General features: G+C 71.3%; 212 protein-coding genes and 1 pseudogene (2 of these 213 running past the window's edge). 100 read left to right on the top strand and 113 right to left on the bottom strand.

Annotated elements, in window-relative coordinates; translation table 11 throughout:
* The 7 genes from OG490_RS24280 to OG490_RS24250 form a co-directional block, all read right to left on the bottom strand.
* Positions 1 to 567, bottom strand: the 5' portion of a protein-coding gene (locus OG490_RS24280) for an ABC transporter ATP-binding protein (protein ID WP_330298389.1). The gene continues 489 nt to the left of window position 1, outside the view; the window shows 567 of its 1056 coding nt (coding positions 1-567); it begins with the start codon at positions 565 to 567; its stop codon lies beyond the left edge, outside the window.
* A complete protein-coding gene (locus tag OG490_RS24275) occupies positions 560 to 1606 on the bottom strand; it encodes an ABC transporter ATP-binding protein (protein WP_443065973.1) in 1047 nt (348 codons plus the stop codon). The genes OG490_RS24280 and OG490_RS24275 overlap by 8 nt, the downstream gene beginning before the upstream one ends.
* Before the next feature lie 20 nt (positions 1607 to 1626).
* Entirely contained in the window at positions 1627 to 2574 is a 948-nt protein-coding gene (locus OG490_RS24270) for an ABC transporter permease (RefSeq protein WP_330298387.1), read from the bottom strand.
* A complete protein-coding gene (locus OG490_RS24265; RefSeq protein WP_330301045.1) occupies positions 2567 to 3499 on the bottom strand; it encodes an ABC transporter permease in 933 nt (310 codons plus the stop codon). The genes OG490_RS24270 and OG490_RS24265 overlap by 8 nt, the downstream gene beginning before the upstream one ends.
* A gap of 176 nt (positions 3500 to 3675) precedes the next feature.
* Positions 3676 to 5310 carry a peptide ABC transporter substrate-binding protein gene (locus tag OG490_RS24260; RefSeq protein ID WP_330298386.1) on the bottom strand — a complete coding sequence of 545 codons (1635 nt, stop codon included), beginning with the start codon at positions 5308 to 5310 and terminating at the stop codon, positions 3676 to 3678.
* A gap of 442 nt (positions 5311 to 5752) precedes the next feature.
* Entirely contained in the window at positions 5753 to 7657 is a 1905-nt protein-coding gene (gene typA / locus OG490_RS24255; protein WP_330298385.1) for a translational GTPase TypA, read from the bottom strand.
* 318 nt (positions 7658 to 7975) lie between these two features.
* Complete coding sequence (locus OG490_RS24250; RefSeq protein ID WP_330298384.1) at positions 7976 to 10450, bottom strand: ABC transporter family substrate-binding protein; 2475 nt, start codon at positions 10448 to 10450, stop codon at positions 7976 to 7978.
* A 365-nt stretch (positions 10451 to 10815) separates the two neighbouring features.
* On the opposite strand from OG490_RS24250, the gene OG490_RS24245 reads away from it, so the two are divergent.
* The 10 genes from OG490_RS24245 to OG490_RS24200 all read left to right on the top strand — a co-directional run bounded on the left by OG490_RS24245 (position 10816) and on the right by OG490_RS24200 (position 24288).
* Complete coding sequence (locus OG490_RS24245) at positions 10816 to 11055, top strand: hypothetical protein (protein WP_330298383.1); 240 nt, start codon at positions 10816 to 10818, stop codon at positions 11053 to 11055.
* A 107-nt stretch (positions 11056 to 11162) separates the two neighbouring features.
* On the top strand, positions 11163 to 11987 hold the full coding sequence (locus OG490_RS24240; RefSeq protein ID WP_330298382.1) for a hypothetical protein: 825 nt from the start codon (positions 11163 to 11165) through the stop codon (positions 11985 to 11987).
* Between the two features lies 1 nt (position 11988).
* Entirely contained in the window at positions 11989 to 13908 is a 1920-nt protein-coding gene (locus OG490_RS24235; RefSeq protein ID WP_330298381.1) for a fumarate reductase/succinate dehydrogenase flavoprotein subunit, read from the top strand.
* Positions 13905 to 14678, top strand: coding sequence for a succinate dehydrogenase/fumarate reductase iron-sulfur subunit (locus OG490_RS24230; protein ID WP_330298380.1), 774 nt, complete (start codon positions 13905 to 13907; stop codon positions 14676 to 14678). The genes OG490_RS24235 and OG490_RS24230 overlap by 4 nt, the downstream gene beginning before the upstream one ends.
* Before the next feature lie 85 nt (positions 14679 to 14763).
* A complete protein-coding gene (locus OG490_RS24225; RefSeq protein WP_330298379.1) occupies positions 14764 to 18171 on the top strand; it encodes a protein kinase domain-containing protein in 3408 nt (1135 codons plus the stop codon).
* An 86-nt stretch (positions 18172 to 18257) separates the two neighbouring features.
* Positions 18258 to 20393, top strand: coding sequence for a TPM domain-containing protein (locus OG490_RS24220; RefSeq protein ID WP_443065865.1), 2136 nt, complete (start codon positions 18258 to 18260; stop codon positions 20391 to 20393).
* 57 nt (positions 20394 to 20450) lie between these two features.
* A complete protein-coding gene (locus tag OG490_RS24215; RefSeq protein ID WP_330298378.1) occupies positions 20451 to 21179 on the top strand; it encodes a PspA/IM30 family protein in 729 nt (242 codons plus the stop codon).
* Positions 21180 to 21401: 222 nt separating this feature from the next.
* Positions 21402 to 21860 (top strand): hypothetical protein, encoded by a 459-nt coding sequence (locus tag OG490_RS24210; RefSeq protein WP_330298377.1) that lies wholly within the window; start codon positions 21402 to 21404, stop codon positions 21858 to 21860.
* A gap of 8 nt (positions 21861 to 21868) precedes the next feature.
* Complete coding sequence (locus tag OG490_RS24205; RefSeq protein WP_330298376.1) at positions 21869 to 23746, top strand: alpha/beta hydrolase; 1878 nt, start codon at positions 21869 to 21871, stop codon at positions 23744 to 23746.
* A gap of 77 nt (positions 23747 to 23823) precedes the next feature.
* Complete coding sequence (locus OG490_RS24200; RefSeq protein WP_330298375.1) at positions 23824 to 24288, top strand: hypothetical protein; 465 nt, start codon at positions 23824 to 23826, stop codon at positions 24286 to 24288.
* Between the two features lie 51 nt (positions 24289 to 24339).
* Here OG490_RS24200 and OG490_RS24195 read toward each other — a convergent pair whose 3' ends face one another.
* The 7 genes from OG490_RS24195 to OG490_RS24165 form a co-directional block, all read right to left on the bottom strand.
* Entirely contained in the window at positions 24340 to 26901 is a 2562-nt protein-coding gene (locus OG490_RS24195) for a SpoIIE family protein phosphatase (RefSeq protein WP_443065972.1), read from the bottom strand.
* A gap of 224 nt (positions 26902 to 27125) precedes the next feature.
* Positions 27126 to 27554, bottom strand: a complete 429-nt coding sequence (locus OG490_RS24190; protein ID WP_330298374.1) for an ATP-binding protein — start codon at positions 27552 to 27554, stop codon at positions 27126 to 27128.
* Between the two features lie 150 nt (positions 27555 to 27704).
* Entirely contained in the window at positions 27705 to 28121 is a 417-nt protein-coding gene (locus OG490_RS24185; protein ID WP_330298373.1) for a (deoxy)nucleoside triphosphate pyrophosphohydrolase, read from the bottom strand.
* A 41-nt stretch (positions 28122 to 28162) separates the two neighbouring features.
* Positions 28163 to 28366 carry an SPOR domain-containing protein gene (locus OG490_RS24180; RefSeq protein ID WP_330298372.1) on the bottom strand — a complete coding sequence of 68 codons (204 nt, stop codon included), beginning with the start codon at positions 28364 to 28366 and terminating at the stop codon, positions 28163 to 28165.
* A gap of 160 nt (positions 28367 to 28526) precedes the next feature.
* The gene (locus OG490_RS24175) at positions 28527 to 30212 is read right to left on the bottom strand and encodes a purine-cytosine permease family protein (RefSeq protein WP_330298371.1); all 1686 of its coding nucleotides are present in this window, start codon (positions 30210 to 30212) and stop codon (positions 28527 to 28529) included.
* Positions 30213 to 30329: 117 nt separating this feature from the next.
* A complete protein-coding gene (locus tag OG490_RS24170; RefSeq protein ID WP_330298370.1) occupies positions 30330 to 31082 on the bottom strand; it encodes a GntR family transcriptional regulator in 753 nt (250 codons plus the stop codon).
* Between the two features lie 149 nt (positions 31083 to 31231).
* Entirely contained in the window at positions 31232 to 32407 is a 1176-nt protein-coding gene (locus OG490_RS24165; RefSeq protein ID WP_330298369.1) for a DUF4190 domain-containing protein, read from the bottom strand.
* A 206-nt stretch (positions 32408 to 32613) separates the two neighbouring features.
* Between OG490_RS24165 and OG490_RS24160 the strand changes: the two genes are divergently transcribed.
* Both OG490_RS24160 and OG490_RS24155 read left to right on the top strand, forming a co-directional pair.
* The gene (locus tag OG490_RS24160) at positions 32614 to 33729 is read left to right on the top strand and encodes a pyridoxal-phosphate dependent enzyme (RefSeq protein ID WP_330298368.1); all 1116 of its coding nucleotides are present in this window, start codon (positions 32614 to 32616) and stop codon (positions 33727 to 33729) included.
* A 61-nt stretch (positions 33730 to 33790) separates the two neighbouring features.
* Positions 33791 to 34684, top strand: coding sequence for an EamA family transporter (locus OG490_RS24155; RefSeq protein ID WP_330298367.1), 894 nt, complete (start codon positions 33791 to 33793; stop codon positions 34682 to 34684).
* 42 nt (positions 34685 to 34726) lie between these two features.
* Here the strand turns inward: OG490_RS24155 and OG490_RS24150 are convergent, their stop codons facing one another.
* The 4 genes from OG490_RS24150 to OG490_RS24135 form a co-directional block, all read right to left on the bottom strand.
* On the bottom strand, positions 34727 to 35518 hold the full coding sequence (locus OG490_RS24150; RefSeq protein WP_330298366.1) for a trypsin-like serine peptidase: 792 nt from the start codon (positions 35516 to 35518) through the stop codon (positions 34727 to 34729).
* A complete protein-coding gene (locus tag OG490_RS24145) occupies positions 35515 to 36687 on the bottom strand; it encodes an alpha/beta hydrolase (protein ID WP_330298365.1) in 1173 nt (390 codons plus the stop codon). Before OG490_RS24145 ends, OG490_RS24150 begins: the two co-directional genes overlap by 4 nt.
* A 223-nt stretch (positions 36688 to 36910) precedes the next feature.
* Complete coding sequence (locus OG490_RS24140) at positions 36911 to 37972, bottom strand: alpha/beta hydrolase (protein ID WP_443065971.1); 1062 nt, start codon at positions 37970 to 37972, stop codon at positions 36911 to 36913.
* A 322-nt stretch (positions 37973 to 38294) separates the two neighbouring features.
* Complete coding sequence (locus tag OG490_RS24135) at positions 38295 to 38732, bottom strand: MarR family winged helix-turn-helix transcriptional regulator (protein ID WP_330298363.1); 438 nt, start codon at positions 38730 to 38732, stop codon at positions 38295 to 38297.
* A gap of 80 nt (positions 38733 to 38812) precedes the next feature.
* On the opposite strand from OG490_RS24135, the gene OG490_RS24130 reads away from it, so the two are divergent.
* On the top strand, positions 38813 to 39847 hold the full coding sequence (locus tag OG490_RS24130; RefSeq protein ID WP_330298362.1) for an SMP-30/gluconolactonase/LRE family protein: 1035 nt from the start codon (positions 38813 to 38815) through the stop codon (positions 39845 to 39847).
* A gap of 78 nt (positions 39848 to 39925) precedes the next feature.
* On the opposite strand, the gene OG490_RS24125 is transcribed toward OG490_RS24130, so the two are convergent.
* Both OG490_RS24125 and OG490_RS24120 read right to left on the bottom strand, forming a co-directional pair.
* Positions 39926 to 40567, bottom strand: coding sequence for a response regulator transcription factor (locus OG490_RS24125; protein ID WP_330301042.1), 642 nt, complete (start codon positions 40565 to 40567; stop codon positions 39926 to 39928).
* A gap of 26 nt (positions 40568 to 40593) precedes the next feature.
* Positions 40594 to 41883: a sensor histidine kinase gene (locus tag OG490_RS24120; protein ID WP_330298361.1), complete on the bottom strand. Its 1290-nt coding sequence runs from the start codon at positions 41881 to 41883 to the stop codon at positions 40594 to 40596.
* 109 nt (positions 41884 to 41992) lie between these two features.
* On the opposite strand from OG490_RS24120, the gene OG490_RS24115 reads away from it, so the two are divergent.
* On the top strand, positions 41993 to 43855 hold the full coding sequence (locus tag OG490_RS24115) for an FtsX-like permease family protein (RefSeq protein WP_330298360.1): 1863 nt from the start codon (positions 41993 to 41995) through the stop codon (positions 43853 to 43855).
* Between the two features lie 282 nt (positions 43856 to 44137).
* Here the strand turns inward: OG490_RS24115 and OG490_RS24110 are convergent, their stop codons facing one another.
* Positions 44138 to 44392, bottom strand: coding sequence for a Txe/YoeB family addiction module toxin (locus tag OG490_RS24110; RefSeq protein WP_330298359.1), 255 nt, complete (start codon positions 44390 to 44392; stop codon positions 44138 to 44140).
* Entirely contained in the window at positions 44389 to 44670 is a 282-nt protein-coding gene (locus OG490_RS24105) for a type II toxin-antitoxin system Phd/YefM family antitoxin (protein WP_330298358.1), read from the bottom strand. The genes OG490_RS24110 and OG490_RS24105 overlap by 4 nt, the downstream gene beginning before the upstream one ends.
* 243 nt (positions 44671 to 44913) lie before the next feature.
* On the opposite strand from OG490_RS24105, the gene OG490_RS24100 reads away from it, so the two are divergent.
* Both OG490_RS24100 and OG490_RS24095 read left to right on the top strand, forming a co-directional pair.
* Entirely contained in the window at positions 44914 to 45183 is a 270-nt protein-coding gene (locus tag OG490_RS24100; RefSeq protein WP_019434848.1) for a type II toxin-antitoxin system Phd/YefM family antitoxin, read from the top strand.
* Positions 45176 to 45439, top strand: coding sequence for a type II toxin-antitoxin system RelE family toxin (locus OG490_RS24095; RefSeq protein ID WP_330298357.1), 264 nt, complete (start codon positions 45176 to 45178; stop codon positions 45437 to 45439). The genes OG490_RS24100 and OG490_RS24095 overlap by 8 nt, the downstream gene beginning before the upstream one ends.
* A gap of 134 nt (positions 45440 to 45573) precedes the next feature.
* Here OG490_RS24095 and ychF read toward each other — a convergent pair whose 3' ends face one another.
* Positions 45574 to 46662: a redox-regulated ATPase YchF gene (gene ychF, locus OG490_RS24090; protein ID WP_330298356.1), complete on the bottom strand. Its 1089-nt coding sequence runs from the start codon at positions 46660 to 46662 to the stop codon at positions 45574 to 45576.
* A 134-nt stretch (positions 46663 to 46796) separates the two neighbouring features.
* Here ychF and OG490_RS24085 point away from each other — a divergent pair, with 134 nt between their 5' ends.
* Positions 46797 to 47270 carry a DUF6542 domain-containing protein gene (locus OG490_RS24085; RefSeq protein ID WP_443065864.1) on the top strand — a complete coding sequence of 158 codons (474 nt, stop codon included), beginning with the start codon at positions 46797 to 46799 and terminating at the stop codon, positions 47268 to 47270.
* Between the two features lie 6 nt (positions 47271 to 47276).
* Here the strand turns inward: OG490_RS24085 and ppgK are convergent, their stop codons facing one another.
* Positions 47277 to 48026 (bottom strand): polyphosphate--glucose phosphotransferase, encoded by a 750-nt coding sequence (gene ppgK, locus OG490_RS24080; protein ID WP_330298355.1) that lies wholly within the window; start codon positions 48024 to 48026, stop codon positions 47277 to 47279.
* 74 nt (positions 48027 to 48100) lie between these two features.
* The gene (locus OG490_RS24075; RefSeq protein ID WP_330298354.1) at positions 48101 to 49105 is read right to left on the bottom strand and encodes a 4-hydroxy-3-methylbut-2-enyl diphosphate reductase; all 1005 of its coding nucleotides are present in this window, start codon (positions 49103 to 49105) and stop codon (positions 48101 to 48103) included.
* Positions 49106 to 49191: 86 nt separating this feature from the next.
* Between OG490_RS24075 and OG490_RS24070 the strand changes: the two genes are divergently transcribed.
* The 4 genes from OG490_RS24070 (at position 49192) to OG490_RS24055 (ending at position 52966) form a co-directional block, all read left to right on the top strand.
* Positions 49192 to 50628 (top strand): APC family permease, encoded by a 1437-nt coding sequence (locus OG490_RS24070; RefSeq protein WP_330298353.1) that lies wholly within the window; start codon positions 49192 to 49194, stop codon positions 50626 to 50628.
* 9 nt (positions 50629 to 50637) lie between these two features.
* A complete protein-coding gene (gene xseA / locus OG490_RS24065; protein ID WP_330298352.1) occupies positions 50638 to 51879 on the top strand; it encodes an exodeoxyribonuclease VII large subunit in 1242 nt (413 codons plus the stop codon).
* Between the two features lie 71 nt (positions 51880 to 51950).
* Positions 51951 to 52193: an exodeoxyribonuclease VII small subunit gene (locus OG490_RS24060; protein ID WP_330298351.1), complete on the top strand. Its 243-nt coding sequence runs from the start codon at positions 51951 to 51953 to the stop codon at positions 52191 to 52193.
* 182 nt (positions 52194 to 52375) lie between these two features.
* Positions 52376 to 52966, top strand: a complete 591-nt coding sequence (locus OG490_RS24055) for a malonic semialdehyde reductase (protein ID WP_330298350.1) — start codon at positions 52376 to 52378, stop codon at positions 52964 to 52966.
* A 121-nt stretch (positions 52967 to 53087) separates the two neighbouring features.
* Here the strand turns inward: OG490_RS24055 and OG490_RS24050 are convergent, their stop codons facing one another.
* Positions 53088 to 53621 (bottom strand): DUF4245 domain-containing protein, encoded by a 534-nt coding sequence (locus OG490_RS24050; protein ID WP_330301040.1) that lies wholly within the window; start codon positions 53619 to 53621, stop codon positions 53088 to 53090.
* A 211-nt stretch (positions 53622 to 53832) separates the two neighbouring features.
* On the opposite strand from OG490_RS24050, the gene glpX reads away from it, so the two are divergent.
* The gene (gene glpX / locus OG490_RS24045) at positions 53833 to 54864 is read left to right on the top strand and encodes a class II fructose-bisphosphatase (RefSeq protein WP_330298349.1); all 1032 of its coding nucleotides are present in this window, start codon (positions 53833 to 53835) and stop codon (positions 54862 to 54864) included.
* Positions 54865 to 54984: 120 nt separating this feature from the next.
* On the opposite strand, the gene OG490_RS24040 is transcribed toward glpX, so the two are convergent.
* Together OG490_RS24040 and OG490_RS24035 are read right to left on the bottom strand one after the other, a co-directional pair.
* Positions 54985 to 55359, bottom strand: a complete 375-nt coding sequence (locus OG490_RS24040; RefSeq protein ID WP_443065863.1) for a WhiB family transcriptional regulator — start codon at positions 55357 to 55359, stop codon at positions 54985 to 54987.
* 153 nt (positions 55360 to 55512) lie between these two features.
* Complete coding sequence (locus OG490_RS24035; protein ID WP_330298348.1) at positions 55513 to 56208, bottom strand: DUF1707 SHOCT-like domain-containing protein; 696 nt, start codon at positions 56206 to 56208, stop codon at positions 55513 to 55515.
* Between the two features lie 161 nt (positions 56209 to 56369).
* Between OG490_RS24035 and OG490_RS24030 the strand changes: the two genes are divergently transcribed.
* Complete coding sequence (locus OG490_RS24030; protein ID WP_330298347.1) at positions 56370 to 58034, top strand: fumarate hydratase; 1665 nt, start codon at positions 56370 to 56372, stop codon at positions 58032 to 58034.
* Between the two features lie 138 nt (positions 58035 to 58172).
* Positions 58173 to 58778, top strand: a complete 606-nt coding sequence (locus OG490_RS24025) for a hypothetical protein (protein WP_330298346.1) — start codon at positions 58173 to 58175, stop codon at positions 58776 to 58778.
* On the opposite strand, the gene OG490_RS24020 is transcribed toward OG490_RS24025, so the two are convergent.
* Positions 58762 to 59139: a hypothetical protein gene (locus OG490_RS24020; RefSeq protein WP_330298345.1), complete on the bottom strand. Its 378-nt coding sequence runs from the start codon at positions 59137 to 59139 to the stop codon at positions 58762 to 58764. The two genes, OG490_RS24025 and OG490_RS24020, sit on opposite strands and share 17 nt — an antisense overlap.
* A 100-nt stretch (positions 59140 to 59239) precedes the next feature.
* Between OG490_RS24020 and OG490_RS24015 the strand changes: the two genes are divergently transcribed.
* On the top strand, positions 59240 to 60013 hold the full coding sequence (locus OG490_RS24015; RefSeq protein WP_330298344.1) for a glycerophosphodiester phosphodiesterase: 774 nt from the start codon (positions 59240 to 59242) through the stop codon (positions 60011 to 60013).
* Here OG490_RS24015 and OG490_RS24010 read toward each other — a convergent pair.
* A complete protein-coding gene (locus OG490_RS24010) occupies positions 59967 to 61193 on the bottom strand; it encodes an RNA-guided endonuclease InsQ/TnpB family protein (RefSeq protein ID WP_330301038.1) in 1227 nt (408 codons plus the stop codon). The genes OG490_RS24015 and OG490_RS24010 overlap by 47 nt on opposite strands.
* Positions 61194 to 61440: 247 nt before the next feature.
* Positions 61441 to 62970, bottom strand: coding sequence for a ricin-type beta-trefoil lectin domain protein (locus tag OG490_RS24005; protein WP_330298343.1), 1530 nt, complete (start codon positions 62968 to 62970; stop codon positions 61441 to 61443).
* Between the two features lie 107 nt (positions 62971 to 63077).
* Here OG490_RS24005 and OG490_RS24000 point away from each other — a divergent pair, with 107 nt between their 5' ends.
* From OG490_RS24000 to OG490_RS23990, 3 genes are all read left to right on the top strand, one after another.
* Entirely contained in the window at positions 63078 to 64493 is a 1416-nt protein-coding gene (locus OG490_RS24000; protein WP_330298342.1) for a class II fumarate hydratase, read from the top strand.
* A gap of 112 nt (positions 64494 to 64605) precedes the next feature.
* Positions 64606 to 65325 (top strand): cytidylyl-2-hydroxypropylphosphonate hydrolase, encoded by a 720-nt coding sequence (gene fomD, locus OG490_RS23995; RefSeq protein WP_330298341.1) that lies wholly within the window; start codon positions 64606 to 64608, stop codon positions 65323 to 65325.
* A gap of 253 nt (positions 65326 to 65578) precedes the next feature.
* On the top strand, positions 65579 to 67750 hold the full coding sequence (locus OG490_RS23990) for an ATP-binding SpoIIE family protein phosphatase (protein WP_330298340.1): 2172 nt from the start codon (positions 65579 to 65581) through the stop codon (positions 67748 to 67750).
* 94 nt (positions 67751 to 67844) lie between these two features.
* Here the strand turns inward: OG490_RS23990 and OG490_RS23985 are convergent, their stop codons facing one another.
* Complete coding sequence (locus tag OG490_RS23985) at positions 67845 to 70115, bottom strand: transglycosylase domain-containing protein (protein ID WP_330298339.1); 2271 nt, start codon at positions 70113 to 70115, stop codon at positions 67845 to 67847.
* A gap of 244 nt (positions 70116 to 70359) precedes the next feature.
* Here OG490_RS23985 and OG490_RS23980 point away from each other — a divergent pair, with 244 nt between their 5' ends.
* The 5 genes from OG490_RS23980 to OG490_RS23960 all read left to right on the top strand — a co-directional run bounded on the left by OG490_RS23980 (position 70360) and on the right by OG490_RS23960 (position 75281).
* Positions 70360 to 71271 carry an SPFH domain-containing protein gene (locus OG490_RS23980; RefSeq protein ID WP_330298338.1) on the top strand — a complete coding sequence of 304 codons (912 nt, stop codon included), beginning with the start codon at positions 70360 to 70362 and terminating at the stop codon, positions 71269 to 71271.
* Positions 71268 to 71549, top strand: coding sequence for a hypothetical protein (locus OG490_RS23975; protein ID WP_443065862.1), 282 nt, complete (start codon positions 71268 to 71270; stop codon positions 71547 to 71549). Before OG490_RS23980 ends, OG490_RS23975 begins: the two co-directional genes overlap by 4 nt.
* A 155-nt stretch (positions 71550 to 71704) precedes the next feature.
* Positions 71705 to 72238 carry a PadR family transcriptional regulator gene (locus OG490_RS23970; protein WP_330298336.1) on the top strand — a complete coding sequence of 178 codons (534 nt, stop codon included), beginning with the start codon at positions 71705 to 71707 and terminating at the stop codon, positions 72236 to 72238.
* Positions 72235 to 72921 (top strand): ABC transporter ATP-binding protein, encoded by a 687-nt coding sequence (locus tag OG490_RS23965; protein ID WP_330298335.1) that lies wholly within the window; start codon positions 72235 to 72237, stop codon positions 72919 to 72921. Before OG490_RS23970 ends, OG490_RS23965 begins: the two co-directional genes overlap by 4 nt.
* The gene (locus OG490_RS23960) at positions 72918 to 75281 is read left to right on the top strand and encodes an ABC transporter permease (RefSeq protein ID WP_330298334.1); all 2364 of its coding nucleotides are present in this window, start codon (positions 72918 to 72920) and stop codon (positions 75279 to 75281) included. Before OG490_RS23965 ends, OG490_RS23960 begins: the two co-directional genes overlap by 4 nt.
* Positions 75282 to 75338: 57 nt before the next feature.
* Here the strand turns inward: OG490_RS23960 and OG490_RS23955 are convergent, their stop codons facing one another.
* Positions 75339 to 76304, bottom strand: a complete 966-nt coding sequence (locus OG490_RS23955; protein WP_330298333.1) for a hydrogen peroxide-inducible genes activator — start codon at positions 76302 to 76304, stop codon at positions 75339 to 75341.
* A 135-nt stretch (positions 76305 to 76439) separates the two neighbouring features.
* On the opposite strand from OG490_RS23955, the gene OG490_RS23950 reads away from it, so the two are divergent.
* Both OG490_RS23950 and OG490_RS23945 read left to right on the top strand, forming a co-directional pair.
* Positions 76440 to 76994, top strand: coding sequence for a peroxiredoxin (locus OG490_RS23950; RefSeq protein WP_330298332.1), 555 nt, complete (start codon positions 76440 to 76442; stop codon positions 76992 to 76994).
* Positions 76995 to 76997: 3 nt separating this feature from the next.
* Positions 76998 to 77534 (top strand): alkyl hydroperoxide reductase, encoded by a 537-nt coding sequence (locus OG490_RS23945; RefSeq protein WP_330298331.1) that lies wholly within the window; start codon positions 76998 to 77000, stop codon positions 77532 to 77534.
* Between the two features lie 83 nt (positions 77535 to 77617).
* Here the strand turns inward: OG490_RS23945 and OG490_RS23940 are convergent, their stop codons facing one another.
* The 4 genes from OG490_RS23940 to OG490_RS23925 all read right to left on the bottom strand — a co-directional run bounded on the left by OG490_RS23940 (position 77618) and on the right by OG490_RS23925 (position 82786).
* Positions 77618 to 79006 carry an AI-2E family transporter gene (locus OG490_RS23940; protein ID WP_330298330.1) on the bottom strand — a complete coding sequence of 463 codons (1389 nt, stop codon included), beginning with the start codon at positions 79004 to 79006 and terminating at the stop codon, positions 77618 to 77620.
* Between the two features lie 160 nt (positions 79007 to 79166).
* Entirely contained in the window at positions 79167 to 79883 is a 717-nt protein-coding gene (locus tag OG490_RS23935; RefSeq protein ID WP_330301037.1) for a transglycosylase SLT domain-containing protein, read from the bottom strand.
* 395 nt (positions 79884 to 80278) lie between these two features.
* Positions 80279 to 81595, bottom strand: coding sequence for a PhoH family protein (locus OG490_RS23930; RefSeq protein ID WP_330298329.1), 1317 nt, complete (start codon positions 81593 to 81595; stop codon positions 80279 to 80281).
* A 417-nt stretch (positions 81596 to 82012) separates the two neighbouring features.
* The gene (locus OG490_RS23925; RefSeq protein WP_330298328.1) at positions 82013 to 82786 is read right to left on the bottom strand and encodes an isoprenyl transferase; all 774 of its coding nucleotides are present in this window, start codon (positions 82784 to 82786) and stop codon (positions 82013 to 82015) included.
* Between the two features lie 128 nt (positions 82787 to 82914).
* On the opposite strand from OG490_RS23925, the gene mgrA reads away from it, so the two are divergent.
* From mgrA to OG490_RS23905, 4 genes are all read left to right on the top strand, one after another.
* On the top strand, positions 82915 to 83952 hold the full coding sequence (mgrA, locus tag OG490_RS23920; RefSeq protein ID WP_330298327.1) for an L-glyceraldehyde 3-phosphate reductase: 1038 nt from the start codon (positions 82915 to 82917) through the stop codon (positions 83950 to 83952).
* 369 nt (positions 83953 to 84321) lie between these two features.
* Positions 84322 to 84732 carry a DUF192 domain-containing protein gene (locus OG490_RS23915; protein ID WP_330298326.1) on the top strand — a complete coding sequence of 137 codons (411 nt, stop codon included), beginning with the start codon at positions 84322 to 84324 and terminating at the stop codon, positions 84730 to 84732.
* Positions 84733 to 84792: 60 nt separating this feature from the next.
* Positions 84793 to 85410, top strand: coding sequence for an SMI1/KNR4 family protein (locus tag OG490_RS23910; protein WP_330298325.1), 618 nt, complete (start codon positions 84793 to 84795; stop codon positions 85408 to 85410).
* 288 nt (positions 85411 to 85698) lie between these two features.
* A complete protein-coding gene (locus OG490_RS23905; RefSeq protein ID WP_330298324.1) occupies positions 85699 to 86985 on the top strand; it encodes an extracellular solute-binding protein in 1287 nt (428 codons plus the stop codon).
* A 205-nt stretch (positions 86986 to 87190) separates the two neighbouring features.
* Here OG490_RS23905 and OG490_RS23900 read toward each other — a convergent pair whose 3' ends face one another.
* The gene (locus OG490_RS23900; RefSeq protein WP_330298323.1) at positions 87191 to 87826 is read right to left on the bottom strand and encodes a hypothetical protein; all 636 of its coding nucleotides are present in this window, start codon (positions 87824 to 87826) and stop codon (positions 87191 to 87193) included.
* Between the two features lie 174 nt (positions 87827 to 88000).
* Between OG490_RS23900 and OG490_RS23895 the strand changes: the two genes are divergently transcribed.
* Positions 88001 to 89152, top strand: coding sequence for a serine hydrolase domain-containing protein (locus OG490_RS23895; RefSeq protein ID WP_330301036.1), 1152 nt, complete (start codon positions 88001 to 88003; stop codon positions 89150 to 89152).
* A 177-nt stretch (positions 89153 to 89329) separates the two neighbouring features.
* Here OG490_RS23895 and OG490_RS23890 read toward each other — a convergent pair whose 3' ends face one another.
* A complete protein-coding gene (locus OG490_RS23890) occupies positions 89330 to 90157 on the bottom strand; it encodes a polysaccharide deacetylase family protein (protein ID WP_330298322.1) in 828 nt (275 codons plus the stop codon).
* Positions 90158 to 90658: 501 nt separating this feature from the next.
* Positions 90659 to 92245: an MDR family MFS transporter gene (locus tag OG490_RS23885; RefSeq protein ID WP_443065861.1), complete on the bottom strand. Its 1587-nt coding sequence runs from the start codon at positions 92243 to 92245 to the stop codon at positions 90659 to 90661.
* 123 nt (positions 92246 to 92368) lie between these two features.
* Here OG490_RS23885 and OG490_RS23880 point away from each other — a divergent pair, with 123 nt between their 5' ends.
* From OG490_RS23880 to OG490_RS23855, 6 genes are all read left to right on the top strand, one after another.
* The gene (locus OG490_RS23880) at positions 92369 to 92953 is read left to right on the top strand and encodes a TetR/AcrR family transcriptional regulator (protein ID WP_330298321.1); all 585 of its coding nucleotides are present in this window, start codon (positions 92369 to 92371) and stop codon (positions 92951 to 92953) included.
* 144 nt (positions 92954 to 93097) lie between these two features.
* Entirely contained in the window at positions 93098 to 94099 is a 1002-nt protein-coding gene (locus OG490_RS23875; protein WP_330298320.1) for an SGNH/GDSL hydrolase family protein, read from the top strand.
* An 81-nt stretch (positions 94100 to 94180) separates the two neighbouring features.
* Entirely contained in the window at positions 94181 to 94921 is a 741-nt protein-coding gene (locus OG490_RS23870) for an SDR family NAD(P)-dependent oxidoreductase (protein WP_330298319.1), read from the top strand.
* 92 nt (positions 94922 to 95013) lie between these two features.
* Positions 95014 to 95451 carry a hypothetical protein gene (locus OG490_RS23865; protein ID WP_330298318.1) on the top strand — a complete coding sequence of 146 codons (438 nt, stop codon included), beginning with the start codon at positions 95014 to 95016 and terminating at the stop codon, positions 95449 to 95451.
* Positions 95452 to 95461: 10 nt separating this feature from the next.
* Positions 95462 to 97354: an alpha/beta hydrolase gene (locus tag OG490_RS23860; protein ID WP_330301034.1), complete on the top strand. Its 1893-nt coding sequence runs from the start codon at positions 95462 to 95464 to the stop codon at positions 97352 to 97354.
* Between the two features lie 89 nt (positions 97355 to 97443).
* The gene (locus OG490_RS23855; protein ID WP_330298317.1) at positions 97444 to 98265 is read left to right on the top strand and encodes a hypothetical protein; all 822 of its coding nucleotides are present in this window, start codon (positions 97444 to 97446) and stop codon (positions 98263 to 98265) included.
* A 71-nt stretch (positions 98266 to 98336) separates the two neighbouring features.
* Here the strand turns inward: OG490_RS23855 and OG490_RS23850 are convergent, their stop codons facing one another.
* The 3 genes from OG490_RS23850 to OG490_RS23840 all read right to left on the bottom strand — a co-directional run bounded on the left by OG490_RS23850 (position 98337) and on the right by OG490_RS23840 (position 100239).
* A complete protein-coding gene (locus OG490_RS23850; RefSeq protein WP_330298316.1) occupies positions 98337 to 99071 on the bottom strand; it encodes a hypothetical protein in 735 nt (244 codons plus the stop codon).
* A gap of 241 nt (positions 99072 to 99312) precedes the next feature.
* Entirely contained in the window at positions 99313 to 99717 is a 405-nt protein-coding gene (locus OG490_RS23845) for a J-domain-containing protein (protein ID WP_330301033.1), read from the bottom strand.
* A gap of 75 nt (positions 99718 to 99792) precedes the next feature.
* The gene (locus OG490_RS23840) at positions 99793 to 100239 is read right to left on the bottom strand and encodes a nuclear transport factor 2 family protein (RefSeq protein WP_330298315.1); all 447 of its coding nucleotides are present in this window, start codon (positions 100237 to 100239) and stop codon (positions 99793 to 99795) included.
* A gap of 414 nt (positions 100240 to 100653) precedes the next feature.
* Between OG490_RS23840 and OG490_RS23835 the strand changes: the two genes are divergently transcribed.
* Entirely contained in the window at positions 100654 to 102186 is a 1533-nt protein-coding gene (locus tag OG490_RS23835) for an SH3 domain-containing protein (protein WP_330298314.1), read from the top strand.
* Between the two features lie 99 nt (positions 102187 to 102285).
* Here the strand turns inward: OG490_RS23835 and OG490_RS23830 are convergent, their stop codons facing one another.
* The 3 genes from OG490_RS23830 to OG490_RS23820 all read right to left on the bottom strand — a co-directional run bounded on the left by OG490_RS23830 (position 102286) and on the right by OG490_RS23820 (position 103643).
* Positions 102286 to 102570, bottom strand: coding sequence for a hypothetical protein (locus tag OG490_RS23830; RefSeq protein ID WP_330298313.1), 285 nt, complete (start codon positions 102568 to 102570; stop codon positions 102286 to 102288).
* 35 nt (positions 102571 to 102605) lie between these two features.
* Positions 102606 to 102992: a hypothetical protein gene (locus tag OG490_RS23825; RefSeq protein ID WP_330298312.1), complete on the bottom strand. Its 387-nt coding sequence runs from the start codon at positions 102990 to 102992 to the stop codon at positions 102606 to 102608.
* A gap of 132 nt (positions 102993 to 103124) precedes the next feature.
* On the bottom strand, positions 103125 to 103643 hold the full coding sequence (locus OG490_RS23820) for an ATP-binding protein (RefSeq protein ID WP_330298311.1): 519 nt from the start codon (positions 103641 to 103643) through the stop codon (positions 103125 to 103127).
* 226 nt (positions 103644 to 103869) lie between these two features.
* Here OG490_RS23820 and OG490_RS23815 point away from each other — a divergent pair, with 226 nt between their 5' ends.
* From OG490_RS23815 to OG490_RS23800, 4 genes are all read left to right on the top strand, one after another.
* On the top strand, positions 103870 to 104721 hold the full coding sequence (locus tag OG490_RS23815) for a helix-turn-helix domain-containing protein (RefSeq protein WP_330298310.1): 852 nt from the start codon (positions 103870 to 103872) through the stop codon (positions 104719 to 104721).
* Positions 104722 to 104731: 10 nt separating this feature from the next.
* Positions 104732 to 104923 carry a hypothetical protein gene (locus tag OG490_RS23810; RefSeq protein WP_330298309.1) on the top strand — a complete coding sequence of 64 codons (192 nt, stop codon included), beginning with the start codon at positions 104732 to 104734 and terminating at the stop codon, positions 104921 to 104923.
* A gap of 81 nt (positions 104924 to 105004) precedes the next feature.
* Positions 105005 to 107212, top strand: a complete 2208-nt coding sequence (locus OG490_RS23805) for a serine/threonine-protein kinase (RefSeq protein ID WP_330298308.1) — start codon at positions 105005 to 105007, stop codon at positions 107210 to 107212.
* 86 nt (positions 107213 to 107298) lie between these two features.
* Positions 107299 to 107769: a DIP1984 family protein gene (locus tag OG490_RS23800; protein ID WP_330298307.1), complete on the top strand. Its 471-nt coding sequence runs from the start codon at positions 107299 to 107301 to the stop codon at positions 107767 to 107769.
* A gap of 315 nt (positions 107770 to 108084) precedes the next feature.
* Here OG490_RS23800 and OG490_RS23795 read toward each other — a convergent pair whose 3' ends face one another.
* The 14 genes from OG490_RS23795 to OG490_RS23730 form a co-directional block, all read right to left on the bottom strand.
* The gene (locus OG490_RS23795; protein WP_330298306.1) at positions 108085 to 108726 is read right to left on the bottom strand and encodes an OmpA family protein; all 642 of its coding nucleotides are present in this window, start codon (positions 108724 to 108726) and stop codon (positions 108085 to 108087) included.
* Between the two features lie 4 nt (positions 108727 to 108730).
* A complete protein-coding gene (locus tag OG490_RS23790) occupies positions 108731 to 109324 on the bottom strand; it encodes a hypothetical protein (protein ID WP_330298305.1) in 594 nt (197 codons plus the stop codon).
* A 28-nt stretch (positions 109325 to 109352) separates the two neighbouring features.
* Positions 109353 to 109976 (bottom strand): pilus assembly protein TadG-related protein, encoded by a 624-nt coding sequence (locus OG490_RS23785; RefSeq protein ID WP_330298304.1) that lies wholly within the window; start codon positions 109974 to 109976, stop codon positions 109353 to 109355.
* Positions 109976 to 110206, bottom strand: a complete 231-nt coding sequence (locus OG490_RS23780; protein ID WP_330298303.1) for a hypothetical protein — start codon at positions 110204 to 110206, stop codon at positions 109976 to 109978. Before OG490_RS23780 ends, OG490_RS23785 begins: the two co-directional genes overlap by 1 nt.
* Before the next feature lie 128 nt (positions 110207 to 110334).
* Complete coding sequence (locus tag OG490_RS23775; RefSeq protein ID WP_330298302.1) at positions 110335 to 111021, bottom strand: response regulator transcription factor; 687 nt, start codon at positions 111019 to 111021, stop codon at positions 110335 to 110337.
* Positions 111021 to 112217, bottom strand: a complete 1197-nt coding sequence (locus OG490_RS23770; RefSeq protein WP_330298301.1) for a sensor histidine kinase — start codon at positions 112215 to 112217, stop codon at positions 111021 to 111023. Before OG490_RS23770 ends, OG490_RS23775 begins: the two co-directional genes overlap by 1 nt.
* 5 nt (positions 112218 to 112222) lie before the next feature.
* Positions 112223 to 113113: a DUF5936 domain-containing protein gene (locus OG490_RS23765; protein WP_330301032.1), complete on the bottom strand. Its 891-nt coding sequence runs from the start codon at positions 113111 to 113113 to the stop codon at positions 112223 to 112225.
* A gap of 16 nt (positions 113114 to 113129) precedes the next feature.
* A complete protein-coding gene (locus OG490_RS23760) occupies positions 113130 to 114068 on the bottom strand; it encodes a type II secretion system F family protein (RefSeq protein WP_330298300.1) in 939 nt (312 codons plus the stop codon).
* Complete coding sequence (locus OG490_RS23755; RefSeq protein WP_330298299.1) at positions 114065 to 115429, bottom strand: CpaF family protein; 1365 nt, start codon at positions 115427 to 115429, stop codon at positions 114065 to 114067. Before OG490_RS23755 ends, OG490_RS23760 begins: the two co-directional genes overlap by 4 nt.
* Positions 115430 to 115431: 2 nt before the next feature.
* A complete protein-coding gene (locus tag OG490_RS23750; protein ID WP_330298298.1) occupies positions 115432 to 115800 on the bottom strand; it encodes a TadE/TadG family type IV pilus assembly protein in 369 nt (122 codons plus the stop codon).
* The gene (locus OG490_RS23745; RefSeq protein ID WP_330298297.1) at positions 115797 to 116126 is read right to left on the bottom strand and encodes a TadE/TadG family type IV pilus assembly protein; all 330 of its coding nucleotides are present in this window, start codon (positions 116124 to 116126) and stop codon (positions 115797 to 115799) included. Before OG490_RS23745 ends, OG490_RS23750 begins: the two co-directional genes overlap by 4 nt.
* A gap of 60 nt (positions 116127 to 116186) precedes the next feature.
* Positions 116187 to 117503, bottom strand: coding sequence for an AAA family ATPase (locus OG490_RS23740; protein ID WP_330298296.1), 1317 nt, complete (start codon positions 117501 to 117503; stop codon positions 116187 to 116189).
* A 7-nt stretch (positions 117504 to 117510) separates the two neighbouring features.
* Entirely contained in the window at positions 117511 to 118212 is a 702-nt protein-coding gene (gene cpaB / locus OG490_RS23735; RefSeq protein WP_330298295.1) for a Flp pilus assembly protein CpaB, read from the bottom strand.
* A 39-nt stretch (positions 118213 to 118251) separates the two neighbouring features.
* Positions 118252 to 119157: a hypothetical protein gene (locus OG490_RS23730; RefSeq protein WP_330301031.1), complete on the bottom strand. Its 906-nt coding sequence runs from the start codon at positions 119155 to 119157 to the stop codon at positions 118252 to 118254.
* A 343-nt stretch (positions 119158 to 119500) separates the two neighbouring features.
* Here OG490_RS23730 and OG490_RS23725 point away from each other — a divergent pair, with 343 nt between their 5' ends.
* Both OG490_RS23725 and OG490_RS23720 read left to right on the top strand, forming a co-directional pair.
* Positions 119501 to 121204, top strand: coding sequence for a chitinase (locus OG490_RS23725; RefSeq protein ID WP_330298294.1), 1704 nt, complete (start codon positions 119501 to 119503; stop codon positions 121202 to 121204).
* A 150-nt stretch (positions 121205 to 121354) separates the two neighbouring features.
* Positions 121355 to 122692 carry a M14 family metallopeptidase gene (locus tag OG490_RS23720; protein WP_330298293.1) on the top strand — a complete coding sequence of 446 codons (1338 nt, stop codon included), beginning with the start codon at positions 121355 to 121357 and terminating at the stop codon, positions 122690 to 122692.
* A gap of 87 nt (positions 122693 to 122779) precedes the next feature.
* On the opposite strand, the gene OG490_RS23715 is transcribed toward OG490_RS23720, so the two are convergent.
* From OG490_RS23715 to OG490_RS23705, 3 genes are all read right to left on the bottom strand, one after another.
* On the bottom strand, positions 122780 to 124624 hold the full coding sequence (locus OG490_RS23715) for a serine/threonine-protein kinase (RefSeq protein WP_330298292.1): 1845 nt from the start codon (positions 124622 to 124624) through the stop codon (positions 122780 to 122782).
* Between the two features lie 79 nt (positions 124625 to 124703).
* The gene (locus tag OG490_RS23710; RefSeq protein WP_330298291.1) at positions 124704 to 125123 is read right to left on the bottom strand and encodes a RidA family protein; all 420 of its coding nucleotides are present in this window, start codon (positions 125121 to 125123) and stop codon (positions 124704 to 124706) included.
* Positions 125120 to 125884: an IclR family transcriptional regulator gene (locus OG490_RS23705; RefSeq protein ID WP_330298290.1), complete on the bottom strand. Its 765-nt coding sequence runs from the start codon at positions 125882 to 125884 to the stop codon at positions 125120 to 125122. The genes OG490_RS23710 and OG490_RS23705 overlap by 4 nt, the downstream gene beginning before the upstream one ends.
* Positions 125885 to 126004: 120 nt before the next feature.
* On the opposite strand from OG490_RS23705, the gene OG490_RS23700 reads away from it, so the two are divergent.
* The 4 genes from OG490_RS23700 (at position 126005) to OG490_RS23685 (ending at position 130197) form a co-directional block, all read left to right on the top strand.
* The gene (locus OG490_RS23700) at positions 126005 to 127297 is read left to right on the top strand and encodes an amino acid deaminase (protein WP_330298289.1); all 1293 of its coding nucleotides are present in this window, start codon (positions 126005 to 126007) and stop codon (positions 127295 to 127297) included.
* A 3-nt stretch (positions 127298 to 127300) separates the two neighbouring features.
* Positions 127301 to 128881 carry an N-acyl-D-amino-acid deacylase family protein gene (locus tag OG490_RS23695; protein WP_330298288.1) on the top strand — a complete coding sequence of 527 codons (1581 nt, stop codon included), beginning with the start codon at positions 127301 to 127303 and terminating at the stop codon, positions 128879 to 128881.
* 31 nt (positions 128882 to 128912) lie between these two features.
* Positions 128913 to 129923, top strand: a complete 1011-nt coding sequence (locus OG490_RS23690) for a YdcF family protein (RefSeq protein WP_330298287.1) — start codon at positions 128913 to 128915, stop codon at positions 129921 to 129923.
* An 82-nt stretch (positions 129924 to 130005) separates the two neighbouring features.
* Positions 130006 to 130197, top strand: coding sequence for a hypothetical protein (locus tag OG490_RS23685; RefSeq protein ID WP_330298286.1), 192 nt, complete (start codon positions 130006 to 130008; stop codon positions 130195 to 130197).
* Between the two features lie 31 nt (positions 130198 to 130228).
* On the opposite strand, the gene OG490_RS23680 is transcribed toward OG490_RS23685, so the two are convergent.
* Positions 130229 to 130645, bottom strand: coding sequence for a lipocalin/fatty-acid binding family protein (locus tag OG490_RS23680; RefSeq protein WP_330298285.1), 417 nt, complete (start codon positions 130643 to 130645; stop codon positions 130229 to 130231).
* Between the two features lie 188 nt (positions 130646 to 130833).
* Positions 130834 to 131310 (bottom strand): macro domain-containing protein, encoded by a 477-nt coding sequence (locus OG490_RS23675; protein WP_330298284.1) that lies wholly within the window; start codon positions 131308 to 131310, stop codon positions 130834 to 130836.
* A 310-nt stretch (positions 131311 to 131620) separates the two neighbouring features.
* Here OG490_RS23675 and OG490_RS23670 point away from each other — a divergent pair, with 310 nt between their 5' ends.
* The gene (locus OG490_RS23670) at positions 131621 to 132832 is read left to right on the top strand and encodes a PTS transporter subunit EIIC (protein WP_330301030.1); all 1212 of its coding nucleotides are present in this window, start codon (positions 131621 to 131623) and stop codon (positions 132830 to 132832) included.
* A gap of 2 nt (positions 132833 to 132834) precedes the next feature.
* Positions 132835 to 133074 carry a DUF977 family protein gene (locus OG490_RS23665; protein ID WP_330298283.1) on the top strand — a complete coding sequence of 80 codons (240 nt, stop codon included), beginning with the start codon at positions 132835 to 132837 and terminating at the stop codon, positions 133072 to 133074.
* Positions 133075 to 133180: 106 nt separating this feature from the next.
* Here OG490_RS23665 and OG490_RS23660 read toward each other — a convergent pair whose 3' ends face one another.
* Together OG490_RS23660 and OG490_RS23655 are read right to left on the bottom strand one after the other, a co-directional pair.
* A complete protein-coding gene (locus OG490_RS23660; RefSeq protein ID WP_330298282.1) occupies positions 133181 to 133414 on the bottom strand; it encodes a hypothetical protein in 234 nt (77 codons plus the stop codon).
* Positions 133415 to 133544: 130 nt separating this feature from the next.
* Positions 133545 to 133916 (bottom strand): hypothetical protein, encoded by a 372-nt coding sequence (locus OG490_RS23655; protein ID WP_330298281.1) that lies wholly within the window; start codon positions 133914 to 133916, stop codon positions 133545 to 133547.
* A 279-nt stretch (positions 133917 to 134195) separates the two neighbouring features.
* Between OG490_RS23655 and OG490_RS23650 the strand changes: the two genes are divergently transcribed.
* The 3 genes from OG490_RS23650 to OG490_RS23640 all read left to right on the top strand — a co-directional run bounded on the left by OG490_RS23650 (position 134196) and on the right by OG490_RS23640 (position 136573).
* Positions 134196 to 135407 carry a pyridoxal phosphate-dependent aminotransferase gene (locus OG490_RS23650; RefSeq protein WP_330298280.1) on the top strand — a complete coding sequence of 404 codons (1212 nt, stop codon included), beginning with the start codon at positions 134196 to 134198 and terminating at the stop codon, positions 135405 to 135407.
* 101 nt (positions 135408 to 135508) lie between these two features.
* Positions 135509 to 135904 (top strand): SCO4983 family protein, encoded by a 396-nt coding sequence (locus OG490_RS23645; RefSeq protein ID WP_330298279.1) that lies wholly within the window; start codon positions 135509 to 135511, stop codon positions 135902 to 135904.
* A 309-nt stretch (positions 135905 to 136213) separates the two neighbouring features.
* Entirely contained in the window at positions 136214 to 136573 is a 360-nt protein-coding gene (locus OG490_RS23640) for a hypothetical protein (RefSeq protein ID WP_330298278.1), read from the top strand.
* 10 nt (positions 136574 to 136583) lie between these two features.
* On the opposite strand, the gene OG490_RS23635 is transcribed toward OG490_RS23640, so the two are convergent.
* Complete coding sequence (locus OG490_RS23635; RefSeq protein WP_330298277.1) at positions 136584 to 137027, bottom strand: hypothetical protein; 444 nt, start codon at positions 137025 to 137027, stop codon at positions 136584 to 136586.
* A 143-nt stretch (positions 137028 to 137170) separates the two neighbouring features.
* Between OG490_RS23635 and OG490_RS23630 the strand changes: the two genes are divergently transcribed.
* From OG490_RS23630 to OG490_RS23615, 4 genes are read left to right on the top strand one after another with little or no spacing between them, the layout of a single operon-like run.
* A complete protein-coding gene (locus OG490_RS23630) occupies positions 137171 to 138250 on the top strand; it encodes a substrate-binding domain-containing protein (protein ID WP_330298276.1) in 1080 nt (359 codons plus the stop codon).
* 15 nt (positions 138251 to 138265) lie between these two features.
* On the top strand, positions 138266 to 139456 hold the full coding sequence (locus tag OG490_RS23625; RefSeq protein WP_330298275.1) for a toxic anion resistance protein: 1191 nt from the start codon (positions 138266 to 138268) through the stop codon (positions 139454 to 139456).
* Entirely contained in the window at positions 139453 to 141081 is a 1629-nt protein-coding gene (locus OG490_RS23620; RefSeq protein ID WP_330298274.1) for a substrate-binding and vWA domain-containing protein, read from the top strand. The genes OG490_RS23625 and OG490_RS23620 overlap by 4 nt, the downstream gene beginning before the upstream one ends.
* Positions 141068 to 141673, top strand: a complete 606-nt coding sequence (locus tag OG490_RS23615) for a hypothetical protein (RefSeq protein ID WP_330298273.1) — start codon at positions 141068 to 141070, stop codon at positions 141671 to 141673. Before OG490_RS23620 ends, OG490_RS23615 begins: the two co-directional genes overlap by 14 nt.
* 67 nt (positions 141674 to 141740) lie before the next feature.
* Here OG490_RS23615 and OG490_RS23610 read toward each other — a convergent pair whose 3' ends face one another.
* Entirely contained in the window at positions 141741 to 143591 is a 1851-nt protein-coding gene (locus OG490_RS23610) for a phosphoenolpyruvate carboxykinase (GTP) (protein WP_330298272.1), read from the bottom strand.
* 218 nt (positions 143592 to 143809) lie between these two features.
* Here OG490_RS23610 and trhA point away from each other — a divergent pair, with 218 nt between their 5' ends.
* Both trhA and OG490_RS23600 read left to right on the top strand, forming a co-directional pair.
* Positions 143810 to 144499: a PAQR family membrane homeostasis protein TrhA gene (gene trhA, locus OG490_RS23605; RefSeq protein WP_330298271.1), complete on the top strand. Its 690-nt coding sequence runs from the start codon at positions 143810 to 143812 to the stop codon at positions 144497 to 144499.
* An 81-nt stretch (positions 144500 to 144580) separates the two neighbouring features.
* Positions 144581 to 145099: a hypothetical protein gene (locus OG490_RS23600; RefSeq protein WP_330298270.1), complete on the top strand. Its 519-nt coding sequence runs from the start codon at positions 144581 to 144583 to the stop codon at positions 145097 to 145099.
* Here the strand turns inward: OG490_RS23600 and OG490_RS23595 are convergent.
* From OG490_RS23595 to OG490_RS23565, 7 genes are all read right to left on the bottom strand, one after another.
* A complete protein-coding gene (locus OG490_RS23595; protein WP_330298269.1) occupies positions 145087 to 147507 on the bottom strand; it encodes a galactose oxidase-like domain-containing protein in 2421 nt (806 codons plus the stop codon). The two genes, OG490_RS23600 and OG490_RS23595, sit on opposite strands and share 13 nt — an antisense overlap.
* A gap of 8 nt (positions 147508 to 147515) precedes the next feature.
* Positions 147516 to 148646 carry a glycosyltransferase family 2 protein gene (locus OG490_RS23590; protein WP_330301029.1) on the bottom strand — a complete coding sequence of 377 codons (1131 nt, stop codon included), beginning with the start codon at positions 148644 to 148646 and terminating at the stop codon, positions 147516 to 147518.
* A gap of 78 nt (positions 148647 to 148724) precedes the next feature.
* Positions 148725 to 150473 carry an ArnT family glycosyltransferase gene (locus tag OG490_RS23585; RefSeq protein ID WP_443065860.1) on the bottom strand — a complete coding sequence of 583 codons (1749 nt, stop codon included), beginning with the start codon at positions 150471 to 150473 and terminating at the stop codon, positions 148725 to 148727.
* Positions 150470 to 151807: a glycosyltransferase gene (locus OG490_RS23580; RefSeq protein WP_330298268.1), complete on the bottom strand. Its 1338-nt coding sequence runs from the start codon at positions 151805 to 151807 to the stop codon at positions 150470 to 150472. The genes OG490_RS23585 and OG490_RS23580 overlap by 4 nt, the downstream gene beginning before the upstream one ends.
* A gap of 344 nt (positions 151808 to 152151) precedes the next feature.
* Positions 152152 to 154206, bottom strand: a complete 2055-nt coding sequence (locus tag OG490_RS23575) for a thioredoxin domain-containing protein (protein WP_330298267.1) — start codon at positions 154204 to 154206, stop codon at positions 152152 to 152154.
* A 48-nt stretch (positions 154207 to 154254) separates the two neighbouring features.
* Positions 154255 to 155562 carry a recombinase family protein gene (locus OG490_RS23570; protein WP_330298266.1) on the bottom strand — a complete coding sequence of 436 codons (1308 nt, stop codon included), beginning with the start codon at positions 155560 to 155562 and terminating at the stop codon, positions 154255 to 154257.
* Between the two features lie 71 nt (positions 155563 to 155633).
* Positions 155634 to 156386, bottom strand: coding sequence for a DUF4344 domain-containing metallopeptidase (locus OG490_RS23565; protein WP_330298265.1), 753 nt, complete (start codon positions 156384 to 156386; stop codon positions 155634 to 155636).
* A gap of 124 nt (positions 156387 to 156510) precedes the next feature.
* On the opposite strand from OG490_RS23565, the gene OG490_RS23560 reads away from it, so the two are divergent.
* Positions 156511 to 159765: a tetratricopeptide repeat protein gene (locus tag OG490_RS23560; protein WP_330298264.1), complete on the top strand. Its 3255-nt coding sequence runs from the start codon at positions 156511 to 156513 to the stop codon at positions 159763 to 159765.
* 93 nt (positions 159766 to 159858) lie between these two features.
* Here OG490_RS23560 and OG490_RS23555 read toward each other — a convergent pair whose 3' ends face one another.
* Positions 159859 to 160077 (bottom strand): hypothetical protein, encoded by a 219-nt coding sequence (locus OG490_RS23555; protein WP_330298263.1) that lies wholly within the window; start codon positions 160075 to 160077, stop codon positions 159859 to 159861.
* A 2-nt stretch (positions 160078 to 160079) separates the two neighbouring features.
* Positions 160080 to 160961, bottom strand: coding sequence for a mycothiol conjugate amidase Mca (mca, locus tag OG490_RS23550; RefSeq protein WP_330298262.1), 882 nt, complete (start codon positions 160959 to 160961; stop codon positions 160080 to 160082).
* A gap of 123 nt (positions 160962 to 161084) precedes the next feature.
* Between mca and OG490_RS23545 the strand changes: the two genes are divergently transcribed.
* Positions 161085 to 161498, top strand: coding sequence for a DUF4307 domain-containing protein (locus OG490_RS23545; RefSeq protein WP_330298261.1), 414 nt, complete (start codon positions 161085 to 161087; stop codon positions 161496 to 161498).
* A gap of 247 nt (positions 161499 to 161745) precedes the next feature.
* Positions 161746 to 162243, top strand: coding sequence for a transcription elongation factor GreA (gene greA, locus OG490_RS23540; RefSeq protein ID WP_330298260.1), 498 nt, complete (start codon positions 161746 to 161748; stop codon positions 162241 to 162243).
* Positions 162244 to 162324: 81 nt separating this feature from the next.
* On the opposite strand, the gene OG490_RS23535 is transcribed toward greA, so the two are convergent.
* From OG490_RS23535 to ilvA, 3 genes are all read right to left on the bottom strand, one after another.
* Positions 162325 to 163182 (bottom strand): ABC transporter permease, encoded by an 858-nt coding sequence (locus OG490_RS23535; RefSeq protein WP_330298259.1) that lies wholly within the window; start codon positions 163180 to 163182, stop codon positions 162325 to 162327.
* Positions 163179 to 164210: an ATP-binding cassette domain-containing protein gene (locus OG490_RS23530; protein WP_330298258.1), complete on the bottom strand. Its 1032-nt coding sequence runs from the start codon at positions 164208 to 164210 to the stop codon at positions 163179 to 163181. Before OG490_RS23530 ends, OG490_RS23535 begins: the two co-directional genes overlap by 4 nt.
* Before the next feature lie 174 nt (positions 164211 to 164384).
* Positions 164385 to 165617, bottom strand: a complete 1233-nt coding sequence (gene ilvA / locus OG490_RS23525; RefSeq protein WP_330298257.1) for a threonine ammonia-lyase — start codon at positions 165615 to 165617, stop codon at positions 164385 to 164387.
* A gap of 557 nt (positions 165618 to 166174) precedes the next feature.
* Between ilvA and OG490_RS23520 the strand changes: the two genes are divergently transcribed.
* From OG490_RS23520 to OG490_RS23510, 3 genes are read left to right on the top strand one after another with little or no spacing between them, the layout of a single operon-like run.
* Entirely contained in the window at positions 166175 to 166732 is a 558-nt protein-coding gene (locus tag OG490_RS23520) for a MarR family winged helix-turn-helix transcriptional regulator (RefSeq protein WP_330298256.1), read from the top strand.
* A gap of 57 nt (positions 166733 to 166789) precedes the next feature.
* Positions 166790 to 167329, top strand: a complete 540-nt coding sequence (locus OG490_RS23515) for a sigma factor-like helix-turn-helix DNA-binding protein (RefSeq protein ID WP_330298255.1) — start codon at positions 166790 to 166792, stop codon at positions 167327 to 167329.
* On the top strand, positions 167326 to 167577 hold the full coding sequence (locus tag OG490_RS23510; protein ID WP_330298254.1) for a hypothetical protein: 252 nt from the start codon (positions 167326 to 167328) through the stop codon (positions 167575 to 167577). Before OG490_RS23515 ends, OG490_RS23510 begins: the two co-directional genes overlap by 4 nt.
* Positions 167578 to 167719: 142 nt before the next feature.
* Here the strand turns inward: OG490_RS23510 and OG490_RS23505 are convergent, their stop codons facing one another.
* Complete coding sequence (locus OG490_RS23505) at positions 167720 to 168877, bottom strand: cystathionine gamma-synthase (RefSeq protein WP_330298253.1); 1158 nt, start codon at positions 168875 to 168877, stop codon at positions 167720 to 167722.
* Positions 168878 to 168996: 119 nt separating this feature from the next.
* On the opposite strand from OG490_RS23505, the gene OG490_RS23500 reads away from it, so the two are divergent.
* Together OG490_RS23500 and msrA are read left to right on the top strand one after the other, a co-directional pair.
* Complete coding sequence (locus OG490_RS23500) at positions 168997 to 170103, top strand: hypothetical protein (protein WP_330298252.1); 1107 nt, start codon at positions 168997 to 168999, stop codon at positions 170101 to 170103.
* Positions 170104 to 170197: 94 nt separating this feature from the next.
* Positions 170198 to 170863, top strand: a complete 666-nt coding sequence (gene msrA / locus OG490_RS23495; protein ID WP_330298251.1) for a peptide-methionine (S)-S-oxide reductase MsrA — start codon at positions 170198 to 170200, stop codon at positions 170861 to 170863.
* 36 nt (positions 170864 to 170899) lie between these two features.
* Here msrA and OG490_RS23490 read toward each other — a convergent pair whose 3' ends face one another.
* A complete protein-coding gene (locus tag OG490_RS23490) occupies positions 170900 to 173071 on the bottom strand; it encodes a sulfatase-like hydrolase/transferase (protein ID WP_330298250.1) in 2172 nt (723 codons plus the stop codon).
* 149 nt (positions 173072 to 173220) lie between these two features.
* Positions 173221 to 174267 (bottom strand): NAD(P)-dependent alcohol dehydrogenase, encoded by a 1047-nt coding sequence (locus OG490_RS23485; RefSeq protein WP_330298249.1) that lies wholly within the window; start codon positions 174265 to 174267, stop codon positions 173221 to 173223.
* Positions 174268 to 174434: 167 nt separating this feature from the next.
* On the opposite strand from OG490_RS23485, the gene OG490_RS23480 reads away from it, so the two are divergent.
* On the top strand, positions 174435 to 175370 hold the full coding sequence (locus tag OG490_RS23480; RefSeq protein ID WP_330298248.1) for a helix-turn-helix transcriptional regulator: 936 nt from the start codon (positions 174435 to 174437) through the stop codon (positions 175368 to 175370).
* Positions 175371 to 175390: 20 nt separating this feature from the next.
* Here the strand turns inward: OG490_RS23480 and OG490_RS23475 are convergent, their stop codons facing one another.
* From OG490_RS23475 to OG490_RS23465, 3 genes are all read right to left on the bottom strand, one after another.
* Positions 175391 to 176368 (bottom strand): GNAT family N-acetyltransferase, encoded by a 978-nt coding sequence (locus tag OG490_RS23475; protein WP_330298247.1) that lies wholly within the window; start codon positions 176366 to 176368, stop codon positions 175391 to 175393.
* A 161-nt stretch (positions 176369 to 176529) separates the two neighbouring features.
* Positions 176530 to 177801 (bottom strand): L,D-transpeptidase, encoded by a 1272-nt coding sequence (locus OG490_RS23470; RefSeq protein WP_330298246.1) that lies wholly within the window; start codon positions 177799 to 177801, stop codon positions 176530 to 176532.
* A gap of 112 nt (positions 177802 to 177913) precedes the next feature.
* The gene (locus OG490_RS23465; protein WP_330298245.1) at positions 177914 to 178198 is read right to left on the bottom strand and encodes a hypothetical protein; all 285 of its coding nucleotides are present in this window, start codon (positions 178196 to 178198) and stop codon (positions 177914 to 177916) included.
* Positions 178199 to 178406: 208 nt separating this feature from the next.
* Here OG490_RS23465 and OG490_RS23460 point away from each other — a divergent pair, with 208 nt between their 5' ends.
* Both OG490_RS23460 and OG490_RS23455 read left to right on the top strand, forming a co-directional pair.
* The gene (locus tag OG490_RS23460; protein WP_330298244.1) at positions 178407 to 178727 is read left to right on the top strand and encodes a hypothetical protein; all 321 of its coding nucleotides are present in this window, start codon (positions 178407 to 178409) and stop codon (positions 178725 to 178727) included.
* Positions 178728 to 178760: 33 nt separating this feature from the next.
* Positions 178761 to 179162, top strand: coding sequence for a DUF2809 domain-containing protein (locus OG490_RS23455; protein WP_330298243.1), 402 nt, complete (start codon positions 178761 to 178763; stop codon positions 179160 to 179162).
* 104 nt (positions 179163 to 179266) lie between these two features.
* Here the strand turns inward: OG490_RS23455 and hutH are convergent, their stop codons facing one another.
* The 5 genes from hutH to OG490_RS23430 form a co-directional block, all read right to left on the bottom strand.
* Complete coding sequence (hutH, locus tag OG490_RS23450) at positions 179267 to 180808, bottom strand: histidine ammonia-lyase (protein WP_330301027.1); 1542 nt, start codon at positions 180806 to 180808, stop codon at positions 179267 to 179269.
* 157 nt (positions 180809 to 180965) lie between these two features.
* Complete coding sequence (locus OG490_RS23445) at positions 180966 to 182084, bottom strand: GGDEF domain-containing protein (RefSeq protein ID WP_330298242.1); 1119 nt, start codon at positions 182082 to 182084, stop codon at positions 180966 to 180968.
* A 105-nt stretch (positions 182085 to 182189) separates the two neighbouring features.
* The gene (locus OG490_RS23440; protein ID WP_330298241.1) at positions 182190 to 182972 is read right to left on the bottom strand and encodes an enoyl-CoA hydratase/isomerase family protein; all 783 of its coding nucleotides are present in this window, start codon (positions 182970 to 182972) and stop codon (positions 182190 to 182192) included.
* 53 nt (positions 182973 to 183025) lie between these two features.
* Positions 183026 to 184222 (bottom strand): adenylate/guanylate cyclase domain-containing protein, encoded by a 1197-nt coding sequence (locus tag OG490_RS23435; RefSeq protein ID WP_371617579.1) that lies wholly within the window; start codon positions 184220 to 184222, stop codon positions 183026 to 183028.
* Between the two features lie 145 nt (positions 184223 to 184367).
* Positions 184368 to 185225: a biotin--[acetyl-CoA-carboxylase] ligase gene (locus OG490_RS23430; protein WP_330298240.1), complete on the bottom strand. Its 858-nt coding sequence runs from the start codon at positions 185223 to 185225 to the stop codon at positions 184368 to 184370.
* Positions 185226 to 185545: 320 nt separating this feature from the next.
* Here OG490_RS23430 and OG490_RS23425 point away from each other — a divergent pair, with 320 nt between their 5' ends.
* The 4 genes from OG490_RS23425 (at position 185546) to OG490_RS23410 (ending at position 188269) form a co-directional block, all read left to right on the top strand.
* On the top strand, positions 185546 to 187141 hold the full coding sequence (locus OG490_RS23425) for an acyl-CoA carboxylase subunit beta (RefSeq protein ID WP_330298239.1): 1596 nt from the start codon (positions 185546 to 185548) through the stop codon (positions 187139 to 187141).
* A 22-nt stretch (positions 187142 to 187163) separates the two neighbouring features.
* Positions 187164 to 187376 (top strand): acyl-CoA carboxylase epsilon subunit, encoded by a 213-nt coding sequence (locus OG490_RS23420; RefSeq protein WP_330301025.1) that lies wholly within the window; start codon positions 187164 to 187166, stop codon positions 187374 to 187376.
* Positions 187377 to 187465: 89 nt separating this feature from the next.
* Positions 187466 to 187597, top strand: a complete 132-nt coding sequence (gene mmpB / locus OG490_RS23415) for a morphogenic membrane protein MmpB (RefSeq protein ID WP_099889787.1) — start codon at positions 187466 to 187468, stop codon at positions 187595 to 187597.
* A 54-nt stretch (positions 187598 to 187651) separates the two neighbouring features.
* Entirely contained in the window at positions 187652 to 188269 is a 618-nt protein-coding gene (locus OG490_RS23410; protein ID WP_443065859.1) for a Maf family protein, read from the top strand.
* Here the strand turns inward: OG490_RS23410 and OG490_RS23405 are convergent.
* Positions 188250 to 188744, bottom strand: coding sequence for a hypothetical protein (locus tag OG490_RS23405; RefSeq protein WP_330301024.1), 495 nt, complete (start codon positions 188742 to 188744; stop codon positions 188250 to 188252). The genes OG490_RS23410 and OG490_RS23405 overlap by 20 nt on opposite strands.
* A 430-nt stretch (positions 188745 to 189174) precedes the next feature.
* Here OG490_RS23405 and OG490_RS23400 point away from each other — a divergent pair, with 430 nt between their 5' ends.
* Positions 189175 to 190929: an acetyl/propionyl/methylcrotonyl-CoA carboxylase subunit alpha gene (locus OG490_RS23400; RefSeq protein WP_330298237.1), complete on the top strand. Its 1755-nt coding sequence runs from the start codon at positions 189175 to 189177 to the stop codon at positions 190927 to 190929.
* 111 nt (positions 190930 to 191040) lie between these two features.
* On the opposite strand, the gene OG490_RS23395 is transcribed toward OG490_RS23400, so the two are convergent.
* Both OG490_RS23395 and OG490_RS23390 read right to left on the bottom strand, forming a co-directional pair.
* Positions 191041 to 192000, bottom strand: a complete 960-nt coding sequence (locus OG490_RS23395) for a DeoR/GlpR family DNA-binding transcription regulator (protein WP_330298236.1) — start codon at positions 191998 to 192000, stop codon at positions 191041 to 191043.
* A 175-nt stretch (positions 192001 to 192175) separates the two neighbouring features.
* Positions 192176 to 193615, bottom strand: coding sequence for an NAD(P)H-quinone dehydrogenase (locus tag OG490_RS23390; RefSeq protein WP_330298235.1), 1440 nt, complete (start codon positions 193613 to 193615; stop codon positions 192176 to 192178).
* Positions 193616 to 193935: 320 nt separating this feature from the next.
* Between OG490_RS23390 and OG490_RS23385 the strand changes: the two genes are divergently transcribed.
* From OG490_RS23385 to OG490_RS23375, 3 genes are all read left to right on the top strand, one after another.
* A complete protein-coding gene (locus tag OG490_RS23385; RefSeq protein WP_112449900.1) occupies positions 193936 to 194373 on the top strand; it encodes a gamma-glutamylcyclotransferase in 438 nt (145 codons plus the stop codon).
* 166 nt (positions 194374 to 194539) lie between these two features.
* Positions 194540 to 195346, top strand: a complete 807-nt coding sequence (locus OG490_RS23380; RefSeq protein WP_330298234.1) for a purine-nucleoside phosphorylase — start codon at positions 194540 to 194542, stop codon at positions 195344 to 195346.
* A gap of 38 nt (positions 195347 to 195384) precedes the next feature.
* Positions 195385 to 197043, top strand: a complete 1659-nt coding sequence (locus OG490_RS23375; protein ID WP_330301023.1) for a phospho-sugar mutase — start codon at positions 195385 to 195387, stop codon at positions 197041 to 197043.
* Positions 197044 to 197128: 85 nt separating this feature from the next.
* Here the strand turns inward: OG490_RS23375 and OG490_RS23370 are convergent, their stop codons facing one another.
* On the bottom strand, positions 197129 to 197911 hold the full coding sequence (locus OG490_RS23370; RefSeq protein WP_330298233.1) for an SDR family NAD(P)-dependent oxidoreductase: 783 nt from the start codon (positions 197909 to 197911) through the stop codon (positions 197129 to 197131).
* Between the two features lie 123 nt (positions 197912 to 198034).
* On the opposite strand from OG490_RS23370, the gene OG490_RS23365 reads away from it, so the two are divergent.
* Positions 198035 to 198943, top strand: a complete 909-nt coding sequence (locus tag OG490_RS23365; protein ID WP_330298232.1) for a LysR family transcriptional regulator — start codon at positions 198035 to 198037, stop codon at positions 198941 to 198943.
* 31 nt (positions 198944 to 198974) lie between these two features.
* On the opposite strand, the gene OG490_RS23360 is transcribed toward OG490_RS23365, so the two are convergent.
* Genes OG490_RS23360 through afsQ1 form a run of 3 tightly spaced genes read right to left on the bottom strand, consistent with a single transcriptional unit; the run spans position 198975 to position 201836 of the window.
* Positions 198975 to 199670 carry a hypothetical protein gene (locus OG490_RS23360; RefSeq protein ID WP_330298231.1) on the bottom strand — a complete coding sequence of 232 codons (696 nt, stop codon included), beginning with the start codon at positions 199668 to 199670 and terminating at the stop codon, positions 198975 to 198977.
* A 4-nt stretch (positions 199671 to 199674) separates the two neighbouring features.
* Positions 199675 to 201162: a HAMP domain-containing sensor histidine kinase gene (locus OG490_RS23355; protein ID WP_330298230.1), complete on the bottom strand. Its 1488-nt coding sequence runs from the start codon at positions 201160 to 201162 to the stop codon at positions 199675 to 199677.
* Positions 201159 to 201836: a two-component system response regulator AfsQ1 gene (gene afsQ1 / locus OG490_RS23350; RefSeq protein WP_330298229.1), complete on the bottom strand. Its 678-nt coding sequence runs from the start codon at positions 201834 to 201836 to the stop codon at positions 201159 to 201161. The genes OG490_RS23355 and afsQ1 overlap by 4 nt, the downstream gene beginning before the upstream one ends.
* Before the next feature lie 165 nt (positions 201837 to 202001).
* Here afsQ1 and OG490_RS23345 point away from each other — a divergent pair, with 165 nt between their 5' ends.
* Positions 202002 to 202709 (top strand): SigE family RNA polymerase sigma factor, encoded by a 708-nt coding sequence (locus OG490_RS23345; protein ID WP_330298228.1) that lies wholly within the window; start codon positions 202002 to 202004, stop codon positions 202707 to 202709.
* 136 nt (positions 202710 to 202845) lie between these two features.
* Here OG490_RS23345 and OG490_RS23340 read toward each other — a convergent pair whose 3' ends face one another.
* Positions 202846 to 203544, bottom strand: coding sequence for a uridine kinase family protein (locus tag OG490_RS23340; RefSeq protein ID WP_330301022.1), 699 nt, complete (start codon positions 203542 to 203544; stop codon positions 202846 to 202848).
* 65 nt (positions 203545 to 203609) lie between these two features.
* On the opposite strand from OG490_RS23340, the gene OG490_RS23335 reads away from it, so the two are divergent.
* On the top strand, positions 203610 to 203972 hold the full coding sequence (locus tag OG490_RS23335) for a hypothetical protein (RefSeq protein ID WP_330298227.1): 363 nt from the start codon (positions 203610 to 203612) through the stop codon (positions 203970 to 203972).
* Between the two features lie 79 nt (positions 203973 to 204051).
* On the opposite strand, the gene OG490_RS23330 is transcribed toward OG490_RS23335, so the two are convergent.
* From OG490_RS23330 to deoC, 3 genes are read right to left on the bottom strand one after another with little or no spacing between them, the layout of a single operon-like run.
* Entirely contained in the window at positions 204052 to 204951 is a 900-nt protein-coding gene (locus OG490_RS23330) for an aldehyde dehydrogenase family protein (RefSeq protein WP_330298226.1), read from the bottom strand.
* On the bottom strand, positions 204944 to 206380 hold the full coding sequence (locus tag OG490_RS23325) for an aldehyde dehydrogenase family protein (RefSeq protein WP_330298225.1): 1437 nt from the start codon (positions 206378 to 206380) through the stop codon (positions 204944 to 204946). The genes OG490_RS23330 and OG490_RS23325 overlap by 8 nt, the downstream gene beginning before the upstream one ends.
* 5 nt (positions 206381 to 206385) lie before the next feature.
* Positions 206386 to 207348, bottom strand: a complete 963-nt coding sequence (gene deoC / locus OG490_RS23320) for a deoxyribose-phosphate aldolase (protein WP_330301021.1) — start codon at positions 207346 to 207348, stop codon at positions 206386 to 206388.
* A 244-nt stretch (positions 207349 to 207592) separates the two neighbouring features.
* On the opposite strand from deoC, the gene OG490_RS23315 reads away from it, so the two are divergent.
* The 5 genes from OG490_RS23315 (at position 207593) to OG490_RS23295 (ending at position 211262) form a co-directional block, all read left to right on the top strand.
* The gene (locus OG490_RS23315) at positions 207593 to 208882 is read left to right on the top strand and encodes a hypothetical protein (RefSeq protein WP_330298224.1); all 1290 of its coding nucleotides are present in this window, start codon (positions 207593 to 207595) and stop codon (positions 208880 to 208882) included.
* An 89-nt stretch (positions 208883 to 208971) separates the two neighbouring features.
* The gene (locus tag OG490_RS23310) at positions 208972 to 209601 is read left to right on the top strand and encodes a class F sortase (RefSeq protein WP_330298223.1); all 630 of its coding nucleotides are present in this window, start codon (positions 208972 to 208974) and stop codon (positions 209599 to 209601) included.
* Between the two features lie 25 nt (positions 209602 to 209626).
* The gene (locus OG490_RS23305) at positions 209627 to 210277 is read left to right on the top strand and encodes a PH domain-containing protein (protein ID WP_330298222.1); all 651 of its coding nucleotides are present in this window, start codon (positions 209627 to 209629) and stop codon (positions 210275 to 210277) included.
* A gap of 50 nt (positions 210278 to 210327) precedes the next feature.
* Complete coding sequence (locus OG490_RS23300; protein ID WP_330298221.1) at positions 210328 to 210990, top strand: VanZ family protein; 663 nt, start codon at positions 210328 to 210330, stop codon at positions 210988 to 210990.
* 62 nt (positions 210991 to 211052) lie between these two features.
* Positions 211053 to 211262, top strand: a complete 210-nt coding sequence (locus tag OG490_RS23295; protein WP_330298220.1) for a PspC domain-containing protein — start codon at positions 211053 to 211055, stop codon at positions 211260 to 211262.
* An 83-nt stretch (positions 211263 to 211345) separates the two neighbouring features.
* Here the strand turns inward: OG490_RS23295 and OG490_RS23290 are convergent, their stop codons facing one another.
* From OG490_RS23290 to OG490_RS23275, 4 genes and pseudogenes are all read right to left on the bottom strand, one after another.
* A complete protein-coding gene (locus tag OG490_RS23290; protein WP_330298219.1) occupies positions 211346 to 212128 on the bottom strand; it encodes a hypothetical protein in 783 nt (260 codons plus the stop codon).
* 139 nt (positions 212129 to 212267) lie between these two features.
* Entirely contained in the window at positions 212268 to 212528 is a 261-nt protein-coding gene (locus OG490_RS23285; RefSeq protein WP_330298218.1) for a hypothetical protein, read from the bottom strand.
* A gap of 139 nt (positions 212529 to 212667) precedes the next feature.
* Complete coding sequence (locus OG490_RS23280; RefSeq protein ID WP_330298217.1) at positions 212668 to 213816, bottom strand: adenosine deaminase; 1149 nt, start codon at positions 213814 to 213816, stop codon at positions 212668 to 212670.
* A 123-nt stretch (positions 213817 to 213939) separates the two neighbouring features.
* Positions 213940 to 214200: pseudogene (locus OG490_RS23275) on the bottom strand (zinc ribbon domain-containing protein); the annotation flags it as partial.
* Between the two features lie 256 nt (positions 214201 to 214456).
* Here OG490_RS23275 and OG490_RS23270 point away from each other — a divergent pair.
* Positions 214457 to 215176 carry an alpha/beta hydrolase gene (locus OG490_RS23270; RefSeq protein WP_330298216.1) on the top strand — a complete coding sequence of 240 codons (720 nt, stop codon included), beginning with the start codon at positions 214457 to 214459 and terminating at the stop codon, positions 215174 to 215176.
* A 34-nt stretch (positions 215177 to 215210) separates the two neighbouring features.
* Here OG490_RS23270 and OG490_RS23265 read toward each other — a convergent pair whose 3' ends face one another.
* Positions 215211 to 215981 carry an ABC transporter ATP-binding protein gene (locus OG490_RS23265; RefSeq protein WP_330298215.1) on the bottom strand — a complete coding sequence of 257 codons (771 nt, stop codon included), beginning with the start codon at positions 215979 to 215981 and terminating at the stop codon, positions 215211 to 215213.
* Positions 215982 to 216067: 86 nt separating this feature from the next.
* On the bottom strand, positions 216068 to 218566 hold the full coding sequence (locus OG490_RS23260; RefSeq protein WP_330298214.1) for an ABC transporter permease: 2499 nt from the start codon (positions 218564 to 218566) through the stop codon (positions 216068 to 216070).
* A gap of 514 nt (positions 218567 to 219080) precedes the next feature.
* On the opposite strand from OG490_RS23260, the gene OG490_RS23255 reads away from it, so the two are divergent.
* The gene (locus OG490_RS23255; RefSeq protein ID WP_330298213.1) at positions 219081 to 220226 is read left to right on the top strand and encodes a helix-turn-helix transcriptional regulator; all 1146 of its coding nucleotides are present in this window, start codon (positions 219081 to 219083) and stop codon (positions 220224 to 220226) included.
* Here OG490_RS23255 and OG490_RS23250 read toward each other — a convergent pair.
* Positions 220180 to 221136, bottom strand: a complete 957-nt coding sequence (locus OG490_RS23250) for a LysR family transcriptional regulator (RefSeq protein WP_330298212.1) — start codon at positions 221134 to 221136, stop codon at positions 220180 to 220182. The two genes, OG490_RS23255 and OG490_RS23250, sit on opposite strands and share 47 nt — an antisense overlap.
* 99 nt (positions 221137 to 221235) lie before the next feature.
* On the opposite strand from OG490_RS23250, the gene OG490_RS23245 reads away from it, so the two are divergent.
* The 3 genes from OG490_RS23245 to OG490_RS23235 all read left to right on the top strand — a co-directional run bounded on the left by OG490_RS23245 (position 221236) and on the right by OG490_RS23235 (position 224352).
* Positions 221236 to 222573: an MFS transporter gene (locus tag OG490_RS23245; protein WP_330298211.1), complete on the top strand. Its 1338-nt coding sequence runs from the start codon at positions 221236 to 221238 to the stop codon at positions 222571 to 222573.
* 44 nt (positions 222574 to 222617) lie between these two features.
* Entirely contained in the window at positions 222618 to 223238 is a 621-nt protein-coding gene (locus OG490_RS23240) for a DUF402 domain-containing protein (protein ID WP_330298210.1), read from the top strand.
* 97 nt (positions 223239 to 223335) lie between these two features.
* Complete coding sequence (locus tag OG490_RS23235) at positions 223336 to 224352, top strand: sigma-70 family RNA polymerase sigma factor (protein WP_330298209.1); 1017 nt, start codon at positions 223336 to 223338, stop codon at positions 224350 to 224352.
* On the opposite strand, the gene OG490_RS39225 is transcribed toward OG490_RS23235, so the two are convergent.
* From OG490_RS39225 to OG490_RS23225, 3 genes are all read right to left on the bottom strand, one after another.
* Positions 224239 to 224472, bottom strand: coding sequence for a hypothetical protein (locus OG490_RS39225; RefSeq protein WP_443065970.1), 234 nt, complete (start codon positions 224470 to 224472; stop codon positions 224239 to 224241). The two genes, OG490_RS23235 and OG490_RS39225, sit on opposite strands and share 114 nt — an antisense overlap.
* Before the next feature lie 154 nt (positions 224473 to 224626).
* Positions 224627 to 225217 (bottom strand): Uma2 family endonuclease, encoded by a 591-nt coding sequence (locus OG490_RS23230; protein WP_330298208.1) that lies wholly within the window; start codon positions 225215 to 225217, stop codon positions 224627 to 224629.
* Positions 225218 to 225309: 92 nt separating this feature from the next.
* On the bottom strand, positions 225310 to 225428 hold the final stretch of the coding sequence (locus tag OG490_RS23225) for a thymidine phosphorylase (protein ID WP_330298207.1). Its footprint extends 1159 nt past the window's final position; 119 of the gene's 1278 nt are visible here — the last part of the coding sequence; its start codon lies off the right edge, out of view; it ends in the stop codon at positions 225310 to 225312.

The raw sequence follows: 225428 nt of genomic DNA, 5'->3' as shown, positions 1-225428 counted from the left end.
GATGATCTCCGGGTTGAGCGCGAGGCCGCGGGCGATGCCGATGCGCTGGCGCTGACCGCCGGAGAACTGGTGCGGGTACCGGTTGATGTACTCCGGGTTGAGGCCCACGACGTCCAGGAGCTCCTGGACCTTGCGGCGCCGGTCGCCCTTGGGAGCCACCTCGGGGTGGATCTCGTAGGTCTCCCCGATGATGTCGCCGACCGTCATGCGCGGGTTGAGCGAGGTGTACGGGTCCTGGAACACCATCTGGATGTTGCGGCGCACGGCCTTCAGGGCGCGGCCGGACAGCTTGGTGATGTCCTGGCCCTTGTAGAAGACCTCGCCGGCGGTGGCGCGCTCCAGGTTCATCAGGAGCTTGGCGACGGTGGACTTGCCACAGCCGGACTCGCCGACGATGCCGAGGGTCTCGCCCTGGTACAGGTCGAAGGAGATCCCGTCGACCGCGCGGACCGCACCGACCTGCTTCTTGAACAGGATGCCCTGGGTCAGCGGGAAGTGCTTGACCAGGTTGCGGACCTGGAGGATCGGCTCGCCGCGCTCGGGGGCGTTCTTGGTGAGCTCAGCCATGGATCTGCTCCTTCCAGAAGTGGCACGCGCTGTGACGGCCGACCAGTTCGGTGCCGTCCTGCTCGCTGACCGGCTGGAGCATGGGGATCTCCGACCGGCAGATGTCCTGCGCGGCGGTGCAGCGCGGGTTGAACGAGCAGCCGGAGGGCAGGTGCAGCAGGTTCGGCGGCAGGCCCTTGATCGCGAAGAGCTCCTGGCCCTTCTGGTCCAGACGCGGGATCGAGTCGAGCAGACCGCGGGTGTACGGGTGTGCCGGGCGCTTGTAGATCTCGTGGACCGGAGCGGTCTCGACGATCCGGCCGGCGTACATGACCGCGATCTTGTCCGCGACGTCGGCGACGACGCCGAGGTCGTGGGTGATGAGGATCAGGCCCATGTTGAGCTCGCGCTGGAGCTCCGCGAGGAGGTCCATGACCTGGGCCTGGACGGTGACGTCCAGGGCCGTGGTCGGCTCGTCCGCGATGATCAGGTCCGGCTCCAGCGCGATCGCCATGGCGATCATGATGCGCTGGCGCATACCGCCGGAGAAGTGGTGCGGGTAGTCGTCCACACGCTCCTTCGCCGCCGGGATCTTGACCTTGTCCATCAGCTCGATGGCCTTGAGGCGGGCTTCCTTCTTCGACAGGCCCTGGTGGACGCGGAACATCTCGCCCAGCTGGTAGCCGACGGTGAGCACCGGGTTCAGCGAGGACAGCGCGTCCTGGAAGATCATGGCGATCTTCTGGCCGCGCAGCTTGCGCCGCTCCTCGAAGCTCATCTTCAGCATGTCCTGGCCGCGGAAGAGGATCTCGCCCTGCGGGATCTTGCCGGGGGGCATGTCGAGGATGCCCATGATGGCCTGGGCCGTCACGGACTTGCCGGAGCCGGACTCGCCGAGGACGGCGAGGGTCTCGCCGGCGCTCACGCTGTAGTTGACGCCGTTGACTGCCTTGGCCACACCGTCGCGGGTGTGGAACTCGACGTGCAGGTCGCGCACTTCGAGCAGGGGCGTCTGGGTGTCCCCGTCACGCGGGGAGGGAACGCTGGAGGTGTTGTCCATGGTGATCACTTACGCCCTCCTCAGCGCAGCTTCGGGTCGAGGGCGTTGCGTACCGCTTCGCCGAGCATGATGAAGGCGAGGACGGTGATGCTGAGCATGATCGAGGGGTACAGCAGGATGTGCTGGGCCGTTCGGATCTGCGCGGCACCGCCGGAGATGTCCACGCCCCAGGAGATGGTCGGGGACGCGAGGCCCAGTCCCAGGTAGGACAGGGTGGCCTCGGCTCCGATGTAGCCGCCCAGCGCGATGGTCGCGACCACGATGACCGGGGCCATGGCGTTCGGCAGGATGTGCCGGAACAGGATCCGGGTGGTGCCGGCGCCCAGTGCCTTGGCGGCGTGCACGTAGTCGGCCTGCTTCACGGTGATGACCGCGCCGCGCATGACGCGGTTGATCTGCGTCCAGCCGAGGAAGGCCAGGGCGAAGACGACCGTCCACACCGTGCGCTTGGTGAAGGCCTGGAGGACGACCATCGAGCCGAGGAGGAACGGGATGCCGAAGAAGACGTCCGTGATGCGCGACATGATCGCGTCCGTGAGGCCGCCGAAGTAGCCGGCGATCATGCCCGTCAGGCCGCCGACGACGGTGACGATGGCGGTCACGGCGACGGCGACGATGATCGAGGCGCGGGTGCCGTAGACGAGTCGCGCGTAAACGCTGCGGCCCTGGCCGTCCCAGCCCAGCCAGTCGGGCGAACCGACCTTGGACAGCTCCGGCTTGCCGAGGAAGTGGTGGACCAGGTCGCCCTTGGTGGGGTCGACGCTGGTGAACCAGCTCGGGAAGACGGCGATCACGAGGAGGATGAAGATCAGTACCGCGGAGACCACGAAGTAGGGGTTGCGGCGCAGGTCGGCCCACGCGTCGCCCCAGAGGCTGCGCGCCTTCTCGGTCTTCGCCGGCTCCACCGGGGCGCCGGGCGCTCCCGTGGTCTCGGCCTTCACGGTGTCGGTCTGGGTCATGTCAGGCATACCGGATCCTCGGGTCCATGACCGCGTAGAGGAGGTCGACGAGCAGGCTGGCTATGAGGTAGACGACGACCAGGACGGTGACCACACCGACCACGGTCAGACCCTCGCGGCGGATGACCGAGTCGTAGATCAGACCGCCGACACCCTTGACGTTGAACATGCCCTCGGTGACGACGGCGCCGCCCATGAGGGCGCCGATGTCCGTGCCGAGGAAGGTGACGACCGGGATCATCGAGTTGCGCATCAGGTGGACACCGATGACGCGGCGCTTGGGCAGGCCCTTGGCGACGGCGGTGCGCACGTAGTCGGCGCGCAGGTTCTCGGCCATCGAGGTGCGGGTCAGGCGGGCCACGTAGGCGAGCGACAGGGACCCCAGCACGATGGCCGGCGTGAGCAGCTCGCCCCAGGTCTCGTTGATGCTGACGTTGGGCTCGATCCAGCCGAGCTGGAAGGCGAACACCGTCTTGACGATGAAGCCGAGGACGAAGACCGGCATCGAGATGATCAGCAGGGTGAGGATCAGGATGAGGTTGTCCACGAGCTTGCCGGCCTTGAGGCCGGCGACCATCCCGAGCGCGAGGCCCAGGACGATCTCGATGGCGAACGCCAGGAAGGCCAGCCGGATGGTGACCGGGAAGGCGCTACCGATGACATCGGTGATCTCACGTCCGCTTCGGATCTGCTGCCCGAAATCGAAGTGGAACAGGATGCCGGTGATGTAGTTGTAGTACTGCTGCCAAATCGGCAGGTCCAAGCCGTGCGCATGGCGCAGGGCGGCCAGCGTGGCGGGGTCGGTGCCCTTGTCCCCGAAGAGTCCGGCCACGGGGTCGCCGGGCAGGCTGTACACCATCAAAAAGATGAGCAGGGTCGTCCCGAAGAAGACCGGGATCATCTGGAGCAGTCGTCGTGCGACATAGCGCCCCATCATGCCTCCGTAGAAGATGCGGCAGGCGCAGCCGGACGGGCCCTTTCGCCACGCACGCGCGTGACGGGATCGTCACTGCGTCGCGAAAGGGCCCCCCGGGGCGCTGCATATAGGCCCGGATGTGGGCCGGCTCCCCGCCGGCCCACATCCGTCTTAGCTGAATTGCGCGCTAGGACTTACTTCTTGACCTGGACGTCCTCGAGGATCGGGTCGCCGTCCTGGGCGTACTTCACGTCCGAGACCTTCTCCGAGAAGCCCGCGTTGGTCTTGTAGTACCAGAGCGGGATGGACGGCATCAGGTTGACGAGGTCCTTCTCGACGTCCTGGTAGCCCTTCACGGACTCGGCCAGGGAAGGAGCCGAGTCGGCCGCGGCGATCTTGTCGTCCAGGGCCTTGTTGCTGAAGCCACCCTGGTTGCCACCGGCGCCGGTGCGGAACAGGTCGCTGATGAAGTTGGCGTTCACCGGGTAGTCGAGGGTCCAGGCGGACCGGTACAGCGACTTGACCTGCTGGGCCTTGCGGGCCGCGAGGTCGGCCTGGAAGTCCGGCTTGGCGTCACCGGTGCACTTGACGCCCGTGGCCTGGGTGATGCTGTTGCAGACAGCCTCGACCCATTCCTTGTGACCGCCGTCCGAGTTGAACTGGATGGAGATCTCGTTGTTCGGAACGCCACCGCCCTCGGTGATGAGCGCCTTGGCCTTCGCGGGGTCGAACTTGGTGACGTCACCGGCCGCGTTCGGCGTGTAGCCGAGGACGCCCTTGGCGACCCAGCCCGTGGCGGGCTCGCGGGTGCCCTGGAGCACGGTCTTGGTGATGGTGTCGCGGTCGATCGCCATCGACAGGCCCTGGATGACCTTCGGGTCGACCGGCTTCGGGGTCTTCCACTGGTCGGCGTAGAACGCGACCGCGATGGTCTGGATCGCGGACATCGGCGCGTCGACCGCGCGGTCACCGAGGTCGGCGCGGTAGACCGGGAGGTCCTTCGGAGCGATCGAGCGCAGGACGTCGACGTTGCCCGACTTCAGGTCCTCGTAGGCGGTCTCGAGGGAGGAGTAGTTCTTGAGAACCACGCCACCGTTCTTCGCCTTGTTGTCGCCCTTGTAGTCGTCGAAGCGCGTGAGCTCGATCTGCTTCTTGTGCTCCCACGACTTGAACTTGTACGGGCCGTTGCCGACCGGCTTCTCACCGGCGGCCGCGGGGTCCTTGTAGAAGGACTCCGGCAGCGGGGAGAAGACCTCGTAGCCGAGCTTGTACGTGAAGTACGGCACGGCGTTGGCGAGCTCGATGGTGAAGGTGTTGTCGTCGACGACCTTCAGGCCCTCCATGGCGTCGCCGGTGGGCGCGGCACCCTTGGCCTCGGGGTGCACGACCTCGAAGCCCTTGATGTCCGCGAACCAGGACGCGTTGCCCTGCTTGTTGTTGATGTTCGCGGCCCAGTTCCACGCCTTGACGTAGGACTGCGCGGTCACCTTGGTGCCGTCGTGGAAGGTCCAGCCCGGCTTGAGCTTGACGGTCCAGGTCTTGCTGTCCTTGGACTCCACCGACTCGGCGTTGACCATGACGATCTTGCCGTCGGCGTCGTAGTCGACGAGCTGCGAGAACAGGCCCGACATGACGATCGAGCCGTTGGACTCCATCGTGTCGGCCGGCTGGAGAAGCTTCTCCGGCTCGCCGACCTCGACCGAGTAGATGCCGTTCGGGTCGACTTCACCCTTGCCGGCCGCCTTGCCGCCGCCGCCACCGCAAGCGGTCGCAGCCAGGGCAACGACAATCGCGCCCGTTACCCACTTGGCGCTCTTGGCACCGCGCATGGGTTTCCTCCTCATGAGTCCACTGTCTGATGAAAGGGACACGTGTTGCGTTTCGCCGACACCCCTGACGGCGATAAGGAACCAGTGCCCCGAGTGTGCTCGTGAGTCGACGCTCCCCACAGCGTGTGACCCATTGACCCGAGCTCAATGGAGCCATCCTCGGGGACGCCCAGACCGTAAACCACACTTAAGTGGTCTCGTTTTCACAACATCGCACTATGGCCAAAACCCGAAATCCGGACAAACGGATAGGAGACAGACACGTGCGAAACGGACTGTTAGCTCTTCTTCCGGAGTGTCACGGTCGGTATCCGGACACCGGACGGAAACAATCCGCTTGACAAAAGCGAACAGCCCCTCCCTGCACGGAGACCGTGCGGGGAGGGGCTGCTCGAAAAACCGGTGACCGGGCGGACCCAAGTGTGATCTGGGTCCTACTCGATTACTTGCCGGACTTGGCGCGCGAGGCGGAGCGCGAGCGCTCCTTCTGGTCCAGGACGACCTTGCGGATGCGGACGGCCTCCGGGGTCACCTCGACGCACTCGTCGTCGCGGCAGAACTCCAGGGACTGCTCCAGGGAGAGCTTGCGGGGCGGCACCACGTTCTCGGTGTTGTCCGCGGAAGCCGCACGCATGTTGGTGAGCTTCTTCTCCTTGGTGATGTTCACGTCCATGTCGTCGGCGCGCGAGTTCTCGCCGACGATCATGCCCTCGTACACCTCGGTGCCGGGCTCGGTGAACAGGACACCGCGCTCCTGCAGGTTGATCATCGCGAACGGCGTGACCGAACCGGAGCGGTCGGCGACCAGCGAACCGTTGTTGCGGGTCACCAGCTGGCCGAACCACGGCTCGTGGCCCTCGTGGATCGAGTGGGCGATGCCCGTACCGCGGGTGTTCGTCAGGAACTCGGTACGGAAGCCGATGAGGCCGCGCGAGGGGACCACGAACTCCATGCGGACCCAGCCGGAGCCGTGGTTCGACATGTTGTCCATGCGGCCCTTGCGGACGCCCATGAGCTGCGTGACGGCGCCCATGTGCTCCTCGGGGACGTCGACCGTCATGCGCTCGACCGGCTCGTGCACCTTGCCGTCGATGATCTGCGTGACGACCTGCGGCTTGCCGATGGTCAGCTCGAAGCCCTCGCGGCGCATCTGCTCGACCAGGATGGCGAGCGCGAGCTCACCACGGCCCTGGACCTCCCAGGCGTCCGGGCGCTCGGTGTCGAGCACGCGGAGCGAGACGTTACCGATCAGCTCGCGGTCCAGACGGTCCTTGACCTGGCGCGCGGTGACCTTGCGGTCCTTGACCGCGGACTTGGCGTCCGCGCCCTTGCCGCTGCCGCCGCGGCCGACCATCGGGGAGGTGTTCGTACCGATGGTCATGGAGATCGCCGGCTCGTCGACCGAGATCAGCGGGAGCGCGATCGGGTTCTCGGTGTCGGCCAGGGTCTCGCCGATCATGATGTCGGGGAAACCGGCGACCGCACAGATGTCACCCGGGCCCGCCACCTCGGCCGGCTTGCGGGTGAGCGCCTCGGTCATCATCAGCTCGGTGATGCGGACGTTGGAGATGGTGCCGTCACGCTTGATCCACGCGACGGTCTGACCCTTGCGCAGCTCGCCCTGCTCGACGCGCACCAGCGCGATGCGGCCGAGGAAGTTGTCGGCGTCCAGGTTGGTGACGTGGGCCTGGAGGGGGGCCTCCTCGTCGTACACCGGGGCCGGCACGTGGGCCAGGATGGTGGAGAAGAAGGGCTCCAGGCTGTCGCTGTCCGCGGGGACGGTGCCGTCCTCCGGCTTGGTCAGCGAGGCGACGCCGTCACGGCCACAGGCGTAGACGATCGGGAACTCGATCTGCTCCTCGGTGGCGTCCAGGTCCAGGAACAGGTCGTACGTGTCGTTGACGACCTCGTCGATCCGGGAGTCCGGGCGGTCCGTCTTGTTGATGCAGAGGATGACCGGCATGTTCGCCTGCAGGGCCTTGCGCAGGACGAAGCGGGTCTGGGGCAGCGGACCCTCGGAGGCGTCCACCAGCAGAACGACGGCGTCCACCATCGACAGACCGCGCTCGACCTCACCACCGAAGTCGGCGTGGCCGGGGGTGTCGATGATGTTGATCGTGATCGGGGCCGACCCGTCCTTCGGGTGGTACTTCACCGCCGTGTTCTTGGCGAGGATCGTGATGCCCTTCTCACGCTCCAGGTCGTTCGAGTCCATCATGCGGTCGTCGAGGTGCTGGTGGGCGGCGAAGGCACCGGCCTGCTTGAGCATGGCATCGACGATGGTCGTCTTGCCATGGTCGACGTGGGCGACGATGGCGACGTTACGGATGTCGTGGCGCGTGGGCACTTCGGCGCTTCTCCCGGGATCGTGGATGGCGACGCGTACGGTCCGGCACGCGAGCCTCGACCGGGCGGAAAACCTGCCACGGCCTTACCCCATCGTACGTCGCGCAGCGGGAACCGCCTGCCGGGGGGTCTGTCAAGAGGCCGGACGACTGAGGAGGGCCGAGGTTTCGGTGGGGGGTCTCGGCCCTCGGGACTGCCTGAATACACGCGGGTCAACGGGTACGTACGACCTTGCCCGCCGGGTTCCCGGCGGGCAAGGGACTTGAGTCACATCTGAGGTAGAAACCCGGGTCTCAACCTCGGATGCACCGTTTCGTCATCAGTTCTTCTTGTCTTCCTTGGCCTTGTCCTTGGCCGTCGGCTGCTTCTTCCAGCCGATGTCCTGGTAGCGGGGCGCGCCGAGGCCGAAGGCGCCCGCATTGACCAGGTTCGGCTTCGCCGCCACCAGCTCGGGGCGCTGGTAGAGCGGGATGGAACCGGCCGCGGCCCAGATCCGGGCGTCCGCCTTGCGCATCAGCTCGCGGGACTGGTCCTCGTCCAGCGTGCCGGCGGCCTGGTCGAAGAGCTGGTCGATGTGGTCGGTGCCGACCCGGGTGTAGTTCTGTTCGACCACCAGGGAGCCGTCGGCCGCCGGCTCGGGCTTCGCGAAGATCGGCCGGGCGTCGGTGGCGGGGTAGGCGGTCGCGGGCCAGGAGTACAGGGCCAGGTCGTACTGGCCGGAGGCGATGTAGTCCTTGAAGAAGCTCTCGTCGGCCACCTTGGTCAGCTCCGCCTGCACGCCGACCTTGTGGAGCATCTGCGCGATCCGCTCGCCGACCGTGCGCAGGGCCTCCGAGCCGGGGCCCGACGGGAGGACGAAGCGCAGGGTGAGGGGCTTGCCGTCCTTGGCGAGCATGGCGCCCGAGTTGCGTACGGCCTGCTTGGCGGGGGCCGTCGGGGCGCCGCTCGCCTTGGCCGCCGGGTCGGCGGCCTCGGTGTCCAGGGCCGGGCTGCGCTTGCCGTCGTCCACGGCTTCGGTCCGGTCGGCCTGCGCCGCTTGGGCCGCTTGGGCCGCCTGGGCCGCCTGGGCCGCCTGGGTGAGCAGCAGCTGCTCCTGCCGGGCGGCGAAGGGGGCCGGGGCCAGCACCGGGGAGGTCCGGACCCCGGAGGCGAAGGCGTCCGCGTCGACGATCTCACCGTCGAACCCGTACACGCCCTCGGGCAGGGCCATGCCGGCCGGGTTCTCGGGGCCCTCGGGGCGGTGGTCGGGGTGGTCGGCCCGGGGGGCCGTCCGGGCGCCAGCCGCCGGCTTGTCGTCCCCGCGCCGGCCGGGGGCGTCCTGGTCGCCGTTGCGCTCGTCGTCCTGGCCGACGATGTAGAGCCCGTCGTTGCCGGTCCCGGGGCCCGACGGCATCTTCGCGTCGTCGTGCTCCTTCGAGGCTTCCGCGCCGGCCTTGGCCCCGTTCGGCTCGGTGAGCTTGCCGCCCCGGCGCCAGCCCGCGTCCGCGAGCAGGGCCTGCGAGGCCTCGGTGTCCTGGCCGCCGAGGGCGTCGCTGTTGTCGGCGTACGCCTGCTGCCCGGCCAGCGCCAGGTGGCTGCCCACGGGCTTCGCGGGCAGGCCCAGCGGCTTGAGGACGATGTCGGCGAGGGCCTGGCGGTCCAGGGCGCGGGCCACGGCCCGGCGCACGCGCTCGTCGGTGAGCGGGCCGGAGGCCCCGTTCATCGCGAGCTGGGTGTAGGCGGGCTCCAGGGACTTGCGGACGGTGAAGGCGCGCAGGGCGCCCTGTTCCTCGGCGTACCGCTTGACCGCCTCGGCGTGCTTCTGGCGGGTCTCCTGCGCCTCCTTGGCCTTGGCCTCGTCCGCGCCGAAGGCCAGCGCCCACGAGAGGGTGGCCTGCGCGGGCGTCACCGAGGCGGCGGGGCCGTGGGCCCCGTCGGCCTTGGCGGCCTCCCGCTGGGCCAGGGCGATCCGGTCGGCGCCGGTGCGGTCGATCTCGGCCATGTCGAGCTTGCCCGCGGCGAGCGCCGCCGGGCGCTCCGCCCGGGGCACGGCGGTGAGCACGAGGGAGTCGAGCTTGGCGGGGGCGCCCCACCAGCGCGGGTTGCGCGTCAGGGCGGCGGTGCCGGTCTTCTTGTCGATGGCGCCCAGCGAGAAGGGGCCGGCAGTGACCTTGAGGGCGCCGCGGGCGCCCTCGTTGAAGGCTTCCGGGGTGCCGGTGACCTGCTTGGGGTAGAGCGGGGAGAAGAGGGAGCGCCAGTCGGAGTACGGCTTGACGAAGGTGACCTTGACCTCCAGGTCCGTCTTGCCGCGCTCGATCTTCTCGATCCGGTCGTAGCCCGCGTTGCGCGCGGTCCAGTACGCGGAGTCCTTGCCGTTCAGGGCCCGCCACTGGGCGACGAAGTCGGCGGCGCCGATCTCGCGGCCGTCGCTCCACACGGCCTGCTGGTTCAGCTTGTACAGGACGACCTGCTTGGGCTCCCGCTCGACGACCTCGGCCTTCTCCAGGAAGTCGGGATTGGCCACCGGCCGCCCCTTGCCGTCCAGCACGAACAGCTGGGGCAGTACCGCCCCGGCGATCCGGGCGGTGGTGGCGTCCGCGTCGGCCTGGAAGGTGTTGAGGGTGCCGGGCAGGGCGTCCACGGCCCAGCGCAGCACTCCGCCGTCGGCCACCTTGTCGCGGGTCGTGGTCGCGATGTCCTGCCCGGCGGCGACCGGGCCGCCCTCGTCTTCACCCGCGCCGCAGCCCGCGAGCAGCGGCAGTGCAAGAACTCCCGAGGTCAGGAGCGCCAAGGACCTGCGCCTTCTCTGGGACATGGGTGGTACCTCCGGGGCAGGGCGTGGGGGGCTGGTCGTGAAAAGGAGGGGGCCTTGATCACGTTCGGCGGTATATGGAGCTGATCACACTGGGTGCCGAAGCCCACTGAAATCGACACCCCGCCGCACCCACCGCAGCGGACCCTCGCCACGCCGCGAACCCCACCCGTGCGGACCAATCCGGCTTGTGCTCCGGACGGGCGTTCCCCCGTAAGAGGGATGAAAATGGAGTGAGGGAGGGCGCACGGTTCGCGCCTGCGCGCCCGCAATCGCTGCACGTCCCTTCACAAGCGGGGACGGGAGGCGCGACACTCGCAGGCGCACATGGGCGTTGCCACCGCACCACGCGGAAGAAAGGGCAAGTCATGTCCCTGCAAGACGATTTGACCACCGTACGGCGCAATCTGAACGAGCTGGTCCGCTCGGTGGAGCGGCTCGAACAGGACGTCGCGCGGCAGGCTCCGGCCGCCCCCAAGCCTCCGGGCACGGGCGCACCGGGCCGCACGGCCGGCATGGTCGACGTACCGGACACCCCGTACGACAGTTCACTGTGGACGGATTCCGACGACGAGGGTCTCGGCGCCCGCGACCGCCGCGCCCCCTAGACGGCCTCGGACCGCACACCCCCGCACACCCCACCAGACCCGGCCACCCTCAGTGACGGCGGCCGGGTCTCCTGGGCCACCCCTCATCACTCCACCCGGAGTCCCTCTTGGCCACAGGCACCCAACCACCATCCCAGCGGCCCGGCGGCGTCCACGACGCCTCGCGGGCCGCGATCGCAGCCCGGCACCTGCGGACCGACCGGTGGTGGCTCTCGCCCGCCGGCACCGCGGCCGGGCTGCTCGCCTTCATCGTCTACTCCACCTGGCGGGCCTTCGCCAACGCCGACTACTACGCGGCCCCGTACGTCTCTCCCTTCTACTCCCCCTGCCTGGCGGAGAACTGCAAGGAGATGCGCGGCGGCCCGAACCTGGACCTCCTCGGCAGCTGGTGGGGCCTGTCCCCCGCCCTGCTGATCCTGGTCTTCCCGCTCGGCTTCCGGCTGACCTGCTACTACTACCGCAAGGCCTACTACCGGGGCTTCTGGGCCTCGCCGCCGGCCTGCGCCGTCGCCGAGCCGCACGCCTCGTACAGCGGTGAGACCCGCTTCCCGCTGATCTTCCAGAACATGCACCGCTACTTCTTCTACGCGGCGCTGCCGGTGGCCGGGATCCTCACCTACGACACCGTGCTGACCTTCCGCAACGACCGTTACGAGTGGGGCCACATGGGCCTCGGGACGCTGCTGTTCCTCGTCAACATCGGTCTGATCTGGGCCTACACCCTGTCCTGCCACTCCTGCCGGCACATCATGGGCGGCCGCCTCAAGCACTTCTCACAGCATCCGGTGCGCTACCGCCTGTGGGGCTGGATCAGCCGCCTCAACTCCCGTCACATGCAGCTGGCGTGGGCCTCGCTGATCAGCGTGGCCGCCTGCGACTTCTACGTGTACCTGGTGGCCAGCGGCGCCTTCACAGACCCGAGGTTTTTCTGACATGGCTCAAGTCGAACGGCAGCAGTGGGACGTGGTCGTGGTCGGCGCGGGCGGCGCCGGACTGCGGGCCGCGATCGAGGCCCGCGAGCGCGGCGCCCGCACGGCCGTGATCTGCAAGTCCCTGTTCGGCAAGGCCCACACCGTGATGGCGGAGGGCGGGATCGCCGCCTCCATGGGCAACGTCAACGAGGGCGACAACTGGCAGGTGCACTTCCGCGACACCATGCGCGGCGGCAAGTTCCTCAACCAGTGGCGGATGGCGGAACTGCACGCGAAGGAGGCCCCGGACCGGGTCTGGGAGCTGGAGACCTGGGGCGCCCTCTTCGACCGCACCCCCGACGGGAAGATCTCGCAGCGCAACTTCGGCGGGCACGAGTACCCGCGCCTCGCGCACGTCGGCGACCGCACCGGCCTGGAGCTGATCCGCACCCTCCAGCAGAAGATCGTCCAGCTCCAGCAGGAGGACTTCAAGGAGTACGGGGACCACGAGGCCCGGCTCAAGGTCTTCCAGGAGTGCACGGTCACCAGGGTCCTGAAGGACCACACCCTGCAAGGCGGCGACCGGGTCTCGGGCACCTTCTGCTACGAGCGCGAGACCGGCCGCTTCTTCGTCCTGGAGGCTCCGGCGGTCGTGCTGTCCACGGGCGGCATCGGCAAGTCCTTCAAGACCACCTCGAACTCCTGGGAGTACACGGGCGACGGCCACGCGCTGGCCCTGCTCGCCGGGGCGCCCCTGCTGAACATGGAGTTCGTGCAGTTCCACCCGACCGGCATGGTCTGGCCGCCCTCGGTGAAGGGGATCCTCGTCACCGAGTCGGTGCGCGGCGACGGCGGGGTGCTGCGCAACAGCGAGGGCAAGCGGTTCATGTTCGACTACATCCCGGACGTCTTCAAGGAGAAGTACGCGCAGTCCGAGGAGGAGGGCGACCGCTGGTACGAGGACCCGGACCACAACCGGCGCCCGCCCGAGCTGCTCCCCCGCGACGAGGTGGCGCGCGCCATCAACTCCGAGGTCAAGGCGGGTCGCGGCACCCCGCACGGCGGGGTGTTCCTGGACGTGTCCACCCGGATGCCGGCCGAGAAGATCAAGCGGCGGCTCCCGTCGATGTACCACCAGTTCAAGGAGCTGGCGGACGTGGACATCACCGCCGAGCCGATGGAGGTCGGCCCGACCTGCCACTACGTGATGGGCGGCATCGCGGTCGACTCCGACACCGCCGCCACGGTCGGCGTGCCCGGCCTCTTCGCGGCCGGCGAGGTCGCGGGCGGGATGCACGGCTCGAACCGGCTCGGCGGGAACTCCCTCTCCGACCTGCTGGTCTTCGGCCGCCGGGCCGGGCTGCACGCCGCCGAGTACGCGGCCGCGCAGGCGGGCCGGCTCCCGGCCGTGGACCAGGCCATGGTGGACGAGGCCGCCACCGAAGCGCTGGCTCCGTTCCATGCCGCCGAGGGCGCGGAGAACCCGTACAGCCTCCACCAGGAACTCCAGACCACCATGAACGACCTCGTCGGCATCATCCGCCGCGAGGGCGAGATGGCCGAGGCCCTGGAGAAGCTGGCGACCCTGCGGCTACGGGCCTCCCGGGCCGGGGTCGAGGGCCACCGGCAGTTCAACCCGGGCTGGCACCTGGCGCTGGACCTGCGGAACATGCTGCTCGTCAGCGAGTGCGTGGCCCGCGCGGCCCTGGAGCGCACCGAGAGCCGGGGCGGGCACACCCGCGAGGACTGCCCGGCGATGGAACGGGACTGGCGGCCGGTGAACCTGCTCTGCCGGCCGGTGACCCCCACGCCCGAGGATCCGGCAGCCGACCGGATCGAGCTGACCCGGGTGCGCACCGAACCCATCCGACCCGACCTGCTCGCGCTCTTCGAGAAGGAAGAGCTGGTCAAGTACCTCGCCGAAGAGGAGTTCCACGCGTGAGTACCTACGATGCCGCGTTCCGGATCTGGCGGGGTGACGCGGAGGGCGGCGAACTGCGCGACTTCACCGTGGAGGTGCACGACGGGGAGGTGGTGCTGGACATCGTCCACCGGCTCCAGGCCACCCAGGCCTCGGACCTCGCGGTGCGCTGGAACTGCAAGGCGGGCAAGTGCGGTTCGTGCAGCGCCGAGATCAACGGGCGGCCCCGGCTGCTGTGCATGACGCGCATGTCGACCTTCACCAGAGAAGAAACGATCACCGTGACCCCGCTGCGGGCCTTCCCCGTGGTCCGCGACCTGGTGACCGACGTGTCCTTCAACTACCAGAAGGCGCGCGAGATCCCGGCCTTCGTACCCCCGGCCGGGGTCGCACCGGGCGAGTACCGGATGCAGCAGATCGACGTGGAGCGCTCGCAGGAGTTCCGCAAGTGCATCGAGTGCTTCCTGTGCCAGGACACCTGCCACGTGGTGCGTGACCACGAGGAGAACAAGACGGCCTTCGCCGGCCCCCGCTTCCTGATGCGGGTCGCGGAGCTGGACATGCACCCCCTGGACGCGGCGGCCGAAGCGGGCCTGGACCGCAAGCGCACCGCCCAGGAGGAGCACGGGCTCGGCTACTGCAACATCACCAAGTGCTGCACGGAGGTCTGCCCCGAGGGGATCAAGATCACCGACAACGCCCTGATCCCGCTGAAGGAGCGGGCCGTGGACCGCAAGTACGACCCCCTGGTGTGGCTGGGGAACAAGATCGGGCGCCGTTCCGGTCGATAGCAGCCCCCAGCCGTTCACTTCGCAGTACAGAATGCCCCCTGTATCAACGTCGTTGACGTGATGTCAGGGGGCTTTCGCGGTGCGGGTGGGGGATCAGCTGGCGGGGCGGTACCGCCTCGACCAGCGGCTCGGCCAGGGCGGCATGGGCGAGGTGTGGCGGGCGCACGACACGGCGCTCGACCGCGCCGTGGCGGTGAAGGTGCTGCTCGAAGCGGCCACGAACGACGAGGTGGTCGCCCGTTTCCGGCGCGAGGCCACCATCGGGGCGCGGCTCCAGCACCCCGGCATCACCGTCGTGCACGACGTGGGCCAGGAGGAGGGGCGGCTCTTCATCGTCATGGAGCTGCTCCCGGGCGAGGACCTGCGCAGCGCCCTGGCGCGGGAGCCGGGCGGGCTCGCGGTGGAGGTCGCGCTGGAACTGGCCGCGCAGACCGCCGAGGCGCTGGCCGCCGCCCACGAACGCTCCGTCATCCACCGGGACCTGAAGCCCGCCAACCTCTTCCTGCTGCCGGGGGGCCGGCTGAAGATCTGCGACTTCGGCATCGCGCACTCCTCCGACGCCACCGCGGGCTGGACGGTGACCGGCCGGATCTTCGGCAGCCCGCCGTACATGGCCCCCGAACAGTGGCGGGGCGAGCGGGTGGACGCCCGGTGCGATCTGTACGCGCTGGGGTGCGTGCTGTACGCCCTGCTGAGCGGGGAGCCGCCCTTCGGCGAGAGCGCCGACGGGCCCTACGTGCTGATGCGCCGGCACATCGAGGACCCGCCGCTGCCGCTGCGCGAGGCCGGCCGGCCGGTGGCCCCGGAGGTGGACCGGCTGGTGCTGCACCTGCTGGCCAAGGACGCGGCGGACCGGCCGGAGTCGGCGGCGGTCGTGGCGAAGTCGCTGCGCGGGCTGCTGGGCGGGCTGCTGGACGGCTCCGGGGGGCGGGGTCCTGCGGACGGGGACAGGGACGGGGACGGGGACGGGGCCCGGACCGGATTCGGGCGCGACACCCGGGCCCGCGACGGGGCCGGACGCGATCCCCGGACCGGAGCCGGTACCGCCGTCACGGACCGGTCCGGGGCCGGGGCCGGGGCCGGGGCCGGGGCCGCCGGGCAGGCCGGTGCTGAGCGCCGGACCGGCACCGGCCGCGAGCGCACCGGCCTTCCGGGCGGGACCGGAGGCGGAGGCGGAAGCGGAGCCGGGAACGGAAGCGAGGCCACGGGCGGGACCGGAAGCGGGCTCGGGAGCGGGGCCGGGGCCGGGGGTGTCCCCGTCGGCGTACGGGAGTTCGTACGGGAGTTGCTGCTGGAGGCCGAGGACGCGCTGCGCGCGGTGCCGGTCGGCAGCGAGGTGCCGGTGGAGGTGCTGGCCGTCGCCGCCGACGCCGCGGCCCGCTTCGACGCGGGGCTCGCGGGGCGGCTGCTGGCCGAGGCCGAGAGCGCGGCGTGGAGTGGCGGCGGGGGCGACGGGGCCCGGGTGGCCGGGCTGCTGACGGGTCTGGCCAAGGACACCTCCGCGCGGGCCCCGGCGCGGGCGCGGCGGCTGCTGACCGACGCGCAGCAGGCGCTGTTCACGGTGTTCGGCCCGGACCGGGAGGGCCCGCTGCGCGCCGTCGCCTTCGAACTGGCCCGGGTGGCGCCCGAGCAGGCCGCCCGGATCGCCACGGACCACTTCACCGGCGGACCCTCCGAGAAGCGGCTGCGCGCCCACATCGCCACGGCCGTCGCCGCGGCCGATCCCGCCGAGGCCGAGCTGCAGTTGGCCCTGATCCCGGACGCCGGGCTGCGCGGGGCCGCCACCTACGACATGGTGCTGGCCGTCGCCCCGCGCGACCTGCCCGCGGCCCTGCGGCTCAGCGAACGGATCGGCTCCGCCGGGGGCCGGCTGCTGGCGCTGTGCCAGGTGGCGCGCGACCGCGCCGGGGCCAGGGACCAGCCGGGCGCGGCGCAGGTCCTGGAACAGGCCGAGCAGGAGCTGCCCGGGTTCCTGGAGGAGCGTGCGGCCTGGCTGCGCGAGGAGTCGGCGCGCCACGCGGAGCAGGGGCGGCCCGTGGAGGCGGAGCGGCTGCTCGGCCGGGCCGCGGGCCTGCTGCGCGGCCGGACGGAGGCCTCCGACGACGAGAAGACGGGCCACGCCCTGGCTTCGCTGGCCCGGGCGCGGGCCGCCGTCGAGGAGGCGGCGCGGCCGCCGCTGGACCCGGAGGCGGCGCGGGAGCGGGCGGGCCGGGCCCGGAACCTGCCGGACGCGGCGGAGCGGGCCCGCGCGCTGGCCCGTATCGCGCGGGAGTGCGTGGCGACGGGAAGCGCGCCCTGGCTGGCGGAGGCGGCGGCCGACGCGGGGAGTTCGCCGCCGTCCGGGGCCACGGCCCTGGGAGGCCCGGACTCCGGAGCCCCGGCGGCCCGCGGGTCGCGTTCCCTCACGGGCAGCCCCGGACCCCACGCCGCCCCCGGCGCCCTCGCCTGGCAGACGGCCGCCCGGCCGGACGCCGTCCACGCGGCCGGGGCCCATGTGGTGTGGCGGTCGGGGCCCGAGGTGGGCTGCGTACGGGCCGACGTGGGCGCGACCCGTTGGACGGCTCGAGCCGACGAGGGCGTGGGCGCGGCCGCGCCGCCGCTGGTCGGGGCCGGGCTGCTGCGGGTGTCCTGCGCGGCGGACGCGGCCACGGTCTACGTCGAGGTGCGGCGCGAGGGTGCGCCGGGGGTCCGGCTGCTGGCGCGCGAACCGCGGGACGGTCGGGTGCGGTGGTGGCGGGACCTGCCCGGGGAGGGGGCGTTGCGCAGCGCCGGTCCCGTGGTGCTGCACGGGGCCCCGGGGGATCTGACGGCGCTGTCGGCGAAGACGGGCGAAGTCCTGTGGCGGCGCGCGCCGGCGGGCTCCGGCGTGCGGTCCCCCGCCGTGGCGGGCGACTGCCTCGTGCTGCCGGACGACCGGCTGGTCCAGGCGCTGCACCTGCCGACCGGCCGACTGCTGTGGTCCTTCCCCCGGAGCCGCCCCGCGGACCGCACGCTGCACGGGCAGCTGCCGTCCGGCGGTGGCGGTCCGGTCGCCCTCCTCGACGGCGAGGGCCTGCTCGCCCTGGACCGGAACACCGGCCGGGAGCTGTGGAGGTTCGCGCCGGGCGTCCCGGCGGAGCCGCTGCTGAGCGAACGCGGCACGGTGTACGCGGCCGCGTACCGCCCGGATCAGGGCGCGGACCTGGTCTTCGCTCTCGATGCGGAGAGCGGGGCACTGCGCTGGCAGCGGGCACTGACCCGGCGGGAGGGGCCGGGGTGCGCGCTCGAACTGCTGGGCGTGCGGCCGGGCGGCCTGTACGTCAAGGTGCTGGGCGGCGGCCGTCGCGGGCTCCTGAACCGCTCCGCCGGCCCCTTCGTCGCCGTCCTGGATCCGGCGACGGGCAAGCTCCGCCGCCAATGGGACCATCCGGCCCTCGTCGACGCGGCCGCCCTCCTGATCGGCGACCGCCTGGCCCTGTCCCGCCCGGAGCTCGCGGCCTACGCCCTTCCCTGACCGGCCCGTCCAGGGTCCGGAGCCGTGCCCCGTCGGGGGTGCGGCTCCGGGTGCGTCCGGCAGAATCCCCCCATACCCTCCCAAATGTGACTCCGCCGAAGAGACGCACCACCGCCGAGATATCCCTCCGGGCCACCCTCACCCTGGCCGCCGCCCTCCTGGCGGCCGGTGGCTGGGCGACGGCCACCGCGCCCGCCGCCCGCGCCGACGACCCCGTCACCCTGTCGCAGCAGGGGCAGATCACCGACCGGGTGAACGCCCTGGGCGACCGCAAGCCCGCCGTCACCGCCGCGCTGGACAAGCTGTACGCCGACCGGAAGATCCAGCTCTTCGTCACCTACGTACGCGATTTCTCCGGCCGCTCCGCGCAGAGCTGGGCCGACGCCACCGCCCAGAAGAACGGCCTCGGCCAGAACGACGTCCTGCTCGCCATCGGCACCGGCGCCCGGCAGTACGCCTATTCGGCCGACGTGGACTCCGGTTTCACCAAGGAGCAGCTGGCGGCGGTCGCACAGACCGCGATCGAGCCGGCCCTGCGGCAGAACGACTGGGCGGGCGCCGCGATCGGCGCCGCGAACGGATACGACGCGGTCCTGGCGGGCAAGCCCGTACCCGTGCCCGCCATCACCCCCGGCGAGGCGGACCCGGGCGGATCCGCGGCGAGCAGCGAGAACGGCGCCGGGGACTACGTCCTCCCGGTCGTCGCGGTCGGCGCGGCAGGCGCCCTCGGCGCGTACGCGTACACCCGCCGCAAGCGCAAGCGCGCCGGCGGGGGCACCGGCGGCGGGAAGACCGCCGGCTGGGGCACGGGGCCCGGCCAGGAGCCCGCCCCGCTCCCCCTCCCCGAGCTGGACTCCAGGGCCAAGGCCCTGCTGGTGGAGACCGACGACGCGATCCGCACCAGCACCGAGGAACTCGGCTTTGCCACCGCACAGTTCGGAGAGGAGGCGGTCTCGGCCTTCACGGAGGCCGTGGAGTACGGCAAGGGAGAACTGACGGCCGCCTTCCGGCTGCGCCAGCAGCTCGACGACGCCTACCCGGAGGACGACGCCACCCGGCGCCGGATGCTGGACGAGATCGTGGCCCGCTGCACGGAGGCCAACCGGCGCCTGGACGCCCAGTCGGCGGACTTCGACCGGCTGCGGGACCTGGAGAAGAACGCCCCGCAGGCGCTCGCCACGGTCGAGGGCCACTTCCGCGCCCTGACGGGCCGCACCACGACGGCGGAGGCCACCTTGACGGCGCTCGGCCGCCAGTACGCGGACTCGGCGGCCGCGCCCGTGGCCTCCAACCCCGAACAGGCCAAGGACCGGCTGCTGTTCGCGACGACCAGCCTCGGCGAGGCCCGCGCCGCGATCGACTCCGGCGACAACGGCAAGGCCGCGGTGCACGTCCGGGCGGCCGAGGGCGCGGTCGACCAGGCGGCCACCCTGGTCGACGCGGTGGAGCGGCGGGCGCAGGAGCTCGCGGAGGCCGCCGGGAAACTGCCCGGCGCCCTGAACGAGACGGACACGGACCTCGCCGACGCGCGCGGGCTGCTCACCGGCACCACCGAGGGCACCTCCACCGCCGATCTGCGCGGCCGGATCAGCCGCGCGGAGGCCGTACTGGCCGACGTGCGCCAGGAGCAGAGCGGCGGCCGGTACGACCCGATCGACGCCCTGCGCCGCGTGGAGGAGGCCGACGCGGCCCTCGACGAGGCGCTGGCCGGGGCCCGCGAGCGCGAGTCGGGCCGCCAGCGGGCGGCGGCCCTGCTCGACCAGGCCCTGCTCACGGCCCGCAGCGCGATCGGCGCGGCGGCCGACTACATCACCACCAGCCGTGGCGCGGTCGGCAGCCAGGCCCGGACCCGGCTGGCGGAGGCCCAGCGCCACCTGGAGCGCTCCACCTCCCTGGCCCCGACGGATCCGCCGGGTGCGCTGGCGGAGGCGCAGCAGGCGGACTCGCTGGCGCGCCAGGCGCAGCAGCTGGCCGAGCAGGACGTGGGCGCGTACCAGAACCCGTACGGCGGCGCGGGCGGCCGGCGGCAGGGCAGCGGCATGAGCGGCGCGGTGCTCGGCGGGATCATCCTCGGCGAAATCCTGAACGGCGGCCGCGGCGGGGGCGGCGGCTTCGGCGGAGGCGGGGGTGGCGGCGGCTTCGGCGGTGGCGGCGGGCGCGGCCCCGGCTCCTTCGGCGGCGGCGGAACCCGTGGCCGCATGGGCGGCGGCGGCCGCTTCTGACCTTCCCCTCTTCTCCCCTTCCACTTCCCCTCCCGTCCCTCCCCAAGGAGAAGCACCATGAGCAAGCAGAGCATCCTCGGCCGGGTCACCCAGCTCGCCAAGGCCAACATCAACGCGCTGCTGGACCAGGCCGAGGACCCGCAGAAGATGCTGGACCAGCTGATCCGCGACTACACGAACAACATCTCGGAGGCGGAGCAGGCCGTCGCCACCACCATCGGCAACCTGCGGATGCTGGAGGCGGACCACAAGGAGGACGTGGACGCGGCCGCCGAGTGGGGTTCCAAGGCGCTCGCGGCGAGCAAGAAGGCCGACGAACTGCGGACGGACGGCACCCCGGGCACGGCGGCGGACGCGGACAAGTTCGACAACCTCGCCAAGGTGGCCCTCGGCCGGCAGATGCAGTCGGAGAAGGAGGCGCGGACGGCCGAGCCGACGATCGCCGCGCAGACCGAGGTGGTCGACAAACTCAAGTCCGGTCTGGACTCGATGAAGAACAAGCTGACGGAACTGACGGCCAAGCGCGACGAACTGGTCTCGCGCGCCAAGACCGCGCAGGCGCAGAACACGATGATGGACGCCGTCAAGAACATCGACGTCATGGACCCGACGAGCGACCTCAACCGCTTCGAGGAGAAGGTCCGCCGCGAGGAAGCCATGGCGCTGGGCAAGCAGGAACTGGCCGCGTCCTCCCTGGACGCCCAGTTCGAGTCCTTGGACGACCTCGGCAAGACCGCCGAGATCGAGGCCAGGCTCACTGCCCTCAAGCAAGGCCGGGCCGCCTAGGCCGTCTCTTTCGGATCTTGCCGGGCCCGCGCCGCCCGGCGCCGCACGTCGCCGCACTGCCGGGGCACCCGAGTACTGGACGTACTCGGGTGCCCCGGCAGTGCGGCGACGTGCGGCCGGGTTCGGACCGGCACCACGGGGCAACACGCCCCGGGACAGGAACCGTTGTTGGGGCATTAGGATCACCCGATCATTGCATAAGTAATTATTACGGGGGCTCGAGTGAGCATGACCTCCTTCGACGCGGAGTGGGCGGGGCTCAAACAAGGAACGCCGACCGGAGCGCAGATGCGGCTGGCGAGTGCCGCGCCGGACGGCGGTGGCGGTGGCGGGTCCGGTGGTGAGGACCTCAAGTCCGTCATGACGGTCTGGAAGAAGGGCAGCGAGGACGTCGGGCTGCTGGTGACGGGCATCAGGAAGGCCCTCACCGACTTCGAGGCCGGCCAGAAGGGCGCGGCCGTCACAGGCGTGGAGAGCGCGACGGCGCAGACGGAGCTGTACCAATCGTGGAAGACGTACCTCGACGGCCTGGTCGGCAAGTGCACCTCACTGCAGGGGCCGATGGTGTCGGCGGGCAAGGGCCAGGTGTCCAACGACGAGGCGTTGCGCGGTGACTTCGCCCGCATGAACGAGACGTACAAGGACACTCCCGCCACCGGCGGCAACCACGGGGGCCGGTGAGCACGCGCATGGACTATGCAACGTTGAAGGCGCTCAAGCCGTGGGAGTTCGCGGAGGCGGCCGACGGATACCAGTCGGTCAGCGCCATGGCCGACCACGCCTACGGCAGCGCCGAAGGACAGATCACCACGCGGCTGCGGGCCGGACTCAGCGGGGTCGCCGTGGACGCCGCACTGGAGCAGCTACGGGGGCTGGCGAAGAACTTCCACTACACGCAGGTCGAGTGCGGTCTCGCCGCGACCTCCCTCAACGCGCTCGCCGCCTCCTTCACCGAGGCGAAACGGAAGCTGGATGCGGCCGTCGGCGACGCCGAGGCCCAGAAGTTCTCCGTCGGAGCCGACGGCTCGGTCAGTTTCCCGCCCGGCGGGACGGAGAAGGACGGCAAGCTCCCCGAGGGCGGCACGGTCTCCGGTAGCGCCAAGGGCAAACCGTCCGGGAACGTCATCGACCCCACCAAGGACGCCAACGACCTGTCCGCCGCCCTGGAGCGGCAAGCGGCGAACATCCACCCCAACCCGAACTTCGGCAAGGCCGTGGAGATAGCCAACCGGATCGCCCAGGCCGTCGCCGAGGCCACCGAGGCCGACACCCAGTGGGCCCCGGGCCTGCGCAAGCTCAAGGCGGACGACGACCTCGTCGTCTCCGACTCCGACTGGGCCGACGTCCAGGGCGACACCGCCGATGTCAGCAGCGGCGCGAAGGACTACCTCAGCCACATCAAGCCCCCGCCGCCGAAGGGCAGCGACCCCCGGTTGAACGCCGAATGGTGGAAGGGCCTGTCGGAGGAGGAGAGGGAGGCCTACATCACCCTCCAACCGGCGAGCATCGGAGCACTGGACGGGCTCCCGGCGGACGTCCGCGACAGTGCCAACCGTACAGTCCTCGCGGAGACGCACGGCGCCTACCAGACGGAGCTGAACGGGATCCCCAAGGAACCTCAGCCCAAGTACCACTACGTCCAGCACGGGCGCGCATGGATGCGCGAAGAGACCGACGAGTGGAGCGCCTGGAGCGACAAGTACGCGGACAGGAAGGCCCATCTGAAGGACCGCCTGCAGGGCATGGACGTCATTCAGAAGCGCTTCGACGAAACCGGCAACCGCGGACTGCCCGACGCATACCTGCTCGGATTCGACGCCGAGGCGAACCACGACGGACGCGTGATCCTGGCCAACGGGAATCCGGACACCGCGGACCACACGGCCATTTTCGTGCCGGGCACGAAGACGACCCTCGGGAGCATCGAGGACGAGGCGGCGAAGAGCGATGCCCTGTGGCGCGAGACCTCACTGCGGACGCCCGGACAGTCGGTGTCGACCATCACCTGGTTCGACTACGACGCCCCGGACACCATCCCCCAGGCCACCCACGACCAGTACGCCGAGAAGGGGGCGCCGACCCTGCGGCGGTTCCTCGACGGCACCGAGGCGGCCCATCAGTCGGCCGGCGGCGACGGCCACACGACGCTCATCGGCCACAGCTACGGAACCACGCTGATCGGCGACACGGCGAAGTACCGCAGCCCCTACGCCGACACCTGGTGGTCTGATCCCCTGCCGGTCGACGATGTGATCGCGATCGGCAGCCCCGGAATGCAGGCGGACCATGCGGCGGACCTCGGCTTCAAGCCGAAGCACACGTGGGCCATGGAAGGCGGGGGCGACGACAACTTCGTCACGGGCGGCGGTCGACTCATGGGGCTCGGTGACAACGGGATCATTCCCACCGACGAGACCTTCGGCGCCAACAAGATGAAGAGCGATTCCCCGGGCCACGGGAACTTCTGGGACGAGGAGAACGGCGAGCCGTCTCAGAGCCTGCTGAACCAGGCACTCGTTATAGCCGGGCAGTACGAGGATGTCGACCTGGAGAGGAAGGCCGGCTAGTGGATCGAAGGAACAGGCGTAACGTCATCGCACTGGCGCTCTTGGGCGCCCTGACCCTCACCGCAGGATGCTCTTTCATGGACGACGAAACCTCCACCAAGCGCGAGTACGACCCCCAGCAGCGCAGCCACCAGGAAGTGGAGAGGGAGGTCGGCGACCTGTCGAGCAGAGCCCTCGACCTGACCCAGGTCAAGGGCAAGGTGACGGACGTGGGACCGGTGACCTATCCCTGCGGCACGAGCGACGAGAAGAAGAAGGGTCTCCGCTATGTCCGGCACGTCTGGTCCGTTTACGGCGTGGACAACGACAACCTCGACAAGGGCATGAAGAACCTGGGCGCCCAGCTGCCGGAGAACGGCTGGAAGGTCGTGAAGAACGGCCCGAACACCAATACCGAGAGCAAGCGGATCGAGGTCTTCGCCGTCCACGAGACGACGCACACCCAGCTCGAGGCCACCTGGCTCAAAGGCTCTAACGGAAGCGAGCCGCTGATCACCTTCGCCGTGTACTCCCGGTGCTTCCGCGACACCGACCCGAAGTGACCGCCTGCCCCCGGACCCGGCGGGTCCGGGGGCAAGGCCCCGCAGCCCCGCTCAGCCGTACATGCCCAGCAGCTGCTCCGCCGAGAGTTCGGCCACCGACTCGGCCACCGCGCCCGGGAGCGGGAGTTCGAACCAGACCGTCTTGCCCCGGTGCGTGCGCCGGGTGCCCCAGCCGGCCGACAGCAGGCCGACGAGCTGGAGGCCGCGGCCGCCCTCGTCCGTATCGCGCGCCCGACGCCGCCTGGGCTGAGCCAGGTTGGCGTCCCAGACCTCGCACACCAGGGTCCGGTCCAGCAGCAGCCGCAGCCGGATCTCGCCCTCGCCGTAGCGCAGGGCGTTGGTGACCAGCTCGCTCACCAGCAGCTCCGTGGTGTCGAGCAGCCCCTCCAGGCCCCACGCCGGCAGCTTCGCCCGCGCCAGTTCCCGCGCCCGGCCCACCGAGCGGGCCTCGCGCGGCAGCTGCCAGTCGCCGACGGCGTCCACCGGGAGGCCCTGGACCCGGGCCATCAGCAGCGCGATGTCGTCCTCCCCGTGCCGGGTGTCGAGGGTGTTCAGGACGTGGTCGCAGACCTCCTCCAGGGGCCGCGCGGGGTCCGCCAGCGCCGACCGCAGGCCGCGTAGGCCCTCTTCCAGGGGGTGGTCCCGCGATTCGACCAGGCCGTCCGTGTACAGCGCGAGCATCGCGCCCTCCGGGAGTTCGACCTCGACCTCCTCGAAGGGCTCCCCGCCCACGCCCAGCGGCAGTCCGGTCGGGATCTCCAGGAGCAGCCCGGGCCGCGGCTCGGCGCCCTCCTCGGCCGGTTCCACCAGGACGGGCGGCATGTGGCCCGCGTTCGCTATCGTGCAGCGCCGCGTCACCGGGTCGTACACCGCGTAGACGCACGTCGCGAGGTACACCTCCGAGCGGTCCGCGTCCCGTGAGTGCAGGGCGGCCCGCGAGGCCTGCTGGGAGCCGCCGGGGGCGCCGAGCCCCCGGGCGATCTCGTCCAGCGCGGTGAGCACCTCGGCCGGTTCCAGGTCGAGCAGCGCCAGGGTCCGTACCGCGGTGCGCAGTTCGCCCATGGCCACGGCGGCCCGCAGTCCCCGGCCCATGACGTCGCCGACGACCAGCGCCGTGCGGTGGCCCGGCAGCTCGATGACGTCGAACCAGTCGCCGCCGACCTCGGTGGCCGCGTTGCCCGGCAGGTAGCGGCAGGCGATGTCGAGCCCGGCCGCCTCCGGGTCGCCGGGGGGCAGCAGGCTGCGTTGCAGTATCAGGGCGCGCTCGTGTTCGCGCCGGTAGAGCCGTGCGTTGTCGATGCAGACGGCGGCGCGTGCGGCGAGTTCCACGGCGACCGCCCGGTCCCGTTCCCCGAAGGGTTCGCTGCCCTTGGTGCGGGAGAACTGCGCGAGTCCGACCACCGTGTCGTGCGCGACGAGCGGGACGACGAGCGTGGACTGGACGAGGTCCCCCGATTCCGGGCCGCCCCCTTCCACCAGCCGCGGCCGCGCCGTCCGCAGCGCGAACGCCCCCGGCGACCCGGCCGGATACCGGTGGACCTCTCCTACGGAGACCAGCGCGCCCGGACCCGACAGCGGCGCGTCCGACACCGCGGAGGCGAAGGCCACCCGCCGCAGCGGCGGCGAGGGCGCCCGGCCGGGGCCCTGGCCGGGCAGGCTGGGCACGCCCGGGCCCTGGGGCCGGGCGGGACGGTCGTCGTCGCCGAGGAGCAGCCCCTGGTAGAGGTCGACGGCGGCCAGGTCGCAGAAGCCGGGGACGGTGACGTCGAGGAGTTCGCGGGCGGTGGTCTCCAGGTCGAGGGAGTTGCCGATGCGGTGTCCGGCCTCGTTGAGCAGGGCCAGGTTGCGGCGGACCCCGGCGGCCTCGCGGGCGGCGAGGTGGCGGCGGGTGACGTCGATGCCGATGCCGGCGACCCCGATGGGGCGGCCGGTACCGCCGTGGACCCGGTAGAGGTTGATGGACCAGTGCCGGTTGTCCCGGCTGCCGGGGGCGGATCCGGCGATCTGGAGATCGGTGACCGAGTCGCCGGTCTCCAGACACCTTCGAAGTGCGTCGGCCATCCGGTCGGCCTCGTGCGCGGGCAGGTAGTCGTGGACGGTGCGGCCGCGGTGTTCCTCGGCGTTGCCGCCGAACACGGTGGCGAAACGGCGGTTGGCGCGCTGCACCGTGAGGTCCGTACCAAAGAGCAGGAAGCCGAAAGGAGATTGACCGAATATCGCCTGGGAGGCCGCCAGATCGGATTCGATCCGCCGCAGCGCGCGTACGTCGACCACGACGCAGAGCGCGGCCCGCTCCGAGGATTCGGTGTGGGTGGGCATCACATAGATCTCGGCGACCCCGTGCGCCCCGTCCCCGCCCGGGATCCGGAAGGGGACCAGGCCGGTCCATTCCTTGCCGTCGAGGATCTCGGCCACCCGGCGGTGGCCGCCGGCGCGCAGCTCCGGAGGCATGAAGGCGTCAACCGGGTCGCGACCCACGGCTTGTGCCGGGGTCAGCCCGAAGAGTTCTTCGGCGCGCAGACTCCACTGGTCGATGAGGCCGTCCGGCCCGATCGAGAAAGAAGCGACCTTTATGTAGTCATATATCGAGCCAGGCGGGCTGCTGTGCCACAAGGAGTCGTGCCAGGTCTCCCTGGGCACCTCCTCGGGCACACGGGCCTGATGTGCCTGTACAGGTATCTCGCTCACGCGACCGTCCCCTCCAGCTCACCGCAACCGGACCGGCCATGACCGAAGTATTCAGCACCACGGCCCCCTACGGCACGGCCTTCGCGATCACAAAAGGATCCCGTTGTTTTCCAGCCATGCCGTGTGATCGTCGGCTGCCCTTCACCTTGTTACTCACCAGGAAGAGCCAACTCGAACCACACGGTCTTGCCCGACTTCCCGTGCCGGGTCCCCCAGCGCTGTGCCGAGACGGCCACCAGGTGGAGTCCGCGCCCTCCCTCGTCGTCGGGTCGGGCGACGCGCTCGCGGGGCGGATCCGGAAGCGGATCGGAAACCTCCACGAGAAGTGCCGGACCCGCGACCACGTCGGCGACGGCCGGATTGCGCCGTACCAGCCGGACCCCGATGGGGCCCGAGGCGTAGCGCAGCGAGTTGGTGACCAGCTCGCTGACCAGCAGTACGGTGACGTCGCCCATGGACTCCAGGCCCCAGTCGCGGAGGGTGCCGCGCACCGCGTGGCGGGCGGTGCGGACGGCGCCGGGTTCCGCCGGGAAGGCCCACTCGGCGCATTCACCGTCTGTGTCGATCACGCCGATCACTTCCCGGGCCGGCTGGCGACCCCAGTCCGTTCGACAGGGACAGAACCACGGGGGACAAGTACAAGATAGGGATTAATACCGACATACCCGATATTCGGGGCGTCGTACCACTCGGTCCCCCACGGACCGGCGCACTGTGGCGCAGACGGCCTAGAGCGTGCGCGTCACGCGCCCCTGTGCGCGGAGCCTGCGCCCAGCCTCGGCGACCGCGGGCCGGTCCTGGTCGAGCCAGTCCACCGAGTCGAGCTCCTCGGGGCCGAGCCAGCGCAGCTCGTCGTGGTCCTCCAGCGCGACCGGCTCACCGGAGAGCAGTCGGGCCGTCCACACGTGCAGGACGAGTCCGGGCCGCAGCGGCCACTCCCCCGGGATCCGCTCCAGCGCCTCGGTCTCCACGCCGAGCTCCTCGCGCAGCTCCCGCACGAGCGCCTCGGGTACGGATTCGCCCGGCTCGGTCTTGCCGCCCGGCAGCTCCCAGCGTCCGGCGAGCTCCGGCGGCGCACTGCGCCGGGCCGCCAGCAGCCGCCCGTCATGACAAAGGGCTCCGCCCACGACCACTCGTACAGTCATGGGCGGAGCCTATGGCAGCGGCCTCGCGGCCGCCTCATTGCTCAGTTCATCGTGGCGGTCTGGCTGGTGGTGGTGCCCTGGACGAGGCGCTCGATCCAGTAGAGCTGCTTGTGCCCTCTGCCTTCGAGGCTGTCGGCGACCTTCTGGGCTTCGGCACGGGTCGCGTACCGGCCCACCCGGTAGCGGTTGCCGTTGTCGTCCTCACGTATGACCAGCCACGGGAGCAGGGCACCGCTGTCGTTCATTGCGTTTCACCCTCCGCCGACGTACCTGCCCGGGAAACCGCATTGCGCATATGCCCGAGCTTACGCCCGACCCTTACGCAGCGGATACGGTTTTTCACGAAGAGGTACCTCCCAGGCGTACGCATCCGGCCATGCGTACGACTGTGCCGTGCGCGCCGGTTCAGACCCGGCGCACGGTCGGCATCGGAAGGATCACCGCCCCGCCCCGGGGCTGCTTGCGGCAGACGTCCCCGCAGGTGGCGTCGAGGGAACAGCAGAGCGAGCAGATCGGGCCCGACTGGACCGGGCAGTCGGCAACGTCCGGCAGTTCGTACGCCGTCTCGCAGACCGAGCAGAGGTGCGTGGCGGTGACGTCCTCGACCACCACGTCCGGGCCGTTGACGGTGTTCGGCCTGGCCAGGTAGTACTTCCCCTTCGTCGCCCACGCGATCAACGGGCAGAGGGCGAGCGCGAGTCCGGCCGCGATGAAGGTGGAGAAGGCCTCGGCGTATGTCCCGAAAAGGCCGAAGAAGGCGAGGATCGAGACGGTGGAGGCGATCACCATCGCGCCGAAGCCGGCCGGATTGACCGCGTACAGGTACGCCCGCTTGAACTCGATGTACGGCGGGCTGAGCCCGAGCCGCTTGTTGATCACGAGGTCGGCGGCCACGGCGGCGATCCAGGCGATGCCCACGTTGGAGTAGAAGCCCAGCAGCTTGCCGAGCATCGCGAACATGTTCATCTCCATCAGCGTCAGCGCGATGGCGAGGTTGAGGAAGATGTACCAGACCCGGCCCGGGTGGCGGTGGGTGATCCGGGAGAAGAAGTTCGACCAGGACAGCGAGCCGCTGTACGCGTTCGTCACGTTGATCTTGATCTGCGAGACCACGACGAAGAGCGCCGCGACGGGCAGCGCGAAACTGCCGAGCCAGGGGCGCAGCGCCTCCAGCTGCGGGGCGATCGGCTCCAGGGCGTGCGTCTTGCCCACCGCCTCCAGGGCGACGAAGGCGAGGAAGGCGCCGCCGAGCTGCTTGGCCGCGCCGATGATCACCCAGCCGGGTCCGGCGGCGAGCACGGCGAGGTTCCAGCGGCGGCTGTTGGCCGGGGTCTTGGCGGGCATGAACCGCAGGTAGTCGGCCTGTTCCCCGATCTGGGCGATCAGCGAGAGCGCGATACCGGTGCCGAAGCCGAAGCCGATCCACGAGAAGCCGGAGCCGGCCCCCTCCGTCCCGCCGAAGTGTGTGAACGCACCCCATGCGTCGGGGGCTTCGAAGGCGAGCACGAGGAAGGGCAGGACCAGTCCGATCAGCCAGACGGGCTGGGTCCAGGCCTGCACCTTGGCGAGGGCACCCATGCCCTTGAAGACGATCGGGATGACCACGAGCGTGGTGAGCAGGTAGCCGATCTGGACGGGCAGGCCCAGGGCCTGGTGCATGGCCTGGGCCATGATCGAGCCTTCGAGGGCGAAGAAGATGAAGGTGAAGGAGGCGTAGATGAGGGAGGTGAGGGTGGAGCCGAAGTACCCGAAGCCCGCGCCCCGGGTCACCAGGTCCATGTCCAGGCCGTACGTGGCACACGCGCGGGCGATGGGGATGCCGGTCAGGAAGATGACGGCGGCGGCCGCCAGGATCGCGGCGGCCCCGCTGGTGAAGCCGTAGGCGAAGACGATGGAGGCGCCGATGGCGAAGTCGGCGAGGTAGGCGATGCCGCCGAGGGCCGTGCCGGCGACGGTGGCGGGTCCCCAGCGGCGGAAGGAATGGGGCGCGTAGCGCAGCGAGTAGTCCTCGCGGCTCTCGTCGGCGGCGAGTTTGGCGTAGCTCCTACGGGGTGGTGCGGGGGCCGGAGCGGGGGTGACGGTATCGGTCATACCGCCGGACCGTAGGACCCCGCTGTGACGGGCCGTCACCCTCCGGCATTGCCCTGGGGTTACACCGGCCCGCCCCGCGTCACTCCCGCGTTAACAGCCCCGCGTCCGACTGTCCGCTCAGCGGACCGGCAGGTGGTAGGAGAGCCGGTACCGGTCGGCCGGGACGACCACGTCGGCGGTTTCGACGGCCCGGCCGGAGGCGAAGTACGTGCGCCCGATCACCAGCACCACATGGCCCGGTACCCCGCCGAGCAGCAGGTTCTCCTCCGCCAGCCCGGGTCGTGCGCCGACCTCCTCCACCACGTTGTCCACGACCACGTCGATGGCGGCCATCCGGTCGACGACTCCGGCGCCCCCGAGCGGCCCTTCCTCCGGCAGCATCACGGGTGAGCGGCCCGTCACGGTCAGCGGCTCCCAGGAGGTCGACAGCATCATCGTCTCCCCCGCGTCGCGGAAGACGTACCGCGTGCGCATCACCCGCTCGCCCGGTTCGATGCCGAGCCGCTTGGCGATGTCCGCCGATGCCTCGACCTGCTCGCTGTTCGATTCCCAGGTGCCGCGTGCGCCCGCCTCCGCCTGCTCCTGCCGGAACGGGGTCGAGGCTCCGCCCGCGCGGTAGCCGGAGCGGGCCACCCGGCGGGGGACGGGCTGCTCGCGCACGTACGTACCGGACCCGGACCTGCCTTCGACCAGGCCTTCCGCCATGAGGACCTTGCGCGCCTCCAGGGCCACGGTGTCGGAGACCCCGTACTCCTCGCGGATCCGGGCCTGTGAAGGGAGCCGGGCGTGCGGAGGCAGGGACCCATCGACGATCTTCCGTCGCAGATCCCCGGCGACGCGCAGATAGGCCGGCTGCTCGCCGAATGTCACTGGCCACTCCCATCAGGTTGACAGACAGCTACACCCTGGCAACCGACGGTTGTACACCGCAAGCAAGGGCCAGAGTTTCACCCGAAGTGATGAAGCCAGGTCACTCAAACCCCTTACCGCGCGTTACCCCTCAATACCCCGCAATACGATCATGCGGCTTCCACGGCCGGCCCCGCGCTCGGCCCGCCCGATCCGTCGGATCCGTCGGATCCGTCGGATCCGTCGGATCCGTCGCTCCCGGAGTCGTCCAGCCACTCCGGGACCGTCGTCGACAGCCCGTACGCCCCCCGCAGCACCTTCTCCGGACCGAAGGGCATCTCGGCGACCGCCCGGTCCCACGCGGAGTCGAACTCCTGCGCGTCCTTCGCGGCGGCCGCCCTCAGCCACTGCTTGCGCGCCGCCTCGACCCGCTCCTTCTGCACCGCGGCCGGCCCGGCCGTCTGCGGCCGCCCCTTCGCCTCGTCCAGCACCCGCGACTCCCCGGCCAGGGCCTGCTCCACGTCCCGCGCCCACGACCGGTACTGCCCGAGCGCGTCGCCCACGTCCGCCCCGGGCGTGCGGCCCAGCACCTGGTCCACCTCGTTCGCCGCGTGCAGGAAGGCCACCTGCTCGGGGTTCAGCATCCCGGCGTCCTTGCGCAGGCTGCCCTTGTGCTCCTGCTCGGACGTGCCGATCACGCAGACCACCCGCCGGTCGCCGTCCGCCCAGCTGTCGCGCGAGGGGGCGAAGTAGTACATCCCGGCGTACGGGGGCAGCGCCCACGTGTCCATCGCGTACGAGTCCTGGGCGCGCCAGCACTCCTCCGTGGCCGACTGCTTCAGCTGCTCCACGCCCGGGAAGCGCTGCTCGCTCATCGGGGTCGCGGAGGTGACCTCCGCGTCGTGGACCTCCGTGCAGGCGATCCGGTACGCGAAATGGGCCTCGTCCAGCAGGTCCCCGCCGGGCGTGTTGAAGCAGTCCCCGGTGCGCAGCTCCGACATGTCGACCAGCTCGCCCTCGACGTCCTCGTAGGGCTCCAGCACGTCCGATGCCCGGACCCGGTCGAAGAGGGGGCTCACGACCCGTTCCGCGACGAGGACCATGATCAGGGTCATCGCCACCGATGCGGCCAGACCGCAGACGGCGAGCGCCTTGCCGCGCTCGCCCTTCTTCGCGATCTGCACGAGGGCCACGATCCCGAAGACGATGCCCAGCGGCGGGAAGCAGAGCAGCCCGACGAGCAGCGAGGCGAGCGCGAAGCCGTTGAGCGCGGGCGGACCGTACCCGTAGGGCGGCGGGGGCGGCGGCGCGGCGGGCCAGTGGTGGGGCGGCGGCGGGGTGCTCACGGGGTGCGGGGCTCCATCAGGCATGGCGGTGACGGCGACGGAAGTGTTCGCTTCGGCGTACGCGCGAACGAATGCGCGAATAGTAAGCGGAGGGCGTTCCTGCGGAAAGGCCGACCCCTCGTCAGATCCCCGGACGCGTAACATCCGTAGCCCGGCGCCGCATCCGTCTCCCGGGGCGGCCGCGATCGAGCAAGGGAACTCCTCCCATGACGCACGGCCTGCCCGGCTACCTCTGCCCCGAAGACGGCACGCGCTCGGACGCGCGCACCGCGCCCTGGTGCTGCCCGGTGTGCGACGGCCCGTGGGACCTGGACTTCACCCCCGATCCGGCCGCCCCCCTGGAACCGGCGGCCGGCCCCAATTCGCTCTGGCGCTACGGCTCCGCGCTGCCCCTGACCGGGGCGTTCGGCGTGACGCTGGCCGAAGGGAACACCCCACTGGTACCGCTGGCGGAGCGGGTGCACGCCAAGCTCGACTTCCTGATGCCGACGCTGTCCTTCAAGGACCGGGGCGCGGTGATGCTCGCGGAGCTCGCGCGGCGGCTGGGGCCGGAGCGGGTGGTCGCGGACAGCAGCGGGAACGCGGGGACCGCCTTCGCGGCGTACTGCGCGCGGGCCGGCCTGCGCTGCGAGGTCTTCGTGCCGGAGGGCACCTCGCAGAAGAAGACGGAGCAGATGCGCGCGCACGGCGCGGCGGTACGGGTGGTCCCGGGCGGGCGCGAGGCCGCGGCGGTGGCGGCCCGCGCCGAGGCCGACCTCCCCGGGGTCTTCTACGCCAGCCACGTCTTCAACCCGTACTTCCTGCACGGCACGAAGACCTACGTGTACGAGGTGTGGGAGGCGCTCGGCGGGCACCTCCCCGAGGTGCTCGTGGTCCCCGTCGGCAACGGCACCCTGCTGCTCGGGGCCGCGCTGGCGGTGGAGGAGCTGGCCCGCCGCGGGGTGCGCCCGCCGGTCCTGATCGCCGTCCAGTCCGAAGCGGTGGCCCCGCTGGCCGCGGCCTTCCACGCGGGCGCCGAGGACGCGGAGCCCGTGGCCCAGCTGCCCACCCTGGCCGAGGGCATCGCCATCCCCGCGCCGCCGCGGGCCCGGCAGATCCTGGCGGCCGTCCGCAAGTCCGGCGGGACCTTCCTGACCGTCCCGGACGAGCGGATCCGCGCGGCCCGGCTCGACCTGGCCCGCCGCGGGCTCTTCGTGGAACCCACGGCCGCGGCCTGCTGGGCCGCGGTGGGCCCGACCGCCCCCGACCACCCCCTCCAGGACCGCACCGCGGTGCTCCCGCTGTGCGGCGCGGGAGCCAAGTCGGGGCCGGCGGCGGGCTGACCGGCCGTCCATTCCCCGGAATGCCCGATGGCTGCATCGTCCACCCACATAGGCTCCGATCATGCCCACCTCAACGGCCCGCGTCTGGATCGCCCTCGGCCTCGTCTACGTGGTCTGGGGCTCGACCTACCTCGGCATCCGGGTCGTCGTCGAGACCATGCCGCCCTTCCTCTCCGCCGGCGCCCGCTTCATCGCCGCGGGTGCCCTCCTCGCCGCCCTCGTCGCCTGGCGCCACGGCCCCGCCGCCCTCAAGGTCAGCCGCGCCCAGCTCGGCTCGGCCGTCCTGGTCGGACTGCTCCTGGTCCTCGGCGGCAACGGCCTCGTGGTCCTCGCGGAGACCTCGGTGCCCTCCGGCCTGGCCGCCCTGCTGGTGGCCGCCGTCCCGATGTGGCTGGTCCTGCTGCGCGCCGGTTCCGGCGACCGCCCCTCGCCCCGCACGGTGGCCGGGGTGCTGCTGGGCCTCGTCGGCCTCGCCGTCCTGACCAGCCCGGGGATCGGCGGCGAGATCGGGATCGGCGGGGTGCTCCTGGTGCTCGGGGGCTCGGTCCTGTGGTCGCTGGGCTCGTTCTCGTCCGCGAAGCTGCCGCTGCCCGCCGATCCCTTCACCGGCAGCGCCTACCAGATGCTCGCGGGCGGGGCCGGCCAGATCCTCGTCGGGCTGCTGCGCGGCGAGCAGCACGGCCTGGACCCCGGCTCGTACTCCACAGCCTCGTGGCTGGCGCTGGCCTACCTCGTCCTGATCGGCTCGCTCGTCGGGTTCACCGCGTACGTCTGGCTCCTGCGGGCGGCTCCGCTCTCGCTCGTGGCCACGTACGCCTACGTGAATCCGGTGGTCGCCGTCGCGCTGGGCTGGCTCATCCTCGACGAGGCCCTGACCTGGCCGATCCTGCTCGGCGGCGCGGTCGTGGTGGCCGCGGTGTGCGTGATCGTCAGCACGGAGCGGCGCAGCGGCTGACCGGCCGGTCCTCCGCGGGCGGCACAGGAGCCTGTCGGGCCCTCAGCCCTTGGCCGCCCGCTCGTACAGCGCCTTGGCGCGGCCGTCGAACAGGGCCGCCGTCGAGTCCACGTCCGTGTCCCCGCCGCTCAGCACCCCGATCAGCTCCCCCGGCCGCCCCGCGCCGACCCGGTCGGCGATCCAGGGGCTGCCGCTGGTCCCGGTCCAGAACCCGGAGCAGTTGATGTAGAGCATCGCCGGGTCGTCCTCGTCGTGGCGGCTCTGCGTCGTACAGGCGACGGGCTTGTTCTGCGGGTTGTGCGTGGCCTCGGGGTAGCCGACCACCGTCACCTCCCGGTCGTAGCCGGAGGTCCAGGCGGGCTTCGCGGCCTCGTCGCGCCCGACGACGTCCTGGACGCTGCGCCCGTCCGCGTCGGGTTCCACCGTGAGGAAGGCGAAGTCGGCGGTGTCGTCGCCCCACTTCGTCCAGCGGTCGTCCACGTGGACGGAGCGCACCTTCCACACCCCCAGGGGCTGCTTCCCGGCGCCCTCCCCGGTGAACGCGGGGGCGAAGGCCAGCTCGCCGATGGCCAGCCCGTCGTGCGCGACCTCGCCCGGCTGCCCGTCCTCGCCGGCGGGGGCCACGCAGTGCGCGGCGGTGGCGACGACGTTGCCCTGCGGGCTGTCGACGACGCTGGCCGTGCACCAGTGCTCACCGTTGGCCATGAGCACCCCGACGGTGGGGAACGGGAGCACGTGCCGGTCCTCGTAGCCTCCGGAGGTCTTCACGAACACCACCGCGAGCACCGCGCTGATCCCCGCGACGGCAGCGATCCCCTTGACCCCGGGGCTCATCGCCCGGAGGCGTCGTTCACGCGGGCGCCCCGGGCCTGCTCCGGGCTCGCCCCCGCCGTGGGCTTCGTCGCGGGCTGCTTCGCGGGCGTGGGCGCCGACATCACCTTGCTGATCCACTCCAGGGAGCCCTCCCTCATGCCTTGCACGTACGTCTTTCCGTTGTGCTCACCATCCTGGATCACCTGGAGCCGGGTGTGCACAGGGCCCTTGCCGTACTCGCGCATGAACTTCTCGGCCTTCTCGCGGCCGGTCTCCTTGGTGCCGATCTGGAAGCTGATGTAGACGTCCGGACCGCCCGCCGCGATCAGCTTCGCGGCCAGCTTCTCGGGGTTGTTCTCGTCCATGGCCTGCGTGTTCCCCTTCCACAGCGGGGAGTCGGGGACGATGTCCACTCCGCTCGCGATGACCGCCTTGAAGCGGTCGGGGTACTTCAGGACGTGCTTGAGGGCTCCGAAACCGCCCGAGGAGGAGCCCATGAAGGCCCAGCCGTCGCGGGAGGTGAAGGTGCGGAAATTGGCCTTCGTGAAATCCGGGATGTCCTCGGCCATCCAGGTGCCCATCTTGGGCTGGCCCGGGATGTCGGAGCCGTCGTAGTGGTGCTTGGTGTCGGCGTTGATCACCGGCATGACGAGGATGAAGGGCAGGCTCGTACCGGCCTTCACCCCGTCGCTCACCACCTGCTGGAGGCCGAGCCCGGGGCCGGTGCCCCAGTAGTTCTTGGGGTAGCCGCGGCCCCCGGGCAGCGAGACCAGCACCGGGAAGGCGCTGTCCGCGTACGCCGGGTCGTCGTACTCCTTCGGCACCCACACCCACACGTCGCCCGTGAACCCGGACTTCTTGCCGGTCACGGTCGTCTGGGCGATCCGGGTGCCGTCCGGGAGCCGCGAGGTGAGGACGAAGTCGGCCTTCGGCCCGGTCGGCATGGACACGCCGGGCCTTACGTCGGCGGTGGAGGAGGCGGCCGTCTGGGACTTCCCGAAGGAGGTGGGACCGCCTATGTCCGAGAAGAGCCCGTATTTGTACGCTGCCGCCCCGCCGCCGGCGGCGAGGGTCAGCCCCAGCCCGCCGCTGATCAGGATCAGCCGCAAGCGGCGCCCCTGGCGACGGCCCCCGCCCGTGGTGGCCGCCTCGGTCGTGGCGCCGCTGTCACCCTGCTGGTCTTGGTGCACGGATTGCTTCCGTTCCTGCTCCGGCGCCCCCCGAGGAGCGCGGGTCGGACCGATTGGTCCCCCTTACATCCATAACAGAGGTATTAACGACCGGATGGGTTGCCTGGGACCGGTGGACGTGGGGAGGGCCACGTCCACCGGAGGCACCGCGCGCCGTCCCCGCCGTCTCCGGGGCGCGCCGCCGCTCCCCCGCGCGGGTGCGTCCGATCGCGGGGGCCGGGGGTCAGCCGGCCTCGGGCTTGGGGCCCTTCAGTACCTTGCTGACCCACTCCAGCGAGCCTTCCTTCATGCCGCGCACGTAGTGCCAGCCGTTGTGCTCGCCATTCTGGATGTCGCGGATGGTCGTCTTGACCGGGCCCTTGCCGTACGTCTGCTGGAACTTCAGCATCGAGGGCTTGCCGGACTCCTTGGTGCCGACCTGGAAGTTGATGTAGACGTCCGGGCCGTTGCTGTCGATCAGCTTCTGCGCAAGCTTCTCGGGGTTGTTCTCGTCCATCTCCGCCTGGTGGCCCTTCCAGAGCGGGGAGTCGGGAACGAGCTCGCCGCCACTGGCGATCACGGCCTTGAACTTGTCCGGGTGCTGGAGGAGCTGCTTCATGCCGACGAAGGCGCCGGAGGAGGAGCCCATGAAGGCCCAGCCGTCGCGGGACTTGTACGTACGGAAGTTGGCGCGGGTGAAGTCCGGGATGTCCTCGGAGATCCAGGTGCCCATCTTGGGCTGGCCGGGGATGTCGGAGCCGTCGTAGTAGTACTTCGCGTCCGGGTTGAGCACCGGCATGATCACGATGAACGGCAGGCTCGTACCGGCCTGGACGCCTTCGCTGATGGCCTTCTGGAGGCCGAGGCTGCGGTCGGACCAGTAGTTGGCCGGGTAGCCGTTGCCGCCGGGGAGGGCGATGAGGACCGGGAAGCCGCTCTTGGCGTACTTCGGGTCGTCGTACTCCTTGGGCGTCCACACCCAGACATCGCCCTCGAAGCCGGACTTGGCGCCCGCGAGGCGGGTCTTGGCAATGATCGTGCCGTCGTCGAGCTTGGTGGTCTGCTTGAAGGTGGCCGCCGGGCCCGTCGCGAGCTGTACGTCGGGGTCGCCGCTCGGCGTGGGCGAACTCTTCGGGGACTCGCCCGGGGTCCTCTGCCCGCCCTCCCCGCCCTGAGTGCCCGCGGCGGGCGGGGGCTTGCCGAAGCTCACCGTGGAGCCGTTGCCGGAGAACCAGTCCAGCTTCCAGGCGGCGAACCCGCCGCCGCCGAGGAGGACCGCGAGGGCCGTGGCCCCGCCGATCCACATCGCGCGGCGGGAGCGCTTGCGGCCCGGCTCCCGCGGAGGTTCGTACGACTCGGGGGGCACGGGAGGTCCGGGAGGAACCGGAGGCCCGGGATGCCCGGATATGTACCCACCCGGCGGGTAGGACGGGTACGGCTGTTCATCGGTCCGCGGGCGCTGCGGGTCCTGGTGCACGAACTTGGCTCCGAACGGTCATGACTGCCCCCCAGTGGGACAGAACGGACTGGGATCCCCTTAGTCCTGATGTGTGTATCCCCGGGGAAGTTCCAAAACAGCGTAAAAACATCACCGGAACGCAGGTCCTACGGAACCTGAACACTCCCGACTACCTCAGGGCGTCGAGCGCCTGCGCGCACCGCCCCAGCAGCTGGATCAGCAACTCCCGTTCCTCCCCGGTGAACTCGGCGGCGAGCCGGCGCTCCACCGCCACCGCCCCCGCGTCGGCGACCTCCATCACGGAGCGCCCCTCCTCGGTGAGCCGGGTCTCCAGGACGTTGCGGTGCAGTTCGTGCGGGGTCCGCTCGATGAGCCCGCGCTCCAGGAGGTTCTTCAGCACGGTGTTCATGGTCGGCGGAGTCACCCCGCACAGGCGCGCGAGCGTGGCGGCGGAGATTCCGGGCTTCTCGGAGAGCCAGAGCAGCGCGGCGTACTGCGGAACCGTTACTGCGGCCGGCTTCACCGCCGCGTTCTTGGCCCCGAGGAGCGCCTGCTCGGCGCGCTTGATGTGGGAGCCGATGCGCTCCTCGGCGGGCATGGAAGTCATTCCCCGATACTAAAGCCCTTGCATGCGTTAGAGCTCTAACATACCTTCGTGTTCACACAGACAGAAGAGGACGTAGTGCGATGACGAAGAAGCTCCTGCCCGCATCCCTGCTGACCGTGGCGATCGCCCTCACCCTCGGCGCGGCCCCGGCCGCCCAGGCCACGCAGGCCACGCAGGCCACGCAGGCCACGCAGGCCACGCAGGCCACTGCCCATGCCGACGGCCGGATCTCCACGGCATTCACCCTCCCCGGCGCGAAGGTCTTCCCCGAGGGCATAGCCGCCGACCCCCGTACCGGCACGGTCTACGTGGGCTCGTACACCGACGGCACCATCTACCGGGCCCGCTCCGGCGGGCGCACCGCCGAGGTCTTCCTGCCCTCCGGCACCGACGGCCGCCACACCGCGAACGGACTGCGCGTCGACGGGCACGGCCGCCTCTGGGTGACCGACTCCACCTCGGGCGTCTCGGTCTACGACACCCGCACGGGGGCCCGGCTGGCCCACTTCGAGATACCCGGAAGCGACCCGCGCTTCCTCAACGACCTGGCCGTCACCCCGGACGGCACCGCGTACCTGACCGACAGCGTCCGCGCGGTGGTCTACCGGGTCACCCCGGACCAGCTCGCCGCGGGCTCCGGCCCACTGCTGCCCGCGTACGACCTGAGCGGGCTGCTCAGCCCCTCCCCGGCGGGCAGCTTCAACCTCAACGGCATCACCGCCGACCCGGCCGGCCGCTACCTGCTCACCGTGGACATGACCGCGGGCGAGCTGTACCGCATCGACCCGCGTACGGGCGCCATCTCCCGCGTCGCCCTGACCGGCGGCGACCTGAAGACCGCCGACGGCCTCGACCTCGCCCCCGGCGGCGTCCTGCGCGCAGCCCAGAACATGAAGAACACCCTGAGCCGCTGGCAGCTCTCGGCGGACGGCACCCGGGCCCGCCTGGTCCGCACGATCACGGACCCGTCGCTGCAGATCCCGACCACGCTGGCCCAGCTCCCCGGCCGCACCCTGGTGGTCCGCTCCCAGTTCGACAAGGACGGCGGTCCGCTGCCCGCCCCCGGCGCCGGCGCCCCGACCACCTTCACGGTCGCCTCGGTCCGCGGGCTCTGAGGGGCCGGGGGCTGCGGGCTCTGAGGGGCCGGGGGCTGCGGGCTCTGAGGGGCCGCGCCCGTCAGCCCCGTAGGCCCGTCAGCCCCGTAGATAGGCCAGGACCGCGAGGACCCGGCGGTGGGACTCCTGCGCCGGGGGCAGGTCCAGCTTCATCAGGATGTTCCCGATGTGCTTGCCGACCGCCGCCTCGGAGACGGTGAGCCGCCGGGACACTTCGGAGTTCGAGTGCCCCTCGGCGATCAGGGCGAGGACCTCGCGCTCGCGGGCCGTCAGGCGCTCCAGCGGATCGCGGCGGCGGCGGATCAGCTGCCGGACGACCTCGGGGTCGACCACCGTCCCGCCGGCCGCCACCCGCGCGACCGCGTCGGCGAACTCCTCGACCTGCCCCACCCGGTCCTTGAGCAGGTACCCGACGCCCGTCCCGTCCCCGGAGTCGAGCAGTTCGGCGGCGTACGAGCGCTGTACGTACTGGGAGAGGACCAGGACGGGCAGGTCCGCCCGGATCCCGCGCAGCCGTACGGCGGCACGCAGCCCCTCGTCGGTGTGGTCCGGGGGCATCCGCACGTCGGTGACGACGATGTCCGGCCGGTGCTCGGCCACGGCCGCTTCGAGCTCCTCGGCATCGCCGACGGCGGCCACCGTCTCGTGGCCGAAGCGGGCGAGCAGGCCGACGAGGCCCTCGCGGAGCAGGACGGAGTCCTCGGCGAGGACGATGCGCAGCGGCCCGCGCCCGCCGGGGGCGGCGGTTACGGGGCCTTCGGTTCCAGCGGGGTGCAAGGGATCTCCACGCGCAGCAGGGTCGGGCCTCCGGGAGGACTGGTCAGGGTCAGTCTGCCGTCCACGACCGACACCCGGTCGGCCAGTCCGGTCAGCCCGCTGCCGCGCGCCGCGTCCGCGCCGCCGCGGCCGTCGTCCGCGACCTCCACGATCAGGCGTGCGCCGTCGTGCCGGCCGGTGACGGTGATCCGGTCGGCGCCGCTGTGCCTGGCCGCGTTGGCGAGGGCCTCGGTGACGAAGAAGTACCCGGCGGACTCGGCCTGTTCGGGCAGCCGGCCGGGAAGGTCGAAGCCCGTGTCGACGGGGATCGGCGAGCGGTCGGCGACATCGGCGACGGCGTCGGGCAGTCCCCGGTCGGTGAGGACCTGCGGGTGGATGCCGTGGATGAGTTCGCGCAGCGAGGTCAGCGCCTGGCCCGCCTCGGTGTGCGCGAGGGCGAGTTGCGCCGCGAGCGGGCTGCCGGGCGGGGCGTCGAGCCGGGCCAGGCCGAGGCTCATGGAGAGCGCGACGAGCCGCTGCTGGGCTCCGTCGTGCAGGTCCCGTTCGATGCGCCGGCGCTCGGCGTCGAAGGCGGCCGCCAGCCGGGCCCGGGAACTGGTCAGTTCGGTGACCTTGACGGCCAGGTCGTCCCGGCCGGGGGCCAGCATCAGCCGGGCCAGGGCCGCGCGGGCCGCCGCCAGCACGCCGATCCCGTAGAGGAAGACGGGGAGCAGCAGGAGTCCGGCGGCGGCGCACAGCAGGGCCGTCGGGTAGCCGGTGATCCCGTGGATCTTGAGGGGGTTGACCTGTTCGCCGTCGAGGGCGAGCAGGACGGGGGTGGCGAGGAGGTCGGCGGGGACGAGGAGCGCGCCGCCGAGGGCGAGGAGCTCCAGCGGCCACAGCACCGTGGCGGCGAGGACCGCGTAGCCCAGCTCCCGCCAGGTGGCCCGCTCGCGGAAGCGGGTTCCGGCCCAGGCCGTGGGCCCCGTACGGTCCGGTTCGCGGTGCGGGTCGGGCAGGGGCTCGGCGGCGGGGTCGAGGATCCGCAGCCGGCGGCGTTCGAGGGCCGCGTAGGGCACTCCGGTCAGTGCGAGCGCGGCCAGCAGCGGCAGGCCTACGAGGACGACGGCGAGCGCGGTCCCGGCGACGGCGAGCAGCAGCAGGGCGGCGCAGGCGGCGGCTCCGGTGACGGCGCCGGTGAGCAGGTAGCCGACGGCCCGCCACGGCCGGGCGGAACGGAGGTACCTGGCCGGGTCGGGGCCGAAGGGGGAGAGCGCCATGCGGCCACCGTAGGCGGCGGCACGGCGCGGCGCGGTAGTGCTGGCCCTACCTTCGCAACTCGCCCCTGCCCCGCTGACCGGGCGGGCCCGCGACGGTTGGCTGGGACGCATGCTGAAGATCGCGTCGAGGTCGCTGCGGCGGCGCTGGATGACACAGGTGGGGACGTTCGTCGCGGTGGCCCTCGGGGTCGCGCTGATGACGGTCATGGGGCTGGGGCTGGCGGCTGCGGCGGCGCTGCCGCCGGGGGCGGACGTGGTGGGCCTCGTCTCGCTGCTGGGCACGGCCGGCGGGGTGAGTTCGTTCGTCTCGGTGTTCGTGGTCGCCTCGACCTTCTCGTACGCCGTGGCGCAGCGGCGCCGGGAGCTGGGGCTGCTGCGGCTGGCGGGGTCGACGCCGGGGCAGCTGCGGCGGCTGGTGATGGTGGAGGCGGCGGCCGTGGGGCTGGCCGGGGCCGCGGCCGGCTGCGTACTGGGCACGGCGGGTGCGCCGCTGATGGCGCGCTGGACCGTAGGGCAGGGGCTGGCGCCCGCCTCGTACGTGATCGGGGATCAGAGCTGGCCGCTGCACACGGCGTTCTGGACGGGACTGCTGGTCGCGCTCTCGGGGGCCTGTGCCGCCTCCCGGCGGGCCGGCCGGGTCGGTCCGCTGGAGGCGCTGCGCGAGGCCGCCACGGACGAGCGGCCCATGACACCGGGCCGGTGGGCGGCCGGGGGCGGCCTGCTCCTGTGCGCGCTGGCCTTCGTCGGCTGGCGGCTGGGCTCCGATCCGGGCGACCTCCTCAAGCGCAAGACGTACACCTGGCAGCCGATGCTGCTGATCTCGGCCTGCGGCCTGCTGGCCCCCGTCCTCGTACGCCCCGTCGTCCGGCTGCTGATGTGGCTCCCGGCCCGGCTGACCTCCTACGCGGGCCGGCTGGTGCGGGCCAACGCCTCGGCCGGGATCCGCCGGACGGCGGCGGTGGCGGCGCCTGTCCTGGTGATGGTCGCGCTGACCGGCTCGCTGCTGGGCGCGACCGCCACGCTCACGGGGGCGAAGACGGTGGAGGCCCGCACCCGCACCTCGGCGGACTACGTGCTGACGGGCGGCAGCCTGCCCTCCTCGCTGCCTCTCCCGGGCGCGACGTCCCTGGCGGTGGCCGACACCAGCCTGACGGTCCTGGAGGAAGGCTTCGTGAAGGTCAGGTCGCAGGCCTCGGCGGTGGACCCGGCGGCGCTGGCGGCGGTCTCCACGCTGCCAGTGGTGGCCGGTTCGGTCGCGGACCTGGACGACGGGGGCATCATCGTCACCGAGGAGTGGTGGCAGCACCGGATCGGGGACCGGGTCCCCCTGTGGCTGGCGGACGGCACCCGCACCGACCTGCGCGTCGTGGCCGTCATGAAGACGGGCACGGGCGACAACGGCGCCTACGTCACCCCGCGCAACGCCCCCGGCGCGAAGGTCTCCCGCATCGAGGTCAAGTCCTCGCCGACGGCCTCGCCGACGACCTCCGCCTCGCTCCGTGAGGCGGCATCACGGCACGGAGCGACGTTGCGCACCACGTCCGACTGGATCGCGGACACCCACCCCCGCACGAACCGCTTCACCGTCCTCGGCTTCGTCCTGGTCCTCGGCATCGCCCTGCTCTACACGGCGATCGCCCTGGCCAACACCCTGCTGATGGCCACCTCGGACCGGTCCGACGAGCTGCGCCTGCTCCGCCTGGCCGGAGCCACCCGCACCCAGGTCCTCGCGGTGACCACCGCCGAGTCCCTCCTGGCGGCCGCGGTCGGCGCCCTCCTGGGCACGGCCGTCACCGCGCTCAACCTCACCGCGATGGGCGCGGCCCTGACGGCCCTGGGCGTGGACGCCCCGATCGCGGTCCCCTGGCTCCCGATGACCGCGGTCACCACCGCCTGCGCCCTCCTGGCAGCCCTCTCCACCCTCCTCCCGGCGACCCACGCCCTCCGCCGGGGCCCGGCGGTGGAGCGGTAGGCCCCGGCCCGGACCTCGTCCGGCCCGCTGCCACGTTCCGCTCATGACGAGAGGACGTAGTCCTCCCGACAGGGATGCCACCGCGGCCGATAGCCGGCTGCGGCAAGGCCAAGGGCCCACCTCCGAGGAGGCGGGCCCTTCTGACCTGCGTGTTCGCCAGGTCGGCGATGTGTTCTTGCTTCACCCGCTCAGACGTTGCAGCGGAACGTCGAGTACAGAGCTGCGACCTGCGGAAACGTCGTTCCGGAGGAACGTCTCCCAGCACCACCCCAGCACGGGCGGTCAGTAGTGGTACCGAGCCGCGAGAATGACGATCTCCTTGTCCGTCACCAGGTAGACGAGGCGGTGCTCGTCGTCGATGCGCCTCGACCACGTCCCGGGCAGGTGGTACTTCAAAGGTTCGGGCTTGCCGATCCCTGAGAACGGGTCACGCCTGACGTCCTCGATGAGCTTGTTGATCCGGGCGAGCATCTTGCGGTCGTTCTTGAGCCAGGACGTGTAGTCCTCCCAGCCCTGATCCTCGAAGACAAGCCTCACGCGGCACCCGTACCAGCGTCCGCCGACTCCGGATCGATCAGCTCGCGCTCCGACACGTTGATGTGGGCCAGGGCGTTCTCGTAGGCCTTCAGCAGCCGACGAGCGTTCGCCGGGGATCGCAGCAGGTACGAGCCCTCGCGCAGCGAGGCGTAGTCCTCGGCCGAGACAAGCACGGCATTGCCGTGCTTGGAGACGATCTCGATGGCCTCGTGGTTCTCGTTCACCTTCTTGATCAGCGGAAAGAGCTCTTTGCGGGCTTCGCTCGCGGTTATGGACATGTCCCGACCTCTTCCATCAAGTGGTACCTAATAACGTACCACTCTCGGCGTCTTTCAGGAGGGGGAGCGACTGATGGGCGGTCAGCCGTCCCGACACCGTCCCGGCACGGGGAAAAGCGACACGGTTCCGAAAGTGGCTATTCAGCACCGATCCAGCACGGTGCGGGTTCATCCAGCACATCCAGCACATCCAGCACCACGGGAGAGTGGTGTACACATGGCACACTCGGTACGCTTGAGCGCATGACGCAGCCGCTGCCCATAGAGTCCATCCGCGACGTGCGCGCCCACCTGGCGGAAGTCGTGGAGCGTGCGGACCGCGACGACGTACCCACGGTCATCACGCGTCGGGGCAAGGAAGTCGCCGCCGTCGTCTCCATCGAGGTGCTGCGCAAGTACCAGGAATGGGAAGAGCGCGAGATCAACCGGATCATCGACGAGCGCATGGCCAACCCGGCACCCGGCATCCCGATCGAGGACATCATGAGGGAGACGCTGGCGCGCGGTGAGTGAGTACCGGACCGTCTTCCGACCGGAGGCGCAGGCCGAGCTTCGGAAGATCCCTCGCGACATGGCGCTGCGCATCCTGGCCAAGCTGACCGAGCTGGAGAGCGATCCCCTCGGGTTCAACACCACCGCGCTCGTGTCGCAGCCGGAACGCCGCCGGCTGCGAGTCGGCGACTACCGGGTCGCCTACACGATCGACAACGGAGAGCTCGTGGTGTGGGTCGTCCATGTGGGACACAGGTCTACCGTTCACGAGATCTGATTACCGCTGACCCCGCGTCAGAATATCCAGCACCCATCCGGCACGGTGACGACGAAGGGGTCGGACTCGACAGAGTCCGACCCCTTCTGACCTGCATGTTTGCCACGTCAGCAACGTGGTGTTATTTCATCCGCTCAGACGTTGAAGCGGAACTCCACCACGTCGCCGTCCTGCATGACGTAGTCCTTGCCTTCCATGCGGGCCTTGCCCTTGGCGCGGGCTTCGGTGACCGAGCCGCATTCGACCAGGTCCGCGAAGGAGATGACCTCGGCCTTGATGAAGCCGCGCTGGAAGTCGGTGTGGATGACGCCGGCGGCCTCGGGGGCGGTGGCGCCCTTCCTGATGGTCCAGGCGCGGGTTTCCTTCGGGCCTGCCGTCAAGTAGGTCTGCAGACCCAGGGTGGCGAAGCCGACGCGGCCGAGGGTGGCCATGCCGGGCTCTTCCTGGCCGACCGACTGGAGGAGTTCGAGGGCCTCGTCGTCCTCGAGCTCGATGAGCTCCGCCTCCAGCTTGGCGTTGAGGAAGATCGCCTCGGCCGGGGCGACGAGCGCGCTCTGCTCGGCCTTGAAGGCGTCGTCGGTCAGCTCGTCCTCGTCCACGTTGAAGACGTAGAGGAAGGGCTTGACCGTGAGGAGGTGGAGCTCGTGGAGGAGGTCGCCCTGCTCCGTGCCCTTGGTGATGCCGACGGAGAAGAGCGTCGTGCCCTCTTCCAGGATCTTCTGGGCCTTCTCGACGGCCGCGAGGACCGCGACCTTCTCCTTCTGGAGGCGGGCTTCCTTCGTCAGGCGCGGGACGGCCTTCTCGATGGACTGGAGGTCCGCGAGGATGAGCTCGGTGTTGATGGTCTCGATGTCGTCCTTCGGCGAGACCTTGCCGTCGACGTGGACGACGTTCTCGTCGGCGAAGGCGCGGATGACCTGGCAGATCGCGTCCGACTCGCGGATGTTCGCGAGGAACTTGTTGCCGAGGCCCTCGCCCTCCGACGCACCGCGCACGATGCCCGCGATGTCGACGAAGTCGACCGTCGCCGGGAGGATCTTCTGCGAACCGAAGATGCCGGCCAGGACCTGGAGGCGCGCGTCCGGGACGCCTACGACGCCGACGTTCGGCTCGATGGTGGCGAACGGGTAGTTGGCCGCCAGCACGTCGTTCTTGGTCAGGGCGTTGAAAAGGGTCGACTTGCCGACATTCGGCAGGCCGACGATTCCGATCGTGAGCGACACGTTGGCGACTTCCCGTAGCTGGAGGGGGCGGCGGCCCGGTAGTGGGCCATGGATCAGTTTACTTTCCGATGAGGGGGCACGGATGTACGCGTGTCCGGGCACGCGATCGGCGGCCCCCCGCCTAGTTTTGGGGGGTGGAGCGATACAAGGCGCGTACGGTACGTCACCCAGCGGAGCGGCCCCCCGCGGCCCCTGGCCGGGAGGCGCTACGACGCCTGCCGCGCCCGCGGCTGACCGGGCTCGGCGGCGGGCTGTTCGCGTGCGCCGCGATGTTCGTCGTCGGCGGCATCGACTGGCTGCTGTTCGACGCCTCGCTCTTCGCCTACGGACTGCTCTTCCTGCCCGTGGCGGCCGCCACCGCCCTGTGGGTGCGCCCCGCCGACCTGATCACCGCCCCGATCACCGCCCCGATCGCCTTCGCCCTCGGGGTGTGGCCCGTCTCCGGCGGCTCCGGTGGCTTCGCCGGGGAGATCATGGGGCTGGTGTCCGCGCTGTCCCTGCACGCCGGCTGGCTGTACGCCGGGACGCTCATCGCCGCCCTGATCGTGGTGGTGCGCAAGGCCGTGCTGATCGGGCGGCGGCGGAGCGTGCCCCGCCGCGTCGCCTGATCCCTCCTAGGGGGTGGCCGCCGAGTGCGCCGCCATCGCCGCGCCCACGATGCCCGCGTTGTTCTGCAGTTCCGCCGGGACGATCGGCGCGCGGACGCCCTCGATCAGCGGCAGGAACTTCTCCGGCTTGCGGCTCACTCCCCCGCCGATGATGAACAGGTCCGGGGAGAACAGCATCTCCACGTGGGCCAGGTACTTCCCCACCCGGCGCGCCCAGCGCTCCCAGGTGAGGTCCCCGTCCTCCTTCGCCTTCACCGACGCCCGCGTCTCCGCGTCGTGGCCCTTCAGCTCCAGGTGCCCGAGCTCCGTGTTGGCCACCAGCCGCCCGTCCGTGAACAGCGCGCTGCCGATCCCGGTGCCCAGCGTGAGCAGGATGACGGTGCCGCCGACCCCGCGCCCCGCCCCGTAGGCCATCTCCGCGATCCCCGCCGCGTCCGCGTCGTTCAGGACGGTGACCGGGCGGCCGTCCAGGCGGCCGGACAGCAGGGCCGCCGTGTCCGTGCCGATCCAGGCCTTGTCCATGTTGGCCGCCGAACGGGTGACTCCGCCCGTGACGACCCCGGGGAACGTGACCCCGACCGGGCCGTCCCAGTCGAAGTGGCGCACCACCTCGACGACGCAGCCGGCCACCTCTTCGGGGGTGGCCGGCTGCGGTGTCAGTACCTTGTGGCGCTCCTGCGCCAGATCGCCGCGGTCCAGGTCCACGGGAGCGCCCTTGATCCCGGAGCCGCCGATGTCCACACCGAAAATCTGCATGGACACACCGTACGAAATGACCCGCCGAAGCGCTCCGCCCCGGACCGAACCGGACCGAAGAGGAGGAGACCCGCCTACTTCTCGGAGACCAGCTCCGCCGCCTCGGCGCGCAGGTCCCGGCGCAGCTCCTTGGGCAGCGAGAAGACGATCGACTCCTCGGCCGTCTTGACGATCTCCACGTCCGCGTACCCGCGCGCGGCGAGCCACTCCAGCACCTCTTCGACCAGCACCTCCGGCACCGAGGCGCCCGAGGTCAGGCCGACCGTGGTGACGCCTTCCAGCCAGGCCTCGTCGATCTCGCTCGCGAAGTCCACGAGGTACGAGGCCTTCGCGCCGGCGTCGAGGGCGACCTCGACCAGCCGGATCGAGTTCGAGGAGTTCTTGGAGCCGACGACGATGACCAGGTCGCAGTCCTTGCCCATCACCTTGACCGCCTCCTGGCGGTTCGAGGTGGCGTAGCAGATGTCGTCGCTGGGCGGCGAGACGAGCAGCGGGAACCTGGTCTTCAGCGCGTCGACCGTCTCCATCGTCTCGTCGACCGACAGGGTGGTCTGCGACAGCCAGACGACCTTCGACTCGTCGCGGACGGTGACCTTCTCCACGTCGTGCGGGCCGTCCACGATGGTGATGTGGTCCGGGGCCTCGCCGGAGGTGCCGATGACCTCCTCGTGGCCCTCGTGGCCGATGAGGAGGATGTCGAAGTCCTCGTTCGCGTACCGGATCGCTTCCTTGTGCACCTTGGTGACCAGCGGGCAGGTCGCGTCGATCGTCGCGAGCTTGCCGCGCGCCGCCTCCTCGTGCACCACGGGGGCCACCCCGTGCGCCGAGAACATCACGATGGAGCCCTCCGGCACCTCCTCCGTCCGCTCGACGAAGATGGCGCCCTTCCTCTCCAGGGTCTGGACCACGTACTTGTTGTGCACGATCTCGTGGCGTACGTAGACCGGCGCACCGTACTGCTCGAGGGCTTTCTCGACGGCGATCACGGCTCGGTCCACGCCCGCGCAGTAGCCGCGGGGGGCGGCGAGCAGGACGCGGCGGGATGCGGGAGCAGGGGCGGGAGCAGTCATACGCTCCATCGTACGGGGGTCTCCAGGAGGCCGGACGTCCCCCGTTCGACACAGACTGGGTCGAACGTCCGTACCGACTGTCCCCCGGAGGAACGATGGCGTCCGCGACGGATTCCAGCACGACGCCCGACGCCCCCGGACCGTCCGGAGGCGGTGCGCCCGGGCCCGCTGCCGCGCTGACGCGGAGCCTGGGCTTCCGCGACCTGGTCGTCTACGGACTGCTCTTCATCGCCCCCATGGCCCCGGTCGGCGTCTTCGGGACCCTCGACGCCAAATCGCACGGCGCCGTCGCCCTCGTCTACCTCGCCGCGACGGTCGCGATGGCCTTCACCGCCTTCTCGTACGCCCAGATGGTGCGGGTGGCCCCGCAGGCCGGCTCCGTCTTCACGTACGCCCGCAAGGGCCTCGGCGAGGGCCCCGGCCTGATCGCCGGCTGGATGGCGATGCTCGACTACCTGCTGATCCCGGCGGTCGCGTACCTCTTCTCCGGGATCGCCATGCACGCCCTGGTCCCGGAGGTCTCCCGGTGGGTGTGGACGGCGCTGGCGGTGGCCGTGACCACTCTGCTCAACCTGTGGGGCGTACGGGCGGCAGCGCGCGTGGGCTTCGCCGTGCTGGCCATGGAGATCCTGGTCCTGCTGGTGTTCCTGGTCTCGGCGGCGTGCGTGCTGGTCCGGGACGGGGCGCAGCGCGGCTGGCTCTCCCCGCTCACCGGCGACGGCTCGCTGGGCTTCTCGACGGCGGCGGTGCTCGGCGCGGTCTCCGTGGCGGTCCTGTCGTACCTGGGCTTCGACGCCATCGCCTCCTTCGCCGAGGAGGTGACGGGGGGCAGCGCCAAGGTGGCGCGGGCGGTGCTGTTCTGCCTGGCGCTGACGGGGGTGCTGTTCATCGCCCAGACCTATCTGGCGGCCCTGCTGACGCCGGTCTCCTCGGCGGAGCTGGCGGCCGACCCGGCGTTGCAGGGACCGGCCTTCTACACCACGGTCGAGGCTTCGGTGGGGGGCTGGCTGCACGACCTGGTCGCCGTCAGCAAGGCGATCGGGGCGGCCTTCGCGGCGCTGGCCGGGCAGGCGGCGGCCGGCCGGCTGCTCTTCGCGATGGCCCGCGAGCGGCGGCTGCCGCGCCTCCTCGCCCGTACCTCGCACGGCACTCCGCGTACGGCCCTGCTGGTCGCGGCCACGGTGACGCTGATCGCGGCGGTGTGGGCGGCCCGGCGCGACGACGGCCTGGACCACCTGGTCTCGGTGGTCGACGTGGGCGCGCTGGTGGCGTTCACGCTGCTGCACGCCTCGGTGGTCGGCTGGTTCGTCGTCAAGCGGCGCGAGGGCGCCCCGAACTGGTTCAAGCACCTGGTGATGCCGGTGCTCGGCGCCGCCGTGACCGTCGCGGTGATCGTCGAGGCCTCGTGGACGGCGCAGGTGGTGGGGGCCGTGTGGCTGTTGGTGGGCCTGGGGGTACTGGTGGCCCAGCGCGGGCGACGCGCGGGCTCCGAGGGGCCCGGGCCCGACACCGGTGTCGGTGAGACCGCCTAACCTGCGTGCATGGGTCTGAATACGTCGGCTGACGCGCCGCTGCCGGTCGGTCAGGTGTCCCGGCTCATCGGGGGCTGGATCGACAAGCTCGGCCAGGTGTGGGTGGAAGGGCAGATCACGCAGCTCTCGCGGAGACCGGGAGCGGGGGTGGTCTTCCTGACGCTGCGCGATCCCTCGCACGACATCTCCCTCAGCGTGACCTGCTTCCGCCAGGTCTTCGACGAGGTCGCGGACTCCGTGACGGAGGGCGCGCGCGTCGTCGTACTCGCCAAGCCCGAGTGGTACGCCCCGCGCGGGCAGCTGTCCCTGCGGGCCACGGAGATACGGCCCGTCGGGATCGGCGAGCTGCTCGCCCGGCTGGAGCGGCTCAAGCGCTCGCTGGCCTCGGAGGGGCTCTTCGCGCTGGACCGCAAGAAGCCGCTGCCGTTCCTGCCCCAGCTGATCGGGCTGGTGGTGGGGCGGGCCTCGGCGGCCGAGCGCGACGTCCTGGAGAACGCGCGGCGCAGGTGGCCGGCGGTCCGCTTCGAGGTCCGCAACGTGGCCGTCCAGGGGGTGCACGCGGTACCCCAGGTGATCGAGGCGGTCAGGGAACTGGACGCCATGCCCGAGGTGGACGTGATCATCGTGGCGCGCGGCGGCGGCAGCGTGGAGGACCTGCTGCCCTTCTCCGACGAGGAGGTCGTACGGACCGTCGCGGCGGCCCGTACGCCGGTGGTCTCGGCGATCGGGCACGAGCCGGACTCCCCGCTGCTGGACCTGGTCGCGGACCTGCGGGCGTCCACGCCCACGGACGCGGCGAAGAAGGTGGTCCCCGACGTCGGCGAGGAGCTGGAGCGGGTGCGCCAGCTCCAGGGCCGGGGGCTGCGCGCCGTGCGCGGGCTGCTCGACCGGGAGGAGCGGGGGCTCGCGCACGCGCTGGCCCGGCCGGTCTTCGTCCACCCGCAGCGGATGGTGGAGACCCGGGAGGCCGAGCTGGACGCGCTGCTGGCGCGTGCGAGGCGGACCCTGGGCCACTTGCTGGACCGGGCGGATTCGGAGCTGGCGCACACGCTGGCCCGGGTGGTGGCGCTGTCTCCGGCGGCCACGCTGGAGCGCGGGTACGCGGTGCTCCAGCGGGCGGACGGGCACGTGGTGCGCTCGCCCGAGGACGTGGCGGCGGGCGACGTGCTGCGGGCGCGGGTGGCGGAGGGGGAGTTCGCGGTGCGGGTCTCCGAGGACGCGCAGGCGGGTGGCGCTGAGGGCGGCGCCTAGGACGACGCCCGGGGCGGCACACGCCTCAACCACAAAGTCGTTGCATTACACACATTGAACTGGGAGCGGGAATGGCCGGAACCGAAACGGCGCTGGGATACGAGCAGGCCCGGGACGAACTCATCGAGGTCGTCCGCAAGCTGGAGGCCGGCGGGACCTCCCTGGAGGACTCGCTCGCGCTCTGGGAGCGCGGCGAGGAGCTCGCGAAGGTGTGCCGCCACTGGCTGGAGGGCGCCCGGGCCCGGCTGGACTCGGCGCTGGCGGCACGGGATGCGGCGGGGCCCGACGGGGACGGCGGGGACGGCGGGGAGTGACCTGGGGGTAACCCGGGCAACCCGGGGGCGACCTCGGGGCGACCCGGGCACGCGGGGGATTACCGGGCGGTGACCCGGGAGTGACCTCGCTCACCTCCACCCCGGTTTAGTTGAATTTTCATCTATCTCCGTCGTAGAGTCGGGACATCGCTTCGCATTTCCGTACAGAAGAAGGCTTTCCGATGTCTCTCGTTCTCGACGCCGCCGCTCAGGACCTCCTCTTCCGTGAGGCGCGCACCGCCAACACGTTCTCCGACGAGCCGGTGACCGACGAGCAGATCCAGGCCATCTACGACCTGGTGAAGTTCGGCCCGACCGCCTTCAACCAGACCCCGCTGCGCATCACCCTGGTCCGCTCCCCCGAGGCCCGCGAGCGCCTGGTGAAGCACCTGGCCGAGGGCAACCAGGCCAAGACCCTGGCCGCCCCGCTGGTGGCGATCCTGTCCGCGGACAACGAGTTCCACGAGGAGCTCCCGCAGCTGCTCCCGCACTTCCCGCAGGCCAAGGACATGTTCTTCTCCCAGCGTCCGGTCCGCGAGCAGTCCGCGCTGGTCAACGCCTCGCTGCAGGCCGCCTACTTCATCCTGGGCATCCGCGCCGCCGGCCTGGCCGCCGGCCCGATGACCGGCCTGGACTTCGCCGGCGTCGAGAAGGAGTTCCTGGACGGCGACCACACCCCGCTGATGGTCATCAACATCGGCAAGCCGGGCGAGGACGCCTGGTTCCCCCGCTCCCCCCGCCTGGACTTCGACCAGGTCATCACGACCGTCTGACCCCGAGCAACCGTCCGAGCCGGCCCGACCCCCCGGGCCCGAGCCGCCGACGACAAAGGCCGCGTACCCCGGAAATCTCCGGAGCACGCGGCCTTTCGCGTACCTGCGCCGCGCCCTGCCGCTACTGCTGCGGCTGTTCGGGGCCCTGCTTGAATTCCAGGGCTGCGGCCATCACTCCGAGGTCCTCGAAGGAGGCCGTGCCCGTCACCACGGTGACGTAGCCCTGTTCGCGGCGTACGAGGGCGTCGTACTTCTCGCCGTCCCAGCGCTCCCAGGTCCGGTCGCCGACCTGCTGCGTCTGCCCGGTGGCCGCCGCCTTGCGCGTCACCTTGCCGATGTAGCCCGCCGTGGTGTCCGTCGACTGCTCGATCGCCACGTACTGCTTCTGCGGATCCAGGAAGCCCAGGTGCCAGGAGCTGGCTTCCTTCCCGTCGTACGTCACCGAGGTCGCCCGCCACTCCTGCGGCAGCCCGACGGGGGCCGCCACCGGGTACGGGGCCGCACGCCGGGCCGTGAGCTTCTCGACGCGGTAGTCGATCACCCGCGTCGGATCGGCTTTCTCGTCATGTGGGATGAAGATGTAGATCCCGCCCACGACGAGACCGATCACCACCAACGAGAGGACCATGTCCCGAATCGTCTGCTTGCCTTTCATACCTGCCACCGGACCATGGTCCCGCATCGCCCGCGGCGATCACCGCCGGGGTCCGTGTCGCGTCCCGCAGGGGGCGCAAGATGTCCGCTCAGGACAAACGGCTGACCGATATACCGCTCATACGTGACCCGGTCTGCTCAATATGTCGACGTACCGATAGAGTCCAGGGACCCTCACTCCCGGCCGTCGCCGTACAGAAAGGTGCGCTCCGATGACCGAGCACAACCTGCCGCCTCAGCTCGAAGTCTCTCCGGAGGCACCCGACCGCAACCTCGCACTGGAGCTCGTCCGGGTCACCGAGGCCGCCGCCATGGCCGCGGGCCGCTGGGTCGGGCGCGGCGACAAGCTCGGCGCCGACGGCGCCGCGGTCAACGCCATGCGCACCCTGATCTCCACCGTTTCGATGAACGGCGTCGTCGTCATCGGCGAGGGCGAGAAGGACGAAGCCCCGATGCTCTTCAACGGCGAGCGGGTCGGTGACGGCACCGGTGCCGAGGTCGACATCGCCGTGGACCCGATCGACGGCACCACCCTGAACGCCAAGGGCATGCCGAACGCCATCGCCGTCCTGGCCGCCGCCGACCGCGGCACCATGTTCGACCCGTCCGCGGTGTTCTACATGGAGAAGCTGGTCACCGGTCCCGAGGCCGCCGACTTCGTCGACATCAACGCCCCGGCGTCCGTCAACATCCGCCGCGTCGCCAAGGCCAAGAACATGGCCGTGGAAGACGTCACCGTGGTCATCCTCGACCGCCCCCGTCACGAGGGCATCGTCAAGGAGATCCGCGAGACCGGCGCGCGCATCAAGTTCATCTCCGACGGCGATGTCGCCGGCTCGGTCATGGCGGTCCGCGAGGGCACCGGCGTCGACCTGCTCCTGGGCATCGGCGGCACCCCCGAGGGCATCATCTCGGCCTGCGCCATCAAGTGCCTGGGCGGCACCATCCAGGGCAAGCTGTGGCCCAAGGACGAGGACGAGCGCCAGAAGGCCATCGCCGCGGGCCACGACCTGGACCGCGTCCTGCACACCAACGACCTGGTCTCCGGCGAGAACGTCTTCTTCGTCGCGACCGGCATCACGGACGGCGAGCTGCTGCGCGGCGTCCACTACCGCTCCGAGACCGCCACGACCTCCTCGCTGGTCATGCGCTCGAAGTCGGGCACGATCCGCCAGATCGACTCCACCCACCGGCTCTCGAAGCTCCGCGCGTACAGCGCGATCGACTTCGACCGCGCCCAGTAGGACCGGGGCCGCAAACGGCGCTGCGCCCCGGGGCAGGGCGCGGCACGGCACGGCAGGAAGGGGCGCTCCCGCGTGCGGCGGGAGCGCCCCTTGTCGTGTGTCCTCAGCCCGCCCGTCCGCCTACGAGGCTTCGCGCAGCTCCCCCGCCCGGCGGCGGCGCCGCGCCAGCACCACCCGGCGCTCGGCGGCGGTGAGCCCGCCCCAGACCCCGTAGGGCTCGGGCTGGAGCAGTGCGTGCTCCCGGCAGGCGACCATCACGGGGCAGCGGGCACAGACCCGCTTGGCGGCGTCCTCGCGGGACAGCCGGGCCGCGGTCGGCTCCTTGGAGGGGGCGAAGAACAGCCCGGCCTCGTCGCGCCGGCACACCGCGTCCGCGTGCCATGGCCCGTCCTCTTCCCTGGCCGGCACCCGCGGCTTCGGTACGGCCGCCGTCGGCCGCCCCCGAAGAGTCTGGACGGCGGCTACCTGCAGGGACTGGCGCGGCGGATGCGGCACGGTCTACTCCTGACGACGTATACGCGAGCGAGAGACGATGCACCTGTCCCTACCCGCTGTGCGCGCCCCTATGCACCCAGTGCCGCCGATCCGGACGGTTCGACCGAAACCCGACGGCGCCCACGGGCTCCCGGGAGCCCCTACGGCGACGGCCTAGGTCGTCTCTCCCTCGTCCCCGGCCCGCTTGCCGAGCCCCCGCGCCAGGTCCACCAGGCGGGCGCCCCGCTTGTGCCGCGCCTCGATGTTGCCCAGCAGGGCGAAGCCGCGGACGATCACGACGGGGGCCTGCGGGTCGGCTTCGCCGCCCCGGCCCTCGCCGTGCACCTCGAGGTTGCCGAGGACCCCGCTGCCGTAGCCGCGCAGCGTGACGTTCTCCGGGACCAGGATCTCGACGTTGCCGAGGACGCAGGTCACGTTGATCTCGGTGACCTGCTGCTGGAAGACGGCCTCGGTGAGGTCGATGGTGATGTCGCCGAGGACGGAGACGGCGCGGGTGTTCGCGCCCGGCCGCCAGCGGCCCTTGCGGGAGGAGCTGCTGAACACCGCGACGAGGGTCTCGGCGGGGAGTTCCGTCAGCTGCTGCGGCCCCGCGTACCCCGCGGCGGCGTACGGGGGCTGCTGCCCGGCGGCGGCGCCGGGCGCGGGCAGGTCCCGTACGAGTACGTCCAGCTCGCCGACCGTCTTCAGCTCGTACAGCGAGTCCAGGCGGTCGGAGTGCTCTTCGGAGGTCAGCCGGCCCTCGGCGAGGGCGTCGGCGAGGATCTGCGCGATCCGGTCCCGGTCGGCGTCGGAGGCGCGCAGTCCGGCAGGGGCGGGCGCGGGGGCGGAGGGGTGCTTTTCCAGGTCCACACCACCCAGCATAGCGAGACACGATAGATCGCGATACTCCTCGGCCGGTGCCCAGTGAGCCTTACCTCACAGACAAACGTCCCGGCGGAGGTCCTACGCTGGATACCGCGCTGCCAATTGGTCGCCAGCGCCGTCTGCCGAGTGAGGGAATGACTGCCGTCATGCCAGAGTTTGCGTACACCGACCTGCTGCCCCTGGGCGAGGACAACACCCCCTACCGGCTGGTGACCGCGGAGGGCGTCTCGACCTTCGAGGCCGACGGCCGTACGTTCCTCAAGGTCGAGCCGGAGGCGCTGCGCAAGCTCGCCGAAGAGGCGATCCACGACATCCAGCACTTCCTGCGCCCCGCGCACCTCGCGCAGCTGCGCCGCATCATCGACGACCCCGAGGCCAGCGCGAACGACAAGTTCGTGGCGCTGGACCTGCTCAAGAACGCGAACATCGCGGCGGCCGGCGTCCTGCCGATGTGCCAGGACACGGGCACGGCGATCGTGATGGGCAAGCGCGGCCAGAACGTCCTCACCGAGGGCGGTGACGAGGCGGCGCTCTCGCGCGGCATCTACGACGCGTACACCCGCCTGAACCTGCGCTACTCGCAGATGGCCCCGATCACCATGTGGGAGGAGAAGAACACCGGCTCGAACCTGCCCGCGCAGATCGAGCTGTACGCCACCGACGGCGGCGCGTACAAGTTCCTCTTCATGGCCAAGGGCGGCGGCTCCGCCAACAAGTCCTTCCTCTACCAGGAGACCAAGGCGGTCCTCAACGAGGCCTCCATGATGAAGTTCCTGGAGGAGAAGATCCGTTCGCTGGGCACCGCGGCCTGCCCGCCGTACCACCTGGCGATCGTGGTCGGCGGCACCTCGGCCGAGCACGCACTCAAGACCGCGAAGTACGCCTCCGCCCACTACCTGGACGAGCTGCCCACCGAGGGCTCCGCGCTGGGCCACGGCTTCCGCGACGAGGCCCTGGAGCAGCAGGTCTTCGAGCTGACCCAGCGGATCGGCATCGGCGCGCAGTTCGGCGGCAAGTACTTCTGCCACGACGTCCGCGTGGTCCGCCTCCCCCGCCACGGCGCCTCCCTCCCGGTCGCCATCGCGGTCTCCTGCTCGGCGGACCGCCAGGCCACCGCGAAGATCACCGCCGAGGGCGTCTTCCTGGAGCAGCTGGAGCGCGACCCGGCCCGCTTCCTCCCGGAGACCACCGACGAGCACCTGAACGACTCCGCGGACGTCGTCTCCATCGACCTGAACCAGCCGATGGACGAGATCCTCGCGACCCTGACCAAGCACCCGGTCAAGACCCGCCTGTCCCTGACCGGCCCGCTGGTCGTGGCCCGCGACATCGCGCACGCCAAGATCAAGGAACTCCTCGACTCGGGCGCCGAGATGCCGCAGTACCTCAAGGACCACCCGGTCTACTACGCGGGCCCCGCGAAGACCCCCGAGGGCTACGCCTCCGGCTCCTTCGGCCCGACCACGGCCGGCCGCATGGACTCCTACGTGGAGCAGTTCCAGGCGGCGGGCGGCTCCAAGGTCATGCTGGCCAAGGGCAACCGTTCCCAGCAGGTGACGGACGCGTGCGCCGCGCACGGCGGCTTCTACCTCGGCTCCATCGGCGGCCCGGCCGCCCGTCTGGCCCAGGACTGCATCAAGAAGGTCGAGGTCCTGGAGTACGAGGAGCTCGGCATGGAGGCGGTCTGGAAGATCGAGGTCGAGGACTTCCCGGCCTTCATCGTGGTCGACGACAAGGGCAACGACTTCTTCCAGAACCCTGCCCCGGAGCCGACGTTCACCCACATCCCGGTCCGCGGCCCGGGTCTGTAACAGACTGGCCCGAGGGCCCCTCCGCCGATCGGCGGAGGGGCCCTCTCGCATGTCCGCCGATCGGCAGATGGATCACGGGCGGGCTCCCGGCGAGGCTGTTCCCACACCCGAACAGCCGATGCCCAAGGGGAGTTCACCATGAATAACCGCACCCGCACCCTCGCCCTCGCCCTCGCCGGATCCGCCGCGCTCCTCGCCACCCTGATCGGGGCGGCCCCCGCCCCGGCGGCGCCGTCGGCCCCGAAGCCCGCCTCCGTGCACGGCGCGGGCAAGGTGTTCTACCCCTTCTCCCCCAAGGACGACATCCGCTTCACGGTCGACGCCGACGGGGACCCCTGGAGCCAACCCCTCAAGCTCGAGAACGCCGAGAAGGGCCTGCCGACGGACGCCAGCGGCTGGGTGACCGTCCACCACGGCGTCCACGGGTCGGACTTCGCCGCCGTCTCCCGCGCGAAGGTGGACTGCCTGGTCACCGGTGGGGGGACGGCCACGCTGACCGCGGTGGTCGAGACCTCGAACGTCGGCTGGGAGGGCATGCGGATCGGCATCAGCGTCCAGGACGGCCGCCACGGCGAGCCCGACCGCGTGGGCTTCTCCTGGGGCGTGGCCAACCTCGACGTACACCCCGACCTCACGGCCACCCAGGCCACGGTCGGCACCTGCATGGCCCCGGCCCCCTTCACCGAGGTCGTCCAGGGCGGCTTCAAGGTCACCTCGGCCCCCTTGACTACCCAGCCCCGCTGAGCAGCCCCGTCAGGAACCGGGCCTCCACGGGGGTGGCGTCGTAGCCGTCGCGGACGGCTGTGAGGAGCTCTTGCATCGTCAGCCCGAGGGCATCGCGAAGGAGTCTCAGGCCCGCACCGCCCGCACCGCCCACACGGAGCAGGACCGTGCCCTCGGCCACCACCAGAGCCGCGCGGACCTCCTCGGGAGGCCGGCCCTGCCCTTCGCTGCGGTTCCACGGCTCGGGGGCGCCAAAGCCGCAGGTGTCACATCTCCACTCGGACGTCCACAGCAGTCGGCCCCGCTCGATCCGCTGCCAGGCGTGCAGGGCGCAGCGCGGGCAGGGCTCGCAGTACAGGGTCAACGTCGTCGGATCCGGCATGGCGCCACCCTGCCCTGCCCCGGAGGGGGACCGCATCCAGTTAACGTCGGGGACACGACCCCGCGCCTGCGCGTTCACCCCGGTTTGCAAGGATTTCCGTATGGCTGTGACGACCTCCTCCCTCACCACGGCCCGCGGCACGCGGGTCATCGCTCATCGCGGGGCCTCCCACGAGCACCCCGAGCACACCCTGGCCGCCTATCGGCAGGCCATCGCCGACGGGGCCGACGCGCTCGAGTGCGACGTGCGGCTGACCGCCGACCAGCGGCTGGTGTGCGTGCACGACCGGCGGATCGAGCGGACCTCCGACGGGCGCGGGGTCGTCTCCGAGATGACCTACGAGGAGCTGCGCGGCCTCGACTTCGGCGCCTGGAAGGGGGCCGCGCACGCCGGGGCCCCGGTGCTGCTCTTCGAGGACCTGCTCCGTGAGGCGCTGGCCGCGCCGTACCCCGTCGGGCTCGCCGTCGAGACGAAGCATCCGACCCGGGCGGGCGGCCGGCTGGAGGCCGAGCTCGTACGGGTGCTGCGCGAGCACGGCCTCGCCGACGGCTCCGCCGGCCGCGTCGAGGTGATGAGCTTCTCGCGGGCCGCGCTGACCCGGATGCACCGCCTCGCCCCGGGCCTGCCGGCCGTGTACCTGATGGAGCGCAGGCTCCGCCCGGTGAGGCCCCCGTACGCCACCCACGCGGGTCCGGGCATCGACCTCGTCCGCCGGGACCCGGGACTGGTGGGCCGGCTGAAGGCCAAGGGGCTGTCGGTGCGGGTGTGGACGGTGGACGAGCCGGCGGACGTGGAACTGTGCCTGGACCTGGGCGTGGACACGATCATCACCAACCGGCCCCGGGCGGTACGGAAGCAGCTCGAATCCCGGTAACTCCTCCTGCCCCGACCCCAGGTCTTACAAGATCAGCACCAGCCGGGTTGAGACCAGCCCGGACCAGCATGACGTGTGCGGAGTTCTTGTCCCGTGGGGACACGGCTCCGCACGCGGTGCAGGTGTAGGTACGTGTCGAGAGTGGTAGTGCGTGCTTGGTTCTCGCTCCGCATTGTGCGCAGTCCATGGTGGTGTGCGCGGGGTGGACAAGGTGGAGTTCGCGGCCGTGTTTGCGGGCCATGTGGATCAGTGCCCGTTTGGTGGCGCCGATCGCCGCGTCGGCTGCCTTCTTCGCCATGGTGGACTTGGCGAGGAACTTCGGCCGGAAGTCCTCGACGGCGAGCCGGTCGTGATCCCGGACCACCGACTTGGCCCATTTGCGACCCGTGTCCTCACGCTGGCGTGCAATCTTCTGGTGGAGTTTCGCTGTCTGCCGCTTCGCCTGCCGGTAGCCCCTAGATCCGGCCTTGCCCTTCGGGGGCCTGCGCCGGGCCATCATCCGCTGGTAGCGGGCAAGCCCGGCGGCAGCCTTCTTCCCGTGCTGCGCGTGGGGAAGGTCGTGGGCGTCGCTGGTCGTGGTCGCTGTCTCCTTCACACCCCAGTCGATCCCGATCACCGCACCCGTCTCCAGGAGCGGCCGCACTTCGGCGGGGACGACGAAGGACGCGTACCAGTGGCCGAGACTGTCGCGGTGGATCCGCACCGAGGACGGGTCCGCCGGGAGATCGCGCGACCACACCACCGTTACGGCGATGCCGCCCGCCAGTCGCAGGCGGCCGCCCTTGATCCGGAAGCCGCGCTGCGTGTAGTTGAGGCTTAGGTCGGCCTGGTGCTTCTTCTTGTACTTCGGCATCCCGGCCCGCTGCCGCATCGGCAGCCGGGCCTTGATGTCCTTGAGCGCCTTGGCGCGGGACTTGCCGAAGTCCCGGATGAGCTGCTGCTGCGGAACGCTGCTGCCCTCACGCAGCCACCCGTTCACGCTGCGGGCCCCGGTCAGCATCTTGTCCAGCCGGGCCGGACCGCACTTCTCCTCCTCGGCATGCGCCTTCTTGGACCGGGCGCAGCACTCGTTCCAGACCCACCGGCACCGCGCCCACTCCGCTTCCAGAGCGGCACGAGCGGTGGACGACACGCGAAGCCGGTAGGTGTACCGGGCATGCCCGGCATCCTCGGCGGCCATCTGCGCTGTCGTCACTCGATCAACCTAAACGGGACCACTGACAATCCAGGAAAGCGCAGCTCGCAGTGGATGTGCAGCGCGCTCCGCCGCTACGCGGCCCAAATCAAGGACCCATTCCTCCCTGGGCTGGAGCCCTGTGCGTCCCAGGAGAAATCAGGTGAACATCCGGCCGGGGTGCGCCGGCCGGATGCGGGGGGCTGATCTGACGGGGTTACAGGTCTGACGAGGTGCAGGCCGGACAGGGGTCCTACACGAAGCGCTGGTTCGCCGAGCCGTTGCAGGTCTGCAGGCGCAGCGGCTCGTGGGCGGCGGCCACCGTCAGGCACATGCCCGGGGCGGCGGAGGGCCGGATGGTGGCTCCGTCACGGACGAACTGCTGGTTGGGGCCGCCGTGGCAGTTCCAGATGATCAGCGCGGTCCCGTTGCCGTAGTTGCCGGCGGGGGCGTCGAGGCAGCGGTCCTGGGTCAGCTGGATGTGGATCGACTTCTGCGCGGAGTCGTACCACCAGCCCTGGTTCCTGCCGCCGTGGCAGTCCCAGGCGATGATCTTGGTGTTGTTGGCGCTGGAGCCGCCGTTGGCGTCGAGGCAGTTGCCGGTCGCCTCGTTCTTGAGCGGCTTGTACAGGTCGTCCCAGGCCCCGGCCTGCAGGACGGGGGTGCCGGTGCTGGCCGGGTCGGCGCAGGAGGCCTCGCGCAGGCCGGAGGTGTAGAGCTGGGTCAGGCAGGACGCGAAGGCGCCGTGGCCGCGGTAGTTCGGGTGGAAGGACTGGCGGGCGGTGTTCTCGTCCCACGGGAAGTGGTCCCCGAGGTCCAGGTAGAGGCCGCGGGCCCAGGTGTCCTCCATGCAGACCTCGTGGCCGTTGAAGAGCCTCGAGTTGTCGAGGTAGGTCGCGCCCGCGGCGAGGGCGGCCGCGCGCATGCCCTTCTCGAAGGTGGGCACGGCGTAGTTGCGGCCCCAGGCGGCGTCGGAGTCGTAGCCTGCGCAGCCTCCGGGGAGCTTGCCCGGGAAGTCGGGGTTGTCGTTGAAGTCGGGGCCGATCGGGCTGGGGTAGCCCATCACGACCAGCTTGTAGTCGGAGTCCGCGTAGCCGGCGTCGCGCATGACCGTCTTGAGGTCCGCGATCGTCGACTCCACCTTGGGCTTGAGGCCGTCGACGCGCGCCTGCCAGCCCGGACCGTACTTGGGCTCGCAGGTGCCCTGGCTGAGCACCCAGCGTGTGACACAGTCGGTCATGACCGGGCCGAACTGCAGGTCGTCGTTGGCCCCGGCGACCAGCAGCACCATTTTGATCTTGGTGTTGCGGGCCTTGATGGCGAGGTTGTCGCTCTGGACCAGCTCGTCGGGGTACTGCTTGCTCCCGCCGATCCTGATGTTGCCGGTGTACCCGCCGGAGCAGGCCACGTTGAAGGTGAAGTCGGCCGGGATGCCGGTGCGGTGGATCGCCGAGTCGGGCGAGCGGTGGCACTGGTTGGCCGAGGTGTTGGTGGCGGGGTCGTAGTTGCCGACGCCCTCGCCCGAGATCTCGCTGTCGCCGAGCGAGATCAGGCCGGTCTTGCGGTCCGCGAGCGGGCGGATCGCGGAGTCTCCGTAGATGCTCGTCGCCTCGGCCGCCCGGATGGCCTCCAGTTCGGGCGAGAGGGGGGTCGCCGAGGACCCGGCGGCGGTCGCCGCGTGGGCCATGGGGGTGATGGCGGTGACTCCGCCGAGGACGGCCGCGACCGCCGCGCCGGCGGCGAAGGTAGATCTGAGCCTGGATTGTGTACGGGCACGTGCCATGAACGCCTCCCGGATATCAGTGTTACCCCCGGTATTTACTGGCCGGTAAGCGAGTTGGGAACAGTCCGAACAAGACAATTGCTCAACTTTTTGAGGAGGCACCACACATGACCCAGAATCAGCAGTCCCAGCAGCCCCCCGCCGGGTTCCGGATCGAGCACGACTCGATGGGCGAGGTACTCGTCCCGGCGGACGCCAAATGGCGAGCTCAGACCCAGCGCGCGGTGGAGAACTTCCCCATCTCGGGACAGCGCCTGGAGCGCGCCCACATCGAGGCGCTGGCCCGGATCAAGGCCGCGGCGGCCGCCGTCAACGCCCGGCTCGGCGTGGTCGACGAGGACATCGCCTCCGCGATCGCCTCGGCGGCCGCCGAGGTCGCCGAGGGACGCTGGGACGAGCACTTCCCCGTCGACGTGTTTCAGACGGGTTCCGGGACCTCGTCCAACATGAACGCCAACGAGGTGATCGCCACCCTGGCCACCGAGCGGCTCGGCCGCCCCGTCCACCCCAACGACCACGTCAACGCCTCGCAGAGCTCCAACGACGTCTTCCCGTCCTCCATCCACATCGCCGCCACCGCCGCCGTCACCCGCGAGCTGATCCCCGCCCTGGAGCACCTGGCCGAGGCGATGGAGCGCAAGGCCGCCGAGTTCTTCGCGGTGGTCAAGGCCGGGCGGACGCACCTGATGGACGCCACCCCGGTCACCCTGGGCCAGGAGTTCGGCGGGTACGCGGTCCAGCTCCGCTACGGCGTCGAACGGCTGCGGGCGGCGCTGCCCCGGCTGGCCGAACTCCCGCTGGGCGGCACGGCGGTGGGCACCGGGATCAACACCCCGCCCGGCTTCTCCGCCGCCGTCATCGCCGAGGTGGCCGCGGCGACCGGACTGCCACTGACCGAGGCCCGCAACCACTTCGAGGCCCAGGGCGCGCGGGACGCGCTGGTGGAAACCTCCGGGATGCTCCGTACGGTCGCCGTCTCGCTCACCAAGATCTGCAACGACCTGCGCTGGATGGCTTCCGGACCGCGCACCGGTTTGGCCGAAATCAATCTGCCGGATCTTCAACCCGGGTCCTCGATCATGCCCGGGAAGGTCAATCCGGTGGTCCCGGAGGCCGCCCTGATGGTCGCCGCCCAGGTGATGGGCAACGACACCGCCGTGGCGGTCGCGGGCGCCGCGGGCAACTTCGAGCTCAACGTGATGCTCCCCGTGATGGCCCGCAACATCCTCGAATCGATCCGCCTGCTCGGCAGCGTCAGCCGCCTGCTGGCCGACCGCACCGTCGACGGAATCACCGCCAACACGGCACGGGCCAGGGAATACGCCGAATCCTCGCCCTCCGTGGTGACCCCGCTCAACCGCTGGATCGGCTACGAGGAGGCCGCCAAGGTCGCCAAGAAGTCCGTGGCGGAGCGCAAGACGATCCGCGAGGTCGTCCTGGAATCCGGCTACGTGGAACGCGGCGACCTCACCCTCGAACAGCTCGACGAGGCCCTGGACGTCCTGCGGATGACCCACCCCTGAACCAGCCGGTCCGGATCCGCACAGGGGTCCGGATCCGGTCGTTTCCCGTCCCCGGACACCTCGGCGACCTGCCCGGCGGCCAGGTTCCGGGCCCCAGCCCTAAGATCTCCGCATGACAGGTCACGGAGGCCGCGGGGGCGGCAGAGCGCGGGGCCCGGAACGGGACTCCGCGCCGGGCGGGCACTGGCTGCCCGGTGAGCAGATCCTGTGGCGCTACCGCGACCACGCGCCCGGGCTCGAGGGCGGGGTCCACATCTGCCGGCCCGTGACCGTGGTGCGCGACACCGACGAGCTCCTCGCCGTGTGGATGGCCCCGGGCACCGAATGCGTCAAGCCGGTGCTCGCCGACGGGACCCCCGTCCACGAGGAGCCGCTCGCCACCCGGTACACCGCGCCGCGCACCACCGTGCGCTCGCGCTGGTTCGGGGCGGGCGTCCTCAAGCTGGCGCGCCCCGGGGAACCGTGGTCGGTGTGGCTGTTCTGGGAACACGGCTGGCGTTTCAAGAGCTGGTACGTGAATCTTGAGGAGCCCCGCTCCCGCTGGTCCGGCGGGGTCGACTCCGAGGACCACTTCCTCGACATCTCCGTATATCCGGACCGCACGTGGAAATGGCGGGACGAGGACGAGTTCGCGCAGGCCCAGCGGTCGGGTCTGATGGACGGCGAGCAGGCCCGGCGGGTCCAGGACGCGGGGCGGGCCGCGGTGGAGCTGATCAAGGCCTGGGGGCCGCCGTTCTGCGACGGCTGGCAGGATTGGCGGCCGGACCCCGCCTGGGGAGTGCCGGCACTGCCCGAGGACTGGGACCGCACTCCGGCGCATATGACCTCATGAGACCCTTGATGCGCCCCCGGGGGACAATCGTAGGATCGTCCTCCGCCAGATCGTCGGCAGGGGTGCCGTACGGTCTTTCTCCGGCAAATGACGCCAGGTGAGCGTGGATTGACCGGAGGCCGACGCACGACGAGAGGTAACGAGCGGGACCCGGAACCACGGGCTGATGGTGTCCCCGCCGCTGAGCGGGTATACCGCGACTGACCGAGTTGAGTGCAGCGCACATCGAGCGCAAACGGACGGAATGCCACGCGTGACGGAGTACCCCACCTCTCAGGAGGGCTCGCAGCCGGTTGCCTCCGGCGGTCGGACCGACGAGCCGAGTGCCTCCGGCGGTCCTACGGAGGAGCAGGGCCACGGCAAAGCCCAGGTCCCGGCGGCCGAGGCCGTACGCACGCATGCCCAGATCCAGGCCTCCGACTTCCCCCACCCCCGCGATGCGGCGCGCCCGCGCGACGGGGCCGCCACCCCCGGTGAGCCCGGAGCCGCCCCCGGGGCGGGCCCCGACGGTGACGCCGCACGCGGCATCGCGACGGCGGGCAGCTCCGCCGCGAGCGCCGGCCGAGCCGGTTCCGCGCCCGGCCAGGGCAGTGGCGGGTCCGGTTCCGCGCCCGTCCAGGGCAACGGCCCCGAGGCCATCGCGCGCCGCGAAGGGGACCGGCTGCGCTTCGTCGGGGCCGCCACCCGGCGGATCGCGCGCGGCATCGACCTCGACGAGATCGTGCTCGGGCTGTGCCGGGCCACCGTGCCCACCTTCTCCGACGCCATCCTCGTCTACCTGCGCGACCCCCTCCCCGTGGGCGACGAACGCCCCGTCGGCCCGGTCGTTTTAAGGCTCCGTCGCACCGACCGGCTCCGGCCGATCGACGAGTTCACCGGAACCGGCACCAGCGCCGCCGGCTCCGGAACGGGCGGCGGCACCTTCGGCGCCACCCCGGACGGCGAGCTCGACTTCAGCCAGCTCGCCCTGGTCGGCCCGCAGGGTGACCTGCCCGCCGCCGAGCTCTGCGAGATCCGCCCCGGCGGGGCGCTGGCCGAGGTGCTGCGCGGCGTCCGCCCCGTCTTCGGATCCTCCGCCGCCGCCCGCGCCGCGCTGCCGGAGCTGCTGGGCGCGGACCACCCCGTACCGCGCGGCCAGCGGGCCATCCTCGCGCCGCTGCGGGGCCGCCGCCGCGTGATCGGCGCGGCGGTGTTCCTGCGCACCCCCGAGCGGCCGGCCTTCGAGACGAACGACCTGCTGGTCGCCGCGCAGCTGGCCACCCACACCGCGCTCGGCATCGACAAGGCCGTGCTCTACGGGCGCGAGGCGTACATCGCCGACGAGCTCCAGCGCACGATGCTGCCCGACAGCCTCCCCCAGCCCACCGGGGTCCGGCTCGCCAGCCGCTACCTGCCCGCCGCCGAGACCGCCCGGGTCGGCGGGGACTGGTACGACGCCATACCCCTGCCCGGCAGCCGGGTCGCACTCGTCGTCGGCGACGTCATGGGCCACTCCATGACCTCCGCCGCGATCATGGGACAGCTCCGTACGACGGCCCAGACGCTGGCGCAGCTCGACCTGCCGCCCGCCGAGGTCCTGCACCACCTGGACGAGCAGGCGCAGCGCCTGGGCTCCGACCGGATGGCCACCTGCCTCTACGCCGTCTACGACCCCGTCTCGCACCGGATCACCATCGCCAACGCCGGCCACCCGCCGCCGGTCCTCCTGCACCTGGGCGGCCGCGCCGAGGTGCTGCGCGTACCCCCCGGCGCCCCCATCGGCGTCGGCGGCGTGGACTTCGAGGCCGTGGAGCTCGACGCCCCGGCCGGGGCCACCCTCGTGCTGTACACCGACGGGCTGGTCGAGTCCCGGCTGCGCGACGTGTGGACCGGCATCGAGCAGCTGCGCGAGCGCCTGGCGACCACCGCGCAGCTGACGGGCCTGGACCACCCGCCGCCGCTGGAGGCCCTGTGCGACGACATCCTGGACATGCTGGGCCCCGGGGACCGGGACGACGACATCGCGCTGCTCGCGGCCCGGTTCGACGGGATCGCGCCCAGTGACGTCGCCTACTGGTTCCTGGACCCGGAGGAGACCGCTCCGGGCCGGGCCCGCCGGTTCGCCCGCCGCGCGCTGAGCCGCTGGGGGCTGGAGGAGCTCCAGGACTCGCTGGAGCTGCTGGTGAGCGAGGTGGTGACCAATGCCGTGCGGTACGCCGAGCGGCCCGTCACGCTGCGCCTGCTGAAGACGGACGTGCTGCGCTGCGAGGTCGGCGACGATTCCCCGCAGCTGCCGCGCCAGCGCCGGGCGCGGGACGACGACGAGGGCGGCCGCGGCCTGTTCCTGGTCAACCGGATGGCCCGCCGCTGGGGTGCCACCCGGCTCAGCAGCGGCAAGGTGGTCTGGTTCGAGCTCCAGCTGCCGGGGACGCCCGAGCACCACTGACCGGGAGCCGCCACGGCACACACCACCGCCCCGCGGCTCGCTGCCTGCGGGGCGGTGGTGTTTCCGGGTCCTGCGGTCCTACGCTGCTGCGCGCCTACGGGACGTCCACCGGCGGGGCCGGCGGCGTCGGGGTCGGCTTCGGCGGGGTGGGCGTCGGCTTCGGCGGCGTGGGGGTGGGCGTCGGCTTCGACGGCGTCGGGGTGGGCGTCGGCGGCGTCGGAGTCGGTGTGGGCGTCGGGGTCGGCGGCGTGTTGCCGGCCGGCGGCGGGGTGCTTGTGGTCTGGCTCGGCGTGGTCGACGCGGAGCCGCTGCCGGTCGGCGTCTGGGCCTTGCCCATGTCCGCGTCGTCCAGGGAGAAGGAGTCGGTGTCCACGCCCTTGAGGGCGGCGAGCGTGTACTGCTTCCAGATCGCCGCCGGGAAGCTGGAGCCGCCCGCGCGGCCGCCGCCGGCGGTGCCGGTCAGCGAGGTCTGGGTGTGGGTGCCGGGCTCGTCACCGAACATCGCGACGACGGTGACCAGTTCCGGGGTGTACCCGGTGAACCAGGCGGCCACGTTCTTCTCGGTGGTGCCGGTCTTGCCGGCGGCCTCGTAGGCCGAGCTCTTCACGGCCCGGCCGGAGCCGTCCTCGACCACGCCGGTGAGCACCTTGGTGACGGTGTCGGCGGTCTTGCGGCTGATGGCCTGGCCGCCGACGCCCTGGACCGGCTTGTACTCGCGGTCCTTGTGCACGGCGGACTTGATGATGGTCGGCGTGACCTTCTTGCCGTGGTTGTCGAGGGTGGCGTAGACCCCGGCCATCTCCGCGGTGTCGGCGCTCATGGTGCCGAGCGACATGGCCGGCCGGTCCTCGGGCCAGCCGTCGCGGTCGTGCATGCCGAGGGCGAGCGCGGTGGTCTTCGCGTTCTTCGGTCCGACGTCCACGATCATCTGGGCGTACACGGAGTTCACCGAGGAGTTGGTGGCGTCCTGCACCGTCATCATCGGGGTGCCGAAGTCGTGGTCGTCCTGGTTCTGCGGGTTGAACGGGGTGTCGCTGCCGACCACGGGGCGCTTGCTGGTGCCGTCGTAGAGGGTGTTGGGGTTGATCGGCTTGCCGTCCTGCGTGGTCGCCTTGTTCTCCAGGGCGGAGGCGAGCACGACGGGCTTGAAGGTCGATCCGGGCTGGAAGTCCTTGCGCAGGGCGTTGCTGGCCCACTGCTCGCTCTGCCCCGTGCCGCCGTACATCGCGAGGATCGCGCCGGTCTTGGGGTCCACGGAGGTGGCGCCCGCCTGGACGGCGGCGTCGACCGGGCGGCCCTTGCGGTCGAGCTTGGATTCCAGCTCGTCCTGGACGGCGGACTCCAGGGCGGCCTGCTTCTTCGGGTCGATGGAGAGGGTGATCTCCCAGCCGCCGGCCTTGAGCTGGGCGTCGGTCATGCCGGTCTGCTTCTTGAGCTCCTCGTCCGCGGCCTGGACCAGGTAGCCCTTCTGGCCCTCCATGCCGGGGGCGGGCTTGGGCTTGATCGGCTCCTGGAACTTCATGTCCTTGCGCTTGGCCGGGTCCAGCTTGCCCATCTCGACCATGTTGTCGAGGACGCCGTTGAAGCGGACCATGACGAGGCGCTTGCCGTTCGGGCCGGCCGTCGCCCAGTCGTACTGGCTGGGGGCCTGGAGGACCGCTGCGAGGTACGCGCCCTGTTCCAGGGTCAGCTTGTCGGCGTCCACGCCGTAGTAGGCCTGGGCCGCGGCCTGGATGCCGTAGGCGCCCCGCCCGTAGAAGTTGGTGTTCAGATAGCCCGCGAGGATCTCGGGCTTCTCCATCTTCCGGTCGACCTTGAGGGAGATGACCATCTCCTTCAGCTTGCGGGTCGCCGTCTGGTCCTGGGTCAGGTAGAAGTTCTTGACGTACTGCTGGGTGATGGTCGAGCCGCCGGCCTTGCCCTTGCCGGTGACCGTGTTGAACAGGCCTCGGGCGATGCCCTTGAAGTCGATGCCGCGGTCCTCGTAGAAGGACTTGTTCTCGATCGCGATGAAGGCCGTCTGCACGTCCGCGGGGATCTTGTCGATCGGCACGATCTGGCGGTTGAGCATGCCGTCGCTGGTGTCGCGGGTCATGACCGAACCGTCGGCGTACTTGTAGATGTTCGTCTCTTTGAGCGCGTTGGCGTTGGGGTTCGGCGCGTCCACGTAGAAGTAGAGGCCGACCAGGGCCGCCATGCCGAGCAGGATCGCTCCGAAGAAGGTTCCGAGGATCTTCTTCCAGGTGAAGAACCGGCGTATGCCGGTCCGTTTGCCCGGCTTCCCGCCCTTGCCCTTGGCGCGCCCGCGCGGCGCTCGTCGCGCACCGCGCTGCTGCTGCGACTTTCGCGCTTCTGCTCGGCCCATCGCTCCCGCTCCGCTCGATTACCCCCCGACGTCAGCTCAGAAAGCTAACACCGCAGGTTGTGACAAAGGATGGCCAACCAACACCAATACCGGTCAATTCGGACGTGAGAATCAGCACCCACTCATACGGAACCGACGCACGGAAAGGCCGCGAGGTTGCCGGGAGCTGTCACTGGGCGCCGAAAAGTGATATCACTTTGATAGGGCGCCCGACCGGCGGCCACCGAAGGAAACGGGGCAGACCATGACAGAGAACAAGGGCGTCGCCGAAGCGGGCGTACGGGAGTTCCCCGCGCGGAGCGTCGGCGGCGGGCTCGCACTGCTGCTCGGACTGGCGGGAGTGCTGGCCGGAGTGGGCCTGGTCTTCACCGGCGCGACGGCCTCCACCGACGGCGCCAAGGCCGGCCTGATCGCCTGCGGCGTCCTCCTGACCATCGCCGCCGTCGTCGCCATGAGCGGGCTGAACACCGTCGCCCCGGGCGAGGCCCGCGTGGTCCAGCTCTTCGGCCGCTACCGCGGCACGGTCCGCACCGACGGACTGCGCTGGGTCAACCCGCTGACCTCCCGCCGCCCCCTGTCCACCCGGGTGCGCAACCACGAGACGCCCGTCATGAAGGTCAACGACGCCTACGGCAACCCGATCGAGCTGGCGGCCGTCGTGGTGTGGCGGGTCGAGGACACGGCGCGCGCCGTCTTCGAGGTCGACGACTTCACGGAGTTCGTCGAGACCCAGACCGAGACGGCCGTCCGCCACATCGCGATCGAGTACCCCTACGACGCCCACGAGGACGGCGGCCTGTCGCTGCGCGGCAACGCCGAGGAGATCACCGAGAAGCTGACCGCCGAACTGGCCGCCCGGGTCGAGGCGGCCGGCGTCCAGATCATCGAGTCCCGCTTCACGCACCTCGCGTACGCCCCGGAGATCGCCTCCGCGATGCTCCAGCGCCAGCAGGCGGGCGCCATCGTCGCGGCCCGCAAGCAGATCGTCGAGGGCGCGGTCGGTATGGTCGAGCTCGCCCTGACCCGCCTCGCGGAGCAGGAGATCGTGGACCTCGACCCGGAACGGAAGGCGGCGATGGTGTCCAACCTGATGGTGGTCCTGTGCGGGGACCGCGCGGCCCAGCCCGTCCTCAACACGGGCACCCTCTACCAGTGAGCCCCGACGGCGGCGGCAGCGGCACGGAGGCCGGGGAGGGCGCGGAGCCCGAACCCGAGGCCGGGCCGAAGCGGGCCCGCCAGGCCCGCAAGCAGGTGCTGCTGCGGCTCGATCCCCAGGTGCACGACGCGCTCGCGCGGTGGGCGGGCGAGGAGCTGCGCAGCGCCAACGCGCAGATCGAGTTCCTGCTCCGCCGCGCCCTGTCCGAGGCCGGCCGGCTGCCCGGCACGGCGGCTCCCATCCGGCCCCGCGGCCGCCCGCCGAAGCCTTCCGACTGACCGCCGCACACCCCGCGGACCCCTGAGGCATCTCGCCTCAGGGGTCTTTTTCAATCCGCGAAAACCCCCTCCGACCTGCGGAAACATCATCCACCCCGCCAGCTATACACCGCGCGTATACAGCGAGGGTATACACCGCATGTACAGTCGAAGCCATGTCCATCGGTCCCATCGGTCACACGCTGCTCGGTCTCCTCGAGGCCGGCCCCCGCCACGGTTACGACCTCAAGCGCGCCTTCGACGAGAGATTCGGGCACGACCGCCCGCTCGCCTACGGGCAGGTCTACTCGACCATGTCCCGACTCCTGAAGAACGGCCTCGTCGAGGTCGACGGACTGGAGAGCGGCGGCGGCCCCGAACGCAAGCGGTACGCCATCACCGACGCCGGGATCACCGACGTCGAGGCCTGGCTCGCCCAGCCCGAGAAGCCCGAGCCGTACCTCCAGACCACGCTCTACACCAAGGTCGTGCTCGCCCTCCTGACCGGCCGCAGCGCCCAGGAGCTGCTGGACAGCCAGCGCTCCGAGCACCTGCGCCTGATGCGCATCCTCACCCAGCGCAAGCGCAAGGGGGACCTCGCGGACCAGCTGGTCTGCGACCACGCCCTGTTCCACCTCGAAGCCGACCTGCGGTGGCTCGAACTCACCGCGGCCCGCCTCGACCAGCTCGCCCAGGAGATACGACGATGACCCCGGCCGGCACTCTGCTCAGCGCCACGCAGCTCCGTAAGGCCTACGGCCCCACCAACGCCCTGGACGGAGCCGACTTCTCCATCCACGCCGGCGAGGTGGTCGCCGTCATGGGGCCCTCCGGCTCCGGCAAGTCCACCCTGCTGCACTGCCTCGCGGGCATCGTCACCCCCGACTCCGGCACCATCACCTACGCCGGCCGCGAGCTCTCCGCCATGAACGACACCGAGCGCAGCGCCCTGCGCCGCGGCGAGTTCGGCTTCGTCTTCCAGTTCGGCCAGCTCGTCCCCGAGTTGACCTGCGTCGAGAACGTCGCCCTGCCGCTGCGCCTCGCCGGAGTCAAGCGCAAGGAGGCCGAACGCACCGCCCTGGACTGGATGGAGCGGCTCCAGGTCGAGGACCTCGACCGCAAGCGCCCCGGCGAGGTGTCCGGCGGCCAGGGCCAGCGCGTGGCCGTCGCCCGGTCCCTCGTCACCAGCCCCCGGCTGATCTTCGCCGACGAGCCCACCGGGGCCCTGGACTCCCTCAACGGCGAGCTGGTGATGCAACTGCTCACCGAGGCCGCCCGGTCCACGAACGCCGCCGTCGTCCTCGTCACGCACGAGACCCGCGTGGCCGCGTACTCCGACCGCGAGATCGTCGTCCGCGACGGCAAGTCCCGCGACATGGAGCGCGCCGTATGAGCCGCGGCGGACAGAGCGCGCTCCAGGTCTGGGCCCGCGACCTGCGCCTCGGCACCCGCTTCGCCTTCGGCGGCGGCCGCGAGGGCTGGACCCGCACCCTCCTGACCGGCGTGGGCGTCGGCCTCGGCGTGGCCCTGCTGCTCATCACCAGCGCGATCCCCGGCGCCATGGCCGCCCGCGACGCCCGCGCCGACGGACGCCAGACGTTCACCTCGCCCACCGCCGTACAGGCCGGCCCCGACACCCTGCTGATCGCCTCCGTCGACCAGTCGTACCGCTCCTACGGGGTCGACGGACGGCTCGTGCAGCCCGAGGGATCCCGGGCCCCGCTGCCGCCCGGCCTCAAGGAGTTCCCCGGGCCCGGCGAACTCGCCGTCTCCCCCGCCCTCGACAGGCTGATGAAGACCGACGAGGGCAAGCTGCTGCGCGACCGCCTCGACGGGAAGATCGTCTCGACCATCGGGGACGCGGGCCTGGTCGGCCCCGGAGACCTCTACTTCTACGCGGGCAGCGACCGGCTCGCCGAACTCCAGAAGACCTCGCCCCAGTACGTCAAGCGGGTCACCGCCTTCGAGAACAGCCTCGAGAAGCCGGCCCTGGACCCCGTCCTGACGCTCCTCGTGGTGCTGACCTTCGTCGCCCTGCTGATGCCGGTCGCCGTCTTCATCGGCGCCGCCGTCCGCTTCGGCGGAGACCGCCGCGACCGCCGGCTCGCCGCCCTGCGCCTGGTCGGCGCCGACGGCCGGATGGTCCGCCGGATCGCCGCGGGCGAAGCCCTCGCCGGATCGCTGATCGGCCTGGTCCTGGGCACCGGCTTCTTCCTGGCCGCCCGGCAGCTCGCCCCGGCCATGAACCTCTACCAGCGCAGCGTCTTCCCCTCCGACCTCAACCCGACGCCCTGGCTCGCCGCGCTCATCGCGCTCGCCGTGCCCGCCGCGGCGGTGGCCGTGACCCTGTTCGCCCTGCGCGGCGTGGTCATCGAACCGCTGGGCGTGGTCCGTACGACGACCCCGCGCAGGCGCCGGATCTGGTGGCGGCTGCTGCTCCCGCTGGCCGGACTCGGCCTGCTGGCCCCGATGATGGGCCGCGGCAACGACAGCGGGCAGTTCAACCAGTGGCAGGTCTCCGGCGGCGTGGTCCTGCTCCTCGTCGGCATCACCGTCCTGCTCCCCTGGGTACTGGAACGGGTCGTCGGCCGCATCGGCGGCGCGGGCCCGGTCTCCTGGCAGCTCGCCGCCCGCCGGCTCCAGCTCACCAGCGGCAGCGCCGCCCGGCTGGTCAACGGCATCGCCGTGGCGGTCGCCGGAGCCATCGCCCTGCAGATGCTCTTCGCCGGCACCCAGGGCTCGTACACCCGCGACACCGGACACGACCCCGCCCTGGCATCGATCTCCGTCATCATGCGCTCCCCCGACCGGGGCGAGCCCCTCAGCCGGACCCTGAGCGCGACCGAGGGGGTCACCCAGGCCGTCGCGCTGGGCTCCACCAGCGCCGCGCGCACCGCCAACAGGTCGTACGAGGAAACGGGGATCCAGCTCACGATCGGGACCTGCGCCGCCCTCCAGGTGGTCGCGGACCTGCCCTCCTGCAAGGACGGCGACGCCTTCGTCCTCACCGGCGGCGGCGGGGCCCGAGGCATGACCGGCGACACCGCCCAGCCGGGCGAGAAGCTCTTCGCCGGAAACATCTACGAGGGCGAGGAGGCGACGGCGCCGGTCGCCTGGACCGTGCCCGCCGACGCCCGGACGGCGGCGGCCCGCAAGGGCCCGCTGGGCAATCTGGAGACCGGGCTGCTCGTCACCCCGGCCGCCGCCCCGAAGGGCCTGGGCGGATTCCAGTCCTCCCAGGTCTACGTGAAGCTGGACCCCGCGGTGCCCGACGCGATCGAGCTGGCCCGGACCGCGGCCTTCAAGGCCGACCCGCTGTCCGTCCCGATGACCATCCAGGCCACCGAGGTCAACGACCGCTACGCCTCCATCCGGACCGGCCTGCTGGTCGGATCCACCCTCGTGCTGATGCTGATCGGAGCGAGCCTGCTGGTCTCCCAGCTGGAGCAGCTGCGCGAGCGCAAGAAGCTGCTGTCGGCGCTGGTCGCCTTCGGTACCAAGCGCTCCACGCTCAGCCTGTCCGTGCTGTGGCAGACCGCCCTCCCGATCGGCCTGGGCCTGGCCCTGGCCACGGTGGTCGGCCTCGCGCTCGGCATCGTCCTGATGCAGATGGCGGGGGTCTCCATCCGGATCGCCTGGACCCCGGTCCTGTCGATGATCGGCATCGGCGGCGGCGTGGCCGTCCTGGTCACCCTGCTCAGCCTGCCGGCGCTGATGCGCCTGATGCGCCCGGACGGGCTGCGCACGGAATAACTCCCCCGCGCGCGCAGTCCCGTACGCCCTTGTGCCCCTGCGCCCTTGTGCCCGCTCTCAGTCCGTCAGCCAGACGGGGAGCGGGCGCACGGCTTCGCGCAGCGCGTCGGCGACGGCACGGAACTCCGCCTCGCGGGCGGTTCCCGTCCGCATCGCCAGCGCGATGCGCCGCGAGGGCGCGGGCTCGGCGAAGTATCCGGTGGCCAGATGCTCGTTGCGGGCGGTCTCCAGGCGCAGTGCGGTGCGCGGCAACAGCGTGACGCCGAGCCCCCCGGCGACCAGTTGTACGAGGGTGGACAGCCCGGCGGCGGTGGTGGTGACGTCCGCCCCGGTGGTGCGTCCGGCGTCGTGGCAGATGTCGAGGGCCTGGTCGCGCAGGCAGTGGCCCTCGTCGAGGAGCAGCAGCTGCAGTCCGCGCAGTTCCTCGTGCGGGATGTCGCGGCGGTCGGCGAGCGGGTGCTCGCGCGGCGTGAGCAGGACGAAGTCCTCGTCGAAGAGCGGCAGTTCGGTGACTCCGGGGACCGCGAGCGGCACGGCGAGGAGCAGCAGGTCGAGCCGGCCGCCGGCCAGTCCCTCCAGCAGCGAGGCCGTCTGCTCCTCGTGCACCTGGAGGTCGAGGCGCGGGTAGCGCCGCCGGAAGAGCCCGAGGACGGTCGGCAGCAGGTACGGGGCCACGGTGGGGATCACCCCGAGCCTCAGCACCCCGGTGAAGGGCGCCCGTACGGCCTCGGCCTCCTCCAGCAGCCCGCCCATGGCGTCGAGCACGGCCCGGGCCCGGACCGCGATCCGCTCCCCGGCGGGCGAGAGCAGCACCTTGCGCGTGGTGCGTTCCAGCAGCTGCACGCCGAGGGCCTCCTCCAGCGCGGAGACGGCTCCCGAGAGCGCGGGCTGGCTCATCCCGATGGCGGCGGCCGCGTCCCGGAAGTGCAGGTGTTCGGCCACGGCGGCGAAGGCCCGCAACTGCGCGAGCGTCGCCTGCCGCGCCTGCTTCACCGATCCCGCTCCCCTGTTACCCACAGCCACTGATAGGCACCTCCGATCACTGGTCTCTAGACTAGCTATTTCCGCAATCAATGCAGCTGTGTCAGCATGTGAGATACGTCCAACCCCGCCGGAAAGCCCCCAAAAGGGTTACTTTCCCGTTCGCAAGGAGAGCGCGTGCTCACTGTCGGTGACAAGTTCCCCACCTACGATCTGACCGCCTGCGTGTCGCTGGAGGCCGGAGCCGAGTTCGCGCAGATCGACCACAAGTCCTACGAGGGCAAGTGGCGCGTGGTGTTCTTCTGGCCGGCCGACTTCACCTTCGTCTGCCCGACCGAGATCGCCGCCTTCGGCAAGCTGAACGAGGAGTTCGCGGACCGCGACGCGCAGATCCTCGGCGTCTCCGGCGACTCCGAGTACGTCCACCACGCCTGGCGCAAGGACCACGCCGACCTGCGTGACCTGCCCTTCCCGATGCTGGCCGACTCCAAGCACGAGCTCATGAAGGACTGCGGCATCCAGGGCGAGGACGGCTTCGCCAAGCGCGCGGTCTTCATCGTGGACCCGAACAACGAGATCCAGTTCTCCATGGTGACCGCCGGTTCCGTCGGCCGGAACCCCAAGGAGGTCCTGCGGGTCCTCGACGCCCTGCAGACCGACGAGCTGTGCCCCTGCAACTGGAACAAGGGCGAGAGCACCCTGGACGCCGGCGCGCTGCTGGCCGGTGAGTGAGCGATGTCCCTCGACTCCCTCAAGTCCGCCATACCGGACTTCGCCAAGGACCTGAAGCTCAACCTGGGTTCGGTCATCGGCAACAGCGACCTCCCGCAGCAGCAGCTGTGGGGGACGGTGCTCGCCTGCGCGATCGCCGCCCGCTCCCCGCGCGTCCTGCGTGAGCTGGAGCCGGACGCGAAGGCGGCCCTGTCGCCGGAGGCGTACACCGCCGCCAAGTCCGCCGCCGCGATCATGGCGATGAACAACACCTTCTACCGCACCCGCCACCTGCTCTCCGACCCGGAGTACGGGAACCTGCGCGCCGGCCTGCGGATGAACGTCATCGGCAACCCGGGCGTGGAGAAGATCGACTTCGAGCTGTGGTCGCTCGCCGTCTCCGCGATCAACGGCTGCGGCCAGTGCCTGGACTCGCACGAGCAGGTCCTGCGCAAGGCGGGCGTCGACCGCGAGACGGTCCAGGAGGCCTTCAAGATCGCCTCGGTGATCCAGGCCGTCGCCGTCACCCTCGACGCCGAGGCCGCCCTCACGGGCGAGTGACACCGCGCACGCACGCCCCGTAACGCACAGCAGGGCCCCCGCAGCCGTTCCCGGCCGCGGGGGCCCTGTCGTACGTTGCGGGCTCAGCCCCGCTTGTCGCCCTTGCGGGGTTCCGCCGACTCGATGACCGCCACCCCCAGGGCCGTGGCCCCGTGCGGGGCGGGGCCGACCGGGGAGAGGCCGTGGTGGAGCTGGTCTCGGGAGTAGGCCCGCAGGTAGACGACCACCGTATTGGTGACGGCGACCAGCGGGACGGCGACGACCGCTCCGCCGATGCCCGCGATCATGCCGCCGGCCGCCACCGACAGGACCACCGCCAGCGGGTGCACCCGTACCGCCCGGCCCAGGATGAAGGGCTGCAGTACGTGGCCCTCGATCTGCTGCACGGCCAGGACCACCAGGAGCACCATCAGCCCGGTGAACGGCCCCTGGGTCACCAGGGCCACGACCACCGCGAGGGCTCCGGAGACCACGGCGCCGACGAGCGGGATGAAGGCGAACAGGAAGATGAAGACGGCGAGCGGGACGGCCATCGTCACGTCGAGGAAGTACAGCCCGAGGCCGATGAAGATGGCGTCGATGAGCGCGACGAGGACGGTGCCGCGCACGTACGCGGTCAGGGTCCGCCAGGCGCGCGGTCCGGCGCCGGCCACGCCGGGGCGGGCGCTCGACGGGAGCAGGCCCAGCGTCCAGTTCCAGATGCGCTTGCCGTCGTAGAGCAGGAAGAGCGTGGAGAACATCGCGAGCAGCATGCCCGTCAGCACCTCGACGAGGACCGTCACGCCCTGCAGTCCGGCGGAGGTGATCTGCTCGGTGTTGGTGCCGATGGTCTCGCTGAGGTTCTTCGCGATGTCGTTGATCTGCTTCTCGGTCACGTGGAACGGACTGTCCAGTGCCCAGAGTTTGAGCTCGTTGATGCCGTCGCGGACGCGGTCGGAGAGCTGGTCGAGGTTGTCCATGACCTGCCAGACCACGAACCAGCCGACCAGCCCGATGACCACGAAGCCCAGGATCGCGGTGACGGCGGTGGCCAGGCCCCGCGGCATGCCGAGGCGGCGCAGCCGCACGACGAAGGGCTGGAGCAGGGCGGTGACGAGGAGGGCGGCGGCGAAGGCGAGGACGACCAGGCGGACTTCGCTGATCACCTTCATCAGGACCCACAGCATCCCGGCCAGGAGCAGCAGCCGCCAGCTCGCCTCGGCGGCCACGCGCATGCCCCACGGGATGACGGTCACCGGGTCGGGGCGCACGGGGGCGGCGGGGGCCGCGGACACGACCGGGGCCGGAGGGGCCACGGGGGGCGGCGGGTACGCGGGGGCCGGGGGGTGCGGGGGACGCGCGGGACGTTCGGGGTGCACCGGCAGGTCGCCGGAGGTCTCGGCTTCGACTTCGGCACGCCGCTCGTCGAGCCTCGCCTCCATCCGGCTCAGCTTGTTCCCGAGCCGGCCGAGCCAGCCTGCCGTCTTCGCCATGTCGTTCCCTTCCCCCCGCCCCGACCCGATTCTGCCCGGACACACCTCGCAAGACCGTACACGCGAGGAGCCCCGCACCGTAGGACGGTGCGGGGCTCCTCGGGGTTGAGGCGCGCGGGCGATCTCTTGTGCCGGCGGCCGACCGGTGGCTGTCCGGTGGCTAGTACCAGCCGTTGGCCTGGTGGAAGCTCCAGGCTCCGCAGGCGCTGCCGTAGCGCACGTTCATGTAGTTCAGACCCCACTTGATCTGGGTGGCGGGGTTGGTGCGCCAGTCGGCGCCGGCCGAGGCCATCTTCGAGCCGGGGAGCGCCTGGACGAGACCGTAGGCACCCGAAGACGAGTTCACGGCCTTGTAGTTCCAGGTCGATTCCTCGTTGATGATGTTGGAGAAGCACTGGAACTGCCCCGCCGGAACCATCTGCTGGGCGATGGCCTTGACCTCGGCGACCGTGTACGAGCTCTGGGCCGCGAAGTCGGAGGCGTCGCGGGCGGCGGACCGGCTGGCGACCTGCTCCTTCTCCTCGCGCTCCTTCTTCGCCTTGTCGTCGGCGGCCTTCTGCGCGTCGGCCTTCTTGGACTTGGCGTCCTGGGCGGCCTGGACGCGGGCTGCTTCCTCCGCCGAGCGCTTGGCGTCGGAGTCGGCGGCGTGGGCGATGGCGTCGGCCTGCTGCGTCAGGGACGCGTTCTGGACCTGGGCCTGGTCGCCGACCGGGATGTCAGTGAGGAGAGTCGTCCCCGACGCGGTCGTCTCAAGGTTGTTCGAGGCGGGGTCGCCAGTGGCAACGCCCACGACTGCGCCGACGGTGGTGACCGCCGTGGCCGAAGCCACAGCGAATCCCCGAACCGAGATCCGGCTCACACGGTGTCCTTCCAGCAGCGTCCGCAGTGACCGAGCGGGCGCAATAGTGCCCTCGACTCTGGCCTCCGTGGTGGTGCGGTCACTGGAGACGCGGGCCCGTGGGCAACTCCCTTGCGGGAGTGCCGCGTGTTGCTCCGGGCGGCATACGGCGAACGGCTGTGGAGTTAGTAGTACTGCGTGTACCTCACGGGAGATACAGGTGTGCCGTATGCGGGGCCTGACGGAAAACAGACTCTGCCGGACCTCGACGCCGCAGGGCAATTCTCCGTTGCGTGGGAAAGGTCACACCTGGCATGTCGCCGTTGTTTTCGCCAAAGCCCTGTGCACGAAGGCGCCGCCCGGCTAGGCTCCTGGGCCTTTGCCGGGCGGCGCCAACTCGCCTTCCCGCTATGGGGTTTTTACCCCTTTTCCGGTTACAGGGTCTCCAGCATCTCGGTGACCAGCGCGGCGATCGGGGAGCGCTCGGAACGCGTCAGCGTGATGTGCGCGAAGAGCGGATGACCCTTCAGTTTCTCGACCACGGCGACGACTCCGTCGTACCGGCCGACCCGCAGGTTGTCCCGCTGGGCCACGTCGTGGGTGAGAACCACCCGCGAATTGGCCCCGATTCGGGACAGAACGGTCAGCAGGACATTGCGCTCCAGCGACTGGGCCTCGTCCACGATCACGAAGGCGTCGTGCAGCGAACGGCCCCGGATGTGCGTCAGCGGCAGGACTTCGAGCATCCCGCGGCCCAGCACCTCCTCGATGACCTCGCGCCCGGCGACCGCCGAGAGGGTGTCGAAGACCGCCTGCGCCCAGGGGCTCATCTTCTCGGAGGCGTCCCCGGGCAGGTAGCCGAGGTCCTGGCCGCCCACCGCGTACAACGGCCGGAAGACCATCACCTTCTGGTGCTGCCTGCGCTCCAGGACGGCCTCCAGGCCCGCGCACAGCGCCAGCGCCGACTTCCCGGTACCGGCCCGGCCGCCCATCGAGATGATCCCGATCTCGGGATCGAGGAGGAGGTCGAGCGCGATGCGCTGCTCGGCGCTGCGGCCGTGCAGCCCGAAGGCCTCGCGGTCGCCCCGTACGAGCTTCACGTTGCCGTCGGCCGTGACCCGGCCGAGCGCCTTGCCGCGCTCGGACTGGATGACCAGTCCGGTGTGCACGGGCAGTTCCGCGGCCTCCGGTACGTAGAGCCGCTCCTCGCTGTAGAGGAGGTCCACCTGTTCACCGGAGAGGGCGAGCTCGCTCATGCCGGTCCAGCCGGCGTCCGTGATCGCGAGCTCGGCGCGGTACTCCTCCGCCATCAGCCCCACGGAGGAGGCCTTGATGCGCAGGGGGAGATCCTTCGAGACGACCGTGACGTCGTATCCCTCGGCCTGGAGATTGCGGGCGACCGCGAGGATGCGCGAGTCGTTGTCCCCCAATCGGAAGCCGGCGGGCAGGACGCTCTGGTCTGAGTGGTTGAGCTCGACACGCAGGGTGCCGCCCAGATCGCCCAGCGGGATGGGTGCGTCGAGGCGACCGTGGAGAACCCGGAACTCGTCGAGCAGGCGCAGGGCCTGACGGGCGAAGTAGCCGAGTTCGGGATGGTGCCTCTTTGCCTCCAGCTCGGTGATCACCACGATCGGGAGCACTACCTCGTGCTCTTCGAACCGCGTGATCGCGTTGGGGTCTGCCAGCAGAACGCTGGTGTCGAGGACGTAGGTCCGCCTGTCGGGCAGGCGGCTCTTAGTGCTGGTCACCACGGAAGGACGTACCCCCTCGGAAGAGGTCGGGCCATGAAGACCGGACCGGTCATCGGCACCCATGCGCGGGCCGACTTCCGGCCCTCCACTCCGTCCGTGCGAACCGCACGTGCGTCCTGGTGCAAAGGGCCTCCCGGGCGGACGACCCCATGCCGTCCGCTGAGACTCGACACCCGTGGATCGGGCGTCGACCTGCAAGGGGTATTCCCCGATTGGGTCCAGCCATGCCATGGCATATGACGGACGCTCGGTGAATCCCTGGTGAAGGCCCTGCGCGGAGGGTTCCCGGGGACACGAGGGGGCGCGCGGGGGTACGGGGACGGCGCGCCGCGGAAGGGTCCGGGCGCGCCGTGAGGTGCCGAGGGGGTCTCAGATATCCACAGGTCAGGGGCCTTACGGGACCACCTGCCGGGTGGTTCAGCTGCCGTAGCGCCGGTGGCGGGCGGCGTAGTCGCGCAGCGCGCGCAGGAAGTCGACCTTGCGGAAGGCCGGCCAGAAGACCTCGCAGAAGTAGTACTCGGAGTGCGCGCTCTGCCACAGCATGAATCCGGACAGCCGCTGTTCACCGCTGGTTCGGATCACGAGGTCCGGGTCGGGCTGGCCGCGCGTGTAGAGGTGCTCCGCGATGTGGTCGATGTCGAGGATCTCGGCGAGCTCCTCGAAGGAGGTGCCCTTCGACGCGTGCTCCAGCAGGAGGGAGCGGACGGCGTCGGCGATCTCCTGGCGGCCGCCGTAGCCGACGGCGACGTTGACCAGTATCCCGTCGACTCCGTGGGTGGCCTCTTCGGCTTCCTTCAGGACGTTCTGCGTCCCGGCGGGGAGGATGTCGAGGTTGCCCACGTGGTGGACGCGCCAGCGGCCGTCGGCGGCGAGGCCCCGTACGGTGTTCTCGATGATGTTGAGCAGCGGGCGGAGTTCGACCTCGGGCCGGTCCAGGTTGTCCGTGGAGAGCATCCACAGGGTGACGACCTCGACGTCCGTCTCGGTGCACCAGCCCAGCATCTCGGAAATCTTGTCGGCACCGGCCTGGTGGCCCTGTTCCGTGGTGCCTCCGGACGCCTTCGCCCAGCGGCGGTTCCCGTCCAGGATCACGCCGATGTGCTTGGGCGTCTCGTCATGGTCGATGCGGCCTTCCACCCGGCGTGCGTAGAGCCTGTACACAGGACGGCGTACCAGGTCGCGCAGCTTCAAGATCTTCCAGCCCCTCCGAGCGATTCCCCCGATGCGGAATGCGGTCCCCCCAGGTCCGCCACATTACTGCGCGGCGGGATCCGGTACCCAACTCGGTCCTGTCACAAGTCCGTGATAGGGAGGACAACGTGACTGAAAACAATCCCTATCGGGCAGAGCCCGCGCGCTACGACTCCATGGAGTACCGGCGCACCGGCCGCAGCGGCCTCAAGCTCCCCGCGATCTCGCTGGGCCTGTGGCACAACTTCGGCGACGACAAGTCCCTGGAGTCCCAGCGGGCGATCCTGCGCCGGGCCTTCGACCTCGGCGTCACCCACTTCGACCTGGCGAACAACTACGGTCCGCCCCCCGGTTCGGCCGAGCTCAACTTCGGCAAGATCTTCGCGCAGGACTTCGCGTCCCACCGCGAGGAGCTGGTGCTCTCCACCAAGGCCGGCTACCTGATGCACGAGGGCCCGTACGGGGAGTGGGGCAGCCGCAAGTACCTGCTCGGCTCGCTGGACGCCTCGCTGAAGCGGATGGGCGTCGACTACGTCGACATCTTCTACTCCCACCGCTTCGACCCCGAGACCCCGCTCGAGGAGACCATGGGCGCCCTCGCGTCCGCGGTCCAGCAGGGCAAGGCGCTGTACGTGGGCGTGTCCTCGTACACGGCGGAGCAGACGGCCGAGGCCGCGCGGATCCTGCGCGAGATGGGCATCCGCCCGCTCATCCACCAGCCCTCCTACTCCATGATCAACCGCTGGACGGAGGAGGACGGCCTGCTCGACACCCTGGAGGAGGCCGGCATGGGCTGCATCTCCTTCGTGCCGCTCGCGCAGGGGCTGCTGACCGGCAAGTACCTCAAGGGCATCCCGGAGGGCTCGCGTGCCACCCAGGGCAAGTCCCTCAACCCGGACCTGCTGTCCGACGAGGTCGTGCGCCGGCTGAACGGGCTGAACGACATCGCGCAGCGGCGCGGGCAGTCGCTGGCCCAGCTGGCCCTGAACTGGGTGCTGCGGGACGAGCGGATGACGTCGGCCCTGATCGGCGCGTCGAGCGTGAAGCAGCTGGAGGAAAATGTGGCCGCTCTGTCCGGAGCGGCGCTCACGGAGCAGGAGTTGAAGGAGATCGACTCCTTCGCGGTCTCCACCCCCGGCGCCAACATCTGGGCCCAGCGGGGCTGACCTGCACCTTTGCCCCAGGCCTCCTGGGGACAAAAAACGGGCCGGTCCGTGGGGGGGATACGGACCGGCCCGAGGGGGGGGTTCCACCATAACCCTTCGTAAAGCCTGCTGCGTGCATTGCCGCGAGATGATTACGCTCCGGAGCCGCCCGGCCGCGCTCCGGTGAGCCGCAAACACCCCCGGGAGGCCTGTGCGGCCTGGTCCGGGGCCCTACGGAACCTCGTGGCGGGCCCCGGGCGAGTCGTCGGCGGCCTTAGCCCCCAAGGGGGACCCGCCCCGGTGCACCGCCTTGACGCCCGCCCCGCCCGCTCCGCTCCCCCGGCCACAGGACTGGTGCCCCGGTCCGGTCGCGGCACTAGCCTGACCGCCATGGGGATCAGGGGACAGTGGCGGGACGGTGGGGGCACGCTGGTCGTCGAGTCGGCGACGGATGGGCGGGCGGTGGAGGGCCGGGCCGGGGCGGACGGGGCGGAAGTGCCCCTGGAGGTCGCGGCCTCGTACGCGGCCCGGACCCGCGGGCTGCTCGGGCGGGACGGGATCGACGGGGCCATGCTGCTCACCCCGGCCGCGAGCGTCCACACCTTCCGGATGCGCTTCGCCATCGACGTGGCCCACCTGGACCGCGACCTGAAGGTCATCGCGCTCACCACGATGCCCCCCGGCAGGCTCGGCCTGCCGCGGCTGCGCTCCCGGCACGTCCTGGAGGCCGAGGCGGGGGCCATGGCCGGCTGGGGGCTGCGCGTGGGGTCCCGGCTGCGGCTCCGTCTCACCTCGCGCTAGGCGCCATCCACCACCGGCGGTAGGTTGGGGCGGTTGAGCTGGGGTGGCATGGGGAGCGGCATGACCGAGAACGCGCACATCAAGGCGCTGGAGCAGATCATGCCGGCGACGCACGGAGCCGACGAGGACATCGACTGGCAGGCGGCCGAGGCCGTCTGGGGCAGCCGCTTCCCCGCCGATTTCGTCGCTTTCATGGGCCGCTTCGGCGCGGGCTCGATCAACGGCGAGGCGAGCGTCCTGCTGCCGCTGCCCAAGCCCGGGCTCCAGTGGGACCCGGCGCAGATGGCCGAGGAGACCGCCAACGCCCGCCAGGTCTGGGAGGCGGAGGGCGGCCGGGCCGCCTTCGACGTGGACCCCGAGTCGATCCTCGCCTGGGGCGTCACGGGCGGCTCCGACATCCTGTGCTGGCTCACGACCGATCCGGACCCGGACCAGTGGCCCGTTCTGGTCGTCGGCCGGCACACCGCCGACTCCTTCGCGGTGTACCCGTACGGCATGGGCGAGTTCCTGTACCGGCTGTGCTCCGACGAGTTCGACGTGAGCCCGGTCAGCATCACCTTCTGGGACAGCGGCCACCTCAGCTTCGTGCACTGGCAGAAGGCCCAGCGCCGCTGGCAGGAGGGGCGCAACCCCGAAACGGGCGAGCCCGACCCGTACGCGGGCGACTTCACCGACTGACGCGCCCGAAACCGACCCCCCGACCCGTTCCGTAGCCCGTTCCACGCCCGCCATGGCCGGAAACGGGCTTTTCGGCATGTCTACGCGCGTCCGAATTGTTGATCACATATCGGAAAACACCATTCGGAAATGCCGCACTTGGAGCATTGACCACAAGTGCCGACCCAATGGAACCAACCGCCCTTCCTCAGGAGAGAATTCCGGCCAACGGGCCACTGAGGGACACCACAGCCCGGAGCAACTCATAAGTAATAACGGGACTCAAAAGAAAATCAGGGGAATACACCCGTGCGACGAAGAATCTTCGGCACGTCCGCCACCGCCGTCGTCCTAGGCCTGCTGATACCGCTGGCCGGATGTGGCAGCTCCGGCGGCAGCGGCGCAGATGACAGCGGTACCCTCCGCCTCGTCGCCGCCGAATACGGCGACAACTCCGGCAACAGTTCCAAGGCGTTCTGGGACAAGGTGACGACCGAGTTCACCGCCGCCAACCCGGGCATCAAGGTGCACGTGGAGCTGCTCCCGTGGACCGACATCGACCGCGAGGTCTCCCGTATGGTCAAGGCCGGCAAGGCGCCGGACATGGCCCTCATGGGCGGTTACTCGGACTTCGCGGCACAGGACAAGCTCTATTCCGCGGACGAGCTCCTCTCGGTCACCGCGGAGGCGAATTTCCTCGGCCCGCTCGCCGACGCCGGCTCCGTCCACAACACCCTCTACGGCCTGCCCTTCGTGGCGAGCAGCCGCCTCCTCTTCTACAACGAGGGCCTCTTCAAGCAGGCGGGCGTCAGCGCCCCCAAGACCTGGACGGACCTCAAGGCCGCCGCCGTCGCGCTCAAGGCCAAGGGCGTGAAGACCCCGTACGCCATGCCCCTGGGCCCGGAGGAGGCGCACGCCGAGGCGCTGATCTGGGAGCTCAGCAACGGCGGCGGGTACGCCGACAACAGCGGCAACTACAGCCTGGCCTCCGACCAGAACATCCTGACCTTCAAGTGGATCAAGGAAAACCTGGTCACCCCCGGCCTGCTCGGCCCCGTCCCGCCGTCCCAGCTCAACCGGGCCGACGCCTTCGCCGCCTTCAGCCGCGGCGAGGTCGGCATGCTCAACGGCTACCCCTCGCTCGCCCACGAGGCGCGCGCCAAGGGCATCCAGGTCGGCACCGTCGCGATGCCCATCTCGAACAACCTGAGCCCCGGTGAGGCCCCGCCGACCGTGGGCGTGGCCGACTGGATGATGGCCTTCAAGCAGAACGGGCACCGCACCGAGATCGGCAAGTTCCTGGACTTCGTCTACCAGGACAAGAACCTCTCGGACTTCGCCGGCCGCTACCACCTGCTGCCGTCCACCGTCACCGCCTCCCGCACCCTGGCCGGCGGCGGCATGGACAACAACGACCAGCAGTTCCTGTCCGCCCTGCGCGTGGCCCAGCTCTACCCGGTCAACGACCCGTCCTGGGTGACCATCAGCGACACCATCAAGCGCAACATCGGACGCGCCGTGGACCCGGGCGGCGACCCGAAGGCCGTCCTGGAGGAGATCGCCGCGACGGCGACCGAGGAGACCAAGAAGCACTGACCCGGCCGTACCCCGAACGTCCTCACGGACAAAGGACTTTCGCCCCCTGCCGCAGCCCACCCCGCGCGGCATCATGGCTGCACGGCCCTTGATCCGAGGCCGCGGCCACGTCGCCCGCCGAGCGCCCACAAGGTGCCGGGGCGGCCGGCCGATCTCCTCCGGGGACCCGGTGCGCCCAGTGAGTGCGCCCGGTGCGGTGAACGCGCTAGCTGGCGCCCTGGTTCTGCGGGCTGAAGGCCGTGCGGTACTGCTCGCAGCTGGAATCCCAGGCCAGGGAGCCCTTGAGGGTGCCGTAGCCGGTGCGGGTCAGCGACCACTCCACCGTGTACTTGCCGGTGTCGCAGGCGATGCGCTTGCCGCCGGGAACCTTCGTACGGCCCGTGGCGGGCCGGTCCGTGAGCTCCTGGTCCATCTCCGCGGCCTTGGCGCGCTTCGCGTCGCGCAGCACCGCGTGCAGCACGATCGATTGCTTGCCGTCCTTCGTCGTCAGCACCTTCTTCACGCCCTGCGAATCCGATACCGACCACGCGAACTCGTACCCCGGCTCCCAGCGGAGGGTCTTCGGGTCCGGGACCTTGCGCGGGTAGTCCTCGGCGCCCTTGGGGCCGCGGCGGGTGACGGTCTCGTACTGGATGCCGGGCCGGAAGCGGAACTGCGCTTCCACCTTGTGCATGTCGTCCTTGGTCCACATCGACTTCATCGCCTTCTCCCCTCCGCTCGGGTCCTGGAGGTACGTCTCCGTGCCTCCGGCGGCGGCGGTGGCGGCGCCCTGGCCGAGGACCGGGGCGAGGGCCGCCGCGACGGTGGCGAGGGCCAGAGCGGCGGTGCGGGTGCGCTTCATGCCCGGACCAACGGGGCCCCGCGGCGGGCCGGAACGAGGCCGGGCGCGCTTTCACCCGTACGGGATCCGGAATATCACCTGATCAACCGCGCGTTGGCGAGTCCGAAGAAGACGTACGTGCAGAAGGCGTACGCGGGCGGACACGCGCGCACGGCGCGGATCAGGGGGAAGACGATGGCTGTGAAGGTGAACCTCGACGTGAACGGAACGGTGGCGGCCGGCTGGGAGCCGGTGCGCGAGGAGTTCGAGAGCTTCGTGGCGGCCGAGCTGATCTCGCCCGAGGCCCAACTGGCCGTCCACCACCGGGGGCGGCGCGTGGTCGACCTGTGGGCGGGCGAGGACACCGGCGCGGACACCCTGAGCGGGATCTTCTCGGTCACCAAGGGCGCGGCCCACCTGGTGGTGGCGCTGCTCGCGCAGGACGGCGCCCTGGACCTGGACCGGCCGGTACGGGCGTACTGGCCGGAGTTCACCGGCGGCGGCAAGGAGCGGCTGACGGTGCGGCAGCTGGTCGCGCACCAGGCCGGGCTGATCAATGTCGACGAGGGCCTCGACTACGAGGAGATGGCCGACGACGCGCTGATCGCGGCGCGGCTGGCCGGGCAGCGGCCGTACTGGGAGCCGGGGACGGCATACGGCTACCACGCCTCCGTGATCGGCGCGCTGACCGGCGAGGTGGTGCGCCGGGCGACGGGGCGCCGGCTGCAGGAGGTGTACGAGGAGCGGATCCGCGCGCCGTTCGGGCTGGACCTGTACATGGGGCTGCCCGAGGCGCTCGGGGAGCGCTGGCGGCCGGTCCTGGAGATGGCCCCGACGCCCGAGCAGTTGGCCGCGAGCGCTGCGGCACCGGCCCCGCCGGAGCTGCTGCCGGTGGCGTTCAACCTCCACCGCGATCCGCCGATGGACCTGGTCGCCTTCGCCAACCACCCCCGCGTACGGGCCCTCGGCCCGGCCTCGGGCGGCGGGATCGGCTCCGCCCGGGGCGTCGCTGGGATGTACGCGGCGGCGATCTCCGGGCTGGCGGGCCGGCCCGCGCTGCTGAGCCCCGAGACGGCCGCCGAGGTGGCCCGGCCGCACGGGGCGGAGCTGGGCCCGGACCGGGTGACGGCGGACGCCGACCACTTCGCGCTGGGCTTCGAACGCCAGCCGGCGGTCGGCCCGGCCGCCTTCGGCCACCAGGGCGCATCGGGCGGCCTGGGCTTCGCCGACCCGGAGACGGGTGTGGCGTACGGCTACACCCGTCGCCGTTTCGCCCACCCGGGCGGGATGGCCGCGGAGAACGGCCCCCTGACGGCGGCGGTCCTGAAGGCGGCACGGGAGAGCTAGTGCCGCGTCAGGCAGCGTTTGCCCGTAAAGGAGCGGCGTCCGGTGCGTGCTCTCGGCGTGCCGGCCGGAAGGGCTCGTACTGGACGTACTTGGCCTTTCGGCCGGTGCGGTGAGAGTGCGTGCCGGGCGTCGCAACGGGGCGAACGTTGCCTGACGCGGCACTGAACCGCCCCCCTCTCAGGCGCTGGGGCCGGTGACCACCGGGAAACCGGTGGGCCGGCCCTGGTCCTTCAGCCAGGCCAGGACCTGGTCGAGGGCTTCGACGGTCTGCGCGCGGTTGCCGCCGCCGTCGTGGAAGAGGACCGTCGGGCCGTTGCCCAGCTCGGACTTGACCGTGTTGACGATGGCTGCGGCGCCCGGCTTGCTGAAGTCCTTGCTGTCGATGTTCCAGCCGAGCGGCCGCATGCCGTTGGCGGCGGCCAGGGCCCGGCTCTCGGGGGTGAACGCGCCGCCGGGGGCCCGGTAGTACTCCACCTTGGCCCCGCCGCCCGCGGCCTCCTCGATCATCTTCTTCGCGTCGAGGATCTGCTGCTGCTGGTAGGTGAAGGGCTTGTGGTCCATCGCCGTGTTGTGGTCCAGGGTGTGGTCGCAGAGCCGGTGGCCGTCGGCGACCACCTTCTTGACCAGGTCCGGGTGGTCCTTGGCCTGCGGGCCGATCATGCAGAAGACCGCCTTCGCGTCGTACTTCTTCAGTACGGCGAGCACCTTCGGGGTCCACGTGGGGTCGGGGCCGTCGTCGATGGTGATGTTGACCGCGTCGCCGCCGCTCTCCGACGCGTGGGCTATCCCGTCGGGGACCTTCCCGACCGGGTTCCCGGGCGCCGCGGGGTCGGCGGCGTCTGCGCCCTTCCCAGGATCGTCCGACTGCCGGGAGACGTTCTGGTGGCGGGTGTCGTGGCCCCGGTCGACGACCGTCGTGACTCCCCAGATCGTGGCGGCCACCGCCGCGGCGGCCGCGCCGACGGCGACCCGGGCCCGTACGTCCTTCATGTGTGTGCGCGCCATGAACCCCATGAGCTGTCTCAACTCCCCATCCGACATCAGACGTCCGCGGCACGGAGGCACTCCCGGACACAGCCGGGAATACCTCCGTGCACTGGTCAGGACGTCGGTGGGCGAGGCGGGGTTCCAGCCGAATGGCCCATAAATTCCACGTTGTAGGACTTTGGTCCTTGATCGTCCCGATTTCCGTCCCGGCCGACTCTCCCTCCTCGCACTGTCGGTGACGGCATGTGCGGGCGGCGGAGGCGCCACGGAGGGCGGCCCACGCCCGGCGTTTGAGGCGCGGGGCGCGGGGGCGGAGCCCCCGAACGGGTCCGGGGCGGAGCCCCGCCACGCGGCGGAGCCGCACCAACTAGCGCAGCGGGAAGGGGCGGGGTGGGGGAAGGCCCCGCGCAGCGGCCGCATACGGCATACGACACGGGCCCGGCCCGGCGGGAAATCCCACCGGGCCGGGCCCGTCGTTCACGTGCAGGCTGCGGGCTGCAACAGCCACCCCGCCAGGGATCAGTGGGCGAGCGAAGCCGCCTGCGCAGCAGGGGCATCCTTCTCCGCGCCACCGCCGGAGGCACCCGCAGGACCCGCGCCCCGCAGCGGCACCTCCTTGACGAACCAGGCGGCCACGAAGCCCAGTACGGCGATCCCCGCACCAAGCAGGAACGCGGAGTGCGTCCCGGCAGCCACCGCATGCTGATACGCGTCCCGGACGACCTCCGGCAGCTTCGCCAGGCTCGCCGCGTCCAGCTGGGCCGAGCCGGCCTTGGTGGCGGCGGCGGGGCCGAGCCGGTCGGTCATGGTGCTGGTGACCTGGCTGGTGAAGAGGGAGCCCATCAGCGCGACGCCGAAGGAGCCGCCGAGGGTACGGAACAGGGTCGCCGAGGAGGACGCGACGCCCATGTCCTTCATGTCGACGCTGTTCTGCGCGACCAGCATCGTGATCTGCATCAGGAAGCCGAGACCGGCGCCGAGGACCGCCATGTACACACCGGACATCAGGCGGCTCGTCCCGGTGTCCATGGTGGCGAGCAGGAAGAGCCCGACGACCATGAGCGCGCCGCCGATGATCGGGAAGATCTTGTACTTGCCGCTGCTGGTGGTGATCCGGCCCGCGACGAGCGAGACGACCATCATCGAGAGCAGCATCGGCAGGAGCAGCAGGCCGGAGTTGGTGGCCGAGGCGCCCTGGACCGACTGCTGGAAGAGCGGCAGGTAGAGCACGCCGCCGAACATCGCGAAGCCGACGAGGAAGCCGATCACCGACATGAGGGCGAAGTTGCGGCTGCGGAAGATGTGCAGCGGCATGACCGGCTCGGCGGCCTTGGTCTCGACGTAGAGGAAGGCGGCGATGGAGACGATGCCGGTGACGATCAGGCCGATGATCTCGGCGGAGCCCCAGGCGTACTCGGTGCCGCCCCAGGTGGTGACGAGGACGGTGGAGGTGATCGCGATGGTCAGCAGCGCCGCGCCGAGGTAGTCGATCTTCCCCTGCGTCTTCTTCTTGGGAAGGTGCAGCACCGCGGTCACCATGGCGAGGGCCACGATGCCGAGCGGCAGGTTGATGTAGAAGGACCAGCGCCAGCCCATGTGGTCGGTGATGGTGCCGCCGACCAGCGGTCCGCCGATCATGGCGAGGGCCATCACGCCGGCCATCATGCCCTGGTACTTGCCGCGCTCGCGGGGCGGGATCAGGTCGCCGATGATCGCCATGACGCCGACCATCAGACCGCCGGCGCCGAGGCCCTGGATCGCGCGGAAGCCGATGAGCTGGCCCATGTCCTGGGCCATGCCGCTGAGCGCCGAGCCGATCAGGAAGATGACGATCGAGGTGAGGAAGGAGCCCTTCCGCCCGTACATGTCGCCGATCTTGCCCCAGATGGGGGTGGAGGCCGCGGTGGCCAGCGTGTACGCGGTGACCACCCAGGAGAGGTGTTCCAGGCCGCCGAGCTCGCCGACGATCGTGGGCATGGCGGTGCCGATGATCATGTTGTCGAGCATGGCCAGCAGCATCGCGATCATGAGGGCCATCAGGACGACCCGTACGCTGCGCGGCTTCACCTCCTCCGAGGTTTCCGCCGTCTTCGTCATTTCCACCATGTTCCACTCCCCTGGCGCACCCGCACCGGCCCTGGCACTTACTTGCCGCCCGGCTAGTTCACTACACTGGGGAAGGTAGACCCGTAACTAGCCGGGCGTCAAGTAAGTAGTTTGGGGAGAGCCATGTCCAGCAGCAGTCCGCAGCAGCGTCGCGGCAACACGCGGCAGCGCATCCAGGACGTCGCGCTGGAGCTCTTCGCCGAGCAGGGGTACGAGAAGACTTCGCTGCGCGAGATCGCGGAGCGGCTCGAGGTCACGAAGGCGGCGCTGTACTACCACTTCAAGACCAAGGAAGACATCATCATCAGCCTGTTCGAGGACCTGACCAGGCCCATCGACGAGCTGATCCAGTGGGCCGAGGAGCAGCCGCGCACGCTGGAGATGAAGCGCGAGGTGCTGCGCCGCTACAGCGAGGCGATGGCCGGCGGCGCCTCGCTGTACCGCTTCATGCAGGAGAACCAGGCCTCGCTGCGGGAGCTGAGCATCGGCGAGACGGTGAAGAAGCGGCTCTTCGCCCTGGTGGAGCTGTTGCGCACGGGCCAGGAGGACGCTCCCCTGACCGACCAGGTCCGGTGCGTGAGCGCCCTGTTCACCCTGCACGCCGGAATGATGTTCCTCCAGCACGTCGAGGGCGACCCGGAGGAGACCCGCCAGGCCGCCCTGGAGGTCGCCACGGACCTGATCACCCAGGCCCACCAGCACCTGTAGGCAAGGCCCCGGCAAGGCTCGCTTCCCTCCATTCACTCGATGGAGGGAACCGAACCCTGGATCGTCACTCTCCGTAGTCAAGTCGGCTACTTTTGGTGATGTGCGCTGCGGGCAGGTCGCGGCGCCCGAGCCGAAGGCACCGTCATGACACGTCTCGCCCTGACCCTCGCCACCGCCGCCGCGGCGGCCCTCTTCGCCACCGCCCTCGCACCGCGGGCACCGGCCCCGGCGGCCTCCCTCTCCTACGTGGCCCTCGGGGACTCCTACAGCGCCGCCTCCTGGGTACGCCCGTGGAACACCGACGGCTGCGGCCGCTCCGATCAGGACTATCCGCACCAGGCCGCGCGGCGGCTGAAGTTGAAGCTCACCGATGTCACCTGCTCGGCCGCGGAGGTCCGGGCCGGGCTGCTGGGGCCACAGTCCGAGCTCAAGGGGCCGCCGTCCGTGGCCCCTCCGGGAGGCTGGACCGCCAAGCCGGCCCAGATCAGAGCCGTTTCCGCGGGCACCGATCTCGTCACGGTCGGCGCCGGCGGCAATTCCGTGGGGTTCGCGGAGATCGTCGAGACCTGCGTGAAGCAGGGGTTGGCCTCCTTCGGGACGGGCACCCCGTGCACCGACCACTACACGCGGGGCGAGGCCGCCTCCAGGCTCGATTCCCGGTTCGCCGCACTGGACGCCGACTTCGCGGTCCTGCTGAAGGAGATCCGCACGCGCGCCCCGCGCGCCGGGGTCGCGGTCGTCGGATACCCGGCCGTCGTGGACCAGGCCGCGGGCTGCGGCTGGGGCTCCTGGCACCAGCTCGGCACGGTAGCCAAGGGGGACATGCCCTGGCTCGACACCCTGGAGCGCCGGGTCAACACCCTCCTGCGGGAGCAGGCCCGGCGGAGCGGCGCGGCGTACGTGGACACGTACTCCTCCAGCACCGGCCACGGGGTGTGCGCGACGGGTGAGCAGCGCTGGATGTACGGGATCAAGGACAGCCTGACCGGGCCGGGCGACCAGAGCGACCCGCCCTCCGAGCTCTGCCGGTCCATCCCGGCCCGGGGAGAGGCCTGCACGGTCCTGCACCCCAACCTCCGCGGCGCCACCCACCAGGCGGACCGCGTCACCGAGGCGCTGGCCGGGCTGGGGGCGAGGAGGGGCTGATCGGGGGGGGTGGCGGGGGCGGGGCACGGCGAGGAATCAGAATCGGAATCGGAAACACGGAGAAGGCTGAGGCTGAACGACATGCTGCTCGCCGGAAAGACCGCCATCGTCACCGGAGCCAAGCGCGGGCTCGGGCTCGCCATCGCGGAGCGGTTCGCCAAGGAGGGGGCGACCGTCGTGATGTCGGACGTCCTGGACGCGACGGCCGAGGCCGCGGAGGCCGGCGCGTTCTACGTCCGCGCGGACGTCAGCGACGAGGCCGAGGTCCGGGCGCTGATCGCCCACACCGTCGCGGAACACGGCGGGGTGGACATCCTGGTCAACAACGCCGGGATCGAATTCGCGAAGACCATCCTCGACACGACCGTCGAGGAGTGGGACCGGCTGATGTCGGTGAACATGCGCGGGGTGTTCCTCTGCTCCAAGCACGCCGTGCCGGTCATGGCCGCCCGGGGCGGCGGGGTCATCGTCAACCTGGCCTCCGAGCTCGGCGTGGTCGGTGACGCGGGCGTGGCGGCGTACTGCGCCTCCAAGGGCGGGGTGATCCAGCTGACGAAGGCCACCGCCATCGACCACGCGAGGGCAGGCATCCGGATCAACGCGCTGTGCCCGGGGCCGATTTCCACCGAACTGTTGGAGGACGTCTTCCGCTCCAGCCCGGATCCGGAGGCCATGCGCCGGGACTTCGAGAACCGCACCCTCCTCGGGCGACTCGGTCGACCGGACGAGGTCGCTTCGGCGGCGCTGTTCCTGGCCTCGGACATGTCCTCGAACATGACCGGCGCCAACCTGATCCTCGACGGCGGCTGGACCACCCGATGACGGGGCTCGAAATGCTCGACACCCCCTTGTTCGGTCTTCGCAAGCGCATACGATGGCGTGCTTGATCGGCTATAGGGGCGGGGGACGTGTACATGGGGCTCAGCCCTGAGTGGGAGAAGCTGTTCGGGCCCGTGCCCGGTTCGGGGCCGGCATCGGATTCCGGCGCGCAGATGACGCTGGCATCGGCCGCCACGCCGGGCGGAGGCGGTGGTGGTGGCGATGGGCTCGATGTGCAGCACGGGCCCTGGACCACCGCGGCCGGGGTGTCGGGGGAGCTGACCGGTGCCACCAACGCGGCCGTGACCCGGCTGGAGACCTCGCACGAGGGCGTCGTGGCCACGCTCGAGGGCTTCATGCTCCCGGCGATCCTCGGCGAGGTCCGCACCTCCTGGAAGGAGCGGCTGGAGGACGTCCGCGCCGAGTGCACCCGCATGGAGGCCTCCTTGAGGACCGCGGGCAAGGAGTTCGGCGAGGTCGACCACCGGGTCAAGGGCGGATTCGACGGCGTGCACCCCGGCAAGGAGCAGTGACGGCCCCGTGATGACCTGGCAGCACCTCAAGGACCTCAAGCTCATAGAGTTCGAGCAGGCCGCCGACGGCTGGGGCGATGTCGGCAGCCGCGCCTACGCGGCCAAGGAGCGCGTCGAGAACGAGATGCTCGGCAAGCTCCGCAACAGCCAGCAGGGCGCGACGGCCGACGCCGCCCTGGGCGACCTGGCCCGGCTGTCCCGCAACTACCAGTACATACACGCCGAGTGCGGGCTCATCCGTACCGCCCTGAACGGGTTCGCCAGCGACGTGGCCGAGCCGCGCAGCCGCCTGAACTCCGCCCTCCATGACGCCGACGCCCTCGGCTTCACCGTGCACCAGGACGGCTCGGTGTCCTACCCGCCGATCGCCGGACCCCCGACCAGCCCGTCCGCGAAGCTTCCCGAGGGGGGCACGGCGGCCGCCCCGAAGGGCCCCACGCTGTTCCCCGGGCCGACCGGCGGACCGCTGCTGCCGAGCCAGAACAGCCCGCTGTTCCCCGGCGGCAACCACGGGTCGTTCCTGGAGACCAACCCGAACAAGGCCAAGGCCGAGGCCATCGCGGACCACATCGCCTCCGCCGTCCGCGCGGCGGCGGAGATAGACACCCGCTACCGCACGGTCCTCTCCGAGCTCAAGGCCGAACGCGGCCTGAAGGTCGACGACGCCGTCTGGGCCGACGCGGCCAAGGACCTCCAGCACACCCGCGACGCGGCCGGTTCGTACCTCAAGGACTCGGACATCCCGCACGGCAAGTCCCCCGCCGAGAACACCGCCTGGTGGAACGGCCTCGACCAGGAGCGGCGCGACGAGTACGTCTCGCTCTACCCGGCGAGCGTCGGCGCCCTGGACGGCATCCCTTCGGAGATCCGCGACACGGCCAACCGCGTCGTCCTCGCCGAGACCCACGGCACGGTCCAGACGGACCTGAACGCGCTGCGCGCGAAGGAACCGCCCCGCTACGAGCCCTACATCAGCCCGATCACCGGCCGCGAGGTCAAGGGCGCGCAGATCGAGTCCAAGGCCTGGAAGGACTGGAACGGCAAGCAGAAGGAACTGCAAGGCCGCCTGAACGGCATGGACCAGATCCAGCAGCGCCTGACTTCCCCCAAGCCCGGCCGTCCCGAGGGTTACCTGTTGGGCTTCGACAACAGCAAGCTCGGCAAGGCCATCGTCTCCATCGGCAACCCGGACACCGCCGACAACGTGGTGACGTACGTACCGGGCACGGGGGCGAAGCTTTCGAACATCGGCGGGGACCTCGAGCGGGCCGAGGACCTTCAGAGGGCAGCGACACGCTCGGACGCCGGTCACCAGACCGCTTCCCTGCTCTGGCTCGGTTACGACGCCCCCCAGAACGTCCTCACGGACGCCACGAGCGACAGCTACGCCAACGACGCGAAGGATCCACTCGGCCGGTTCCTCACCGGAATCGACACCGCGCACACCGGCGGACCGGTGAACTCCACCGTCCTGGGCCACAGCTACGGCACGCTCGTCGCCGGCCAGGCGTTGGCAGCCCATCCCGACATCCCCGTGGACAACGTCATCTTCGTGGGCAGTCCGGGCGTCGGCGTGGACCACGCCAAGGACCTGGGCATCCCTCCGGACCACGTGTGGGCGGCGACCGCCGAAAACGACCCCATCAACCTGGCGCCCTCCACGAGCGAGGTCGTCGGCGCGCTACTTCCGGCCATGAACCCGGGGGGCTTCCTCGACCTCATAGACGACCACACCATCCTCTACGGGACCGACCCCACCACGGATGATTTCGGCGGGCGGACGTTCGACGTTCCGCCGGGCAAGGAGATCGGGTTGAAGGACGGCGCCCCGGCGCATTCCCAGTACTGGGACCCCGAGCCCCTCGGGCAGCTGGCCGGCATCGTGACTGGGAAGAAGAAATGACCGTACGTAAAGCACTGTCCGTCGTGGCGCTGGGTCTCGTCCTCGTTTTGGCGGGATGCACAGGAGCAGGGAAGCAGGAGAGGTTCTCGATGGACGATCAGCAGGCAGTCGCACGCGCGGAAGAGCTGGTCCAGCAGGCCCTGGCCGTCATGTCACCGAAGCCCACGCCGAAGCAGGACGGTCGCTACGGCGCCGGCACCTGCCTCGCCGACTCGGGTTCCACTGACCGCCACCAGGTGCACATCAGCTACGACTTCAAAGAGGTCCCGGGCTCCGCGGGGCGGCAGCTCGTCCGGCAGGTCCGTGACGCGTGGGTCGCCTTGGGCTACAAGTTCCAGGACGGCACTTCCGACGGCGACTGGTCGGACCCGGGCGCCACTGTCCACATGCGCACCGCGTCGGACGACTACTGGATGACGATGGGCAACAGCGTCACGAACGAGACGACGGGCGAGGGAGTCGCCTACATCATCGTCACCTCCCCCTGCTACGTCCCGAAGACCGCGGACGGCAGCCCCTCCCCCTCCGCGCAGGGCCTGTCCTCGGTCACGGCGGACGAGGCTTCCGAGCAGCGGGTCCTGGCGCACTCCAGCCGGATCTACGACGCCCTGCGCGTCCCGCACTCCGCGACGGCCGGCGCGCAGCTGCGTACGGTCGAGGACGGCGGTGCCACCTACGTCCACCACGCCTGGGCCACCGAGCCGCTGGCAGCCGACCGGGCGGCGCGGGCCTTCGAGCGGACCCGGGAGTACCTCACGGGGGCCGACTGGCGCGTACGCACCGCCCCCGGACGGCTGGTCGCGCTCCACCCGGCGGACGAGGTGACGGCCCAACTGGTCTCCGCACCGGACGGCGCCCTCCAGATCGGCGTCACCGGCCCGGCGGTTCCGGTGCTCCGGACCGAGGCCTGAGCGCCGGAACGGCCGGGGGGTGAGGCGCTCGCGGATGCGGGCGCCTCACCCCCTTCGGGACCGGGCTGGTGTCAGGCCTTGCCCTTGAGGGCGGTCACCAGCTGGTTCGTCAGCTTGGTCGCGCCCGCCGCGCCCTTGTCGGTGCCGCTGCTGACGAGCACGGTCACCACCGAGGTGCCGACCCGCGAGGCCACCAGCGTGGTGCCGCCCTTCCAGCCGGGGCTGGTCAGGGTGATGGCGAAGGCGCCGTCGCCCACGCCCTCCAGGGGCTTCTCGGTGACCGTCACCTTGCTGTGGGTGTCGGCGTCGGTGTAGCTCGGGCAGGCCTTGGAGATCATGCCGAGCGCGGCGAGGACGGTCTCGGAGGTCTTGTCGCGGTAGACGTCGATCTCCTGGGCCTGCTCGGAGGAGGAGTCCTTGTTCACGTAGGAGTCCTGCGCGAAGGAGACTCCGGAGATCCCGGTGATCTCGATCCACGAAGTCCCGCCGAGCTTGGTGCAGTCGGGGGTGGGGACGGAGGCGGTCTCGGGCAGCTGGTAGGTGTCGCCGGTGTCGCGCGCGGTGGCCGGGTCGGCGGCGTAGCCCTCGGCGAAGAACGTGGCGGGCGCGAGCGCCGCCTTGAGCTGCGTACCCGTCAGCAGGCCCTTGTTGGGGCCGTCGTCGGCGGCCGCGGCGGAGGGCTTCGCGGCGGCCGGCGAGCTCGCGGCCGGCGCGGCGGCCTTCGAGCCGTCGGGGGAACACGCGACCAGCGCGAGCGGGAGCGCCGCGACGGCGAGCAGCTTGGCGGTGGGGGATATCAGACGCACGGTGTGGTTCGACCTCTGTGTTCGCAGGCACGGCGCGCCGAATCGCCCCGGGCGCCGCGAGTTGGCTGGTCCCGGACGGGCCCCGGCCCTCGGACCGGTCCGGATCAGCTGGGGGACCCGCGCATCACATCGGGTAACCGGGGGTGGGACAAGGGGCCGGCACATGTCTTTACCTGCGGTTATGAAAGATTTTCCCAAACCGGACCGACTTCGTCCGGTTAGTGCCGGGCCCCCGACCGGCCTAGCGGTCTTCCCGCTCCTCGCGCCATTCCGTCAGCACGGCTTCGACGTCGAACTCCGTCAGGTTCAACGGCGGTCCGGGCGGCGGCCTGCGCAGGGCCGCCCGGATCTTGTCGTTGACCTCCGCCAGGATCTCGCGGACGCGGCGCTCGGTGCGGGCCGCCCGGACCGCTTCCCGCGCGTCCTCGGCCTCCTTGCGGAGCGCGAGCGCCGGCGGGAGGACCGCGAAGCCCTCGCCGTGGAGCTTTCCCTTGATCCACCACAGTTCGTCGTACGGGGCGTCGAGCGAGGCCAGCGGCTTGCCGAAGCCGGGCAGCTCCTCGAACTCACCGCGCTCGGCGGCCTGCCTGATCTGCCGGTCCACGAAGGACTCGAAGCTGACGCCGGGCGGTTTGCGGTCGGTCACCATGCCTCCTCGGGGGCATCGGGAGTCCCTGCCAGCATATCGCCGTCGCCCAGCAGGGCAGTTGCCGCCGAGTCGTCACCCCTTGATCCGGCGCTCCGCCTCCTCGATCGGGACGTCGTTGATGCTGGCCTCCCGGCGGCGCATCAGGCCGGCGGCGTCGAACTCCCACTGCTCGTTGCCGTGGCTGCGCCACCACTGGCCGGCCGCGTCGTGCCACTCGTACTCGAAGCGCACGGAGATGCGGTTGCCGGTGTACGCCCACAGCTCCTTGCGCAGCCGGTACTCCAGCTCGCGCTCCCACTTGTCGGCGAGGAAGGCGCGGATCTCGGCGCGGCCGGTGAGGAAGCGGTCGCGATTGCGCCAGGCGGAGTCCTCGGTGTAGGCGAGGGCGACGCGTTCGGGGTCGCGGCTGTTCCAGGCGTCCTCGGCGGCCTGCACCTTGGCGCGTGCGGACTCCTCGGTGAAGGGCGGCAGCGGCGGTCGTACGGAACCAGTGGAACCAGCGGAATCGACGGCAGTCACGACGGGACACCTCTCGGCCGGAGCAGGAGGCGAGAACGATCGTTCTCGCTCCCTCCGAACCCTAAGCAATCCCCGGTCGCCACCTCCCTCGAGCGCCGCGACCGCCGCTGGACGGCGGGCCTGCGCGGCGCGGTCGCGGGGAGCGCCGACCCGGTCGGGGCCCTCTTCGACCGCCTTGGATCCGGGTCCGGGTGCGGCGCTGCGGGCGCGCGAGGCGACGTACGCACTGGTCCGAGAGGCGCACACCACGGCCGGGCAGGTGAATCACGCGGCTGCCGGGTGACCAGGGCCGCGTCGCGCACTACCGGGTTGCATGATCAGCTTTTAACTGGTGTCGGGCCTTTTGTCCACCGGTAGACCGCATTCGGCGGTTACATGCCGGTTCCGTCGCCTTTCCTCGCGGAGGAAACACCCTTGTCTGCTTCCCGCTGCACGTCGGCCGCCCTGGTAGTCGCGGCCGTCACCGCGTCCTGCCTGCTGCCGGTCGCGCCGGCCTTCGCCGCCGGCTCGCCGCACATCCGGTTCTCCCAGCCGTACGTCCCCTCGATCGCCGCGGGCAAGACCGGCCGCGTGGTGATCGTGGCGGAGACCGATGGCGATCGGGCGCTCAGCAGCAGCTTCCGTATCACCGCGCCGGAGCGGACGACCTTCCCCGAGGCCCGCTTCTACTGGAACGGCGACCGCGCCGGAGCCCCCTGCACGCGCTCCGGCGACGCCCGCCAGCTGACCTGCGACGCCGGGACCCGCGCGGGCTTCGCCTTCCCGGCGGACAGCGACACCCGGCTGGGCGTACTCGTACGGGTGGACGCGGACGCACCCGAGGGCACGACCCTCGACGGCGGCGAGTGGGCGGCCGGGAGCGACTCCTCGCCGGGCCTGTACGCGGTGTCCACCCCGGTGACGGGCCCCAAGGGCGACGACGGGCACGACGGGCACGACGGGCACGACGGGAAGCCGGGCCACGAGGGCCACGAGGGCAAGCCCGGCCACCACGGCAAGCCGGGACCCAAGGGCGACAAGGGCGACCAAGGCGACAAGGGAGACAAGGGAGACCGGGGCGAGCGCGGCGAGAAGGGCGAGCGCGGCGACCGGGGGGACCGCGGCGAGAAGGGCGAACGCGGGGAGAAGGGCGACCACGGGCCGAAGGGTCCCCAGGGCCACAAGGGCCCGAAGGGCGACAAGGGTGACACCGGGCCCACCGGCCCCAAGGGCGACCAGGGTCCCAGCGGCGGCCCCCAGGGTCCGAAGGGCGACACCGGTCCGGCCGGCCCGAAGGGCGACCAGGGTCCGGCGGGCGGCCCGAAGGGCGACAAGGGAGACAAGGGCGACCGCGGCGACACGGGCAACACCGGCCCGGCGGGACCGACGGGATCGCGCGGTCCGGGCGGACCCCAGGGCCCGAAGGGCGACACCGGCCCGGCCGGAGGCCCGAAGGGCGACAAGGGCGACCGCGGCGACACGGGCCCGGCCGGACCTACGGGAACTCGCGGTCCGGGCGGACCGAAGGGCGACCAGGGTCCCAAGGGTGACCAGGGCCCGAAGGGCGACCGCGGACCCGGCGGACCGAAGGGCGACCAGGGGCCCAAGGGCCCGAAGGGCGACCAGGGCAAGCCCGGCAAGTGCAAGTGCGGCAAGGACCACGGCGGTAAGGACCACGGCGGCAAGGACCACGGTGGCAAGGACCATGGCGGCAAGGACCACGGCGGCGGCAACACGCACGGCAAGCCGACCGCCCGCATCGTCGGCGACAAGCTGCACATCCGCTCCGGCCCCGGCACGAACTACGGCAAGACCGGCGTGATCAAGCACGGCACCGAGGTCCAGGTGATGTGCAAGACCAACGGCACCGAGGTCGCGGGCAACTCCCTCTGGTACAAGCTCGCCGACGGCCGCGGCTGGATCGCCGCCCGCTACGCCGAGAACCTGAACCGCATCCCCACCTGCTGACCTGACCAGGCCTACCAGGCCTGACCAGGCCTGATTCCCCCTTCGGTGCGCACCGGGCTCCAAGCCCCGGTGCGCACCGAAGTCGTTTCCTGGCGGGGGTCAGCCGCCCCGCTTGGACCCCCGCCCAAACTCGCGGGCGATCTCCTCGCTCATCCCCCGCTGGATCAGCTTCTGGACGAACGCCTCCCGCTCCGCCACCGCGTTGGTCCCGTCGAGCTGTCCCGCGAAGGCGCGGTAGGCCGCGGCCACGAGTTCGTCCGGGGGCTCGGGGCGGGCGCGTGCGATGGCCCACAGCGCGTTCTCGGTGGTCATGTCCAGTTCCGTGTGGGTACGCACCCCCCGCCCCTCCATGCATGCGGCCAGCGCCGACGCGAAGTTGCGCATCAACTGCTCCCTGCTGATACGTCCTCTGCGCATGACTACAGCCCGCCGGTGTTCAGCAGCCGGTTCGGGGTGAACGTGTTCGTGTTGCCCGCGTCCTCGAGCGGGTTGTCGGTGACCGCGCCGACGGTGGTGTCGTCGGGCATCGTGCCCATCACCACGAGGGCCTGACTGGCGTTGGCGGGCGGGTTCTCGACCGCGTACCGCTGGTTGGCGGCCGGGAAGAGCCAGTCGGCGTCCATCGGATTGCCTTCCGAGACGGCCACGAAGGCCCCGGACTGGGCGAGGTTGTTGATGGCCGCCGAGACCTCGTTCATGAGGCCGTAGTAGCCGAAGCCGTTCCAGTTGTGCGCGAAGACGGCCACCGCGGGGCTCTTGTGGTGGGCGGCGAACGCCGCCAGGGCCGGAACTAACGCTTTCTTCACGTGGGTCTCCGGATGTCCGGGTCACGCTGCGCGTGACCGAAAGGGTCGGCCAAGCTGTCAAGATCGCAGCCAACAGTCAAAGGCGCCGGGATATGACGTGGCACACAGGCCCAACGCCCCCGTTCGCGGCCCTCAGGAGGCGAGGTACCCGGCGGCCCCCGCCACCGGCAGACTCGCCCAGGTCCGCGTCCCGCCACCCGGCTCGCGCGATTCCCCGAAGCCCCACGACCCGCCGCAGTCCTTGACCACCGCCGACATCACCCGCAGCGCACCCCGGCGGCGTGCCTCGCAGTGGGCGGCGAGGCGGGGGTGGGTGTGGGGGACGTGGCCGTCGTAGGCGGTGAGCCGGAGGAAGCCGTCGCGGTGGCGCACGGACAGGTACAGGCTCCGCCCCGGGTCCAAGTACCAAGCGGCAGCGACAAGTTCCCCGGCGACCTGCACGGCGGCGGGCGCGAGCGGATCGAGCCGGTGGGCGTGCAGGGCGGACCGTACGGTGCTGCGCGCGATCTGCGAGCTGCACGGCTCCCCCGGCAGGGTCAGGCTGCACGCCAGCCCGTCAGGGGAGGGCGGTTCGCCATCAGCGGCCGGAGCCGGGGCCGTCGGGCAGACGGCGAAGTGGGTGGCGGGCAGCGGCGTGAAGGGGCTGGGCATGACGGACTCCCTACGTCGTGACGTGGATGACGGTCGTTGCTCCCGCGGCGGGGGTAGTGGCCTGCCGCCGGGGCATGCGGGATCGCATGGCGGGGCGGTGCACTTCAACTCCCTTGCGTGAGCGGCGCATTACTGAATGTAGCGGAGCCGGGGCGCAATTGCGCCCCTGACTAGAAAAATTACCCCGCCGTCGTCAATGGCCATCGCGAACCGGCAGACTGCACACATGACAGCCAGGACCTCCCCAACGGAGCGCCAGCGACGTGTGGGCGCGGAGCTGCGCAGGATGCGCGTCGCGGCAGATGTCTCCGCCGAGTCGGCAGCCGCCGTACTGAACGTCAGCCGCTCCCAACTGTCGTCCATCGAACAGGGACTTCGGGCGGTCAGCGAGGACCGCCTGCGCACCCTGGCCGCGCACTGCGGCGTGGGCGACAAGGCTTACGTCGACAAACTGGGAACGCTGACACAGCCTCGGGAGCGCGGCTGGTGGGAGGCGTACCGCAGCACGATCCCGCCCGGCCTCCTCGACATTTCCGAGCTGGAGTGGCACGCGACCCGCCTCTTCTCGGTGCAGACCGTCCACCTCCCGGGGCTGCTCCACCAGAGCGCCTACGCCCGCGCCGTATTCGGCTCCGTACTCCCCGCGCTCCCGACGCACGAAGTCGAACTGCGCGTGGCGCACCGCCTGCAGCGACAGCAGGTGCTCGAGGGCGACGACGCCCGGCCCTACGACGCCTACGTGCACGAAGCCGCGTTGCGCATGCAGTTCGGCGGCCGCCGGGCCACACGGGAACAGCTGGAGCACCTGTGCGAGGTCTCGGAGCGGGACAACCTCACGCTCCGCGTCCTGACCGTTGAAACGGGCGCGTTCCCGGGCGCCGGGCACGCGATGCTCTACGCCGAGGGCGTCGTGAGTCAGCTCGACACCGTGCAGCTCGACTCCGCGCACGGACCGGAGTTCACACACACCGAGGCGCAGCTCGCCAAGTACCGGTCCCACATCGACTGGATGGACAAGCACGCACTGTCCCCCGACGCGTCCCGCGATTTCATCCACGCGGTCGCCAGCCAACTCTGAGGAGCCACCGATGGCCGACATCAGCTGGGAAGAAGCCTTCTGCGGCGAGGGAAACAACTGCTACCGGATCGGGGTGGACGGGGACGGCAACAGCTACATCGCCCTCTCCGGCCAGGAGGACACGTACCTCACCGACAGCCGCGAGGCCCTGCAACAGCTGATCCGGGACATCAAGGCCGGCAAGGCCGATCACCTGCTGTAGGTGCCGGGCGCCCGTCGGGGTTCAATGGGGCACGTTCGCCAGGTGGGGCGGAGTGTCCTGGGGGGACGGGAGAGAGTGGCTGTGCGCGTTCTTGCGGGCCGGTACGAACTGGCGGCATTCGTGGGCCGGGGCGGCATGGGGGAGGTCTGGGCGGGCCGGGACCGGGTGATCGGCCGCCACGTCGCGGTCAAACTACTGCCCCACAACCAAGGCGACCCCAGCGGCGCCGAGTTGTTCTTCCGCGAGGCGCGCACCGCGGGCGGCCTCAACCACCGCGGCGTCGTCACCGTCCACGACATGGGCCAGGACCCGGCCGACGGGACGCTGTTCCTGGTCATGGAGTACATCGAGGGCCGGGACCTGGCGGCGGTACTGCGCCAGGACGGCCCTCCCCCGGTCGCGGACGCGGTCGGGTGGGCCGCCCAGGGCGCGGCCGCGCTGGCCGCCGCGCACGCGGCCGGCATCGTGCACCGCGACCTCAAACCCGCCAACCTGATGCTCACCACGGGCGGCGAGATCAAGATCCTGGACTTCGGGATCGCCCGCTACATGGCGGCCAGCGACAAGTCCAGCAAGGTCATGGGCACGCTCGCCTACATGGCGCCCGAACGCTTCGACGAGCAGAGCGGTGACGCCCGCTCGGACCTGTACGCGTTCGGCTGCGTCCTGCACGAACTCCTCACCGGCAGCACGCCGTTCGAGGCCACTGGGCCGGTGGCGATGATGACCGCCCACCTCAACAAGGCCCCCGCCGCACCCGGCACGCTCCGCCCGGACGTCCCGCCCGCACTCGACGCCCTGGTCCTGAGCCTCCTGGCGAAGTCCCCCCGGGACCGCCCGGCCTCCGCGTCCGAGGTCCACGACGCCCTGCGCGCCCTGGCCGCCGTCCCGGCCGCGGAGCCCGTAGCCCCCGCATCCCCTCCCCCGGCCGCCCTCGGCGCACCCGACGACCTGCCCGCGGAGCCCCCGCCGGGCTTCGGCCCCTCACCCGACCCCCTCCACAGCCTGCCCACCGAGACGGCTGCGGCGCCCCCGCCCGGGCCCCCGCGTCCCATCGCCACGGCGATGGCCGCAGACCCCGTAGCGACGGCCGAAGAGGGCCAGGAGCCCCGACACCCCTCCCGTAGACGGGCGTTGTGGCTCGGCCTGGGCGCGGCCGCGCTGGCGGCGACCGGCACCACGGCCGCGCTGCTCTCCCGGGACGGCAACCACGGCACGCCCTCCGCCGGACCGGGCAGCAACACCGGGGCTCCCTCGGGCGGGAAGCCGAGTCCCGGACCGCGCGGCTGGCGCTTCGAAGCGAAGACCGTCCTGCCGACGCCCCCGGTCCTGTCGGCCGGCACCCTCCGCTTCACCGACGGCCACACGATCTACGGTCTGGACGCACTCACCGGAGCGGAACAGGCGCAGGTCGCCGTAACGAAGGAGGTGGGCGAACTCACGGCGGCCGAAGGCATGCTGTTCTTCGCCGACTCCGACGGGAAGGTCCACGGGCGCAGCGGCAGCGAGAGGTGGGTGTTCGCCGCCGGGGACTTCATCCCCGGCAGGCTCGCCGTGAGCAAGGGAAGGGTCTTCTTCGGCAGCAAGGACGGAAAGATCTACGCCGTCGACGCCAACGCCGGCATGGAGTTCTGGAACTTCCCCACGGGAGACAAGGTCTTCTGCGCTCCGACCGTGGCCGAGGAAACGGTCTACATCGGCGTCGCAGGCACGGAACCGGGCCTGTACGCCCTGTCCACGGTGGACGGCCGCAAGAAGTGGGCGTTCCGCGAGGGGGGCCTGTACTTCAAGACCCCCGCGGTGGCCGACGGCCTCGTCTTCGCCACCGCCAATGACGACACCCTCTACGCCGTGGACACCGCGACGGGCGCCAAAAGATGGTCCGTGCCCCTCAAGCGCGAGGCGGGCGCCGACCCCTGGTTCCGGCCGTCACCCCCGGTCGTCGCCGGGGACACCGTCTACGTCGGCGGCGGCGACAAGGCCCTCCACGCGCTGGACGCGAAGACCGGCGCCAAGAAATGGACCTACGACATCAACGGCCCCTTCATCCCCTCGACACCGACCGTGGTGGACGGAAGGGTCTACGTGGCCGACCTGGAGGACATGTACGGAACCGTCTACGCCCTCGACGCGACCGACGGCTTCCAGAAATGGACCGCCCGAACCGGCGCCCGGATCCACGCCCAAAACATGTGGAACGCCCCGCTCATCGCCAACGGCCTGGTCTACGTCACCAACGAAAACGGCCTACTGGCCATCAACGCCACCACCGGAGACCTCCCCGCCTGACCCCGAAAAAGGGACGGGCCCGCACGCGTTCACATCCGTACACTGCTGCGAGACGTACGACGGACGAGGAACAGGAGGTGGTACCGGTGAAGCTTGCCGAGGCACTTGCGGAACGCAAGGACACGACGCGGCGCGTGGAACAACTGCGGGCGCGCGTAGTCAGCAACGCGCGGTACCAGGAGGGCGAACCGCCCGCCGAGGACGCCGCACAGCTGCTGGCCGACGCCGGCGAGGCGATGGACACCCTGGAGTCCCTGATCCGGCGGATCAACCGCACCAACGCCACCATCGACATGGGCCAGGACGGCACCCTCACCGACGCACTCGCACGCAGGGACGTACTCCGCCTCCGCCACTCGGTGATCACCGCAGCAGCGGACGCGGCGGCGGGTACGGGCGAACGGGGCTACGGGCGCCAGCTGCGCTCGGAACTGGTGACCCTCGCAGCCCTACCGGTCGCGGAACTGCGCAGCCGGGCGGACGTCCTCGCACGAGAGATCCGCGAACTCGACGTGCGCATCCAGCGCACGAACTGGGAAGCCGACCTGCTGGACTGAACGGTCCGGCAGGCCGGGGCCATGGCCATGTGGAGCAGGTAGTCGCTTCGGAGGCGAGCACAACCCGAGGGCCGGCGGTTTTTCCGACCCACCTCTTGGTGTGTGAAGAGCAACGCAGGGGTTCGATTCCCCACTCACAGTGCAGCTCAGCACGGCACACAAGTAACAGTGCACAACACACGGCACATCACCACGTGCAGATCCGAAGCGGTGAGGGCGGGTTCGGGGCTCTCCACACGGCCTCTACCGGCGGTCGCAGTCGACATCACATCCGTCGACGGCGACCGCCGGTTTTGCTCTGCAGGCCGAGTCCGCCTACTGGCCGTCGGAGCCGCGCGGGAAGGTGATCTCGACCCGGCGGTTCTTCTTGCGGCCTTCCTCGGTGCCGTTGTCAGCGATCGGGTAGTCCTCGCTGTAGCCGCGCACGTCGAAGACGACACTGGGGTTCGTCACGGTCTTCGCCAGCTCTGCTTGTACGGCGTCGGCGCGCTTCTTCGAAAGCTCCTTGCCGTGCTCGTAGCTGCCCTGGTCGTCCGTGAAACCGAAGACGCGGACACGGGTGGCCTTCTGCGTGTTGATCTCCTGCGCGATGGCCTGTATCCGCGCGGCCGCCTGGGCGTTGAAGATCGCACTGTCCTCCGGGAACATCACCTCGGACTGCAGCGCCATCATGACGGTCTGATTCGTCTCCTGCCGCCGCTGCTCCCCTCCGAGATCCTCGACCACCTCGGCGATGTCCAGGATCTTGGCGGGGGCGAGAGTGCCGCCTTGTGGCATCTTGAGGCCTGGGGCGTTGGGGTCGATGGACACAGGGGCAGCGGCGGACGGTTCCGTTCCGGGGGGTACGGAGGGTGCGGGGTTGTCTGCATAGGCGCTCGTCGCACCGATGAGGTGGGCGCCTGCGATGACGAGCCCGGCGACTGCCGTGGCGGCGGTAATGCGGTGTCGGTTTGTCATGGGGTCACCCGGAGAGTTTGACGGTGGCCGTGGCGAAGGTGGGGAGCGTGAAATCGACCTCAGTGGTGGATGCCGGCGGAGCAGGGAACTGCGCGAAGAACGGCACCGATTGCCCAGCGTCGATCATGGTCAGACCCGTCGTGCACAGACACCTGCCCTCTGTGTCGCGCAGTACGTAGTACCTCTTCTTGGCTCCCTTGTCGACAAGCGTGACGCCCGCAACCGACGCTCCACTGTTGTTGTTCAGCTCGTTGCCACGCCAAGCTGCAACACTCGTGAAGGGCTGAGCGGATGTGTTCTTGAGCTGGCCGCTGACGGTGAGGAACCCGCCAGCATCGCGGACTGCGGAATTGACGGTCAAAACCACGCCGCCCTCACCGTTCACCGTCCCGAGAATCTCGGTCGGCGCAGGCTTGGGGCTGTTACTGGTGGTGGGCGCCGCAGTTCCATCGCCCTGAGGCGTCGACGCTTTCGGGCTCTCTTTAGCCTTGGGCTTGTCGTCACTACCAGTGCTACATCCGGCCACCGTGAGCGCCAAGGCCGCCAGAACCGCGACAGCCGCTCCCCCGCGGATCTTCACCGTGCGCCGAGTGTTCATCTATACCGCTTCCTTCTCTCGCTCATTTTCATGTGACCAGCCGCACGCTGAAGAGACGCCTCGCCAGCTTGGACAACTGCCCCGGATTCTGGGGGTCTAGCTTGAATGGTGATTCACCGGAGCACTTGATGCTGATCGACTCGGGCTCCTCCACACTGCCATCGGTGGGAGCAGGGGATGGAGCCGTCACGGGAGCTGACTCCAGGGAGCAGAGCGGCTTGATCACTGCCGTCGCCCTGGCTTTGCCGTGGACTGCATCGGTTCCAGGGATCACGGACTTTCCGACCGTTCCGTCGGTCGTCACGGAAACGCTGACCTTCGGAAGGGAGGCAACGCAATTGGCTGTTGCGTCGTTCATCTCGGCAAATCTCTCGGCCTCCGCGCAGGCATCCCTCGCATCGAAGGCCTGCCCGTTGAGGATCTTCTCCCAATCCGCCGGCTTGAGATCCGGCAGCTTGAGATCTCCGAAGACCCCGTCCCTCGCTTCACGGGCCGCCGCGAGGGCCGACGCGTCAGCGGCCTTCTGGGCATCGCTGCGCGTAGCGCCGGCCATGCCGACGACGAAGAAGGCCAGCGCCGCAAAGAGCAGGCCCGCCACCGCCACGATATAGACGGGGAAGGCCTGCCCGCGATCGCTCGGCCTTGCTTCCATCAGTGTCCGGCAGTGACAGCGGCGACAGCTGCAGCGATCCGGTTGGTGATGAGCTGCCCGATACCCGTACCGATGATCGCGCCGATGATCACCACGACCACCAGGATGATGCCCAGGTATTCGAACGCGGTCTGACCCCGATCGACGTTCGCGTAGCGCTTGCGGATCCGTGTCACCGTCGTGTCCGTCCATCCGCTGAGCCGGATCTTGGCCTCGACGGACGCTTTCATCAGCGAGTTGTGTGACATGAGGGTTCCCTCCCGGGCCGGTGCCGCTAGTGGCTTGCGGACGGTACGCCGAGTTACCTCTCGTTACCAAGGGTCCCGGGGCCCAATTACGGACCCACTGCGCACTCCGTCTACCCATGGCCACTCACCCCTGGACGGGCCGTTCCCAGCCAGCGCGCTATCGCCTCGCTGCGGGTCGTGCTCTGGAGCTTGGCGAAGATGCGGTTGATGTGGTTCTTGACCGTCTTCTCGCTGATGAAGCACGTGGCGGCGATCTGCTGGTTGTTCATCCCCGACGCGATGAGCTCCATGACCTCCACCTCCCGCGAACTGAGCCCGAAGACAACCGAGTTGTGCAGACGCTCAGAAGACTGTGCCACAGTTCGTTGCGGTTGCGAAGAGGTTCGGAGTTCCGCGAGCAACGTACTCGCCGCCGATGGCGTGAAATGGGGGCGGCCTTCGCGGACGTCCCGGACGGCTCGGATGAGGTCATCGGGGGTGAACTCCCCGTGGACCAGGTAGCCGCCCGCGCCCAGGAGCAGCGCCTCGCGGACGATTTCCGACTCCCGGCTGTAGGTGAGCATCAGGACCGGGGCCAGCCGAACGAGATGGGGCAGGGCCGAGATGCCGTCGACCCCCGGCATCCGGACGTCCAGCAGGACGACCTCCGGGGCGTGCAGTCGGGTCAGGCGCAGGGCCTCGCGGCCGTCCGTGGCCTCGGCCACCACCTCGATGCCCTCCGTCGCAGCGAGGAGGGCGGTCAGGCCGGCTCGGACCACCGGGTTGTCGTCCGCGATGAGGACGCGCAGCACGGGCATCACGCACCGCCGTCCAGTGCTGCCAGGGGCAACTCCACCCGGACCCGGCAGCCCACGCCGCCCGGGCCGGGTCCGACGTGCAGGCGGGCGCCGATCGCGGCCGCGCGTTCCGTCATGCCGAGCAGCCCGAAGTGGCCGTCGCGGGCGAGTGAGGGGAGGTCCGCAGCGGCCCCGCAACCGAGGCCTCGGCCGTCGTCCTCGACGGTGAGGGTGAGGTGGGTGGGGTCGGCGGCCAGGGAGACCGAGACACGCGCGGGTCCCGCGTGGCGGCGGGTGTTCTCCAGGGCCTCCGAAGCCACCCCCAGCAGATGTCGGGCCACCGCGGCCGGGACCACCGGGAGGACTCCCGTCGTGCGGAGTTCCGCGCCGTCCGTCAGGCGGCGGAGTTCCGGGAGCAGTGACACCCCGGGGGTGTCCAGGTCGCGCCGGAGGTCCGTCAGCAGGGCTCGTGACTCCGCGGCGGCGGTACGGGCGGCCGCCGACAGGGCTTCCGCCTGGCGGCGGAGCGTCGCCGGGTCGGTGGTGCGGGCCAGGGCGTCCGCCGTCAGGGCCAGGCCGTGCAGGGTCTTCGACACCGAGTCGTGCATCTCCCGGGCCAGGTGGTCGCGCTCCGCGCGGATGGCTTCGGTGACGGCCAGGCGGGCCCGGGTCTCGGTCAGGGCCTGGCTGGCGGTGCCGAAGCGGAAGAGGAGGTCGCGCAGGCAGGATCCCGCGGCTCCGGCCAGGAGGCAGAGCGCGGGCAGGACCAGCGTGTGCGCCAGTGCAGCCACCGCGACCGCCTGGACGGCCGCGTAGACCGCCGAGCCGCGCCACCCGTAGACCAGTCCGGCCAGGAGAGGGGTGCACAGGGAGACGAAGCCGAGGGGGGATTCGGGGGTGGCTGTGATGAGGAGGAGGGCGCTGAGGGCCATGTCCGCCGCCAGGAGCCAGCGGTGCCGGAGGAGGAGGGGGCCGAAGCGTTCCCAGTCGCGGAAGAGGGCGTAGGACAGCATGAAGGTGAGGACGATCGAGCCGGCGACCAGGTAGGTCGGGGCTCCGGGTGCTGTCCGGGCCAGGGCCAGTGGTGCGCCCAGGGCGATCATCGCCAAGCGGAACGCGAAGACCTGGCGGCACAGCGCTCGGAGCGCGTTCACCTGGAGGGTCGGGGAGGGAGGCCGGGCCGTGGGCGTGGGCAGCGCGTAGTCCAGTACCGCCATCGTGGTCACCCGCCCCCGAACAGTGCGCCGAAGTCGACGTTCGCGCCGTAGACGAACCCGCACACCAGCAGGATCAGCGTGCCCGGCAGCATGAACGTCGTGACGGCGAACGTGGCCTTCGGGACCGCCCGGGCCGCCCGCCGGCGGGCGTTCTGCGCATCCGTGCGCCGCATGTCCTCGGCGATCGCGATCAGGGTCTCCACGATCGGGGAGCCCAGTTCCTCGCCCTGCTGGAGGGCGGTGACGAACTGTGCCACCTGCTCGGAGTCGTTGCGGCGGCGCAGCTCGTCGAAGGCCTGGCGGCGGCTGACTCCCATGTCCATCTGCTGGAGGGTGATGCGGATTTCATCGGCCCACGGGCCCTCGTACTTGTCGGCCACGCGGGCCAGGGCCTGGCGGAAGCCGAGGCCCGCGCTGACGACGACCGCGAGGACGTCCAGGAAGTCCGGGAGCGTCCGCTCGATGTGGTCGCGGCGAACGCGGACGGCCGACCACAGGCCGGCCTCGATCCAGAACAGCCCGAAGGCCACCATGAGGAGGGCCGGGACCAGTTGGCCGTTGAGCAGCATCGCGAAGGCGCCGAGGGCGCCCAGGAACCCGTACACGGCGCGGCGGGCCGCGTAGCGGTCGATCGTGAGGCCCGCCGGGTTGCCCGCCGAGTCGATCTGGCGGCGTTTGCGCGCCACCCGGGCGGGGCCCATCAGGCGCAGGACCAGGGGCGCGTAGCGGATGCCCATCCGGTCGACGGCCGAGCCGACGGCCGTCGTACGGGTGGCGCCGACCTCCAGGGCCAGGGCGAGGTCGGTGGGGAGTTTGGCATCGGCGCGGTAGAGGCGGACGCCGTGGAAGATCCCGAAGACGGAGATGCCCACGACGACGGCCAGGAGCAGTGCGATCACGGTTTCAGGCTCCTCACACGTCGATCTTCGACATACGGCGGATGAGGACGAAGCCCAGGGTGAAGAGGCCGATCGACACCAGGACCGCCGTCTGACCGATGAAGGCGCCCGTCATGCGGTCCAGGGCGCCCGGCATCATCGCGTTCACCAGGAGGAGCGAGCCGAGCCCGATCGCCGGGACCAGGTACGCCGTCGCCGTCACCTGGGAGAGCTGGGTGCGGACCTCGCGCCGGGTCTCCTTGCGCTGTTCCAGGGTGACGGTGAGGTTGCGCAGGCTGCCCACGATCGCGCCGCCCGCCCGCGCCGACAGGACCAGGGTGGAGACCAGGACGACCAGTTCGCGGGAGGGAAGGCGTTCGGTGAGCTCGCTCAGCGACTCCTCGATGGAGTGGCCGATGGCGAGGCGGTCGGCGACGCGGGTCAACTCCTCGCCTGCCGGGGCCTCCAGCTCCTCCGCCGCGATGCCGATGGCCGTGCGCAGGGCCAGGCCGGCCTGGGTGGCGTTGGCCAGGATGCGGGCCAGTTCGGGGAGTTGGCTGATGAAGCGTTCGGTGCGGCGGGTGCGCTGCCAGGTGAGGAAGGCGTTGGCCGACCAGAGGCCGATGGCGCCCGCGACCGGGCCGAAGAAGGGGGCCAGGAGGGAGGCGGCCAGGAGCCAGACGGCCGCGATGGAGGCGAGCATGTAGGCGAAGAACTCCCCCGGGGTCACGTCCAGTCCGGTGGTCGCCAGCTTGATCTCGATGCGCTTGCCGAGCCGCGTGCGCCGCAGCCTGCGGTCCAGGGAGCGGAAGCGGCGTACGCGGCCGAGCGGCTCGGGGGCTCCGCTCGCCGAGAGCCGGTCGATGAGGGCGGCGCGCTGGGCGCGGCCCTTGGAGTAGGCGTGGACACCCCAGATCACGAACAGGCAGGAGAGCAGGGTGGCGCCGAGGGTGAGGGAGACGTACGGGTTCACAGGGCGGGCCCGCCGATCCTGCGCGACAGGGTGATGTCGGACGTGAGTGGGTCTTCGGGCAGGGCCACGCCGAAGGCCTGCGGGATCGGCTGGCTGTTCATGTAGAGGCGGTCCGCGATGCGGCGCGGCAGGGGGTAGTAGGCGAAGTAGCCCTGGACGCGGGTGTCCGCGCCCATCGGCTGGGGGACGAAGCGGCAGACCGGGATGATCCGGAACGGTTCGCGGCCGTGCGAGTCGAGGATGGAGATCTCGGTGATGCGGCGCGTGCCGTCGCCGAAGCGGGTCAGCTGGACGACGACGTTGACGGCGCTGTTGATCTGGTCCTGGAGCGCCTCGAAGGGGATCTCCACCTCCGACATGGAGGCGAGGGTCTGGAGGCGCATCAGGGCGTCCTCCGAGCTGTTGGCGTGGACGGTGGCCAGGGAGCCGTCGTGGCCCGTGGACATCGCCTGGAGCATGTCGAGGGTCTCGCCGCCGCGGACCTCGCCGACGATGATGCGGTCGGGGCGCATGCGCAGGGAGTTGCGGACGAGGTCGCGGATGGTGATCCGGCCCTTGCCCTCCACGTTCGCCGGGCGGGATTCGAGGCGGATCACGTGCGCCTGCTGGAGCTGGAGTTCGGCGGAGTCCTCGATGGTGATGATCCGCTCGCCCTCCGGAATCAGGCCGGAGAGGGCGTTGAGGAGGGTGGTCTTGCCGGTACCGGTGGCGCCGGAGACGATCACGTTCATCTTGGCCGCCACCAGCCCCGACAGCAGCAGGAGCATGTGCTCGTCCAGGGAGCCCAGGCCGACCATCTCGTGCAGGGTGAAGGCCCGGGGGAAGCGGCGGATCGTGAGCGTGGCGCCGGTCAGGGACAGCGGCGGGATGATGACGTTGACGCGCTCGCCGCTGGGCAGGCGGGCGTCGACCATCGGATTTGCCTCGTCCACACGGCGGTTGACGGTGGAGACGATGCGCTCGATGGTCTGCATCAGCTGGTCGTGCGAGGCGAAGCGCAGCGGGAGCTGCTCCACGCGGCCGGAGCGCTCCACGAAGATCTGGTCGGGCCCGTTGACCATGATCTCGGAGATGGTCGGGTCTTCGAGGAGCGGTTCGAGCACGCCGAGGCCCAGCGCCTCGTCGACGACCCGGCGGATCAGCTGGGCGCGCTCGGCGGTGGACAGGACCGGGCCCTCGCGGCTGATGATGTGGCCCAGTACGCGCTCCAGGCGCGCCCGGCGCTCCGCGGGCGCGAGCGCGGACATCTCCGCGAGGTCGATCTCCTCCAGCAGCTTGGCGCGGTACGAGGAGACCAGCCGGCCGTCCTCGCGGGGGCTGTGGCGGTCGTCGGGCGTGTTGACCCGGGAACGCAGGCTCATGGTCAGGGTCCCTTCGGGTCGTCGTTGGGCATGACGGCGGTGGCCGTCGCCGGGTCGGGGTTGAGCCCGGGGATGATCGAGTTGATCTTGATGGTCACCCGTGCGGTGACGGTGTCGGCGTTCTTGGTCACGCTGATGTCGGCACCCAGCCCCTCCCGGACGGCCGCCTGACCGGCGGCCGCTCCGCCCGAGCCCGTGTGGGCCTCGACGCGGGCCGCCGTCCGCGCGGCCGTCTCGGCCTGCTGGTGGACGTACGCGACCCAGCCCAGCTGGATGGCGCACAGCGCGACGAAGAGCAGGATGGGGACGAAGCCGATGTACTCGATGGCCACTTGGCCCCGGTCGGAGCGCTCCCGACTTCTGCGGTTCATGGTGACTCCCTCTCCATCGCCGCGCCGGCCGTGCCGTCGATCGAGCCGAAGCCGAGTCCGGGGTACAGCACGGGGATGTTGAGCGTGACGGTGGCCTTGTAGAGGTCCCCCGACGCACCGCAGTCCACGGACATGTTCCAGGCTCCGCCGATGTACTTGCCCGCCGCGGTCCTGCACTCCGCCGCCCCCTTCACCGCCCCGGCCCGCGCCGCCTCGTCCGCCGCGTTCCCGGCCAGCGAGAAGGCGTAGCCGATCAGCACGCACTCCCACACCGCCGCGACGAGCAGCAGGATCAGCGGCACGGTACCGACGAACTCGACGGCCACCTGGCCCCGGTCACCCCAACCCTGGCGACCCCGTCTCCGCGGCAGCGGCCCCCGCACCGCTCAGCCCTCCCGGCCGCGCCGCAGCCACGGCCCGAGCGCGCCGCGGTCGCCGCCGCGCAGCCTCGCCACCGGCCCGGAGGCCCGTACGGCCACGGCCGCGCCGGGCTCGGCGGGCGCGGCGGCCCCTGGCGCACCCGGAGCGTCGGGCGCCGTCAGCAGGCCCAGTTCCCCGGCCACCGCCCACAGCGCCTGCTTCACCGTCGAGCGGTTGTCCAGGTCCTGGACCCGGCCCGCGTCCACGACCGCCTGGAGTTCCTTGAAGGCGGCCGGCACCGGCGTGCGTACGGCCCGGGTCTTGGTGATCTTCTCGATCAGGGAGGGCTGGATCTCGGTGTTCTTGCTCCAGCGGTTGACGACCATCGCCGTGTCCTCCGCCTTGCGGACCTGGAGCCGCTCCCACATCCGGACCATCCGCTTGGCCGCCCGGACCGCGACCACGTCCGGGGTGGTGACCAGCACCGCCACGTCCGCCGTCTCCACCGCCGCCGCGTTGGCTCCGGTGACCTGGGTTCCGCAGTCGATGACGACGACCTCGTAGCGGGCGCGCAAGGCGGCGATCACGTGCCGGGCGGCCCGGTCGTCGACCTCCTCGCCCCGTTCGCCGTCCGCCGGGGCGAGGAGCAGCGCGAGCCCGGTGCGGTCGTCGTAGACGGCGTCCTGCAGCACGCGCGGGGAGATGTCCTGGATGCCGGCGAGGTCGGCGATGGAGCGCCGGAACTGCACGTCGAGGTACGAGCCGACGTCGCCCGCCTGGAGGTCCATGTCGACCAGGGCGGTACGCCGCCCCGCGGCGGCCGCGGCCAGCGCGAACTGCACGGCCGCGAAGGTGGCGCCGACTCCGCCCTTGGCCCCGGTGACCGTGACGACCTTGCCCCCGGGGCCGGTGGGCAGCTCCGGGCCCCGGCCCAGGTGGCGGCGTACCCCCACGGACCACTGGGCGGCGGCCTGGACGCGGGCCGCGAGTTCCTCGTAGGCCAGCGGCAGGCCGACCAGGCCGCGCGCGCCCGAGTCCATGGCGGCGGAGAACAGCGCGGGGCTCGCGTCCGAGGTGACCAGGACGACGCCGACCGCCGGGAAGCGCAGGGCGACCTCGCGGATGAGCTCCAGGGCCGGGAGCGGACCGATCCGCTCGTGCACGAGGACCACCTCGGGCAGTTCCTCGATCGACTCGGTGGCAAGCCGGCCCAGCATCTCGAGGAGGAAGGTGGAATCGGCGACGGGCGCGGCGGGCTCGGCGCCCGGGAGCTGGCTGAGGAGGGTGGCGATGACGCGGGCGGCTTCGGGATCGCCGACCGCGGGCAGGATCCGGGTGGTCATCCGCACCTCACCTGTCCCCTTCGAGGGTGTAGAAGTGGTCGCTCGGGCTGGGCGTCGAGTCGGTGCCGGGGGCCACCAGGGCCAGGCGCACGTGCTCCGCGAAGGACTCGGCGTACGCGACGCGCTCGGTGTCCTTGGTGGACAGGGCGAAGGTGATCGGGACGGCCTCGGCCGGGCCCTTCTTGTCGCTGTCCTTGTCCAGGGGCGTGAGCCGGCCGACGTTGATGACGCGGGCGTTGGCCACCATGACCACGGCCACGTCGGGGTCGGTCGGCTTCTTGCCCTTGAAGGTGCCCAGGATGTTGACCTTGGCGCCGGGGGTGATCTTGCCCGCCACGCCGGTGGACGCGTCGATCATGATGGCGATCTCCTGTTCGCCGGCCTGGAGCTTGGGCCGGTCGACGAACATGTCGCTCTGGAGCAGCGAGCCCTGTTTCAGGGCGGTGAGCGCCATCTTGTCCTTGAGCTGGCCGAGGTCGGTGACGGCGGTGTCCGACAGCCACCGCTTGGGAACCGAGACCTGCTCGAACTGGCCTGCCGCCAGCGGGGTGTACGGGGCGATGTCGCCCTTGACCCGGTACGCGACGACCTCGGCCCCCACCTTGGAGTTGACGTCGCCGATCAGCACCAGGACCCCACCGAAGGCGGCGAGGGCGCACAGGACCGACAGGATCAGCAGGATGACGCCGCGGCGCTGGCGTGAGTTCATGGCGGACTTACCTCGCCGTTCTTCAATCGTTCGGGCCGGTCAGAGTCTGGATCTGGATCTGGGGCGGAGCTGCGCGGCGGGAGCCGTCGGCGGGGGCGGCGCGGTGAGCGGCGCTGCGCAGAAGCCGCAGCGGTCGCCGATGAGTTCGAGGCCGCACCAGCGGCATTCGTCGCGGCGGACCGAGGCGACGAGCTGGTAGAGGACCGCGGGGTCCGGGATGGCGGCGGCGAACTCGACCAGTTTGGGCGTGGCCCACCAGGCGGCCGAGTCGGCCGGCAGCGGGTTCTCCATGACCCCCTGGACCTTCCAGGCGGGGGCCAGTTCGGAGACCACCCAGTCGGAGGCGAGCTGGCCGCGGGCGAAGGTGAGGTGGGTGGCGAAGTCCGGGCCCGAGGGCAGGGCTCCGCCGCCGTGCGCGCCGCCCGATCCCGAGCCCAGTTTGACGAGGTACGGGGCCGGGTTCGCCAGGACGGCGAACTGGGCGTTCGGCGCCCAGGACTTGGCGTGCGCCTTGAGTCCGACCGGGACCCGGTCCAGCTTGGCGACCGTGCCGAGCAGCGCGCCTGCGTAGATGTAGTGGGCGAGCAGCCGGGCGGCGGAGGCGAGGACTCCGGGGCTGAAGTCGCAGACGCTGAGCTGGCGCAGCTGGCGTACCAGCAGGGCGGTCGCCAGCGGCGGGAGATCGATGTCGACCAGCGCGATCCGGTCGGTTTCCAGGATGGCCCGAACGGTGTGCAGGCGCCGGGCCTCGGAGGCGGGCAGCCAGGTGGGTACGAGGACCACGAGATGGCCGTGGCGTTCCAGCAGGGCGGCCGTCTGCGCGAGTGCGCCCTCCAGGTCGAGCTCGTGCGGCGGCGCCAGCACGGCGGCCGCCGGAGTGTGCCGGTCCGGGGCCGGCAGCATCAGATCGGCGCTGGTGACAGCAATGGCGGTCGGCACGCGCATCCCCCCGTTCACCCGGTACTCCACGGGTGTTCCCCTGACCGCGGTGCGTGCGCGCATGCTGCGCGACCGCAAACGATCAACACCCTTCCCCCTTGCCCCAGCACCATATCCGCGTCCTTCCTGACAGGGCAGGGCCTTGCGAATTCCCGTGCCTCCGGCACGTGTCACAGGTGGCGGGAAAACCGGACAACCGGGAGCGGAAGGGGCCGGGCCGTCCGATCGGTTCAAGCCATATTGCAAACGCCCTTGACAGGAGCATTGGACTAGACCAACTTGGCGGCGGGGCACCCCACATGCCCTCTGACGCGCACCTCACATCCCCAACTCCCCCCACGGAGCACACGTGAACCGCATACGCTCCCTCGCCCTCCTGGGCGCGGCCACCCTGACCGCCGGCGGCCTCACCGCGCTCGCCGCCGGCACCGCGCAGGCCGCCGACGTGAACGTCGTCCGCAACGGAGGCTTCGAGTCCGGCCTCTCCAACTGGACCTGTACCTCCGGCAGCGGCGCCGTCGTCTCCTCCCCCGTCTTCGCGGGGTCCGCCGCCCTCAAGGCCACCCCGGCGGGCCAGGACAACGCGCAGTGCAGCCAGACCGTCACGGTCAAGCCGAATTCGACGTACACGCTGAGCGAGCAGGTCAACGGCTCGTACGTGTACCTCGGCGCGACCGGGACCGGCACCCAGGACGTCTCCACCTGGACCCCCGGCACCGGCGGCGGCTTCCAGAAGCTGTCCACCACCTTCACCACCGGCGCGAGCACCACGCAGGTCACCGTCTGGACGCACGGCTGGTACGGCCAGCCGGGCTATGTGGTCGACGAGTTCAGCGTCTTCGGCCCCGACGGCGGCGGTGGCACGGATCCCGCCCCGACCGTTCCCGGCGCCCCGGCCGGCACCGCCGTTTCCGGCCAGAGCTCCAGCGGGCTCACCCTTTCGTGGAACGCCGTCACCGGCGCCACCGGCTATTACGTGTATCAGGACGGCGTCCGCGTCCAGACCGTGACCTCGGGCACCTCCGCCCAGATCACCGGGCTCGCCGCGTCGACCTCGTACTCCTTCCAGGTGAGCGCGTACAACGCGGCCGGCGAGGGCACGAAGGCGGCGGCCGTCACCGGCACCACCACGAGCGGCGGGGGCGGCAACCCGAACCCGAACCCGGCGGTTCCCAAGCACGCACTGACGGGCTACTGGCAGAACTTCAACAACGGCGCGACCGTCCAGAAGATCTCCGACGTGTCCTCCCAGTACGACATCATCGCCGTCTCCTTCGCCGACGCCACGAGCACGCCGGGCTCCATCGCCTTCAACCTCGACTCGGCCGGCCTCGGCGGTTACACCGTCGCCCAGTTCAAGGCCGACATCGCCGCGAAGAAGACGGCCGGCAAGTCCGTCGTCCTCTCCATCGGCGGCGAGAAGGGCACCATCACGGTCAACGACACGGCGTCCGCGAACAACCTCGCGAACTCCGCGTACGCGCTGATGCAGGAGTACGGCTTCTCCGGCATCGACATCGACCTGGAGAACGGCCTCAACCCCACCTACATGACCCAGGCGCTGCACTCGCTCGCCTCGAAGGCCGGCTCCTCCTTCGTCCTGACCATGGCCCCGCAGACCATCGACATGCAGTCGACCCAGGGCGGCTACTTCAAGACGGCGCTGGCGGTGAAGGACATCCTGACCGTCGTCAACATGCAGTACTACAACAGTGGCTCGATGAACGGCTGCGACGGCAACGTCTACTCCCAGGGCACGGTGGACTTCCTCACCGCGCTGGCCTGCATCCAGCTCGAGGGCGGGCTCGACCCCTCGCAGGTGGGCATCGGTGTCCCGGCCTCCCCGAGCGGCGCGGGCAGCGGCTACGTCTCCCCGACCATCGTGAACAACGCGCTGGACTGCCTGACCAAGGGCACGAGCTGCGGGAACTTCAAGCCGTCCAAGACGTACCCCGCACTGCGCGGGGCGATGACCTGGTCGACCAACTGGGACGCCAAGGCGGGCAGCGCTTGGTCCAACGCGGTGGGCCCGAAGGTCCACGGCCTGCCGTAGGGGCACGCGGCCTGCCGTAGGCGGTAGGTGTGTGGGGATGAGCGGACACCGGGATTTTTGGCTGGTTTGCAATTCTTGACCCGGACATGCCATGAGAGCACGCTGTGCGCGTCCGCACGGCTACCCCCACACTCCCACCCAGGAGAACGCATGCGGCTCCACCACCGCCGAAGGGCCGCCGTCACGGCGGCCCTTCTCGCACTCGCGCTCGGCGCACCCGCCTACGGCATGAGCGCGACGGCAGCCCCACCGCCCAGCCCGTCCACCGCCACCCAGGACGAGTCGATCGTCCAGTACGAGATCCAGGGCCCGGCCACCGCGGCCGAACGCACCGCCCTGCTCCGCACCGGCGCCTCGATCGACGAGGTGGACGCCCGCTCGGTCGTCGTCAGCGCCGACACCGCGCAGGCCAGAAGCCTGCGCGCGCTCGGCTACAAGCTGACCGCCCTGCCCGGACCCCCGGACCGCTCGGAGGGGCGCGGCGTCGCCACCGGCGCCGCCGACTTCCCTTCGGCGGACTCGAATTACCACAACTACGCCGAGGCGAACGCGGAGATCGACCAGCGCGTCGCCCAGTACCCCTCGATCATGAGCAAGCAGGTCATCGGGAAGTCCTACCAGGGCCGGGACATCGTCGCCATCAAGATCAGCGACAACGTCGGCACCGACGAGAACGAGCCCGAAGTCCTCTTCACCCACCACCAGCACGCGCGCGAGCACCTGACGGTGGAGATGGCCCTGTACCTGCTCAAGGAGTGGGGCTCCAAGTACGGCACCGACGCCCGCATCACCAACATGGTCAACAGCCGCGAACTGTGGATCATCCCGGACCTCAACCCGGACGGCGGCGAATACGACATCGCCAGCGGCTCGTACCGCTCCTGGCGCAAGAACCGCCAGCCGAACACGGGCTCCTCGGCCGTCGGCACCGACCTGAACCGCAACTGGGACTACAAGTGGGGCTGCTGCGGCGGCTCCAGCTCCAGCAAGAGCTCCGAGACCTACCGGGGTCCGGCCGCCGCGTCGGCGCCCGAGGTCAAGGTCGTCTCGGACTTCGTACGCAGCCGCGTGGTCGGCGGCAAGCAGCAGATCAAGGCCGCCATCGACTTCCACACGTACAGCGAGCTCGTGCTGTGGCCCTTCGGGTGGACGTACAACGACACGGCGCCCGGAATGACCGCGGACGACCTGGCCGTGTACAAGAAGATCGGCACCAGCATGGCGGCCAGCAACGGCTACACGCCGGAGCAGTCGAGCGACCTGTACATCACGGACGGGACGATCGACGACTGGCTGTGGGGCAACCAGAAGATCTTCGCCTACACCTTCGAGATGTACCCGACGGACTCCGGGAGCAGCGGCTTCTACCCGCCGGACGAGGTCATCGACCGCGAGACCTCGCGGAACAAGGACGCGGTGCTCCAGCTACTGGAGAACGCGGACTGCATGTACCGCTCGATCGGCAAGGCCGCGCAGTACTGCTCGTAGTGGCCGGGCTGCTTTAGCGGCCGGATCCGCATGAGCCGGGGCGCCCCACCGCCAGGGGGGCGCCCCTTTCGCCGTCCGGCCCCGGGTCTAGTCCTTCTTCGCTTCCCCGGCGTTCCGCCAGATGGTGAGGTCGAGGGTGATGTAGCGGGTCTCCTCCTTGCCGCCCTTGCGGCCGTGGAAGGTCGCCACCGCGATGTGTCCGGCCTTGCTCAGCACGCAGACCTGCGAACCGTCCGTGAGCTCGTCGAGCCCGAGCTTCTCGGTGAAGCGGGTCACGGTGCGGCAGGTTTCCAGGGAGCCCTTCTCGGAGTTGTTCAGCAGGACCAGCTTGCCGTTGTCGCTGCCGAACTTCTCGTCTCCGAAGAGGGTGTCCCGGAAGTAGTAGAGGTCGCCGTGTCCGTAGAGGATGCCCGCGCCGCTCTGGTCCTCGGCCGGGCGCGGCGGGTTGTCCGCGAGCATCACCTGGTAGTTCTGGGGCACTTCGATGCCCTGGTACGAGACGGGCTGCGGGTCGACCGGCTTCTTCGCTCCGCCCGCCGAGGCGCTCCCGCTCGACCCGCTGCCGGGCTTCCCGGACGCACTGCCCTTGTCGGAGTCCGGCAGCAGGGAGCCGAGGACCGCGAGCCCGATGACCGCCGCCACGACTGCCCCGGCGACGATCAGCCCGGTCCGCTTGGGGCGGGGCTGCGGGGGCATCCCGGGCGCGAACCCCTGGGTGTGGAAGGGCGGTGGCGTGCTCTGGCCCGTCGGGTACGTGGGCTGCGCGTAGTGGGGCTGCGGGGGCTGGGGCTGCGGGTACGAGGGCTGCGCGGGCTGCTGCGGGTACGCGGGCTGCGCGTACGGGGCCTGCGGCCGGTACCCCGGCGGCACCGAACCCGGCGCGGGCTGCGCCGGAGCGGCCTGCGTGGGCGCGGCGTGCGGCGGCGCGTCGGACAGGGAGGTCGGGGTGTACGCGGCCCCCGGCGGCGGGGTCGGTGCCGGACCCGCCGTGGGCTGCTGCGGCGGCGGGGTCGGCGCCGGTGCGGGCAGCTGCTGCTGCCGCTCGGTCAGGGACCCGGCGACGGCGCGCGGCAGCCAGTCCTCACCCTGGCGCAGCGGGGCCTCGGAGGCCGCGTTGCACAGCTCGATGATCTCGCTCAGGGTCGGGCGGTCGGCCGGGTCGCGGCTGAGGCACCGGGTCACCACGGGCCGCAGCTCCTCGGGCAGGGCGCTGAGGTCCGGCTCCTCGTGCACGATCCGGTAGAGCACCGCGTGCGAGGGCCCGTCGCCGTAGACGGACGAACCGGTCGCCGCGTAGGCCGCGATCTGGCCGAGGGCGAAGATGTCGGTGGCCGCGGTGACGGTACCCGCGGAGGCCTGTTCGGGTGCCATGAACGCCGGGGTGCCGATGGAGACGCCGGTGCTGGTCAGGGCGGTGCTGTCGGCCGCACGGGCGATGCCGAAGTCGATGACGCGCGGCCCGTCGGAGGCCAGCAGGACGTTGGCGGGCTTCAGGTCGCGGTGGACGATGCCCGCGCCGTGGATGACGGTCAGAGCCTCGGCGACCCCGACGGTCAGGAGCAGCACGCTGCGCGGCGGCAGCGCGCCGTGCTGGGCCACGGCGTGCGCGAGCGAGGGCCCGGGCACGTACGCCGTGGCCAGCCAGGGCTGCGCGCCCTCGGTGTCCGAGTCGATGACGGGAGCCGTGTAGAGGCCCTGGACCCGCTCGGCGGCCCGCACTTCCTGCTGGAACCGGCGCCGGAACTCGGGGTCCTCGCCGAACTCGGACCGGATCACCTTGATCGCGATGGGCCGGCCGCCGGGCGTGTACGAGAGGTACACCTTGCCCATGCCGCCCGCGCCGAGCACCGCCGCCAGGCGGTAGCCGCCCACCACGGCCGGATCGTCCGCCTTGAGTGGTTGGAAGAAGCCGGCCGTTGGTGCTGTGCCCATCAGGAACCATCCCAGTATCAGCGGCGATTCAGCCCTTGCCGACGCCCCAAGTCAACGGAGAGGGTACCCACCCTCGGGCTCAGGCGGCGGAATCGAGGACCGCGAGGGCGTCGATCTCGATCAGCAGTCCGGCGGGCAGGCCCACGTACACGGTGGTGCGGGCCGCCGGGGCCTCCTTGAGTCCCTGCTCGTCGAAGTAGGTGTTGTAGATGCCGTTCATCTCGCCGAAGTGGCCGGTGTCCGTCAGGTACACGCGGATCATCATCACGTCGTCCCAGCTCGCACCGCCCGCCTCCAGGACGGAGCGGACGTTCTCCAGCGTCTGGAGGGTCTGCTCGCGCAGGGTGGGACCGGCGGGGGTGGGCGGCTGACCGTCCACGTGCGGGAGGAAGCCGACCTGGCCGGCGACCTGGAGGATGTTGCCCTTGCGCACCCCGTGCGAGAACTTCGCGGGGGGCGTGGTGTGGGTGCCGGGGGTGATGGCGGTCTTCTCGGTCATGACGGGTCTTCCTGTGCGGGGCCCGAGCCTGAGTACTCGCGGCCGATGGTGTCGGCGGTCTGCCGGACGAGCGGGAGCAGTTCGAGCAGCCCCTCGGCGGAGACGACCACGCCGGGGGCGGAGACGGACATCGCGGCGACCACGCGTCCGCCGGGGCCGCGGATGGGGGCGGCCAGGCAGTTCAGGGCCTCTTCGTGGCCCCCCAGATCGGTGGCCCAGCCCTGCGCCCGTACGAGGTCCAGCTCGCGCAGGTACGCGGCGGCGTCCGGGGTCGAGCGCGGGGTGTAGGCCGGGTACTCGATCCGGTGCGCGAGGGCGGTCCGCTCGGCTTCGGGGAGGTCGGCGACCAGCAGCTTCGCCACCGCCGCGACGGTCAGCGGCACGGGCCGGCCGATGCGCGAGTACATCCGGACCGGATAGCGGCTGTCGACCTTGTCGATGTAGACGACCTCGTCGTCCTGGTGGAGGGCCAGGTGCACGGTGTGGCCGGTGGTGCGGTTGAGTTCGACCAGGTGCGGGTGCGCGATGTCGCGCACGTCGAGGTTCTCGATGGACTCGGCGGCCAGCGCGAAGAGGGAGGCCCCGAGCCGGTAGCGGCCGTCGGTCTGCTTGTACACGAAGCCGTGCTCGTGCAGGGTGCGCAGCAGCCGCAGGGCGGTGCTCTTGTGCACGCCGAGCACCTCGGCGACCTCGCCGAGCCCGGCGGGGCCCTTGGCCAGGGCGGGCAGGATCCGCAGCGCCCGTTCCACGGACTGACTCAACTCCGCGCCCTCCGTTCCGCCGGGGCCCGTTGACCCGCCGTCATCCGGGATGTTAGACAGCATGCAGCGGCACACGCAACGACCGTTGCGCCATGCACAACGCCCGGGAGGCACGTACCCATGCCCAGCGACCCCGTCCAGGCCCTCGCCCAGGAACCGGTCGACCACCGGTTCAAGGGCCTCCCCCCGGACGCCGAGCGCGCGGGCCTCACCGTCGGGCAGCTCGCCGCCCAGCGGCGGGACCTCTTCTCCGGAGGGTTCACCACCCCCGTCCTGACCTTGGACGCCGACGCGCTGAGCCACAACCTCGCCGCCCTCAAGGCGTACACCGAGCGCCACGGCCTGGCCTTCGCGCCGCACGGCAAGACCTGCATGGCCCCCCAGCTGTTCCACCGTCAGCTCGAGCAGGGCGCATGGGGCATCACCGCCGCCGTGCCCCACCAGGCCCGCGTCTACCGCGCCTTCGGCATCCAGCGGATCTTCCTCGCCAACGAGCTCGTCGACGCCGCCGCCCTGCGCTGGGTCGCCGCCGAGCTCGCCGCCGACCCCGGTTTCCGGTTCGTCTGCTACGTGGACTCCGTGCGCGGGGTCGAGCTCATGGATCAGGCCCTCCAGGGGCAGCCCGCCATCGCCGTCGTCGACGTGGTCGTCGAGCTCGGCGCGGGCGAAGGCGCCCGTACGGGGGCCCGTACCGACGAGGACTGCCGGACCGTCGCCGACGCCGTGGACCGGGCGCCCACCCTGCGCCTGGTCGGCATCGCCGGGTACGAGGCCGAAGTCCCCGGCGCCGAACCGGAGTCCGTGCACGCGTACCTGCGCCGCCTGACCGCGCTCGCCGTCGAGTTCGACAAGGCCGGGCGGTTCCCCGCCGACCTCGACGAGATCGTGGTCAGCGCCGGCGGCTCCGCCTGGTTCGACGCCGTCGCCGACGTGTTCGCCGAGATCCCGGAGCTGTCCCGGCCGGTGCTCAAGCTGCTGCGCTCCGGCGCGTACGTCTCGCACGACCACGGCTGGTACACCCGCCTGACCCCCTTCAACCGGATCCCGGAGGAGGGCGCGCTGCGCCCCGCGTTCCGGCTCTGGGCGCAGGTCGTCTCCCGGCCCTCCCCCACCCAGGCGTTCGTCAACGCCGGCAAGCGCGACATCGCCTACGACCTGGGTCTGCCCGAGGTGGAGCTGCTCCGCGATCCGGTGACCGGCATCGAGCGGACCCCGGCCGCCGGCTCGGTCCGCGTCACCAAGCTCTCCGACCAGCACGCCTGGGTGGAGACCGACTCCGCCGACGACCTCCAGGTCGGCGACTGGGTGGCGCTGGGCATGTCCCACCCGTGCACGATCTTCGAGAAGTGGCCGCTGATCCCGGTGGTGGAGAGCGACGGCACCGTGGCCGAGTACGTCCGGACCTTCTTCTAGGCCGTGGACCTGGTCATCCGCGGGGCCCGCGTCGTCGACGGCACGGGCGGGCCCTCCTGCACCGCCGATGTCGGCGTCCACGCGGGCCGCATCGCCGAGGTGGGCAGGATCCGGGGCGGCGGGCGGGAGACCCTCGACGCCCACGGGCTGGTCCTGGCCCCCGGCTTCGTCGACATGCACGCCCACAGCGACCTGGCGCTGCTCCGCGATCCGGACCACAGCGCGAAGGCCGCCCAGGGCGTGACCCTCGAAGTCCTGGGGCAGGACGGCCTGTCGTACGCCCCCGTGGACGACCGGACCCTGACCGGGGTGCGGGCCGCCATCGCCGGCTGGAACGGCGCCGCGCCCGGCAGCACGGACATCGACTTCGACTGGCGGGACGTGGGCGGCTACCTCGACCGCCTCGACGCGCAGGGCATCGCCGTCAACGCCGCCTACCTCGTCCCCCAGGGCACCGTCCGCGCCCTCGTCGTGGGCTGGGGCGACCGGCCCGCGACCCCCGCCGAGCTCGACCGGATGCGCGCGCTCGTCGCCGAGGGCCTCGCGCAGGGCGCGGTGGGGATGTCCTCCGGGCTCACCTACACCCCCGGCATGTACGCGTCCGGCGCCGAGCTGACGGAGCTGTGCCGGGTGGTGGCCTCGTACGGGGGCTACTACTGCCCGCACCACCGCTCCTACGGGCGCGGGGCGCTCGCCGCCTACGCCGAGATGGTCGAGCTGACCCGCGAGGCCGGCTGCGCGCTGCACCTCGCGCACGCCACGATGAACTTCGGCGAGAACCAGGGCCGCGCCGGGGAGCTCCTGGGCCTCCTCGACCGCGCGCTGGCCGCCGGCGCCGACATCACCCTCGACAGCTACCCGTACACCCCGGGCTGCACCACCCTCGTCGCGCTGCTGCCCAGCTGGGCGAACGAGGGCGGTCCGGAGGCGGTCCTGGCCCGGCTGCGCGACGACGGCGAGGCCGAGCGGATCCGGTACGCGCTGGAGGTGGAGGGCGCCGACGGCTGCCACGGGGTGCCCGTGGACTGGTCGACGATCGAGATCGCCGGAACCACGGATCCGGCGAACGGGGCCCTGGTCGGCACCCGTCTGCCCGACTGGGAGACCGCCCGGCGGCTGCTGCTGGACGACCGGCTGGGGCCCAGCATCCTGCAGCACGTGGGGCACGAGGAGAACGTACGGGCGATCATGCGCCACCCGGTCCACACGGGCGGCTCGGACGGCATCCTCCAGGGCGCGAAGCCGCATCCCCGGGCGTACGGCACCTTCCCGCACTACCTCGGGCACTACGTGCGCGAGCTGGGCGTTCTCTCCCTGGAGGAGTGCGTCGCGCACCTGTCGGGACGCCCGGCGGCCCGGCTGCGGCTGCCCGACCGGGGGACCGTGCGGGTGGGCCACCGCGCGGACCTCGTCCTGTTCGATCCGCTGACGGTCGCGGCCGGGTCGACGTACGAGCGGCCGCGCGCGCTGCCGACCGGGATTCCGCACGTCCTGATCGACGGCCGTTTCGTGATGCGGGACGGGCTCAGGACAGACGTCCTGGCGGGGCGCGCGATCCGCCGGACGCCGCATGGTGGCCGCTAGATCTTCATACTTTCCACCTACGATGAGCGGCATGTACGCCTTTGTCCCTGCCGCGCTCTTCCTCGCCCTCTTCGGCCTGAGCGTCCGGGCCGACCGCCGGCGCTTTCGCAACGCGGTCTATCTGGGCCTCACCTTCATATTCGCGTCGATCGGGCTGCTGACCCTGGTGCCCGATCTGCCCCACGGCCTCGGCGGGATCATCGTCGCGCTGGTCTTCCTGGTCCCCGCCCTCGGTACGGTCGCACTCGGCGTCTTCCTGATCGGCAACGGCCTGACCATGGTCCGCAAGGAGGGCCGCCGCCCGGCCAACCTGCTCTCCTTCGTGGCGGGTGTGGGGATCTTCGCCCTGATCTCGTTCGTCCTGACCCTGGGCAACCAGGGCTCCCAGAGGTGGGACGCGGTGGTGGGGGGCGTGGTCTTCCTCGCCGGATACGTCTCCTTCCTCTTCCTCTGCTTCCTCGCCTACGCCTACCTCTACGGCCGGATCAAGGTGCGCGGGGACGTGGACTACGTGGTGATGCTGGGCTCCGGCCTGATCGGCGGCGACCGGGTCCCGCCGCTGCTGGCCTCCCGGCTGCGCAAGGGCATGGAGATCCACGACGCCCAGATCGCGCGGGGCGGCCGCGTACCGCTCCTGCTGACCTCGGGCGGCAAGGGGGCCGACGAGAAGGTCGCCGAGGCGCGGGCGATGGCCGACTGGCTGATCGCACAGGGCGTGCCGGACGACCACGTACGGCTGGAGGACCGCTCCCGCACGACGCAGGAGAACCTCGGGCTCAGCCGCGAGATCATGCTCGCCGGCGATCCCGGCTACCGCTGCGTGGTGGTCACCAACAACTTCCACGCCTTCCGCGCCGCGATGACCGCCCGCAAGGCCGGGGTGAACGGGCAGGTCCTGGGCTCGCCGACGGCGAAGTACTTCTGGCCGAGCGCGACGATCCGCGAGTTCGTCGCGGTGTTCTGGGAGCACAAGATCGCAAACCTCGGCATCTGCGGCGCGATCATCGCCCTGACGGCGACGCTGGCGGTCAACGCCGGGTGACGTCGGCGCCCGGGCCCGAGGTGCGTTCATGGCGTCACGGTCGGAGGATGGGGCCAGGGGGCGGCACCAGGAGGAGGCAGCCATGGACAGTGAAGCGGACCAGCAGCCCAAGACCAAGGGCCCGGCCAAGCTCTACTCGGGCGGGGAGCGCCCGTACGACCCCGAGGACCTCGTCATGGCGAGCGGCCGGGACGTGACTCCGGAGCGGGTCAAGAAGGCCCGCGAAATGATGGAGAAGGAAGGCCCGGCAGCGATCGAGCGCTACCTCCCGTAGGTACGTGCATACGGACGTATCCGAGGCGGGGTCAGCCGATGCGCTTGTAGGCGCAGGTGAAGGTGGCCCCGCCGAAGGAGAAGACCTTCGTCATGCCCTGGGGCGCGGGGGTCCACAGGACAGTGATCGCCCCTCCCCCTTCGAGCAGGTCCACCTCCACCAGCCCCTGGTCCCCGGACCCGGTGAAGGTGGTCTTCGCGTCGAGCTCGGCCTCGTTCTTCCAGCCGAACCCCACCCCGAGCTCGAACTCCTGGATGATGGTCCGCAGAGCGGTCCGCACTCTCAGCCGATAGCCCGTCGCGGTCGCGGTGAACTCGTCCACCGGCGCGGCACTCACCGCCAGGGCCCGCTGGGCCGGGCCCATGCCGACCGCGCCGAGGTAGGCGTCGTAGTGCTCCGGCGAGGTCAGCTCGAACTTGCCGATGAGATGGGGAATGTCCTCTGCCATAGGTCCCACTCCTACCGAAACCGCAGGTCAGACGGCAAATGGCAGCGGTCTGGGTGGCCGGAAACCGAATGGCGACACGCAGGCATATGAGATGACCTGTACTGCCGGATTGGCTTCATCGCCACCGATTCGTCCGGAACGGAAAAGGCCGGATTTCCCGTCACCCGTTGGGGTGGACACGCCACGGCTCAGCCGAAGTCGTACACCGTGACGGGTATGTCCTTCGCGCACAGGCGGGCGCTGATCAGTGGCTCGACGCGGGACCACTTTCCGCCCGCCAGGCCGCAGCCGATGCGGGGCATGTGGACCGAGGCGTCCAGCTCGGCGGCGCGGGTGGCCAGGGTGGCCAGGCAGCGGTCGATCGCCTCGTAGCGGACGGGCGGGCCCGCACTGCCGGTGCGGATGCCCCGTTGGCCGATCATGTTCGCGACCCAGAGGTCCGGGAGGACCTGGACGAGCTGGACCGCGCCCAGCGCGAAGTCGTTCCCGCTGCGTCCCCGGTGCCAGGCCCGGAACTCGGCTTCCGGCCCGCTCCAGCGCTTCGAGAGCGCGAGGACGAAGCCCTTCCCCCAGCCCCCGAGGTCGTTGCACACGTGCGCGACGATCTTCGGCCCCTTGGCCTGCGGGCTGGTCGCGTCCCCCCGGACGATCTTCAGCTGCGACATCGGCCTCACCCCTTCCCCCTCTTGCGGAAGGTACCCGGACCCGCTGACAACGCCGGAAGGCACCTGTCCCGCAAGGCTTGCGACCCCACCCTGCGGGCCTTAGGTCCACAGTCCGCGCAGCAGCAGGTTTATGCGGTTTTAACCGTGTTACAACTGGACTACCGCGCCGCAAATAGCGCATTTCCCCCCGCTGTTGCCCAGCCCACACAAGCGCTGCCCTTCCTTGGCAACACACCTGGTTTCCTCTGGAGGAAGCACCGTGAGTACAGCCGAGCAGACGGCCCCGTCTGCCAAGAAGAACTCCGCCGTCATGGCGGTCATGCAGCGCCTCGGCCGCAGCCTCATGCTGCCGATCGCCGTGCTGCCGGCCGCCGCGCTGCTGATGCGCTTCGGCAACGCCGACATGCTCGGCAGCGAGTCCCTGCCGGGCTGGGTGAACGAGATAGCCAAGTACATGGCGGCCGGCGGCAACGCCGTCTTCGGCAACCTGGCCCTGCTGTTCGCCGTCGGCATCGCGGTCGGCTTCGCCAAGAAGTCCGACGGCTCCACCGGCCTCGCGGCCGTCGCCGGCTACGTGGTCTTCTCCAACGTGCTGGGCACCTTCACCGACGGCAACGTCCCGCAGGTCGAGAAGGTCGTCGACCACCAAGTCGCCCTGGTCAACGCCCCGGTCAACGCCGGTGTCCTCGGCGGCGTCGTGATGGGCATCATCACCGCCCTGCTCTACCAGAAGTTCTACCGGACCAAGCTGCCCGACTGGGCGGGCTTCTTCGGCGGCCGCCGCCTCGTCCCGATCCTGTCCTCCTTCGCGGGCCTGGTCACCGGCATCGTCTTCGGTCTCATCTGGCCGGTGCTCGGCAAGGGCATCCACGGCCTCGGCGAGTGGCTGGTCAACTCCGGCTCCGTCGGCGCGGGCATCTTCGGTGTCGTCAACCGCTCGCTGATCCCGGTCGGCATGCACCACCTGATCAACTCCTTCCCGTGGTACCAGGCCGGCGAGTACAACGGCGCCCACGGCGACATCAACCGCTTCCTCGCCGGTGACCCCACGGCCGGACAGTTCATGACCGGCTTCTTCCCGATCATGATGTTCGCCCTCCCGGCGGCCTGCCTCGCGATCGTCCACTGCGCCCGCCCCGAGCGCCGCAAGGTCGTCGGCGGCATGATGTTCTCCCTCGCGCTCACCGCCTTCGTCACGGGCATCACGGAGCCCATCGAGTTCACCTTCATGTTCATCGCCCCGGTCCTCTACGCGATCCACGCGGTCCTGACCGGCGTCTCGATGGCGCTCACCTGGTCCCTCGGGATGAAGGACGGCTTCGGCTTCTCGGCCGGCGCCATCGACTTCGTCCTCAACCTCGGCATCGCGTCCAACCCGTGGGGCCTGGCCGGCATCGGCCTCTGCTTCGCGGCGGTGTACTACTTCGTCTTCCGCTTCGCCATCACCAAGTGGAACCTCCCCACCCCGGGCCGCGAGTCCGACGAGGAGCTCGCCGAGATCCTGAAGGCCGAGGCGAAGTAACCGTGTCCGAGCCGCGCACTCCCGGTCAGGGGATGCCCTGCGGGGAACGGCGGGAACTGATCGCCGGCGTGGCGCGGGAACAGGGTCGCGTCTGGGTCGCGGACCTCGTACGGGACCTCGGCGTCAGCCGGATGACGATCCACCGCGACCTCAAGCAGCTGGCGGCCGAGGGCCGCGTGGTGCGGGTCCGGTCCGGGGCAACCTCCCGGACCGGACCGGGCGGCCGGAACTGGTCGGCCTGACGGCCCGCTCCCCCGCCATTGAAGAGCCCCGCGGCGGGCGCACCACCCACGAGGTGGCAGCGCCCGCCGCGGGGCTCTTAGCCGTCCGGGGCCAAGCCGCCTGCGGCTAGAGGTACTCGCGGGCGAACTCCACCGCCCATTCGACCGCCGCCACCGGGACGCTGCCCGAGGAGGGGTCGACGGTGAGGCAGGCGGACTCCCAGTCCTTGTCGTGCTCGCGGTGGATGGCGAAGACGGCCGGGGCCTCGGCCCCGTGCACCGTGGCCCAGAACTCGATCGCCCGGTCGTCCCCGTACGAACCCAGCGCCTCGATCACCATGTCCCCGATCGTGAACTCCACTGCCCCACCCCTCAAACGATCTCGGACGGCAAGCCTCCACCGGGGCCGACCGGGCCGCATGAGTGCGCGTACTCATGCCACGTACCTAGATGGGCAGGCCTCAGGCGGCCGGACCGCGGACCGGCAGGGCTCAGCCCGCCGCCAGCAGGCGGCGCCAGCGGGGCCGCTCCGTCACCAGGCAGGCCGCCGCGAGCACGGTCACCGCGGCCGCCGCCCAGAGCGGCCAGGCGGCCCAGGACGCGGCCACCGCGGCGGCCAGCTGCAGCAGGACCAGGGCGATCGTCACCGCACCCGGGACCGGGACCATCACCTGCGCCTTGTCCCCCGGGGTGGCGAAGACGGTCGGGAGGCCGATCAGCAGCACCACACCGGCCACCGCCGCCGCCACCGACCAGCCGGCCAGCGCCCAGGGGGTGGCCACCCAGGCGCACAACTCCGTCGCGAACCGCAATACCGAGGCCAGGTCCGCCTTCGGCCCGCCCGCTCTCCCCTTGCCGCTCATCTCCCGCGCCCCCCGCTCTCCTTGATCACCGACGTGCGCCGTCGCGCGCCGCGCACACCCTAGGAGCAGACAGGGTGACGAGCGCAACACCGGTCCGGTGCCCACTCCCGCCCCCACTCATTCCGCAGGCCGGAGCGCGGGGCCGGCCCCGGTTTCCAAGGGTGCGTGCCGCTCACACCCGGCCTTCGCGCGAAAGGGGACATATCGGTCCACCGTCCGCCCCTCCACTTCGGAGCGAATACCGGAGCGCACCCGCACGCGGACCCGTAAGCTCCCGTCATGCAGGTGATCCAGTCAACGAAACTCGCCAATGTCTGCTACGAGATCCGCGGCCCCGTGCTCGAAGAGGCGATGCGGCTCGAAGCAGCAGGTCATCGCATCCTCAAGCTCAACACCGGCAACCCCGCGGCCTTCGGCTTCGAGTGCCCGCCGGAGATCCTTGAGGACATCCTCCGCAACCTGGGCAACGCCCACGGGTACGGGGACGCGAAGGGCCTGCTCTCGGCGCGCCGCGCGGTGATGCAGCACTACCAGACCAAGGGCATCGAGCTCGACGTCGAAGACGTCTACATCGGCAACGGCGTCTCCGAGCTGATCCAGATGTCGATGCAGGCGCTGCTCGACGACGGCGACGAGGTGCTCGTCCCGGCGCCGGACTATCCGCTGTGGACCGCTTCCGTCAGCCTGGCCGGCGGCACCGCCGTGCACTACCGGTGCGACGAGCAGTCCGACTGGATGCCGGACCTCGCCGACATCGAGCGCAAGGTCACCGACCGCACCCGCGCCATCGTGATCATCAACCCGAACAACCCGACCGGCGCCGTCTACGACGACGAGATGCTGCGCGGGCTGACGGACATCGCCCGCCGCCACAACCTGATCGTGTGCTCGGACGAGATCTACGACCGGATCCTCTACGACGGCGCCACCCACACGAACACCGCCGCGATCGCCCCGGACCTGCTGACGCTCACCTTCAACGGGCTCTCCAAGAACTACCGCGTCGCCGGCTACCGGTCCGGCTGGATGGCCGTGTGCGGGCCCAAGAAGCACGCCTCGTCCTACATCGAGGGTCTGACGATCCTGGCGAACATGCGCCTGTGCGCGAACATGCCCTCCCAGCACGCCATCGCCACCGCGCTCGGCGGACGCCAGTCGATCAACGACCTGGTCCTGCCCGGCGGACGGATCCTGGAGCAGCGCGACACGGCGTACGACCTGCTGACGCAGATCCCCGGCATCACCTGCGTGAAGCCCAAGGGCGCGCTGTACCTCTTCCCGAAGCTCGACCCCTCGGTCTACAAGATCAAGGACGACCGGCAGATGGTCCTCGACCTGCTGCGCGAGGAAAAGATCATGGTCGTGCACGGTACGGGCTTCAACTGGCCCGAGCCCGACCACTTCCGCATCGTGACCCTGCCCAACGCGAAGGATCTGGCCGACGCGGTGACCCGGATCGGGAACTTCCTGGAGGGCTACAGCCAGCCGTAGGGCGCGACGCGCGGCCCGACACGCCGCGCGTCCAAGATTCAACTCAACTTTAGACCGAATCCAATGTAGGATGGTCTCCTGACCACGCAGGAGGCCACCTCATGTACGAGCCGATCCGGACCAAGCCGGTCGATCCCCGCATGGGCGGCCGCCCCACCACCGAGTACCCGCGCAGCAGCCGCGCCGAAGCGCTGGACATCCAGCTCGGCGGCCACCTCGCCGCGCTGCTCGCCGTCACCGACGAGCTGGGGCTCGACGAGGCGGCCGTGGAGATCGCCCTCCAGGTGACCCGGCTGCGCGGTGCGCAGCCCACCCGCGCACCCCACCACCCCGGCCAGGCCCCCGAGAACGCCGCCCCGCTGCACCAGCGGGCCCACGACCTCGCCGCCCGCGCCCTGCTCGTCGCCGCGTCCCGCGCCGACACCACCGTCGCGATCCTCGCCGCCGAGCGCATGGACGCACACACCGCCGCGCTCGACCTCGTCGGCGCCCACTGACGGCCCCGGTCCGGGGCCGCGGAGGCTCCGGACCGGGCGCCATTGCCCTGCGGGGCTGGACCTGTAACCCGTTTCTGGTGCGGCTCGGAGCCCGGAAAGACCTGGGGCTCCGCCCCGGACCCCGCGCCTCAAACGCCGGCGGGGCTGGATCGTAAGCGTCGGCGGGGCTGAGATTGCCCGGCGGGGGTGTGATTGCCCGCCGAGGCCGGGATTGCCCGGCGAAGCCGGGATTTCCCGCCGGGGGTAGCGGGCTTTCCCCGCAGCCGGTACAACATGTCTGACAACTGCCTTGCCGGGGGGAACCAGACGATGCACCAGCCGAACGTCATGCGCCGCGCCGGGGTCGTCCTGGCCCTGCTGCTCGGGACCGCGCTCTTCGCGGGGCCGGTGGCCGCCGAGGCCGCTCCTCGGGCCCAACAGGCCTCGTACGCACAGCAGTTGCCGCAGCAGCGCTCCGCGTCGGTCGGCAGCGGGACCTGGCTCGTCCAGGGGCACCCGGCCAAGGCTCCCGAGTCGACGACCGGGAAGCCGAAGAAGTCCAAGAAGTCCAAGAAGAAGGGCTTCAAGGCGTTCGGGATCGTCCTCCTCGTCATCGCCATCGTCTTCATCGTGCTCGTGGGCCTGCTCATCTGGTACTTCGTGCAGCGGCGCAACCGCCGGGGTCACTGAACCTCCGCAGTCACGGCGCCGGCGCAGCCGCGGTGAACTCGGCTGCCGTGAACTCCGCCGCCGCGACCCCGCACCACGGGACCGTGTCCGGGGGCCAGACCGGCCCCAGGGAGGTTCCGTGTTCCGTCGCCCCCGGGGCCACGCCCGGGATCTTCACCAGGGCCTGGGCCCAGCGGTCGCCCGGAGCCCGGGTCTCCTTCTCGCGGAACTCCACGGTGACCACGTAGGCCCCCGCGCCCGGGAAGCGGTTCACCGCCTCCACCGAGGCCACGACACGGCGGCTCGCCGGATCGATACGGCAGTCGGTGATCCGTACGTCCTCCCGCGCCGCCGAGCCGGGCCGCGGCGCCGGCGCGCCCCCGGCCCACACGTACAGCCCCAGCGGGGCGAAGACCATCATTCCCGCCACACACACCAGGGCGACCAGCCAGCCCTGCCACTTCAACGCGCTCACGGCCATGGCACGATCCTCCCGGCCGCCCGCCCCGGTCACCAGCACCCACGGAGTCACACAGCATTTCGAAGTGGGACCGCCTGGCCACCCCCCGTTCATTCAACTCAGCGCGGAATGTGGGTTTCCGCGAGCACTCTGCACCCGTGAGACGCATCCTAGGAATCGCCCTGGCGGTCCTCCTGATCGGCGGCGTGATAGCCGCCATCGCTCTCGGGGGCAAGAAGCCGGAGGGCACGGCAACGAAGACCGTGCATGGCGTCATCGGTTCGGAGAAGTCCGAGTTCTTCCGCGACCCCGACGTCGTCAAGGCCCTGAAGGACAAGGGCTACACCGTGAAGACGGAGACCTCGGGCTCCTGGGCGATGGACCAACTCGCCCTCAAGGAGTTCGACTTCGCCTTCCCCAGCAGCAATGAGCCGGCCGCCGAGATCGAGGCCGCGGCCGGGGTGAAGGGCGCCCAGACCACCAAGCCCTTCTTCTCCCCGCTCGTGGTCATCGCCCGCGCCAACGCCGCCAAGGTCCTCACCGACCACGGCCTCGCGAAGATGACGGGCAAGAACACCGGCACGCTCCTCCTCGGCCCCTACCTGAAGGCCGCGGTCGGGCAGAAGAGCTGGCAGGAACTCCAGGGAGGCACCAGCGCCTTCCCCGAGCTGAACGGCACGGTGTTCATCCGGACCACCGATCCGGCCACCTCCAACTCGGGCGCGCTCTTCCTCGCCACGACCTCCAACGTCGCCAACAACTCCACCGTCGTCTCCGACGACGCCGGAATCGAGCGCACCGCACCCCTGATGCGCAAGATGATCTCCGTCCAGGGCGCCCAGCCGCAGTCCACCGACGACCCCTTCCGGGCCTTCCTCAGCGGCAGCGGCGAACCGCTCATCCTCGCCTACGAGTCCCAGGTGGCCAGCCTGCTCCTCCAGAAGCAGGATCCGGGCGACATGGTGGTCCTCTACCCGGACACCACCGTCAACTCCCCGCACACCTACGTGCCGATCAGCGAGAACGCCAAGGACCTCGGCGCCCTCCTGGTCTCCGACCCGGCCCTGCGCGCGCTGGAGATCCGCCACGGGTTCCGGCCGCAGGAGGGGCTGGCGGAGTTCACCGCCGCGACCACGCCGTACACCGCGTACCTCAACCCGGGGCTGACCGGCATCCGCCAGGTCGGCGCCCCGACCGTCAAGATCCTGATGGCGCTGGCCGCGCGCGCCAAGGGATAGGGGGGACACCACACGATGACACTGACACACCCCGACGAGGGCGCAGACAGCCCGCTCGTCCTCACCCCTCCCGAGCCCGTCGCCCCCGTCAAGCGGGAGCAGGCCTCCAGCCTCGTACCGCTCCAGGACGGGGTGCGCGACGAGATGGCCCGCCGGGCCGGGGAGTACGTCGGCTCGCTGGCCGGCATCGACAGCCGCTCCCCCGAGTTCGCCACCCGCATCGGGGAGATCACGGGCCTGGGCTCCGCCGACATCCGCAGCGCCGCCCAGCAGTCCAACCGGATGCTGGACCGCGCCGTACGCTCCCTGGGCGCGGACGGCGGCGGCGACGCCCAGGGCCGCGTGGCGAACTCCCTGGTCGAACTGCGGCGCACCGTCGTGGACCTGGATCCGAGCGACTCCCCGGCCAAGGGGTTCGGCAAGCTCCTCTCGAAGCTCCCCGGCGGGAACAGGTTCCGCGACCACGTGGCCAAGTACGCCTCCTCCCAGGCGACCCTCAACCGGATCGTCGGCTCCCTGCGCGGCGGCCAGGACGAGCTGCGCCGCGACAACGCGGCCCTGCACACCGAGCGGGCCCGGCTGTGGGAGACCATGGGCAAGCTCCAGGAGTACGCGGTGCTCACCGAGGCCCTGGACGCGGCCGTCGAGCAGCGGATCTCCGGCGAGGGCGACCCCGGGCAGGCCGACGCGCTCCGCGTCGACGTGCTCTTCCCCGTCCGGCAGAAGCACCAGGACCTGCTGACCCAACTGGCCGTCTGCGCCCAGGGATACCTGGCGATGGACGTGGTTCGGCGCAACAACGACGAGCTGATCAAGGGCGTCGAGCGGGCCGCGACCACCACGGTGTCCGCGCTGCGGATCGCCGTGATGCTGGCCTCGGCGCTCGAGAACCAGAAGCTGGTGATCAAGCAGATCGACACCCTGCGCGACACCACCGAAGACCTCATCCGGGGCAACGCGGAGATGCTGTCCACGCAGAGCGGGGAGATCCAGCGGATCGCCGCCGACCCGGCGGTCGGGGCCGAGACCCTGCGGACGGCCTTCGCGCAGATCTACAAGACCCTCGACGCCATCGACACCTTCAAGGTGCAGGCGACGGAGAACATGGCGGCCACCGTGGAGTCCCTGACCGGCGAGCTCCAGTCCGCCTCGGCGTACCTGGCGCGCACCCGCACCGCGAGCGCCCTCGAAGGGGGCGGGCGATGAGCATCCGCGGCGCCGTGGTGCGCAGACGGCTCGCCACCGCGGTGGCACTGGCCGCCACCCTGCTCGGGGCGGGCGCCTGCACCTCCGAGAGCGGCTCCGGCGGCTCCGGCGGGCCGAAGCAGTCGGTGTACCAGGAGGGCAAGCTGCGGGTCCTGGCCTCCAGCGAACTCTCCGACATGGACGAGGTGTTGAAGGAGGCCAAGAAGGCCACCGGGGTGAGCGTCGAGCTGACCATGTCGGGCACCCTGGACGCGGTCGAGCAGATCGCCACGGGCAAGGCGGACGGGAAGTACGACGCCGTCTGGCTCTCCTCCAACGACTACCTGCGGCTGCGGCCGGAGGCGGCCGGCAAGCTGTCGAGCGAGACCCCGGTGATGTCCTCGCCGGTCGCCATCGGTGTGAAGCCGCAGGCGCTGGCCCGGCTCGGGTGGAAGCCCGAGGAGGTCACCTGGTCGGCGGTCCACGAGGCCGTGGCCGCCGGGAAGCTGACGTACGGGATGACCGATCCGGTGCGCTCCAACTCCGGTTTCTCCGCGCTGATCTCGGTCGCCTCGGGGCTGTCGGGCGCGCAGGCGGCGCTGACCGACGCGGACGTGGCGAAGGCGCAGCCGAAGCTGAAGGAGTTCTTCACCGGGCAGAAGCTGACCTCCGGCTCCTCGGGCTGGCTGGCGACGGCGTACGAGAAGCGCGGGGACGTGGACGCGCTGGTGAACTACGAGTCGGTGCTGCTGTCCATGAACCGGGACGCGAAGACGGACCTGACGGTGATCCGGCCGCTCGACGGGGTGGTCACCGCCCACTACCCGCTGACCCTGCTGACCTCGGCCCCGGCCGGGGCCCGCGAGTCGGGCCGGGCGCTGACCGAGTACCTGAGCGGGGCCGCGGCCCAGAAGTCGATCACCGAGAAGACCTTCCGCCGTCCGGTGGCGGCCGGAGTGGCCCCGGCGGCCGGGCTGAACGCGGACAAGCGGCGCGAGCTCCCCTTCCCGGGCACCCGCTCGGTGGCGGACGGGCTGCTGGCCTCCTACGAGAACGAGCTGCGCCGGCCCTCGCGCACGGTGTACGTGCTGGACACCTCGGGCTCGATGGGCGACGACAACCGCATCGGGCGGCTGAAGGACGCGCTCACCGACCTGACGGGTACGGGGACTTCGGGGACCGGGCAGCGGTTCCGGGACCGCGAGGAGGTGACGCTCCTGCCGTTCGGCGACAAGGTGAAGAAGGTACTGACGCATGTGGTGGAACCGGGCAATCCGGGACCGGCCCTGGACGCGATCCGGGGGGACGTGAAGGCGCTCGAGCCGGACGGGGGCACCGCGATCTACGGCAGCCTGGAAGCGGCGTACCAGCAGCTGGGGCAGGGCAACGCGGAGGCCTTCACCTCGATCGTGCTGATGACGGACGGCGAGAACACCGAGGGCGTCGGGGCCAAGCACTTCGACACCTTCTACGCCGGGCTGCCGGAGGCGCAGAAGCACACGCCGGTCTTCGCGGTGCTCTTCGGGGACTCGGACCGCAAGGAGCTCGGCCACATCACCGAACTGACCGGCGGACGGCTCTTCGACGCCACCGGCGGCAACGGTTCACTGAACGGAGCCTTCGAGGAGATCCGTGGCTACCAATAGGCTCCTCGGATACCTGGAATCTAAGAAGAACCTGGCCGGCAGCGCCTGCGGACTCCTCGGCCTGGGCCTGACCCTCACCGGGGTCGCCGGCACCTACTGGCCCGCGGTGGTCGCCGGGCTGTACGCGGCGGGCGCGCTCATCGCCCCGCCGGACCTGCCCGAGCCCCCCAGGCCCCCGGAGCCCGCCGAGGAACTGGGCTTCGTACGGGAGGACTTCGCGCGGCTGCGGGAGTACGTGGCCGAGGTGGACCTGCCGGCGGAGCCGGCCGGGGTGCTGGCCGGGCTGCTGGAGCTCTACGCGGCGATGCTGGAGCCGGGCTGGGTGGCCGGCGTACTGGCCACCGATCCGGAGGCGGTGCACGCGCTGACGCGGGCGATCCGCACGGACGTGCCCGAGTGCGTGGACACCTACAACCGGACCCGCTGGTGGACCCGGCTCACGCCGGGCGGCGAATCACCGGAGCGCCACCTGGAGCGGCAGCTGTCGCTGCTGCGCGAGGAGGCGGAACGCCAGACGGCGGACCTCCGTGAAACGGAGGCCCGCCGTCAGCAGACGCACACGACCTATTTGGAAGGTCGCAGGGAATCCTAGGTCGGGGAATCCCGCGTCAGCCCGCGGCCGGGGACAGCCGGCTGCGGGAGTTCATTGGTGCCGGGGCTCAGCCCAGACGCTCGACGAGCGCCTCGTACTGGTCCCACAGTTCCTTGGGCGTGTGGTCGCCGTAGGTGTTCAGGTGCGCCGGGACCAGGGAGGCCTCGTCGCGCCAGACCTCCTTGTCGACCGTGAGCAGGAACTCCAGGTCGGAGGCGGGCAGGTCCAGGCCGTCGGTGTCCAGGGAGGCGACGGTCGGCAGGATGCCGATCGGGGTCTCGACGCCCTCGGCGGTGCCTTCGAGGCGCCCGACGATCCACTTCAGGACGCGGCTGTTCTCGCCGAAGCCCGGCCACACGAACTTGCCCGCGTCGTTCTTGCGGAACCAGTTCACGTAGTAGATCTTCGGGAGCTTGGACTGGTCCTTGTCCTTGGCGACGTCGACCCAGTGGCCCATGTAGTCGCCCATGTTGTAGCCGCAGAAGGGCAGCATGGCGAAGGGGTCGCGGCGCAGCTCGCCGACCTTGCCCTCGGCGGCGGCGGTCTTCTCGGAGGCGATGTTCGAACCGATGAAGACGCCGTGGTTCCAGTCGAAGGACTCGGTGACCAGCGGCACGGCGGAGGCGCGGCGGCCGCCGAAGAGGATCGCGGAGATCGGGACGCCCTTGGGGTCCTCCCACTCGGGGGCGATCGTCGGGCACTGCGAGGCCGGGACGGCGAAGCGGGCGTTGGGGTGGGCCGCCGGGGTCTCGGACTCCGGGGTCCAGGCGTTGCCCTTCCAGTCGATCAGGTGGGCGGGCGCCTCTTCGGTCATGCCCTCCCACCAGACGTCGGAGCCGTCGGGGGTGAGCGCGACGTTGGTGAAGACGGTGTTGGCGTACATCGTCTTCATGGCGTTGGCGTTGGTGTGTGCGCCGGTGCCGGGGGCGACGCCGAAGAAGCCGGCCTCGGGGTTGATCGCGTAGAGGCGGCCGTCCTCGCCGAAGCGCATCCAGGCGATGTCGTCGCCGACGGTCTCGACGGTCCAGCCGGGGACGGTCGGCTCCAGCATGGCCAGGTTGGTCTTGCCGCAGGCGGACGGGAAGGCTGCGGCGATGTACTTGGCCTCGCCCTCGCCGGCCGGCGGGGTGAGCTTGAGGATCAGCATGTGCTCGGCGAGCCAGCCCTCGTCGCGGGCCATGACGGACGCGATGCGCAGGGCGTAGCACTTCTTGCCGAGGAGGGCGTTGCCGCCGTAGCCCGATCCGTAGGACCAGATCTCGCGGGTCTCCGGGAAGTGCGAGATGTACTTGGTGGTGTTGCAGGGCCACGGCACGTCGGCCTGGCCTTCGGCGAGCGGGGCGCCGAGGGTGTGGACGGCCTTGACGAAGAACCCGTCGGTGCCGAGCTCGTCGAGGACGGCCTGGCCCATGCGGGTCATGGTGCGCATGGCGACGGCGACGTAGGCGGAGTCGGTGATCTCGACGCCGATGGCGGAGAGTTCCGAGCCCAGGGGGCCCATGCAGAAGGGCACGACGTACATCGTGCGGCCCTTCATGGAGCCGCGGAAGATGCCGCCCTCTTCGCCCTTGCCGGCGAAGAGCTCCTTCATCTCGGCGGGGGCCTTCCAGTGGTTGGTCGGGCCCGCGTCCTCCTCCTTCTCGGAGCAGATGAAGGTCCGGTCCTCGACGCGCGCGACGTCGGAGGGGTCGGAGGCGGCGTAGTACGAGTTCGGGCGCTTGGCCGGGTCCAGCTTCTTGAAGGTGCCCTGGGAGACGAGCTCGTCGCACAGAGCCTCGTACTCGGCCTCGGACCCGTCACACCAGACGATGCGGTCCGGCTGGGTGAGGGCTGCGATGTCGCCGACCCAGGAGACGAGCTCCTGGTGCTTGGTCGGGACGTCGGAAGTAGTGGTGGGAGCCGCGATGTCGCGCGCCACGATCGCTCCTTGTTGAGGGGTTGTTTGGTGTTGCCCCGTGGGGGCTGCGACCCGGACGCTTCGCGCATCGCTCATCCGGTGCCGACCGCACTCATCTGATCATCCGGTGGATGTGCGCATATGTCCAGGGGGCCTCTCACGTGAGCATTGCCACTCCGGTCAATCTTCCGTAAAGCGCACTAACGGAAACCTACGCAAGCGTAGGTAGCATGGTCGGCATGACTTCTGATGCCGCCGCCGTGGCCGAATCGGCAGCCGGGCCCGGGACCGAACCTGAGGCCAAGCCGCTGATGCGCGGCTGGCTGCACACCGGAATGTTCCCCGCCGTGGTGATCGCCGGCCTCGTCCTGATGGCCTTCACCGACTCGACCCGGGCCCGGGTGGCGTGCGGGGTGTACATCCTCACCGCGTGCCTGCTCTTCGGAGTCAGCGCCGTGTACCACCGCGGTACGTGGGGTCCGCGCGGCGAAGCCATCCTGCGGCGGCTCGACCACGCCAACATCTTCCTGATCATCGCGGGCACCTACACCCCGCTGACCGTGCTGCTCCTGCCGGACTCCTCCGGGCGGACCCTGCTCTGGGCCGTCTGGATCGCGGCCGCGGCCGGCATCGCCTTCCGCGTCTTCTGGGTCGGCGCCCCGCGCTGGCTGTACACGCCCTGCTACATCGCCATGGGCTGGGCGGCGGTCTTCTTCCTCCCCGAGTTCATGCGCACCGGCGGCATCGCCGTCCTGGTCCTGGTGATCGTCGGCGGCCTCCTCTACAGCGTCGGCGGAGTCATCTACGGCATGAAGCGCCCGGACCCCTCCCCGCGCTTCTTCGGCTTCCACGAGGTCTTCCACTCCCTGACCCTGGCCGCCTTCGTCGCGCACTACGTCGGCATCTCGATCGCCGCGTACCAGCACTGAGTGACGGCGGCAGCGAAGGGCTCCGCGGAGTGCCGGGACACGGCAGTGCGACGGGCCGGGTCCAGCTGCCAAGGTGGCCGCATGGGGTGGAGTTTCAAGCTGCACGGCGCACTGGCGGGCTCGCTGAGCGCGATCGCGGTCCTCTTGGGGGCGCTCACGTTCCTGCCCGGCCGGCCGGTCGCGCCGGGCTGGTGGCGACTGGCCGTCGTGGCCGCGATCCCGCTCCTCGCCGCCGCCCTCGTGCGGATCATGCTGACCCGGACGGACCGCGGCACGCGCTGGCTCGCCTTCCGGTGCCTGCCGGGCACCGTGCAGATGGGACTCGCCGCGCTGCTCCTCGGGGGCGCCGTGCTGGTCGGCCTGGGCTCCAGCAACCCGCTCCAGGATCCGCGCATCGTGGACAGCCGCTACTACGCCTGGGAATCCCACTCACGCATCACGCGCGAGGTCTCCCGCAGCACTTACGAGGCCGTCGCCGCCGACCAGACGCGCCTCTTCTCCCTCGGCATGCCCGCGGTCATGCTGGCCGCCGCGGCGGGCCTCGTCCTCGTCGCAGGGGAGCTGCGGCGGGACGAGGCCCTCACCCGTCAGCAGGCGTAACCGTCGCCGTCCGGGTCGAGGCGGAGCGGGTCGCTGCCGTTGACCTTCAGGCGGGGCGGGAAGGCGTGGGCGGCCAGCCAGTCGCAGCGGGCCTTGGTGGTCTCCTTCACCTCCGCCGGGAAACGGGTCGGCACGCAGACGTTGACCGTGCCGTAGTGCCGGTCGCAGCCGGCCACGGCCGGGGCCACCGGGACGGAGTCCCGCCGGGCCGGGTTGGATTTCGGGGCCGCCTGCGGGGCGTCCGCGAAATCGTGCACGTGCGCCGTGGGGGCCACCGCCGCCGCCGCGACCGAAGGCGCGCCGCCGAGGTGGACCCAGGTGGCGACCGACGGGATGCCGTTGGCGTCGACTCCGAAGAGCATGTACCAGCCGGGCGGCGCCAGGTTGGGGTTGGTGGTGACGTTCAGGTCGATGGTCGTGCCGTTGACCACCGACATCGGCAGGTCCACGAACCGCTGGTTGGGGTCCGAGGAGTGGGTGACCGCGGCCGGACGGATCAGCTCCGCCTTGGCGATCGGCCGGTCGACGGTGATCCGCTGCGTGTCCCCGTACACCCAGTCCGTGTCGATGACCGAGGTGAGCTGGGGGCGGGCGCCCTTGAAGAGGTACGGGGGCGTGTAGATCGACACGTTGTTGTTGTAGGTGCCGTTGCCCGGGTTGTCGCCGACCGTCATGACCCGCCCGTCGGGCAGCAGGAACCCGCCGGAGTGGTAGGTGCGCGGGATCGGGTCGGCGGGCAGCCCGGCCTGGTAGGTGTTGGTCACCGGGTCGAAGAACGAGGCCTCGTAGACCGGGTCGGCGCGGTCGTGCAGGGCGCCGCCGGTCTCCAGCACCTTGCCGTCCGGCAGCAGCACGGCCGACGGGTACATCTTCCCCTCGGCCCCGGTCTGCGGCCGCTTGCCCGCGCCCACGTCGACCAGGCCCTGGGGGATGTCCGGGCCCGCCGTGTACACCGGGTTCGCCGCCTTGAGGTCGATCAGGTCGGTGAGCCGGTTCGCCGCCGGGTTGGTCTCGTTGTTGCCGCCGCCGATGGTCAGGACCCGCTGGTCCTGGGCCGGGGGCAGCAGCACGCTCGCCGATTCGTCGCGCTGGTCCTTGTTGCGGAGGCCGGGCACGTCCGTGACGGTGTTCGCGTTGTAGTCGTAGATCGAGGAGCCGCTGCCCTGGGTCCCGTTGCCGAAGGTGTGGCTGCCTGTGTAGAAGAGCCTGCCGTCCTGCATGAGGACCATGGAGGGGTAGAGGCCCCAGTAGGACCAGGTCTGGTTGACCTCGTTCATCGGCAGCCACTTGTTCTGCGCCGCCGAGAACTTCTCCGCGGTCACGTTGCCCGTGGAGTCCTCCTTCAGACCGCCGAAGGTGATCACGTCGCCGTTGCCGAGGATGGTCGCGGACGGGTACCAGTGCCCGCCGTTCAGGTCGTTGGTCTTCGTGTACTTCTCGGTCGCCGGGTCGAAGACGTAGGAGTCCTTGAGGCCCTGGTAGCCGATCTTGCCGTCGGCGGACGGATAGCCCTTGTTGCCGCTCATCACCAGCACCCGGCCGTCGGACAGCTGCACGTGGCCCGAGCAGAACATGTCCACGGGCGTCGGGATCGTCTTGAACGAGCCGTTCGCCGGATCGTAGACGGCGGAGGTGAAGGTGCCCGCGTTGAACTGGGCGATGTCGTTGCCCGAACCGGCGATCAGCAGCACCTTGCCGTTCTTGAGCACCACCGCGTGCATCGAGCGCACCGGGTTCTTCGCGGGGATCACCTCCCACGAGCCCTTCGCGCACTGCTCCGCCGTCCCCGTGCAGCCGGCCTGCGGCGGGGTGGCGCCGACCTCCTCCACCGCGTAGTCGTCGCTGGTCAGCGCGCCGACCCCGTAGACGGACAGCCCCCAGGTGATCTTGTCGGTGCCGGGCGGAACGGCGGGCGTACGGACCTGCGTGCGCGCCCAGGCGGCGCTGACCGGCGGGTTGGCCAGGTCGGTCCAGTACTGCCAGCCCGCCGTGGCGTCGTGCCGGAACACCGTCACCGACACGTCCGGGGTGTCGGACTTGTACCAGGCCGACAGGTCGTACTGCTTGCCCGGTGTGACGGTGGGCGCGCAGGCCGCGTTCTCGGTGACCATCGCCTTGCGGTCACCACTGACCCGGCGGGCCAGGGCCACCTTCATCGCCTTGGTGCCGGAGTGCGCGTCGGCGACCGTGGCGAAGCTGAAGTCGTTGTCGCCCCAGCCGGACTTCTCCCAGCAGGACGGCATGTCGGCGCCGGGCACGCCGGCGGTCTCGAAACCGGGGTTGGTGAGCAGGTTGGGCGGTCCGGCCGAGGCCTGCTGCGGTGCGGTCAGCAGCAGGCCCGCGGTCATGGCCCCTACGGCCAGCAGGGCGGCCCGCCGCCCTGCCCGGCGCCGGATCTTCCATCGCATGAGCAAGATCAACTCCTCGACGTACGGCCTGACTTGCGCGGGAGGTAGACCAGTGCCTCCGTCGCCGCGAACCTCAGGACGAAGGTGGTGACCAGCGCGAGCGCCGTCGCGGTCAGCACGCCGAAGTCCAGCTTTGCGACGAACAGGGCGATCAGCGGGATCCGCAGCAGCAGATCGGCGTTGGCCAGCAGGGTGAACCGGCCGGCCCGGTCCGCCCAGTGGCGGTGGCGGCGGCGGTCGCGGAACAGCAGGGTCTCGATGAGGAGGAAGTTCCACATCACCCCGGCCTGGTTGGCCGCCACCTCGGCGAGCAGGTAGTTCATCCCCGTGTGCGTGAGCAGCCACAGCGCGGCCAGGTTCGGGACGAAGCCGGAGAGCCCGATGAGACCGAAGCCGATCATGCGGGCGAGCGGGGTCGCGGAGCGCAGCGCCGCCAGGTGGGTCAGGAAGCGCAGGCCCTCGCGGGCGGTGGACTTGGACTCCCCGGAGTAGCGGTCCTGGAAGACGAAGGGGACTTCGGCCACGCGCTCGGGTCGGCAGCGCACGGCCAGCTCCAGCAGGATCTTGTAGCCCAGCGGCTTCAGCGCCCCGCTCTCCCCGCTGATGGCGGTCCGGCGCATCGCGAAGAATCCGCTCATCGGGTCGCTGATCCCGCGCAGGGCGCGCGGGAAGAGCCCCTTGGTCAGCCAGGTCGCGCCGCGCGAGACGGCGATCCGGTAGTTCCCGGCGAGCCCGGCCCGGCTGCCGCCCGCGATGTAGCGGGAGGCGACGACCAGGTCGGCGCCGGTGCGCGTGCCTTCGCCGACGAGTTCGGGGACCAGGTGGGGCGGGTGCTGGAGGTCCGCGTCCATGACGACGATCCAGTCGGTGTCGGCCCGCTTGATCCCCTCCACGACGGCTCCGCCGAGTCCGCCCTCGGGGCGCTCCCGGTGCAGGACCGACACCGGGAAGGCGTGCTCCAGGGCGGCCCTCTCCACCACGGCGGGCGTGTCGTCGGTGGAGTCGTCCACGAACAGCACCGCACAGGGCAGGTGGGCGGGGAGCGCGGCGGCCAGCCGGCTCAGCAACTCGGCCACGTTCCCGGCCTCGTTGAAGGTCGGGATGATGAGGGTGACGCTGCCCTGGGCGGGCAGCTCCATGGGCTCCGCCGCGGCCGGGGCGTCGAGCTCCGGACCGGCCGGGGCGTGCGGGGTCCACAGGTCTTCGGTCATACCGGGTCAGCTCCCGTTGACGGCGCGGTCGGTGGCACCGGCGCCTGCGGCGGCCCGGTCGGTGCGGCGGATCTCGATGCGGTCCTCGCCCTCGCCGAAGACGGCGACCGGCGTCGAATGCTCCAGCGCGGCCTTCACGTTGGGCAGCGTCGCCGCGTCCCGGCGGACGGTGGGCGAGGAGACCACGTAGTCGATGTCCTGCCAGCCGTGCGGCAGGGTCTTGGTGACGGCGGGGTCGAGGTCGGCCTTGTAGAACCAGATCGCGCCGAGCCCCGGCGCGTAGCCGTGGTGCACCGCGTCCAGCCACAGCGCGTCGTCGACCAGCACCCTGGTCCGTGCGGGGTCGGGCACCTCGCGCCCGAGCCAGGCCGCGGCCTGCCGGTACGGGGCGTTCGCGTCGACGGTGAGCGCCGTGCGGTTGCCGTCGTACCAGCGCGGCAGGACGTAGGCGGCGGCGCAGGCGGCGAGGATCCCGACCAGCGCCCAGCGCCCGTAGGTGAGCGCGCGCCGCTCCCCCGCCGCGCGGCGGCGGCGCAGCACGGCGTGCGTGATGCTGGCCGCGCCCCCGGCGAGGACCAGCGCCAGGAAGGGCAGCGCCTGGATCACGTACATCGCCGGAAGGTAGCCGGAGGGCCGCATCGCGACGAGGCCGAGGATGACGGCGGCCAGGGCCGGGCCGGCGAGCGCCCGGGCGGTGACGGACCAGCGGACGGTGGCCAGCAGCAGGACCGCGCCGGCCAGTCCGCCGAGCGGCAGGACGGTGTCGTAGTACAGCCAGGACCGGAAGACCCCGTGCGAGCCGGAACCGGGGTCGAGGATGAAGCCGGAGCCGGGCCGGCCCATCTGGTAGGTGATGCCGTCGAGGAGGGAGACGTGCCCGGAGCCGGGCAGCAGCTCCCCGTTGAGGAGTGCGAAGAGCGGGTACGTCACGCCGATGAGCACGCAGGCGGTGACGGCCCCGGTGACGGCGAACTTGCGGGTGTCGCGGTGGCTGTGGCGCCACATCGTCACCAGCAGCGCCGGGAGCACCACCAGCATCGTCTCCTTGGTCAGGACGGCGGTGGCGGCCGCCAGCCCGGACCCGAAGTGGTGCCACAGGTGGCGGCTGGGGGACGCGGCGAGGCAGAAGGCCAGCAGCATCCACATGACGGCGATGTTGTCGAGGAAGATCTCCCGCTGGAGCACGACCGAGAGCGGGGAGAGCCCGAAGAGCCCCATGGCCAGGCCGGCCGCCCAGCGCGGCAGCCAGAGCCGGCGCGCGAGCACGTACATCAGGACGGAGCTGGCGGCGGACACGGCGAGCATCGAGAACCGCATGGGCGCCACGGTCATCGTGTCGGGCACGAAGAGGGACGGCAGGTAGGTCAGGCCCGCGATCTGGATCCAGCCGAGCGGCGGATGGTCGTACCAGTAGGTGTAGTGGGCCAGTCCGTGGCCCTGCTGGACGGCCCACGCCTGGGCGAGGTAGGTGCCCTCGTCGTCGCTGAGCGTCGGGAAGTTGGTGATGTTCCAGCCCTGTACGAGGACGATCGCGAGCAGCAGCGTCCCGCAGAGGACCAGGTCGGGCCGGGAGGAGCGGAAGCGGATCAGCGGTCCGCTGCGCTCGGCCCGGACGGTGGACACTGTGTCGGCGGCGCCGCGGCGCTGGGCGGGGATCCGGGCCGGGGCCGGGGGTGCGGTCGCGGTCGCTGCGGTCGGGTCGGTGGCGGCCGGCTGGGGCTCCGGATCGGTGGCCGTGGGCACGGTGGTGGTCACTGGTGAATGTCCTCTCGGCTCGCGGCGGACGCGGAAACGGACGCGGAAACGGACGCCCGGGCGGAGCCGACGGCGACGGCGGCCGAGGCGGGCGCCCCGGCGAGGTGGGCCCCCGTGTGGCTGGTCAGCTCCCACTCGTTGCGGCCGCGCTGCTCGCGCCAGACCGCGCGGATCGCGGCGCCGGCCAGCATCACCTGGTAGAACGGGCCGCCGATCACCAGCTTGAGGTAGTGCACGAAGCGCACCCGCAGCCCGTACTGGCGGCCGAAGTCGTGGAGGCCGACGATCTCGAAGACGAAGGTGACCATCGCGGTGATCATCGGCAGGAAGGTGACGATCGCGATGCCCACCGGCACGTCGAGGAAGAGGGCGATCGCGAAGTTCAGCGGGATGACGACCCCGGAGGTGGCCTGCAGGAAGGGCGTCATCAGGGTGTAGCGGGCCAGCCAGCGCTGGCCGCGGCCGGGCAGCTGCTGCCAGTCCTTCTTCCGGTAGACCTGGAGGAAGCCCTGGTTCCAGCGGGTGCGCTGCTTGAGCAGGCTCATCAGTGAGCCCGGGGTCTCCTCGCGGGTGACCATGTCGCTGTCGTAGGCGACGACCACCTTCTTGCCGACCGAGGAGAGCCGTACGCCCAGGTCGCAGTCCTCGGCCAGGCAGTTCGGGTCCCAGCCGCCGGCCTCGCGCAGCACCTCGGTGCGCACGAAGACGGTGTTGCCGCCGAGCGGGATGAACCCCTTCTCGGCGTGCAGGTGCAGCCGGGAGCGGAACCAGAAGAAGTACTCCAGGCAGTTGCGCAGGCTGTACCAGCTGGAGTGGAAGTTGATGAGCTGCACTCCGCCCTGGACCACGTCGGCCCCGGTGGAGCGGAAGGCGTGGTCCACGTGGGAGAGCAGCTCGGGGTGGACCTGGTCCTCGGCGTCGAAGACCCCGACGATGTCGCCGCGGCAGTGCGGGAGCGCGGTGTTGAGCGCCTTGGGCTTGTTCTTGACCTCGTGGTGGTCGGTGATGACCCGTACGAGGCCGGGTGCGCGGGCCGCGGCCCGTTCGGCGACGGCGGCGGTCTCGGGGTCGTCGTGGCCGACGATCACGATGATCTCGTAGTCGCGGTGGCTCGATTCGAGGAGCCGGTCGATGGTGTGCTCCAGGACCGCCTGCTCGTGGCGGGCGGGCAGGAGCAGCGAGAAGGCCAGCCGGCCGCCGCCGTCCGGGCGGTCGAAGCGGGTCGAGGCGAGCGTCTCCGGCGTGCGCCACGCGTGCATCTGCCACCAGAGCGTGAAGGCGGCCATCCAGAAGAGCGCCAGCGAAACGGCAGATATGAACACGGATGTGAACAAACTGTCCCCCACAGACATGCCGCAACCCCAAGCGGCGATCATCGAACCCCCCGGGGGCGGTGCCGTGCGGCCGGCTCCCCGGCCCACCGCACGCTCCTCCCCCGCTTCCCCCCTGCTCCCCCGCATCCCCCTGCGCGCACCCCCCGGTGCGCGCCGTCGGTGCCGACCGCGTCAACGGCGTCGGCAGCGCCGGCAGGGTTGCCGGCGCTGCCGAGAGTGACTGATCGGTGACTCCCGAAGCCACGAGACTAGGCACGAAAAATGACATCGGGGCGCCGCTCGGATAAAAACCACGTTTCCGAACCGGCCCTCAAACAAGCGGAATTGACGCTACTCCGGCTGTTTCAGGGATGAACCGCCCCCAACTGCTCCGCCAGCTCGACCGGATCTGTCGTAGGCCGCGCGCAGACGAAATGTCGACACACGTACGCCGTGGGAAGGTCGTGCACCAGCGTGCGCTCGGCCAGCAGGGGGAACTCACCACCGCTCCCGTCCGCCGCGCGCACCGGACCGGTCGCCACCACGGCCCCGGGAGCCGTCCCCAGCAACGCGATCCGGTGCAGTTCCGCCCGCGCCGGATCCTCCGGGTGACCGACGACCGCCACCTCGCGCGGACCGTCGACGAGCGCTTCGGCGACCGCCAGGCCGTGCCCGATGAACCGCGGGGCCCGCGGCCCGAGCGCGTGCACCACAGCCAGCGCCCGCTCGGCCGCCGTGCGGTGGGGCTCCGAGCCCGTGTGCGCGGCGTACGAGAGCAGCGCGCCCGCGGCAGCCGTCCAGCCGGAGGGAGTCGCCGTGTCGGTCGGGTCCTGCGGCCTGCGGATGAGCTGCTCCGCGTCGTGCGCGGTGTCGTACAGCGACCCGTCCTCGGCGGTGAAGCGGGCCAGGACCAGGTCCACGAGGAACCCGGCGAACTCCAGCCAGACCCCTTCCCCGGTGACGGACGCCAGGGCGAGGAACCCCTCCGCGACGTCCCCGTAGTCCTCCAGCACCCCGGCGTTGGGGCCCACCTTCCCGTCCCGGCTGGTCCGCGCGAGCCGGGCCCGCCCGTCCATGTGCACCCGTACGAGGAGGTCCGCGGCCTCGGTGGCCCGCTCGATCAGGTCGGGCCGGCCGAAGAAGGCCCCGCACTCGGCGAGGGCGGCGATGGCCAGCCCGTTCCAGGCGGCGACGATCTTGTCGTCCCGGCCGGGCGCGGGACGCCCGGCGCGGGCGGCCAGCAACCGCTCCTTGATCCCGGCGAGCCGCTCCGCCTCGATGTCCGGCCCCTGCGCGGGCAGTTGAAGTACGGAGGCCCCGTGCTCGAAGGTCCCCTCCTCGGTCACCCCGAAGCAGGCCGCGGCCAGATCCCCGTCCTCCTCCCCGAGCACCTCCCGCAACTGGGCGGGAGTCCACGCGTAGTAGGCCCCCTCGACGTGCTTCCCGGTGACCGGGTCCTCGCTGTCGGCGTCGAGCGCGGAGGCGAAACCGCCCTCGTGGGTGCGGAGTTCACGGACCATGAAGTCCGCGGTCTCCAACGCGACCCGGCGCGCGAGCTCGTCCCCGGTCGACCGCCACAGGTGGGCATACACCCGGCAGAGCAGCGCATTGTCGTAGAGCATCTTCTCGAAGTGGGGCACGACCCACTCCCGGTCCACGGAGTACCGCGCGAACCCGCCCCCGAGCTGGTCGTAGATCCCGCCCCGGGCCATCGCCTCACACGTATCGGCGGCCATCTGCAGCGCCCCCTCGGACCCGGTCCGGGCATGGAGGCGCAGCAGGAACTCCAGCACCATGGACGGCGGGAACTTCGGCGCCCCGCCGAATCCGCCACGCGCGGCGTCGTACTCCCGCGTCAGCCCGAGCAGCGCCTGCCCGAGCTCCTCGGGGCCGGGGGTGCCGGCCTTCCCGTAGTCCAGCTGCCGCCCCGCGAGGTCCCGCACGATCCGCTGCGCCACCTCGGCCACCTCCTCGGGCCGCCCGACCCAGGCGGTGCGCACGCCTTCGAGCACCTGCATGAAGGAGGGCGACCCGTGCCTGGGCTCGGGCGGGAAGTAGGTGCCGAAGTAGAAGGGCTCGGCGTCGGGGGTCAGGAACACGGTCATGGGCCAGCCGCCCTGCCCGGTGGCGGCCTGCACGGCCTCCATGTAGACGGCGTCGATGTCGGGACGCTCTTCGCGGTCCACCTTGACGTTGACGAAGTGCTCGTTCATGTAGGCGGCCGTTAGTTCATCTTCGAAGCTTTCGGAACTGAAAACATGGCACCAATGGCACGAAGAATAGCCAACACTGAGCAATACGGGCAGACCACGTTCACGCGCCTCCGCGAAGGCCTCCGGAGACCAGGGCCACCAGTCGACGGGGTTGTCGGCGTGCTGGAGCAGGTACGGGGAGGTCTCATTCGCAAGGCGATTCGGCATGCTCCCCATCCTGCCGCACCGCCTGGCGTACCCCTCATAACGGGGCCATCAGGCCGCCGGGTCGGCGCCTCCGATGCGATCAGCCCACTTCCATACCGGCACCACGCGGGAATGGTCCCAGGCCCCGCAGCCTTTCCTTCCCGATGCGATCACGAGGTGGGTGAAGACCGAGGCAATCACCTTCCGCTTCTCCTCGAACCCCATCTCGCCCGACTGCCACCGCAGCCGCATCGGCTCCGGCAGCCGGACCCGGCCCTGCCCGTCGACAGGAGAGAGCAGCCTCTCAACGGCTTCTTCCACGAGGGGGCCGCTGATGGCACATCGCCCGCAGCCTCGGCCCGCGGCACAGACGTAGTTGTAGGGGCTCTTACGGCTACGGGAGCTCTTGCTGCCGCCCATGGGCTGATCGCACACACCGCAGCGCAGGAACCCGGTGAGGAGATACTTCGGACTGGACTTACGGTCGGTCAATCGCGGGCTGAGGGGCCCCCGATGCATGTACAGGCTTCCTGCCGAGAACGTCGAGCAGAGCTCCGCCCACCGCTCAGGCGTGACTATGGCCTCCCATGCCCCGACCAACGGCTTCTCCGTAGCCGGGTCGATCAGCAACTCACCCCGGTTGGCACGGAAGCCGCAAACCCTCGGAGCCGTGATGATCTGCGTAACCGTCTGCGGGTTGGGACGGCCCCCACGCGTTCCCGTGACGCCCGACGCATTCCACTCTCGCGCCACGCGGCCCATGGAGCCACCGCCGATGCGGTCTTCGATCGCCTTGCGGACAAGCTCCGATTCCACCGGGTGCAGGGTCCGTCGGTCCTCCTGCCACCCGAAAGGCCGCGGCCCGCTGTGCGGCAGGCCGTCCATGGCCCGTGACCAGTGCCAGTCCTGGACGCGGCGGCTGCGCGTCTCTCCTTCGGCGACGGCCCCCTGGAGCGAGTCGGCCCCCTGCAGGAGACCGGCCTTGCTGTACGGATTCCGCAGGCCGTCCCTGTCGACGTACACCCTCCCCGGCGCCGAGGTAAGGGCTGCCGTGAAACGGATGAAGTCCTCCGGCCTGCGGTAGAGACGGTCGTCCGCGACGGCGACGACACCGTGCAGCGGACCGGCCGCGAAGGCGTGGCCACGGTGCAGGTCGGCAAGCAGGTGGTCGAACCCCGGGCGTTCCCGGTCGTCCTTGGTCGCGTTGCGCGCGTTGTCCGTGTAGGTGGCTACGACGACGCAGCCGTGCTCGCGGGCGGTGCGTTCGTTGATGCGGTGCTGGTGGCGTACGCCGCGCGCGTCGCGCTGTGGCGCGTCCTGCGAGGTGCGTGCGTACGAGGCGACGGGGATGAGCCCGCCCTCAGCGGTGTTCGCCATTCTGCCCATAACCCGTTCCCTTTTCGAGAGTTCGTCCGATGTTCCGCATAACGGACGAACCGAGGATCGGGTTACGTGTGCCGCAGGAGCGGGGCCAGGTCGTGGGTCCAGGTGTCGCGGGTGTGGGTCCAGGTGGTGGCGCAGTCGGCTCGGGACGGGGTTGCCAGGTCCTGGTGGCGGGCGGGGAACGCGCCGTAGACCGCGCAGCGGTGGGACTCCGCGCGGGTGGCGTCCGGGGCGTGTTCGTCCGTGGGGTCGGGGGTGGGGTCGGCGGCGGCCGCCCGGTCGTAGATCCGGGCCGATGTCAGGAGGGTCCGGTCGCCCTCGGGGTCGCGGACCAGCAGCGCCACCTGGGCGAAGCGGTCGGCGGCGTCCTCCTCGGCGCGGTCCCCGTTGTCCGGGAGGTCCAGCGCGTCGATCAGGGCGTGGCCCGCCTCGTGGTAGATCGTCTCGCGGACGGACTCGGCGAGGTCCTCGTCGCGGCCGGTCAGTTCGCGCTCCTCGGTCACGTCGTCGTAGCAGAGCTCGATGCGGTGGGTGTCCGGGTCGTAGCCGGTGCCCTCGCCCCGGCAGGACTTGGCGACGACGGTGACCGGGTGGGGGAGGTCTACGTAGTCGTTGAGGTCGGCGAGGGTGGCCTCGGTGAGCTGCCAGTTGTGCAGGAAGCGGGCGCTGTCCTCGTCGGCCGCCACGGGCTTCTCGTAGCGGAGCCGGAACCCGCTTTCGGGTACGGGTTCCTGCGGCAGGAGCTTGCATCCGGTAGCCGTCAGAAGCAGGGACGCCGTCGCCGCGCACAGGCCCGCAGTCCGCCAGTTTCTGCTCACCGAGCCACCCTATGCGACCAATTGCACGCCAACTCCCTCTGAACTAGCTCAGATTCCCTCGCGCTCGCGCCCGTCCCGGCGGACACTTGGCGCACGTTGCCGGAGCTCTCTGAGGGGGATGCCGATGCGGGACAGCCATCGCGTTGAGGCCGAGCGGCTGCTGGGGCGGGCCGTGGACGACGAGGCCCGGCGGGGGGCCGCCGGGGCGGCCGGGACCCCCGAGGCCCGGGCGGCGCTGCTCGCACGCGGCCGGGAGGCACTGGACTCGCTCGCCGCGAGCGCGGCCCCCGAGTACGAGGCGTACGTGCGCGCCCTGGACGAGGCGGCGGCCGGAGAGGAGTCGCTCGGCGAGGCCTTCCGGCGGGCGAACCTCTCGACGGCCCTGCTGGTGACGGCCGTTGCCGCCGCCTCGGCCATCGGAGCCGACCTGGCCTTCGGGGTGGCCGCGGGCACCGCGCTGACCGCCGGTGCCGTCGTGGGCGTGGCCGGGGCGACGGCCACCGTGGCCAAGGTGACCGCCCTGCACCTGCCCGCCGCGAACCGGCGCGCCGGGGAGCTGGGGCGGCCCGGCGGGGCGGAGCAGCTGAAGCTCCAGTGGCTGTCGGCGTTGGAGGTGCGCGGGATACGCCCCTTCGTGGAGCAGCAGCGCAAGGTGGCGAAGAACGCCGCCCAGCCCATCACCCCCCTCCCCAAGGTGAACGGCACGGGCAACGGCATCCCGCTGCGCGGGGCCAACCGCAGCGCCGAGGCGCGGCGGCGGGCGGTGCTGGAGCAGTCCTTCGGGCAACTCCCGGAGGTGGAGGGCCTGTTCACGGGCCGTCGGGCGGAGTTGGGCCGGATCGCCCAGTGGGTGCAGACGGCCCGCGCCAGCACCGAGACCCGGCCGGTGGTCGTGGTGCTGCACGGCGAGCCCGGGGTGGGCCGCACCACGCTGGCGCTGCACGCGGCGCACGCGCTGCGGGACCAGTTCAAGGGCGCCTGCGTGGTGGACCTGCGCGGCGGCGGGGCCGCCGAGACCCCGCTGCCCACCCGCGAGGCGCTGCTGCACCTGATGAACCGGCTGGGCGCCCCCCGTGAGCAGCTGCTCTTCCGCGAGGGCTCCTCGGCGGAGCAACAGGTGCGCAGGCTGGGTGAGTTGTACCACCAGCACTTGCAGGGCACCCCGGTGACGGTGGTCCTGGACGATGCCGTAGACGCCGCGCAGGTACGGATGCTCGTGCCCGAACGTTCCGAGAGCCTGGTCCTGGTCACGGCGCGGGAGCCGCTGGAGCTCCCGGCGGACCTGGCGGCCTGGGTGCACCAGGTGCCGGTGACCCGGCTCGCGGAGGAGGCCGGGGCCGAGCTGGTCCGGGCGGGCGCGCACGAAGCCCCGTACGGGGAGGAGACCGTACGGGAGCTGCTCGCGCTCGGCGCCGGACTGCCGCTCGCGCTGCGCGTCCTGGCCCCTCTCGGGGCCGCCCGCAGCGAGAGCGAGGGGGCCGCGGACAGCGCCCCGGACGCGCGGGCGGCCGACGGCACCCTGGACTCCGCGCTCGACCTGGCCTACGCCGCCCTGCCCGAGGAAGGGCGGCGCCTGCTGCGCCGCCTCACCCTGGCGGGCCGGGCCTCGCTCGGGGCGGCGGCCGCGGCGGCTCTGATCGACGCGGAACAGGTGGAGGCCGGGCGGCTGCTGCGCGAGCTGGCGCAGGCGGGTCTGCTGGACCACGTGCGCGGGGACCGGTTCCGGATGCACGACGCGGTGCGCGCCCACGCGGCGGCGCGGCTGGCGGCCGACGAGGACCGGGCCGGGGCCGCGGCGGCCCACGAGCGGCTGATCCGTACGTACGCGCAGCTCGCCGACTCGGTGATCCGGATGGTCGACGGAAAGATGTCCACGCGCGCCAACGCCCTGTCGAAGTCGAGCACGGTCGGTGGCCACGGCTTCGCCTCCCTGGACGCGGCGCTGCGCTGGCTGGACGACGAGTCCAGCTTCATCACGGCGGCCCTGCGCCACTCCGAGGGCGTGGACCAGCAGGCGGTGCTGGACCTGCTGGGCGCGCTCTGCGACTTCTGCCTGCTGCGCGGGGACCTGTACCGGCTGGGCGAGATCAACGAGCTGACCCAGGCCGTCGACCAGGGGCTGCTGGTCCGCTCGGTGCAGTGGCGCACCGGTATCGCGGCGCGCCAGCTCGGCGAGCTCGACAAGTCGCGCACCACCCTGACCTCGCTGGTCGACCAGTACATGGAGGCCCACCAGGAGGCCGGCGCGGGCATGGCGCTGGTCTCGCTCGGCATCACCCTGCACCATCAGGGCAATCTCCCGGAGGCCTCGGCGCGCATCCGCGAGGCCCTGGTCCTCCAGGCCTCCGACGAGCTCGCGGGCGACCGCGCGTGGGGGCTGCACGCGCTCGGCGCCGTCGAACGCGACCGCGCGCACCTCGTGGAGGCCCTGCGGCTGCTGCGCGAGTCCCTGGTGCTGCACCGGGAGAGCGGGAGCGTGCACGGCGAGGCCTGGGCGCACTTCCAGCTCGGCCAGGTCCACCTGCGCCTGGGACAGGTGGAGCGCGCGGAGGCGGAGCTGCGCCTGGCGCTGGAGCTGTACGGGCGCACCCGCGACGACCGCGGCCAGGCCTGGGCGCTGACCCAGCTGGGGCGGGCCCGGGTGGTCGACGGGGATCCGGGGCCGGCCCTGGAGCGGCTGCGCGACGCGCTGGCCCGCCACCGGGAGGCGGAGGACGCGCGAGGCGAGGCGTGGACCCTGTACTACCTGGGGCAGGCGCTGGAGGAGGCCGGGGAGCGGGACCGGGCGGTACGGGAGCTGGAGCGGGCCCGCACGATGTTCTCCCGGATGCGCGACGTGTACGGGCTGGCGCACGCCCGCCACCACTCGGGCCGGGTGACGCGCGACCAGCGGGCGGCGCAGACGGGCAACCTGCGCAACTCCGGCTTCGCCCGCCAGCTGCTGGTGGACGCGCGGGCGGACTTCCGGCGGATCGGGCTGGCGCACGGGGAGGCGTGGACCTGCCTGGAGCTGGCGGTCGTGGACGCGGGCAACGGGCGGACCGCGCAGGCGCTCGACCTGTGCGAGGAGGCCGTCCGGCTGTTCATCTCCTACGGGGACCGGCGCGGGGAGGACTGGGCGCGCTTCCTGCGCTGCACGCTCCTGCCGTACGCGGTCCCCGGCGCCCCCGACGAGGCGCGCACGGAGCTGGCCCGCCTCTCGGCGGCCCCGCACCCGATGCGGGACGGGCGGCTGGAGGACTGCCTGGAGACCTACGCGGTGATCCTGGCGCGCGGCGTCGACCCGGCGGAGGGCTGGCAGGCGTGGCGGCTGTCGCTGGTGCCGAACCTGCACTCGCGGGAGATCATGGGGATCCCGGTGCCGCCGGCCGCGGAGTAGGGCGCGCCGGGGACGCGCGCGAAGGTCCGCCGTCCCACCGGTCTACGGGTGGGACGGCGGTCGCGCGAAGGACCGTACGTGCGGGGCGGGCCCCTACGGGGCGCGCGTGCCGTCCGCCGGGGTGGGCTCCGGGGCTTCCTTGAAGTCGACCCGGCCCATGTGCCGGCTCATCGACTTCATCAGGCCCCACACCCCGAGGGCGAGGGCCGCGAACACGATGAAGCCCAGGATTCCGGGGGTCACCTTGTTCTTGTCGAAGGTGTCTCCGGCCAGCGGAAGGAGCTGGACGATTGCTGCCTGCGTAGCGCTCATAGCTACGCATTCTCCCGGATGCCCGCGAAGAGGTCGGACTCGGGGAGGGAAGTGTCCACGAGCGACTTCGCCAGCTCGTACTCCTCGGTCGGCCAGACCTCCTTCTGGATCTCCATCGGGACGCGGAACCAGCCGCCGTCCGGGTCGATCTGCGTGGCGTGCGCGATGAGGGCCTTGTCGCGGATCTCGAAGAACTCGGCGCAGGGGATGTGGGTGGTCAGGGTCCGCTCCTTGCGCTCGAACTCCTTCCACCGCTCCAGCCACTCCGCGTAGGGGGACTCCATGCCGCGGGAGAGCAGCGCCTCGTGCAGGGCGACGGTGCGCGGCTTGTTGAAGCCCTGGTTGTAGTAGAGCTTCTGCGGCTGGTAGGCCGGGCCGAACTCGGCCTCCGGGTACTTCTCGGTGTCGGAGGCGTGCTCGAAGGCCACCATGGAGATCTGGTGGGTCATGATGTGGTCGGGGTGCGGGTAGCCGCCGTTCTCGTCGTACGTGGTGACGACCTGCGGCCGGAAGGCGCGGATCTTCTTCACCAGCTCGCCGGCGGCCTCGTCCACGTCGGCCAGCGCGAAGCAGCCCTCGGGGAGCGGAGGCAGCGGGTCGCCCTCGGGAAGCCCGGAGTCGACGTACCCCAGCCACTCCTGGTCGACGCCGAGGATCTCGCGGGCCTCGTCCATCTCCTTGGCGCGGACCTCGTGGATGTTCTCCTCGATGTACTTGTCGCCCTGGAGCTTGGGATTGAGGACGGAGCCGCGCTCGCCGCCGGTGCAGGTGACCACCAGGACGGACACCTCCTCGGACACGTACTTGGCCATGGTGGCCGCCCCCTTGCTCGACTCGTCGTCGGGGTGGGCATGGACGGCCATCAATCGAAGCTGCTCGGTCAAGACAGGATCCTCTTTGAGTCGTCAGGGCTGGCGCCTTCTATAGTGACCGAACCGGGGGGTCGAAAAATTCCGGGGGGTGGCCCCGGATTTCCGGTGTTCACCCCGTCTCGAAGGGAACGATCGATGAGCGCGGTGCGCGAGGGACTGCCCGAGGGCCGTTACGGCCGGTCGGCGGACGAGCGTGCCGATCGGAAGCTCAAGATCGTGGGGTCCGTCCTGGGGATCGGACTGCTGGGCGTGGTCGGCTGGATCGGCTGGGACTACGTCGCCGGTCAGAGCGTCAGCGCCGAGGTCATCAAGTACAAGGTGGTCTCGGACAACGCGGTCGAGGTGCACCTGGAGGTGCGCAAGAACGCCTCGGTCACCGGGGTGTGCACGCTCAGCTCGCAGGACGTGAACCACGGCGAGGTGGGCCGGGCAGACTTCACGTTCGCACAGAAGGACAAGCGCGTGGACGAGATGGTGACGCTGAAGACCACCAGCCGCGCCACGATGATCGACCTGATCGGCTGCCGGCCCGAGGGCACCGCGAACTGATCTCGAGCCGACCGCGAGCCGACCTCGAACCGGCCCGGGCGCACGGCAACACGCCGGGTGGTGGAGTCGTTCCTTCCGGTTATCTCCGGCCCGGTACGGCCCCGTCCGGCCCCGTCCCCGCTCGACCCGGGACCCCTGACGCACTTCACACGCTTGGTGTCCTCCCCCTTTTCTTCCCGAATTGTTAGGCTCGTGGTTTCGTCCGCCGCTGGCGGCTTTGTAGTCCCTGTACCGACGAGGAGCACCCGTGACCCAGACGAGCGAGAGCGTCACCTGGCTGACCCAGGCGGCGTACGACCAGCTGACAGCAGAGCTGGAGTACCTCTCTGGTCCCGCCCGCACGGAGATCACGATCAAGATCGCCGCGGCCCGCGAGGAGGGCGACCTCCGCGAGAACGGCGGTTACCACGCGGCCAAGGAGGAGCAGGGCAAGCAGGAGCTCCGCATCCGCCAGCTCACGCAGCTCCTGGAGAAGGCCAAGGTCGGCACGGCCCCCGCTTCGGAGGGAGTGGTGGCCCCCGGCACGCTCGTCAAGATCGCTTTCGACGGCGACGAGGACGACACCATGGAGTTCCTGCTGGCCTCGCGCGAGTACGCGTCCTCGGACTTCGAGACCTACTCCCCGCAGTCCCCGCTGGGCACCGGCGTGATGGGCAAGAAGATCGGCGAGGACGCCCAGTACGAGCTGCCCAACGGCAAGCAGGCCTCGGTCAAGATCCTCGACGTCAAGCCCTTCACGGGCTGATCACCCCCCTTTGTGAAATTCGCCCCGCCGAGCAACTGCTCGGCGGGGCGAAGTGCTTTCGGCGAAAGCCTTCCCCGGTGCTCAGGCCGTCGCCGAGCGGTACTTGCGCACCGCCAGGGTCCGGAAGACCACGATGATCAGGACCGACCAGAGGACGGACGCGACGACCGGGTGCTGCATCGGCCAGGCGTCGGGGACCGGATAGCCCTCGGGCAGGTTGCCGAAGAGCTGGCGCGAGGCCTGGACGGTGGCGCTGAAGGGGTTCCACTCCGCGATGTGCCGCAGGAAGCCCGGCATGTTCTGGGAGGGGACGAAGGCGTTCGAGATGAACGTCAGCGGGAAGAGCCAGATCAGCCCGCCCGAGGTGGCCGCCTCCGGGGTGCGCACCGACAGGCCGATCAGGGCGCCGATCCAGGAGAACGCGTACCCGAGCAGGAGCAGCAGGGCGAAGCCGGCCAGGACCTCGCCGATGTTGGTGTGGGTGCGCCAGCCGACGATCAGCGCCACGATCGCCAGGACGACGAGCGTGAGGGTGGTCTGGACGAGGTCGGCGAGGGTGCGGCCGGTCAGGACCGCGCCCCGGGCCATGGGCAGGGAGCGGAAGCGGTCGATGAGGCCCTTGTGCATGTCGTCCGCGATGCCCGCGCCCGCGCCGGCCGTGGCGAAGGTGACCGTCTGGGCGAAGATGCCCGCCATCAGGAACTCGCGGTAGGCGGCGGGCGAGGTGTTGCCGCCGACGGCTATGGAGCCACCGAAGACGTAGCTGAACAGGACGACGAACATCACCGGCTGGATCACGCCGAAGATGATCATCTCGGGGATGCGGGACATCCGGATCAGGTTCCGCTTGGCCATGACCAGGGAGTCCTTGACCCCCTGGACGATGCCGCCGCGCGGGCGGGGCGCCATCAGCTCCGGGGTCGTGGAGGTGAGGGTCATTTCACCGCCTCCTTGCTCGCCTTACGGGCCTTGCGGCCGCCCTTGGCTTCGGCTGATGGATCGGAGTCCTCCGCGTCGGCGTCCGCGAGCTCCGCGGCGTGGCCGGTCAGGGAGATGAAAACGTCGTCCAGGGTGGGACGGCGCAGGCCGATGTCGTCGATCTCGATGCCGCGCCCGTCGAGCTCGCGGATGACCTCGGCGAGCAGCTTGGCGCCGCCGGAGACCGGCACGGTCAGCTTGCGGGTGTGTTCCTCGACGGTGGTCTCGCCCTTGCCGAAACCGGCGAGGACCTCGCGGGCCTGCGCGATGTGCTCGCGCTCATGCACGACCACCTCGACGCGCTCGCCGCCCGTCCGGGCCTTGAGCTGGTCGGAGGTGCCGCGCGCGATGACCTTTCCGTGGTCGACCACGCAGATGTCGTGCGCGAGGTGGTCGGCCTCCTCCAGGTACTGCGTGGTGAGCAGCAGGGTGGTGCCGCCCGCGACGAGCTCCTGGATGATCGCCCACAGCGCCTGCCGGTTGCGCGGGTCGAGGCCGGTGGTGGGCTCGTCCATGAACATCACGGGCGGGCTCACGACGAGGGCCGCCGCGAGGTCGAGGCGCCGGCGCATGCCGCCGGAGTAGGTCTTGGCCGTGCGGTCGGCGGCGTCGCCGAGGTTGAACCGCTCCAGCAGTTCGGCGGCCCGGGCCTTCGCCGCCTTGGCACTCATCTGGTAGAGCTGGCCGACCATTTGGAGGTTCTCGCGGCCGGTCAGGTACTCGTCGACTGCGGCGAACTGGCCCGACAGGCCTATCGCGCGCCGCACTTCGTTGGGGTGCTTGAGCACGTCGATGCCCGCGACGACCGCTCTGCCGCTGTCGGGCTGGAGGAGGGTGGTCAGGACGCGCACGGTCGTGGTCTTGCCCGCTCCGTTCGGGCCGAGCAGACCGAGGACGGTGCCTTCGGGGACGTCCAGGTCCACGCCGTCCAGAGCCCGTACGTCGCCGAAGGTCTTGACCAGACCTTCGGCGTAGATAGCGCCTGGCATATGAATGCTCCCAGTGCGGATGGGGCCAGCAGAATCGTTACATTCCTACGCAAATCCTAGGGGCGGTGAGCGTCCCTCGCCCGGCCGCCGCCGATCGGGCGAACGCTATCGCGTCATATCGCGTTTCCGCTACGGGTGGTGCGGGGGGTGGTGGGGGTGGGACGGTGCCCCCGGCTAGCTCATGACCTTGTACCCCGCGCTGTGCAGCGAACGGGCGACCTCCGCGCAGTGCTTCGGCCCCTTCGTCTCCAGGTGCAGCTCCACCTCCACCTCCGTCAGCCCCAGCCGCGGGTCGGTCCGTACGTGGCTCACGTCCAACACGTTCGCATCCACCACTGACAACACCCCCAGCAGACCGGCCAGCGCCCCCGGGCGGTCGGTCACGCGCAGCCGCAGCGACAGGTAGCGGCCGGCCGCGGCCATGCCGTGGCGCAGGATCCGCTGCAGGAGCAGCGGGTCGATGTTGCCGCCCGACAGGACGGCGACGACCGGGCCGTCCCCGTACAGTTCGGGCTCGCTCAGCAGCGCGGCCACCGGGCTGCACCCGGCCGGCTCGACCACCATCTTCGCCCGCTCCAGGCAGAGCAGCAGGGCGCTGGAGAGCGCGTCCTCCGACACCGTACGCACGTCGTCGAGGAGTTCGCCGATGATTTTGAAGGGGACGTCGCCGGGCCGCCCCACCTTGATGCCGTCCGCCATCGTGTTCGGGTTCTCGATCGACACCGGATGCCCGACCTTCAGCGAGGGCGGGTACGCGGCCGCGCCGGCCGCCTGGACCCCGACCACCCGGACGTCCGGCCGCAGCGCCTTGACCGCCACCGCCACACCGGCCGCGAGCCCGCCGCCGCCGATGCCGACCAGGATGGTGCGCACCTCGGGGCACTGCTCCAGGATCTCCAGGCCGACCGTGCCCTGCCCGGCGATGATGTCGTGGTGGTCGAAGGGGTGGATGAACACCGCCCCCGTACGGTCCGCGTACTCCTGGGCGGCCGCGAGGGTCTCGTCCACCACCTGCCCGTGCAGGCGCACCTCCGCGCCGTATTCCTGGGTGGCCGCCACCTTCGGCAGCGGCGCCCCGACCGGCATGAAGACCGTCGAGCGGACCCCGAGCAGGGAGGAGGCCAGTGCCACGCCCTGCGCGTGGTTCCCGGCGCTGGCGGCGACCACCCCGGCGGCGCGCTGCTCGGGGCGCAGGCCTGCGATGCGGACGTAGGCGCCGCGCAGCTTGAAGGAGCCGGTGCGCTGGAGGTTCTCGCACTTGAGGTGGACCGGGGATCCGGTGAGGGAGGAGAGGTACCGGCTGCCCTCCATCGCGGTCACCCGGGAGACGCCCGAGAGCATCTTCTGGGCCCCCCGGACGTCGTCGAGGATGACCTGCGGGACGGGCTGCGGCACGCGGTAGTTCATGCGGCCAGTCTCGCAGCCCGCGCGGATCACGGCACGGGCCCGGTGCCCCGGCGGGCGCCGGGCCGGGAGACCGGCGAGCGCGGAGCCGGGCGGGTGCGCAGCACCGGCGCACGGCGGGTGCCGGGGCAGGCGCCGGGCCGAGGGTGGGGCGGTCGCCCGCGCAAGCGACGGCGGGTGCCGGGGCAGGCCACGGATGCGTGGCGGGACCGGGGCCGAGCGTGCGCCGGGCGGGTGCGCGGACCGGTGCCGGGCAGGTCGCCCGACGGGCGTCGGCCGGGCGTCGGCCGGGTGCCCGCGGAGGGCCGCTGCCGGGTACTGGACGGGGCCCCGAAGTGGCATCCCGACAGGTCCGTCCGCCGCTGCGGACGTGTCCGCCGAAGGGGGCGGACGGGGCCGTCGGCAGGTGCCCGGACGGGCGAAATCAGGCCATCCTGGACGGCCCGCACCCGGGTCCGCGCAGCGGCCGTATCAGTTCTTGTACGCGGAGTACGAGCCGCCGCACGTCCGCGTACTCTGTCCCCCATCCTTGTCGGCCCCAGCGAAGAGAGCCCACGGCCATGCCCTCCACCTCGGCCAGTTCCGACCTGCCCGCGCCGGCCGGCGCGCCCGCCGAAGCCGGTCTCCTCGACGCGCTCCAGCACCAGGTGGCGGTCTTCGCCCGGCGCGCCGAGCAGACCCGCCTGGGCGGGGTCGGCCAGGCCCGCAACTCCATGGACCGGGCCGCGTACCTGCTGCTGAACCGGCTCGACCTGGAAGGCCCGATGGGCGTCAAGGCGCTCGCCGGCGGCATGGGCATCGACTCCTCCACCGTCACCCGCCAGGTCGCGCCCCTCGTCGACAGCGGCCTGGTGAAGCGGGCCTCGCACCCCGAGGACGGGCGGGCCGTGGTGCTCGCGCTGTCCCCGCGCGGGCTGGCGCGGCTGGAGGAGGTCCGCTCCTCGCGGCGCGAGCTGATGGCCCGGGTGACGGACGGCTGGGACGAGGCGGAGCGCGAGTCGTTCACCGCTCTGCTGACCCGCTTCAACGTCTCGCTGTCCGAGCTGATGTCGGCCGCCTCCGAGACGGGCCCCGACGCGGGCGCCGACCCGGCTTCCGCGGCCGGACCCGCCTCCTGATCCAAGTGCTCCCGACCCCTTGACCGGGGTGGTCCCGCTGGCCGCACTATGTGGATTGTGGACCACGGGCCGGGCCCCTACGCCGAATTCGAAGCCTTCGTCGCCGGTGCGGCGGGGCGGCTCCTGCGCGTCGCGATCCTGCTCACGGCGGAGCCCGACCCCGGCCCGTCCGGAGCGGCCGACGCCCCCGCCGCGCGCGGACTCCTCGGGGGCGCGCTGGCCCGTACGTACGCGAACTGGCGCAGGCTGCGCGGGGACGACCCGTACGACTGCACCCGCCAGGAGCTGTGCGCCGCCTTCGCCCGCACCGGCCGCCGCCACCACGGCGGCTCCGGGGTGCTCGGCCGCCTGAGCCCGCTCGAGCGGCTCGTGCTGGTCCTGCGGCTCTACGAGGGGCTCGCGGAGGAGGTCACGGCAGCGCAGCTGGGGCTGCCGCCCGAGCGGGTACGGGCGCTCTGCGCGCGGGCCGTGGCCGAGCTGCGCAAGGCCCCGGGCGCGGCGCCGGGCTCCGGACCCGGCTCCGCGACGGGCTCCGGACCCTCCGCCGGACCTTCCGCCGGATCCTCCGCCGGGTCGGCCACGGCAGGTGCTGCGTGAGCAGCCGCCCGGATCCCAAGGAAGCCCAGGTCAGGCGGCTGCTGGAGGGCCCGTACCCGACGGTGCCGACCGATCTGGCGGCGGGAGCCGCCGCGCGCGGGGACCGGCTGCTGCGGCGGCGCCTGGTCCGGCGCCGGATCGCCTGGACCCTGCTGTTCGCGGTGGTGGCGGCCTTCGTGGTCTGGGCTTCGCTGACGCACGCCTGGACCTGGACGGCTCCCTCGAGCGAGGTCTCGCCGCCCTGGTGACTCCGTGGACGACTCCGCCCCCGGTGCCGGGCGGCAACGGGGGCGGGGGACGCGATCAGCGGGCGATCAGCGGGCGATCAGCGGGCGATCAGCGGGTTGTCATATCACGGTCATCGGACGGTCATCGGACGGTCGGTGCCGGTCAGCCCAGCGCCTGGGTCAGGTCCGCCACCAGGTCGTCCGCGTTCTCGATGCCGACCGACAGGCGGATCAGGTCCGCCGGGACCTCCAGGGCCGAGCCGGCCACCGAGGCGTGGGTCATGCGGCCCGGGTGCTCGATGAGGGATTCGACGCCGCCGAGGGACTCGGCCAGGGTGAAGATCTTGGTGCGGGCGCAGAGGTCGACCGCCTCCTGCTCGCCGCCGACGACCTGGAAGGAGATCATGCCGCCGAAGTTGCGCATCTGCTTGGCGGCGACCTCGTGGCCCGGGTGCTCGGGCAGGCCCGGGTAGAGGACCTTGTGGACCTTGGGGTGGCGGGTCAGCATCTCGACGACCTTGCCCGCGTTCTCCGCGTGCCGGTCCATGCGCACGGCCAGCGTCTTGATGCCGCGCAGCACGATCCACGAGTCGAAGGGGCCGGCCACGGCGCCCATCGCGTTCTGGTGGTAGGCCAGTTCCTCGCCCAGCGCCTCGTCGGCGGCGACGAGCGCGCCGCCCACGACGTCGGAGTGGCCGCCCATGTACTTGGTCAGCGAGTGCACGACCACGTCCGCGCCGAGCGCGAGCGGCTGCTGGAGGTAGGGGGACGCGAAGGTGTTGTCCACGACCAGCTTGGCGCCGGCCGTCCGCGCGATGTCGGCGACCAGGGCGATGTCGGTGATGCCCAGGAGCGGGTTGGAGGGGGTCTCGACCCAAATGACCTTGGTCTTCGGGGTGATGGCGGCGCGTACGGACGCCGGGTCGGAGGTGTCCGCCACCGACCATTCGATGCCCCAGCGGGAGACGACCTTGGCGAAGAGCCGGAAGGTGCCGCCGTAGGCGTCGTTCGGAATGACCACGTGGTCGCCCGGGGAAAGCAGCGTGCGCAGCAGGCAGTCCTCGGCGGCGAGCCCGGACGCGAAGGCGAGGCCGCGACGGCCGCCTTCCAGCGCCGCGAGGTTCTCCTCCAGTGCGGTACGGGTCGGGTTGCCGCTGCGGCTGTACTCGTAGCCGCCGCGCAGTCCGCCCACGCCGTCCTGCTTGTACGTGGACACCTGGTAGATCGGCGGTACTACCGCACCGGTCTGCGGGTCCGCCGCATTGCCCGCGTGGATCGCACGGGTCTCGAAGCTCTGGTGCTCGTGGCTGTCATCGCTCATGGCCCGATGCTAATGCCCGCCCGCCCCCGTCGCGGTTCGCTTGAACACCGGACCCGGCCCTCCCGGGCTCCTCCCCTCCCTATTCGCGTTCGCGCGGGTGGGTCTGGTTCGCTGGGGGCATGGAGATTTTGTGGTTCCTGATCGCGATGTGCATGGTTCTGGCCGTCGTCGGACCGTACGTTCGGCGCAGGCGGGGCGGTCTGCGCCAGGTCGCGCCCGGCAGCCCCGACGCAGCCGACCCCGCGGCCTACGGTTTCGCCCTCCAGGAGGAACTCGACGTCCGGATCCCCGGCCCGGACCAGGACCTGATGGACGCCCTCTCCAACGTCCGGCGCACCGGGCAGTGGCAGGCCGCCTCGCAGCTGCTGGCCGGCACCCCGAAGGAGGGCGAGGTGCGCTGGCAGCGCGTCCAGGCCTTCGCCGGTTCGGCCGCGCTGGAGCTCTCGCAGGAGCCCGGGCTCGGCGCGCAGTGGCTCAAGGCGTGGCGGCTGGAGGCCCCGAAGGACGCGGGCGGCGCGCAGGTGCACGCGGAGCTGCTGGCGCAGCAGCTGTTCCGGCGCCCGGAGGGCATGAGCGAGTCCGACGTCCGGATCATCGCGGAGGAGGCCCGGGATTCCTGCCACAAGGCCGCGCTGCTGGCCCCGGGCGACCCGGTCCCGTACATCATCGAGCTGGCGGTCGCCCGGGTACTGCACTACTCGGAGCCCGAGTACGACGCCCTGTGGGCGAAGATCATCGACCGGGCGCCGCAGCACATGGGCGCCCATCTGGCCGCGCTGAACTACTGGTGCGAGAAGTGGCACGGCTCCCGCGAGAAGGCCGACGCCTTCACCCACTACGCGGCCGCCCGCGCCCCGCAGGGCTCGCTGCTCGCGGCGCTCCCCCTCTTCGCCCTGTACGAGCACGTCCCCGACGTCGTCCTGATCCGCAGCTTCCACCAGAGCGCGGCCGTGACCCGCGCGGTGGAGGGCGCCCTGTACGCGGTCCACAGCGCGCGCCCCGACGACCCGATGCTGGCGCACGTACGCCACCTGCTCCTCCTCTTCCTGGTCGGCGGCGAACGCTGGGCGGAGGCGATGGAACAGGTCCGCCACGTGGACGGCTGGGTCGGCGCCCTCCCCTGGTCCGCCGACCCCGACCCGGCGGCCTCCTACGCGGTCTACCGCGCCCTGGCGGTGGCCGGCTACGAAGCCAACGGCGGCTCCCCGGCTACCCTCCCGCACTGATCCCGGCCGCACGGCACACGACGACGGCGAACGGCGGTCCGGGGAATCCCGGCCCGCCGTTCGCCGTTACCGGTAGACCACAAGGAGGGAATCCATGTTCTCGTACCGTCGCACGCCCGAGCTCCCCACCCGCGAGGAAGCGATCTCCGGTCGCGCCGAGCCGCTCTTCGGGCTGCCCGCCGTCCACACGGTGCTCGGCAACCCCCTCGCGGGCCCCTATCCCGCCCACCTCCAGGTCGCCGACTTCGGTCTCGGCTGTTTCTGGGGGGCCGAGCGGAAGTTCTGGCAGACCCCGGGGGTGTGGACCACCCTGGCCGGTTACCAGGGCGGCTTCACCGAGAACCCGACCTACGAGGAGGTCTGCTCCGGCGGCACCGGGCACACCGAGGTCGTGCGGGTCGTCTTCGATCCGTCGCTCGTCTCGTACGAGGCGCTGCTGAAGCTGTTCTGGGAGTCCCACGACCCCACCCAGGGCTTCCGTCAGGGCAACGACGTCGGCACCCAGTACCGCTCGGCGGTCTACACCCACTCCCCCGCCGACCAGGCCACCGCCGAAGCCTCCCGCGATGCCTACCAGCGGGTCCTGACCTCCTCCGGCTACGGCCAGATCACCACGGCCGTCCTCCCGGCATCGGAGCGCCCCTTCTGGCCTGCCGAGGCTCATCACCAGCAGTACCTGGACAAGAACCCCGGCGGCTACTGCGGCATCGGCGGAACGGGCGTCTCCTGCCCGATCGGTGTGGCCCGCGCCGACGGCTGAGCTGAGCCGAAGTCCGCGCCCCGGGGGCGGGGTCCCTCAGACCACCGTCACCCGGGCCTGCGCCCATGAGGTGTGGTCGAAGGCGGAGTTGGCGTTCGCGTCCTCGACCACCAGGTGGAGGAGGCGGATGCCGCGTACGTCGATGTCGATCGGGACCGGACCCGTGGCTCCCTTCAACGTGGGTGACGTGAACAGCGTGCGGCCGTCGCCGCGGACGATCGCGCGGGTGGCGCCGGCCGAGGACTGCTTCGTCGAGAAGTCGTCGATGCCGACGAGCGCGGTGAAGCGGTCCGCGCGGCCTCCCAGGTGGTAGACGATCTCCGACGGGGCGTGCACGCCGAGGCCCTTCGCGTAGGTCACGCCGCCGAAGGCGATCGGGGTGCCGTCGCCCGCCGCCTTCTTGCCGTTGGAGCTGTCGAGCTCGACCGGGCCCCAGCCGTTGGTGGCCGAGACCCACGGGAGGTCGCTCAGGTAGCTGTCCTCGGTGGGCGGCGCCGGCAGCGGGACGAACCGCGTGGCCGCCGTGAAGCGGAAGTCGGAGGTGGTCGAGTCCGCCGTGAACAGGGTCTCGGCGGCGGACGGCGGGGCCGTGAGGTTCCAGGTGGTGGCCAGCTCGGCGCCCGGGGCCAGGGAGTCCGTGGCCGCCGGGCCCGCCGGGGTGGCCGTCCAGCCCGCCGGGACGCGCAGGGCGACGCGGGCGTCCGGCCACGGGCGGCTCGTGCCGTTCGACAGCCGCGTCGTGACGGTCAGGGCCGTCGCGTCCGTCACCGCCGTCAGGCCCCAGGCGCGACGCGGGTACGTGTCCGACCACGACGCCCGGAGCAGGGCCGTCAGGGACGCGACCACCGACGGGTTCTTCGCCGCCACGTCCTGCTGTTCCCCGAGGTCGGTCGTCAGGTTGTAGAGCTCGAAGGCCCACTGGGAGTCGGCCGCCGTGCGGTCCCGCGCCGGGGCGAACCGTACGGCCTTCCACTGGTCCTTGCGGATCGCCTCGGCGATCCGTGTCGCCCTGCCGCCGTCCTGCGTGTTGGCCCGGCTGGTGACTCCCTGCTCGTCCCGGTACCAGTACAGGTGGCCGTGGAGGGGTGCGAGGGCGGCCGCGCCGTTCAGGACCGGGGCGGCGGACAGGCCGTCGATGTCCGAGGGGGCGGGGGCTCCCGCCAGTTCGGCGAGGGTGGGCAGGACGTCGTAGAGCGGGGTGGGGCGGGAGCTGGTGGTGCCCGCGGCGATCCGGCCCGGGGCCCAGGCGATCAGGGGGATGCGCACGCCGCCCTCGTACAGGTTGCGCTTGTAGCCGCGCAGCGGGCCGTTGGAGTCGAAGAGGTCGGGGTTCACCCCGCCCTCCTCGTGCGGGCCGTTGTCCGAGGCGATCAGGACGACGGTGCGGTCCGCGATCCCCCGCGCCCGCAGCCGGTCCACCACCGCGCCGACCTGCTGGTCGACGAGGCTCACCTGCGCCGCGTGCGCCTTGTTCGCCTGCGTCCACGACTGCGAGGCGTACGGGCCGACGTCGGGGATGTCGCTGGGCGCGTGCGGCAGGTTCGGGGCCAGGAAGAGCAGGAAGGGGTCCGGGCCGGCCGCGTGGGTGTCGATGAAGTCGAGGGCGCGGTCGGCGATCACGGCAGGGGCGAAGGTGCCCGTCGGGACGGTTTCCTTGGCGCCGTTGTGCCACAGGTAGGCCGGGTAGTACTCGTGGGCGTGGGTGTGGTCGATGTAGCCGTAGAACTCCTCGAAGCCGCGCGCGCCCGGGTGGCTGGGCTGGTCCCCGAGTTCGGGGCCGAAGCCCCACTTGCCGAACAGGCCCGTACGGTAGCCCCGCGCCCGCAGCACCTCCGCGAAGGTGGTGTCGCCGGCGCCGAGGCTGCCCTGGCCACCGCTGGAGGGGTTGGCACGGACGGCGGCGTGGCCGGTGTGCAGGCCGGTCAGCAGCGCGGCGCGCGAGGGTGCGCAGACGGCGGCCGCGGCGTAGGCATCGGTGAACCGGAGGCCCTCGGCGGCGAGTCGGTCGATGCGCGGGGTGCTGATCAGCTTCTGGCCGTACGCGCCGAGCTCGCCGTAGCCCAGGTCGTCGGCCAGGATCACCACGAGGTGGGGCAGCGCTCCGGTCCCGTCGGCGGACGCCGCTGCGGGCGAGGCCAGTTGGGGGAGGGCCGCGAGGCCGACGGCGGCCGCCGCCGATCCGGCGAGGAAATGGCGGCGGCTGGGCATGGCGAACTCCTGGACTGGTGCGGGTGGTTGACCGGTGCGGTGCGTAGATCATCCCCAACCGCGCGCGGCCGGGGCCATGCACGCGGCATGAAGAACATGTGACACCGACTACCGGATCCGCCCGCCCCGCCCGTCCTGCCCGCGTGAGGTCAGATCGTCGAGGTGTCGATCACGAAGCGGTAGCGGACGTCGCCCGCCTGCACCCGCTCGTAGGCCTCGTTGACCTCCTCCGCCCGGATCACCTCGATGTCCGAGCCCAGGCCGTGCTCCGCGCAGAAGTCGAGCATCTCCTGGGTCTCGGCGATCCCGCCGATCATCGAGCCGGCCAGGGTCTTGCGGCCGCCGATGACGGAGAACAGGTTCAGCGAGACCGGCTCCTCCGGGGCGCCGACGTTCACCAGGGCGCCGTCCACCTTCAGCAGGCCCAGGTAGGAGTCGAGGGCGATCGGCGCCGAGACCGTGGACACGATCAGGTCGAAGCGGCCGGCCAGCTCCTCGAAGGTGGCCTCGTCGTTCGTGGCGTGGAAGTGGTCGGCGCCCAGCTTGAGGCCGTCCTCCTTCTTGCGCAGGGTTTGCGAGAGGACGGTGACCTCGGCGCCGAGCGCGTGGGCGATCTTGACGCCCATGTGGCCGAGGCCGCCGAGGCCGACGATCGCGACCTTCTTGCCGGGGCCGGCCTTCCAGTGCTTGAGCGGGGAGTAGAGGGTGATGCCTGCGCACAGCAGCGGGGCGGCGACGTCGAGGGGGAGGCCCTCGGGGATGCGGACGGTGTAGTTCTCGTCCACGACCACGTGGGTGGAGTAACCGCCGTACGTGGGCTCGCCGTTCTTGTCGAGGGCGTTGTACGTGCCGGTCATGCCCTTGGCGCAGAACTGCTCCTGGCCGGCGAGGCACTGCTCGCACTCGCGGCAGGAGTCCACGAAGCAGCCGACGCCCACCCGGTCGCCGACCGCGAACTTGGTGACGTCCGGGCCGACTTCGGCGACCACACCGGCGATCTCGTGGCCCGGGACCATGGGGTAGATGCCCTCGCCCCAGCCGTCGGTGACCTGGTGGATGTCGGAGTGGCAGATCCCGGCGAACTTGATGTCGATGAGTACGTCGTGCGCGCCGACCGGGCGGCGCGGGACGGTGGTGCGCTCCAGCGGGGCCTTGGGCGCGGGGGCGGCGTAGGCGGCGACCTGGGTGACGGACACGGTGGGGCTCCTCGTAAAGCGGTGCTGCTGTTCTTTCGGTGGCACCAGCCTGCCCGGCCGCTGTGCGCCTGCCCATCCCCCTGTCCTGCCTAGGACTGGCGAACCTAGTACTGGCGGGGTCAGGCACAGCCCCCCGGCCCGCACCCGCGCGCGGTAATACTGGGGTAATGGACCAGCTTGACCAACGTGCCGAACTCGGTGAATTCCTGCGCTCCCGTCGTGCCCGGCTCCGCCCCGAGGACGTGGGCCTGCCCGACTACGGGCGCCACCGCCGGGTCCCCGGGCTGCGCCGCGAGGAGCTGGCGCAGCTGGCGGGGGTCTCGGTGGCGTACTACACGCGGATGGAGCAGGGCCACGGGCAGAACGTGTCCGCGGAGGTCCTCGACGCCATCGCGCGGGCGCTGCGCCTGGACGGCACGGAGCGCGAGCACCTGAGCCACCTGGCCGGCCCGCAGCCCCGCAAGCGCCGCCAGGCCCAGCGCGCGCAGCAGGTGCGGCCGGAGCTGCGGACGCTGCTGGACGCCATGGACGGGGTGCCCGCGTACCTGGTCGGGCGGCGGCAGGACGTGATCGGCTGGAACCGGCTGGCGGCGGCGGTCTTCGGCGACTTCGGCGCGCTGCCGGCGCAGGAGCGCAACCTCGTACGGCTGGTGTTCCTGGACCCGGCGACGGCCGATCTGTACGCGGACTGGGAGTGCCGGGCCTGCGAGGTGGTGAGCAACCTGCGCGTGTACGCGGGCCAGTTCCCCGACGACGAACGGCTGACGGCGCTCGTGGGCGAGCTGTCGGTGAAGAACGAGGAGTTCCGGCGGCTGTGGGCGGCCCACACGGTGGCGGACAACAAGATCCACGGTGTGAAGCGGCTGCGGCACCCGCTGGTGGGGGCGCTCAGCCTCTCCTTCGAGACCCTGGCCCTGCCGGGCGACCCGGCGATGTTCCTGGTCACCTACCACGCACCCCCCGGCTCCCCGTCGGCCGACGCCCTGCGTCTGCTGTCGTCCTGGTCGGCCTCCCCGGCCACTCAGGCCTCCCCGGCCCCGGCCGCCGCGCCCTCCCCCATCGCTCCCGGGGACGGCCGGAGCGCGAGCCAGAACATGAGCTAGAACGCGAGCCGGACCGCGAGCTAGAGCGTCAGCTGGAAGTAGCCCAGCCCGCGCTCGCGCCGGTAGCCGAGGGCGGTGTTGACGCCGAGCATCGGGGCGTTGTCGTCCGCCACCGAGGTGGCGATGTGGCGCAGGGCCGGGTGGTGGTCGGCCGTCTGCGCGAGCATGCGGAGCTTGACCGCGCGGCCCAGACCGTGGCCGCGGTGGGCGGGAACGACCGCCGTGTCGTACTGGAGGGCGCGCGGGCCGGCCGGGTCCGGCAGGGCCAGCTCCGTGTACGCCGCCACCTCGCCCTGCGGGGTGACCGCGGCGACCGTGGTCAGCGCGCCGCCCCGGGCCAGGATCAGCCGCTGGGACGCGTGCAGGCGCTCCGCCGTCCAGGTCGGGGTCCGCTGGTCGAGGTCCCCGCTCGGGGCGTCCTCCATGGCTCCGTGGGCCACGGCCGACGCCTCGGCCCAGGCGTCGGGGACCAGGCCGGGCCAGCACAGCAGCTCGTAGCCGGGCGGGGTGGGCGTCGAAGCCGGGGTCTCGGCCCCGAAGCGGGCGCGCGCCTCCTGTACGTCCTGGACGTACCAGGCCATCGGCAGCACGTTCTCGAAGCCCAGCGACCGCGCGAACGCCTCGCCCGGACCGTCCAGGTCCACTTCCGCCGACACCGAGGTCCGGCCCTGTGCGAGCAGCTCCGCCCGGATCCGCTGCCACAGGGCCGCGCCCGCGCCCCGCCGGCGCGCGTCCGGCCGTACCGTCAGCAGGTCCAGGTGCGCGGTGTGCTCGTTGCTCCCGTCCGTGAACAGGAGCAGGGAGGCGATCGCCTCCTCCGAGGCCCAGTGCACGGCCCGCCCGCGCGCCGGCAGTACCCGCAGCCGGCCGGCCACCTCCCCGCGGGACGGCGCCGGCAGCTGCGGCAGGTCGGCCGTCCGGGCGGCGGTCAGGACCGCCCACCAGTGGTCCACCTCGAGGTCGGTCGGGGGTGCGGAGAGCTCGGTGATCGTCGTCATCTTCGGACCCTAGACCGGCCGCCACCGCCCCGCACCGCCCATTTCCGCGGAGCCGGGAGACGAGCCGGGGGACGAGTCGGGCCGGGGGAACGCGAACGGCGGGGAGCCCCCTGGTCGGGGCTCCCCGCCGTTCGTCGCGGGGCAGTGTTCCTATCGGCGCGTCAGACGGCCGAGCCGGCCTTCCAGTCCGCCCAGCTCATGTTCCAGCCGTTGAGGCCGTTGTCCGGCTTGATCGTCTTGTCCGGGGAGTTGACGACCGTGACGACGTCTCCGATGAGGGAGTTGTCGAAGAACCAGGCCGCGGGCTGGTCCGGGTCGTTCGCGCCCTTGGCGTCGTTCAGGCCGACACAGCCGTGGCTGGTGTTGACGCTGCCGAAGATCGAGTCCGAGCCCCAGTAGTTGCCGTGCACGAAGGTGCCGGAGTTCGACAGGCGCATCGCGTGCGGCACGTCCTTGATGTCGTACTCGCCCTTGCCGTCGTCGTCCGTGAAGCCGACGGTGGCGCCGTTCATCCGGGTCTCCTTGAACTTCTCGGAGATCACCATCTGGCCGTTGTACGTCGGGTTCGCCGGGGAGCCCGCCGAGATCGGGATGGTCTTGAGGACCTCGCCGTCCCGTACGACCGTCATCTTCTTCGTCTTCGCGTCGACCGTGGAGACCTGGCTCCGGCCGATCTTGAAGTTGACGGTCTTGTTCTGCACGCCCTGGACGCCGGGGGCGCCCTGGACGCCCTCGAGCGCCAGCTTCAGCGTGACGGTGGAGTTCGCCGTCCAGTACTTGTCCGGGCGGAAGTCCAGCCGCTGCGTGCTGAACCAGTGGCCCACGACCTCCTGGCCGCTGCTGGAGGTGACCGTGATGCCCGCCTGGACGGCCTTCTTGTCCTTGATGGGCTTGTTGAAGGTGATCGAGACCGGCATGCCCACGCCGACGGTCTGGCCCTCGTCCGGGATGAACGAGCCGACGAAGCTGTTCTCCGGGGAAACGGTCGTGAAGGAGGCGTTCTCGTGCGCCTCGCGGCCCGCCTCGTCCTTCGCGGCGGCCGACAGCGCGTACTTGGTCGATTTCTTCAGCGCGCCGTCCGGCTTCCAGCTCTTGCCGTCGGCGGCTATCTTGCCCGCCACCACCGTGCCCTCGGAGCTCTTCAGCTCGACGGTGGTGAGCGTGCCGTCGACCACGGCGACGTTGGCCGCGTCGTTCAGGCCGACGTTGGTGGCGCCGTCCTTGGGAGTGATGGTTATTCGGGCCTTGGAGGTGTCCTTGGCCGCCGCGGCGTCGACGTCGGCCTTGGCCGATGCCTCGCCGTTCGCCTTCGGCGCGTCCCCGCCCCCCGCGTCATTGCATCCCGCGAGCACCAGTACGCCACCGAGTACGGCGGATACGGCCACCAGGGACCTTCTCCGACGCTTGCTGTCCGTCCTCACACGCCACTCCATCGTTGCAGGAACTCCCCGGACAGGGGGGAGTGACCCCCCTGCCTCCTTCCTGACAACGCGCGAACACCCTGGATCGGATCCACATTCCGTTCGAATGTGGTCAACCCCACCGTCAGGCGTTGTCAGCCTCTTCGTCGAGACCTCCATCTTCCTCGTCGATGTCCCACTCCATGGACTCGGGGTCGTATTCGACGGGCTCGCTGCTCCAGGAGGCCTGCGCCAGCTCGATTCCGGGGATGTCCGCGACCAGGTCGGTCGGGTCCACCAGGTAGGCCAGAGCCTCCGATTCGTCCTCCCGGACCGCCGCCTCCGCGTGGCCGCGCTCCTCGTCCGGCATGAACTCGTCGGCCTTGATGTGCGCGAGGGCGGCCCCGGTCAACGCCTCGACGTCCGGCACCTCTAGTACCAAATCAACTCGAAGTCGTACGAATCGTGATGTCTCAGAAGAGTTCATACGACGGAGAGTAATCCCGGCGCAGCCCCGGGTTTCCCCCGACCCGCCCGGACCCCACGGGGCCTTCTCCGCCGGACGGAACTCCGGTGGAGGACGGATGTAGCATCAGTCCACACGGCCAATTCGCTGCTGCCACAAGGGGGATCGCACCGTGTCCGCACGACGATCGACGCTCACCGCCCTCGGGGCGACCACCCTCCTCGCCGCCCTCTGGTTCGTCCCCTCGGCCAATGCCACCGCACCGGGACACGCGGGCAACGCCGGTACGCGTGCCGCGGCCGGTGCGCAGGCCCAGACCGGGTCCGTCTCCACGATTTCGACGGTCTCGACGCTCTCGGCCGAGGAGGCCTCCCTCGCGCTCGCCGACACGGGCAGCGTCGACACCACCCCGTACCTGCTGGCCGGCACGCTCTGCCTGGGCCTCGGGGCCGGCTTCGTGACCTTCTCGGTGCGCCGCTCGCGCACGGCCTAGGCCATCCCCTCCTCCTCCGGACGCACGGCCGCCATGCGGGCACGTACCCGCACGGCGGCGGTGGCGGCCGCCGGGCTGACCATCGGCGCGGGACTGGGACTCAGGGCCGTGGCGGCCGGGGACGTGGCGAAGTACGGCGGCGACGCGCTGTACACCGTCCTGCTGCTCACCCTCGTCGTCGCGGCCGCCCCGCGGGTGTCGCCCACCAGGGCCGCCGCGATCGCGCTGGCCGCCAGCTGGGCGGTCGAATTCCTCCAGCTCGGCCCGGTGCTGGCGGAGCTCTCCCGGCGCAGCACGCTCGCCCGTCTCGTGCTCGGTTCCACCTTCAACGCGCCCGACCTGTTCTGGTACGCGGCCGGCGCGGCGGCGGGCTGGCTCGTCCACACGGCGCTGCGGCGTTCGGCACGGCGCCGTTTCGGCGACGGGGCGGCCTGAGCCCGCGCGCAGGTGTGCGTACGCACCCGCCCGCGTACGGGAACGGGCCGCGCCGGGGGTCCTCACCCCGGGCGCGGCCCGTTTCCTCACTCATTCCGCGTGGATCAGGCCAGCGGGCCCGTCACGGACTCCACGGCGTCCACCAGGCCGCCCGAACGGACGAACGCGTCCGAGGCCGCCAGGTCGGGGGCGAGGAAGCGGTCCGGTCCGGGACCCTCCACGCCCGCCGCGCGCGCCGCCGCGATGGCGGCCCGGCTGGCCGGCGCCGGGGTGAGCCCGTGGCGCAGCTCGATGGCGCGGGTGGCCGCGTACATCTCGATCGCGATGATCCGGGTGAGGTTGTCGACGGCGGTACGGAGCTTGCGCGCGGCCGACCACCCCATGGAGACGTGGTCCTCCTGCATGGCGGAGGAGGGGATCGAGTCGGCGGAGGCCGGGACGGCGAGCCGCTTCATCTCGCTGACCAGGGCGGCCTGCGTGTACTGGGCGATCATGAGCCCGGAGTCCACGCCGGCGTCGTCCGCGAGGAAGGGCGGCAGGCCGTGGCTGCGGTTCTTGTCGAGGAGGCGGTCGGTGCGGCGCTCGGCGATGGAGCCGAGGTCGGCGGCGGCGATGGCCAGGAAGTCCAGGACGTACGCGACCGGGGCGCCGTGGAAGTTGCCGTTCGACTCCACGCGGCCGTCGGGCAGGACCACCGGGTTGTCCACGGCGGCGGCCAGCTCGCGGGAGGCGACCAGGGCGGCGTGCGCCATGGTGTCGCGGCCCGCGCCGGCCACCTGCGGGGCGCAGCGCACGGAGTAGGCGTCCTGGACGCGCGGGGCGGACTCCTCCTGGAAGTGCCCGATGAGCCCGGAGCCCTTGAGGACGGCGGCCATGTTGGCGGCGGATGCGCCCTGGCCGGGGTGCGGGCGGATGGCGTGCAGCTCGGGCTGGAGCACCTTGTCCGTGCCGAGCAGCGCCTCCATGGTCAGCGCGGCGGTGATGTCGGCGGAGGTGTACAGCTTGCCGAGGTCGGCGAGGGCCATGACCAGCATGCCGAGCATGCCGTCGGTGCCGTTGAGGAGGGCGAGGCCCTCCTTCTCGCGGAGCTCCACGGGGGCGATCCCGGCTTCGGCGAGCAGCTCGCCGGCGGGCCGGACGGTCCCGTCGGGGCCTTCGGCGTCGCCCTCGCCCATCAGGGCCAGCGCGCAGTGCGAGAGCGGGGCGAGGTCGCCGGAGCAGCCCAGGGACCCGTACTCGTGGACGACCGGGGTGATCCCGGCGTTCAGGACGTCGGCCATGGTCTGGGCGACGGACGGCCGGACGCCGGTGTGTCCGGAGGCGACGGTCTTGAGCCGCAGGAACATCAGCGCGCGCACGACCTCCCGCTCGACGCGCGGGCCCATGCCGGCGGCGTGCGAGCGGACGATGTTGCGCTGGAGCTGCGCGCGCAGTTCGGGGCTGATGTGCCGGGAGGCGAGCGCCCCGAATCCGGTGGACACCCCGTAGACGGGTTCGGGCTTGGCGGCGAGGGCGTCCACGATCCCGCGGGCGTGGCCGAGGGCTTCCACGGCTTCGGCGGAAAGCTCGACGCGGGCGTTGCCCCGGGCGACGGCGATGACGTCCTCGGCGGTGGTCCCGGACGTTCCCACTACGACGGTGTGCATATCCATATTCAGCACCCTACGGACTGAATCCCTTCATGTCACCCCTCTCCTTTCGACGCGGCGCTCGCACCGCTGCGCGGGCTTCGCACCGCTGCGCCGGACTCCGTCCGGCGGGGGCCCGGCGGCGGCTCCGGGGGCCCGGCAGGGCTGGAATCGCCTACGCCCGCCCCCGGAACCGGCGGCGTTCGGCAGGGTCCTGCGGGGCCGCGTCGGCCAGTCGGACGACGGCCGTGTCCCGGCCCGCCACCACCGGCTTCGGCGAGCGCGCCGCCTTGGCCTTGTACTGGGCCGCGTCGGCCAGCCGGAAGAGCCGCCGCGAGGACTTGACGGGGCCGATCGGGTCACCGGTGGAGGCGACCCCGCAGGCGACTCCCTCGCCCAGCTCCAGCTCGGCGGCGCGCAGGCACACCTCCTCGGTGACCCGCACCACCTCGTCCGCCGAGGGGCCCACGCTGACCAGGCAGAACTCGTCTCCGCCCAACCGGGCGACCAGCGCGCCCGGGAGCATCGCCCCGCACCGGCTGAGGACGGAGCCGAATCGTTCCAGCAGCCGGTCGCCCATGGCGTGACCGAGGGTGTCGTTGACCTTCTTGAGGCCGTTCAGGTCACAGACGACCAGGCTGACCACGGTCCGCCCGCCGCTGCGGCGGTGCTCCTCCAGCGCCTCGTCGAGCCGCATGTCCACGGCCCGCCGGTTGGCCAGCCCGGTCAGCGGATCGGTGAAGGCGAGCCGCCGGGCCTCCTCCAGCCGGTCGTTCTGCGCGAGCCCGGCCGCGACCACGGCCGCGAGGACGGTCGCGAACTCGGCGTCCTCCTCGTCGAAGTCGGGCAGCCCCTCGTCCCGTGCGACGTACAGCTCTCCCCAGGCGCGTCCGCTCAGCACGATGGGCGCGACCACGCAGGTCCCGCGGCCGCGCCGGCGCAGCGCCCGGCCGCGACTCCCGGGCCGGTCGCCGACGGCGCTCTCCACCCAGGCGTGGGGACCGCCGCCGCCGGCCCAGCGTTCGTGCAGGAACTCGGTGATCTCGGGGAAGTCGTGGACGGGGTACGACTCGTCCTCGGGGAACTCCTCCTCCCCCGCCCGGCGTTCACCCTCGTTCACGAGGACGCGCAGGCGCCCCCGTTCGCGCTCCCACGCCGAGATCGCGGCGAACGAGCCGTCCATCGCCAGCCTCGCCCCCCGCGCCGCGGCCCGCACACTGTCCCGCGGCGCGCACGCGGCCGCCATGGCCTGCGCGAGGCCCACGACGGCTCGCAGCCGTCCATCAACACCCATCACCCCAGGTTAGGGGGTTTGTCCGATTTAGTGACAATTGGCACGACATTCGGTGCCGACAAGATCACGCGCGGTGATGGGGGAACGGGCACCGCCGAAGCGGGATCACACCCCCGGCCAGGCCGGCTTCCGCTTCTCGTTGAACGCCGCCACGCCTTCCGCCCGGTCCCCGGAGAAGGCCACCGCGCGCCACGCCGCGTCCTCGATCTCCAGCCCGGCCGTCAGGTCCATCCCGTGCCCCAGCCGCAGCGCCCGCTTGGCGGCCCGCAGCCCGACCGGGGAGTTCGCCGCCATCCGCCCGGCCAGCTCCAGCGCCGCCTCGCGCACCGAGCCCGCCGCGACCACCTGGTCCACCAGCCCCAGGGCGAGCGCCTCCGCGGCCTCCACCCGGCGGGCCGTGAAGATCAGTTCCGCGGCCCTCGCCGCGCCCACCCGCCGCGGCAGCAGCTGCGTACCGCCGCCGCCCGGGATCACGCCGACCGACACCTCGGGCAGGCCCACCACGGCCGTCTCGTCGGCCACGATGACATCGCAGGCCAGCGCCAGCTCGAAGCCGCCGCCCAGGGCGAACCCGTGGACCGCCGCGATCGTCGGCATCGGCAGCTCCAGCACGCCCCCGTACGCGCCCCGCGTGGTGGGCCGCTGGCGCACCAGATCGGCGTCCGACAGGGAGTTGCGCTCCTTGAGGTCCGCACCCACGCAGAAGGCCCGCTCGGCCGCCGAGGAGAGCACGACCACCCGTACCGACGCGTCCGCCGCGAGCGCGGCGCACGCGGCGCCGATGGCCCGCGCCATGTCCGTGGACACCGCGTTCATCGCCTTCGGCCGGTCCAGGACCAGCTCGGCGACCCCGTCCGCGTGCCGGCGCACCTCCACGAACTCGGACACAGCGGATACAGACGCAGACTCGGACACAGGGCGGCCCTCCCGGTTAACGAACGTTACGCCGGGATCTTAGGCTTCCTTCGGGTCAGCGACCAGGGCTCCACGACGCCCAGCCCGCGCACCGGGCGCTGCCACATCGGCTGGAGCGCGAAGCGGTACGAGCCGCCGCCCTCCTCGGCTTCGGCCTCCTTCTCCGAGACCGGCGCCGCGCCCGTGCGGCCGAGTTCCTCGGCCATCGCCCCGTCCACCAGGACCGCGTCCTTGGGGGCTATGGAGGTCAGCCGCGAGGCCAAGTTCACCGTGGTCCCGAAGACGTCGCCCATCCGGGTCGTCACGGTCCCGAACGCGATGCCCACGCGCAGCTCCGGCATCTGCGGGTCGGCTTCCATCGTCTCGATCAGCCGCAGCGCGATCTCCGCCGCCGTCGCCGCGTCGTCGGCGCAGTACAGCACCTCGTCGCCCAGGGTCTTGATCAGCCGGCCGCCGTGCGCGGCCACCAGGTCCGCCGAGGTGGTCTCGAAGGACTCGACCAGCTCGCCGAGCTCCTCCTCCTCCAGGCGGCGCGTGAGGCGCGTGAAGCCCACCAGGTCCGCGAAGCCCACCGCGAGCCGCCGGTCGACCATCTCCTCGTCGTCGGCCACCTGGACGACCCGCCCGGTCGCGGCCGCCAGCTGGCGCCGCCACACGTAGACGAGGAACTCCTCCAGCTCCGGCAGCAACAGCTCGACCAGCGGGTACGTGACCTCCGTGCGGGTCATCCCCGGTTCCGGGGGCTCGGTCAGCCCCTCCAGGAAGGAGTCGATCTGCCATTCCGCGAGCCGTGCCGTGGTCTGCCCGGTGGACCGGGCCACCTGCACCGCCATCGGCTCGGACAGCAGCCCCGCCTCGACCAGACCGGCCAGGCGCCGCAGCGCCAGTACGTCCGCCTCCGTCAGGGCCTTGGCCTGGCCGATGTCCGCGAAGCCCATGGCCCGCCAGAAGCGGGACGCGAGCTCCATCGAGACCCCGGCGCTGCGGGCCGCCTGGAAGGGGGTGTACCGGCGCTCGGCGCCCAGGATCAGCTGCTCCAGGCGGATGGCGAGCGGGTCGGCCGTCGGCTGCGCCGTGTGGTCGACCTCGTGGTGGGGAGTGTGCTGGTCCCGTCCGATCGGGGTGGAGGGGCTGCCCTGGCCGGGCGCACCGCCGGCCGCCGCTCCGGGTGCGGTCGCGGAGGCGGGGGCGGGCGCGCTGGAGTGCGGGTCGTCGACGGTCAAGGGCCGCCTCCTGTCCATTCCGTGCGCACTGCCGAACCGGTTGATCACCGCGAGGACCGGGATCGCCTAAACCATACGGCAGGTGTGCCGTAGCTCACTCCCCTACTCCGTTACTCCGCCGACCAGCGGGGACCCCCCGGCCCGGCTATCGGACCGACCGCAGGTGGACGACGTCCCCGGCCCCCACGGCCTCGTGCTGTCCCTCGGCCGTCCGCACGACGAGCCTGCCGTCCGCGTCCACCGCTTCGGCCGTCCCGGTGAGGGTGCGCCCGCCGGGCAGCTCGGCACGCACGTGCTTGCCGAGGGTGGCGCAGCCCGCCGCGTAGGTCTCCTGCAGCCCGCTGGCCGCCGGATCCCCGCCGGCCGCGCGCCAGCGCTCGTACCACTGCTCCAGCGAGCGCAGTACGGCCTTGAGCAGCGGGTCCCGGTCGGTGACGGAGGCCTTGGCGAGCAGCAGCGACCCGGCGGTGTCCACGGGCAGCTCGTCGTCGGTCAGCGTCACGTTGAGCCCGATCCCGACGACGACCCCGTCACCGACCCGCTCGGCGAGGATCCCGCCGGTCTTGCGCTCCTCGCCGTCCACGGTGACCAGTAGGTCGTTGGGCCACTTGAGGCCGGTGTCCACCCCGGCGGCCTGCGAGAGCCCGGTCGCGGTGGCCACCCCGGCCAGCAGCGTCAGCCACCCCCACCGCTCCTGCGGCACCTGGGGCCCCGGCTTGAGCAGTACGGAGAAGAACAGCCCCGAGCGCGCGGGCGCCACCCAGCTCCGGTCGAGCCGGCCCCGGCCGGCGGTCTGCTCCTCGGCGACGAGCACGGCCCCCTCGGGGAGCTTGCCGGCCTGCGCGGCGAGGTCGCTGTTGGTGGAACCGGTGGCGGGCACCACCTCCAGCGAGGTCCACAGCCCTCCGTCGGTCACGAGGCTGCGCCGCAGCACGGCGGCGTTCAGCGGCGGCCGGTCAAGGCTCGACCAGCGGCCCGCGGAGGCAGAAGCGTCTGATGGCATCAGGATTCCCCGTCGTATGGCAGCCCCGGCCTGCTGACCGGTGAAGCGGTCATTCACGTTCCGTGATCACCCTACCGACGCACGGGCCGCGGAGCCGTCACGACCGTTCCGGTACGTGCACCCGCGCGGGTGAGCGCGTGCTCCCGGGTCCGCTCCAAGGCCGCTCCCCTAAGGGGGGCGGCGAGACCAGGCAACCCAGATCAGGTGTGTCAAACGCCGCACTGCCGAGCGCCATGCCCGCCGATACGCTACGCACCAGTAGCCAGTAGTAGTCAGTGAATTGCCAGGCAGTTGACACCACGCAGGGAGCCGCGACCCCGATGTCACAACCGTCAGAGCCGATCGACATGCACACCACCGCGGGGAAGATCGCGGATCTGCAGCGCCGCATCGAGGAAGCCACCCACGCCGGGTCCAGCCGGGCGGTGGAAAAGCAGCACGCCAAGGGGAAGCTGACGGCGCGTGAGCGGGTGGCCCTGCTGCTGGACGAGGGGTCCTTCGTCGAGCTCGACGAGTTCGCCCGGCACCGTTCGACGAACTTCGGTCTGGAGAAGACCCGGCCCTACGGGGACGGGGTCGTCACCGGCTACGGCACCGTCGACGGGCGGCCCGTCGCCGTGTTCTCCCAGGACTTCACCGTCTTCGGCGGGGCCCTCGGCGAGGTCTACGGCCAGAAGATCATGAAGGTCATGGACTTCGCCCTGAAGACCGGCTGCCCGCTGGTCGGGATCAACGACTCCGGCGGCGCCCGCATCCAGGAGGGTGTCAGCGCGCTGGGCATGTACGGGGAGATCTTCCGCCGCAACGTGCACGCCTCCGGCGTGATCCCGCAGATCAGCCTGGTCGTCGGGCCCTGCGCCGGCGGAGCCGTGTACTCCCCCGCCATCACCGACTTCACGGTGATGGTCGACCAGACCTCGCACATGTTCATCACCGGCCCGGACGTCATCAAGACGGTCACCGGCGAGGACGTCGGCTTCGAGGAGCTGGGCGGGGCGCGCACGCACAACAGCACGTCAGGCGTCGCGCACCACATGGCGGGTGACGAGAAGGACGCCATCGAGTACGTGAAGTCGCTCCTCTCCTACCTGCCCTCGAACAACCTCTCCGAGCCCCCCGCGTTCCCGGAGGAGGCCGACACCGAGGTCACCGACTCCGACCGCGAGCTCGACGTACTGATCCCGGACAGCGCCAACCAGCCGTACGACATGCACACCGTGATCGAGCACGTGCTCGACGACGCGGAGTTCCTGGAGACGCAGTCGCTGTTCGCGCCGAACATCCTCACCGGCTTCGGCCGCGTCGAGGGCCACCCGGTCGGCGTGGTCGCCAACCAGCCGATGCAGTTCGCCGGCTGCCTGGACATCGACGCCTCCGAAAAGGCCGCACGCTTCGTGCGGACCTGCGACGCCTTCAACATCCCGGTGCTGACGTTCGTCGACGTCCCGGGCTTCCTGCCGGGCACCGACCAGGAGTACAACGGAATCATCCGGCGCGGCGCCAAGCTGATCTACGCGTACGCCGAGGCCACCGTCCCCCTCATCACCGTCATCACCCGCAAGGCCTTCGGCGGCGCCTACGACGTGATGGGCTCCAAGCACCTGGGCGCCGACCTGAACCTCGCCTGGCCGACCGCGCAGATCGCCGTCATGGGCGCGCAGGGCGCGGTCAACATCCTGCACCGCCGGGCGATCGCCGAAGCGGAGGAGGCGGGCAACGCCGAGGAGACCCGGGCGCGGCTCATCGCCGAGTACGAGGACGCGCTGCTGAACCCGTACACGGCCGCCGAGCGCGGTTACATCGACGCGGTGACCATGCCGTCCGAGACCCGGGCGCACGTGGTGAAGGGACTGCGGCAGCTGCGCACCAAGCGGGAGTCCCTGCCCCCGAAGAAGCACGGCAACATCCCCCTCTAGGCCCTAGGAGGGCAGTCCTGTGGTGATCAAGGTCGTCAAGGGGAACCCGACCCCCGAGGAGCTGGCCGCCGCACTGGCGGTGGTCCAAGCGCGCGCGGCGGTACTGGCGTCGGTGCCGTCGGGCGCGCGCAGGCCGGCCGACGCGTGGTCGGCCCCGGGCCGGGTGGCGCGGCGGACGCTGCCGCAGCCGGGGCCCGGCGCGTGGGGCCGTACGTACTGGCCCGGACAAGGCTGAGTCCGGGCGTGAAGATGACGTGAACGGACGGTGGCGCCTGAGTACCCGTACTCAGGCGCCACTGCCGTTCCCCGGGCCAGGATCGGAACATGCTCTGGTCAGACCCGAAGAACGAGCCGCCCAAGGACATGCGCGACGCGCAGGCGATGGTCCGGCGGATGACCGTGGTCGTCGTCCTCGCGATGCTCGTGGTGGTGTACGTACTGGGCGTGGGCTTCTAGGCCGTCCCTTTCGGACCCGGGCGCGGGCTTACGGGCGTGCGGGCCCGCCCTACGATGACGGGCATGACTGCCGAAACCCGCCACGCCCTCGTCCTCGCCTCCGCCTCGCCCGCCCGGCTGAACCTGCTGCGCCAGGCCGGGCTCGCCCCGCACGTGATCGTCAGCGGGTTCGACGAGGACACGCTGAACCACGACGACCCGAGCGCTCTGGCCCTCGCACTGGCCGAGGCCAAGGCGGCCGTCGTGGCGGGCCTGGACGAGGCAGCGGGCGCCCTGGTGATCGGCTGCGACTCGGTGCTGGAGCTCGACGGCGAGGCGCTGGGCAAGCCCGCGGACGCCGAGGAGGCCACGGCGCGCTGGAAGTCGATGCGCGGGCGCGCCGGGGTGCTGCGCACCGGGCACTGCGTGATCGACACCGCGACCGGGCGTCAGGTTTCGGCCACGGCGTCCACGACGGTGCGCTTCGGCGAGCCGACGGACGCGGAGGTGGCGGCGTACGTGGCGAGCGGGGAACCGCTGCACGTGGCCGGGGCGTTCACCCTGGACGGGCTGTCGGCGCCGTTCATCGAGGGCATCGACGGGGATCACGGCAATGTGATCGGGATCTCCATGCCGCTGCTGCGCTCGCTGCTGGCCGAACTGGGCGTGTCGATCACGGACTTGTGGGCTTGAAGTCCCCGAAGTCCCCGAGCAGCGGCGGACCCGGCGGCGTGTCCTGCACGTCGTCGGCCGCACGGTCCGCTCCGCCGGGCCCGCCGGCCGGGCCCGCGCCGGCCGCGCCCTTGGCCCCGTAGAGGGTCATGCTCAGTACGAGCAGGCACAGGATCAGCATCATCACCGCGAAGGCGCCCCAGCCGACCAGGCCGACGACGAGGGCGCCGAGCACGCCGTGGGTGACGGCGGCGCTCACGAGGACCACGCGGGCGAAGGCGCCGGGGGCCCGGTCGCGGATCGCTGCGACGGCGAGCAGGACGGCGCAGAGCAGCAGGAAGCCGCCCATGCAGGCGCCCAGTGCATACGTTGCCTTGGACATGACATCCGGATTCATGCCCGCTATGGACATCGACTGGTTCTCGGTGGTCCGTCCCAGGACGATGTGGACGAAAACGAGCACCGCCGCTTCCACGACGAGGACGACCGCGGTCATTCCGGCCACGGATCTCCGCAGCACCACCCCACCCGCACCAGCCACGACGCCCCCATCCCCCACGACCACAAGCCCGTTCGACGCCCTGGAGGCTACTAACGGGTAAACCTTGGGACAAGGGGCCGCGTCACCTTCGTTACCGCGGGAGGGCCGGGCGGTGCCCGCGCGGCCCTCGGCAGGTAATTGCCAGGTCATTCGTAGGGACCCGACAAAGATTCACCCGGGCCCGCTAACCTGCCGGACAGAGACCCGGGACACGCGTCGGGGTTACTGTGCAGTCGGGGATCCCCCTGACGTGGGGCGTCACAAGGGTTTTCGACTCGAAGTCGACTCAAATCACACTCTGTGTGGGCAAGGTCACCATCGGGGAAGGGTCGAAAGGCCGTGTGGGCTGTCCCTAAACTCAGCTTGTTTCAAGGAGGGAGCCATCGTGCGCAAGGTGCTCATCGCCAACCGTGGCGAAATCGCAGTCCGTGTTGCTCGGGCCTGCCGGGATGCCGGGATCGGGAGCGTAGCCGTCTACGCCGATCCGGACCGGGACGCTCTGCACGTCCGAGCGGCCGACGAAGCTTTCGCGTTGGGCGGTGACACCCCGGCCGCCAGCTACCTGGACATCGCCAAGATCCTGCAGGCCGCAGCCGATTCCGGTGCGGACGCCATCCACCCCGGATACGGCTTCCTCTCCGAGAACGCCGACTTCGCGCAGGCCGTCCTCGACGCGGGCCTGATCTGGATCGGCCCGCCCCCGCAGGCCATCCGCGACCTCGGCGACAAGGTCGCCGCCCGCCACATCGCGCTGCGCGCCGGTGCGCCGCTCGTGGCCGGCACCCCCGACCCGGTCTCCGGTTCGGACGAGGTCCTGGCCTTCGCCCAGGAGCACGGCCTGCCCATCGCGATCAAGGCCGCCTTCGGTGGCGGTGGACGCGGACTCAAGGTCGCCCGGAACCTCGAAGAGATCCCCGAGCTCTACGACTCCGCCGTGCGCGAGGCCGTCGCCGCCTTCGGCCGCGGCGAGTGCTTCGTCGAGCAGTACCTCGACAAGCCCCGCCACGTCGAGACCCAGTGCCTGGCCGACAGCCACGGCAACGTGGTCGTCGTCTCCACCCGCGACTGCTCCCTCCAGCGCCGCCACCAGAAGCTGGTCGAGGAGGCGCCCGCGCCGTTCCTGACCGAGGCGCAGAACGCCGAGCTGTACGCCGCCTCCAAGGCGATCCTGAAGGAAGCCGGCTACGTCGGCGCGGGCACCGTCGAGTTCCTCGTCTCCGCCGACGGCCTGATCTCCTTCCTCGAGGTCAACACCCGCCTCCAGGTGGAGCACCCGGTCACCGAAGAGGTCACCGGCATCGACCTGGTCCGCGAGATGTTCCGCATCGCGGACGGCGAAGAGCTCGGCTACGGGGACCCGGTCCTGCGCGGCCACTCCTTCGAGTTCCGCATCAACGGCGAGGACCCGGGCCGCGGCTTCCTGCCGGCCCCCGGCACCGTCACCAAGTTCGCCCCGCCGACCGGTCCGGGCGTCCGCCTGGACGCGGGCGTCGAGAGCGGCTCGGTCATCGGCCCCGCCTGGGACTCGCTCCTCGCCAAGCTCATCGTCACCGGCGCCACCCGCGAGCAGGCGCTGCAGCGCGCGGCCCGCGCGCTGGCCGAGTTCGACGTGGAGGGCATGGCCACCGCCATCCCCTTCCACCGCGCGGTCGTCGCCGACCCGGCCTTCACCTCGGACCCGTTCACGATCCACACCCGCTGGATCGAGACCGAGTTCGTCAACACGATCCCCGCGTTCGTGGTCCCGGCCGTCGAGGACACCGAGGACGAGCCCGGCCGCGAGACCGTGGTCGTCGAGGTCGGCGGCAAGCGCCTCGAGGTGTCCCTGCCGTCCTCGCTCGGCATGACCCTGGCCCGCACCGCCGCGGCCGGCGGGGCCAAGCCCAAGCGCCGCGCCGCCAAGAAGAGCGGCCCGGCCGCCTCCGGCGACACCCTGGCCTCCCCCATGCAGGGAACCATCGTCAAGGTGGCCGTCGAAGAGGGCCAGCAGGTCAACGAGGGCGACCTCGTCGTCGTCCTCGAGGCCATGAAGATGGAGCAGCCCCTCAACGCGCACCGCTCCGGCACCATCGTGGGCCTCAACGCCGAGGTCGGCGCCTCGCTCACCTCGGGCGCCACGATCTGCGAGATCAAGGACTGACCTGACTGACCGCCGTTACCGCGTGCGGCGCCGATACGACAGCGGCCCCTGGGACCCGAAAGGATCCCAGGGGCCGCTTCTCGTCTGCGGGGCCCGGCTGCCGCCCGTCCCTCACCGCCGCCGCATGTCCGCCACCCTCGCGCGTTCGCGCTCGCCCGGCTGGGGGTCCGGGATCATGCCCGCGCTGCGGAGCTGGGCCGTGGGGCCGCCCCGACGTTGGACGGGGAGGGGGGACTCGCGGCGGGGGCGGCGGCCTGCCATGCCTTCGCCGGGCGCGCCGGGGGACGCGGCGGCGCCGGCCACCGTGATCTGGACCCCCTGGTCCGCCAGCGCCTGGAGCTCCGTGCCCGCGCGGTCGTCGTGCGGTGGAGGCTCGTCCGTGACCAGGCGGGTCATCACGTCGGTCGGCACCGTCTGGAACATGGTGTCCGTGCCGAGCTTCGTGTGGTCGGCCAGGACCACCACCTCCGCCGCCGCCTGGACCAGGGCACGGTCCACGCTCGCCGAGAGCATGTTGGACGTGGACAGGCCGCGCTCCGCCGTCAGGCCGCTCCCGGAGAGGAAGGCGCGGGAGACGCGCAGGCCCTGGAGGGACTGTTCGGCACCGCTGCCGACGAGGGCGTAGTTGGACCCGCGCAGGGTTCCGCCGGTCATCACCACCTCCACCCGGTTGGCATGGGCCAGCGCCTGGGCGACCAGGAGGGAGTTGGTCACGACGGTCAGACCGGGCACCCGGGCGAGCCGGCGGGCCAGCTCCTGGGTCGTGGTGCCCGCGCCGACGACGATGGCCTCGCCCTCTTCGACGAGGGAGGCCGCGACATCGGCGATGGCGGTCTTCTCCGCCGTCGCGAGATGGGACTTTTGCGGAAAGCCGGATTCGCGGGTGAAACCGCCCGGCAGCACCGCACCGCCGTGCCGGCGGTCGAGGAGTCCTTCTGCCTCCAGTGCCCGCACGTCCCGCCGTACGGTCACTTCGGAGGTCTGGACGACGCGGGCGAGCTCCCGGAGCGATACCGCTCCGTTGGCCCGCACCATTTCGAGGATCAATTGGCGACGTTCTGCAGCGAACACGAAACTGACAGTAACCCCAACGACCGTCTGCTTTCAGCTCTTTGCGCCGGAATTCCGAAGTTGTCCATACGGTGGGGCAACTAGTGGTATACGCGGTCGGCCCGCCGCGCACCTGCTCCGCGACGGGCCGCCAGTCCACACCAAAACCCTTGCACACAAGGGGCGTTACCGGGATCTATGCCTCGCCGGCGGCCTTCCGGGTGTGCAGCTGGCGCGCCACTTCCGCGATCGACCCGGACAGCGAGGGGTACACGGTGAACGCGTTTGCGATCTGCTCGACCGTCAGGTTGTTGTCGACGGCGATCGAAATCGGGTGGATCAGCTCGCTCGCACGCGGCGAGACGACCACGCCGCCGACCACGATGCCGGTACCCGGGCGGCAGAACATCTTCACGAAGCCGTCGCGGATGCCCTGCATCTTGGCGCGCGGGTTGCGCAGCAGCGGGAGCTTCACGACCCGGGCGTCGATCTTGCCGGAGTCCACGTCGGCCTGCGTGTAGCCGACGGTGGCGATCTCGGGGTCGGTGAAGACGTTCGAGGAGACCGTCTTGAGGTTCAGCGGGGCCACCGCGTCGCCGAGGAAGTGGTACATCGCGATGCGGCCCTGCATGGCGGCCACGGAGGCCAGCGCGAAGATGCCGGTCACGTCGCCGGCCGCGTACACGCCGGGCGAGGAGGTGCGCGAGACCTTGTCGGTCCAGATGTGCCCGGACTCCTTGAGCTTGACCCCGGACTCCTCCAGGTTCATGTTGCTCGTGTTCGGGATCGCGCCGACCGCCATCAGGCAGTGCGTGCCGGTGATGACCCGGCCGTCGGAGAGGGTGACCTCCACGCGGTCGCCGACCCGCTTGGCGGACTCGGCGCGGGAGCGGCCGATGACGTTCATGCCGCGGCGGCGGAAGACGTCCTCCAGGACGGCGGCGGCGTCCGGGTCCTCGCCGGGCAGCACGCGGTCGCGGGAGGACACCAGGGTCACCCGGGAGCCGAGGGCCTGGTAGGCGCCGGCGAACTCGGCGCCGGTCACACCGGAGCCGACCACGATGAGCTCTTCCGGGAGCTCGTCGAGGTCGTAGACCTGGGTCCAGTTCAGGATCCGCTCGCCGTCGGGCATCGCGTCCGGGATCTCGCGGGGGTGGCCGCCGGTCGCGATGAGCACGGCGTCGGCCGTCAGGATCGTCTCGGTGCCGTCGGCCGCGGTGACGATGACGTCGCGCGTTCCGTCGATGCCCTGCGGGCCGCCGAGCTTGCCGCGGCCCCGTACGACGCGGGCGCCGGCCCGGGTGACGGAGGCGGTGATGTCGTGCGACTGGGCGAGCGCGAGGCGCTTGACGCGCCGGTTCACCTTGCCGAGGTCCACGCCGACGACGCGCGCGGCCTGTTCCAGGGGCGGGGTGTCGTCGGCGACGACGATGCCGAGCTCCTCGTACGACGAGTCGAAGGTCGTCATGACCTCTGCGGTCGCGATGAGGGTCTTGGAGGGCACGCAGTCGGTGAGTACCGACGCTCCGCCCAGACCGTCGCAGTCCACGACGGTCACCTCCGCGCCGAGCTGGGCCCCCACGAGGGCCGCCTCATACCCGCCTGGTCCGCCGCCGATGATCACGATCCGGGTCACGAAAACTCCGCCTCACGTCTACCCGGCCGGCTGCCGCCCCGGCCGGGGCTTCCGGGGGGTCTCCCCGGGGGATGCTGTCCGTGCCCCATTGTCCCGCACGCATCAAGGTGCTTCACGCCCGGTCCGCCATCCGGGCCCTGCGGGGGGGGCAGGTCGGGGACAGGGCGGGAGCAAGGCCAGGCCAGGGCCCTGCCGGGGTCCGGACGCGGTCGCGGCGGGGCCCGGGCACGGTCGTGGCGGCGTCCGGGCGCGGTCGCGACGGGGTACGGGCATCCGGGCGGGCACGCGACGGAGGCCGCCCCTCCCGTACTCTCGACCCCATGTCGCTCTACGCCGCGTACGCCGGCAACCTCGACCCGCGGCTGATGACGCGCCGCGCTCCGCATTCGCCGCTGCGCGGCACGGGCTGGATCAACGACTGGCGCCTGACGTTCGGCGGCGAGCAGATGGGCTGGGAGGGCGCGCTGGCGACGATCGTCGAAGCGCCGCGCCACCAGGTCTTCGTGGCGCTGTACGACGTCGCACCGCTGGACGAGGACTCGATGGACCGGTGGGAGGGTGTCGGGCTCGACATCTACCGCCGCATGCGGGTGCGCGTGCACACCCTGGACGGCGAGGAAGCGGCCTGGGTGTACGTCCTGAACGGCTACGAGGGCGGCCTCCCCTCGGCCCGCTACCTGGGCGAACTCGCCGACGCGGCCGAATCCGCGGGCGCTCCCCACGACTACGTGATGGAGCTCCGCAAGCGCCCCTGCTGAGCCCGGTCCGGCCCCGGCGAAGGCGCCGCACGGCTCCCACACGGCTCCCGCACGGCTCCCGCACACCCCGCCGGGGACAATTGGTCGGAAACGACAAAGCAACGATCCGAATACCGTGAGCGGCGCCATCTACGCGCGTAGGCCATCACCGGCTACGCTCGTCTGCGTGAACGCATCTGTTACCGACCCCTTCGCCGCCGCCGACGCCGCAGCCGCCCGCCTGCGCGAGCTGACCGGCGCCGAAACCCACGATGTCGCGCTCGTGATGGGCTCCGGCTGGGCCCCCGCCGCAGAGGCGCTCGGTGCGCCCGAGGCCGAGTTCCCGGTCACCGACCTGCCCGGCTTCCCGCCGCCCGCCGTCGAGGGCCACGGCGGCAAGATCCGCTCGTACAAGATCGGCGACAAGCGCGCGCTGCTCTTCCTCGGCCGGACCCACTACTACGAGGGCCGCGGCGTCGCCGCCGTCGCCCACGGCGTCCGTACCGCCGTCGCCGCCGGCTGCAAGACCGTCGTCCTGACCAACGGCTGCGGTGGCCTGCGCGAGGGCATGAAGCCCGGTCAGCCCGTGCTGATCAGCGACCACCTCAACCTCACGGCCACCTCGCCGATCGTCGGCGCGAACTTCGTGGACCTGACCGACCTGTACTCGCCGCGCCTGCGCGCGATGTGCAAGGAGATCGACGAGACCCTCGAAGAGGGCGTCTACGTCCAGTTCCCCGGCCCGCACTACGAGACCCCGGCCGAGATCAACATGATCCGCGTCATGGGCGCCGACCTGGTCGGCATGTCCACCGTGCTGGAGGCCATCGCCGCCCGCGAGGCAGGCGCCGAGGTCCTCGGGATCTCCCTGGTCACCAACCTGGCGGCGGGCATCTCCGGCGAGCCGCTGAACCACGAAGAGGTGCTCCAGGCCGGCCGCGACTCGGCCGCGCGCATGGGCAAGCTGCTGACCCAGGTCCTCGCCCGGATCTGACCGAGCGACCCGACCGACGACGAGAGGTAGTGCAGGACGTGCAGGACGCGCAGGACGATCTGATCGCACGGGCCCAGGCCTGGCTGGCCGAGGACCCGGACCCCGAGACCGCGGCCGAACTCGCCGCGCTCATCGAAGCCGGTGACACCACCGCGCTCGCGGACCGCTTCTCCGGCATGCTCCAGTTCGGCACCGCCGGGCTCCGCGGCGAGCTCGGCGCGGGCCCGATGCGGATGAACCGCAATGTGGTCATCCGGGCCGCGGCGGGCCTCGCGGCCTACCTCAAGGCCCAGGGCCACGACGGCGGCCTGGTCGTCGTCGGCTACGACGCGCGCTACAAGTCGGCCGACTTCGCCCGCGACACCGCCGCCGTGATGACCGGCGCCGGCCTGCGGGCGGCCGTCCTGCCGCGTCCGCTGCCGACCCCCGTCCTCGCGTACGCCATAAGGCACCTGGGCGCCGTCGCCGGCGTCGAGGTGACCGCGAGCCACAACCCTCCCCGGGACAACGGCTACAAGGTCTACCTCGGCGACGGTTCGCAGATCGTCTCCCCGGCCGACGCCGAGATCGCGGCACAGATCGACGCGATCGACGCACTGGCCGACGTACCGCGCCCCGAGGGCGGCTGGCAGGACCTCGGCGACGAGGTCCTGGAGGCCTACCTGGCACGTACGGACGCCGTGCTGACCCCCGGCTCCCCCCGGGGCGTGCGGACCGTCTACACGGCCATGCACGGCGTCGGCAAGGACGTGGTCATGGCGGCCTTCGCCCGCGCCGGCTTCCCGGCCCCGGTCCTGGTGGCCGAACAGGCGGAGCCGGACCCGGCCTTCCCGACCGTGGCCTTCCCCAACCCGGAGGAGCCGGGCGCGATGGACCTGTCCTTCGCGACGGCCGCCCGCGTCAATCCGGACATCGTCATCGCGAACGACCCGGACGCCGACCGCTGCGCGGTGGCCGTCCCGGACGACTCCTCCGCCACCGGCTGGCGGATGCTGCGCGGCGACGAGGTCGGCGCGCTGCTCGCCGCCCACCTGGTGAGCAAGGGCGCTCGGGGTGTCTTCGCCGAGTCGATCGTCTCCTCCTCCCTCCTCGGGCGGATCGCGGACGCCGCGGGCGTGGGCTACGAGGAGACCCTGACCGGCTTCAAGTGGATCTCCCGGGTCGAGGGCCTGCGCTACGGGTACGAGGAGGCGCTCGGCTACTGCGTGGACCCCGAGGGCGTCCGCGACAAGGACGGCATCACGGCCGCCCTGCTCGTGGCCGAGCTCGCCTCGGTGCTCAAGGAGCAGGGCCGGACCCTGACCGACCTCCTCGACGACCTGGCGATGGCGCACGGACTGCACGCCACCGACCAACTGTCAGTGCGCGTGGAGGACCTGTCGGTCATCGCCTCGGCGATGGCGGCGCTGCGCGCCCAGCCCCCGCTCTCGCTGGCGGGCCTGCGGGTCACCTCGGCGGAGGACCTGAACGAGGGCACGGCGGCGCTCCCGCCCACGGACGGGCTGCGCTACTACCTGGAGGGCGAGTACAAGGCCCGGGTGATCGTCCGCCCGTCCGGTACGGAGCCCAAGCTGAAGTGCTACCTGGAGGTCGTGGTCCCGGTGGCGGAGGCCTCCGACCTGGCCCCGGCCCGCGAGCGCGGGCAGGAGGTCCTCGACGCGATCAAGAAGGACCTCGCGGCGGCCGCGGGGATCTAGCCCCGCCGATGCCCCCGACCGGCCCCGGACCCCTCGGTCCGGGGCCGGTCTGCGTTGCGGGCCACCGTCGCCGTCGCCGTGCCGTTCAGGAGCGGCCGGTGACGTGGCCGCCGTCCACGCGCAGGGCGTGGCCCGTGACGAACTCCGCGTCCGCGAGGTAGAGGACCGCCTCCGAGATCTCCGCGACCTCGCCGACCCGGTTCAGCAGCGCGAGGCCCCCGTACGCGTCCACGTCGGCGCCCTCGTGCAGCGGCGTGCGGACGATGCCGGGCGCCACGAGGTTGACCCGGATGCCGTCCGCCGCCAGCTCGGCCGCCAGGCTGACGGTCAGCCCGTGCACACCCGCCTTGCTCGCCACCGGCGCCGAGGCCGGGAAGCCGGCCAGGCCGTGGTCGACGAGGACGGTGCCGATGTTGACGACCGCGGCGCCGCGCCCCTGCCCGCGCACCGCCCGTACGAAGGCCTGGGTGGTGAGGTAGGTGCCCTTGAGGTTGTGGGTCAGGAAGCCGTCCAGCTCCTCCTCGGTGACCTCGGTGAAGGGCTTGGACGCGAAGGTCCCGGCGTTGTTCACGAGGACGTCGGCGCTGCCGAACCGGTCGAGGGCGGTACGGACGAGCGCCTCGCCGGTGGCCGGGTCGGCGATGTCGCCCACCACCCGGGCCGTGCGCTCCGGTCGGCCGAGGGCGGCCGCGGCCTTGGCGAGGCGGCCGTCCTCGCGGCCGCCCAGCACGACGTTGTCGCCGCGCTCCAGGAAGGCGCGGGCGATGTCCAGGCCGATGCCGCTGGACGAGCCGGTGACGAGGGCGGTGCGGGTGACGGGGGTACGGGTGACGGGGGTGCCGGTCGTGGTGCTCGTGGTGGCGGACATGATGCAAGTGCCTTTCGTACCCGGCCGGTTGCCCGGCCGGCGCGTTTCGCTGACACCAGAAACCTACGAGCCGTCAATCCATCACGCCACGACCGATTTTGGAGCATGCCATAATCCAGCGTTATGGATGTGGATCTGCGCGACCTCGAACTCCTGGAGGCGATGGCCGAGTCCGGCTCGCTGACCGCCGCCGCCGCGCGGCTCTACGTGAGCCAGCCCGCCCTGAGCCAGCGCCTGACCCGGCTGGAGGACCGGCTGGGCATGCGGCTCTTCGAGCGCACGGGCCGCCGCCTCGTGCCGAACCCGGCCGGCCGCAGGATGCTCGTCGCCGCGCGCCAGGTCCTCGGCGAACTGGAGTCGGCCACCCGCGACCTGCGGGACATCCGTGACGGCAGGAACCGCCGGGTGCGCTTCGCCGCCCAGTGCAGCACCACCTTCCCGTGGCTGCCGCCCGTCCTGCGCGCCTTCCGCGAGCGGGAGCCGGACGCCGAGGTGCGGATCGTCACGGTTCCCGGCGACGCGCCGGTCCCGGCCCTCCTCGCTGACCTCGTCGACGTCGCCCTGGTCACCAGGACGGACCCGCAGATGGACCGGGTGGAGCTGACCCGGATGTTCGAGGACGAGATGGTGGCGGTGGTGCCCGCCGGACACCGCTGGGCTTCGCGCACGCACGTGACGGCCCGCGACTTCACGGGCGTGGACCTGGTCCTCTACGACGTCTACGACCAGAGCCGGATCCCCTCGGAACCGCTGCCGATCCCCCGGGGCGCCCGCCCCGCCCGCATCACCACCATGCCCCTGGTGACCGACCTGGTCATCGAGATGGCGGCGGGCGGCCAGGGCGTGGCGATCCTCCCGAACTGGGTGGCCGCGCCGTACGCGTCCTCGCACGGCCTCGCCCTGGTGCGCATCGGGGCCGAACCCCTGACCCGCACGTGGTTCTGCGCCACCCGTCCCGGGCCCCTGCCGCCCCTCCAGGCCGCCTTCGTGGAGGAACTGACCACCCACCTCACGGGCCCCCGGCCCGCCTGAGGACGGCCGGGCGCCCGGCCCGGGGCCTGCGTCAGGAAGCGCCGGCCTTCGGGGTCGGGAGGACCACGTCGCCCAGGGTGGGGACCGCTTCCGGGCGGGAGCGGACGGCCGCGCTGCACGACCACGCCCGCGGCGGATCCGAGTCCGGGCCGCCCAGGACCACCGGTCCCTGCCCCGCCGACACCACTTCGCTCTCCGAGAGCGTGCACACGATCTGCGACAGGGCCCCCAGCGGCAGGTCCTCCGGCTTGCGGCTGAGCCGGACCGTCCCCGCCGGGTCGCCCGGCCGCGGATCCGCCGTGGTCAGCCCGGCCGGGACCCCGGTCGTGAAGCCGGCGTCGCGCTCCTCCGGTGACGGATCGCGCTGGAGCGCTTCCAGCAGGGCCTGGCTGACGAGCACCACGGCGTCCCTGGACGACTTCTTCTCCGGCATCGGCACCACCCGCTCGACGCCGACCAGTTGGGAGCCGCAGACCAGTTCCACCGTGGCCCGGATGCCCTGGACCGTGCTCGTTCCGGCCGACGGCTTGGCGGGGGTGTCACAGGACACCCGCGAGGGGGCCGCGCCCACGTCCACCGGCACGGTGCTCGCCTGGATCCCGCACCCGGCGACCGCGAGCCCCCCGACGGCGAGCCCGCACAGGACCGCGACCGCCGAACTGCGCACCGCGCCGAGCGCCGGACTGCGCTCCGGACCTCGCTCCGAACTGCGCTCCGAACTGCGCATGCGACTACGCCTCGTCTTCATGCGCGATCACCTTCCCCACGTCCATCGGCAGCCGCAGGGTGAACAGCGCACCGCCCTCCGCCCTGTTCGCGGCAGTGATGTCCCCGCCGTGGATGTGCGCGTTCTCCATCGCGATGGACAGGCCCAGACCGCTGCCGTCCGACTTCGGCCGGGACGCACTCGCCTTGTAGAAACGGTCGAACACGTGCGGCAGCACGGCCTCCGGGATGCCGGGCCCGTTGTCGCGCACCGCGATGACCAGCCACTCCCCCTCCACCAGCACGGAGACCCGTACCGGCGAACCGCCGTGCTTGAGCGCGTTGCCGATCAGGTTGGCGAGGATCACGTCGAGGCGCCGGGGGTCCAGGCGTGCCACGATCCCGCGCTCCGCGTCGAGTTCGACCGCGTCCAGCCAGGCCCGCGCGTCGATGCACGCCGTCACCATGTCGGCGACGTCCACATCGTCCAGCACCAGCCGGGCCGTCCCCGCGTCGAAGCGGGTGACCTCCATCAGGTTCTCCACCAGGTCGTTGAGGCGCCTGGTCTCGCTGACGACCAGCGCCACCGCCGGTGCGATCATCGGATCGAGGGTCTCGACCTCCTCCTCCAGCACCTCGGCGACCGCCGTCAGCGCCGTCAGCGGCGTGCGCAGCTCGTGGGACATGTCCGCGACGAACCGCCGGCTGGACTCCTCCCGCGCGCTCATGTCGGCGACCTTCTTCTCCAGCGCCTCCGCCGTCTTGTTGAAGGTGTGCGACAGATCGGCGAGTTCGTCCGTGCCCGACACTTCCAGGCGGTGGTCCAGCTCCCCCTCGCCGAGCCGCCGCGCCGCGTCGCCCAGGCGCTGTACGGGCTTGAGCACGGTCCGGGCCGCTGCCTGCGCGAGCAGCGCGGAGCCGAGCAGCGCGAGGCCGGTGGCGATGGTCAGCGACCAGGCCAGGGCGTTGAGGTCGTCGCGCTCCTGGGCGAGGGACTTGTACATGTAGCCGGTCGGCCCGCCGCCCACGATCCGGGTGCCGCCGACCAGGTACGGATTGCCGTTGGGCTTCGTCCGCTGCCAGTACATGTGGTACTCGGCGTCGTTGACCGCCGTCGTCTTCTGCCGGTCGTTGACCGCGTGCTGGAGCGACTTGGGCACGTCGGCCATCCGGAAGGCGTCCGGACCGGCCGCGCCCGTCACCGTGGTGTGGTCCTTGCGCTCGTGGACCAGCAGCACGCTGTAGCCGGGGCTGCTGCCCGCCATCATCTCGGCGGTGCGCTGCAGCTCCTCCTGCGTCGGATCGATGGGCAGCGCGGCGGCCCGGTTCTGCATCTCCTGGCGGAAGTCGCCGAGGACGGCGTCCTGGGTCCGGTCCAGTACGGCCTGGCGGTTGAGCCAGTACGCGATCCCGGACGCGGAGACGGCGGTCGTCAGCGCGACCAGGGCGAACACGATGAGGAGCCTCAGCCGCAGGCTGGTCCAGCGCCGGCCCGCGAAGAGGGCTTTGATCACTGAGGGGAGTCCAGTCTGTAGCCGACGCCCCGCACCGTACGGATCAGGGTGGGCGAGGAGGGCACTTCCTCGACCTTGGCGCGCAACCGCTGCACGCACGCGTCGACGAGGCGCGAATCACCCAGGTAGTCGTGTTCCCAGACCAGCCGCAGCAGCTGCTGGCGGGACAGGGCCTGGCCGGGGCGGCGGCTGAGTTCCAGCAGCAGCCTCAGCTCGGTCGGCGTGAGTTGGAGGTCCTCGCCGTTCTTGGTGACCGTCATGGCGTTGCGGTCGATGACCAGCGAGCCGAAGACGGCCGAGTCGGTGGCCTCGCGCTCGCCGCGGCGCAGCACGGCGCGGATGCGGGCGTCGAGGACCCGCCCCTGGACGGGCTTGACGACGTAGTCGTCGGCCCCCGACTCCAGGCCGACGACCACGTCGATGTCGTCGTTGCGCGCGGTCAGCAGGATGATCGGCAACTGGTCGGTACGACGGATGCACCGGCACACCTCGAAGCCGTCGATGCCGGGCAGCATCACGTCCAGGACGATCAGGTCCGGACGCTGCTCGCGCAGCAGCTTGAGGCCGTCTTCTCCCGTCGCCGCAGTGGCCACACGGTGGCCCTGGCGTGACAGGGAGAGTTCGAGGGCCGTGCGGATGGCGTCGTCGTCCTCGATGAGCAACAGGAAAGGCACGGGCTCATTCTGTCCCATCGCCCCTCGGGACTTCGACCGTCCTGCCCACCCGATCCTCCGGGGGCCCCTGTGACAGGCCTGTGACAGTCGAAGGACACCCCGGTTATGTCCGGCGGGCAGTCTTCTACCAACGAACCAGACAGACTCCACGACGGGGGGCGCGAGATGAGCACGCTGCACGCCACCACCACCAGCGCGGTTGTCACGCGGCTGCACGATGTGAACCGCAGGACGGCCGTCCGAACGGCAACGGCCCCCACCCGGCGGCCGTCGCACGTGGTGGCCATCGACGCGAAGAACTACGAGCGCCCCTCCGTCCCCGCGCAGCGCACGCCGAGCTCCTCCTCCTCCAACGAGGCCGAGTTCACCGCGTACGTACAGGAACGGCGGGCCGCCCTGTACGCGACGGCCTTCCACCTGACGGGCGACCGCTACGAGGCCGAGGACCTGCTGCAGACCGCACTGTTCTCCACGTACCGCGCCTGGGACCGCATCAGCGACAAGGCGGCGGTCGGCGGATACCTGCGGCGCACGATGACCAACCTGCACATCAGCGCCTGGCGCCGGCGCAAGCTCAGCGAGTACCCGACCGAGGAGCTCCCGGAGACGGCCTCGGACACGGACGCGATGGGCGGTACGGAGCTGCGTGCGGTGCTGTGGCAGGCGCTCACCCGCATCCCGGAGCCGCAGCGCACGATGCTGGTGCTCCGCTACTACGAAGGCCGCACGGACCCGGAGATCGCCGAGATCCTGGGCATCAGCGTCGGCACGGTGAAGTCCAGCATCTGGCGCTCGCTGCGGCGGATGCGCGAGGACGAGGCCCTGAACTTCGGCGCCGACGAGGCGGAGTCCTTCGAGAAGCTCGTCGCGTAGAACCAACAGACCAAGGGGCCAGGGGGCCCGTCCTACGGGGGTGGGACGGGGGTCACGGGGGCAAAAGGCGGGATCAAGCGGATGGGGGTCCGCTGGTCCCGCCTTTTGGCATGCCGTGATCCAGCCTCGGCAGCCGCTACGCCGGGGCCGCGGCCCGGTGGCGCCCCGCCGCGGCGGCGGCCAGTCGCCCGAGGGCCTCGTCGCGGCCGCAGGCGTGCGCGCCCAGCGCGATGTGCCGTGCCACGATCCCCCGCTCGGCCCGCATCAGCCGCCAGCCCCTGCGCAGCAGGAAGAGGACGGACTTGCGGCCCTCCCGCAGGTCCCGCGCGAGGCGCCGACGGAAGGTCGTGGAGGGACGGCCCCGCAGGCAGATCGCATCCGCCAGCAGCCCCAGCTCCTGGCACCGCACCGCGACGTCCGCCGCGAAGATCCCCTCGGCTATGAACAGCGGGGTCCGCGAGATGTCCAGGGCTTCGGTCCCGGTCCGCGAGGACGTGGCGATGTCGTAGACGGGAACCTCCGTGCGCCCGGCCGCGCACAGTTCCGCGATCGCGGCCACGGCCGCCTGCGCGTCCCAGGACAGCGGGGAGTCCCAGTCGATGTCGTCGCTGCCCTCGACCAGGGGGAGGGTGGGATCGTCACCCTCCTTGTAGAAGTCGTCCAGGCGCAGCACGGGCAGCCCGGACCGGGCCGCCAGCGAGGACTTGCCGGATCCCGAGGGTCCGGTCAGAAGGACGACACGCGTAGGCAAAGGAGAGGTACGGCTCACGGAACACAAGTGTGAACTATTACCTCGCGCAGGGGACCTACCGAAAGACCCGTTGGTATCCAGGATCACACCTCCACTACGCTGCGTGCGCACGCGACTACGAGACCGTACGAGCCCACAGGCGGGAATCCATGGCACGTCACGCAGCCCCCAAAGCCCCCCAGACCAAGGCGCTGCGCACCGCAGGCCTGACCCTCTCGATGGCCGGTGCGGCCCTGGCGATGGCCGCCGGCGGCGCCCAGGCGGGGGAGCTCTCGGTCCCCGCGGCCCTGTCCGGGGTGGCCGATCCGATCTCGAACCTCAAGGTGAACCCGCTGGCCAACACCGGTGTGGACCCGCTGGACAACGGGGTGGCCACGAAGGTCGCGGACTTCCCGTCGGTGGGCACGGGCATGCTGACGGGCAGCCTGACGCGCGGTTCGTCGATCGGCGAGCTTCCCACCGCGGCGGCGTCCTCGCTGCTCGGCCCGCTGCTGCCGGGCGCCGTGAAGTAGGGGCGCCCGGAGCCCCGTAGGACACGAAGAGGCCCCGGCAGCGCGGGGGTCGCTACCGGGGCCGGTTTCGGGGGCGGGTCTAGTACGAGGATCCGCCCGCGCCTAGCGACCCGGTCGGGTGCCAGACGGTCTTGGTCTCCAGGAAGGCCGTCATGCGCGCCGTTCCCGGGTCCGCGATCCAGTCGTCCACAGGCTGTGGACGCAGAACGCGCTTGAGGTTGTCCGCCGCCGCGATCTCCAGCTCCTTGGCGAGCGCGGAGTCGGCGCCCGCCAGGTCGATCGCGTTGACGTCCTGGTGGGACGCCAGGTGCGGGGCGATCTCGGCGGCCTTGCCGGACAGGATGTTGACCACTCCGCCGGGCAGGTCGGAGGTGGCCAGCACCTCGCCGAGGGAGAGCGCCGGGAGCGGGGCCTTCTCGGAGGCGATGACGACGACCGTGTTGCCGGTGGCGATCACCGGGGCGATCACGGAGACCAGCCCGAGGAAGGAGGACTCCTGCGGGGCGACGACCGTGACGACACCGGTCGGCTCGGGGGTCGAGAGGTTGAAGAACGGGCCCGCGACCGGGTTGGCCCCGCCCACGATCTGGCCGATCTTGTCGGTCCAGCCCGCGTACCAGACCCAGCGGTCGACGGCCGCGTCCACGACCGCCGCGGCCTTGGACTTCGACAGCCCCTCGGCCTCGCCGACCTCGCGGACGAACTGCTCCCGGCGGCCCTCCAGCATCTCGGCGACGCGGTAGAGGATCTGGCCGCGGTTGTACGCGGTCGCGCCCGACCAGCCGCCGAAGGCCTTGCGGGCGGCGACGACCGCGTCGCGGCCGTCCTTGCGGGAGGACAGCGGGGCGTTGGCCAGCCACTTGCCCTTCGAGTCGGTCACCTCGTACACCCGGCCGCTCTCGGATCGCGGGAACTTGCCCCCGACGTACAGCTTGTAGGTCTTGAAGACGCTCAGACGGTTCTGGTGCTGATCAGACATCGAGGTAGCCCTCCAGGCCGTGGCGGCCGCCTTCGCGCCCGAAGCCCGATTCCTTGTAGCCGCCGAAGGGCGAGGTCGGGTCGAACTTGTTGAACGTGTTGGCCCACACCACACCCGCGCGGAGCTTGTTCGCGACCGCGAGGATGCGCGAGCCCTTCTCCGTCCAGATGCCGGCGGACAGGCCGTACTGGCTGTTGTTGGCCTTGGCGACGGCCTCGTCGGGCGTACGGAAGCTCAGCACGGACAGCACCGGGCCGAAGATCTCGTCGCGGGCGACGGTGTGCGCCTGGGTGACGTTCGTGAAGAGCGTCGGGGCGAACCAATAGCCGGCGGACGGCAGCTCGCACGCCGGGGACCAGCGCTCGGCACCCTCGGCCTCGCCGGTCTCCACGAGCGCGGTGATCCGGGCGAGCTGCGCGGCGGAGTTGATCGCGCCGATGTCGGTGTTCTTGTCGAGCGGGTCGCCCAGGCGCAGCGTGGACAGGCGGCGCTTGAGCGAGTCGAGCAGCTCGTCCTGGATCGACTCCTGGACCAGGAGGCGCGAGCCCGCGCAGCAGACCTGGCCCTGGTTGAAGAAGATGCCGGTGACGATGCCCTCGACGGCCTGGTCGATGGGGGCGTCGTCGAAGACGATGTTGGCGCCCTTGCCGCCCAGTTCCAGGGTGACCTTCTTGTCCGTACCGGCGACCTGGCGCGCGATGGCCTTGCCGACGGCGGTGGAGCCGGTGAAGGCGACCTTGTTCACGTCCGGGTGCTCGACGAGGGCCGCGCCCGCGTCTCCGTAACCGGTGAGGATGTTGACGACGCCCTTGGGCAGGCCCGCCTGGCGGCAGATGTCCGCGAAGAACAGCGCCGACAGGGGCGTGGTCTCGGCGGGCTTGAGCACGACCGTGTTGCCGGTGGCGAGCGCCGGGGCGATCTTCCACGCGAGCATGAGGAGGGGGAAGTTCCAGGGGATGACCTGGCCGGCCACGCCGAGGGGGCGGGGGTTGGCCCCGTACCCCGCGTGGTCGAGCTTGTCGGCCCAGCCCGCGTAGTAGAAGAAGTGCGCGGCGACGAGCGGCAGGTCCGCGTCGCGGGTCTCCCGGATCGGCTTGCCGTTGTCGAGGGTCTCCAGGACGGCCAGCTCGCGGCTGCGCTCCTGGATGATCCGCGCGATGCGGAAGAGGTACTTGGCGCGCTCGGAGCCGGGCAGCGCCGACCACTTCTCGAAGGCCTTGCGGGCGGCCTTCACGGCGCGGTCCACATCGGCGGCGCCGGCCTGCGCGACCTCGGCGAGGACCTCCTCGGAGGAGGGGGAGACGGTCTTGAAGACCTTGCCGTCCGCCGCGTCGGTGAACTCGCCGTCGATGAACAGCCCGTAGGAGGGGGCGATGTCGACGACCGACCGGGACTCGGGAGCCGGTGCGTACTCGAAGAGGGATGCCATGGTGATCAGTCCACCGTCACGTAGTCGGGACCGGAGTAACGGCCGGTGCTCAGCTTCTGGCGCTGCATCAGCAGGTCGTTGAGCAGGCTGGAGGCTCCGAAGCGGAACCAGTGGTTGCTCAGCCAGTCGTCGCCGACGGTCTCGTTGACCAGGACCAGGAACTTGAGCGCGTCCTTGGTGGTCCGGATGCCGCCGGCGGGCTTGACGCCGATCTGGATGCCGGTCTGCGCCTTGAAGTCGCGGACGGCTTCGAGCATGAGGAGCGTGTTCGCGGGGGTCGCGTTGACGCCGACCTTGCCGGTGGACGTCTTGATGAAGTCGGCCCCGGCCATCATGCCGATCCAGGAGGCGCGGCGGATGTTGTCGTACGTGGACAGTTCGCCGGTCTCGAAGATCACCTTGAGGCGGGCCGCGCTGCCGTCGGGGCGGACGCAGGCCTCCTTGACCGAGCGGATCAGCTCGTAGGTGTCGAGGTAGCGGCCGGCGAGGAAGGCGCCACGGTCGATGACCATGTCGATCTCGTCGGCGCCGGCGGCCACGGCGTCGGCCGTGTCGGCGAGCTTGACGGGCAGGGCGGCGCGACCGGCCGGGAAGGCGGTGGCCACGGAGGCGACCTTGACGTCGGCGCCGTTCAGGGCGGCCTTCGCGGTGGCCACCATGTCGGGGTACACGCAGACGGCGGCCGTCGTGGGCGTGGTGCGGTCGGTCGGATCGGGGTGCACGGCCTTGGCGGAGAGCGCCCGGACCTTGCCCGGGGTATCCGCGCCTTCCAGCGTCGTCAGGTCGATCATCGAGATGGCCAGGTCGATGGCGTAAGCCTTGGCCGTCGTCTTGATCGAGCGGGTGCCGAGGGAGGCCGCGCGGGCCTCCAGGCCGACAGCGTCGACGCCGGGCAGCCCGTGCAGGAAGCGGCGCAGCGCACTGTCGGACGTCGTCACGTCAGCGAATGCGGTGAGGGTGGTGGGCATGGTCACCACATGAGCATATCTACGCGCGTAGCGGCCTGTCACCCCCTCCTCCCTATTGATTCGGAATCGGACATCCCGTTTGCTGTTACACAGCGAAGACAGGAACAAGATCGTCCAGCAGTGGAGGGTCCGTAGATTCTTCTTCAGCAGCCCGCCACACCTGACCCGGTGGAAGACACACCGACCAGACTCAACGAGGCATGCGACTCTCCTCCACCTTCCTCACCATGCTTCAGGAGTCGTTATGCGTTCCGCCCTCGCCCTCCGCACCGCCATCGTCACCGCCGCCGTCGCGGGGACCCTTCTCGCTCCGGCTGCCACCTCCGCCTTCGCGGCGGCGACCGCGCCGCAGACCGCGCTCGCCGCGGCGGCGACCTCGGTCAACGGCCGGTACGAGGGCACGCCGGTCTACATAGGCGAGGGTCTGGTCGCGGTGCTGCGCAACAAGGCCGAGGGCCCGGAGGCCTGGATCCGCTACGTGGGCACGGACTGGAAGCCGGGCGACGTCTACATGGTCCGCGTCATGGACAAGCTGGACCGCACCCACACCAGCGCCGTGGTGAGCGGGCTGGAGCTCAAGCTCACCAAGGCGGACACGGCGGTCCCCGTCCTCACGGTCACCACGGCCGGTGTCACCAAGTCCTACCCGCTGCCGGCGGGCGAGGCCACCACGCCCGCGTCCTGCGTCTCCCCGGTCAAGACGGTGAAGCTCGGCGAGTACCGGTCCGCGGACCTGACGATGTCCCCCCAGGGCCCGAAGGCCTTCGTCCACAACCTGGAAGGGGACCCCGCGCCGCTGACCCTGGACCGCACCCACCCCAAGGGTCCGGACGCGGACACCCTGCGCATCGAGAACCCGAGCGGCGCCGCGCCGGTGCTCCGGTGGAAGTACCAGGCCGGCGACCCGGCCAAGAGCGCCTCCTTCCCCGCGCTCCCCAAGGGCTGCAAGGCCGAGTACCCGGTCAAGGACGACGAGCCCACCACCCCGGCCGACAAGTGCGTCTCCGAGATCAAGCAGGTCCAGGTCGGCAACTACCTGTACGCCGACCTGACGATGTCCCCCCAGGGCCCCAAGGCATTCGTCCACGACACCGAATCGGAGTCGGACCCCTGGACCGTGACGCTGACCCGCACCAACCCGACGGGGACCCCCCAGTACTACCTCCACATCGCGAACGCGAGCGGTGCCGCGCCCGTCATGGAGTGGAAGACCCAGGGCGGCGACTCCCCGGTCTTCAAGGCCTCCTTCCCCGCGCTCCCCAAGGGCTGCAAGGCCGCGTACGAGGTCCACGACGACGCCGCGCCGAAGCCCACCCCGGCCGCCACCCCCGCCGCGTCCTCGAACGTCTCCACCCAGACCAAGGGCCAGACCACCGTGGTTCCGCAGGGTGCGGTCGCGGCCGGTGCCGAGATCCCCGTCGCGACGGTCGCGGACACCGACGACACCACCACCCTGGCGGCGGGCGCCGGCCTCCTCGCCATCTTCGCCGCGCTGGGCACGGTCGCCCTGCGTCGCCGCCGCAGCAACGTCTGATGTAGCGGCCGCACAGCGGAAACGTCTTCCCTCCCCCTTCGGCGGGCCACCCTTGCGGTGGCCCGCCGGTCCCCGTTCAGGAGTTCCCCATGTCCCGCGCCATCCTCCGCGCCGCCCTGCTGCTCGCCCCGGTCGCCCTCGCCACCCTCACCGGCTGTGGCGGCGCCGCCCCCGCGGCCACTCCTCCGGCGCATGTCGTCCCGACTTCCGCCGCACCCGCACCCGCCACCGCCTCCGGCGCGGCCGGCGCCGCGCCCGCCGCACCGATGGCCGCCTCCGAGCCCGTACGGGTCCGCGTGCCCGCGGCGGGGGTCGACACCTCCCCGGTGCTCGGGCTCGGGCTGGCCGCCGACGGGACCGTCGAGGTGCCCTCCGTGGCGGACGGGGACAAGATCGGCTGGTACACCAAGGGCGTCACCCCCGGCGAGACCGGGCCCGCCGTACTGATCGGGCACTTCGACACCGCGCGTGGCCCGGCCGTCCTCAAGGACGTCGCCAAGGTCCACACCGGCGACGAGATCACGGTCACCCGGGCGGACGGCACGGACGCCGTCTTCCGCGTGCGCGAGCTGGAGCAGGTGGACAAGAAGAACTTCCCCACCGCGAAGGTCTACGGGGACACCGCGCGCCCCGAGCTGCGCCTGATCACCTGCGGCGGCGACATCACCGCAGGCCACCGCCCCGACAACATCATCATGTACGCCGATCTCGTACGTTGAGACGGCGTGAGGCAGAATCGGGCGCATGAGCAGCGAGCAGCCCACAGATGAACCGGTGTACGACGACCGGGTCTACCGCTCCCCCATGGCGACCGTCACCGGAGTGGCGATGCTCGCCCTGCTCGCGTGGCTCTGCGGGGACACCGTGGTGCGGGGCAGCGGGAACGCGCCCTGGATCGCCGTCGCCGTCGCGCTGTGCCTCGCGCCGCTCATCGTGGCCTTCACCATCCGCCCGGCCGTCTTCGCCAACGCGGACCGGATGCGCGTGCGCAACCCCTTCCGGACCATCGAACTGCCCTGGGGCGCCGTGGACACCGTCCGCGCCCGGTTCTCGGCCGAGGTGGTGGCCGAGGGGTCGAGGTACCAGCTGTGGTCGATCCCCGTCTCCCTGCGGGAGCGCAAGCGGGTGAACCGCATCCAGAACGGGCGGCCCAGCCGGCTCGGCGGGCTCATGGGCCGGAGCATGACCGCTCCCGGCGACGGCGCGAAGCCGCCGGTCGACGCGGCGCCGCGGGCCTCGGCCGACCAGAACGTGGACGAGCTGCGCGAGCTGCACGAGCGCGGCGCCTCGCGGGCCGGCGCCCAGGGCACCGTCAAGGTCGCCTGGTCCTACGAGATCCTCGTGCCGGCCGTGATCGGCCTGCTGCTCCTGATCGTGTTGCTCGCCACGGGCTGACCGGCCCTTTTCCCGGAACCGCGGGGACCGGACGGTGCGTCTCCACAGGCGTGCACCGTCTCAAGGGCAGCGGCAATGCCGCTCTTCACCTGCGGATCCGGCTTCTCTCCTGGGTCCTGCTGGCCGTTCACCTCTTCCTCGTCGGCTGGCTGATGCTGCGCCCCCTGAACGTCCCCTGGGCCGCCGCGGCCAATCTGACCCCGCTGGAGGGGATCCGGGCGGACCTCGCCTACGGGCCCCTGGAGGCGGCCCGCCGGATCGGCGCGGGGCTGGCGCTGCTGGCCCCGCTGGGGGTGCTGCTGCCGCTGGCCGGCGGGAGCGTGGGGCTGTCGCCGCTGGCCGCCTGGTCCTCGCTGGCCCGGACCGCCGCGGCGGGTGCGCTGGTCTCGGTCGGGGTCGCGATGCTCCAGACCGGGGTCCCGGGGCAGGTGGTCGACGTGGATTCGGTGCTGCTGAACACCCTCGGCGTGATGATGGCGCACCTGGCCGTCGTACCGGTGGTGCGGGCCCGGCTGCGGCGTTCCCCGAAGGGCGTGGCGAAGACCGGTCCGAAGGCCTCCGCGCAGGCCGCTCCGTCGGGGTCTCCTGCGAGGCCTCAGGGGGCTGCTCGGGTGGTCCCCGAGAGGGGCTCTCAGGGGGCGACCCCGAGAATTACCAGGGTCGGGCTCGGCCGCTGGAGCGACGTCCTCTCCGCGGTTCAGCGGGAGTATTGAGTCATCGAGGGAAAGCCTCCCGAGAAGACGAAGAACTACCGACGAACGACCGAGGAGAGACCATGAGCGCCCTTGCCCGCCCCCGTGACGGACGATGGATCGGCGGAGTCTGTGCCGGTCTTGCGCGCCGATTCGGAATATCCGCGAACACGATGCGCCTCATCTTCGTGGTGTCGTGCCTGCTCCCCGGCCCGCAGTTCCTGATCTACCTGGCGCTGTGGGTGCTCCTGCCGAACGACAAGACGGGCGCCGCCGGAACCGCCGGCTGGTAGTTCCCCGGCCGCCCGGTGGGTGGGCAGCCCGGTCAGCCAGCGGTCCGATCAGCTGACGGCCCGGTCAGCCGGCGGTCCGGTGCTCAGCCGGCCGTGCGGACCTTCTGGATCTGCTTGTCGGTCACCGCGTGCGGGACTTCGGGGGTCTTCCCGCTTCCCGTCACGTTGAGGGCCATCAGGCGAACGACGGTGTCCCCCTGGCGCACGACGACCAGGTGCACCTGGGCCGCGACGCCCGCCGCGGACACGGTCGTGGTCCAGCTGACGCTCTCGTCGCCGCCCGCCTTGTAGTCGACCGCCTTGACGTCGCGGTAGCTGCCGGCCTTCTTCTCGACGGTGGCGTTGAAGCCCGACGCGCAAGCGGGAACGGCGTCCTTGAGACGGGCGATCAGCGCCTTCGCGTCGGACTCGGTGTAGGAGCTGACCGAGGCCGAGACGGCGAGGCCCAGCTCCGTTTGCGAGCCGACGCCCCGGTTGACGGTTTCGCGTGCGGCCGGGTCGGGCTTGTCGCCCATGATGTCGGCGAGCGGCTGGCACGCCTTGCGGTCGGCCTGGGGCTGGCCGGTGGGGGCGTTGGGGTTCTTGCCGTTCGCGGAGATCTGGTAACCGGCCAGGTCCCCCTGTTCCAGGGCGGAGCGCTCCAGCCGGCTCGCGGCCCGCTTGGGCGCGGCCGTGCCGGAGGCACCCGCGGTGCCCGCGGCCCCGGGGGATCCGGCGGAGCCGGCCGATGCGGCTGGGCCGGGTGAGCTCGCGGAGCCCTTCGGATCCGCGGAATTGCCGCTCGCGGAGGTGTGCGTACTACTGCATCCCACTGCCGCGAACAGCAGGGCGGGGAGCAGCGCGGCCATGACGGTCCGAGCCTTCATGCGCATGATCGAATTACCTCATACCCCGTACGTCGGCGGGCAGTTGGCTGTGATCGTGGCACATGCCACGACGTGGCGCACACCTGCCCGAAGGGGTGTGCGCCACGTGTGCGTACGTGCGAATCCCGACAGGTGCGGGTCAGCCGCCGAGGTTGCTGAGGCCGCCGAGCGGCAGGCCCCCGAGGCTGCTGGTGAGCTGGCCGACCGGGTCGCTCGACTGGGGGGCCGCCTGGCCCTCCTCCGGGCTCACGTGCTGCTGGCTGGTGAGGCCCTGGACGGTGCCCAGCGCGTCGCCGAGGCCGACGGCGGGGACGGCGGCCGAGGCGGTACCGGCGGCGACGGCGGCGAAGGCGGCACCGAGAGCGGCGACACCGAGGGTCTTGGCAGCTGACTGCTTCATGAAGGATCGTCCTTGCGACGGGGAAATGAGCGGCTCCGCAAACTAGTCACTTCAAACCCCGGCCCGCAAACATCATTAAATACGAGAAGGCGTCCGGGAATTGCTCCTCCCGGACGCCTTCAGTCGGTCATGCCGTGGCCTATGCCGAGACAGAACCCCTGGTGGAAGCGGTCTGACGGAACAGCCATTCCGACTTCAGCTCCGCATAACCCGGCTTGATCACGTCGTTGATCATGGCCAGTCGTTCATCGAAAGGAATGAACGCCGACTTCATCGCATTGACGGTGAACCACTGCATGTCCTCGAGCGAGTAGCCGAAAGTATCGACGAGGTGCTCGAATTCACGGCTCATGCTGGTGCCGCTCATCAGCCGGTTGTCGGTGTTGACGGTCAGCCTGAAGTGCAGCTTGCGCAGCAGGCCGATCGGGTGCTCGGCGTAGGAGAGCGCCGCGCCCGTCTGCAGGTTCGACGTCGGGCACATCTCCAGGGGGATGCGCTTGTCCCGGACGTACGAGGCCAGGCGGCCCAGCGTCACGGACCCGTCGGCGGCGACCTCGATGTCATCGATGATCTTCACGCCGTGCCCGAGCCGGTCGGCGCCGCACCACTGCAGGGCCTGCCAGATCGACGGCAGGCCGAAGGCCTCGCCCGCGTGGATGGTGAAGTGGTTGTTCTCGCGCTTGAGGTACTCGAAGGCGTCGAGGTGGCGGGTGGGAGGGAACCCGGCCTCGGCGCCGGCGATGTCGAAGCCGACGACGCCGTTGTCGCGGTAGCGGTTGGCCAGCTCCGCGATCTCCAGCGCGCGGGCCGCGTGGCGCATCGCGGTGAGCAGGGCGCCGACGCGGATGCGGTTGCCGTCGGCCTTCGCGAGGCGCTCGCCCTCACGGAACCCGTCGTTCACGGCCTCGACGACCTCTTCGAGGGTCAGGCCGGCTTCCAGGTGCTGCTCGGGCGCGTAGCGGATCTCGGCGTACACGACGCCGTCCTCGGCCAGGTCCTGGGCGCACTCGGAGGCGACCCGGAAGAGGGCCTCCTTCGTCTGCATGACCGCGCAGGTGTGCGCGAACGTCTCCAGATAACGCGGGAGGGAGCCGGAGTCGGCGGCTTCGCGGAACCAGATGCCGAGCTTGGCGGCGTCGGTCTCGGGAAGGTTCTCGTAGCCGACCTTGTCAGCCAGCTCGATGATGGTCCCGGGGCGCAGACCACCGTCGAGGTGGTCGTGCAGGAGCACCTTCGGGGAGCGGCGGATCTGATCCGGGGTGGGCAGGTTGGGGGTCTCGCTCGTCATCTGGGCACTCTAGCTCCTACGCGCGTAGAGCGGGTGCGCTGGCGCGAGATCCGATAGGCAACATTGACCGCTCCCCTCCCGAAGGGAGTGATTCCTCCTCGGGGTGGCGTGGGGATTTTCGGCTCAAGCCGCCCGGCGAACCGGCGGTTCGTCGGGTCTTGCGCTCTCGGCGCCGACCGGGTTCAGACCTGCCCTGACGAGCATCACGTGTGCGGAGTTCTTGTCCCTTGGGGACACGGCTCCGCACGCGGTGCAGGTATAGGTGCGCATACCCAGCGGCAGTGCGTGCTCGGCTCTCGCTCCGCACTGCGCGCAGTCCGTCGCGGTGTACGCGGGGTGGACCAGGTGCACGGCACGACCGTGCTTGCGACCCATCTCCACCAGGTCGCCTCTTTCGGATCTTGCCGGTCAGGTCCGCGTCGTCCGGTGCCGTGCCTCGGTGCGCTGCCGGGTCTCCCGAGTATTGGACGCAGGGCTTCACTCTGTGCGGGGACCACGAGCGAACTCGCTCCCCTCAAACCCCGACGCCCCATCCGAACGGGTGACCGATGCATCGTGCTCACCAGATCGCCATCACCCCTGAAATACCTTGACCGTGCGAACAGCTGACGTACACCTCCGGGTCTGAGACTGTTTCGCCATGGCACAGCATGCGCCGTCGGCGCGCGGGGCCCGTCTGGGGCGGGCGGCCGGCGCGACCGGCTCGATTTCCACGGTCAGTGGTGTGGTGCTCCTGCTTCCCGGAGCGTCCAGATTGTCCCCCGGTCCGTTACGGCCGCTCGCCAGGGCACTGGCCCGCGCGGGCGCGGCGGACGGGCTGGTGACACACCAGGTCATCCACGGCGGGGGCACCCGGGAGGCGGAGGCCGAATGGGCGGCCGACGAGGTGGTCCGCAGGTACGGGGACGTGCCGGTGTGCCTGGCCGGATACGACGCGGGCGGCCGGGCGGCCCTCGTCGCGGCGGGGCACGAGGCCGTCAACTCCGTTCTGGCTCTTGCCCCTTCGCTGCCGAAACGGTCCGCCTCGAACTCCCCCGAACCGGTGAAACAGCTGTCGGGACGCCGGGTGTTGATCGTGCACGGCACCAACGACGCCCGCAGCGACCCGGAGTTGTCGTACCGGCTGGCGACCCGGGCGAAGAAGGCCAACCGCACGACGTGCCGCTTCGAGGTGCACTCCGACGGTCACGGGCTGCGCGAGCACCAGGCCGAGGTCGTGGCCCTGTCCGTGGACTTCGTCCTGGGCTCGGTGTTCAGCGGCCCCTACTCGCGCCCGGTCACCGACGCGCTGGCGGCTCCGCCGCCGCTGGGTCTGCGAATGCCGCTCGCCTCCGGCTACGGGCGTTCGCTGCGCGGCTGACGCCCCGCCGCCGACACCCCGCCGCCGGCAGCTGTCAGGTCCCCCATGCCCCGAGGCTGGTCATCCGCTCCGCGACCCGGTCCGGGGAAGGGCGGTCCATCCGGTCGGCGAGCCTGCCGTCGGCCAGGAACAGCACGGTGTCTGCGTAGGAGGCGGCGACCGGGTCGTGCGTGACCATGACGACCGTCTGGCCGGTGCCGTCGACGCTCTCGCGCAGCAGCGCGAGGATCTCCTTGGCCGTCACCGTGTCCAGGGCTCCGGTCGGTTCGTCGCCGAACAGCACGTCGGGGCGGGTGATCAGGGCGCGGGCTATGGCCACGCGCTGCTGCTGGCCTCCGGAGAGCTCGCCGGGGCGGTGCGCGGCGCGCCCGCTCAGCCCGACCCGGCCGAGCACCTCTTCCAGCCAGGCCGGGTCGACCTTCTCCTTCCCCAGGCGCAGCGGGAGTTCGATGTTCTGCCGGACCGTCAGCGCGGCCACCAGGTTGAACGCCTGGAAGACGAAGCCGATGCGCCCCCGCCGCAGCCGGGTCAGTTCGGTCTCGCTCAGGCCGTTCAGTTCCGTGCCGCCTATGTACGCCGACCCGGTGGTCGGCGTGTCCAGGCCCGCCGCGCAGTGCAGGAAGGTGGACTTGCCCGATCCGGAAGGGCCCATCACGGCGGTGAACGAGCCGCGCGGGACGCCCACCGTCACTCCGTCGAGGGCGCGGACCTGGCTGCCGCCCTTTCCGTACACCTTGGTCACCGCGTCCAGCCGCAGCGCGTGGTCCGTCGTCCGGTCGCCGCCGCGGGGCGGTGCGCTCGTCATGGTCGGCTTCATGGACGCCGGTCCTCTCGTATCGGGGTCGAAGGGGTCGAAGGAGTCGAAGGGGTCGAAGCAGGGGGGCGGTACGGCTAGTCGACGGCCGCCGTCAGCCGTACCGCGGGGGTCCGCAGGGCCAGCCGGGCCGGTACGAGTACGGCGGCCAGCGCGACCACCAGGCAGGCGGCCGAGGTCGCCAGGAACGGCACCAGCGGCACCACCACCTGCGCCCCCGGTACGAGTTGGCGCAGGGCGGCCCACAGTCCGGCCAGGCTGACGGCGACCACGCCCGCCGCGAGGAGGCCGCCGACCGCGACGACGAGCAGCGCCTCGCCCGCCACCATGGCCAGTAGTTGGCGCGGGGTGGATCCGGTGAGCCTGAGCAGGGCGAACTCGCGGCCGCGGCGGCGGGTGGACATCACCAGGGTGTTGGCCACGGCGACGCCGGTGTAGAGGACCGCGATGCCGCCGATGAGGTAGAGCGCCGTACGGGCGTCGTCCTGGCGCTTGGTGTCACCGGCCGCCGTCCACGCGGCGATCGGTACGGCGCGGGCGGCCTGGCCCTCGAGGAGCGTGTCGAGCTGTCCTCGGACGGCGGCCCGGTCGGCTCCGGCCGCGAGCTTCACGTAGACCGCACGGGGCAGTTCGCTGCCCGCGTGGGCGGGGGTGAGCACCGCGCCGTTGCCGCTCGTACTGGTCTTGAAGACGGCGGCGACGGTGAGCTCGTGCCCGGTTCCGTCGCCCATCCAGACCTCGACCTTGTCTCCGACCGCCCGGTTCCAGGACTGGTCGACGGCGATGGAGCGGTCGTCGAGCTTCTTCGCGTCGCCGGCGACCACGGGCAGCGCGAGCACGTTCCCGATCGCCGCCGGATCGACGGTCTCGGCGGAGTACGGGATCAGCGCCCCGCCGCCGGAGGGGTCGGCGAAGGCGTCGGGGCCGGGGACGGTGAAGACGGTGGCCGGGGTGGAGACGGCCACCGAGACTCCGGGGAGCGCGGACACCTTGTCGACGAGCTCCCGGGTCAGGCCGGGGGCGTGGGCGGGGGTGACCACGAAGTCGGCGCCCGCCACCCGGGACGCCGCCTCCTTGGCGCGGGCGCCCTCCAGTGAGCCGGAGGTGCTCCACAGCGAGCACACCAGGCCGACGGTGATCAGCACCGGGGCCGCGGTGGACGCGGTCCGGCGCACCGAGGTGACGGTGTTGGCCCGCACCAGGACGGCCCCCGCGCCGCGCGTCCTGGCGAAGGGCGCCGTGGCCGCCTTGGCGAGCAGCGGGATCACCACGGGCGAGAGCAGGGCGAACGCGAGGATGAGCGCGGGGCCCACCGAGGTCGCCAGGCTGGCCCAGTACAGCGGCGGCAGCAGCGGGGCGGCGGCGATCAGGCCGATGCCCGCGGCGAGGGCGCCCAGCCCGCCCAGCCAGCGCGGCCAGGTCATGGCCTTGGTGTCCACGGCGACCTCGCGCAGCGCCTCGATGGGGCGGACCCGGCCGGCCCGCAGGGCGGCGGCCCCGGCGCCGGTCACGGCGAGCAGGATTCCGAGGAGGAAGACCACGGCGAGCAGGACGGCGGAGGCCGCGTCCACGGTGACGGTGAACCAGCTGGGGGCCATGCCCTCGGAGGCGAGCTTCCCGGCGAGCGCGGGCGCGGCGGCCAGGCCGAGCAGTACGCCGGTCCCCGAGGCCAGGGCGCCCACACCGACGGCCTCGGTGAGGACCAGGCGGCGCACCTGGCGCGGGGTGGCTCCCGAGACCCGGAAGAGGGCGAGTTCGCGGCGGCGCTGGGCGACGGAGAAGGCGAAGGTGGAGCCGACGACGAAGACGGAGACGAAGCCGCCGACTCCGGCCGCCATGCCGAGCATGGTGGAGACGCCGATCAGTGCGGACTCGTCGGCGCGGTACTGCGGGTCGGCCTTGCCGCGGGCGGAGCCGGTCAGCACCTCTCCCCGCGGGCCCACGGCGGCCCGTACCGCGGCCGCGTCCGCGTCGGTCACCAGGGCGTCGATGCGCGGCGAGATCCGCGCGGCCTCGGCCTCGGCGAAGAACACGGGCTGCTCGAAGGGCAGTTCGGCGACGGTACCGGCCACCGTGTACGGGCGCTGCCCTTCGGCCGTCTGTACGAGGACCCGTGCGCCCGGCTTCGCACCGGACCCTGCGCCGACCACGATCTGGCCGTCGCCGACCGGGGCCCGGCCGGCGGTCAGCCGGTAGCCGCCGAAGGCCGCCGAGGTCCACGGGTGGCCGACCGAGCCGGCCGGGCCGCCCGCGAGCTGGGCGTAGAAGGCGCGGTCCACGGTCACCGTGCCGGTGGCGGACACGGCGGCCACCACCTCGGCGGGCAGCGCGCGCGGCTCCTCCAGGGGCAGGCTCTGGGTTCCGCCCCACTCGGCGGGGACCGTGAGGTCGGGCAGCGCCCGGACCACGACGGGGGCGCCGGCGAAGCGGCCGGGGCCGCGTTCGGGGCTGTGGGTGGTGGCGGCGAGGACCAGGCCCATGGCGGACATCAGCGCGACACCCAGGGCGAGCGCCAGGAAGGTCCCGCCGAAGGAGGCCCATCTGCTGCGCAGCGTGAGCCAGGCGATGTTGAGCATGTGCGGTACTCCCGTGGGCGGTTGGGCCGGCGCGAAGGCCGGTTGACCAGCCGGGCCCGAGGGTGCCACAGCAGCCGGGGCGGCATCAGGGGGTGTCCGACTGGTGGGCGCTGTCCGGCCTGGTCAGGGAGGTGCGGGCGGCAGTGACGGGCGGGCGGAGCGCCCGGGGTCGTGATGCCGGTGCTCGCACGGAGCGGTGCCGGTGGCCGGTGGCTGGTGGCCGGTGCATGGTGTCGGTGGTCGCGCGGGGCCGCCCGTACCGGCCGCACCGTCCCCTCCCGGTCGGACGACACGGGCGGGCCCGGCGCAACCACCTGAGGCACGCGACCGCGCGAGGGTGCGTTGCCATGACGGCGAGGCACGGACTCGTGGAAGCCCGCACCCTCCCCCGAGAACGCCGTGGTACCACTGTGCCGGTTCGGCATATGCTCGCGAAGATCGAAGGGCATCGTCTTGACGCCTTGCGGGAACACGAGGGGTTTACGAATCATCACAGGCCGGGACGAATATGGACATGCCAGCGGATGAAGCGGACCAGCTGAGCCCCGCGGCCCGACGCTTGTACGGGTACGCGGCCGAGCGGCACGCCTTCACCGAGGCCGAGGCCGCGCAGCTGCTGGGCGACCCGGCCGCCGTCTCCACCGCCATCGCCGAGCTCACCGCGGCGCACCTGCTCCAGCCCCGCCCGGACGCCTCGGGGGACGGCTCCGGGGACGGCTCGGGGGACGACTCGACGGACGGTCGCGCCGACGGCCAGGCCGACGGCCAGTCCATGGAGTCCCCCGACAGCGCCCCCGTGCGCTGGAGCGCCGTGTCCCCGCGGGCCGCCACCGCCCGGACGCTGGCCCCGCTGGCCCTACGGGTGCGCGAGACCCACGACGAGATGGACCGGCTGCGGGCCCTGCTGGAGACGCTGATCCCGCAGTACGAGGCGGGCGCCTCGCAGCGGGACCGCGACGGGGTGGACAGCCTGGAGATGATCACCGACCAGGACGCGCTCCGGGACCTGCTCCAGGGATTCTCCGCATCGGCCGAGTGCGAAATACTCACCTGCCATCCGGGTGGCGGCCGTCCGGCCGAGATCCTGGCGGAGGCGGTGCTGCGGGACGAGGCGCTGCTGACCCGGGGCGTGCGACTGCGCACGATCTATCAGCACACCGCCCGCTACTCTCCGCCGACGGCCGCGTACGTCGAGCGGGTGACCGCGCTCGGCTCGCAGGTCCGTACCGTCGGCGACGGCCTGATGCGGATGATCCTCATCGACCGGCACACCGGCCTGATGGAGGTTCAGGGCGACACCAAGGCGGCGCTGCTGGTGCGCGAGCCGAACGTCGTCCACTTCATGGTGCAGACCTTCGAGCGCTCCTGGGCGGCCGCGGAGCCCTTCACCACCACCATCGGCCCGGATCAGGCCCGTTCCATCTCCGAGGAGCTCCGCCAGACCATCGTGCGGCTGCTCGCGGAGGGGATGGAGGACAAGATCATTGCCCGGCGGCTCGGCATGTCCGAGCGGACCTGCCAGCGCCACATCGCCGAGATCATGCGCGCCGTGGGCGCCAAGTCCCGCTTCCAGGCGGGGTACCTGCTGTCGGCGGCCATCGCCCCGGCCCCGCTCACGCCCCCGGCCGCGGCTCCGGAAGTTCCGGGAGCTCCGCGATGAGGCGCCCGCGCCGCGACAGCAGGAACCTCTTGAAGTGAGCCACCGGCGGCGTGTCCGGATGTCCGTCCAGCCAGGCCACCCCGATCTCGCGGACCGCGCGCGGAGCGGTGACCGTCAGCTCGACCACCCCCGGCCGGGCCACGGCCGGCGGCGGCAGCAGCGCGACGCCGAGCCCGGCCGCGACGAGCCCGCGCAGGGTCTCGGCCTCCTCCCCCTCGAAGGCCACCCGGGGGGTGAACCCGGCCTCCGCGCAGAGGTCGTCGGTGATCCGGCGCAGGCCGTAGCCGGGCTCCAGGGTGACGAAGGTTTCCTCGGCGGCCTCGGCCAGCCGGATCCGCTTGCGGCCGGCGAGGCGGTGGTCGTCGGGGACCACCAGGCGCAGCCGCTGCTCGTCGAGGCGGCGGGCCACCAGATCGGGGGCGTCGGGCAGCGGCGAGGTCAGGCAGAGGTCGAGCTCGCCGGCCCGGAGCTTCTCCAGCATGGCTTCGCCGTAGTTCTGGACCAGCGAGAACCGTACGCCCGGATGGTCGGCCCGGAAGGCGCGGATCAGCCCGGGTACGGTCTCGGGTCCCAGGGTGTGCAGGAACCCGAAGGCGACCTTGCCGAAGGACGGGTCCGCGTCCTGCTGGACGGAGCCCGCGGCGCGGGCGATCTCCGCGAGCGAGCGCTCGGCGGAGGCGAGGAAGGTGCGGCCGGCCGTGGTGAGGGCGACGGTGCGGCCCTTGCGGGCGAACAGCGCGACGCCCAGGTCCTGTTCGAGGCGGACCATGGCCCGCGACAGGGTGGACTGGGGAACCCCCAGCTCGTGCGCGGCTCGGGTGACGTGCTCGTGCCGGGCGACGGCGACGAAGTACGCGAGGCGCGGGGCCAGCGCATGTGTCACGGCCATGTCTTCTTCGTAACGACTCATCGATAGGCACCCATCTGACCTGTACTGATGCACCAGTGGATCGATTATCGCGAATCCGTGCATTGGACGCATGAAAAGACCGGCTCTACGGTCGTACACATGCCTCCCGCTCATACCGGGGCACCCACCACCGTGGGTGCCTCCACCTCGCCTTTCCCCGCCGCAGTCGAGACCCCGGCCGCCGGGACCTCCGCCGCCACGGCCTCCGCAGCCGAGACCCCGGCTCCCGAAGCCCGTGAGCCCGGCCGCCCCGGCTACCGCCGGATGAGCCTCGCGCTCTTCGCCGCGGGCCTGGCCACCTTCGCCCTCCTCTACTCCACCCAGGCCCTGCTCCCCGCGATCTCCGCCGGCTTCGGCGTGACGGCGGGTCAGGCCAGCTGGACGGTCTCGGCGGCCACCGGCGCCCTCGCGCTGTTCGTCCTTCCGCTCAGCGCGCTGTCCGAGCGGTTCAGCCGGACCCGGATGATGACCTGCTCGATGGTGGTGGCCGTGGGCGTCGGCCTCCTCGTCCCCTTCGCGCCGAACCTGGAGTGGCTGATCGCGCTGCGCGCCGTCCAGGGTGCGGCGATCGCCGGCATCCCGGCCTCGGCGATGGCGTACCTGGCGGAAGAGGTCAAGCCGAAGGCGCTGGTCGCCGCGATCGGCCTGTTCGTCGCGGGCAACTCCATCGGCGGCATGAGCGGCCGCCTCGTCACGGGCTGGGCGGCCCAGGCCTGGGGCTGGCGCGGCGGGCTGCTGACCGTCGGCCTGATGTCGCTGGCCTGCGCGGTGGCCTTCCTGGTCCTCCTCCCCCGGGCCCGGTTCTTCCGGCCGGCGTCGCTGAACCCGCGCGCGGTGGGACGTACCGTCTCCGGGCACCTGCGCGACCCGCTGCTGCTGCGCCTGTACGGGATCGGCGCGCTGTTCATGACCGTCTTCGGCGCCGTCTACACCGTCATCGGCTACCGCCTGGTCGAGGAGCCGTTCTCCCTCGGGCAGGGCGTCATCGGCTCGATCTTCCTGGTCTACCTGGTCGGTACGGTCTCCTCCGCGGCCGCCGGACAGCTGGTGGCCCGCACCGGCCGGCGCGGGGCGCTGTACCTGGCGGTGACCACGACCGCGCTGGGCCTCCTCCTCTCCCTGTCGGACTCCCTGCCCTCCATCCTGCTGGGCCTGGTCCTGATCACGGCCGGGTTCTTCGCGGGCCACGCGGTGGCCTCGGCGGCGGTGAGCCGTACGGCGAAGACGGGCCGCGCGCAGGCCTCGGCGCTCTACCAGTCGGCGTACTACATCGGCTCCAGCGCCGGCGGCACCCTGGGCGCCCTCGCCTACCACTCGGCGGGCTGGGGGGCCACCGTCGCCCTGGCCCTGCTCGCGGTCGTCGGCGTCGTCTCGATCACCCTGTACGGGTCCCACGCGGCCCGGGCGGCGCACGCGGCGGCACTGCCGGCCCGCTGACCGGTATGACCGGCTGACGGACCCGGGTGGCATGATCGCCGGTCATGCCCCTAGTCAACATTCACCTGGTCCTCGGTGACACGGTCAGCATGATCTGTCCGGCCCGCGTCGTGGAGGACCGCGCCGACGGCCTACTGCTGTGGATCGCCCCGGGCACCCCGGTCTGGCGCGCCGAACTGCCGCCCGGCACCCACCTGCGGGACCTGCCGCCGGGCGGCTCGTACCCGCTGCGGCCGAGCCGGTGGCGGCGCGGGGGCGCCCTGATACTCCAGCCGGCCGGGGCCGGGCACGCGGTGTGGTGGACCTTCACCGAGGAACAGGAGTTCCGGGGCTGGTACGTGAACCTCGAGTCCCGCGCGCGGGCCGGTGCGGACATCCGCGTGACCGACCACGAACTGGACATCACGGTCGCCCCGGACCGGGCGTGGCAGTGGAAGGACGAGGAGTCCTTCGCCGCGAAGACCGGCCACCCTGTGTACTGGACGCCGGCCGAGGCCGAGTCAATACGCGCGGAGGGCGTCCGCGTCACGACCCTGGTCGAATCGGCCGCCTACCCCTTCGACGGCGCCTGGTGCGACTTCCGCCCACCCGCGACCTGGCCCCTCCCGGACCTCCCGGAACTGCCGCCGAGCCGGGACAGCCGCTCAGCGGAGGACGAGGCCTGACCTGGCACTTCCCCGGGTCGTCGCGTGCCGGGCTGCGGTTGTCAGAGGGCTCGGGTAGTTTCCGAAGCATCCGGAACTACCAGGGGGATCAAGGGACATGACGGAAACGACCGACCGCGGGACCGGCTCCGAGCTGGATGCGGCCCTGGACCGGTACCGGGTGGAGCTGACCGGGTACTGCTACCGCATGCTCGGATCGGCCTTCGACGCCGAGGACGCCGTGCAGGACACGTACATCCGTGCCTGGCGCAGCTTCGACAAGTTCGAGGGGCGGTCCTCCCTGCGGTCGTGGCTGTACCGGATCGCCACCAACGTCTGCCTGGACCTGCTGAACGCGGGGAACAAGCGCGCCCGCCCCATGGACCTGACCGCCCCCCAGCACCAGGCCTCCGCGATCCTCAACGAACGGCCCGAGGTGACCTGGCTGGAGCCGGTCCCCGACGGCCGGGTGCTCCCGCAGACCGCGGACCCGGCGGAGATGGCGCTGGCCAAGGAATCCGTACGGCTCGCCTTCGTCGCGGCGCTCCAGCACCTGCCGGCCAAGCAGCGGGCGGTGCTGATCCTGCGCGAGGTGCTCGCCTGGAAGGCCGACGAGGTCGCCACCCTGCTGGACACCACCGTCGCCTCGGTCAACAGCGCCCTGCAGCGGGCCCGCGCCACGCTCGCCGCGACCCGGATCCGCGAGAGCGAGGCCGCGGACCCGCTCGACGCCGGGCAGGTCAAGCTGCTGGAGCAGTACCTCGCCGCCTTCGAGGCGTACGACATCTCGCGCCTGACCACCCTGCTCCACGAGGACGCGGTGCTGTCGATGCCGCCCTTCGACCTGTGGCTGCGCGGCCACGAGGACATCGCCGCCTGGCACCTCAACCAGGGCATCGGCTGCAAGGGCTCGCGCCTCGTACCGACCACGGCGAACGGCATGCCGGCCTTCGGCCAGTACCGGCTCCGCGAGGACGGGCAGCCGGGGTGGACCCCGTGGGCGCTGCAGGTCCTGGAGGTCTCAGACGGGAAGATCGTCGGGCTCAACGCCTTCCTGGACACCCCCCGGTGGTTCCCGCTCTTCGGCCTCCCCGAGCAGCTCGACGAGTCCTACGAGGTGCAGGAGGGCGCGTAGGGCAGGGACGGCCCCGGTGATCCGGAAGGGGACGCCGAGGCGGCGGGCGGTCAGGGCCGCGCGGGCGAGCGCCTGGACGGTCGAGAGGGTGGGTGCGGCGACGGCGCTGACGTCGCACACCACCCCGTCGGGCCCGTCCCGGCACAGTGTGCGCACGCGTGCGCACAGCTCGGCGGTATCCGGCTCCAGCTCCTCCAGTGCCACGGTTCTGATCTCCACATAAGGGCAGACCGCCGACCGTGCCCGAACTCATCGGTAGGGCGGAAGAAGCCGCCTACGGCCGCGGCCAGGAGAAGCTGTCGAGGATCAGGTCGAACGGCTCGGGCAGGTGGAGCGCCTCACCGAACTTGGCCGCCGCCAGGACGCGGTACTTCCCGTCGCTGGGCTCGCCGTAGAGATGGATGGTGGGGATGCCGCTCGAGTGCGGGTCGATGAGGAGGTAGAGCGGGACGCCTGCCGCGGCGTAGCCCTTGAGTTTGGCTACGCGGTCGTTGGCGGCGTTCGACTTCGAGGTGATCTCGACGACGAGCTCTGCGGCGCCTGCGGGGACGAAGTTCTCCCCCTTGGGAACCGCGTCCCTCGGGACGACCGCAAGGTCCGGGATGTAGAGGCCGCTGCGGCTCGGAACGGCCAGATTGAGGGTCTGGAAGACGTCCCAGTCGTCAGGGATCTTGGCGTAGAGGCGCCGCTGTACCAATGCGGCGATCAGGTTGTGATTGTTGACGGGCGGTGGTGCCACGGTGACGATCCCCTCGATGATCTCCACCTTGCAGCCCTCCGGCCAGTCCATCTCCTCCCAGAGGCGGACGACCGAATCCCAGTCGTCACCGCTCGGAGGCTGGTGCTCGACTGCGAGTGCGCTCATGGTGTGCTCCTATCGCTTCGTCACCGATCCCAGCATGCAGAACGGGACCGGCGGTCGTCCACCGGTCCCGTTCAGTCGTACGGGTGAGGGGATCAGGCGATGCGGTCCAGCACGATCGGGGTGGCGGAGAAGGGGGTGCCCGGTGCCGCGATGTCGACGGTGCCGTCCAGCGCCGCGAGGGCGTACTCGAACTTCTCCGGGGTGTCCGTGT

Source organism: Streptomyces sp. NBC_00503 (assembly GCF_036346895.1).
Classification (GTDB): Bacteria; Actinomycetota; Actinomycetes; order Streptomycetales; family Streptomycetaceae; genus Streptomyces.
This window is presented reverse-complemented; position numbering and strand designations above follow the sequence as displayed.

Bases quoted from the DNA above. Each gene is read 5' to 3' on its own strand.
- OG490_RS24275 (WP_443065973.1), bottom strand. From the start codon at position 1,606: ATGGACAACACCTCCAGCGTTCCCTCCCCGCGTGACGGGGACACCCAG.
- OG490_RS24270 (WP_330298387.1), bottom strand. From the start codon at position 2,574: ATGCCTGACATGACCCAGACCGACACCGTGAAGGCCGAGACCACGGGA.
- OG490_RS24265 (WP_330301045.1), bottom strand. From the start codon at position 3,499: ATGGGGCGCTATGTCGCACGACGACTGCTCCAGATGATCCCGGTCTTC.
- OG490_RS24260 (WP_330298386.1), bottom strand. From the start codon at position 5,310: ATGCGCGGTGCCAAGAGCGCCAAGTGGGTAACGGGCGCGATTGTCGTT.
- OG490_RS24250 (WP_330298384.1), bottom strand. From the start codon at position 10,450: ATGTCCCAGAGAAGGCGCAGGTCCTTGGCGCTCCTGACCTCGGGAGTT.
- OG490_RS24245 (WP_330298383.1), top strand. From the start codon at position 10,816: ATGTCCCTGCAAGACGATTTGACCACCGTACGGCGCAATCTGAACGAG.
- OG490_RS24235 (WP_330298381.1), top strand. From the start codon at position 11,989: ATGGCTCAAGTCGAACGGCAGCAGTGGGACGTGGTCGTGGTCGGCGCG.
- OG490_RS24215 (WP_330298378.1), top strand. From the start codon at position 20,451: ATGAGCAAGCAGAGCATCCTCGGCCGGGTCACCCAGCTCGCCAAGGCC.
- OG490_RS24205 (WP_330298376.1), top strand. From the start codon at position 21,869: ATGGACTATGCAACGTTGAAGGCGCTCAAGCCGTGGGAGTTCGCGGAG.
- OG490_RS24200 (WP_330298375.1), top strand. From the start codon at position 23,824: ATGGACGACGAAACCTCCACCAAGCGCGAGTACGACCCCCAGCAGCGC.
- OG490_RS24185 (WP_330298373.1), bottom strand. From the start codon at position 28,121: ATGACTGTACGAGTGGTCGTGGGCGGAGCCCTTTGTCATGACGGGCGG.
- OG490_RS24180 (WP_330298372.1), bottom strand. From the start codon at position 28,366: ATGAACGACAGCGGTGCCCTGCTCCCGTGGCTGGTCATACGTGAGGAC.
- OG490_RS24175 (WP_330298371.1), bottom strand. From the start codon at position 30,212: ATGACCGATACCGTCACCCCCGCTCCGGCCCCCGCACCACCCCGTAGG.
- OG490_RS24160 (WP_330298368.1), top strand. From the start codon at position 32,614: ATGACGCACGGCCTGCCCGGCTACCTCTGCCCCGAAGACGGCACGCGC.
- OG490_RS24155 (WP_330298367.1), top strand. From the start codon at position 33,791: ATGCCCACCTCAACGGCCCGCGTCTGGATCGCCCTCGGCCTCGTCTAC.
- OG490_RS24150 (WP_330298366.1), bottom strand. From the start codon at position 35,518: ATGAGCCCCGGGGTCAAGGGGATCGCTGCCGTCGCGGGGATCAGCGCG.
- OG490_RS24140 (WP_443065971.1), bottom strand. From the start codon at position 37,972: ATGTGGATCGGCGGGGCCACGGCCCTCGCGGTCCTCCTCGGCGGCGGC.
- OG490_RS24135 (WP_330298363.1), bottom strand. From the start codon at position 38,732: ATGACTTCCATGCCCGCCGAGGAGCGCATCGGCTCCCACATCAAGCGC.
- OG490_RS24130 (WP_330298362.1), top strand. From the start codon at position 38,813: ATGACGAAGAAGCTCCTGCCCGCATCCCTGCTGACCGTGGCGATCGCC.
- OG490_RS24120 (WP_330298361.1), bottom strand. From the start codon at position 41,883: ATGGCGCTCTCCCCCTTCGGCCCCGACCCGGCCAGGTACCTCCGTTCC.
- OG490_RS24115 (WP_330298360.1), top strand. From the start codon at position 41,993: ATGCTGAAGATCGCGTCGAGGTCGCTGCGGCGGCGCTGGATGACACAG.
- OG490_RS24105 (WP_330298358.1), bottom strand. From the start codon at position 44,670: ATGTCCATAACCGCGAGCGAAGCCCGCAAAGAGCTCTTTCCGCTGATC.
- OG490_RS24100 (WP_019434848.1), top strand. From the start codon at position 44,914: ATGACGCAGCCGCTGCCCATAGAGTCCATCCGCGACGTGCGCGCCCAC.
- ppgK (WP_330298355.1), bottom strand. From the start codon at position 48,026: ATGCAGATTTTCGGTGTGGACATCGGCGGCTCCGGGATCAAGGGCGCT.
- OG490_RS24075 (WP_330298354.1), bottom strand. From the start codon at position 49,105: ATGGAGCGTATGACTGCTCCCGCCCCTGCTCCCGCATCCCGCCGCGTC.
- OG490_RS24070 (WP_330298353.1), top strand. From the start codon at position 49,192: ATGGCGTCCGCGACGGATTCCAGCACGACGCCCGACGCCCCCGGACCG.
- xseA (WP_330298352.1), top strand. From the start codon at position 50,638: ATGGGTCTGAATACGTCGGCTGACGCGCCGCTGCCGGTCGGTCAGGTG.
- OG490_RS24060 (WP_330298351.1), top strand. From the start codon at position 51,951: ATGGCCGGAACCGAAACGGCGCTGGGATACGAGCAGGCCCGGGACGAA.
- OG490_RS24055 (WP_330298350.1), top strand. From the start codon at position 52,376: ATGTCTCTCGTTCTCGACGCCGCCGCTCAGGACCTCCTCTTCCGTGAG.
- OG490_RS24050 (WP_330301040.1), bottom strand. From the start codon at position 53,621: ATGAAAGGCAAGCAGACGATTCGGGACATGGTCCTCTCGTTGGTGGTG.
- glpX (WP_330298349.1), top strand. From the start codon at position 53,833: ATGACCGAGCACAACCTGCCGCCTCAGCTCGAAGTCTCTCCGGAGGCA.
- OG490_RS24030 (WP_330298347.1), top strand. From the start codon at position 56,370: ATGCCAGAGTTTGCGTACACCGACCTGCTGCCCCTGGGCGAGGACAAC.
- OG490_RS24025 (WP_330298346.1), top strand. From the start codon at position 58,173: ATGAATAACCGCACCCGCACCCTCGCCCTCGCCCTCGCCGGATCCGCC.
- OG490_RS24020 (WP_330298345.1), bottom strand. From the start codon at position 59,139: ATGCCGGATCCGACGACGTTGACCCTGTACTGCGAGCCCTGCCCGCGC.
- OG490_RS24015 (WP_330298344.1), top strand. From the start codon at position 59,240: ATGGCTGTGACGACCTCCTCCCTCACCACGGCCCGCGGCACGCGGGTC.
- OG490_RS24010 (WP_330301038.1), bottom strand. From the start codon at position 61,193: ATGGCCGCCGAGGATGCCGGGCATGCCCGGTACACCTACCGGCTTCGC.
- OG490_RS24005 (WP_330298343.1), bottom strand. From the start codon at position 62,970: ATGGCACGTGCCCGTACACAATCCAGGCTCAGATCTACCTTCGCCGCC.
- OG490_RS24000 (WP_330298342.1), top strand. From the start codon at position 63,078: ATGACCCAGAATCAGCAGTCCCAGCAGCCCCCCGCCGGGTTCCGGATC.
- fomD (WP_330298341.1), top strand. From the start codon at position 64,606: ATGACAGGTCACGGAGGCCGCGGGGGCGGCAGAGCGCGGGGCCCGGAA.
- OG490_RS23985 (WP_330298339.1), bottom strand. From the start codon at position 70,115: ATGGGCCGAGCAGAAGCGCGAAAGTCGCAGCAGCAGCGCGGTGCGCGA.
- OG490_RS23980 (WP_330298338.1), top strand. From the start codon at position 70,360: ATGACAGAGAACAAGGGCGTCGCCGAAGCGGGCGTACGGGAGTTCCCC.
- OG490_RS23970 (WP_330298336.1), top strand. From the start codon at position 71,705: ATGTCCATCGGTCCCATCGGTCACACGCTGCTCGGTCTCCTCGAGGCC.
- OG490_RS23965 (WP_330298335.1), top strand. From the start codon at position 72,235: ATGACCCCGGCCGGCACTCTGCTCAGCGCCACGCAGCTCCGTAAGGCC.
- OG490_RS23960 (WP_330298334.1), top strand. From the start codon at position 72,918: ATGAGCCGCGGCGGACAGAGCGCGCTCCAGGTCTGGGCCCGCGACCTG.
- OG490_RS23945 (WP_330298331.1), top strand. From the start codon at position 76,998: ATGTCCCTCGACTCCCTCAAGTCCGCCATACCGGACTTCGCCAAGGAC.
- OG490_RS23940 (WP_330298330.1), bottom strand. From the start codon at position 79,006: ATGGCGAAGACGGCAGGCTGGCTCGGCCGGCTCGGGAACAAGCTGAGC.
- OG490_RS23915 (WP_330298326.1), top strand. From the start codon at position 84,322: ATGGGGATCAGGGGACAGTGGCGGGACGGTGGGGGCACGCTGGTCGTC.
- OG490_RS23910 (WP_330298325.1), top strand. From the start codon at position 84,793: ATGACCGAGAACGCGCACATCAAGGCGCTGGAGCAGATCATGCCGGCG.
- OG490_RS23900 (WP_330298323.1), bottom strand. From the start codon at position 87,826: ATGAAGCGCACCCGCACCGCCGCTCTGGCCCTCGCCACCGTCGCGGCG.
- OG490_RS23895 (WP_330301036.1), top strand. From the start codon at position 88,001: ATGGCTGTGAAGGTGAACCTCGACGTGAACGGAACGGTGGCGGCCGGC.
- OG490_RS23890 (WP_330298322.1), bottom strand. From the start codon at position 90,157: ATGGCGCGCACACACATGAAGGACGTACGGGCCCGGGTCGCCGTCGGC.
- OG490_RS23885 (WP_443065861.1), bottom strand. From the start codon at position 92,245: ATGGTGGAAATGACGAAGACGGCGGAAACCTCGGAGGAGGTGAAGCCG.
- OG490_RS23880 (WP_330298321.1), top strand. From the start codon at position 92,369: ATGTCCAGCAGCAGTCCGCAGCAGCGTCGCGGCAACACGCGGCAGCGC.
- OG490_RS23875 (WP_330298320.1), top strand. From the start codon at position 93,098: ATGACACGTCTCGCCCTGACCCTCGCCACCGCCGCCGCGGCGGCCCTC.
- OG490_RS23870 (WP_330298319.1), top strand. From the start codon at position 94,181: ATGCTGCTCGCCGGAAAGACCGCCATCGTCACCGGAGCCAAGCGCGGG.
- OG490_RS23865 (WP_330298318.1), top strand. From the start codon at position 95,014: ATGGGGCTCAGCCCTGAGTGGGAGAAGCTGTTCGGGCCCGTGCCCGGT.
- OG490_RS23860 (WP_330301034.1), top strand. From the start codon at position 95,462: ATGACCTGGCAGCACCTCAAGGACCTCAAGCTCATAGAGTTCGAGCAG.
- OG490_RS23855 (WP_330298317.1), top strand. From the start codon at position 97,444: ATGGACGATCAGCAGGCAGTCGCACGCGCGGAAGAGCTGGTCCAGCAG.
- OG490_RS23830 (WP_330298313.1), bottom strand. From the start codon at position 102,570: ATGCGCAACTTCGCGTCGGCGCTGGCCGCATGCATGGAGGGGCGGGGG.
- OG490_RS23820 (WP_330298311.1), bottom strand. From the start codon at position 103,643: ATGCCCAGCCCCTTCACGCCGCTGCCCGCCACCCACTTCGCCGTCTGC.
- OG490_RS23815 (WP_330298310.1), top strand. From the start codon at position 103,870: ATGACAGCCAGGACCTCCCCAACGGAGCGCCAGCGACGTGTGGGCGCG.
- OG490_RS23810 (WP_330298309.1), top strand. From the start codon at position 104,732: ATGGCCGACATCAGCTGGGAAGAAGCCTTCTGCGGCGAGGGAAACAAC.
- OG490_RS23795 (WP_330298306.1), bottom strand. From the start codon at position 108,726: ATGACAAACCGACACCGCATTACCGCCGCCACGGCAGTCGCCGGGCTC.
- OG490_RS23790 (WP_330298305.1), bottom strand. From the start codon at position 109,324: ATGAACACTCGGCGCACGGTGAAGATCCGCGGGGGAGCGGCTGTCGCG.
- OG490_RS23785 (WP_330298304.1), bottom strand. From the start codon at position 109,976: ATGGAAGCAAGGCCGAGCGATCGCGGGCAGGCCTTCCCCGTCTATATC.
- OG490_RS23780 (WP_330298303.1), bottom strand. From the start codon at position 110,206: ATGAAAGCGTCCGTCGAGGCCAAGATCCGGCTCAGCGGATGGACGGAC.
- OG490_RS23775 (WP_330298302.1), bottom strand. From the start codon at position 111,021: ATGCCCGTGCTGCGCGTCCTCATCGCGGACGACAACCCGGTGGTCCGA.
- OG490_RS23770 (WP_330298301.1), bottom strand. From the start codon at position 112,217: ATGGCGGTACTGGACTACGCGCTGCCCACGCCCACGGCCCGGCCTCCC.
- OG490_RS23755 (WP_330298299.1), bottom strand. From the start codon at position 115,429: ATGAGCCTGCGTTCCCGGGTCAACACGCCCGACGACCGCCACAGCCCC.
- OG490_RS23750 (WP_330298298.1), bottom strand. From the start codon at position 115,800: ATGAACCGCAGAAGTCGGGAGCGCTCCGACCGGGGCCAAGTGGCCATC.
- OG490_RS23740 (WP_330298296.1), bottom strand. From the start codon at position 117,503: ATGACCACCCGGATCCTGCCCGCGGTCGGCGATCCCGAAGCCGCCCGC.
- cpaB (WP_330298295.1), bottom strand. From the start codon at position 118,212: ATGAACTCACGCCAGCGCCGCGGCGTCATCCTGCTGATCCTGTCGGTC.
- OG490_RS23730 (WP_330301031.1), bottom strand. From the start codon at position 119,157: ATGCGCGTGCCGACCGCCATTGCTGTCACCAGCGCCGATCTGATGCTG.
- OG490_RS23720 (WP_330298293.1), top strand. From the start codon at position 121,355: ATGCGGCTCCACCACCGCCGAAGGGCCGCCGTCACGGCGGCCCTTCTC.
- OG490_RS23715 (WP_330298292.1), bottom strand. From the start codon at position 124,624: ATGGGCACAGCACCAACGGCCGGCTTCTTCCAACCACTCAAGGCGGAC.
- OG490_RS23710 (WP_330298291.1), bottom strand. From the start codon at position 125,123: ATGACCGAGAAGACCGCCATCACCCCCGGCACCCACACCACGCCCCCC.
- OG490_RS23700 (WP_330298289.1), top strand. From the start codon at position 126,005: ATGCCCAGCGACCCCGTCCAGGCCCTCGCCCAGGAACCGGTCGACCAC.
- OG490_RS23690 (WP_330298287.1), top strand. From the start codon at position 128,913: ATGTACGCCTTTGTCCCTGCCGCGCTCTTCCTCGCCCTCTTCGGCCTG.
- OG490_RS23685 (WP_330298286.1), top strand. From the start codon at position 130,006: ATGGACAGTGAAGCGGACCAGCAGCCCAAGACCAAGGGCCCGGCCAAG.
- OG490_RS23680 (WP_330298285.1), bottom strand. From the start codon at position 130,645: ATGGCAGAGGACATTCCCCATCTCATCGGCAAGTTCGAGCTGACCTCG.
- OG490_RS23675 (WP_330298284.1), bottom strand. From the start codon at position 131,310: ATGTCGCAGCTGAAGATCGTCCGGGGGGACGCGACCAGCCCGCAGGCC.
- OG490_RS23670 (WP_330301030.1), top strand. From the start codon at position 131,621: ATGGCGGTCATGCAGCGCCTCGGCCGCAGCCTCATGCTGCCGATCGCC.
- OG490_RS23655 (WP_330298281.1), bottom strand. From the start codon at position 133,916: ATGAGCGGCAAGGGGAGAGCGGGCGGGCCGAAGGCGGACCTGGCCTCG.
- OG490_RS23650 (WP_330298280.1), top strand. From the start codon at position 134,196: ATGCAGGTGATCCAGTCAACGAAACTCGCCAATGTCTGCTACGAGATC.
- OG490_RS23645 (WP_330298279.1), top strand. From the start codon at position 135,509: ATGTACGAGCCGATCCGGACCAAGCCGGTCGATCCCCGCATGGGCGGC.
- OG490_RS23640 (WP_330298278.1), top strand. From the start codon at position 136,214: ATGCACCAGCCGAACGTCATGCGCCGCGCCGGGGTCGTCCTGGCCCTG.
- OG490_RS23625 (WP_330298275.1), top strand. From the start codon at position 138,266: ATGACACTGACACACCCCGACGAGGGCGCAGACAGCCCGCTCGTCCTC.
- OG490_RS23620 (WP_330298274.1), top strand. From the start codon at position 139,453: ATGAGCATCCGCGGCGCCGTGGTGCGCAGACGGCTCGCCACCGCGGTG.
- trhA (WP_330298271.1), top strand. From the start codon at position 143,810: ATGACTTCTGATGCCGCCGCCGTGGCCGAATCGGCAGCCGGGCCCGGG.
- OG490_RS23600 (WP_330298270.1), top strand. From the start codon at position 144,581: ATGGGGTGGAGTTTCAAGCTGCACGGCGCACTGGCGGGCTCGCTGAGC.
- OG490_RS23595 (WP_330298269.1), bottom strand. From the start codon at position 147,507: ATGCGATGGAAGATCCGGCGCCGGGCAGGGCGGCGGGCCGCCCTGCTG.
- OG490_RS23590 (WP_330301029.1), bottom strand. From the start codon at position 148,646: ATGGAGCTGCCCGCCCAGGGCAGCGTCACCCTCATCATCCCGACCTTC.
- OG490_RS23575 (WP_330298267.1), bottom strand. From the start codon at position 154,206: ATGCCGAATCGCCTTGCGAATGAGACCTCCCCGTACCTGCTCCAGCAC.
- OG490_RS23570 (WP_330298266.1), bottom strand. From the start codon at position 155,562: ATGGCGAACACCGCTGAGGGCGGGCTCATCCCCGTCGCCTCGTACGCA.
- OG490_RS23560 (WP_330298264.1), top strand. From the start codon at position 156,511: ATGCGGGACAGCCATCGCGTTGAGGCCGAGCGGCTGCTGGGGCGGGCC.
- OG490_RS23555 (WP_330298263.1), bottom strand. From the start codon at position 160,077: ATGAGCGCTACGCAGGCAGCAATCGTCCAGCTCCTTCCGCTGGCCGGA.
- OG490_RS23545 (WP_330298261.1), top strand. From the start codon at position 161,085: ATGAGCGCGGTGCGCGAGGGACTGCCCGAGGGCCGTTACGGCCGGTCG.
- OG490_RS23535 (WP_330298259.1), bottom strand. From the start codon at position 163,182: ATGACCCTCACCTCCACGACCCCGGAGCTGATGGCGCCCCGCCCGCGC.
- OG490_RS23530 (WP_330298258.1), bottom strand. From the start codon at position 164,210: ATGCCAGGCGCTATCTACGCCGAAGGTCTGGTCAAGACCTTCGGCGAC.
- ilvA (WP_330298257.1), bottom strand. From the start codon at position 165,617: ATGAACTACCGCGTGCCGCAGCCCGTCCCGCAGGTCATCCTCGACGAC.
- OG490_RS23520 (WP_330298256.1), top strand. From the start codon at position 166,175: ATGCCCTCCACCTCGGCCAGTTCCGACCTGCCCGCGCCGGCCGGCGCG.
- OG490_RS23505 (WP_330298253.1), bottom strand. From the start codon at position 168,877: ATGAGCGATGACAGCCACGAGCACCAGAGCTTCGAGACCCGTGCGATC.
- OG490_RS23500 (WP_330298252.1), top strand. From the start codon at position 168,997: ATGGAGATTTTGTGGTTCCTGATCGCGATGTGCATGGTTCTGGCCGTC.
- msrA (WP_330298251.1), top strand. From the start codon at position 170,198: ATGTTCTCGTACCGTCGCACGCCCGAGCTCCCCACCCGCGAGGAAGCG.
- OG490_RS23490 (WP_330298250.1), bottom strand. From the start codon at position 173,071: ATGCCCAGCCGCCGCCATTTCCTCGCCGGATCGGCGGCGGCCGCCGTC.
- OG490_RS23480 (WP_330298248.1), top strand. From the start codon at position 174,435: ATGGACCAGCTTGACCAACGTGCCGAACTCGGTGAATTCCTGCGCTCC.
- OG490_RS23475 (WP_330298247.1), bottom strand. From the start codon at position 176,368: ATGACGACGATCACCGAGCTCTCCGCACCCCCGACCGACCTCGAGGTG.
- OG490_RS23470 (WP_330298246.1), bottom strand. From the start codon at position 177,801: ATGGAGTGGCGTGTGAGGACGGACAGCAAGCGTCGGAGAAGGTCCCTG.
- OG490_RS23455 (WP_330298243.1), top strand. From the start codon at position 178,761: ATGCGGGCACGTACCCGCACGGCGGCGGTGGCGGCCGCCGGGCTGACC.
- hutH (WP_330301027.1), bottom strand. From the start codon at position 180,808: ATGCACACCGTCGTAGTGGGAACGTCCGGGACCACCGCCGAGGACGTC.
- OG490_RS23445 (WP_330298242.1), bottom strand. From the start codon at position 182,084: ATGGGTGTTGATGGACGGCTGCGAGCCGTCGTGGGCCTCGCGCAGGCC.
- OG490_RS23430 (WP_330298240.1), bottom strand. From the start codon at position 185,225: ATGCCATCAGACGCTTCTGCCTCCGCGGGCCGCTGGTCGAGCCTTGAC.
- OG490_RS23425 (WP_330298239.1), top strand. From the start codon at position 185,546: ATGTCACAACCGTCAGAGCCGATCGACATGCACACCACCGCGGGGAAG.
- mmpB (WP_099889787.1), top strand. From the start codon at position 187,466: ATGCTCTGGTCAGACCCGAAGAACGAGCCGCCCAAGGACATGCGCGAC.
- OG490_RS23410 (WP_443065859.1), top strand. From the start codon at position 187,652: ATGACGGGCATGACTGCCGAAACCCGCCACGCCCTCGTCCTCGCCTCC.
- OG490_RS23405 (WP_330301024.1), bottom strand. From the start codon at position 188,744: ATGACCGCGGTCGTCCTCGTCGTGGAAGCGGCGGTGCTCGTTTTCGTC.
- OG490_RS23385 (WP_112449900.1), top strand. From the start codon at position 193,936: ATGTCGCTCTACGCCGCGTACGCCGGCAACCTCGACCCGCGGCTGATG.
- OG490_RS23370 (WP_330298233.1), bottom strand. From the start codon at position 197,911: ATGTCCGCCACCACGAGCACCACGACCGGCACCCCCGTCACCCGTACC.
- OG490_RS23365 (WP_330298232.1), top strand. From the start codon at position 198,035: ATGGATGTGGATCTGCGCGACCTCGAACTCCTGGAGGCGATGGCCGAG.
- OG490_RS23360 (WP_330298231.1), bottom strand. From the start codon at position 199,670: ATGCGCAGTTCGGAGCGCAGTTCGGAGCGAGGTCCGGAGCGCAGTCCG.
- OG490_RS23345 (WP_330298228.1), top strand. From the start codon at position 202,002: ATGAGCACGCTGCACGCCACCACCACCAGCGCGGTTGTCACGCGGCTG.
- OG490_RS23335 (WP_330298227.1), top strand. From the start codon at position 203,610: ATGGCACGTCACGCAGCCCCCAAAGCCCCCCAGACCAAGGCGCTGCGC.
- OG490_RS23330 (WP_330298226.1), bottom strand. From the start codon at position 204,951: ATGTCTGATCAGCACCAGAACCGTCTGAGCGTCTTCAAGACCTACAAG.
- OG490_RS23325 (WP_330298225.1), bottom strand. From the start codon at position 206,380: ATGGCATCCCTCTTCGAGTACGCACCGGCTCCCGAGTCCCGGTCGGTC.
- deoC (WP_330301021.1), bottom strand. From the start codon at position 207,348: ATGCCCACCACCCTCACCGCATTCGCTGACGTGACGACGTCCGACAGT.
- OG490_RS23315 (WP_330298224.1), top strand. From the start codon at position 207,593: ATGCGTTCCGCCCTCGCCCTCCGCACCGCCATCGTCACCGCCGCCGTC.
- OG490_RS23310 (WP_330298223.1), top strand. From the start codon at position 208,972: ATGTCCCGCGCCATCCTCCGCGCCGCCCTGCTGCTCGCCCCGGTCGCC.
- OG490_RS23305 (WP_330298222.1), top strand. From the start codon at position 209,627: ATGAGCAGCGAGCAGCCCACAGATGAACCGGTGTACGACGACCGGGTC.
- OG490_RS23295 (WP_330298220.1), top strand. From the start codon at position 211,053: ATGAGCGCCCTTGCCCGCCCCCGTGACGGACGATGGATCGGCGGAGTC.
- OG490_RS23290 (WP_330298219.1), bottom strand. From the start codon at position 212,128: ATGAAGGCTCGGACCGTCATGGCCGCGCTGCTCCCCGCCCTGCTGTTC.
- OG490_RS23285 (WP_330298218.1), bottom strand. From the start codon at position 212,528: ATGAAGCAGTCAGCTGCCAAGACCCTCGGTGTCGCCGCTCTCGGTGCC.
- OG490_RS23280 (WP_330298217.1), bottom strand. From the start codon at position 213,816: ATGACGAGCGAGACCCCCAACCTGCCCACCCCGGATCAGATCCGCCGC.
- OG490_RS23270 (WP_330298216.1), top strand. From the start codon at position 214,457: ATGGCACAGCATGCGCCGTCGGCGCGCGGGGCCCGTCTGGGGCGGGCG.
- OG490_RS23265 (WP_330298215.1), bottom strand. From the start codon at position 215,981: ATGACGAGCGCACCGCCCCGCGGCGGCGACCGGACGACGGACCACGCG.
- OG490_RS23260 (WP_330298214.1), bottom strand. From the start codon at position 218,566: ATGCTCAACATCGCCTGGCTCACGCTGCGCAGCAGATGGGCCTCCTTC.
- OG490_RS23255 (WP_330298213.1), top strand. From the start codon at position 219,081: ATGCCAGCGGATGAAGCGGACCAGCTGAGCCCCGCGGCCCGACGCTTG.
- OG490_RS23250 (WP_330298212.1), bottom strand. From the start codon at position 221,136: ATGAGTCGTTACGAAGAAGACATGGCCGTGACACATGCGCTGGCCCCG.
- OG490_RS23245 (WP_330298211.1), top strand. From the start codon at position 221,236: ATGCCTCCCGCTCATACCGGGGCACCCACCACCGTGGGTGCCTCCACC.
- OG490_RS23240 (WP_330298210.1), top strand. From the start codon at position 222,618: ATGCCCCTAGTCAACATTCACCTGGTCCTCGGTGACACGGTCAGCATG.
- OG490_RS23235 (WP_330298209.1), top strand. From the start codon at position 223,336: ATGACGGAAACGACCGACCGCGGGACCGGCTCCGAGCTGGATGCGGCC.
- OG490_RS23230 (WP_330298208.1), bottom strand. From the start codon at position 225,217: ATGAGCGCACTCGCAGTCGAGCACCAGCCTCCGAGCGGTGACGACTGG.